152 protein-coding genes, 7 tRNA genes and 1 other RNA gene are annotated in these 190933 nt (G+C 49.7%); 68 read left to right on the plus strand and 92 right to left on the minus strand.

All coding sequences use genetic code 11. The annotated features are described in order from the left end of the window. Window positions 1–2: 2 nt before the first annotated feature. From sucD to sdhC, 8 genes are all read right to left on the minus strand, one after another. The gene (gene sucD / locus ABT56_RS02950; RefSeq protein ID WP_047877330.1) at window positions 3–875 is read right to left on the minus strand and encodes a succinate--CoA ligase subunit alpha; all 873 of its coding nucleotides are present in this window, start codon (window positions 873–875) and stop codon (window positions 3–5) included. Beyond that, on the minus strand, window positions 875–2041 hold the full coding sequence (gene sucC, locus ABT56_RS02955) for an ADP-forming succinate--CoA ligase subunit beta (protein ID WP_047877331.1): 1167 nt from the start codon (window positions 2039–2041) through the stop codon (window positions 875–877). The genes sucD and sucC overlap by 1 nt, the downstream gene beginning before the upstream one ends. A gap of 127 nt (window positions 2042–2168) precedes the next feature. Then, window positions 2169–3386 carry a 2-oxoglutarate dehydrogenase complex dihydrolipoyllysine-residue succinyltransferase gene (gene odhB / locus ABT56_RS02960; RefSeq protein ID WP_047877332.1) on the minus strand — a complete coding sequence of 406 codons (1218 nt, stop codon included), beginning with the start codon at window positions 3384–3386 and terminating at the stop codon, window positions 2169–2171. Between the two features lie 27 nt (window positions 3387–3413). Then, window positions 3414–6227 carry a 2-oxoglutarate dehydrogenase E1 component gene (gene sucA / locus ABT56_RS02965; RefSeq protein ID WP_047877333.1) on the minus strand — a complete coding sequence of 938 codons (2814 nt, stop codon included), beginning with the start codon at window positions 6225–6227 and terminating at the stop codon, window positions 3414–3416. Window positions 6228–6336: 109 nt separating this feature from the next. Continuing rightward, complete coding sequence (locus ABT56_RS02970; RefSeq protein ID WP_047877334.1) at window positions 6337–7047, minus strand: succinate dehydrogenase iron-sulfur subunit; 711 nt, start codon at window positions 7045–7047, stop codon at window positions 6337–6339. Window positions 7048–7061: 14 nt separating this feature from the next. Continuing rightward, window positions 7062–8828: a succinate dehydrogenase flavoprotein subunit gene (gene sdhA, locus ABT56_RS02975; protein ID WP_047877335.1), complete on the minus strand. Its 1767-nt coding sequence runs from the start codon at window positions 8826–8828 to the stop codon at window positions 7062–7064. Next, entirely contained in the window at window positions 8829–9176 is a 348-nt protein-coding gene (gene sdhD / locus ABT56_RS02980; protein WP_047877336.1) for a succinate dehydrogenase, hydrophobic membrane anchor protein, read from the minus strand. Next, window positions 9170–9550 (minus strand): succinate dehydrogenase cytochrome b556 subunit, encoded by a 381-nt coding sequence (gene sdhC, locus ABT56_RS02985; RefSeq protein ID WP_047877337.1) that lies wholly within the window; start codon window positions 9548–9550, stop codon window positions 9170–9172. The genes sdhD and sdhC overlap by 7 nt, the downstream gene beginning before the upstream one ends. 407 nt (window positions 9551–9957) lie before the next feature. Here sdhC and ABT56_RS02990 point away from each other — a divergent pair, with 407 nt between their 5' ends. Then, window positions 9958–11247 carry a citrate synthase gene (locus ABT56_RS02990; RefSeq protein WP_047877338.1) on the plus strand — a complete coding sequence of 430 codons (1290 nt, stop codon included), beginning with the start codon at window positions 9958–9960 and terminating at the stop codon, window positions 11245–11247. Between the two features lie 78 nt (window positions 11248–11325). Here ABT56_RS02990 and ABT56_RS02995 read toward each other — a convergent pair whose 3' ends face one another. The 3 genes from ABT56_RS02995 to ABT56_RS03005 form a co-directional block, all read right to left on the minus strand. Continuing rightward, entirely contained in the window at window positions 11326–14079 is a 2754-nt protein-coding gene (locus ABT56_RS02995) for a cation-translocating P-type ATPase (RefSeq protein WP_047877339.1), read from the minus strand. A 445-nt stretch (window positions 14080–14524) separates the two neighbouring features. After that, window positions 14525–15283: a Nif3-like dinuclear metal center hexameric protein gene (locus ABT56_RS03000; RefSeq protein WP_047877340.1), complete on the minus strand. Its 759-nt coding sequence runs from the start codon at window positions 15281–15283 to the stop codon at window positions 14525–14527. Between the two features lie 162 nt (window positions 15284–15445). Beyond that, complete coding sequence (locus ABT56_RS03005; RefSeq protein WP_047877341.1) at window positions 15446–15658, minus strand: DUF2517 family protein; 213 nt, start codon at window positions 15656–15658, stop codon at window positions 15446–15448. Window positions 15659–15799: 141 nt separating this feature from the next. On the opposite strand from ABT56_RS03005, the gene ABT56_RS03010 reads away from it, so the two are divergent. Further along, entirely contained in the window at window positions 15800–16588 is a 789-nt protein-coding gene (locus ABT56_RS03010) for a DUF1853 family protein (protein ID WP_047877342.1), read from the plus strand. A 64-nt stretch (window positions 16589–16652) separates the two neighbouring features. Here the strand turns inward: ABT56_RS03010 and pgm are convergent, their stop codons facing one another. Then, a complete protein-coding gene (pgm, locus tag ABT56_RS03015; RefSeq protein ID WP_047877343.1) occupies window positions 16653–18299 on the minus strand; it encodes a phosphoglucomutase (alpha-D-glucose-1,6-bisphosphate-dependent) in 1647 nt (548 codons plus the stop codon). Between the two features lie 36 nt (window positions 18300–18335). Further along, window positions 18336–18884, minus strand: coding sequence for a replication initiation negative regulator SeqA (seqA, locus tag ABT56_RS03020; RefSeq protein WP_047877344.1), 549 nt, complete (start codon window positions 18882–18884; stop codon window positions 18336–18338). 102 nt (window positions 18885–18986) lie between these two features. On the opposite strand from seqA, the gene ABT56_RS03025 reads away from it, so the two are divergent. From ABT56_RS03025 to fldA, 3 genes are all read left to right on the plus strand, one after another. Then, on the plus strand, window positions 18987–19754 hold the full coding sequence (locus ABT56_RS03025; RefSeq protein WP_047877345.1) for an alpha/beta fold hydrolase: 768 nt from the start codon (window positions 18987–18989) through the stop codon (window positions 19752–19754). A 77-nt stretch (window positions 19755–19831) separates the two neighbouring features. After that, window positions 19832–20053: a DUF2788 domain-containing protein gene (locus ABT56_RS03030; protein ID WP_047877346.1), complete on the plus strand. Its 222-nt coding sequence runs from the start codon at window positions 19832–19834 to the stop codon at window positions 20051–20053. 142 nt (window positions 20054–20195) lie between these two features. Beyond that, on the plus strand, window positions 20196–20723 hold the full coding sequence (fldA, locus tag ABT56_RS03035; protein ID WP_047877347.1) for a flavodoxin FldA: 528 nt from the start codon (window positions 20196–20198) through the stop codon (window positions 20721–20723). Between the two features lie 70 nt (window positions 20724–20793). On the opposite strand, the gene ABT56_RS03040 is transcribed toward fldA, so the two are convergent. Beyond that, a complete protein-coding gene (locus ABT56_RS03040) occupies window positions 20794–21312 on the minus strand; it encodes a DUF4442 domain-containing protein (protein WP_047877348.1) in 519 nt (172 codons plus the stop codon). A 216-nt stretch (window positions 21313–21528) separates the two neighbouring features. Here ABT56_RS03040 and fur point away from each other — a divergent pair, with 216 nt between their 5' ends. Continuing rightward, the gene (gene fur / locus ABT56_RS03045) at window positions 21529–21975 is read left to right on the plus strand and encodes a ferric iron uptake transcriptional regulator (protein WP_047877349.1); all 447 of its coding nucleotides are present in this window, start codon (window positions 21529–21531) and stop codon (window positions 21973–21975) included. Between the two features lie 103 nt (window positions 21976–22078). On the opposite strand, the gene glnS is transcribed toward fur, so the two are convergent. The 3 genes from glnS to nagE all read right to left on the minus strand — a co-directional run bounded on the left by glnS (window position 22079) and on the right by nagE (window position 28488). Further along, window positions 22079–23743: a glutamine--tRNA ligase gene (gene glnS / locus ABT56_RS03050; RefSeq protein WP_047877350.1), complete on the minus strand. Its 1665-nt coding sequence runs from the start codon at window positions 23741–23743 to the stop codon at window positions 22079–22081. Window positions 23744–24089: 346 nt separating this feature from the next. Further along, entirely contained in the window at window positions 24090–26756 is a 2667-nt protein-coding gene (locus tag ABT56_RS03055; RefSeq protein ID WP_047877351.1) for a beta-N-acetylhexosaminidase, read from the minus strand. 241 nt (window positions 26757–26997) lie between these two features. Continuing rightward, on the minus strand, window positions 26998–28488 hold the full coding sequence (gene nagE, locus ABT56_RS03060; protein ID WP_047877352.1) for an N-acetylglucosamine-specific PTS transporter subunit IIBC: 1491 nt from the start codon (window positions 28486–28488) through the stop codon (window positions 26998–27000). A gap of 251 nt (window positions 28489–28739) precedes the next feature. Here nagE and nagB point away from each other — a divergent pair, with 251 nt between their 5' ends. The 5 genes from nagB (at window position 28740) to asnB (ending at window position 35675) form a co-directional block, all read left to right on the plus strand. Further along, complete coding sequence (nagB, locus tag ABT56_RS03065) at window positions 28740–29540, plus strand: glucosamine-6-phosphate deaminase (protein ID WP_047877353.1); 801 nt, start codon at window positions 28740–28742, stop codon at window positions 29538–29540. 14 nt (window positions 29541–29554) lie between these two features. Beyond that, window positions 29555–30691: an N-acetylglucosamine-6-phosphate deacetylase gene (gene nagA, locus ABT56_RS03070; protein WP_047877354.1), complete on the plus strand. Its 1137-nt coding sequence runs from the start codon at window positions 29555–29557 to the stop codon at window positions 30689–30691. A 2-nt stretch (window positions 30692–30693) separates the two neighbouring features. Then, the gene (gene nagC, locus ABT56_RS03075; RefSeq protein ID WP_047877355.1) at window positions 30694–31911 is read left to right on the plus strand and encodes a DNA-binding transcriptional regulator NagC; all 1218 of its coding nucleotides are present in this window, start codon (window positions 30694–30696) and stop codon (window positions 31909–31911) included. Window positions 31912–32103: 192 nt separating this feature from the next. Beyond that, window positions 32104–33693, plus strand: a complete 1590-nt coding sequence (locus ABT56_RS03080) for a cation:proton antiporter family protein (protein WP_047877356.1) — start codon at window positions 32104–32106, stop codon at window positions 33691–33693. A 308-nt stretch (window positions 33694–34001) separates the two neighbouring features. Beyond that, window positions 34002–35675 carry an asparagine synthase B gene (asnB, locus tag ABT56_RS03085; protein ID WP_047877522.1) on the plus strand — a complete coding sequence of 558 codons (1674 nt, stop codon included), beginning with the start codon at window positions 34002–34004 and terminating at the stop codon, window positions 35673–35675. 72 nt (window positions 35676–35747) lie between these two features. Here asnB and ABT56_RS03090 read toward each other — a convergent pair whose 3' ends face one another. The 5 genes from ABT56_RS03090 to htpG all read right to left on the minus strand — a co-directional run bounded on the left by ABT56_RS03090 (window position 35748) and on the right by htpG (window position 41828). After that, the gene (locus ABT56_RS03090) at window positions 35748–36287 is read right to left on the minus strand and encodes an outer membrane beta-barrel protein (protein ID WP_047877357.1); all 540 of its coding nucleotides are present in this window, start codon (window positions 36285–36287) and stop codon (window positions 35748–35750) included. A gap of 220 nt (window positions 36288–36507) precedes the next feature. Next, the gene (locus ABT56_RS03095; RefSeq protein WP_047877358.1) at window positions 36508–37812 is read right to left on the minus strand and encodes an inosine/guanosine kinase; all 1305 of its coding nucleotides are present in this window, start codon (window positions 37810–37812) and stop codon (window positions 36508–36510) included. 155 nt (window positions 37813–37967) lie between these two features. Beyond that, window positions 37968–38963: a ferrochelatase gene (gene hemH, locus ABT56_RS03100; RefSeq protein ID WP_047877359.1), complete on the minus strand. Its 996-nt coding sequence runs from the start codon at window positions 38961–38963 to the stop codon at window positions 37968–37970. A gap of 142 nt (window positions 38964–39105) precedes the next feature. Further along, window positions 39106–39750 (minus strand): adenylate kinase, encoded by a 645-nt coding sequence (adk, locus tag ABT56_RS03105; RefSeq protein WP_047877360.1) that lies wholly within the window; start codon window positions 39748–39750, stop codon window positions 39106–39108. A 179-nt stretch (window positions 39751–39929) separates the two neighbouring features. Continuing rightward, the gene (htpG, locus tag ABT56_RS03110) at window positions 39930–41828 is read right to left on the minus strand and encodes a molecular chaperone HtpG (RefSeq protein WP_047877361.1); all 1899 of its coding nucleotides are present in this window, start codon (window positions 41826–41828) and stop codon (window positions 39930–39932) included. 236 nt (window positions 41829–42064) lie between these two features. Here htpG and ABT56_RS03115 point away from each other — a divergent pair, with 236 nt between their 5' ends. Both ABT56_RS03115 and ABT56_RS03120 read left to right on the plus strand, forming a co-directional pair. Further along, window positions 42065–42940: a transcriptional regulator gene (locus ABT56_RS03115; RefSeq protein ID WP_047877362.1), complete on the plus strand. Its 876-nt coding sequence runs from the start codon at window positions 42065–42067 to the stop codon at window positions 42938–42940. Next, a complete protein-coding gene (locus tag ABT56_RS03120; RefSeq protein WP_053062364.1) occupies window positions 42931–43479 on the plus strand; it encodes a regulatory protein ToxS in 549 nt (182 codons plus the stop codon). Before ABT56_RS03115 ends, ABT56_RS03120 begins: the two co-directional genes overlap by 10 nt. A gap of 148 nt (window positions 43480–43627) precedes the next feature. On the opposite strand, the gene ABT56_RS03125 is transcribed toward ABT56_RS03120, so the two are convergent. The 6 genes from ABT56_RS03125 to ABT56_RS03150 form a co-directional block, all read right to left on the minus strand. Further along, window positions 43628–44671 (minus strand): porin, encoded by a 1044-nt coding sequence (locus ABT56_RS03125; RefSeq protein WP_047877364.1) that lies wholly within the window; start codon window positions 44669–44671, stop codon window positions 43628–43630. A gap of 402 nt (window positions 44672–45073) precedes the next feature. Continuing rightward, window positions 45074–45676: a recombination mediator RecR gene (recR, locus tag ABT56_RS03130; RefSeq protein WP_047877365.1), complete on the minus strand. Its 603-nt coding sequence runs from the start codon at window positions 45674–45676 to the stop codon at window positions 45074–45076. Window positions 45677–45679: 3 nt separating this feature from the next. Beyond that, window positions 45680–46009, minus strand: a complete 330-nt coding sequence (locus tag ABT56_RS03135; RefSeq protein WP_047877366.1) for a YbaB/EbfC family nucleoid-associated protein — start codon at window positions 46007–46009, stop codon at window positions 45680–45682. 27 nt (window positions 46010–46036) lie between these two features. After that, complete coding sequence (gene dnaX, locus ABT56_RS03140) at window positions 46037–48334, minus strand: DNA polymerase III subunit gamma/tau (RefSeq protein WP_047877367.1); 2298 nt, start codon at window positions 48332–48334, stop codon at window positions 46037–46039. 116 nt (window positions 48335–48450) lie between these two features. Next, window positions 48451–48996 carry an adenine phosphoribosyltransferase gene (apt, locus tag ABT56_RS03145; RefSeq protein WP_047877368.1) on the minus strand — a complete coding sequence of 182 codons (546 nt, stop codon included), beginning with the start codon at window positions 48994–48996 and terminating at the stop codon, window positions 48451–48453. A gap of 161 nt (window positions 48997–49157) precedes the next feature. After that, window positions 49158–49544, minus strand: a complete 387-nt coding sequence (locus ABT56_RS03150; protein WP_047877369.1) for a YbaN family protein — start codon at window positions 49542–49544, stop codon at window positions 49158–49160. Between the two features lie 491 nt (window positions 49545–50035). Between ABT56_RS03150 and ABT56_RS03155 the strand changes: the two genes are divergently transcribed. Beyond that, window positions 50036–50398: a TraR/DksA C4-type zinc finger protein gene (locus tag ABT56_RS03155; protein ID WP_047877370.1), complete on the plus strand. Its 363-nt coding sequence runs from the start codon at window positions 50036–50038 to the stop codon at window positions 50396–50398. Window positions 50399–50513: 115 nt separating this feature from the next. Here the strand turns inward: ABT56_RS03155 and ABT56_RS03160 are convergent, their stop codons facing one another. After that, complete coding sequence (locus tag ABT56_RS03160) at window positions 50514–51155, minus strand: YccT family protein (RefSeq protein WP_047877371.1); 642 nt, start codon at window positions 51153–51155, stop codon at window positions 50514–50516. A gap of 196 nt (window positions 51156–51351) precedes the next feature. Continuing rightward, window positions 51352–52347: a porin gene (locus tag ABT56_RS03165; protein ID WP_047877372.1), complete on the minus strand. Its 996-nt coding sequence runs from the start codon at window positions 52345–52347 to the stop codon at window positions 51352–51354. A gap of 541 nt (window positions 52348–52888) precedes the next feature. On the opposite strand from ABT56_RS03165, the gene dinG reads away from it, so the two are divergent. From dinG to rsmS, 5 genes are read left to right on the plus strand one after another with little or no spacing between them, the layout of a single operon-like run. Next, window positions 52889–54961: an ATP-dependent DNA helicase DinG gene (gene dinG / locus ABT56_RS03170; protein ID WP_047877373.1), complete on the plus strand. Its 2073-nt coding sequence runs from the start codon at window positions 52889–52891 to the stop codon at window positions 54959–54961. Between the two features lie 31 nt (window positions 54962–54992). After that, a complete protein-coding gene (locus tag ABT56_RS03175) occupies window positions 54993–55766 on the plus strand; it encodes a sulfite exporter TauE/SafE family protein (RefSeq protein WP_047877374.1) in 774 nt (257 codons plus the stop codon). A gap of 18 nt (window positions 55767–55784) precedes the next feature. Then, a complete protein-coding gene (locus tag ABT56_RS03180; RefSeq protein ID WP_047877375.1) occupies window positions 55785–56336 on the plus strand; it encodes a primosomal replication protein in 552 nt (183 codons plus the stop codon). Further along, the gene (locus ABT56_RS03185; RefSeq protein WP_047877376.1) at window positions 56336–57271 is read left to right on the plus strand and encodes a histone deacetylase family protein; all 936 of its coding nucleotides are present in this window, start codon (window positions 56336–56338) and stop codon (window positions 57269–57271) included. Before ABT56_RS03180 ends, ABT56_RS03185 begins: the two co-directional genes overlap by 1 nt. 10 nt (window positions 57272–57281) lie before the next feature. Next, window positions 57282–57443, plus strand: coding sequence for a pleiotropic regulatory protein RsmS (rsmS, locus tag ABT56_RS03190; protein WP_047877377.1), 162 nt, complete (start codon window positions 57282–57284; stop codon window positions 57441–57443). A 97-nt stretch (window positions 57444–57540) separates the two neighbouring features. On the opposite strand, the gene ABT56_RS03195 is transcribed toward rsmS, so the two are convergent. From ABT56_RS03195 to ABT56_RS03215, 5 genes are all read right to left on the minus strand, one after another. Beyond that, window positions 57541–58029 (minus strand): hypothetical protein, encoded by a 489-nt coding sequence (locus ABT56_RS03195; RefSeq protein WP_047877378.1) that lies wholly within the window; start codon window positions 58027–58029, stop codon window positions 57541–57543. Window positions 58030–58383: 354 nt separating this feature from the next. After that, the gene (locus ABT56_RS03200) at window positions 58384–60348 is read right to left on the minus strand and encodes a methyl-accepting chemotaxis protein (RefSeq protein ID WP_047877379.1); all 1965 of its coding nucleotides are present in this window, start codon (window positions 60346–60348) and stop codon (window positions 58384–58386) included. 544 nt (window positions 60349–60892) lie between these two features. Continuing rightward, window positions 60893–62869, minus strand: a complete 1977-nt coding sequence (locus tag ABT56_RS03205; protein ID WP_047877380.1) for a methyl-accepting chemotaxis protein — start codon at window positions 62867–62869, stop codon at window positions 60893–60895. A 591-nt stretch (window positions 62870–63460) separates the two neighbouring features. Next, window positions 63461–64060 (minus strand): sugar O-acetyltransferase, encoded by a 600-nt coding sequence (locus tag ABT56_RS03210; RefSeq protein ID WP_047877523.1) that lies wholly within the window; start codon window positions 64058–64060, stop codon window positions 63461–63463. A gap of 351 nt (window positions 64061–64411) precedes the next feature. Then, window positions 64412–65026 (minus strand): DUF305 domain-containing protein, encoded by a 615-nt coding sequence (locus ABT56_RS03215; RefSeq protein WP_053062366.1) that lies wholly within the window; start codon window positions 65024–65026, stop codon window positions 64412–64414. A gap of 199 nt (window positions 65027–65225) precedes the next feature. Between ABT56_RS03215 and ABT56_RS03220 the strand changes: the two genes are divergently transcribed. The 3 genes from ABT56_RS03220 to ABT56_RS03230 all read left to right on the plus strand — a co-directional run bounded on the left by ABT56_RS03220 (window position 65226) and on the right by ABT56_RS03230 (window position 70099). Then, entirely contained in the window at window positions 65226–66362 is a 1137-nt protein-coding gene (locus tag ABT56_RS03220; protein ID WP_047877381.1) for an efflux RND transporter periplasmic adaptor subunit, read from the plus strand. Between the two features lies 1 nt (window position 66363). Then, window positions 66364–69513 carry an efflux RND transporter permease subunit gene (locus ABT56_RS03225; protein ID WP_047877382.1) on the plus strand — a complete coding sequence of 1050 codons (3150 nt, stop codon included), beginning with the start codon at window positions 66364–66366 and terminating at the stop codon, window positions 69511–69513. A gap of 136 nt (window positions 69514–69649) precedes the next feature. Continuing rightward, window positions 69650–70099, plus strand: coding sequence for a MarR family winged helix-turn-helix transcriptional regulator (locus ABT56_RS03230; protein WP_047877383.1), 450 nt, complete (start codon window positions 69650–69652; stop codon window positions 70097–70099). 507 nt (window positions 70100–70606) lie between these two features. Here the strand turns inward: ABT56_RS03230 and ABT56_RS03235 are convergent. The 14 genes from ABT56_RS03235 to ABT56_RS03300 form a co-directional block, all read right to left on the minus strand. Then, the gene (locus ABT56_RS03235; RefSeq protein WP_053062367.1) at window positions 70607–71377 is read right to left on the minus strand and encodes a hypothetical protein; all 771 of its coding nucleotides are present in this window, start codon (window positions 71375–71377) and stop codon (window positions 70607–70609) included. Window positions 71378–71689: 312 nt separating this feature from the next. Next, window positions 71690–73180 (minus strand): SNIPE associated domain-containing protein, encoded by a 1491-nt coding sequence (locus ABT56_RS03240; protein WP_047877385.1) that lies wholly within the window; start codon window positions 73178–73180, stop codon window positions 71690–71692. Window positions 73181–74137: 957 nt separating this feature from the next. Further along, window positions 74138–74389 (minus strand): hypothetical protein, encoded by a 252-nt coding sequence (locus tag ABT56_RS03245; protein WP_047877386.1) that lies wholly within the window; start codon window positions 74387–74389, stop codon window positions 74138–74140. A 629-nt stretch (window positions 74390–75018) separates the two neighbouring features. Next, the gene (cas6f, locus tag ABT56_RS03250) at window positions 75019–75624 is read right to left on the minus strand and encodes a type I-F CRISPR-associated endoribonuclease Cas6/Csy4 (protein ID WP_047877387.1); all 606 of its coding nucleotides are present in this window, start codon (window positions 75622–75624) and stop codon (window positions 75019–75021) included. An 11-nt stretch (window positions 75625–75635) separates the two neighbouring features. Beyond that, a complete protein-coding gene (csy3, locus tag ABT56_RS03255) occupies window positions 75636–76673 on the minus strand; it encodes a type I-F CRISPR-associated protein Csy3 (RefSeq protein ID WP_047877388.1) in 1038 nt (345 codons plus the stop codon). 6 nt (window positions 76674–76679) lie between these two features. Next, window positions 76680–78767, minus strand: coding sequence for a type I-F CRISPR-associated protein Csy2 (locus tag ABT56_RS03260; protein WP_047877389.1), 2088 nt, complete (start codon window positions 78765–78767; stop codon window positions 76680–76682). A 2-nt stretch (window positions 78768–78769) separates the two neighbouring features. Continuing rightward, window positions 78770–79981, minus strand: a complete 1212-nt coding sequence (locus tag ABT56_RS03265; RefSeq protein ID WP_047877390.1) for a TniQ family protein — start codon at window positions 79979–79981, stop codon at window positions 78770–78772. Between the two features lie 146 nt (window positions 79982–80127). Continuing rightward, entirely contained in the window at window positions 80128–80844 is a 717-nt protein-coding gene (locus ABT56_RS03270; protein WP_240478238.1) for an RNA ligase family protein, read from the minus strand. After that, window positions 80805–81347 carry a hypothetical protein gene (locus tag ABT56_RS03275; RefSeq protein ID WP_047877392.1) on the minus strand — a complete coding sequence of 181 codons (543 nt, stop codon included), beginning with the start codon at window positions 81345–81347 and terminating at the stop codon, window positions 80805–80807. The genes ABT56_RS03270 and ABT56_RS03275 overlap by 40 nt, the downstream gene beginning before the upstream one ends. Continuing rightward, window positions 81344–82621: a DUF3696 domain-containing protein gene (locus ABT56_RS03280; protein ID WP_047877393.1), complete on the minus strand. Its 1278-nt coding sequence runs from the start codon at window positions 82619–82621 to the stop codon at window positions 81344–81346. The genes ABT56_RS03275 and ABT56_RS03280 overlap by 4 nt, the downstream gene beginning before the upstream one ends. A gap of 15 nt (window positions 82622–82636) precedes the next feature. Next, window positions 82637–84388, minus strand: coding sequence for a restriction endonuclease subunit S (locus tag ABT56_RS03285; protein WP_047877394.1), 1752 nt, complete (start codon window positions 84386–84388; stop codon window positions 82637–82639). After that, on the minus strand, window positions 84388–85890 hold the full coding sequence (locus ABT56_RS03290) for an N-6 DNA methylase (RefSeq protein ID WP_047877395.1): 1503 nt from the start codon (window positions 85888–85890) through the stop codon (window positions 84388–84390). Before ABT56_RS03290 ends, ABT56_RS03285 begins: the two co-directional genes overlap by 1 nt. A 115-nt stretch (window positions 85891–86005) precedes the next feature. Beyond that, complete coding sequence (gene hsdR, locus ABT56_RS03295; protein ID WP_047877396.1) at window positions 86006–88447, minus strand: EcoAI/FtnUII family type I restriction enzme subunit R; 2442 nt, start codon at window positions 88445–88447, stop codon at window positions 86006–86008. A gap of 135 nt (window positions 88448–88582) precedes the next feature. After that, entirely contained in the window at window positions 88583–89059 is a 477-nt protein-coding gene (locus ABT56_RS03300) for a hypothetical protein (protein ID WP_157037767.1), read from the minus strand. 157 nt (window positions 89060–89216) lie between these two features. Between ABT56_RS03300 and ABT56_RS03305 the strand changes: the two genes are divergently transcribed. Further along, on the plus strand, window positions 89217–89525 hold the full coding sequence (locus tag ABT56_RS03305; protein WP_047877398.1) for a helix-turn-helix domain-containing protein: 309 nt from the start codon (window positions 89217–89219) through the stop codon (window positions 89523–89525). On the opposite strand, the gene ABT56_RS03310 is transcribed toward ABT56_RS03305, so the two are convergent. The 5 genes from ABT56_RS03310 to ABT56_RS03325 form a co-directional block, all read right to left on the minus strand. After that, window positions 89522–90505: a TniB family NTP-binding protein gene (locus ABT56_RS03310; RefSeq protein WP_047877525.1), complete on the minus strand. Its 984-nt coding sequence runs from the start codon at window positions 90503–90505 to the stop codon at window positions 89522–89524. The genes ABT56_RS03305 and ABT56_RS03310 overlap by 4 nt on opposite strands. Continuing rightward, the gene (locus ABT56_RS03315; RefSeq protein ID WP_047877399.1) at window positions 90505–92430 is read right to left on the minus strand and encodes a Mu transposase C-terminal domain-containing protein; all 1926 of its coding nucleotides are present in this window, start codon (window positions 92428–92430) and stop codon (window positions 90505–90507) included. The genes ABT56_RS03310 and ABT56_RS03315 overlap by 1 nt, the downstream gene beginning before the upstream one ends. Then, window positions 92431–93057, minus strand: coding sequence for a TnsA endonuclease N-terminal domain-containing protein (locus ABT56_RS03320; protein ID WP_047877400.1), 627 nt, complete (start codon window positions 93055–93057; stop codon window positions 92431–92433). 126 nt (window positions 93058–93183) lie between these two features. After that, an RNA gene (ffs, locus tag ABT56_RS23500) (signal recognition particle sRNA small type) lies at window positions 93184–93280 on the minus strand. Between the two features lie 149 nt (window positions 93281–93429). After that, window positions 93430–94164, minus strand: a complete 735-nt coding sequence (locus ABT56_RS03325) for a VP0952 family biofilm-associated protein (protein ID WP_047877401.1) — start codon at window positions 94162–94164, stop codon at window positions 93430–93432. A 100-nt stretch (window positions 94165–94264) separates the two neighbouring features. On the opposite strand from ABT56_RS03325, the gene ABT56_RS03330 reads away from it, so the two are divergent. Continuing rightward, window positions 94265–94570, plus strand: coding sequence for an MGMT family protein (locus tag ABT56_RS03330; RefSeq protein WP_047877526.1), 306 nt, complete (start codon window positions 94265–94267; stop codon window positions 94568–94570). 22 nt (window positions 94571–94592) lie between these two features. Here ABT56_RS03330 and ABT56_RS03335 read toward each other — a convergent pair whose 3' ends face one another. Beyond that, window positions 94593–95012, minus strand: a complete 420-nt coding sequence (locus tag ABT56_RS03335) for a YbaY family lipoprotein (RefSeq protein ID WP_047877402.1) — start codon at window positions 95010–95012, stop codon at window positions 94593–94595. A gap of 170 nt (window positions 95013–95182) precedes the next feature. Here ABT56_RS03335 and tesB point away from each other — a divergent pair, with 170 nt between their 5' ends. Further along, window positions 95183–96058 (plus strand): acyl-CoA thioesterase II, encoded by an 876-nt coding sequence (tesB, locus tag ABT56_RS03340; protein WP_047877403.1) that lies wholly within the window; start codon window positions 95183–95185, stop codon window positions 96056–96058. Between the two features lie 106 nt (window positions 96059–96164). Here the strand turns inward: tesB and ABT56_RS03345 are convergent, their stop codons facing one another. The 3 genes from ABT56_RS03345 to ABT56_RS03355 all read right to left on the minus strand — a co-directional run bounded on the left by ABT56_RS03345 (window position 96165) and on the right by ABT56_RS03355 (window position 100325). Next, window positions 96165–97961 carry an ABC transporter transmembrane domain-containing protein gene (locus tag ABT56_RS03345; protein ID WP_047877404.1) on the minus strand — a complete coding sequence of 599 codons (1797 nt, stop codon included), beginning with the start codon at window positions 97959–97961 and terminating at the stop codon, window positions 96165–96167. After that, complete coding sequence (locus ABT56_RS03350; protein ID WP_047877405.1) at window positions 97961–99700, minus strand: ABC transporter transmembrane domain-containing protein; 1740 nt, start codon at window positions 99698–99700, stop codon at window positions 97961–97963. The genes ABT56_RS03345 and ABT56_RS03350 overlap by 1 nt, the downstream gene beginning before the upstream one ends. Window positions 99701–99851: 151 nt before the next feature. Further along, window positions 99852–100325: an Lrp/AsnC family transcriptional regulator gene (locus ABT56_RS03355; protein WP_047877406.1), complete on the minus strand. Its 474-nt coding sequence runs from the start codon at window positions 100323–100325 to the stop codon at window positions 99852–99854. 130 nt (window positions 100326–100455) lie between these two features. Here ABT56_RS03355 and ABT56_RS03360 point away from each other — a divergent pair, with 130 nt between their 5' ends. Then, window positions 100456–101523 carry a PLP-dependent cysteine synthase family protein gene (locus ABT56_RS03360; RefSeq protein ID WP_047877407.1) on the plus strand — a complete coding sequence of 356 codons (1068 nt, stop codon included), beginning with the start codon at window positions 100456–100458 and terminating at the stop codon, window positions 101521–101523. 261 nt (window positions 101524–101784) lie between these two features. Next, the gene (queC, locus tag ABT56_RS03365; protein ID WP_047877408.1) at window positions 101785–102483 is read left to right on the plus strand and encodes a 7-cyano-7-deazaguanine synthase QueC; all 699 of its coding nucleotides are present in this window, start codon (window positions 101785–101787) and stop codon (window positions 102481–102483) included. Window positions 102484–102565: 82 nt separating this feature from the next. Here queC and prmB read toward each other — a convergent pair whose 3' ends face one another. Beyond that, a complete protein-coding gene (prmB, locus tag ABT56_RS03370; protein WP_047877409.1) occupies window positions 102566–103498 on the minus strand; it encodes a 50S ribosomal protein L3 N(5)-glutamine methyltransferase in 933 nt (310 codons plus the stop codon). 54 nt (window positions 103499–103552) lie between these two features. Here prmB and smrB point away from each other — a divergent pair, with 54 nt between their 5' ends. After that, a complete protein-coding gene (gene smrB / locus ABT56_RS03375) occupies window positions 103553–104083 on the plus strand; it encodes an endonuclease SmrB (RefSeq protein ID WP_047877410.1) in 531 nt (176 codons plus the stop codon). Between the two features lie 72 nt (window positions 104084–104155). Here smrB and ABT56_RS03380 read toward each other — a convergent pair whose 3' ends face one another. Further along, window positions 104156–104509, minus strand: a complete 354-nt coding sequence (locus ABT56_RS03380; protein WP_240478239.1) for a hypothetical protein — start codon at window positions 104507–104509, stop codon at window positions 104156–104158. Window positions 104510–104591: 82 nt separating this feature from the next. Then, a complete protein-coding gene (gene sixA, locus ABT56_RS03385; protein WP_047877411.1) occupies window positions 104592–105065 on the minus strand; it encodes a phosphohistidine phosphatase SixA in 474 nt (157 codons plus the stop codon). Window positions 105066–105411: 346 nt separating this feature from the next. On the opposite strand from sixA, the gene ABT56_RS03390 reads away from it, so the two are divergent. Continuing rightward, complete coding sequence (locus ABT56_RS03390; RefSeq protein WP_047877412.1) at window positions 105412–108174, plus strand: insulinase family protein; 2763 nt, start codon at window positions 105412–105414, stop codon at window positions 108172–108174. 56 nt (window positions 108175–108230) lie between these two features. Here ABT56_RS03390 and fadJ read toward each other — a convergent pair whose 3' ends face one another. Together fadJ and fadI are read right to left on the minus strand one after the other, a co-directional pair. Beyond that, window positions 108231–110360 carry a fatty acid oxidation complex subunit alpha FadJ gene (gene fadJ / locus ABT56_RS03395; protein WP_047877413.1) on the minus strand — a complete coding sequence of 710 codons (2130 nt, stop codon included), beginning with the start codon at window positions 110358–110360 and terminating at the stop codon, window positions 108231–108233. After that, complete coding sequence (gene fadI, locus ABT56_RS03400) at window positions 110360–111670, minus strand: acetyl-CoA C-acyltransferase FadI (RefSeq protein ID WP_047877414.1); 1311 nt, start codon at window positions 111668–111670, stop codon at window positions 110360–110362. Before fadI ends, fadJ begins: the two co-directional genes overlap by 1 nt. Before the next feature lie 533 nt (window positions 111671–112203). On the opposite strand from fadI, the gene ABT56_RS03405 reads away from it, so the two are divergent. The 5 genes from ABT56_RS03405 to ABT56_RS03425 all read left to right on the plus strand — a co-directional run bounded on the left by ABT56_RS03405 (window position 112204) and on the right by ABT56_RS03425 (window position 117598). Next, on the plus strand, window positions 112204–112776 hold the full coding sequence (locus tag ABT56_RS03405; protein ID WP_047877528.1) for a sigma-70 family RNA polymerase sigma factor: 573 nt from the start codon (window positions 112204–112206) through the stop codon (window positions 112774–112776). After that, window positions 112769–113485, plus strand: a complete 717-nt coding sequence (locus ABT56_RS03410; protein WP_047877415.1) for a DUF3379 domain-containing protein — start codon at window positions 112769–112771, stop codon at window positions 113483–113485. Before ABT56_RS03405 ends, ABT56_RS03410 begins: the two co-directional genes overlap by 8 nt. Before the next feature lie 303 nt (window positions 113486–113788). Beyond that, the gene (locus ABT56_RS03415) at window positions 113789–115054 is read left to right on the plus strand and encodes an outer membrane protein transport protein (RefSeq protein ID WP_047877416.1); all 1266 of its coding nucleotides are present in this window, start codon (window positions 113789–113791) and stop codon (window positions 115052–115054) included. Between the two features lie 349 nt (window positions 115055–115403). Beyond that, complete coding sequence (locus ABT56_RS03420; protein ID WP_047877417.1) at window positions 115404–116708, plus strand: outer membrane protein transport protein; 1305 nt, start codon at window positions 115404–115406, stop codon at window positions 116706–116708. A 245-nt stretch (window positions 116709–116953) separates the two neighbouring features. Continuing rightward, window positions 116954–117598: a trimeric intracellular cation channel family protein gene (locus ABT56_RS03425; protein ID WP_047877418.1), complete on the plus strand. Its 645-nt coding sequence runs from the start codon at window positions 116954–116956 to the stop codon at window positions 117596–117598. Window positions 117599–117671: 73 nt separating this feature from the next. On the opposite strand, the gene aroC is transcribed toward ABT56_RS03425, so the two are convergent. Continuing rightward, a complete protein-coding gene (gene aroC, locus ABT56_RS03430; protein ID WP_047877419.1) occupies window positions 117672–118757 on the minus strand; it encodes a chorismate synthase in 1086 nt (361 codons plus the stop codon). Window positions 118758–119016: 259 nt separating this feature from the next. Here aroC and ABT56_RS03435 point away from each other — a divergent pair, with 259 nt between their 5' ends. Beyond that, window positions 119017–119634, plus strand: a complete 618-nt coding sequence (locus ABT56_RS03435) for a DedA family protein (RefSeq protein WP_047877420.1) — start codon at window positions 119017–119019, stop codon at window positions 119632–119634. Window positions 119635–119692: 58 nt separating this feature from the next. Here the strand turns inward: ABT56_RS03435 and rluF are convergent, their stop codons facing one another. From rluF to ABT56_RS03450, 3 genes are all read right to left on the minus strand, one after another. Then, window positions 119693–120850 carry a 23S rRNA pseudouridine(2604) synthase RluF gene (rluF, locus tag ABT56_RS03440; RefSeq protein ID WP_047877421.1) on the minus strand — a complete coding sequence of 386 codons (1158 nt, stop codon included), beginning with the start codon at window positions 120848–120850 and terminating at the stop codon, window positions 119693–119695. A gap of 207 nt (window positions 120851–121057) precedes the next feature. Continuing rightward, a complete protein-coding gene (locus tag ABT56_RS03445) occupies window positions 121058–124186 on the minus strand; it encodes a multidrug efflux RND transporter permease subunit (protein ID WP_047877422.1) in 3129 nt (1042 codons plus the stop codon). Further along, the gene (locus tag ABT56_RS03450; RefSeq protein WP_047877423.1) at window positions 124186–125271 is read right to left on the minus strand and encodes an efflux RND transporter periplasmic adaptor subunit; all 1086 of its coding nucleotides are present in this window, start codon (window positions 125269–125271) and stop codon (window positions 124186–124188) included. Before ABT56_RS03450 ends, ABT56_RS03445 begins: the two co-directional genes overlap by 1 nt. Before the next feature lie 234 nt (window positions 125272–125505). On the opposite strand from ABT56_RS03450, the gene ABT56_RS03455 reads away from it, so the two are divergent. The 6 genes from ABT56_RS03455 (at window position 125506) to ABT56_RS03480 (ending at window position 130065) form a co-directional block, all read left to right on the plus strand. Then, window positions 125506–125590 (plus strand) — tRNA-Tyr (locus ABT56_RS03455). 81 nt (window positions 125591–125671) lie between these two features. After that, window positions 125672–125756 (plus strand) — tRNA-Tyr (locus ABT56_RS03460). Window positions 125757–125823: 67 nt separating this feature from the next. Beyond that, a tRNA-Tyr gene (locus ABT56_RS03465) sits at window positions 125824–125908 on the plus strand. 1317 nt (window positions 125909–127225) lie between these two features. Next, window positions 127226–127891, plus strand: coding sequence for a winged helix-turn-helix domain-containing protein (locus tag ABT56_RS23190; protein ID WP_053062368.1), 666 nt, complete (start codon window positions 127226–127228; stop codon window positions 127889–127891). Between the two features lie 25 nt (window positions 127892–127916). After that, window positions 127917–128273, plus strand: a complete 357-nt coding sequence (locus tag ABT56_RS03475; RefSeq protein ID WP_157037768.1) for a hypothetical protein — start codon at window positions 127917–127919, stop codon at window positions 128271–128273. Between the two features lie 124 nt (window positions 128274–128397). Further along, window positions 128398–130065 carry a response regulator gene (locus tag ABT56_RS03480; RefSeq protein WP_047877425.1) on the plus strand — a complete coding sequence of 556 codons (1668 nt, stop codon included), beginning with the start codon at window positions 128398–128400 and terminating at the stop codon, window positions 130063–130065. On the opposite strand, the gene ABT56_RS03485 is transcribed toward ABT56_RS03480, so the two are convergent. Together ABT56_RS03485 and ABT56_RS03490 are read right to left on the minus strand one after the other, a co-directional pair. Continuing rightward, on the minus strand, window positions 130031–130990 hold the full coding sequence (locus tag ABT56_RS03485) for a glutathione S-transferase family protein (RefSeq protein ID WP_047877426.1): 960 nt from the start codon (window positions 130988–130990) through the stop codon (window positions 130031–130033). The two genes, ABT56_RS03480 and ABT56_RS03485, sit on opposite strands and share 35 nt — an antisense overlap. Before the next feature lie 123 nt (window positions 130991–131113). Beyond that, window positions 131114–131362 (minus strand): GlsB/YeaQ/YmgE family stress response membrane protein, encoded by a 249-nt coding sequence (locus tag ABT56_RS03490; protein ID WP_047877427.1) that lies wholly within the window; start codon window positions 131360–131362, stop codon window positions 131114–131116. Between the two features lie 365 nt (window positions 131363–131727). On the opposite strand from ABT56_RS03490, the gene ABT56_RS03495 reads away from it, so the two are divergent. Next, a complete protein-coding gene (locus ABT56_RS03495) occupies window positions 131728–133590 on the plus strand; it encodes a methyl-accepting chemotaxis protein (RefSeq protein ID WP_047877428.1) in 1863 nt (620 codons plus the stop codon). A gap of 133 nt (window positions 133591–133723) precedes the next feature. Beyond that, window positions 133724–134530 carry an exodeoxyribonuclease III gene (gene xthA, locus ABT56_RS03500; protein WP_047877429.1) on the plus strand — a complete coding sequence of 269 codons (807 nt, stop codon included), beginning with the start codon at window positions 133724–133726 and terminating at the stop codon, window positions 134528–134530. 78 nt (window positions 134531–134608) lie between these two features. Here xthA and ABT56_RS03505 read toward each other — a convergent pair whose 3' ends face one another. Continuing rightward, window positions 134609–135385, minus strand: coding sequence for a transporter substrate-binding domain-containing protein (locus tag ABT56_RS03505; RefSeq protein WP_047877430.1), 777 nt, complete (start codon window positions 135383–135385; stop codon window positions 134609–134611). 335 nt (window positions 135386–135720) lie between these two features. Here ABT56_RS03505 and ABT56_RS03510 point away from each other — a divergent pair, with 335 nt between their 5' ends. After that, window positions 135721–137418: an ABC transporter substrate-binding protein gene (locus tag ABT56_RS03510; protein ID WP_053062369.1), complete on the plus strand. Its 1698-nt coding sequence runs from the start codon at window positions 135721–135723 to the stop codon at window positions 137416–137418. A 41-nt stretch (window positions 137419–137459) separates the two neighbouring features. On the opposite strand, the gene ABT56_RS03515 is transcribed toward ABT56_RS03510, so the two are convergent. The 3 genes from ABT56_RS03515 to ABT56_RS03525 form a co-directional block, all read right to left on the minus strand. Beyond that, window positions 137460–137771 (minus strand): ArsR/SmtB family transcription factor, encoded by a 312-nt coding sequence (locus ABT56_RS03515; protein WP_047877431.1) that lies wholly within the window; start codon window positions 137769–137771, stop codon window positions 137460–137462. A 108-nt stretch (window positions 137772–137879) separates the two neighbouring features. After that, window positions 137880–139361: a YfcC family protein gene (locus ABT56_RS03520; RefSeq protein WP_047877432.1), complete on the minus strand. Its 1482-nt coding sequence runs from the start codon at window positions 139359–139361 to the stop codon at window positions 137880–137882. Then, complete coding sequence (locus ABT56_RS03525; RefSeq protein ID WP_047877433.1) at window positions 139358–140713, minus strand: M20 family metallopeptidase; 1356 nt, start codon at window positions 140711–140713, stop codon at window positions 139358–139360. The genes ABT56_RS03520 and ABT56_RS03525 overlap by 4 nt, the downstream gene beginning before the upstream one ends. A gap of 466 nt (window positions 140714–141179) precedes the next feature. Here ABT56_RS03525 and ABT56_RS23195 point away from each other — a divergent pair, with 466 nt between their 5' ends. The 6 genes from ABT56_RS23195 to ABT56_RS03555 all read left to right on the plus strand — a co-directional run bounded on the left by ABT56_RS23195 (window position 141180) and on the right by ABT56_RS03555 (window position 151716). Next, entirely contained in the window at window positions 141180–143129 is a 1950-nt protein-coding gene (locus tag ABT56_RS23195; protein WP_053062370.1) for a methyl-accepting chemotaxis protein, read from the plus strand. A gap of 120 nt (window positions 143130–143249) precedes the next feature. After that, window positions 143250–145007, plus strand: coding sequence for a 30S ribosomal protein S12 methylthiotransferase accessory factor YcaO (gene ycaO, locus ABT56_RS03535; protein WP_047877434.1), 1758 nt, complete (start codon window positions 143250–143252; stop codon window positions 145005–145007). A gap of 464 nt (window positions 145008–145471) precedes the next feature. After that, window positions 145472–146344: a formate transporter FocA gene (gene focA, locus ABT56_RS03540; protein ID WP_047877435.1), complete on the plus strand. Its 873-nt coding sequence runs from the start codon at window positions 145472–145474 to the stop codon at window positions 146342–146344. A 59-nt stretch (window positions 146345–146403) separates the two neighbouring features. Beyond that, a complete protein-coding gene (gene pflB, locus ABT56_RS03545; RefSeq protein WP_047877436.1) occupies window positions 146404–148680 on the plus strand; it encodes a formate C-acetyltransferase in 2277 nt (758 codons plus the stop codon). Window positions 148681–148938: 258 nt separating this feature from the next. Next, on the plus strand, window positions 148939–149682 hold the full coding sequence (pflA, locus tag ABT56_RS03550) for a pyruvate formate lyase 1-activating protein (RefSeq protein ID WP_047877437.1): 744 nt from the start codon (window positions 148939–148941) through the stop codon (window positions 149680–149682). 279 nt (window positions 149683–149961) lie between these two features. Then, window positions 149962–151716, plus strand: coding sequence for a formate--tetrahydrofolate ligase (locus ABT56_RS03555; RefSeq protein WP_047877438.1), 1755 nt, complete (start codon window positions 149962–149964; stop codon window positions 151714–151716). A gap of 73 nt (window positions 151717–151789) precedes the next feature. Here the strand turns inward: ABT56_RS03555 and ABT56_RS03560 are convergent, their stop codons facing one another. After that, window positions 151790–153043 carry a NupC/NupG family nucleoside CNT transporter gene (locus tag ABT56_RS03560; protein WP_047877439.1) on the minus strand — a complete coding sequence of 418 codons (1254 nt, stop codon included), beginning with the start codon at window positions 153041–153043 and terminating at the stop codon, window positions 151790–151792. Between the two features lie 715 nt (window positions 153044–153758). On the opposite strand from ABT56_RS03560, the gene ABT56_RS03570 reads away from it, so the two are divergent. The 4 genes from ABT56_RS03570 (at window position 153759) to ABT56_RS03585 (ending at window position 159394) form a co-directional block, all read left to right on the plus strand. Continuing rightward, a complete protein-coding gene (locus tag ABT56_RS03570; protein WP_047877441.1) occupies window positions 153759–154259 on the plus strand; it encodes a YfbU family protein in 501 nt (166 codons plus the stop codon). 248 nt (window positions 154260–154507) lie between these two features. Further along, on the plus strand, window positions 154508–155773 hold the full coding sequence (locus tag ABT56_RS03575) for an ABC transporter substrate-binding protein (RefSeq protein ID WP_047877442.1): 1266 nt from the start codon (window positions 154508–154510) through the stop codon (window positions 155771–155773). Further along, window positions 155773–158136, plus strand: coding sequence for an ATP-binding protein (locus ABT56_RS03580; protein WP_047877443.1), 2364 nt, complete (start codon window positions 155773–155775; stop codon window positions 158134–158136). The genes ABT56_RS03575 and ABT56_RS03580 overlap by 1 nt, the downstream gene beginning before the upstream one ends. Next, a complete protein-coding gene (locus ABT56_RS03585; protein WP_047877444.1) occupies window positions 158123–159394 on the plus strand; it encodes a sigma-54-dependent transcriptional regulator in 1272 nt (423 codons plus the stop codon). Before ABT56_RS03580 ends, ABT56_RS03585 begins: the two co-directional genes overlap by 14 nt. 67 nt (window positions 159395–159461) lie before the next feature. On the opposite strand, the gene ABT56_RS03590 is transcribed toward ABT56_RS03585, so the two are convergent. After that, window positions 159462–160490 carry a porin gene (locus ABT56_RS03590; protein ID WP_047877445.1) on the minus strand — a complete coding sequence of 343 codons (1029 nt, stop codon included), beginning with the start codon at window positions 160488–160490 and terminating at the stop codon, window positions 159462–159464. Between the two features lie 284 nt (window positions 160491–160774). Here ABT56_RS03590 and rlmA point away from each other — a divergent pair, with 284 nt between their 5' ends. From rlmA to ABT56_RS03605, 3 genes are all read left to right on the plus strand, one after another. After that, window positions 160775–161593 (plus strand): 23S rRNA (guanine(745)-N(1))-methyltransferase, encoded by an 819-nt coding sequence (gene rlmA / locus ABT56_RS03595; protein WP_047877446.1) that lies wholly within the window; start codon window positions 160775–160777, stop codon window positions 161591–161593. 138 nt (window positions 161594–161731) lie between these two features. Continuing rightward, entirely contained in the window at window positions 161732–162724 is a 993-nt protein-coding gene (locus ABT56_RS03600; RefSeq protein WP_047877447.1) for a ChaN family lipoprotein, read from the plus strand. Between the two features lie 325 nt (window positions 162725–163049). Continuing rightward, window positions 163050–163355, plus strand: a complete 306-nt coding sequence (locus ABT56_RS03605; protein WP_047877448.1) for a DUF6172 family protein — start codon at window positions 163050–163052, stop codon at window positions 163353–163355. A gap of 71 nt (window positions 163356–163426) precedes the next feature. On the opposite strand, the gene yfbV is transcribed toward ABT56_RS03605, so the two are convergent. Continuing rightward, window positions 163427–163879: a terminus macrodomain insulation protein YfbV gene (gene yfbV, locus ABT56_RS03610; protein ID WP_047877449.1), complete on the minus strand. Its 453-nt coding sequence runs from the start codon at window positions 163877–163879 to the stop codon at window positions 163427–163429. A gap of 336 nt (window positions 163880–164215) precedes the next feature. Here yfbV and ABT56_RS03615 point away from each other — a divergent pair, with 336 nt between their 5' ends. The 3 genes from ABT56_RS03615 (at window position 164216) to ABT56_RS03625 (ending at window position 169175) form a co-directional block, all read left to right on the plus strand. Continuing rightward, the gene (locus ABT56_RS03615; protein WP_047877450.1) at window positions 164216–165412 is read left to right on the plus strand and encodes an acetate kinase; all 1197 of its coding nucleotides are present in this window, start codon (window positions 164216–164218) and stop codon (window positions 165410–165412) included. A gap of 167 nt (window positions 165413–165579) precedes the next feature. Then, on the plus strand, window positions 165580–167733 hold the full coding sequence (pta, locus tag ABT56_RS03620; RefSeq protein ID WP_157037769.1) for a phosphate acetyltransferase: 2154 nt from the start codon (window positions 165580–165582) through the stop codon (window positions 167731–167733). A gap of 191 nt (window positions 167734–167924) precedes the next feature. Then, window positions 167925–169175 carry an Nramp family divalent metal transporter gene (locus tag ABT56_RS03625; RefSeq protein ID WP_084722139.1) on the plus strand — a complete coding sequence of 417 codons (1251 nt, stop codon included), beginning with the start codon at window positions 167925–167927 and terminating at the stop codon, window positions 169173–169175. A 64-nt stretch (window positions 169176–169239) separates the two neighbouring features. Here ABT56_RS03625 and ABT56_RS03630 read toward each other — a convergent pair whose 3' ends face one another. Next, the gene (locus ABT56_RS03630) at window positions 169240–169689 is read right to left on the minus strand and encodes a hypothetical protein (protein ID WP_157037770.1); all 450 of its coding nucleotides are present in this window, start codon (window positions 169687–169689) and stop codon (window positions 169240–169242) included. After that, window positions 169634–170182, minus strand: coding sequence for a winged helix-turn-helix domain-containing protein (locus ABT56_RS03635; protein WP_047877453.1), 549 nt, complete (start codon window positions 170180–170182; stop codon window positions 169634–169636). Before ABT56_RS03635 ends, ABT56_RS03630 begins: the two co-directional genes overlap by 56 nt. Window positions 170183–170511: 329 nt before the next feature. Between ABT56_RS03635 and ABT56_RS03640 the strand changes: the two genes are divergently transcribed. After that, a complete protein-coding gene (locus ABT56_RS03640; protein WP_047877454.1) occupies window positions 170512–172380 on the plus strand; it encodes a methyl-accepting chemotaxis protein in 1869 nt (622 codons plus the stop codon). Window positions 172381–172442: 62 nt separating this feature from the next. On the opposite strand, the gene ABT56_RS03645 is transcribed toward ABT56_RS03640, so the two are convergent. Continuing rightward, entirely contained in the window at window positions 172443–172964 is a 522-nt protein-coding gene (locus tag ABT56_RS03645) for a MerR family transcriptional regulator (protein WP_047877455.1), read from the minus strand. A gap of 460 nt (window positions 172965–173424) precedes the next feature. Here ABT56_RS03645 and ABT56_RS03650 point away from each other — a divergent pair, with 460 nt between their 5' ends. Next, window positions 173425–174174: a sulfite exporter TauE/SafE family protein gene (locus ABT56_RS03650; protein ID WP_047877456.1), complete on the plus strand. Its 750-nt coding sequence runs from the start codon at window positions 173425–173427 to the stop codon at window positions 174172–174174. Between the two features lie 66 nt (window positions 174175–174240). On the opposite strand, the gene ABT56_RS03655 is transcribed toward ABT56_RS03650, so the two are convergent. The 6 genes from ABT56_RS03655 to ABT56_RS03680 all read right to left on the minus strand — a co-directional run bounded on the left by ABT56_RS03655 (window position 174241) and on the right by ABT56_RS03680 (window position 178113). Next, complete coding sequence (locus tag ABT56_RS03655) at window positions 174241–174963, minus strand: SIMPL domain-containing protein (protein WP_047877457.1); 723 nt, start codon at window positions 174961–174963, stop codon at window positions 174241–174243. A 223-nt stretch (window positions 174964–175186) separates the two neighbouring features. Continuing rightward, entirely contained in the window at window positions 175187–175738 is a 552-nt protein-coding gene (gene yfcE / locus ABT56_RS03660) for a phosphodiesterase (RefSeq protein WP_047877458.1), read from the minus strand. Window positions 175739–175837: 99 nt separating this feature from the next. Then, window positions 175838–176239, minus strand: a complete 402-nt coding sequence (locus ABT56_RS03665; RefSeq protein ID WP_047877459.1) for a CBS domain-containing protein — start codon at window positions 176237–176239, stop codon at window positions 175838–175840. Continuing rightward, window positions 176236–176586, minus strand: coding sequence for a P-II family nitrogen regulator (locus tag ABT56_RS03670; protein WP_047877460.1), 351 nt, complete (start codon window positions 176584–176586; stop codon window positions 176236–176238). The genes ABT56_RS03665 and ABT56_RS03670 overlap by 4 nt, the downstream gene beginning before the upstream one ends. Then, on the minus strand, window positions 176576–177370 hold the full coding sequence (locus ABT56_RS03675; protein ID WP_084722140.1) for a DUF1538 domain-containing protein: 795 nt from the start codon (window positions 177368–177370) through the stop codon (window positions 176576–176578). Before ABT56_RS03675 ends, ABT56_RS03670 begins: the two co-directional genes overlap by 11 nt. 8 nt (window positions 177371–177378) lie before the next feature. Then, window positions 177379–178113, minus strand: a complete 735-nt coding sequence (locus tag ABT56_RS03680) for a DUF1538 domain-containing protein (RefSeq protein ID WP_047877461.1) — start codon at window positions 178111–178113, stop codon at window positions 177379–177381. A gap of 200 nt (window positions 178114–178313) precedes the next feature. Between ABT56_RS03680 and ABT56_RS03685 the strand changes: the two genes are divergently transcribed. Further along, a complete protein-coding gene (locus ABT56_RS03685) occupies window positions 178314–179219 on the plus strand; it encodes a TIGR01777 family oxidoreductase (RefSeq protein WP_047877462.1) in 906 nt (301 codons plus the stop codon). A 58-nt stretch (window positions 179220–179277) separates the two neighbouring features. Here the strand turns inward: ABT56_RS03685 and ABT56_RS03690 are convergent, their stop codons facing one another. Both ABT56_RS03690 and ABT56_RS03695 read right to left on the minus strand, forming a co-directional pair. After that, the gene (locus ABT56_RS03690; RefSeq protein ID WP_047877463.1) at window positions 179278–181737 is read right to left on the minus strand and encodes an ABC transporter permease; all 2460 of its coding nucleotides are present in this window, start codon (window positions 181735–181737) and stop codon (window positions 179278–179280) included. After that, window positions 181734–182408 carry an ABC transporter ATP-binding protein gene (locus ABT56_RS03695; RefSeq protein WP_047877464.1) on the minus strand — a complete coding sequence of 225 codons (675 nt, stop codon included), beginning with the start codon at window positions 182406–182408 and terminating at the stop codon, window positions 181734–181736. The genes ABT56_RS03690 and ABT56_RS03695 overlap by 4 nt, the downstream gene beginning before the upstream one ends. On the opposite strand from ABT56_RS03695, the gene tesA reads away from it, so the two are divergent. The 3 genes from tesA (at window position 182407) to ABT56_RS03710 (ending at window position 185469) form a co-directional block, all read left to right on the plus strand. After that, on the plus strand, window positions 182407–183012 hold the full coding sequence (gene tesA, locus ABT56_RS03700; protein ID WP_047877465.1) for a multifunctional acyl-CoA thioesterase I/protease I/lysophospholipase L1: 606 nt from the start codon (window positions 182407–182409) through the stop codon (window positions 183010–183012). The genes ABT56_RS03695 and tesA overlap by 2 nt on opposite strands. Window positions 183013–183035: 23 nt before the next feature. Next, the gene (locus ABT56_RS03705; RefSeq protein ID WP_047877466.1) at window positions 183036–183860 is read left to right on the plus strand and encodes an SDR family oxidoreductase; all 825 of its coding nucleotides are present in this window, start codon (window positions 183036–183038) and stop codon (window positions 183858–183860) included. A 754-nt stretch (window positions 183861–184614) separates the two neighbouring features. Next, window positions 184615–185469, plus strand: coding sequence for a co-chaperone YbbN (locus ABT56_RS03710; RefSeq protein ID WP_047877467.1), 855 nt, complete (start codon window positions 184615–184617; stop codon window positions 185467–185469). 81 nt (window positions 185470–185550) lie between these two features. Here the strand turns inward: ABT56_RS03710 and cueR are convergent, their stop codons facing one another. Continuing rightward, a complete protein-coding gene (gene cueR, locus ABT56_RS03715; RefSeq protein ID WP_047877468.1) occupies window positions 185551–185949 on the minus strand; it encodes a Cu(I)-responsive transcriptional regulator in 399 nt (132 codons plus the stop codon). A 105-nt stretch (window positions 185950–186054) separates the two neighbouring features. Here cueR and ABT56_RS03720 point away from each other — a divergent pair, with 105 nt between their 5' ends. Both ABT56_RS03720 and ABT56_RS03725 read left to right on the plus strand, forming a co-directional pair. After that, window positions 186055–189000, plus strand: a complete 2946-nt coding sequence (locus tag ABT56_RS03720) for a cation transporter (RefSeq protein ID WP_047877469.1) — start codon at window positions 186055–186057, stop codon at window positions 188998–189000. A gap of 226 nt (window positions 189001–189226) precedes the next feature. Beyond that, a complete protein-coding gene (locus ABT56_RS03725; RefSeq protein ID WP_240478240.1) occupies window positions 189227–190081 on the plus strand; it encodes a TraB/GumN family protein in 855 nt (284 codons plus the stop codon). A gap of 412 nt (window positions 190082–190493) precedes the next feature. On the opposite strand, the gene ABT56_RS03735 is transcribed toward ABT56_RS03725, so the two are convergent. The 4 genes from ABT56_RS03735 to ABT56_RS03750 all read right to left on the minus strand — a co-directional run bounded on the left by ABT56_RS03735 (window position 190494) and on the right by ABT56_RS03750 (window position 190922). Continuing rightward, a tRNA-Pro gene (locus ABT56_RS03735) sits at window positions 190494–190570 on the minus strand. 41 nt (window positions 190571–190611) lie between these two features. After that, window positions 190612–190688: transfer RNA gene (locus tag ABT56_RS03740), tRNA-Pro, on the minus strand. A 40-nt stretch (window positions 190689–190728) separates the two neighbouring features. Continuing rightward, window positions 190729–190805, minus strand: a tRNA-Pro gene (locus ABT56_RS03745). Between the two features lie 40 nt (window positions 190806–190845). Further along, a tRNA-Pro gene (locus tag ABT56_RS03750) sits at window positions 190846–190922 on the minus strand. Window positions 190923–190933: the final 11 nt, after the last annotated feature.

Genomic DNA, 190933 nt, shown 5'->3' on the forward strand with positions numbered 1-190933 from the left:
ATTTACCAACCGGTCACATCACGGAGCGCCTTGCCGATATCAGCCAGGCTTTTAACGGTTTTCACGCCTGCTGCCTCAAGGGCCTGAAACTTGTCTTCAGCCGTCCCCTTGCCGCCAGAAATAATCGCACCGGCATGACCCATACGCTTACCGGGAGGGGCTGTCACGCCTGCAATATATGAGACAACGGGTTTGGTAACGTGCTCCTTGATATAGGCGGCAGCTTCTTCTTCTGCCGTACCGCCTATCTCACCGATCATTACAATCGCCTCAGTCGCCGGATCCTGCTCAAACATTGCCAAAATATCGATAAAGTTTGAACCGGGGATCGGATCGCCACCGATACCGACACAGCTCGACTGGCCAAAACCTTCATCTGTCGTCTGCTTCACCGCCTCATAGGTCAAGGTGCCCGAGCGCGAAACAATACCGACCTTACCTGCTTTGTGAATATGGCCAGGCATAATACCTATTTTACACTCATCAGGAGTGATCACCCCTGGACAGTTCGGGCCGATCATCCGCACACCCGCCTCATCAAGGCGAACCTTCACGTCGAGCATATCCAACGTCGGAATACCCTCGGTAATGGTCACGATCAGCTGAATGCCGGCATCAATCGCCTCCAAGATCGCGTCTTTGCAAAATGGGGCCGGAACGTAAATCACCGTCGCTGTTGCACCTGTGGCCTCTACGGCCTCACGCACGGTATTGAACACCGGCAAGCCTAGATGCATGGTGCCACCCTTACCCGGCGACACCCCACCGACCATCTGGGTACCGTAAGCAATGGCCTGCTCTGAATGAAAAGTACCCTGACCACCAGTAAACCCTTGGCAAATCACTTTGGTGTCTTTATTAATTAAAATTGACATTATTGACCCTCCGCTGCTGCTACTACTTTCTCCGCGGCTTCCGTCAGGGAGGTCGCTGCAATAATGTTCAAGCCGCTTTCGGCCAGTGTCTTGGCGCCCAACTCTGCGTTATTGCCTTCGAGGCGAACCACAACCGGCACTTTGACGCCAACCTCTTCCACTGCCCCAATAATGCCTTCGGCAATCAGGTCACAACGGACTATGCCACCGAAAATATTCACCAAAACCGCTTTCACGTTGCTGTCGGAGAGAATAATTTTGAACGCCTCGGTAACGCGCTCTTTGGTTGCACCGCCACCGACATCAAGGAAGTTGGCAGGCTTACCACCATGCAAATTGACGATATCCATCGTCCCCATTGCCAAACCCGCACCGTTGACCATACAGCCGATACTGCCATCGAGGGCAACATAGTTCAGCTCCCACTGTGCAGCATGGGCTTCGCGCTCGTCTTCCTGAGAAGGGTCATGCATTTCACGCAGCTTTGGCTGGCGATAGAGCGCATTGGCATCAATATTGATTTTGCCATCAAGGCAAAGGAGGTTGTCATCGCCAGTGATCACCAGCGGATTAATTTCAAGAAGGGCTAAATCATAGTCTGAGAACATCTGCCCCAAACCGAGGAATATCTTGGTGAACTGCTTAATCTGTTCGCCTTTGAGGCCAAGTTTGAAAGCCAGCTCACGGCCTTGATAAGGCTGCGGACCGACAAGAGGATCAATAGCTGCCTTGTGGATTTTTTCTGGTGTTTCTTCGGCAACCTTTTCTATTTCAACCCCGCCTTCAGTCGATGCCATAAACACAATACGACGTGTGCCACGATCAACGACAGCCCCGAGATACAGCTCGCTGGCAATATTCGATGCCTCTTCAACCAAAATTTTGGAAACAGGCTGACCATTACTATCGGTCTGATAAGTGACTAAATTCTTGCCCAGCCACTTTTGGGCAAATGCTTTCACACCCTCTTTGGTATCATGTAGTTCAACGCCGCCGGCTTTACCTCTGCCTCCCGCGTGAACTTGGCATTTGACGACCCACTTGTCGCCGCCAATTTTTCCCGCCGCTTCCGCCGCTTCCTGTGGCGTGTCGCAAGCATAACCTTCTGGAACTGGCAGACCGTATTCGGCGAACAGCTGTTTAGCCTGATATTCATGCAAATTCATGATGTTCTATCCGTTGTCATATCCCTTGGGGAATCATTATATCCATATGGAACACTCTGGGGTATTCCTTCGTTGTCGCTCAAACTGCCCCGGTACGATGTGAGCCGATCTTACCGGGACAAAAGCGTTACACGTCCAAAAGCAGGCGTGTTGGGTCTTCGAGAAGCTCTTTGATGGTCACTAGGTAACCCACAGATTCGCGGCCATCAATCAAGCGGTGGTCGTAAGACAGGGCTAGGTACATCATCGGCAAGATTTCGACCTTACCATCAACTGCCATCGGGCGGTCCTGGATCTTATGCATACCCAAGATGGCAGCCTGAGGCGGGTTGATGATCGGGGTCGACATCAGCGAACCGAATACCCCGCCGTTGGTAATGGTGAAGTTACCGCCGGTCAGCTCATCAACCGTCAGCTTGCCGTCTCGGCCCTTAATCGCAAGATCACGGATCCCTTTTTCAATTTCAGCCAGACTCAGCTTATCGCAGTCGCGCAGCACAGGGGTCACCAGGCCGCGAGGTGTCGATACCGCAATGCTGACATCGAAGAAGTTGTGGTAAACAATATCATCGCCATCGAGCGATGCGTTCACCTCAGGGTAGCGCTTGAGCGCCTCAACCACAGCCTTAACGTAGAAGGACATAAACCCAAGACGGATACCGTGGCGCTCCTCGAACACGTCTTTGTACTGCTTGCGCAAATCCATGATTGGCTTCATGTTGACTTCGTTAAACGTTGTCAGCATCGCAGTACTGTTTTTCGCTTCCAGCAATCGCTCTGCAACTCGCTTGCGAAGACGGGTCATCGGAACGCGTTTCTCACTGCGGTGAGCCAATGGCATTTCAGGTTTCACTTCTGCCGTAGCTACCGTTGGTGCAGGCGCCGCATTCCCTTCTTTGAGGTAGGCCTCAACATCTTCACGGGTAATACGTCCACCAACCCCTGAGCCTTTAACATCAGACGGGCTAATACCGTGTTCGCCCAACAGACGGCGTACCGCTGGACTTAGGGCCTCATTGGTTTCCTCAGCAAGTGCCGCGGTATTGCGCTTGTTTGGTGACGCCTCCGCTTCCGTAGGAATATCCAGCGTTGGCTCGCCGGCAACCGCGCCCGCTTTGATTTTGCCCAAAAGCTGCTTGGTCAGTACTGTAGTGCCCTCCTGTTCAAGGATGGCTTCAAGAATACCGTCTTCCGGCGCTGGCACTTCCAGCACTACTTTATCTGTTTCGATATCAACCAGAACTTCATCACGCGTCACGGCATCACCAGGCTGTTTGTGCCAAGTTGCTACCGTTGCGTCTGCAACTGATTCAGGTAGATCGGGAACCAGAATTTCGATCGTCATATCGGTGTGTCCTTTTTGTTCCAGTTCTTATTTGTCTATTGTTAGTGCGTCGTCAACCAACGCTTTTTGCTGTTTCAGGTGAACCGACATATAGCCGACAGCCGGTGATGCAGAAGCCGGACGGCCTGCATATTCCAACTGGGCGCCGGCAGGGAGCACCGAACGGAAATTGTGCTGGCTAGAATACCACGCACCTTGGTTCTGGGGCTCTTCCTGGCACCATACGAAATCGGTAACATGCTGATAGCCAACCAAGGCAGCTTCAACATCTTCTTTAGGGAATGGGTAGAGCTGCTCGATACGGATGATTGCCACATCGTTCTGCTCGTTCTTGCGACGCTGCTCAAGCAAGTCGTAGTACACCTTACCGGAACACATCACCACGCGCTTGACCTGTTTAGGATCAAGCTCATCCACCTCGCCAATCGCTGGCTGGAAAGTACCGTTTGCCAGCTCATCGAGGGTTGAGGTACATAGAGGGTGACGCAGCAACGACTTGGGTGACATCACCACCAGCGGACGGCGCATCGGGCGTACAACCTGACGGCGGAGCATATGGTAGACCTGAGCAGGCGTCGACGGTATCACCACCTGCATATTCTGCTCGGCACACAGCTGGAGGTAACGCTCAAGGCGGGCCGATGAGTGCTCGGGACCTTGCCCTTCGTAACCGTGTGGCAGCAGCATGGTCAAGCCACACATCCGTCCCCACTTCTGCTCACCAGAACTGATGAACTGGTCAATCACCACCTGTGCCCCGTTCGCGAAATCACCAAACTGAGCTTCCCAGATAGTCAGGCCTCCCGGTTCTGCGGTGGCGTAACCGTATTCGAATGCCAGTACAGCCTCTTCCGACAACACGGAGTCAAATACCTGAAATGGCCCTTGCTTATCATGAATGTTGGCCAACGGGATATACGTGCTCGCATCATTCTGATTGTGCAACACTGAATGGCGATGGAAGAATGTGCCCCGGCCAGAGTCCTGCCCGGTAATTCGGATCCGGTTACCCTCGTCAACCAAGGTAGCATAAGCCAATGTTTCCGCCATGCCCCAGTCGATCGCCTTCTCGCCAGCAGCCATCGCCAGACGATCATTGTAAAGCTTCTGAACACGGCTTTGCAGCTTATGGCTTTCAGGGAACTGACACACACGGTTGGCAAGTTCAATCAGACGCTTAGCATCAACCTTGTTGTTCCAGTCAACGGTCCAGTCATGCCCAAGATAAGGAGCCCAATCAACCGAGTGGAGTTTCATCGGCCGCCATTCCTTAACAACACATTCGCCGCGATCTAGCGAATCACGATACTCGTTGATCAGCACGGTTGCCGTCTCCAGATCTACCGTCCCCTCATCGGTCAAGGTATCGGCGTAGATCTTACGAGGTGTCGGGTGCTTCTTGATTTTCTGGTACATCAGCGGCTGAGTCGCATTCGGCTCATCGGCCTCGTTGTGACCATGGCGACGGTAGCAAACCAAATCGATCACCACGTCGCGCTTGAAGGTATTGCGGTAGTCAAGGGCAATACGGGTCACGAAGGCAACAGCTTCGGGATCATCCGCGTTTACATGGAAAATAGGTGCCTGCACCATTTTCGCAATGTCAGTACAGTACTGGGTTGAACGGGTATCGTGCGGGTTTGAGGTGGTAAAACCGATCTGGTTGTTCACCACGATGCGAACCGTACCGCCAACACGGTAGCCTCGCGACTGAGACATATTGAAGGTCTCGGCCACAACACCCTGCCCTGCCACCGCAGAGTCGCCATGAATGGTGATCGGCAATACTTGCGAGCCATCTTTATCGCCAAGGCGATCCTGACGGGCGCGAACCGACCCCACAACCACAGGGTTGACGATTTCAAGGTGAGACGGGTTGAAGGCAAGCACCAAATGCACATCGCCGCCCGGGGTGGCAAAGTCCGCCGAGAACCCCTGATGGTATTTCACATCACCGGTACCCCAAGACTCACCGTGCTTGCCGGCAAACTCATCGAACAAGTCTTGTGGCTTCTTGCCCAGTACGTTGACCAGCATATTCAAACGGCCACGGTGGGCCATGCCGATCACAACCTCACGAGCCCCATTACTGCCCGCATGGCGGATCAGTTCCTTGACCATTGGGATCAGAGCGTCACCACCTTCCAATGAGAATCGCTTGGCCCCCGGGAATTTAGCCCCAAGATAACGCTCAAGCCCCTCGGCAGCCGTCAGTTCATCAAGAAACGCCAGCTTCTCTTCCTTGGTGAACAAGCCCCTGCCTACCACCGACTCCAAACGCTGCTGGATCCAGCGTTTCTCTTCAGTATTGGTGATATGCATGTACTCGGCACCAATCGAACCACAATAGGTCTTCTTCAGCGCATCGTACAATTCTGTCAGTTGCATCGTCTCCTGACCAATGGCAAAGGAGCCGACATTAAACGTTTCGTTGAAGTCATCCGCCGTCAGGTTATGGAATTCAGGATCAAGATCCGGAACTCGCTCCTGCTGCCATAACCCCAAAGGATCAAGATTTGCATGCTGATGCCCACGGAAGCGATAGGCATTAATAAGCTGCAATACCCTTACCTGCTTGGCATCAACATCAGGATCATTGACGGTAGCACTTTGATAGGTTGTTTCTTTTGCCAAACGCCGGAAATAGTCACGCACGCGCGAATGCGGTTGTTCCACAACTGTCGCATTCACAACTGGCAGATCATCAAATACATGACGCCATGCCTCGTCGACTAATTCTGGGTCGCTGAGATACAACTCGTAGAGATCCTCTACATAAGTTGCATTGGCGCCAGCCAGGTGTGAAGACTCTAACCAAGTCTTCATAACGCCGTTCTGCATTGTTTTCCCTTAACCACTAGTTATCGCCATATTGCCGGTCTCAACGCCGGCCTTGAGGCTGACAGCACCGCCTTGGCAATGGCTGCCAGCATATCGATAATTCTTTTCCCTAAACTGCTCGCTTGAGCAACATCGATTTGATGTGACCAATTGCTTTGGTCGGATTTAGTCCCTTAGGACAAACATTTACACAGTTCATGATGCCATGGCAACGAAAAACACTAAAAGCATCGTCAAGATCGGATAAACGCTCATCAGTCGCGGTATCGCGGCTATCAATCAACCAACGGTAGGCGGCAAGCAAGCCAGCGGGCCCAACAAACTTATCAGGGTTCCACCAAAATGACGGGCACGACGTCGAGCAACATGCACACATGATGCACTCATACAAGCCGTCAAGATGCGCCCTTTCTTCCGGTGACTGCAAATTTTCGCGCGCCGGGGGCTGACCATCATTAATCAAGAAAGGCTTCACCTTGGCATAATTGATATAGAACTGCTCCATATCGATGATCAAATCACGGATCACCGGTAACCCCGGCAACGGACGGATAACAATAGTACTTTGCCCGGCAAGAGCTGACAGCGGGGTAATACAAGCAAGGCCATTCTTTCCGTTCATGTTGACGCCATCTGAGCCGCATACCCCTTCGCGGCAAGAACGGCGAAATGCCAAGCTCGGATCCTGCTCTTTGAGTAGAATGAGTGCATCAAGTACCATCATGTCCGAACCTTCAGGCACATCAAGCGTATAACCCTTCATGTGCGGGGCATTGTCTACGTCCGGGTTATAGCGATAAATCGAGAAATTCAACTTCATATTCTTTCCCTCCCTCAGTAGGTACGTGCCTTCGGCGGAAATGCCTCACGATAAACCGGTGCCATATTCACATTACGCTTCGACATCGCTTCTGTCTCAGGATCATAAATGGAATGGCACAACCAGTTTTCATCGTCACGCTCAGGGAAGTCAAAACGGGCATGCGCGCCCCGGCTTTCGGTCCGGTAGTTTGCCGCAACCGCTGTCGCAAAGGCCGTTTCCATCAAGTTATCGAGTTCTAGACACTCGATACGCTGGGTGTTGAATTCGCTCGAGGTGTCATCAAGGCGGGCGTCTTTGAGGCGGTCACGGATCACTTTCAGCTCGTCAAGCCCCTTGGCCATCGCCTCGCCCTCGCGAAAGACCGAGAAATTGTTCTGCATACAGGTCTGCAAATCCTTGCGGATCTGAACAGGGTCTTCCCCTTTCTGGGTATTGTTCCAACGGTTCAGGCGTTCCAATGATGCTTCAATATCCGACTCCGTCGCCGGACGAGCTTCCGCCTGAGCCAGCAATGTCTCGCCAAGATGCAAGCCAGTCGCACGGCCAAATACCACAAGGTCAAGCAAGGAGTTACCCCCCAGACGATTGGCGCCATGAACAGAAACCGAGGCAATTTCACCACAGGCAAACAAACCCTGAACCTCCACGTCTCCCCCCGTGGCATTTTGTCTAATCGCCTGACCAGATACCTGAGTCGGTACACCGCCCATCATATAGTGGCAAGTCGGGATCACCGGAATCGGCTCTTTGACCGGATCGACATGGGCAAACGTTCTGGACAGCTCGCAGATACCCGGCAGACGCGATTCCAGAACCTCTTTGCCAAGGTGATCCATCTTGAGCTTAATATGCGGCCCCCATGGCCCATCACAACCACGCCCTTCGCGGATCTCTACCATCATCGAGCGTGCAACCACATCACGACCGGCCAGATCCTTGGCATTCGGCGCATAGCGCTCCATGAAACGCTCACCGTCTTTGTTCAGCAAATAGCCACCTTCGCCTCGGCAGCCTTCGGTTACCAGCACCCCGGCCCCGGCAATGCCCGTCGGGTGGAATTGCCACATTTCCATATCCTGCATCGGCACACCTGCTCGTAGCGCCATGCCGACACCGTCTCCGGTATTGATATGGGCATTGGTAGTTGATGCATAGATACGGCCGGCCCCACCTGTTGCCAAAATCGTCGCTTTCGATTTGAAGTAACAGATTTCCCCCGTTTCCATGCACAGTGCCGTACAACCTAGAATCGCACCATCTTGGTTCTTGACCAGATCCAAGGCGTACCACTCGGAGAAAATCGTCGTTCGGTGCTTGATATTTTGCTGGTAAAGGGTATGCAACAGGGCGTGCCCGGTTCGGTCTGCCGCCGCCGCAGTACGGGCGGCCTGCTCTCCGCCGAACTCTTTGGACTGGCCGCCGAAAGGTCGCTGGTAAATAGAGCCATTATCAAAACGGGAAAACGGCAGCCCCATCTTCTCCAGCTCGATCACTGATTGCGGCCCGGTCTTGCACATATACTCAATGGCATCCTGATCGCCAATGTAATCCGACCCCTTCACGGTGTCGTACATATGCCACTGCCAGTTGTCTGGGTGTGAATTCCCCAGTGCAACCGTAATCCCCCCCTGGGCCGAAACCGTATGGGAGCGGGTTGGAAAAACTTTGGACAACAGAGCGCATTTCAGGCCCTGCTCAGAAATTTGTAGGGCGGCACGCATACCCGCACCGCCAGCGCCGATCACAACGGCATCAAACTCACGAATTGCAATGCTCACTTACGCACCCCACACGATAAAGAAACCTGAAAATAGGTAGACCAATAAAATGGCCACTACCACAAACTGAAGCCCGGCACGCAAGGCCGCCGGTTTGATGTAATCGGTTAGCACCTGCCAGAGGCCAATCCAGGCATGAACCAATACCGACAGCAGAGCCAGCATGGTAAAGACTTTGGTGCTCAGCCTGCCAAAAAAGGCCGACCAGGTTTCGAAGTTCAGCTCCGGCCCGAAGGCGAAAAAACCGACCATGTAGAGGGTATAAAGGGTGAGGATGATCGCTGTGGCACGGACCAGAATAAAATCATGCACGCCATTGCGACCCACTGTAGAAACGTTATTTACCATACTAAGCCTCCCGCAAAGAGCGACAGGACAGCCACGATACCAAAGCTCACTTTGGCACTGAGAATGCCCGATTCCATCTCTTCGAAATATCCCATATCCATCAGCAAGTGCCGAATACCAACAACCATATGGTAAAACAGGGCGGTCAGTATTCCCCAAAGCACAAACTTGATGAAGAAGCTATCGACGACGCCGGCTGCCGTATCGAAACCTTCAGGGGAGGACAAGGAAAGGCCTAGCAACCATAGCAAGATAGCCACGGCAACAAAGGTAATCACGCCGGAGACGCGATGTAGGATCGACGCTATCGCTGTCAAGGGAAAGCGAATCGTCTGCAGGTCGAGGTTTACAGGTCTTGGCTTATTTACTTTCACGGTGATTGCTCACTCAGCTCCATTGAAGCAATGTTATTGTTATCACTCTCCGTTTCCGCTTCAGCCCAACACCGTCGTTAACGATTGCGTAACCTGAGGTTGCAAAAATGTTCTACACAAAAGGTAGAACAGAGTTAAACCTAACTTACTAATTTTTATTGATAACTTCCGTATTTCTTCTGGCGGCGGCAGAACCAGAGGCCTGCCGCGAGTATACGCCCCGCAACAACCAATTACAAACTTGGTAACATGACCTCTAACACGCTTTTAGAAATTCGCACTTTTTTAGCCAAAGTTTTTAACATGAGCACACAAGCAAGTACAAAAATTGACATTTACCAGCGCTGACGGTACAACAATTGTACATCCATCTCGGATTTGGATAATAAAATACAAAGGAGATTGTTATGGCAGACAAGAAAGCTACTCTTCATATTGAAGGGAACGCACCCGTGGAACTGCCGATCATCGGGGGCACTGAAGGGCCTGAAGTGATTGATGTACGTCAGCTTGGCGCTAACGGTTACTTTACATTCGACCCTGGTTTTCTAGCCACTGCATCATGTGAATCTCAAATTACCTATATCGACGGTGACAAGGGTATCTTGCTGCATCGTGGCTTCCCAATTGACCAACTAGCCAATAATGCCGATTACCTTGAGGTGTGCTATATCCTGCTTTACGGCGAAGCACCTACCCGCGAACAGTACGAGACATTCCGTACCACGGTAACACGCCATACTATGGTGCATGAGCAGATCTCCAGCTTCTTCCACGGCTTCCGCCGCGATGCTCACCCAATGGCCGTAATGTGCGGGGTGGTTGGTGCGCTGGCGGCCTTCTACCACGACTCTCTGGATATCAACAACGATACGCACCGTGAAATCACGGCGTTCCGCCTACTGTCGAAGATGCCAACGCTTGCCGCGATGTGTTACAAATATTCCATCGGCCAACCGTTTATCTTCCCCCGCAACGATTTGGACTACGCCGAAAATTTCCTCCATATGATGTTTGCCACCCCTTGTGAGGAATACGAAGTCAGCCCTGTTGTCGCCCGAGCCATGGACAAAATTTTCACCCTGCACGCCGACCATGAGCAGAATGCCTCGACCTCGACTGTGCGCTTGGCCGGTTCATCGGGTGCCAACCCATTCGCCTGTATTGCCGCCGGTATCGCCTCGCTATGGGGACCAGCCCATGGCGGCGCCAACGAAGCCTGCCTCAAGATGCTCGAAGAAATTGGCAGCGTAGACAAGATCCCTGAGTTCATCGAGCGCGCCAAGGACAAAGACGACCCGTTCCGCCTGATGGGCTTTGGTCACCGTGTCTACAAGAACTACGACCCACGCGCGACAGTCATGCGCGAAGCCTGCCATGATGTCTTGGACGAACTCCGCATTCAGGACCCACTGCTTGATGTCGCCATGGAACTTGAGCGTATCGCCCTATCGGACGAATACTTCATTGAGAAGAAGCTCTACCCTAACGTCGACTTCTACTCGGGTATCATCCTGAAGGCCATCGGTATTCCGGTCTCCATGTTTACCGTGATCTTCGCGATGTCACGTACCATTGGCTGGATTGCTCATTGGAATGAGATGCACAACGATCCGGGCAACCGTATCGGCCGACCTCGCCAGCTTTATACCGGCTACACCCAGCGCGAGTTCAGCCCGTTGCACGAACGCGAATAACAGCGCCGGCAGCGCTTTACAAACCAACCAAACTGAAAAAGGGCCGTAAGGCCCTTTTTGTCTTTATTGGATTCGCCATCAAACAAACTTGATCTTGGTAAGCTCTTTGATCCCAGATAGCACCAGGGTCGGCAATGAAGAGAGCAAGATCACCCCGAACAGATGCTCCCCGCTCAGAGCTTCGGTGTTGAAAATCAACTGGCCGATACCCGTATAGATAACCCCCAGCGAGAGGGTCGCTGACAACGCAACCGCCCCCAGCAAATAACGGTTCGTAAACGGGTTCTTTCGATACAAAGTAGTGAATGTACGCGAGTCGAACAGATGCCATAGCTGGGCGAAAACCAGCATGGCAAAGGCCATCGTCTGGGCATACGCAGCACTCTGCCCTGCCTCCAGCGCCCAGCTGAATGCTACATAGCTCATGCCACCCAAGGCCAAGCCACGGGCAACAATACGGGCCCCGAGGTAGTCACTGAAGAAACCTTCATTGCGCTTGCGCGGTTTGCGATCCATCAAGTCCTTCTCTTCCGGCTCAACGCCCAGCGCCAAGGCCGGCAGGCCATCAGAGACCAGGTTGATCCAGAGGATCATCAGCGGCGTCAGCGGCAATATCGCCTCCGGCCCCATTAGCAGGAAGGCAAACAAAATGACCGATACCTCCCCTACGTTCGCGGTCAGAGCCTGACGGATAAACTTACGCAGGTTGTCGAAGATCTGGCGCCCTTGACGCACAGCCTTGACGATGGTGCTGAAATTGTCATCCAGCAAGATCAGGTCACCGGAGTCCTTCGCCACCGATGTACCCGCGATCCCCATAGCGACGCCTATATCCGCTCGACGCAAGGCCGGTGCATCATTGACCCCATCTCCTGTCATCGCGGCAACCTCGTTGTTGTACTGCTGTGCCTGCACTATCCGCAGCTTATGCTCAGGTGTCACCCGGGCAAACACCGCCACTTTCGGGCAAATCCGGCGTAGCTCGTCATCGTCCATGTCATCGAGTTCGCTGCCTGTCACGACACGGTCACCCTCCGAGCGGATAATCCCTATATCTTTGGCAATAGCGGCAGCGGTAAGGGCATGATCACCGGTGATCATGACCGTCCGTACCCCTGCCTGATAGCAACTCTCAACGGCATCGCGAACTTCGGGGCGCGGCGGATCCATAATACCGTACAGGCCAAGGATGGTGACATCCTGTTCCAACTCCTGATGATCCCGCTTGAGATCTTCCGCCGACAGCTCCCTAAACCCTACAGCCAGTGTACGCAGAGCCTGCTCGGCAAAGTTCTGGATGGCAGCCTCATAGTCTGCAACCTGCTGCTGGGCTGATGCGTTCGCAACAACTAGGTTCCCTTGAACAGCAGCTTGCTGATGAGCCACAACCTCGCCATTGACCATAAAGCCAGAGGCATTGCGAAGAACCACATCTGGTGCACCTTTTATCGCAAGGAAGTGCTTGCCTTCCGGATCTCGGACAATCACCGAGGCCATCTTGCGCGCTGAGTCAAACGGGAATTTCTCGACGATATGGTACCCGCCTCCCGCCAGCATCTTGCCCTGCTCCAAACCAGCCTTAGCCGCTGCAACAATCAACGCCCCCTCCGTCGGGTTCCCGCGAACGCTGTATTGACCATCGTTCTGGATATACTCGGCCTCATTACACAGTGTCGCGACAACCAAGCCTTTCATCATTTCCGGGCTGCCCGTCACCGCCGTACCATGCGCCAGAGGCTTGAACTCCCCATGAGGGTCAAACCCTTTGCCAGACACTTCCCAGTAACGGCCCGATGCATCATAGGCCTTCATCACCTGCATCTGGTTCTGGGTCAGGGTGCCGGTCTTGTCCGAACAAATGACCGTCGTCGATCCCAGCGTCTCAATGGCTGAAAGCTGCTTTGCCAGCGCATTGTTCTTGACCATCCGCGTCGACCCCATCGTCAGGACAATGGAGACCACGGTCGGCAAGCCCTCAGGGATAGCTGCCACAGACAACGAAATCCCGGTATTTAGCAGCTCAAGCCACGGCATACCGTGGTATAGCCCGATCGCGCACACAACAGCCACTACCCCCAGTGCCGCAACCATCAAGGTTTTGGCGATGGTGTCCATCCGTACCTGCATCGGCGTTTTGGTTTCTTCGGTGTTCGCCATCATATCGGCAATATGGCCGACTTCGGTTTTCATTCCCGTGCCAACGACAATCCCCAGCCCGGTCCCCGAGGTGACAATGGTGGTCATAAACCCCATATTGACCTGATCGCCCAAGCCAATATGGCTGCCAGCCAGGGCCTCAACCGACTTGTCGACAGGCTCTGATTCCCCGGTCAATGCCGCCTCGTCTATCGCAAGGCGGTTCGCCTCGATAATCCGCACATCTGCCGCCAGAATGTCACCGGTACTGATCTTCAGAATATCCCCCGGCACTATCTCGCGCGCCGGGATATCAACCCACACACCGTCACGCTTGACCTGTGCCGTCGGTGCCGCCATTTCACGCAATGCTTCCATCCCTTTCTGGGCCTTGTATTCTTGCCAGAAGGCAATAAGCGCATTGATGAAGATAATCACGGTAATGGCAACGGCATCCACCATATGGCCGGTCACGAAGGATACGATGGCACCAATACCGAGAATAAATATCAAGGGGTTCTTAAACTGATGCACGAAGAGTTCAAGCGCGGACTTGCCCGCCTGCTCTTGCAACTCATTGGCCCCATACTGCGCGCGGCGTGCATCCACATCCCCTTGCCTCAGACCCGACTCGACCGATGTCTCCAGCATGGACACGGTCTTGTCAGTCGTTTCGGTAAACCACTTTCTGCTCATTGGACAATCTCCATTCAATATATATTCAGCCAACATCAGAAAATAAAGCGCTGATAAAAAGTAATGACTGAACAGATAAATTAATAAACACTCGTGATTATTGGGAATTCATATCCCACTAATTTATTAACATCCCTGAATAGTTTCTGAATAAATAAAAATCATTAATTCATACGAGTATTTTTAAATTATCGAATGAGAATTCAGCTGTAATTATATTTCGATAGCAAATTTGCGATTCAGGATGCTTCATTGACAAGTATCAATCATTAAACCGGTTAATACCGACAACCAACAAAGATACTGAAACAAAATATGAATAAGACCGCGTTATAACAGAGTTAACCCCTCTATTTTCCCGAATAATGAAATTTCACAACAAAAAATAAAGGCCCTGCATACCCATGCAGAGCCTTTTATTGCCCATGTTTTTGTTAATTTTTATTTAAACCGGATTATCAATATCAATATAGGTAATATCAAACTGATATTTTTCAGCAAGGTACTGACCTAATGATTTAATGCCGTAACGTTCTGTAGCATGGTGACCGGCACTATAATAGTGAATTCCTAATTCTCGCGAAATATGTACAGTCCGCTCTGATATTTCACCAGAAATAAAGGCATCCAATCCTTTTTGAGCCGCTAATTCAATAAAATCCTGACCGCCCCCCGTACACCAACCGACCGTTTTTATTTCAGCCGGCGCATTATCACCGATATGAAGTGGCTCGCGCTGTAGGGTCATCGAAATACGGGCGGCAAGCTCCTCACCACTCAACGGCTCGGCAAACTGGCCGTAAATAGCCACAGAATGAGGATTACCGGCTTCAAGCCCGCCAAGAACCTCGATATCCAGCAATTCGGCCAGCTTGGCGTTGTTGCCCAGCGTAGGGTGGATATCAAGCGGCAGATGGTAGGCATACAGGTTGATACCGTTTTCGATCAATGCCTTGATCCGACGGTATTTCATCCCACGGATCTCTGCTGGCTCCCCCTTCCAGAAAAAACCGTGATGGACCAAAATCGCGTCAGCCTGCTCCTCGATGGCTCGCTCTATCAATGCCTGACAGGCTGTAACACCGGTGATGATCTTCTTCACTTCAGACTTACCTTCGACCTGCAAGCCATTCGGACAGTAATCTTTGATGAGGTGCGGGCTCAACAATTCGTTGAGCAGGGATTCCAATTTGATATTGTTCATTTTCGCTTCCTTCCCAGCGGTCTTATGGGGTGATTATACCCAAGTTCACTTAAAATGTAGGAATGGGAATAGCCCCTTGAGGGAAAAGGGAAAGCTGGAGCAGAGGAAAATATGGCAACAACGGACAGTGGCCCACCGAAATAAATCGCCAGGCCTACTCATCTAGGCTATCAATAAAGAGCGTGCGGCCTCTTCTGTCTGCGTCAACCAGACAGGCTTGGTGCTCGTCTTCAGCCAGACTTTGTGCAGGTAGCTATACAGGCGGGCCCGAGTTGCAACCGGGGTGAAGATCATAACCGGAAAAGTCACCACCCCGACGAGGACAACATAAGTACGGCGCAGCAGAATTCTAAAAGGTGAATAGAGCGTATACATATAGCCTCCTTTGCACGTATCGGCATTGGCCTAAAACTGGTCTAACCTCTTTATAATGTATTGATTTAAGCTAGATTAGACCACCTAATTTCAATCAGTTATTAGCATTTATCATTATAAAAAGTGTGGGGTTATAACCAAATGACTAGGCCAGTGATCCATATTGACTCCGAGTCATACATTCAGCACCACTTTGCCGCCATTTTGCATCTTCCCCCGCTCCTTGGCGGCCACCCTTTCGTTGCCGACGCTTCTTGGCTAGCCCATTTCAGGCAACGGGCGAGACTTCCACGCCATAGCCATTACCACGGCAGCAGGCGGTTAGGTTTCTATTATCAATGGCTCTGGCGAGAGTTGATCATCCACCATCCCGATTACCATCTAATTGCAGAAGAAATTCAGGTTAGTGAGGAAGGCAGAACCATCGGTGCCGTGGATTTTCTGGTCAAAAACCGGGTCGCAAACACGCTTGAGCACTGGGAGGTAGCAATAAAATTCTACCTTGCCCACCAAGGACGCTGGCCCGGTCCCAATGCCAGAGATGAACTGGACAAGAAATCGGCACGGATGCTTGAGCACCAGCTCCCACTTTCTGGACATAGCACCATAAGCACGAAATATGGCCAAATCGACACGCGGCGACTCATCATGCAAGGCCGATTATTTTATCCGGCATTCGACCATGGGAAAGGATCCGGTATCATCACCAACCCTGCCGCCCCGCATGGGAAATGGTGCTACGCCGAGCAGATCCCGGCGCTCGAACTTCGTCCGCTCTCCAAGTTCGACTGGCTTGCCCCTCCCGATTTCAACACGCTGGCCCCATGCCCAGCATCCGAACTCCGGGCTGTGGGACGACCTCGCATGGCCGTCGCTCCGGACCAATCCGTGTGGTTCATCATGCCGGGAAGCTGGCCCAATTACCGCTGATCGACAAGCATAAAAAAACGCCCGCATAATGCGGGCGTTTCTTCGGAAGCGAGACGAAAAACGCTTACAGACCTGCGTCAGCAAATACCTTGCTGACGATCTCTTGTGCTTCTGTTTCAATCAATGCCAAGTGTTCGGCACCCTTGAAGCTCTCGCAATAGATCTTGTAAATATCTTCCGTACCTGACGGACGAGCCGCAAACCAACCGTTTTCAGTTGTCACTTTCAGGCCACCGATAGCCGCCCCGTTGCCCGGCGCATGGGTCAAGCGGGCAGTGATTGCATCACCGGCCAACATGTCTGCAGAGACCATCTCAGGCGACAGCTTACTCAGCACCGCCTTCTGTGCTCCGTTTGCCACCGCTTGCAGGCGGTTGTAGGCTGACGCACCGTGCTTAGCGGCCAGCTCCTCGTAGTATTGCTGCGGGTTCTTGCCCGTCACCGCCGTAATTTCGGCTGCCAGCAAACATAGCAGGATGCCGTCTTTATCTGTCGACCATGGCGTGCCATTCATTCGCAGGAACGATGCCCCGGCACTCTCTTCGCCACCGAAGCCCAGCTCACCGCTGTATAGCCCGTCAACAAACCACTTGAAGCCAACCGGTACTTCGCAAAGCGTACGGCCGAGATCAGCCACGACACGGTCAATCAATGCACTGGAAACCAGCGTCTTGCCGACAGCAACGTCTTGTGACCAGTCCGGACGGTGGCGGTACAGATAATCAATACATACCGCCAAGAAGTGGTTCGGGTTCATCAGGCCAGCCGGCGTCACGATACCGTGGCGGTCGTAGTCCGGATCGTTGCCGAATGCCAAGTCATACTTGTCTTTGTGGGCCAGCAGACCTGCCATCGCGTAAGGCGACGAGCAGTCCATACGCACCACGCCGTCTTTGTCGAGTGACATAAAGCGGAACGATGGGTCGATAGACTCATCCACCAGCGTAAGATCAAGGCCGTAATGGCTGGCAATCTGCCGCCAGTATTCAATACCCGAACCGCCCAGCGGATCGACACCAATCTTCAGGTTGGCTTTCTGAATCGCAGCCATATCGATGACATTGACCAGATCATCAACATAAGGCGCAACAAGATCACGCTCTTGAACCAACTCGCTCGCCAGCGCCGCATCAATGGAGACGCGCTTAACGTCCACCAAACCTGCCGCGATAATTTCATTGGCACGAGTCTCAATGGCTGTCGTCAGAGCCCCTTCTGCCGGACCACCATGGACAGGGTTGTATTTGATACCCCCGTCCTGTGGCGGGTTGTGCGATGGGGTAATAACGATACCATCAGCTTTTGCCGCATTGAATTTGTTATGGCAAAGGATAGCGTGTGAAACACCTGGGGTTGGCGTATAGCCACGATCCTGCTGGATAACCACCTCAACGCCATTGGCCACTAGCACCTCGAGCGTTGAAGAGAAAGCCGGCTCAGACAGCGCATGGGTATCTTTACCCAAGAACAGCGGCCCAGTCACACCATTGGCGGCACGGACTTCAGCCACAGCCTGGGCGATTGCCCAGATGTGATGCTGGTTGAAGGTCCCTTTGTCGGCAGTGCCTCGATGGCCCGAAGTACCAAATGCCACTTTCTGATCTGGATTTTGCGCATCAGGCTCAATCAAGAAATAATTAGCCACCAACGCAGGAATATTGTGCATATCTTCTTGCTGGGCGCGCTGCCCTGCACGAGGATGAATTGCCATTAACCTATCCTTGTAATTTATAAGGCGTTATGCCGATTAGATTTCACCGCAAACTTTTTCGATGATGTCCATACCGAAGCTCATCTTGCTCATCAGCTGCTCGACCATCTGACGCTTACGGTCCGTATTCGTATTGGTGATAACCCAGAACGGCGTCTGTGGAATCGCCTTTGGCTTGGTCGTTTTACCGCTGGCCAGCAGTGTCTCTTCACTGTCGGCGAAATATACGCGAGTTCGGCCTTTAATGGCTGCTGCGTCTGCAAATCCTTGCGGATCGATACGATAAAGCGAGGACAGAACCAGCATGAAACGGCCAATCGCTTTTTCCTGCGCAGCAAACTCATCAGAGATCAGCAGTGAACGCATTTCCTTCACGCGATCGGTTTGAACCAGATTACCCGCATCTTTGCTAACCACGATGCCTTTCGGCATAACCGGCATGACAACATCGTTTGGCAGGCTAACCGATGATTGATCCGGCATCATCAGCAAACGCCGCAGAATATCAGACGCACTCTCGCCAATATGCTGGGTTTGGCTGGCGATATAGCGATATAGCTCTTCGTCTACCTCAATAGTCTTCATCGTAGTGTTCATTGTTGTTCCGTTTAAAAATCACCGAGAGATTATAACGTGATCCGAGGTTATACTCTACGGTAAAGCGTTAACTACAAGAGAAAATAGTCAGTGAATCTTCATTACCAAGTGGAGGGTGACGGTGACACGATCGTCCTGATCCACGGCCTATTTGGCAGTGCCGACAACCTCGGCCTAATCGCTAGATCCTTGAAAGACCAATACAAAGTGATCAGCGTTGATCTACGAAATCATGGCCGATCCCCCCACTGCGACCAATTCACCTACCGCGACATGGCCGCCGACATACTGGCTGTACTCGATAGTCTGAATATCGACCGCTTTTCCCTTGTCGGCCACTCCATGGGCGGAAAAGTAGCGATGGCAGCCACCGATCTAGCAGCATCGCGAATCCAGCGCCTATTGGTACTTGATATGGCCCCGGTTCACTACTTTGTCCACCGCCATGAAAACGTGTTCAACGGACTGCGCGAAGTCACCAAGCACACCGTAGAAAAGCGCAGCGACGCCGAACAATACCTTGCCCGCCACGTCATGGATCCCGGGGTGCGCCAATTCCTACTCAAATCCTTTGCCAAGCAGGAAGACGGGCACTACGGATGGCGCTTCAATGTCGAAGGGCTGATTGCCAATTACAATACCATCATGGGCTGGGAAGAGATTCCGGCATACACCGGCCAGACTCTGTTTATCAAGGGCCAGGAATCCGACTACATTCTGCCAGAGCACCGCGAGGCGATCAGCCGCCAGTTTCCCAATGCCAAGGCGCATTTAGTGGCCAATACCGGCCACTGGCTCCATGCAGAAAAACCCGATACGGTGAATCGTATTATTTTGAACTTCTTGCAGGCGGCATAACGTTAACAGCCCCCTATTGTCTATGTTATAGTGCGCGGCTAGCACTGCATTAACGATAGAGCGGTAAGGAGACACTGATGCTTTACGAGCACATGGAATTGCTTGAATCGATCGGGCTGGATTTACTGTTTGCTGCGATTTTCTTCTTTATCGGCATGGCCATTAAAGATGTACTAAAACAAGGTAATGTACCGCCTTTTGGTCAAAAAATCGTCTGGCTTGTACTGTTTCTTGGCTGTGCCGGCTTTGTTGCCAAAGGTCTGATCCAGCTTAGCTGGGAAGGAGCCGGCATCAGTTAATTGATGTGCCAATCGTGACCATGGCGACACGCCATGTACTCCCGCTGAGCACAATTGGCAAGGGGCCTTGCCCCTCTAAATGAATGATGGATACCGTAGGCACTATGCTAAGCGGTCAACAATTAACAGGGTAATCTCTACTATGGCGAGTGTAGGACTCTTCTTTGGTAGCGACACAGGTAATACAGAAGCCGTCGCTAAAATGATCCAAAAACGACTAGGCGATAAGCTAGTTGAAGTGAAAGATATCGCTAAATGCAGCAAAGAAGATATCGACAATTTTGACCTACTACTACTGGGTATCCCAACCTGGTATTACGGCGAACCACAGTGTGACTGGGACGACTTTTTCCCAGAACTAGAACAAATTGACTTCTCGACCAAGCTAGTCGCTATCTTCGGCTGTGGCGATCAGGAAGACTATGCAGAATACTTCTGTGATGCGATGGGTACCGTGCGTGAAATCGTTGAAGGTCGCGGCGCAACCGTTGTTGGCCACTTCTCTACCGAAGGTTTTGAGTTCGAAGCGTCCAAAGCCCTTGTCGACGACAACCACTTCGTCGGCCTGTGTATCGACGAAGACCGCCAGCCAGAGCTGACGGAAGAGCGCGTCGAAAAATGGGTTAACCAGATTTACGAAGAAATGTGCCTGGCCGAACTGGCTGACTAATCTCTCGTGGAACGCCGACACGCCGGGCCCTTTGGTCCGGCGTGTTACTTTTAAGAACGACACTGATGTCCTAAGGCATCACCGAACGCTGATTGTCCTCAGCATCCCCACAACCATCCTGCTCCACCCTATACTGCGGCTTCTTGCGCACATACAAAGTTCGCTTAACCTGAGACACCACCTCGCCATTGAGATCCTTAACCTGTACGACAAATTCGGGCAGATATTTATCCCCAGTAGCCGTCGCCGACATGATTTCGCTGATCATGGCATCTGAAATAACAAAATCAGCGAACAAGTCCGTACATCCCGGCTTGATGAAATTAATTTCAGCCTGTTTATCCCAAATAAAGTATTCCTTGCCCAAAATGCCGATCAACATCAGCGCATAGACAGGATCAGTCAAGGAGAAAATACTGCCGCCGTATTGAGTACGATTAGCATTTTTATTCCACCATCTTAACTTTAGCTTGATCCTTACCTGCCGAAAATCATCGGAAATTGACACGATCCGAATTCCCGCCCCCCAAAATGGCGGCCACAAATTCAGAGCCAGCTTGACAAGAGACGGGGTATAGATTTTATCCACAAGCAAACTTCCCTTTCACTGGTACGATGAGCCCATAGTAACCACGTTTTGCACGCGTGTACATTTTAATAACAAGTAAACAACAAAAAGAAAAGTTAGATATCAGCAAGATTGACCCGTTTTATAGTTTATTGTTACCTTGTGCTCACTTATAATGATGAATAGAAGAGAAGACTACCGCACCATGAGGGTACGGCTAGCCAATAGGAAATTCCAATGTCAGACAACAACCAAGCGCTTAAACAAGCTGGCCTAAAGGTGACACTTCCACGTCTCAAGATTCTGGAAGTTCTCCAGCAACCGGATTGCCAGCACATCAGTGCTGAAGACCTGTACAAGAAGCTCATCGACATCGGTGAAGAGATTGGCCTTGCTACCGTTTACCGAGTATTGAACCAATTTGATGATGCCGGTATCGTGACCCGTCACCACTTTGAAGGCGGCAAATCTGTATTTGAACTGGCGACACAGCACCACCACGACCACCTTGTATGTCTTGACTGCGGCAAGGTCATCGAATTTTCTGATGAAGTCATTGAAAAGCGCCAGAAAGAAATTGCGGCCAGCTTTAATGTTCGCCTGACCAACCACAGCCTGTACCTTTACGGCCACTGCATGGAAGGCAACTGCAACGAAGACGAATCGCTGCACGACCGCAAGTAACCCGCTTCCTGTTGGCTTGCATTCATCCTTTAAGTCAGCACAGCGCATAAAAAAACCAGCCGAATGGCTGGTTTTTTATTTATCAGAGACTCAATCTGCGACGTTAGTCTGCGATTTTAGCCCAAGTATCACGTAGGCCAACAGTACGGTTGAACACCAGTTTCTCTTTAGAAGAGTCTTTGTTGTCCGCACAGAAGTAACCCATGCGCTCGAACTGGTATGCCTGCTCAGCTTCGGCTTCAACCAAAGACGGCTCGACAAAACCGTTCATCACGGTCAGTGACTCAGGGTTGATCACTGATACGAAATCATCTGCCGCACCAGGGTTCGGTACAGTAAACAGACGATCGTACAGGCGGATTTCAGCCGGTACACCAGCATCTGCTGATACCCAGTGGATAACGCCTTTCACCTTACGGCCATCCGTTGGGTTCTGACCCAGCGTCTCATTATCGTAAGTACAGTAGATAGTAGTAACGTTACCCGCTTCGTCTTTCTCGATGCGCTCAGCTTTGATCACGTAAGCACCGCGCAGGCGGACTTCTTTGCCCAGAACCAGACGCTTGTACTTCTTGTTCGCTTCTTCGCGGAAATCTTCAGCTTCAATGTACAATTCACGCGTGAACGGTACTTGGCGGCTACCCATCTCAGGTTTGTTAGGGTGGTTAGCCACTTCTAGCATTTCGACGTCAGCGTCAAAGTTTTCGATCACGACTTTAATCGGATCCAAAACAGCCATCGCACGTGGTGCGTTTTCGTTCAGGTCATCACGGATACAAGACTCCAGCGAGCTCATCTCGATAGTGTTGTCTTGCTTGGTCACGCCGATACGCTTACAGAACTCACGAATTGACGCAGAGGTGAAACCACGGCGGCGCAGGCCAGAAATCGTTGGCATACGTGGGTCGTCCCAACCGTCAACCAACTTCTCAGTAACAAGCTGGTTAAGCTTACGCTTGGACATGACAGTGTATTCCAAGTTCAGACGGCTGAACTCGTACTGGTGTGGCTGGCAATCAATCGTGATATTTTCCAGAACCCAGTCATACAGACGACGGTTGTCCATGAATTCCAACGTACAGATAGAGTGCGTAATGCCCTCTAGCGCATCAGAAATACAGTGGGTGAAGTCGTACATCGGGTAGATGCACCACTTGTCGCCGGTCTGGTGGTGGGTTGCGAAACGAACTCGGTAAAGAACCGGATCACGCATAACCATGAAAGGTGAAGCCATATCGATCTTGGCGCGAAGGCACATCTTGCCCTCTTCAACCTCGCCGTTCTTCATTTTTTCGAACAGCTCAAGGTTTTCTTCTACGCTACGATCACGGTACGGGCTGTGCTTACCCGGCTCAGTCAATGTGCCGCGGTATTCACGCATCTGCTCTGGACTTAGCTCATCAATGTACGCTAAGCCTTTATTAATCAATTCAATAGCAAACCCGTATAGCTTATCGAAGTAGTCAGATGAATAGCAAATCTCACCGTCCCACTTAAAGCCCAACCAGTTAACATCGTTCTTAATAGACTCAACGTATTCGATGTCTTCTTTCTCAGGGTTTGTGTCGTCGAAACGTAGGTTACACTGACCCTGATAGTCCTGAGCAATACCGAAGTTCAAACAAATAGATTTCGCATGGCCGATATGCAGGTAGCCGTTCGGCTCCGGCGGGAATCGGGTATGTACGCTTGTATGTTTGCCACTCGCTAAATCCGCATCAATAATTTGACGGATAAAGTTTGATGGACGAGCTTCAGATTCACTCATCTATTTACACCTCGTGTGCTGACAGGATTTTTAAGTTCTCTATCATCCATAAATATGGGGTACTACTCAACAAATAGTATGCATTGTTTGACGATATGGATAAAAAAACCCCGCAATATCACAGCAATCCCAGAATTCCTCCTGAAGACGCGTATAACGGTGCGGGGCGCAGAAGCACGGCTCTTCAAACTCGAGCCAGGAAAGAACATTCTATTCAGGTTCCCGTCATGGGATAACCATCAACTGAACCAAAGCAGCAAGGCAGCTTCTTTGTGGGCACTCAAGTCGACCCCACAAAGAAGCTGGCGGGGATTTCCCGCCAGCTGAGGTTATGTCACAGGCAAACTTACAGGGCGATCACTCGGCTGTAGCGCTTACCGTCAGCACTTACCGCACGGACCTGAACCTTGCCTTTCACCTTCGGCTGGTTCTCCGCCTGATAGCGCTTCCACGTCTCGCCACTGTCGGTTGAATACTCAAGAGCCAGACCTGGCATGCTGATGTTCATTGCCAGCACACCGTTCTTCACTGTCGCACCCGGAACCGGTACACGGTACTGGATACCTGCAGCATCAAGCTTGGCAAGTTCGCGCTGGCCCAGGATATTGGCAAAACGTGCCCACTCCTGCTGCAGTGCGGTCTTGTCGACCATCTGGGTTGACTGCGAGTACTCTACACCTGGCTGGTAGTCACGCTCCCAATCAGCCTTGTGCCATGCACGCTCTGCCGCCGCCAAGACGCGAGGGAAAACCATGTACTCGAACTGGTCGTCCGTACGAACCGTCTCACTCCACAACTGTGCTGACAGACCGTAGAAGTCTTTACCTTTCGCCGTGCCCTTACTGGTGAATCCGTTACCATCGCGATCTACCGATGTCTCGGCATTCTGCGGCAAGTTCTCAGGCGCGAAAGCAAACATCTTGCGGGTATCGGTTGCACGGGTTGCCCAGTAATAGCCACGCTCTTCCGGATCCACCTCATATGGCATGTCCATGTAAACATAATCAGGGTTGGAGATGATCATGTCATAGCCTTTCGCAGCCCAGTCATACGCAGATGCACCGCCGCCCCAGTACAGGGTATCCCAGAAGTTAACGCGTACATTGTCAGTCGCGAACGACGAAGCGTCTTTCGAGTACTTCAAGCCATCCTGCCATGCTTGGAAGCTAGGGATCCCCTTGGCAGCCACGACCTTGCTCACCTTCTCAGCAAAGTAGCTTGGCAGATGGGCGTAATCTGATACCACACCGCTGGCAATCGCCTTCTGACACATCGGCGACTTGGCAAATGGCTTATCCTGCTGGCTTAGGTCCAAATCGCCCTTCCAGTCAACCTTATCTGCCGCATTGATGTCCTGGAAACCCGCACCTAGCTTAATATTCTTCGCTTCGTCACCGCCAAAGTGCCATGTGCTCAGCGGCATGCCTGCCTGCTGGTGCATCGCAGCGACTTCGGTGATTACCTTGTTAACGAAGTTCAGTGACGAGTCCATGCACGGGTTGATGAAGCTACGCTTGTCATAGAACTGTACCGTGGTCACGTTTGAGGTATCATTTGGATCCATCAAACGGTACTGGTTCGCCCCAGCCAAGTCACCGGCTTCGCTCAAGCGCTTATGGCGCGCTTCCATTGCCACAACCGCAGCACGAGAGTGCGCTGGCATGTCAATTTCAGGGATCACTTCGATACCACGAGCCTTGGCATAAGCAAGGATATCTAGGTAGTCTTGCTTGGTGTAGAAACCCGAACCGAAGTTGTCGCTATTAGGGCCAGAACCCAGCTGCGGCAACAGGCAAGACGTTTCAGATAGATCGTGACAGCGCTTGCCGCCCACCTCGGTCAGCTCAGGCAAACCTGGGATCTGCAAACGCCAGCCTTCATCGTCAGTCAGGTGGAAGTGGAATTTGTTCATCTTGTACGCGGCCATTTGATCCAGCGTACGCAAAATAGCGTCTTTAGAGTGGAAGTTACGGCCAACATCCACCATCACACCACGGTAATCGAAACGCGGTGCATCGGTAACTTTCAACGTCGGGATCTGCTTCTCGCTACCCGTGCTCGCCAAAGACATCAGCGACTGCAGACCGTAAAACGCACCTTCAGCGTCATAGCCAACGATGGTTGTCTTGCCGTTGGTCACGTCTAGCTCATAGGCACCTGATACCTGATTCGCCTTGCTAAAACGCGCAGGGTCAAGGATCAATGTCACCGGGTATGTGCCGTCAGTATCAATGCCCAGCATTTCCATACGCTTGGTCGCCGCGTCTAGCATTGAAGGAAGCAGGGCCTTATTGTCGATACTTACGCCGTTTGCCAGCGATACCGAGCCACCAGTCAGCTTAGTGCTCAACGGGGTTGGGACGATAGTACCGGCCAGCTCTTCCTTAGCGATCAAATTAACATCACGGTTCTTCTCGAAACGAGACTGGGCAGTAGCCAGGATATTGTTGTCGGTCGGGGTACGTTTCCAATTGTTGCCGCTGATCGGGTCAAGGTATGCTGATGGATCTTCAAAATCCATGCTCTCTAGGGTTTTAGGCTCAGAGGTGCCAGCCACGACATAAGCTCGCGGCATATAGTCGTTCTCGAACAGCGTCCAGTATTCACCGATATACGGGATAACCACGCTCTCGCCAGCATCGAAGCCCTCGAACTTATCGGTCGGCTCCAGCGTGTGCAGGTCACCAGTGATGTGGGTCACTTTGAACTGATCGTTCTGCACATCCAGGATCATACGGATGCTATGGAAGTAGATCTTCCAATCTTTGCTTGACACTGCCGGGCCATTATTGGTCAGCGTCATATTGATCAAGTCACACGATGCCCACTCGGCTGCCAATTCGCGGCACTGCAGCCCTTCGTTGGCACCATGATTTGTCACCAACTGATAATTAACACCCAAATTTTCTGCCAGCGTATCTGCAATTTGCTGATCAGTCATTGATGGTGATGTCGTACAACCGGTTGCCAATGCAACAACCGATGCCATTAGGCTCAATTTAAATGTTTTCATGAGTAAATCCGTCTCCCGAGTAGCCTTGGTGAGTGCCGAACACCGGTCTCTTCCCTTGGCAAAACATAATAATGATCTGAAACCGCAGGCACCCGCCCCCCTTCCCGAACATCAGGCACAGCCTGAAAGGAATAGAAAAAGAGCAAAGTCAAAGATTGAGATTTCAGATGATTATTGAGTCGGTGGGTATCGGCCCCCTAGCGGAGGCCGATATTCTTAGTCAAAGACTTAGTGTCAGTGATTAAGGTAGTTTGACTGCAGATAGGTCTTCGTTCGGAGAGACTTTCTTCATCTCGCCAGCTACGATTTCGGCTAGTGGGCCAAGGATAACTTGTAGGTTGTTAGAACCCAGTTTAACCACACCCATCGCACCTAGTGCTTTCAATGTCTTCTCGTCAGCTAGGCTGCTGTCTTTCAGCGTCAGACGTAGACGAGTGATACATGCGTCGATGTTTTCTAGGTTAGACACACCACCCAACGCCTTGATGTATTGCTTAGCTAGTTCGCCAGTTTCTTTAGAACCTGTAACACCGCTTTCTTCTACGTCGTCGTCTTCACGGCCAGGCGTCTTAAGATTGAACTTAATGATAACTGCGCGGAAGATGAAGTAGTACAGTGCAAAGAACACCAGACCCTGAACAATCAGCATGTACCAGTTAACCGCCAGTGGGTTACGCGTTGACAACACAAGGTCAACAAGACCGGCAGAGAAACCGAAGCCCGCAATCCACTGCATAGATGCTGCGATGTATACAGAGATACCCGCTAGCAATGCGTGTAGAACGTATAGGCCAGGTGCTAGGAACATGAATGCGAACTCTAGAGGCTCTGTCACACCAGTGAAGAACGATGCGAAACCAGCAGCGATCATGATAGATGCCACTTTCTCTTTGTTCTTCGCTTTAGCAGTGTGATAGATAGCCAGTGCCGCACCAGGTAGACCAAACATCATGATTGGGAAGAAGCCCGCTTGGTACATACCAGTAACACCTGGAGTTGCAGTACCTTCAGCAATTGACTTCGCACCGCCTAGGAAGTTAGGAATATCGTTAATACCCGCAACGTCGAACCAGAACACTGAGTTAAGTGCGTGGTGTAGACCAACAGGGATCAATAGACGGTTGAAGAATGCGTAGATACCAGCACCTAGCTCACCCATGCTCTGAATGCCTTCACCAAACGATACTAGACCGCCGTAGATTGCAGGCCAGATGTACATCAGTACGAAGGCAATAAGGATACCGGTGAAAGACGTCAAGATTGGGACTAGACGCTTACCAGAGAAGAACGCAAGGGCTTTGTGCAGCTCAACATGTGAAAAACGGTTGTAAATTTCAGCTGACACGATACCCACAAGGATACCAACAAACTGGTTGTTGATTTTACCAAAGGCCGCTGGCACTTCACCGGCTGCAATACCTTGGATTTGTGCAACTGCTCCCGGAGAAAGCAGCGTGGTTACCACTAGGAAACCAACAAAACCAGACAGCGCGGCTGCACCGTCTTTGTCTTTAGACATACCGTAAGCCACACCAACAGCAAACAGTACAGACATGTTATCGATAATGGCAGCACCAGCTTTGATCAAAAACGCAGCCAGTGCACTGTTTGCACCCCAGCCGTTTGGATCAATCCAGTACCCCACACCCATTAAGATTGCAGCGGCAGGCAACGTGGCGACTGGCACCATCAATGCTTTACCTACTTTTTGAAAGTATCCAAGAATATTCACCCTTAGTTCCCCCTATGGTTTTCTTAGATAAGAAGACAACTTATTTTAGTTATCCGATTAAGTCCCCTGCAGTTTAAAAAATTAATTTCACCCCGCAAATTAAAACCTTGCCATTTGTGATCTTTATCACCTGTAAGGCTAATTACCAGACGATTTTGCTAGCTCGATCATAAAACTTATTTTATTATCCAAAACAAAGGCGACTTCGCGCTAGAATTTACCCGAAATTACTACAGGAATGAGGTGTCACCGTGAGACTTATCCCACTGAATGAAGCTAAAGACGTAGGTTTGTGGTCCGCTCGCTATATCGTTGATCGTATTAACAAATTCCAGCCAACAGCGGAACGTCCTTTTGTGCTAGGCCTACCTACAGGCGGCACTCCTCTGGCGACCTACAAACGTCTGATTGAGCTTTATCAAGCAGGCGAAGTAAGCTTCAAGCATGTTGTGACATTCAACATGGACGAATACATCGGACTGCCTGCTGACCACCCTGAGTCATACCGCAGTTTCATGTTCAACAACTTCTTCAATCATATTGATATTCAAGAAGAAAACATCAATCTACTTGACGGCAACACGGCTGATCACGATGCAGAATGCAAGCGCTACGAAGACAAAATCAAGTCTTTTGGCCGCATCAATCTGTTCATGGGCGGTGTAGGCAACGACGGCCATATCGCATTCAACGAGCCGGCATCTTCGCTTTCTTCTCGTACCCGTATCAAGACCCTGACTGAAGACACTCGTATCGCCAACTCTCGATTCTTCGATGGCGATATGGCCCAAGTACCTAAATACTCCCTGACTATCGGTGTGGGTACTTTGCTTGATGCCGAAGAAATCATGATTCTGGTTACAGGCCACAGCAAAGCCCAGGCGCTAGAAGCCGCCGTTGAAGGTTCCGTGAACCATCTATGGACCGTTTCAGCCCTTCAGCTACACCCGAAATCACTGATCGTATGCGATGAAGCCTCTACCCAAGAGCTAAAAGTTAAAACGGTTAAGTATTTCAAAGAGCTTGAAGCAGAAAATATCAAACACCTATAACAAAGGAACTATTCATGTACGCGCTTACCAATTGCCGAATTTTCACCGGTAGCGATGTGCTGAATAACCACGCCGTCATTGTTGACGGCGTGAACATTCGCGCTGTATGCCCAGAAACTGAGCTACCTTCCGATATTCAAAAACTCGACCTTGACGGTGCCAACCTGACTCCAGGTTTCATCGACCTACAGCTTAACGGCTGTGGCGGTGTGATGCTAAACGACGAAATCAACGCCGATACCATCCACACCATGCACCGTGCCAACCTGAAATCCGGTTGTACCAGCTTCCTACCGACGCTGATCACCTCGTCTGACGAGGACATGAAGGCTGCTATCGCTGCCGCCCGTGAGTACCAAGGCAAATACCAGAACCATTCGCTCGGTCTGCACCTTGAAGGTCCGTACCTGAATGTGATGAAAAAAGGTATCCACTCTGTTGACCATATCCGCCGTTCTGACAGCGATATGATCCAGACCATCTGCGATAACGCCGATGTAGTGACCAAAGTAACACTGGCTCCAGAGCAAAACGACCACGCCCATATCGAACGACTAGTCGACGCAGGCATCGTTGTTTCAGCTGGCCACACCAATGCCACCTACGCAGAAGCACGCAAAGGCTTTGCCTCTGGCATCACGTTTGCGACCCACCTGTTCAACGCCATGACCCCAATCGCGGGCCGCGAACCGGGTATGGTTGGCGCCATTTATGATACACCGGAAGTATATACCGGTATTATCGCTGATGGCTTCCACGTTGATTATGCCAATATCCGCATGGCCCATCGCATGAAGGGCGACAAACTTGTTTTGGTCACAGACGCAACTGCACCTGCAGGAGCAGACATTGATCACTTTATTTTTGTCGGTAAGAAAGTATATTACCGTGATGGCAAGTGTGTGGACGAGAATGGCACACTTGGCGGTTCGGCACTGACTATGATTGAAGCAGTTCAAAATAGTGTCGAGCATGCAGGTATCGCCCTGGACGAAGCGATTCGCATGGCAACCCTGTATCCTGCTCGCGCTATCGGTGTCGACAAGGAACTGGGGGCCATCAAAAAAGGCATGGTAGCTAACCTGACTGTTTTTGATCGCGATTTTAATGTTCGGGCGACTGTTGTTAACGGTGAATACGAGCAGAACTAACTATGACAGGCGGACAAATTGGTAATGTCGATCTGGTAAAGCAGCTAAATAGCGCTGCCGTTTACCGGCTCATTGACTTGCAAGGACCCATTTCGCGTATCCAGGTTGCTGACGTCAGTCAGCTGGCACCTGCAAGCGTTACTAAGATCACCCGCCAACTGCTAGAGCGCGGCCTCATTAAAGAGGTCGCGCAGCAAGCTTCCACCGGAGGCCGGCGCGCAATATCCCTGACTACCGAGTCAACCCCTTTCCACTCGATTGCAATTCGCTTAGGGCGTAATTATATCGAGCTAACCCTTTACGATCTGAGCGGCAAATTTATTGCCGGTACCGGTCACCCTTTCAGCTATACCACCCAGCAGGAACTCATCGAAGGATTGCTTAGCCATATCCAGCAGTTCATCGGAGAGAACCAAAATGTCATGCGAGAGCTGGTCGCTTTCGGTATCACCCTTCCGGGTTTGATCGACCCTGAAAACGGCATTATCGAATATATGCCGCACATCGACGTAGACCGACTACCGCTGGCTGACATCATCAGCGACAAGTATGGCGTGGCTTGCTTTGTCGGCAACGATATCCGTGGCCTGGCCCTTGCCGAGCACTACTTCGGAGCCAGCCGAGACTGCAAAGATTCTATTCTGGTCAGCGTACACCATGGTACGGGTGCGGGTATTATCGTCAACGGACAGGTTTTCCTTGGTACCAACCGTAACGTAGGTGAGATCGGCCATATCCAAATTGACCCGCTCGGTGACAAATGCCAGTGCGGCAATTTCGGCTGCCTAGAAACCGTGGCTGCCGATCCTGCGATTATCAAGCATGTTCGCTCGCTGCTCGCCCAAGGTTACCCAAGTTCGTTGCAGGAGCTCGAAGATATCACCATGCCAGCCATCTGTGATGCGGCCAACAAAGGTGATGAGCTTGCTACCCAGTCACTGATCAAAGTCGGCAACCAACTAGGCAAGGCACTGGCCATGACGATCAACCTGTTCAATCCGCAAAAAATTGTGGTAGCAGGTAATATCACCCATGCCAAAGACATCCTCTTCCCGGCCATCCGCCGCTGCGTGGAAACCCAGTCTCTGTCTACCTTCAACCGCGGGCTGCCGATTGTCCCATCAGAGCTTTACACCCAACCAACTATTGGCGCTTTCTCTATGATCAAGCGCGCCATGCTCAACGGCGTATTGCTCCAGCGCCTGCTTGAAGAGCAATAAACCGCCAAATTTGGTGTAAGTCACTCATTTAGTAACAAAATACAAAGGCCATGTTTCAGACAGGAACATGGCCTTTGTGTTATATTCCGTCCCCAAAATAATCACGACCGCTTACGGTTAACGATAAGCCAAGCCTCAGACCCACTGTGTGCACATGGCATGATCAGCAATACAAAAGGAACTCAGCCAAGTATGGAACTCATCTATATCATCGCGGCCTTTCTGGCAGGCTTCATCGCACTGCGCTGCAAGCTCCCCCCGTTGGTGGGCTTCCTTGTCGCAGGTTTCGCCCTCAACAGTGCCGGCTACACCTCAACCGATGCCCTGACCACGCTCGCTGACCTCGGGGTCACCCTACTGTTGTTCACCATCGGTCTCAAGCTCGATGTCAGGACCCTGCTGACCAAGGAGATCTGGGGCGGCGCCACGCTACATAACGTACTAACAACCGGCCTGTTTACCCTTGTCCTACTGGTTCTCAAGCAATTGGGTATCGGCATGATGGCTGATCTCGATATTACCCAATTGGCCCTTCTCGGTTTTGCACTTTCATTTTCCAGCACCGTTTTTGCCATCAAGGCATTGCAAGAGAAAGGCGAACTCAATGCGACCTACGGTACACTGGCGATCGGTATTCTGGTTATGCAGGATATCTTCGCCGTTATCTTCCTGACTGTCTCTACCGGAAAAATCCCGGAGATTACAGCACTGGGACTGTTTGCCCTGCCACTGCTGCGCCCGTCTCTGTTCAAGATCCTTGACCGTGCCGGCCACGGCGAAATGCTGGTTCTCTACGGGATATTTCTTGCCCTTGTCGCCGGTGCCGGTCTGTTCGAAGTCGTTGGTATGAAAGCTGATTTGGGAGCCCTGATCCTAGGGATGATGCTAGCTGCCCATCCAAAATCATCAGAGTTGTCCAAGTCATTGTTTAACATAAAAGAGTTACTGTTAGTCTGCTTCTTCCTCAATATTGGCCTCGCCGAAGAGCCAACCATAGAAGGGCTACTCATGGCGTTGCTACTTCTGGTGATGCTGCCGCTCAAAGGCGTTCTCTACTATGTTATCTTCAATATGTTCCATTATCGGGTTCGCACCTCCCTCCTAGGGACGCTCACCCTGTTCAACTACAGCGAGTTCGGACTAATTGTCGGTGGCCTAGCCTATAAAATGGGCATGCTCCCAGGCAGCTTCCTTGTCGCTATCGCCATCGCGGTATCACTTTCCTTTCTGATTGCAGCACCGTTAAATACGCTTGGTCACCGCCTGTACAAAGATGCCTCTAAATGGCTCAAAGAGTTTGAACCGGAAAAACTGAACCCGGGCGATCGTCTGATTGATCTTGGCGACAAGGAAATCTTAATCCTTGGAATGGGACGAATCGGGAGTGGTGCCTATGATGAATTAGTGTCGCGCTACGGTAATCAGGTCATTGGTGTCGAAACCCGTGAAGAGTCTGTCGCACTCCACCGGGAACAAGGGCGCAACGTGATCCAAGGCGATGCCACCGACCCCGACTTCTGGGCTCGGGTTATTTCAAAACGAAATACACGCTTGATTTTGTTGGCAATGCCCCACAGCCAAGCAAATAGTTTTGCCCTCGAACAAATTCGGGAACGTAACTATCAAGGGAAAATTGCCGCTATTGCCAAATATCCCGAAGATACGACGGAGCTGATCGAGCTCGGGGTCGATGCCGCCTTCAATATTTACAACGAAGCCGGCGGTGGCTTTGCCCGCCATGTCTGCGAGCACCTATCGCCGAACATTTCGCCCCGCCTCTAACCGACAATATTCAGCAACGATCACACACGGCAGCTTCGGCTGCCGTTTGTATTTTCCGAACAAATATTATCCGCAAGTAGATAAAATTCATTTATTTTTAAATTAAATGGAAAATATTCATCACAAGGCTATTTTATTTATCGAATTAATCCTATGGGTTGCATTTCGCTGACGAATACGCAATTTTAACAATTAACAGCAAACCGGCGCAGTACGGACCGGGATCTATCAACATCATGGATCCCCTACCGCCTGTAGCTGGTCATGAAATTGACGATTTGCAGAATTTGACGATTGGGGAAGCAAGTATGTGTTCAGTATTTGGGATTCTAGATATAAAAACCGATGCCACCGCGCTGCGTGAAACCGCACTGGAGATGTCGAAAAAAATGCGCCACCGCGGCCCGGACTGGTCTGGGATTTATTCATCAGACAAAGCCATCCTGGTGCATGAGCGTCTGGCCATTGTCGACCTGAACAGCGGTGAACAGCCCCTGTACAACGCCGACAAATCCCACGCCCTTGCCGTCAATGGTGAAATCTACAACCATAAAGAACTGCGCGCGGAATTCGCACCAGACTACCCTTTCCAGACGGAGTCAGACTGTGAAATCATCTTGGCTCTCTACAAAGAGAAAGGCCCGGAACTACTTGACTACCTCAACGGTATCTTCGGTTTTATTCTCTATGACGAGGCTGAAGACGCATACCTGATCGGCCGAGATCATATTGGTATCATCCCGCTTTACCATGGCCACGATGAACATGGTAACTACTATGTCGCCTCGGAGATGAAGGCTCTGGTACCAGTATGCAAAACCATTTCAGAGTTCCCCCCTGGCCATTTCCTATGGAGCAAGAAAGGCGAGCCGGTGCGCTACTACAAGCGCAATTGGATGGATTTCGATACCGTGGCCGATGCCAAGACCGACAAAATTGCACTTACCGATGCCTTAGAAAGTGCGGTGAAACGCCAGTTGATGACTGATGTCCCATACGGCGTTTTGCTCTCCGGTGGCCTTGATTCCTCGGTAATTTCAGCCATTACCAAGAAATTTGCAGCCCGTCGCATCGAAGATGATGAAAAAACCCAGGCATGGTGGCCGACGCTACACTCGTTTGCTATTGGTCTCGAAGGTGCCCCGGATCTAAAAGCGGCCAAGGTCGTGGCCGATCACATCGGCACCGTCCACCATGAGCTGACGTATACCATCCAAGAAGGTCTGGATGCTATCCGTGATGTGATCTACCACATCGAGACCTATGATGTGACAACTATCCGCGCCTCGACCCCGATGTACCTGATGTCGCGCAAGATCCGCGCGATGGGGATCAAAATGGTACTGTCTGGCGAAGGGGCTGACGAGGTCTTCGGCGGTTACCTGTATTTCCACAAGGCGCCGAATGCCAAGGAGTTCCATGAGGAAACCGTACGCAAGCTACTGGCGCTGAACATGTTCGACTGTGCCCGCGCCAACAAGTCAATGGCAGCTTGGGGGATCGAAGCGCGCGTTCCTTTCCTTGACAAGGAGTTCTTGGAAGTCGCTATGCGCCTCAACCCCGAGGACAAGATGTGCGGCAACGGCAAGATGGAAAAACATATTATCCGCGAATGCTTCGGCCATTATCTGCCAGAATCCGTTGCATGGCGCCAAAAGGAGCAGTTCTCGGACGGTGTAGGTTACAGCTGGATCGATACACTCAAAGAGGTGGCAGCCGCCAAAGTCAGTGACCAGCAGCTTGAGACGGCCAAGTTCCGTTTTCCTTACAACACGCCGACAACCAAAGAGGCTTATGTCTATCGTGAAATCTTCGAAGAACTGTTCCCGTTAGAAGATGCCGCAAAATGCGTACCAGGCGGGCCCTCGATTGCCTGTTCAAGTGCCAAGGCCATAGAATGGGATGAGAGCTTCAAGAACAGTGCCGATCCATCAGGACGTGCGATTGCCGCAGTTCACAACGAGGCATATCAAAAATCCTAAGCAATACCGGTTAATCCATAACAGAAGCGAGAGCCTTGGCTCTCGCTTTCTCGTTCGATATAAGGGGATAACTTAAAAGTAAAAGCGCGTACCAAAGATAAACCGGGTAAAGCTGTCTTCCACCCCGTCTTTGGTCACATTGATATCATCGGTCGAGATGTTGTAATTCACCTCGGCACTGATCGCCACATGAGGATTAATGAAGTATTTTACCCCGGCGGCTAATTTGATATTGAGCGCGGTAACATCCTCGAAATCAAAATCGAAATCACCATCATCACCAGACAAGTTGGCCAATTGGGCTGCCGCCCCGACATACGGTACCCAATCTGTCGAATTGGTGAAGTTATATTCGGTAAAGCCCCCTATCTGGAACTGCTGGGTGCTATCGCTCATATTAATATCCAGAACCGCACCAATTTCCCAATCGTCATAGATAAAGTAACCGTATGATGTATTGAGAACAAACAGGTAATCATCCACATAGTCCAAGTCCAAACTACCCTGCAAGCCAAATTCCTGAGTCCCCTCCGGCAATTCTGCTTTTGCCTGTACCTGCGTTGACCCCAAACCGGCTAACAAACATGCCATTACCACTGCATAATTTCGCATATACAACGTCTCCTTATTGTAAATACTGCCAATTAAGCGTAGGAAAAAAATGCCACCACGACAGGATTTTTTGCTAAAAAATCACCACAATATTTTACTAAAACTCAAAAAACAAAAGTTACCATTGAAAATCAGAAAGTTAATCTGGACTTCACTGATATTTCAGGCATAAAAAAACCACCTTTCGGTGGTTTTTGACATAGATACAACAGAGCGTCGCTTAACGCTCCCAGTATGCCTCTTCCAGGCTGTCTTCGCGCTCAGGCAAGCCGCGTGACAGACGAGGTGAATGCTGGGCAAGCACTTCGTAACTTACACGGTTTGAGTACAGACAAATCTGTGAGAACGACGAGTAAGTCAGGAAGTTGTAATGATGCTTGCTCGACTTCGGCACATTCTCTCTGTGGTAACGGTTAGCTGACATGTCATGCAACAGAGCTGACAATGCACCATCACCCGCGCCATTGGTGTTCTTAATACGCTCAGGGCCACCCATATAAGGTGCAATGTGAGAGTAAACCTTCAGCGGAGTCTCACACTCGCTCTTCAGCATTGGTCGGCTGAATTCGTAGCGGTTGAACTCTGGAATTTCACCCGGCAGCAGCGGCAGACTTGTTTCGCGCTTGGCGCCATCGTCAGTATAACCCGCCGTGTAAAGGCCAACAGGACCCGCCGTACACAGAACCAAGTCAACCCAGTCAAGCGTCTTGGTTGCCGCTAGCAGCGGATCGGTTTCACCGGTCAGCGCCTCTGCTTCGTCCTCGTTCATGGCCACAACGGTCACGTTGTCGCGAAGGAAGTCGCGCCACCACTGCGGATCATCTGCAATCACGAACTTGGTGCCCAGAGTCAGAACAACCGGCACATCGTACTTCTTAGCAAATTCAATCGCGCGCATGGTTGCTTCCGGCATTGGGTCGCCTTCCTTGCAACGAACCAAGTATGCTGTCAGCACCAATGCTGATGCATTTTCGAAAACAGACTCTGGAATGCTATCGGGATGAAGCTGGTTCATCAAACCTTCGTTGATTGCGAAAGTACGCTCACCATCTTTGGTGATCAGCGCGAAGCAACGACCGATTGGACCATGCACTGGCTGCAGGAAGTTCATATCCATGCGGCTTGATGTATTGCATAGATAACGGTAGGCATAGCTGCCAATCTCGATATCCTTGCTCATTACGCCTAGCAGTACAGATTTGTCGTCAGCCAGCACTGAATAGTTGTGTAGGGTATTACCGATGGTGCCACCAGCAAACTCATGGCTAACCAAGGCTTTTTCCTTCAGCTCCTGATACAGGGCTTCGGCTTTCTCATCAGTGATCACCAAAGAGTGACCTTTGCTGAGCTCATAGCGCTCCAGGAATTCATCTTCCACGCACGCCTCAATATCAACCAGAGTCTGGTCAATACCGACAATGTGGGTACGGGCAAGTCGCTTTTCTTGTTTGAATTGACTCAAAAGTGGATCGCGTGCATGTACTGGAAAGTAATGCTTTGATTTACGTTGGCCTGGAAATTTCATGTCAATGAGCTTTCTGTAGAGAAATTTTTGCGAATTCTATCACAGAATATAGAACAGAAAAGCAAAAGCTCTCACATGCAGTGAGAGCTTTTTCAAATTAGAGGAAACTTATACGTACAGCGCGCCAAACCTGTGCCACACCGCCCGCAGGATACTCACCATCCTTGCGAATGCTGAGCCACTAGCTTTTCCATCACGGTTATGTGGGCAGGGCTGTCATTGAGGCATGGGATCAAATTAAATGCCTCTCCCCCGGCCTCAAGGAACACTTCCCGGCATCCTTCCGCGATCTCCTCAAGTGTTTCAAGGCAATCAACTGAAAAAGCAGGGCAAATCACATCAAGTCGCTTGATGCCTTTTTGTGCTAGCTCGCGAATCGTCGCTTCGGTATAGGGCTTGAGCCACTCCTCTCGACCGAAGATCGACTGGTAGCTCATACTCATCTTGTCCTGCGGTATTGCCAATGCCTCGGCCAGCATCGCCGTTGTCGCCTCACAATGATGCGGATACGGGTCACCATTGTCAGCATAACGTTTCGGGATCCCGTGGTAAGAGCACAGCAAATAATCCGGCTCACCGTGCTGCTGCCAAAAATCAGTCACCGAACCGGCCAACGCGGCAATATACTCAGGGTGATCATAGTACTGGTTAACAAACCGCAGCTCTGGCAGATCCGCCCTAGCCTTGAGCACCTTGGCTACCTTATCGAATACCGCGGCCGTGGTGGTACGCGAATACTGCGGATATAGCGGCAATACCAACACCCGCTGGCAGCCTTGCTGCCTCAGTTGATCGAGGCCCGCTTCAATCGACGGACTGCCATAGGTCATTCCCAATGCCACCGGTACGCCTAAGGCCTTTGCCAGTTGTTGTTGCTGGCGCAGTGAATAGACCATCAGCGGCGAGCCGCCATCCATCCATACTGACTGGTACAACTTGGCCACCTTCGGTGCCCGAACGGGCAAAATAACCCCGTGTAATATAGGGCACCATAGCCACCGCGTCATATCGACCACCCGGTGATCATGGAGAAATTCAGACAAAAAACGCTTCACCCCGGCAGGCGTCGCCTCATCCGGCGTACCGAGGTTGACCAACAACACTCCGAACGGCGGCTTATTGTTATCATGTAATGTGCTTGCTTCGCTCATAGTCATCCTTCGCTGTCGGCTCTACCTAGAGACAATAGCCCTAATGACAATAGTAATCAATCAATTATGTCTTGGTATCTGCGCAATAAAAAACGGGCTGCCCCAAGGGACAGCCCGCTTCTCATCATATTGCCAGCTTATATTAAGCTAGGGCTTTTTCCAGCTCTGCGCTTACCGCTGCAACAGGCTGAGTACCGTCAAATTTCAGGTACTTAGTCTTGCCAGCTTCAGCTTCTTTGCCGTAGTAAGCAATCAGCGGAGCAGTCTGGTTGTGGTATACACCTAGGCGTGCACGTACTGTCTCTTCTTTGTCATCTTCACGGATAACAAGGTCTTCGCCAGTCACGTCATCTTTGCCTTCAACCTTAGGTGGGTTGTAAACAGTGTGGTAAGTACGGCCTGAAGGCAGGTGAGCACGACGGCCCGCCATGCGCTCAACGATCACATCGTCGGCAACATCGAATTCGATAACGTAATCAACGTCTACACCGATCTCTTTTAGGCCATCAGCCTGAGGGATCGTACGAGGGAAACCGTCTAGCAGGAAGCCTTTAGCACAGTCGTCTTCAGCAATACGCTCTTTAACCAAGCCTAGGATGATGTCGTCAGACACTAGTTGGCCAGCATCGATAACGGATTTAGCTTGTTTGCCTAGCTCAGTACCCGCCTTGATTGCTGCACGTAGCATGTCGCCAGTAGAAATTTGTGGAATACCAAATTTCTCCATGATGAATTGTGCCTGAGTACCTTTACCTGCACCTGGAGCGCCCAGAAGAATGATGCGCATCTTGTTCCCCTTAGATTTGAATGGAGTGTTCAAAGAAGTGAAAAATACACTGATTAGCCATGCGCCGCAACCCCGGCACTGCTGCCAAGAGACATTGCATGCGTTATCAGCATACCTTTTGATTCAAACAGGCGGGTACCGGATATAACCGGAAGCCCGCCTGCTCGTTTCGTCCGATTTTACGCTAGAAGCTTATTCACCGCAGCCAAGAATTGAGAAGGATCGTCCATGCTGCCCTTCTCAGCCAGCATTGCCTGACCCAGCAGCATTTCAACCCACTGGCCAAACACCACCTCGTCGGCCTCGTCGGCCATCTTGCTCACCAATGGGTGCTGTGGGTTCAGCTCGAAAATATAATTCACTTCCGGTGCATCGTGACCGGCAGCCGCCAGCAACTTCGCCATCTGAGTGCCCATTTCGTTTTCATCGGTCACCACAACCGCTGGCGTATCTTTCAGCTTGAACGTCGTACGCACTTCCTTCACACGATCGCCAAGGTAAGTAGCGGTACGTTCAACAACCGATTTAAAGGCCTCTTCTGTTTCCTTTTGCTTTTCTTTCTCTGCCTCGTCTTCAAACTGAGTCAGATCCAGATCTGCCTTGGTGATCGCCTGGAAGGCCTTGCCATCAAATTCTGGCAGGTGGCCCATCAGCCACTCATCGATGCGATCAAACATCAACAGTACTTCAATGCCCTTGCTGCGGAATTGCTCAAGGTGCGGGCTATTCTTCGCCGCGGTGAAGCTATCGGCAGTCAGGAAGTAAATCTTATCCTGACCTTCTTTCATTCGACCGATATAGTCAGCCAACGAAACCGTCTGCTCTTGAGTCTCGTTGTGGGTCGAGCTGAAACGCAACAGCTTGGCGACTTTCTCGCGGTTGGCAAAATCTTCTACCGGACCTTCTTTCAGCACTTGGCCAAACTCGTTCCACAGCGTCTGGTACTTCTCGGCATCATTGTTGGCAAGACGCTCCATCATGCTCAGCGCACGCTTGGTACAGGCCTTGCGCAGCGACTGGGTGACCTTGTTGTCCTGCAGGATTTCGCGGGAAACGTTCAATGGCAGATCGTTTGAGTCAATCAGGCCGCGCATGAAACGCAGGTATGACGGCATGAACTGCTCTGCATCGTCCATAATGAAGACGCGCTGTACGTACAATTTCAGACCGTGCTTGGCATCGCGGTTGTACAAATCCCAAGGTGCTTTTGACGGGATATAAAGAAGGCTGGTGTAGTCCTGCTTACCTTCGACGCGGTTATGGCTCCATACCAGTGGCTCAGCAAAATCGTGCGAGACATGGTTATAGAATTCTTTGTACTCTTCATCGCTGATATCGGCCTTGTTGCGGGTCCACAGGGCTTGTGCCTTGTTGATCTGCTCCCACTTGCGTCCGGTTTCCTTGCCGTCCTCATCACGTTCGATGGTCTGGATATGCACCGGGATACCAATGTGATCAGAATACTTACCGACGATATCTCGCAGGCGGTACTCGCTCAGGAACTCTTTCTCGTCCTCGCGCAGGTGAAGGGTAATGTCGGTACCGCGACCGGCTTTCTCAACGTCCTCTAGGGTGTACTCACCTTCACCGGTCGATTCCCAGCTGACAGCTTGTTCAGCTGGCGCACCGGCCGCGCGGGTCACAACGGTGACTTTGTCGGCAACGATGAAGGCAGAATAGAAGCCAACACCAAACTGGCCAATCAGCTGCGAATCTTTGGACTCTTCTTCGCTCAGCTTGGCAAAGAAATCTTTCGTTCCCGATTTAGCAATAGTACCAAGGTGCTCGATAACATCCTCACGGCTCATCCCGATACCGTTGTCGCTGATCGTCAAGGTGCCAGCTTCGGCATTGAATGATAGTTTAACCCCGAGATCTGCATCGCCCTGATACAAGTCAGGCTGGGACAACGCACGGAATCGCAGCTTGTCCGCCGCATCCGATGCGTTAGAAATCAATTCGCGAAGAAAAATCTCCTTGTTCGAATAGAGAGAATGGATCATCAGTTGCAGCAGCTGTTTTACTTCTGACTGAAAACCACGGGTTTCCTTATTCTTGTGGATAGCTTGTTCGCTCATTTCGACTCCGAAACTATATCAACCAATTTAACGAGAAGCCTCGCAGCACACGTTGGCGGGCTTCCCTGTATGTTCTTTGATATACATATGGCCTAGATTTATGATTTCAACCTAAAAAGGTCAATTTAGCTTTTCCCGCCTTTTTTCAGCGTATTTTTTAATTTTTAATATTCAGAGGATATTCAGGCAGAAAATGCTATAAAGGCATTCGATTTTAGACCTTTGACGCTAAAACAATGAACAAGTTAGAAAATAAATTTTTGATTGGTCAGCGCTTTTTGTTTGACCCCTATGACAACAGCCTCATTGACCAATTGGAAAATGACGAACTGACGCGCCTTGGCAGCAACGAAAGCCGAGCCCTTAGCCTGCTTATCGAAGATCCCGGTGCCATTATTAGCCGCTCTCGCCTCCACGATTTTGTCTGGCGCGAACAAGGGTTCGAAGTCGACGACTCAAGCCTGACCCAGGCGATCTCCACACTGCGCAAAGCCCTCAAAGATTCAACGAAATCGCCAGAGTTCATCAAAACCGTGCCAAAACGCGGCTACCAGATGATCGCCACCGTGGTGCAGCAGTCCACCCCAGCCGCTACGGATACCGAGATCGGCCCGCAGGATGAATATACCCCTGACAACAAACAACCGGAGGCTGAGCCCTGCCACACCAGCGAGGCCGAACCGACCGCAACGGCACCAGTGACCCCAACGCCAACAGGACGTCCGAAAGTCAGCCCCAAGGCACCGTCGTCGCTCTCAGCCATGCTCAACGGCATAGCACTGATCCTGGCCTTGGTTATCCCGCTTAGCGTCAATTTCATGATGCCCAAAACATCACAGGCCTTCACCCAGCTGGCAACCATAGAAGGCGTACCCGTTGAGATCCCACAAAGCCATCCTGATGTTTTCCAATGGGAAAATCTGGTCTCGCAGTGTATTCACTCGTATATCCAGAATCATCCAAACGAAAAACGGCCGGTAAAAGTGATTGCGACCGGAGGCCAAAACAGTCAGCTGTGGCTGAACTACGTTCACTCCGCCGCCGCCCCGAATGAAAATGTCACGCTACGCCTGTTGACCAGCGATAAGGATCATACCGAACTATGTCAGTAATGAGCTCATCACGCCCTATCAAGCAGTTCATCGCCAAATATTGGGCATTTATCCTGCTAGGCGTCTCTATCATTTTCAGTCTCTGGCTCTATAACTACAGCGACTACAAACAAGCGCAGCTGCTAATGTCCCGCGAATGGCAATCCAATACCATCAGCCGTATCAAACCCACCGAACTAGAAGAGCTTGGTATGCTGCGCAAGGTGGAACAAACCAGCCATGTCGTCTACCTACCAAACAACACCTATTCCCGCGTCACCCTGATGAAGCTCTACAGCGATGAGAACCAACCGCTGACCCTGCATATTTCCGAGTCGGGAAACTGGGATATCAGCGGTAGTTACCTGCAGACCGAACCCAAAGAATTCAAAGACATCACCTCAGGGCAAAATAAGGACTTCAAGCCCAATGACCTGAACCTGATCAAGCAAGTATTCAGGATGGATGCCCAACAGAGCCGCCGTGTCGATATCCTTAACCAGAAATCCATTCTGCTCACCGGCCTAACTTACGGCTCAACCATTCTCTATTCGCTATAGCGCCCCCTTTGCTCGCCAAACATAAAAAAGGGGGGAAACCATACGGTTTCCCCCTAACACAATGAACAATCTAGCAAGTTTGTTTCATTAAAACACAAGCGATTTCTAACACCTGCTAACAGGCGGCACAGATATCGAAATACAACGATTAGAAGTACAGACGCATACCGATAGTAAAGGCGTTGTCATCTAGCATTTTCTCGCCATCCAGCGCCGTCTTCTCGTCATCAAAGCTCATGTCGGCATATTCAACATAAGAGACAACCTGGTTGGTCAGCCAGTAATCGGCACCAATGGTGTACTGGTTCAGCTTGTTGTCTTTGGTATCGTAATCGACATAGTCGTAGACACCGTACAGGCCGACACCCATTGGCAGATCATAGCGGGCCGTTGCACCAATACCGGTCTTCTCATCACCGGCAAAGTCATAGTCGGCATACATCGCCGCCAAGGACAGCGCTTTGTACTCATAAGTGGCGTTCAGCGTCCAAGACGTATCGGTATCATCACCGTAAATGCTTCTCTCAGTACGCTCGGATTGGGTGTAAGTGCCAGACAAACCAAGACCGAAATCAGCGTTCCATGCCACACCGAGGGCATAAGCCTGATCAATGCCCAGTTCGCCTCTGTCTGGGTTCGCCGCACCCGAGGCATCAATACCCTCATCACCGGTGTGGTACTGAGCCATAATCGTGAAGTTCTGCACGTCAATCTTGTATTGAAGACCGTTGGTCAGGCGATCGGTCGCAGCCCAGTCCTCTTTAATGTTCGCCGTGCCGCCGTACTCCCAGGTAATATCATACTGACCAGCCAGGGTATCCTGTACCGCAGACATACGACCGATACGGAACTCACCGAAATCACCACCGATCGCGACCGATCCAAACTTCAAGAAGTCAGAGTCGTCAAAACCATCGCCATCTTCAGGAATGATATTAAACTCTTTGAGCACATCACCGTTGACATACATGTTATTCGGCATGAAATAGGTCATGTTAAGGCCGAGCTCCGTACCTTCCCCCGTAAATGTGCTATCCGCGCCCATGACACCGTTGTCCGTGGTTTCATAGCGGGCACGCAAGTTACCGTAAACACTCACGGACATATCATCAGACTTATAGACCTCGGCGGCCATTGCTGATGCACTGGCGATCACAGAACCGATAACGGCTGCTACTACTGTTTTTTTCATGTTCACTCCTAATTGTTTCCTTTGCTCGTCACTGAGCAGGAAACGCTATATTGTTTATTTTTGTTTCCTCTACGGCGGCCTCATCGACAAATAAAAAACGCCCGCAAAAGCGAAATCATTCATTTAAATAGACCAATCCGAGATGGCCAACACCGTGGCCTTGACAATATTTAAGACATGAAAACAAACAGTTAGAAACAAAAGTTTCATTAAAGAATATTTAAATAGTTATTATTAGAAAACAACTGATTATAAAATCTAAATTGCCCTCTAAATTTCCAAAACATCTAAAAATCACACGGACAAATAAAAACAAACAACAACATAGAAATAAAAAACAAAAAAACGCCAGCAATATTATTTGCTGGCGTTTTAGAAAATATATCAGCCTAAACGGAACACTCAATAGAGTTTGTGTCGCCCGGCCAGAGAATGAGACAAGGTTGTACCGTCTACCAGTTCCAATTCCCCACCGACCGGAACGCCGTGGGCGATCCGGGTCGCTTCAACATCATATTCCTGGCATAGCTCAGCAATATAATGCGCAGTTGCCTCGCCTTCTACCGTTGGGTTTGTGGCAAGGATCACCTCACTGATCAGCTCGTTCTGCATCCGGAACTCAAGGGTATCGAGCCCGATATCAGACGGGCCAATGCCATCAAGCGGCGACAGGTGTCCCATCAATACGAAATAACGGCCGGAAAACTGCCCTGTCGCTTCCACCGCGACAATATCTGCCGGAGATTCCACCACACAGATCTGGCCATTCTCCTGACGACGCGGGTTGGCACAGATTGCGCAAACCTCTTCTTCGGTAAACGTACGACAGTCTCGGCAATGACCAATATCCGTCATAGCCCGATTCAAGGCCTCGGCCAATTGCAGCCCGCCCTGACGATTTCGCTGCAACAAACTGAAGGCCATGCGCTGCGCCGACTTGGGGCCAACCCCAGGCAGGCAACGCAAGGCCTCCATTAATTGTTCCAGTAAGTGACTGGTCCGCATTTATTAGAATGGCATCTTAAAGCCAGCAGGCAGGTTCATACCGCCTGTTACGCTCGCCATCTTTTCCTTCTGCGCTTCTTCAATACGACGTGCCGCGTCATTGAAAGCCGCAGCAATCAAATCTTCTAGCATATCTTTGTCGTCTTCCATCAAGCTGTCATCCAGCTCAACACGACGCACGCTGTGGCTACCAGTCAGAGTCACTTTTACCAGGCCTGCGCCAGACTCGCCAGTTACTTCCATGTTTGCAATTTCTTCTTGCATCTTCTGCATGCGCTCTTGCATCTGCTGCGCTTGCTTCATCATGTTAGCCATGCCGCCTTTACCAAACATATCTTCTCTCTCTGTGGTCTGGTTAATCTATAAGGGTCTTACGCTATCTTCATCGAGTACAGCAGCAAAGCGCTGACAGATAAAGTTCACGTTAGAATCAGACTTGAGGCTAGCCCGAGCCTGATCCAGTTTCTCTTGATAGAGAGCCTCGCGCCATTCCAGCGGCGAGCGCCCCCTATCACTTAATTCAATCTCAACAGTTACAGCCTCGCCAAGCAAATCTGCCAGAGCCTGTGTCAAATGCTCGCGGGCTTTCGGGGTGTCCAGATGCTTCTGAGACGGTCTCAGACACAATGTCACCTGCCCACCATTGCGCTCAAAGGACGAGTTCAGCGCCAATTGCTGTACCATTCGCCCTACATTGAGCTTAGTTACCCAATCCGACCAACTATCCTGATTTGCCGCTTCATTGACAAGCACTTTCACCATTTCAGGTGTCTTTTCATGCTCAAGCGCCTGTTTCAGTTCAGCCGGAGCCACATCGGCCACGATGTCCTCTTCCACGGTCAGCATCGGTCGCCATTGGTACTCCTCTGACTGATCCGTTGCCGCACAATTCTCTGACTCAGGCACGATGGATCCCGGTACTGGCATCGCAGGGTTAACTGTACCCGGACGCGTACTTTGCCGAGTGGCAATACGGTCTAGGACACTGCTGGCGACTTTTTTAGCCGGTACCGGTTCAGACTTTTTTGGGCTCTGCGGCTCTGCGCCACCATCACGCTTGGTTTGGCTGCGCAGTTTGTTTCGAGCGGCAAGCAATCCTGATGCTGCAGAAACCGGGCGCGCCTCTGGTTGCGCCGGACTTAAATCCGATGGAACGTGTGGCTGCTGCATGGGTGGTTGATGCGGCTGTTGCTGTTGCGGCTGTTGCTGTTGCAACGGCTGCTGATACTGGGGTTGCGCAGGCGAAACCTGATAACCCGCCTCATGGCCGGCTGACGGCGAAAGGGGTGGCTCACCATAGCCCGAACCAGCCATCGGCTGCGGTGCCGGCTCCGAATAACCGCCATTCTGGTGCGGCGCACTATTTGTCGGAACATTATTGGCTGTAGCACTACTAGCCGGTGCACCCTGTGCTTGGCCATTGTTCATCTGAGCCTTGAGCGCCTGAACCCGTTGCATCCCCTGTCCTGCCGGAACTTGAGATGGCTGGGTGGGCGCAGATACAGCGCCCATAGCGGTCGGCGGAGGCTGTACAGCAGGGACATCAACCGACTGCGGGCTGATTGCAGATACCGCTACCGGACGGAAAGCCAGCATTCGCAGCAGCACCATTTCAAGTCCGGTACGGCCATCTGGAGCAAAGGCCAAATCCTGACGCCCTTGCAAGGCAATCTGGTAATGCAACTGCACTTCCTGCGGCGAGATCTGGCTGCCAAGCAAGCTGATCCGCTCGGCATCAGGGGCTGACTCATCCAGCGTTGCTGGCAGGGCCTGGAACATAGCCACACGGTGCAACTGGGTGGCCAACTCACGTAGCAGGCTATCCCACTCCACTCCAACCTCGGCCAGCTCACGCAAACATGCCATTGCCGGCTCAGCCTGCCCCTGCGCGATAGACTCGAGCAAATACAGCGCCTGTTCGGTATTGAGCGTACCCAGCATCTCGGATACGGCCTGAACACCAACCTGACCATTACCCAAGGCGATGGCCTGATCAGCGAGGCTAAGGGCATCACGCATGCTGCCCTCGGCAGCACGGGCAAGCAACCCCAACGCACGAGGCTCAAAAGTAACCTGCTCCTGTGTCAGAACTCGCTCAAGCTGCGACTGGATCTGACCACTATCAAGGTGCTTGAGGTGGAACTGCAAACAGCGCGACAAAATAGTCACCGGCAGTTTTTGCGGATCGGTCGTTGCCAGTATGAACTTCACATACTCCGGCGGCTCTTCGAGCGTCTTCAGCAAGGCGTTGAAACTATGACGCGACAACATGTGGACTTCGTCGATCAAGTAAACTTTGAATCGACCACGGGTTGGCTTGTACTGAACGTTATCAAGCAGCTCACGCGTATCCTCAACCTTGGTGCGAGAGGCGGCATCGATCTCTAACAGATCGACAAATCGACCTTCGTCGATCTCTTTGCAGGTTTCGCACTGACCGCAAGGTGACGCAGTGATCCCCTGCTCACAGTTCAGGCCTTTTGCAAAAATACGGGCAATGGTTGTTTTACCCACACCGCGCGTACCGCTGAACAAATAGGCATGGTGCAGGCGATTATGGGCCAAGGCATTTTCCAATGCCGTTAACACATGGGATTGGCCGACGACATCCCCAAACTGGTGCGGTCGCCATTTACGAGCCAGAACCTGATAACTCATGTTTTCTAACCTTACAGAATCAAGAACTCAATGCTAGCACAGGGAGGGATCGGGGGCGAGAGGGCGCCCCAACGAGCGCCCAATGATTAGCCAGCAGTTACTGGGGGATACGACGATTAGTGGCCGTCAAAATCACAAATGCTGAAAACGTTCAGGCCAAGACCTTGTAGACGAGCTTCGCCACCGATATCAGGCAGGTTAATAACAAACGCCGCATCTTCTACGATACCGCCCAGACGGCGAACCAGTTTGGTCGTTGCCTCAATCGTACCGCCAGTCGCCAGCAGATCATCAACCAATAGAACCTTATCACCCTCACTGATAGCGTCAGTGTGAATTTCAAGCGTATCTTCACCATATTCAAGTGCATAGCTCTCGCCAATCACTTCGCGAGGCAGCTTACCCGGCTTACGAACAGGTACAAAGCCAACACCCAATTCAAGTGCTAACGGGGCACCGAACAGGAAACCACGCGCTTCAGTACCAATCACCTTAGTGATGCCCTTGTCTTTGTACTGCTCGACCAACACTTGCATTGTCGCACGGTACGCAGCCGGATCTTCCATCAGGCTGGTCACATCACGGAACAGGATGCCAGGTTTTGGGTAGTCAGGGATTGATTTGATACTGTTTTTAATTAACGCGAGCTTTTCTTGAGTCATTATCGTTTTCCGTGCCCTCTAATCGTCCGGGCATAGTGAGTGAAACGGCGCCTGCACGACAGCACAGCATGGCCGTTAAAAAAACCGGTTCAAATAGTAGTGACTTTCACGCCTCGGAGCAAGAATCAGCACCGGATAGCATGATCAAAAACAAGCAAGAGCTAAGAAGAATAGTTATTTTCAGGATTATCCCGCACAGGAAGGCGGTTGAACCATACCAGCAGTATCGTCATGACAACGCATAACAACCCTTTGTGCCAAAGTTGAGGAACAAGACAAATGGAAATAAAAAAACTCAGCACAATCATTACATTGGCTCGTTTTTTGACCATCGGTGATATTGCACCGTGCTGATGCCAATTTTGCAACACCGGCCCAAAGCGCGGATGGTGATTAAGCCAATGGTTCAACCTTGGCGAGCCTCGCATAAAACAACCACTTGCCAGTAACAAAAAGGGAGTGGTCGGCAGCAAGGGTAAAAAGGCGCCGAGTGCACCCAAAGCAATACATAACCAGCCACAACATATCAATGCCGTTTTTTTCAGCATATTATCACTCGCCAACCAATGTCTTTCATCACGTCCATTTCCAAGAGAGCTCTATATCTTGAGATAACCTGCGTACTATAAATTATACCCTATCTCAAGATGGGCACCGAAAAGAACGAGCCTGTACAGGCAGGGGGAAATGACCCGAACAGGCTTTGAATGAGAAATCAGTTAGGAGAGAAGCCCCAGCCATGTCAAGCTGGCCGGTAAGGTTGGCAGGCAGAGAACCAGCAGAAACCCCAAAAAGTATTTAACGCTATACGGGTCTTTAAAATCCTTATCCATTACATGCATCCTTTCATTGTGACTTTTAGCGGGCTCTACCAGCCCCAGAGATACCTTCAGACAACTATAACGGATAAAACAGTGCGCAAAAACCGATAGAAATTACGGGTATTCTGCAACAACCCCAACTTTATTTGATTCAAATCACTGCCAAATGCAAGAATCGTCATAGACTTGATTGAATCGACAATTGAAAAGATGACTTTATGACTACATCAGACATTGCTTACAGCGAATTTCAGCAACGACTAGAACAAGAGCATCTCTCCTTGTCGCAAGAGATCAAACAAGAGTTGCTGCTCAATACCTTAGTTCCGTCTTCTGCGGCTATCGACAAGGCAGAACTCAGTGAGTTGATCCTGATGGCAAAATCGTCCTTTATTCCAAACCTGTTCGATCTGGCAGTGAGGATGGAGCGCGTTGATGCTGCCGTATGCTCTGGCAAACTCGGCATGTACGGCCTTTGTGCTGACTGCGAAGAGGAAATTGCCCATGCAGATCTAGAACAAGATCCGGCTCAGCCCCGCTGTCACGATTGCCGTGAACACAACCGCTACCACCATAACTAAGTCGCGGGTACAAAAACAATAAGCGGGATAACCCGCCTATTGTCTGTTATTGCGCCCAGCCAATGAAAAGCGGCCAGTGCATCACGGTCCATTCTGCCGTGTGTGAGAGCTTGGCTTATAGCCCAGCCTGAGTTTTCACCCACTGTTCAAAGGCAGCTTTCTCTTCGGCATTAGCTTTGCTGTACCACAATTTAAGCTGGGCCAACGCATCACCGGTAATATTGACTTCGCCTTTCTCGGTCACTTCCACAACGGTTTCTTCCAGATCCACCGCATAACCTTCTTCAAAGGTAATGCCATGTTCCCGATTGTAATCAGCCACCAAGGCTTCCATATCACTGTACGCCGCCAGCCCTTTGCCTTGTAGCTCAACATAATCCAAAGTGCGAGACGTTCCGTCAGCCAGCTCTAATGACCACTCAGGGCCTCGCTGGAAATAGGCCTTGGCCTGAGAAATCGTCGACAGGCGTGGCAAAGTAATCGTCGCATCCTGCTTAGGTACATCAAGCTCAAACAGATAAGGACGTGTAGTGAAAATGCGGGTTTTCGAACCGTCTTTCACTTCACCGTCAAACTGGACGACAACCTGATGCTTGCCAGCAGGCAGGTTAACTGTGCTGGTTTCAGACCAGAACGACGATTGTACTTTCTTGCCATCAACAACCAATAGCTTGATATTGTTTCCAGCCGCCAACTCGCCTGCTTGCGTCATTACCGGCAATGCCAGCAATCCCATCGTCATCAGCCATTTGTTCATTATCGCTTCCCCTACTCTTTCAATGTGTGCCTGATCTATTAATACCGATTCAATCAATCATCTAACGACAGCATTTAAGCCAGCCGCTCAAATCATTCATGGAATCGCAATTTGCTCCATACAAGCTCGGCCAGAATAGCAAAAAGCCGCCCAAACGGGCGGCTTTTTAGAAGTATTTAGCCAATTGCAACAGCAATTAGAACTTAACTTCCATACCTACTAGGTAACCTAGGTCTAGGTCAGCGCCGTCTTGGTCAGCCCAGCCTAGTTCACCGTATACTTTCACGTTGCTGTGAAGCTGGTGAGTTACGTTAGCGTATACGTTGTCAGTAGTACCGTTCTCTAGGTATTCACCAGAACCATCAACAGATACGTCAGCACGGTTGTAACCTAGGGCAAAAGTGTTCTTGCCTAGAGTGTAAGAACCGTTGATTTCAAACACGTCTGCATCAGACTTGTTCGCGCTGTTTGCTGAAGAAGTGTACTCAATGTTGCCGTAAGACGCAGCGAATGCGAATGCACCCATTACGTACTCAGCTTCAAGGTTGAAACCGTCAACATCAGTTGCAGACTTGTTAATATTGTCAGCAGTGTAGTAGTAACCACGTACGTCGAAGTCACCGAAACGAGCGCCTAGGCGTGCGTCAGTTACTGTACCGTCACCACCCAAGAAATCAGTAGCGTTGTTACGATCCGCAAGGCCATCAGCATTCGCATCTAGATCGTGAGTCAAACCGAAGTAAAACTGACCGTTGTCGAATACGTATTTGATTGCTTCGTTACCTTCAGTTTGAACGAAGTCAACTTGGCTGAAACCTAGCTCGTAGTCTTTACCGATACCCATGTCATCAGAGATGTATAGCTGACGACCGAAAGTCATAGTACCGAAATCACCACCTAGACCAACGAATAGCTTGTCGTTTTCAACGTCACGCTTCTCGAAAGCAAAACCGATACCTGCAACAGCGTTTAGGCCGTCAGTGATAGCGATAGTAGTGTTTAGCTGTAGGTCACCGTCGTCTAGGTGTAGGCCTGCATCAGATTTGTCACCTTCAGCTTGGATTGGTTGTAGGTACTGAACTTCTGCTGCACCAGATAGGTCAACAGTTACGCCGTTTGCATCGTATAGGTTGATGCCTGCTTGTGCAGAACCTGCTGCTAGTACAGATAGTGCTAGAAGAGTCTTTTTCATGATATCCACTGCCTTTTCTTATTTAGACTGGAATCCCTGTTTCCAGAATTCCTTTTTCTTTGTTACTTCGGGTTACCTTCAATACTTTATAAACATAAAGATCAATAAATAATCCCAAAAGCCAGAAATTTGTGGAGCTCATCCTGACAGAAGAATCCTCTACATGTCAAATTATCTAAACCGAAAATAAAAAAACATCAAAAAAATTACAAATCAATGAGTTAGGTCACACTCGGCTTATCAATTGAGCACTGTTTTAATGGAGTGAGTAACTCAATATATTTTTTAACAACATGAAATAACAGAATTAAATATTACATCTTAAATCAAAAACAGAGTTAAAAACCACTTTACCAATACCTTTTAGAGCATTAGCAAACTTATGTAGAAAAGTGCCTCCGTAAGGAGCAATGAAAAAGAGTTCAATATGATTTCGTGAGTTATTTCTCATTTTTGCGCAAAAAAATGCCAGAATCTGCCCGACATCACATTCAGAAGTTCGTGCTATAATGCCGCTCCTTGCCCTTATGATGTTTCAGATATGTTACAAGACCAGATAAAGCGTGATATCAAGCAATGCTACGAAAACCTCAGCAACCAGCTCGATAACTTTATTCCCAGACGGGCTCAGAACTATCTGGTCGCCGAAATAGCCAAGACATTGGGGGGCGAGTACGATCCGAAACACCGAATGTTGGTGGCTGAGGCAGGCACCGGTATCGGCAAATCCCTTTCCTATTTGATTGGGGCCATCCCGTATGCTGTTTTCAACAATAAAAAAGTGTTGATCTCTACGGCAACCGTTGCCCTTCAAGAACAGCTGATCAACAAAGACCTTCCGTTGTTCAATCGTATCTATCCCAAAGAATTCAGTTTTATTCTGGCAAAGGGCCGCCAACGTTATTGCTGCAACCATAAACTGGAAGCAAGCTGCAGCAACGAGGAAAATCAGCAGGTTGGGTTATGGGAAGAAAAACCTAAAAAGTCTGATTTAGAACTTTTAAGGCGTATGCTGAAGGCCAAAGAAAGCCAGAAATGGGACGGTGACCGCGACAGCTGGCCAACCGCTATCCCCGACCGGGTGTGGGGCCAAATCGTGGCCGATAAACACAGCTGCCACGCTGGTATGCCGAAACATCGTGATTGCCCGTTCGCCAAGGCCCGTGAACACCTCGAAAAAGCCGATGTTATTATTGCCAACCACGCCCTGCTGATGGCAGACCTAGAGCTCGGCGGCGGGGTCATCTTGCCTGAACCCGAAAAAACCATCTACGTCATCGACGAGGCCCATCACCTGCCTCAAGTTGCCCGTGACTTTTCGTCCGCGGCGGCCAGCCTGAAAGGGGCTGCCAACTGGCTCGAAAAGCTCAACCAATCCGTCGGCAAGCTGGCCGAAGTGGCTGACTACAAAAAGTCAGGCCGCTTCCAGACCAGCCTCAACGAAAACATTGCCGTGCTGATCCCGGCGCTACGGCAAATGGCTGGGGCAATCGATCCTGCCATGTTCAACCAAGACGGTATCTACCGCTTCGAACACGGCGAATTACCGGCATGGTTGGAAGAAGAAGCCAAAGGACTCAAAGAAGCCAGCAAGAAGGCCCTGCAGTCACTGGGAAAAATCCATGATCTGATCAGCGAGCGCCACAAAGACAACGAAGTACCCGCCCGCCTTGCCGAACCGGCACTGGCCGAATCTGGGTTCTACCTCCAGCGCTTGGAAAACCTTGAAAAGGTCTGGAACCTAATGGCCCAACCAAACAAGGACAAAGGCGCCCCGCTGGCACGCTGGCTGGAGAAAAGCCCCGAACGCGACAACGACTACATTGTCGAGGTATCACCATTGGAAGTCGGCCATCGCCTTGACCAGCTCTTGTGGAGCCGGGCGGTAGGTTCAATCTTGGTATCGGCAACCATGCGCGCCCTCAACCAGTTTGACTACTTCTGTCGTCAAGCTGGCATTTTCGAAAAGCAGGCAACCCGCTTCCTTGCTCTTGCATCACCGTTCGATTACCAGAACAATGCGAGGCTGGTGATCCCCGCGATGCCATTAGAGCCTCAGGCCGAACGCTTTACCGATCTGCTTATCGACAAGCTACCCGAATACCTTGAAGGCGAGACAGCCAGCTTAGTGCTGTTTTCCTCTTATTGGCAAATGAACCAAGTTGCCGACAAGCTGCGTCCGTTAGCGGTCAAGAACCGCTGGGAGCTGCTGGTCCAAGGGGATGAATCCCGTCACATTATTCTAAAAAAACATAAAGAGAACTGTGAAAACGGCAAAACCAGTATACTATTTGGCACGGGAAGCTTCTCTGAAGGACTTGATTTACCTGGTAATTTATTAACCAACCTTATTATCACTAAGATCCCTTTTGCGGTTCCGACCTCACCGGTAGAAGAAGCGCATGCCGAATATATCGAAAGCCGTGGGGGCAATCCATTCCTGCAGATTTCAGTTCCCGAAGCCAGTAAGAAGCTGATCCAGTCGGTAGGACGACTACTGCGAAAAGAAGAAGATTCTGGTAGAGTCGTACTGCTTGATCGGCGGATACTCACCCGTCGATATGGCAAGGCATTGCTAGATTCACTGCCCCCTTTCAAACGCGTCATTGAATAGACCGCAATAGGACCGAGACAAAACAACAACCATGATTGAGATGATTGAACCGAGCATGCTAATCGTGCTCGGCCTCGTGGCGTTACTGGCCGGTTTCATTGATGCCGTCGCAGGCGGGGGCGGAATGCTGACCGTCCCGGCCCTGTTATCTATCGGTCTGCCACCGCATATTGCCCTAGGTACTAATAAACTCGCGGCAACCTTTGCTTCGTCTACCGCCGCTTGGACCTACTACCGCAAACAACTTTTCTCTCCGCGTTTTTGGCTCTATTCATTTATAGCCACTTTGCTAGGTGCCATAATCGGCACCTTGGTGGTGAACTGGATCAGCACAGAATGGCTAGAAAAAGCCCTGCCACTTGTGATTCTTGCTGCCGCTATCTATACCATCTGGCATCCCCATCCCAAAGGAGAAAGCCACCAGCTACCAGAGGTATGTCCGAAGCTTGTGCGTAAGCAATGCCTGCAAGGAACCGTGCTAGGATTCTATGATGGTCTTGCCGGCCCAGGCACAGGCGCATTCTGGACCGTATCGAATATGATACTTTACCGACTTGATATTCTGATGGCATCAGGCTTGGCCAAAGCGATGAATTTCACCAGCAACCTGACATCACTGGTAACATTTGCCATACTCGGCCATATCAATATCGCTCTGGGCCTGACGATGGGGATCTGCCTGATGCTAGGTGCCTATATCGGCGCGCACTCTGCGATTCGATTCGGGGCAAAATTCATCAGGCCAGTATTCGTTACCGTGGTTATCATCCTTGCCGCCAAACTGGCTTGGCAAGCCTGGTTCTGATCCTCAGCAGGAGCAACAATGAAAGATCTACAGCGCCTGGAGGCATTGGTTGCCGACCTTTCCGCCCAAGCCACCCTCGTTGACAAAACGCGGGGAGAAGCCGCCCGGCCACTTTTCGACGAACACCTCTTCCGCAGCAGGAGCAAGCTGCTCGCACCTTGTGTGAATGAAATCCGCAATGAAATCCAAGCTCTGAACCGAGAGCAGCTTACCGGTCACCTGCTGGCAAGCCGCACCCAGCATGTCTGTGAGAAAATCGTTGCCCAAATTCAAGCTATTCAGCGTGAATTGGCGACCCAGCAAATCCGCAAAAATGAACCCAAGCCCCGTCAGGGCTGGCGCAAACCCGTGCAGCAGCTCTATCAGGATTTAGCACAGCACCAAGAGTGGGAACGACGCCTGGCCGATACCCTGCGTGACAAGGAAATGCTGCTAAGCCGCACGACCAGCCCATCAGAACGCCAACAGCTCCAGCAAGCCGTACTGGCATACGAAGGGCGACTTAACCGCTGCCGCGCAGCATTAGTAAAAATTGAGAAGGCGATTGGCCAGCAAGAGAGAAAACACTAGTGCTGCCACTCGTCTACCACCCTATTTATTCCGATCTCGAGCTCCCTCCCGAGCATCGTTATCCGATCACCAAGTATCGACGCCTATACCAGTTCCTTTGCGAGCAACTCCAAATTGCCCAGCGGCAAGATATCCGCCTGTACGAGCCTGAGCCTATTACCGTTGCGGAGATCAAACAACTCCACTGCCCCGACTATATCGATGCGTTATTCGGCAACCAGCTACCCGCCGCAAAAATGCGCCGGATCGGCTTTCCGTGGAGCCAGCAACTCATAACACGAACACAATTATCATCGGGGGGAACTCGGCTGGCTATCGAGAAGGCGATGCAGCACGGGCTATGCATACATCTTAGCGGCGGCTACCATCACGCCCATCGTGATTTTGGCAGTGGCTTCTGCCTTATTAACGACTTAGCGCTAGCCGCCAGACACGCCCTGACCCTTGAAGGTATCGACAGGGTGATGATCGTCGACTGCGATGTACACCACGGCGACGGTACGGCTACCTTGCTGGCAGACGATCCACAGATCATTACCTTTTCCGTTCACGGTGAAAAAAACTTTCCAGCCCGCAAGCCAAGCTCAACCTTAGACTTAGCCCTTCCGAGCCATACCAATAGCGACGATTACCTCACCGCCTTCGGCAGCCTGCTCAAGCTAGCCATCGCGCAATACCAGCCTGATCTCGTCATCTACGATGCAGGGGTCGATATCCACCGCGACGACGAACTCGGCTATCTCGATGTCTGCCAGGCGGGGATCTATCAGCGTGATCTCCTGGTGCTGGGCCAATGTTTCGATGAAAGCATCCCTGTCGCAGCAGTTATCGGCGGCGGCTACCGCCACGACCATCAGCAGTTGGTCAGCTTACATGCCCAACTCGTCTATGCAGCCATGAATGTGCTTGGCATTCCAGTTACACCAACCTTATAAAGGCTCTACCATGAATTCTGATTCCACTTCACCATTAGACAACGCGCCAGAAGACATCAAACTGGCCGTGGATCTCATCTATCTGTTGGAAAGCAATGAAATCGATCCGAAAGTTGCCCTATCTGCACTTGAGATGGTCAAAAAAGATCTCGAAGCCAAGCTGAAGCAATAACCCTGTCCGCGGTTTCCGGTTTCATTACTCGCTGCATAAAAAAACGGTGCTGTCCAAAGGACAACACCGTTTTTGTAATTTAGCATCAAACGAAACGTTAGATACCCGCACGCTTTAGCAGACCAGCCATCAACGGCGAGCTTGCTTTGACCTGCTTGGATTTATTCTTGAACTCACGAGCAAGAGAGGCATCTTTGATTTCATTGGCAATGTAAATCATTGCCTGATACATATCGCGAGCCGTTTTAATGCGCTTGCTGTCATTCATGGGTGCCAGCAGCTTAATTACATCACCGCCGTTTTTGCCATTCTCGTTGGCGAATTCCAAAACGGAATCTAGTAGCTTATCAAGATCAACCACGAAGTCTGAGTTTTCAATACCCAGCTTCTTGATTTCTTTCATATTGCGTTTACGTACCTGATTAATGATAAACGCAGGTTTGTTGATCTTCTTATAGCCCCAGATACCAGCAAGCACCAACAAGGCAATACCCCCTGCCACATAGCCCCAGATAGAGCCAGACGATTCAGCAACAGGCTGAACAACCTCTGCAGCAGCGGTAACAGAAACTGGTACATCAGACATATTTGTAACCTTAAACTTCTATGGAACAGAACACCCCGACATTATGCACTCCTGACGCCAATAACTATGCGATTCATCAATTTTTCATGCAAAGACGGTGACGCAGTTCAAGGTTTTGCCAATTTGAACCATGTCACTGCTTTCAAAATGAACCACTCATCGCATATCACACCGCCAGAAGCCGCATTCTCTCAACGCTGATAACACATAGCATATATGCTGATCCGCGTGATCCTGTGAGGTGAAACTAACAAAAAGCCCGACATTTCACAGGTGCCGGGCTTGGATTATTCATTCAAGCAAAGTGCCTCGTTGCGATACATACCACAACGAAGCACCTTGCTCATATTCAGCTTAACGAGCCAGATTGAACGAATTAAGTACCTGGCTCTGGCGTTCAGCCAATTCAGACAGGAAGGTCGATGCTTGGCTTGACTGATCAATACCCGCAACATTCTGCTCAATCGCTTCCTTGATACCATTTAACGATTCGCTGATCTCTTCAGCTGCACGGGACTGCTGATCAGCGGCAACCGACATCTCAGCCGCGCTGCTATTGATATCGCTGATTGCACCATTGATCGCTGACAATTTCCCTACGGCACTATGCGACGACTCATAAACACTAGACACTTTTTGCAAACAGTCGTCAACTTTGGTCTGTGCCAGATCAGACTGTGACTGCAACTCGGTAATAATTGTCTGAATATGGCCCGTTGAGTCCTGTGTCTTCGCAGCCAGTGCGCGCACTTCATCCGCAACCACGGCAAAGCCACGTCCCAACTCACCAGCTCGCGCCGCCTCAATTGCCGCATTAAGGGCCAAGAGGTTAGTTTGCTCCGAGATGTTATTAATAACATTGGCCACTTCATTGATACTGTGGCAACGCTGCTTAAGATTGCCGACCACGGCTGCCGTTTCATCCAACTCTACTGTCAATTGCTCGGCACTGATCTTATTTTCCTCAACGATAGCTTGGCCATCATTACAGGCCGCCATTGCTGAAACCGCTTTGGTTTCCGTCGTTTTCGCCGAGGCTGCCACCAACTCAGACGAGCTCGACATTTCGGTTACCGCCGTGGCAATTTGATCAACCTGCATGCTCTGCTCTTCAGCATTAGCCGCACTCTGTACCATCACTGCCGCTAATTCAGTCGACGACGAAGACACCTCACTACTCTGATCCCTTACCCCTTCAAGTACTGATGACATAGTCGCAATGGTAGCATCCATATCAAAGGCAAGCTTCGCCAGCTCATTGCTACCGGTTATACCAGTACGATGTGATAAGTCTTTGCTTGCCATCGCATGAAGTGACGATGACAATCGAGAGAAAATCGCAATCACGTTATGGATAATATACAGCGTAAATAACACAGCAATTGTGATGGCAACTAACAAGGCGGCTGTCTGGGTCTGGATAACATCATCAATCATCTTCAGACTCGATTCCGTGGCCTCCTGACGACGCTCACGGTTATAGTCAATAACATCAGAAATACTCTCACGAATATCTTCAGCAACCTTGTCTCGTTGCTGTGACACCATCGTATTTTTCTGCAGCGCACCGACAATAACCTGTGCGGAGGTTACCCAAGTCTGGAATACCGTCTCCTGAAACGATTTAACTTCAGGCAAATAACTGTATTTATTCAAAATAGCTTGCGCACTATGCTGAGCCGCCAACATGTCATCATCTTGCTCCAATAAACGGATAGAGACGATTTGAGCCAATAGCGCATTAAACTTGCCAACATCTGCAACTAACTGAGAGCTAGCTGGCTGCCATTCCTGCTGATTAAGGTCGACTTTTTGATCCAGCGAGCTGTTCATCTCGAACAGCGGGCCCCACAAATAAGGCGTTTGCTCCCACCACTGACGATCAATCACCGTGATGTTATTAACATTCTGCCCCAGCAAATTACGGTATTGCTGTATGTTCTGAGCAATATCCTGCATATCTTGCTTCACACGCTGGGAGGTCCCTGGGCTGTTCAAGAACTCACGGTTAATAATTTCAAGCAAACGCGCCACTTCGACATCAAGTTGATCCATTTGCTTCGGAATATCCTTAACACTGCTGTTAAGTAGATCTCGGGTCATGATCCGCACTTGGTTCCAACTATATTGGACCTGTGCTGCTGCCTCCGTACGGTCTACTCGCTGTACAACAAATTCCGATTTAGCTTTTACGTCATCCAATTTGTGGTAGATAAAAAACGAAGCAAACGAAAACAACACCAATGTCACGGCCACGGGTGAAAGCAATAGGGTTCTCAACGAAAATGTCGATACCCAACTCGGTATATGTTTATTCATAACGTGAAGATAACCATCTAAAAATTAACGCCAACACTGCACACTGACTCTATTAGCGTGCATTTATTATTCGATTTCACACCGATTCTATAAAATTAGAAGATGTTTTATAAAAATTATTTCGCCCCAAAAATGACACAAAACGAATGATACACGGCGACATTAATTTCAGTAAGGTATTTATTGATAATTATGCTTTGCTATGCTGCATCGCCTTTCCATAATAGTTGCTGATTACCACTAAACCTGTGCTCTCAACTATAGTGAGTGTAATTTCTAGCTGAAGACTCATCATGGCTAAAAATATTAAGTAAGCACTCAGATGAGTGCCATTCATAAATCTATCTTTAACACAGATAATAGGCACAATACCCAACGTAGCTACTTGATATACGAAGGCAAACGGACTATTGATGCGGAAATTGTAGCAATGAGGAATATAGTGAATTGAAGTAAAAATTCATCTACATAAGTAGGTGGTTTAAGACTGGCAATAAAAAACCCAGCATACGCTGGGCTTTCATATTCAAATCAACGAAAAGTATTAACGGGTCAAGTTGAACGAATTCAGTACCTGGCTCTGACGCTCTGCCAATTCAGACAGGAAGGTCGATGCCTGGCTTGACTGATCAATACCCGCAACATTCTGCTCGATCGCTTCCTTGATACCATTCAACGACTCGCTGATCTCCTCCGCAGCACGAGATTGCTGCTCGGCAGCTACCGACATCTCTGCCGCACTGCTGTTGATATCAGTAATAGCACCGTTAATCGCTGACAGTTTGCCCACGGCACTGTTAGAAGACTCATGAACACTGGCGACTTTCTGCAAGCAGTCATCAACTTTCGACTGGGCCAATTCTGACTGTGATTGCAGCTCAGAGATAATCGTCTGGATATGGCCCGTCGAGTCCTGTGTCTTCGCTGCCAGCGCGCGAACTTCATCTGCTACCACGGCAAAGCCTCGGCCCAGCTCGCCAGCTCGCGCCGCTTCAATCGCCGCGTTCAGTGCTAGCAAGTTGGTCTGTTCAGAGATGTTATTAATAACATTGGCGACTTCATTGATACTGTGACAACGCTGCTTGAGGTTTCCGACCACGGCAGCAGTTTCATCCAACTCTACAGTCAGCTGCTCTGCACTGATCTTGTTTTCTTCAACGATAGCCTGACCATCATTACAAGCAGCCATTGCCGAAACTGCCATTGTCTCGGTTGTTTTCGCCGACACCGCCACCAGCTCAGCCGAGCTAGACATTTCTGTCACCGCCGTCGCAATCTGATCAACCTGCATGCTTTGCTCTTCGGCATTGGCGGCACTTTGCACCATTACCGCAGCTAGCTCTGTTGAAGACGAAGAAACTTCGCTACTCTGATCACGCACGCCCTCTAGCACCGCCGACATAGTTACCATTGTGGTATCCATATCCTGAGCCAATACAGCAAGCTCATTAGTCCCGCTAATTCCGGTACGATTGCTCATGTCTTTGGCCGCCATACCGCTCAACGATGAGGACAAACGACCAAAAATAGCAATCACGTTGTGGGCAATATATAGGGTAAAGAGAATAGCAATAACCGATGCTACCAATAGCGAAGCGACTTGAGTTTGAATCACATTATTGATCAAAGACAAGCTAGTTTCAGTCGCTGCCTCACGACGAGTTCGGTTATGTTCAACAACATCTTCAATCTTGGTACGAATATCAGCTGCAATATTCGTACGGTTGCTTGCTATTGCTTGGTTATTCTTCAGTGTCTGAATAACAAACTCAGAAGACTCAACCCAACGATTGAATACATCTCTCTGATAAGCCGCAACTTCAGGCACATTGTTGTATTTATTCAAAATAGACTGAATGTTACTTTGCTTCTCCAGCACATCTGCATCTTGAATCAATAGTCGAATCGACACCAACTGAGCCAACAGCGCATTATAAGTACCTGTATCAGCAATCAGGCGCTCACTATCACGACGCCACTGAGCCACATCAAAACCGGGGATGCCAGCTGCTTGCTTATCAACAACGTGGATCATATCGAATAGCGGCCCCCACAAATATGGGGTTTTCTCCCACCACTGGCTGTCAATCTTAACCAAGTTATCCATGTTTTGCTGAAGCGTCACAAGATACTGGTCCATATTAACAGAGACACTCTGCATATCTTGCTTCACACGCTGGCTAGTACCAGAACGATTCAGAAATTCATCATTGATGATCTCGTGCAAGCGAGAAACCTGTTCTTTCATGTTCTCCAGTTGCTTTGGCATGACTTTTACGCTGCTATTAATCATATCGCGGGTCATGATCCGCACCTGGTTCCAACCATACTGAACCTGTGCCGCAGCTTCGGTACGGTTAACACGCTGTGCAACAAATTCCGATTCGGACTTCACACTATTAAGGCTGTGATAGATAAAAAATGATGCAACTGCAAACAAGATCAGCGTAACAGCGACAGGGGTTAATAAAAGGCTTTTGAGCGAGAATGTTGAGACCCAACGAGGTATATGCTTATTCATAAGTAAGAGGCTACTTTCAACTTCAATCAAGGCTAACAACCCACAACAGAGTGAGTTGAGAATTTATAATGGCAACTGACAATTCGTCTTCTACATATCGCCAGCATAGGCAATGTAAACCCACATCATTTACCTGCCTATATTTTAGAGATGCGGATAATACACGGATTGATCTAATGCCAATAGAGCATTCAATGATGAAATAATTACTTCAATAGCATATAAAAAATTAATTAAAGATAATTAGTCACCACTTTGCATTGATGACAAAACAACCATTACCGCCACCGCTTTCGGCGCATTCGTGCCATTTATGACTCAAAACCAGAAAGAGCGGGATGTAATAAGGAATGGTTATCACACTGGATTCACTGTAGATGTTAACTCACCCCACTGCACCGCAGTCAGCAAAGTCACATAAGTATGCATGCAAGAGCAATTTATCGCACCAGCCATTTAAACAAGGTCTTGCGACAAGTAGATGTAATATCAACAAAACATTACAAATAAAACGAGAAACGAAACAATGACTAAAATTTCATAACCGCGAACTTAACACTTATTCTGACTAATTAGGCCATCCGATAACCGTCAAAAAGCTATTTTTCTATCTTTGTAATAGTACATCTTGTCATGATCACTGATCGGCCTTAGTACCTGACAGGGGTTGCCCACCGCCACGACATTGGCAGGAATATCCTTGGTCACAACACTCCCAGCACCAATTACACTGTTCTCACCAATCGTCACTCCCGGAAGCACGACAGTATTTGCACCAATCCAAACATTGTTGCCAATCATCACCGGAATATTGAACTGCCCGACTTTTTGCCGTAGCACCGGATCAATCGGATGCCCAGCCGTAGCAATAGTGACATTGGGGCCAATCATGACATGGTCGCCAATATAGATATGCGTGTCATCCACTAGGGTCAAATTGAAATTGGCATAAACACATTTACCCAAATGAGTATGAATCCCCCAGTTGGCATGCAACGGCGGTTCGATATAGCATTGCTCTCCCACTTCGGCAAAAATCTGCCCCATCAAGGCTTTTCTTTTCTCTACCTCACTAGGGCGAGAATGATTGAAATCATACAGAACCTCCATACAGCGGGCCTGCTCGGCTATCAATGCCTCATCATTGCTAAAATACAGTTGCTGCCCATGCATCGGATGGTCTAAGTCCATCATCCTTCCTCCAAAAATTCTGTTAACAAACAGCGATTGCTCAAAGTTAATAGCTCAGGCATTGTCGGTACAGCCTCCGCTATCTTTCGATTTAGTATCAGAACCTTAGATAGTGATAACAATCCCTTCGCAACAGGAAATTTTGCTATTGGGCACTAAGGCACATTTCCGACATACCGTTAGGCAAGATCCCTATACAACAGCCACAGCCACAGCCACAGCCACATAAAGGAGCCACTATATTGGCCGCCACAACGAAAAAAGCCGCCGCTATGACTAATAGCGGCGGCCGATTCAAGCTCGACGGTTCTTCAATGGCCGTCGATATTACTTACCAATATGACCGGGGACTTACGCCTTTTGCCCAGCAAGCCAAGAGGTCATGAAGGCCACCTCATGCTTCTGCGCTGCGATAATATTCTTGGCAAACGTTTTGATTTGCTGATCTTTCAGGTACGGCATCACCACTTCAGCCATCTTAATGGCCGCTTCATGGTGCGGGATCATGCCTTTGACAAAATCAACGTCTAGATTACCAGTGAGCTTTACCGTCATCATGCCATGCATCACGGCCATTGACTGGCTCATCATGGCTTCGGACGCCTTCATGTCCACATCTTTCGGATTAATGGTTTTGTGCGCCGCCAGCCATTGCTTCATGAAGCGCACTTCTTCTTTCTGGCTCTTAATGATGTTTTCCGCCAGCTGCTTGATTTGCGGATCATTCAGCGTTGGTAGGATCTTCTCGCTCATCACAATCGCGCCTTCATGGTGAGGGAGCATCCCTGCCACGAAATCGTACGAAGGCATACCCGTTAGCTTCAGGGTGTGCATACCGTGCATAGCCGCCATCGAATCTTTCATCATGGCCTGTGATGCTGCTACATCATGGTGGTTTTCATGGGCAAACACCGCTGACGACGACAGTAGTGCTGCAACAAGAAGAGATAGGCTGACTTTTTTCATTATGTGGATCTCATTATATGTGGATTGCCCGCACGATAAGGTATCCAGTAACGGGAAGGTCAAGCACTGATAAGGCGTATTTGCTTTGTAAAGATATGTAAGTGTGTTGTATGTACAACATGGATACAATTATCATAAGAGCAAATATCCGTGACTTTTTTATAAGGTCATTTTTTTCGTTAGGAACGAGAGATTATTCATGATACGTAGAACCACGCTGTCTCTTTTGATTGCGTCGAGCCTCCTTTTGGTTGGATGCGAACAAAACCAACAGGCACAAGCCCAAAGTGGTCCCGCTCCTGTCCCGGAAGTTACAGTCATGACTGTAAAACCGGCCCGCCAGACACTAACGGTTGAGCTGCCAGGCCGCAGCCGTGCATACATGGAAGCCGAGGTACGCCCGCAGGTAACCGGCATTATCTCTGAGCGTAACTTCACCGAGGGCGGCGTCGTCAAAAAAGGACAGTCCCTGTACCAGATTGATGACTCAACCATCCAGGCCGAGCTACTGAGTGCAGAAGCCGAGCTGATCCGAGCGCGGGCAGCCGAAGAGTCCACACGTTCTACGGTGAATCGTTTCCGTACCCTGATCACCAAGAAGTCGATCAGTCAGCAAGATCTCGATGACGCTGAAGCTGCTTACAAAGAAGCCAAAGCCCAAGTCCTTGTCGCCAAGGCGAAGATCAACACCGCGAAGATCAACCTGTCTTACGCGAAAGTCGAAGCACCGATCAGCGGTGTGATCAGCAAGTCGAACGTGACTGCCGGTGCGCTGGTAACCGCCAACCAAGCCGCGACGCTAACCACTATCCAGCAGCTCGACCCAATCAATGTCGACATCGTGCAATCTTCTGCACAGCTTTTGCGTTTGAAAGCCGCGATGTCACAAGGCCAGCTGCAAAAAGACGAGTCGGCACAAGTCACCCTAAAGCTTGAGGACGGCTCAACCTACGCACACAAAGGCACCCTGAAGTTTACCGAAGTAAACGTTGACGAGAGCACCGGTAGCGTGACGCTACGCGCTGAGTTCGCCAACCCTGACGGCCTTCTCCTTCCGGGCATGTTCGTGCGCGCCACGGTTACCGTGGGTGTCGATCCTGCCGCGATCCTGATCCCGCAGAACACCGTAACCCGTGATGCAACGGGCAAAGCCTCTGTGATGACCGTTGATGCAGACAACAAAGTGTCTGTCCGCCCTGTTACCACGGCAGAAGCAATCAACAACCAGTGGCGAATCACCGATGGCCTGAAGCCGGGTGACAAGGTGATCACTACCGGGTTGCAGATGATTCGCCCGGGTAATCCTGTGACTATCCAACAAGGTGAGCAGGCATAACATGGCACGATTTTTTATCGATCGTCCGGTGTTTGCTTGGGTACTGGCGATCCTGACCATGTTGGCGGGCGTGATGTCCCTGTTCAACTTGCCGGTGTCGCAATACCCGACCATCTCCCCGACCACGATCTCGATCAACGCCCGTTACCCGGGTGCCTCTGCCAAAACGGTAGAAGACTCGGTGACACAGGTTATCGAACAGAACATGACCGGTCTGGACTACCTGCGCTACCTCAACTCCAGCAGTGATGCATTTGGTAACGCCACCATCACCCTGACGTTTGACAGCGAAGCGGATCCGGATATCGCTCAGGTTCAGGTGCAGAACAAACTGCAGCTGGCGATGACCTCGCTGCCTATGGAAGTACAAAGCCAGGGTATCGTCGTCAACAAGTCGAACACCTCGTTCCTGATGGTTGTGGCGGTGTACTCCGAGAACCCGGAATTCACTGAAAACGATATCGGTGACTTCGTCGTTACCAATATTCAAGATCCGATCAGCCGTCTCAGCGGTGTCGGTCAGGTACAGGCATTTGGTTCGCAGTATGCCATGCGTGTGTGGCTGGATCCGTTCAAGCTGACTCAGTTCAACCTGACAGCCATTGATGTGATGAACGCGATCCGTGAGCAGAATGCGCAAGTATCTTCCGGTCAGTTGGGCGCGGCACCGGCACAAAAAGGCCAGTTGCTGAACGCGACTATCTCGTCTGCCAGCCGTTTGACCAGTGTGGCCGAGTTCAGAAATATCATTCTGAAATCAGAAGCCAACGGCTCGAATGTCTACCTGAAAGATGTGGCGAACGTTGAGCGCGGCGCGGAAAGCTACGACATCAAGGGCCAGTACAACGGTTTCCCGGCGGCAGGTTTGGGTATCTCGCTAGGTACCGGTGCAAACGCACTGGAGACAGCCGAAGCGGTGAAGACGCGTCTGGCACAACTGAGCGAAACCTTCCCGGAAGGCTTGAAGATTGCCTACCCGTTTGAAACCACGCCATTCGTCGAAGCGTCGATTTCAGAAGTCGTAAAAACCCTGCTTGAAGCGGTATTTTTGGTCTTCCTGATCATGTACCTGTTCTTGCAGAACTTCCGTGCGACCTTGATCCCGACCATTGCTGTACCGGTCGTCTTGCTGGGCACCTTTGCCGTGCTGTACGCAACGGGCTTTAGCGTCAACACCCTCACCATGTTTGCAATGGTTCTGGCTATCGGCCTGCTGGTCGATGACGCCATCGTGGTGGTGGAGAACGTTGAGCGCGTGATGCACGAAGACGGCTTGGAGCCAAAGGAAGCAACCAAGAAATCCATGGGCCAGATCACCGGCGCCTTGATCGGTGTCGGCCTGACGCTATCAGCGGTATTTGTCCCGATGGCCTTCATGTCCGGCTCAACCGGTGTGATTTACCGCCAGTTCTCCATCACGATTGTGGCGGCGATGACCCTGTCGGTACTGGTGGCGATCATCCTGACCCCTGCCCTGTGTGCGAGCTTGCTCAAAAAAGGCGACGCGGAATTTGGCGAGAAGACCGGCTTCTTTGGTTGGTTCAACCGCAAGTTCGACGCGATGACCGCAGGTTACGAAGCAGGCGTGGCGAAGATGCTAAAGCGTACCGGCCGCATGCTGATGGTGTTCCTTGCAATGAGCGCGGGTACCGGCTGGCTGTTTATGAACATGCCGACCTCATTCCTGCCTGATGAAGATCAGGGCACCGTGTTCTCGATGGCGATTCTGCCACCGACCTCGACCCAAGAGCAGACCGAGAAGACACTGGATAAAGTCCGCACCTATTTCTTGGAGCAAGAAAAAGACAACGTGGAATCCGTATTCTCCGTCTCCGGCTTTAGCTTTGCCGGTCAGGGCCAGAACATGGGTATGGCGTTCATCGGCCTGAAAGACTGGTCTGAGCGTGAAGCGCCGGGCTCTGACGCAGCATCGCTGACAGGCCGTGCGATGGGCTACTTCTCGACTATCAAAGAAGCGATGGTGTTTGCCTTTGCACCGCCTGCCATTCAGGAACTGGGCAACGCGACCGGTTTCGACTTCTACCTGCAAGACTCACTGGGTCTGGGCCATGATGCCCTTGTTGCCGCCCAATACCAACTGCTTGGTATGGCTGCGCAAAACCCTAAACTGGTAGGTGTACGTCCAAACGGCCAGGCTGACGCGCCGATGTACCAAGTGAACATCGACCACAGCAAACTGCGCGCACTGGGTGTGAGCATCAATGATGTCAACCAGATCCTGTCATCGGCATGGGGCGGCGCTTACATCAACGATTACATCGACCGCGGCCGCGTGAAGAAAGTGCTGATGCAGAGTGATTCTGCACACCGCATGCAACCTGAAGACTTTGATTCATGGTACGTACGCAACGCACAAGGTGAGATGGTGCCGTTCTCGGCCTTCGCCACTGGCGAATGGAGCTATGGCTCACCGCTTCTACAGCGTTTCAACGGCCTGCCTGCGATGAACATCCAAGGCGGTGCTGCGCCGGGCGTGAGTACCGGTGAGGCGATGGCAGAAATCGAAGCGATGGTGAAACAACTGCCTGCGGGCTTTACGGTGAACTGGAACGGTATCTCTTACGAGGAACGTCTATCGGGCAACCAAGCGCCGATGCTGTACGCATTGTCGATTCTGGTGGTCTTCCTGGTACTGGCAGCCCTGTACGAGAGCTGGTCAGTCCCTCTTGCCGTTGTGCTTGTGGTACCGTTGGGCGTACTGGGTGCAGTACTGGCGGTAATGGGCCGCGGCATGGATAACGACGTGTTCTTCCAGGTCAGCCTGTTGACCACCGTCGGCCTGGCAACCAAGAACGCCATCCTGATCGTAGAATTTGCCAAAGAGTACTACGAAAAAGGTGCGGGCCTGATTGAGGCAACGCTGCATGCGGTACGTGTCCGTCTGCGCCCTATCATCATGACATCGCTGGCATTTGGTCTGGGTGTTGTGCCGCTGGCAATCAGTTCAGGCGTAGGCTCGGCGGGTCAAAACGCGGTAGGTACCGGCGTACTGGGCGGCATGGTCAGTGCCACCTTGCTAGGTATCTTCTTCGTGCCGGTCTTCTTCGTGGTAGTTGAACGCCTGTTCGATCGCCATACCAAGAAAGACGACCAAGCCAAACCGGTAGATTCTGCGCCACTGGCCGATTAAGCCTTTGCCGCGAATACCTAAAAACGCCGTCTAGGTTATACTAGCGTCGTGTACCACGGAAAAAGAGCGCTGCTAAGTTCAGCGCTCTTTGTTTTTGTACAACCCAAGCAATGGCATTTACCCTAAGCAGGCCAAGATGAAAGAACTGAAAATCTCGCCCATTTCAACGCTGGATCAAAGCCCAATGTACGTGTGCAGTGTCATGCAGCGCATGTACCGCAACCGCGCATCAGTTGAGCTGTCTGAGCCGCACCAGATGACACTGGAAATGGCGAGTGCATTGGCGGCCTTGGAAGAGTTTCAGCCCATGAGCCAGCAGGAATTGGCCGACGCGGTCATGACCGAGCGCAGCGTCGCCAAGCGCATGGTGGATAATCTGGAGAAACGCGGCTTTGTGCAAGTATCCAAATGCGAGACCAACCACAGGCTCAAAATGCTGACCCTGACCGCAGAAGGCATGGAAGCGATACAAGACGCCCACCAAACCATGGATGACTTGCAGAACGACTTTTTCTCCTGCCTATCTGACGAAGAATCGCAAGAATTCTCCCGCTTGGTACGCAAGCTGACGCAAGCGAACCTTTAGCATTCTGTTGAAGGCTTTATTGTGAACACCCAAGCTGAAATGTTTCTGGTGAGTATTACGCTCAATAAATAGGTCTTTCTGAATATAAAGACCTAGAAGGATCATATTCAAAATTTAAACTGGCGCTCATTCTAAATACTGAACAATATCGTTCATTTGAAATCTGAACTGAGGATAGATTTGGATGTATAGTGAAGATTACCAAGCGTATTGCTTGCACCTCCTTATGGCATAAGCGCTAATTTCACAACAGATAGTTAGCGCTCCTTTTGCATCATAAGTAGACATACAAATGAACCATAAGATGACATACGACCACTTCAACAAGGCCTCTGCATTTCGCCCGTAAGATACTTTCTTACAGTGAGGCTTTCACACAACAATCTATGTCACTTCAATTCAGCTCATTTTTGGACATGAAACGAGTTAGAGAATTATCGCAAACCGTTGCTATCAGATTAGTAAAAGTATCTTGAAACCTTAGACGCTTGTTAGCACTCTTTTTTGTCATACGTTGCTTAAACCTTGATGCTCTTTTCTAAGACTACTAACCATTAAATCAAAAACCTCTGGTATTTCAGTAATCTCAATGTAAGGGGTGATATAGGTTGTTCGGCTACTGCCTAAAGCAAACTTAGACACTTTATCAGAAGAACGTATAGGACTATAAAAAATCTCAAAGTAAAAACCTAAGAATATCATACTGATAGAGCTATAAAACTGACCACGAACTTCATATTTTCTAGGGAATGGTGAAACAACAAAATTTCTAAGATTGCTTTCGTCAAAGCCACCCTCAGTTGTATCCATCAATCTCTGAACAATAACAGTACATGAATTCTTTGAGACATTATCCTTCCTAACCAAGCTGGATCGAATTAGCTCTAAAAAACGTGGGGCAACTTGAATTGTTCTATAATTCTCATGTTCTGAAACAGCACCTCGCCAGAAAATAGACAACACGAAACTTTTAAATTTTAAAGAGTCAATATTGGAAAAATGGACACCGTCCTCATGCCGAACAACCTTTCCAACCTTACCTCTTAATAAGTTCAAACCGTACTGATCATAGGTAATATTTAACTTCACCTCACACTCACTACACAACTGAGCAGTAGCCCAACTGTCCTGCGACTTCCTGTTAGGAATGAACTCACCGGAAGAAAGTTCGATAGCCTGACCGTTGCCTTGTTTAAACAAGGATCTAAATACTGAATCAGGTATTGCATGTGAATTACATAACTCAGATTTACAAAGGCACAACTGACACTTTTTCAACAAATACCTCCTTGGTGCTAACGCTACTTAGGCGACTAACGGTCGTCTTCCATGTTCATATGATGCCGTCTTTCATATACCCATTCAATTTGTAATCAATAAGTTGGTGGTTATATTGCGAGCTTAAACATTTGAGTGATGTTTAATTTCATTGTCGTCAAAATTCGAATAACTTTTGGTTCGGTAAAAGTATCCCCCCCTCAAAATGTGGGGGAGTATTTAATCTAAGCGATTATGGGGCAGAACTGAGCTAACTGTATTAGCTAGCTCAATAATGCCGACGCTAAATATTTCTACGATGACCCTATATCTTTAAATGCACTCGGCAAATTCAGGTTGCTTTGTCTTAGTTATATCTGTGATAGCACCAAGCTCCATTGCTTCTTTTAACTCAGCTTGCTTACGCATTGCTTTAGTTTCATTAAAGTCCTGTGCTACAGCAGTTTCAATGAATTCAGCATCATCAATATCGAAATTTTTAACAGCTTGCTTGATGTCAGACAGGCCTACTTGGAAAAACTCTTTACGACGATTCACCATGTTCAGACGATTATTATCGAATATACGGTGCAACTCTTTCTCAAGAGAAGGGGCATCATTGGTGTGAATCATGGCGTGAACATCAAAACTAAATGGTACGGAAGCGTCACCCAACTCCTTCACCCTATCCATTGGTTCAAGTCGACGAGTCATACCAATCTTATAAACATTTTCTCCAAACGAGCCAATATTACTAATAACATAAACGTGACCTTGCTTAGTTTGCTCTGCCATGCTCTGTGCTCGTTGATGTTTTTGCTCTGCGGCTTCAAGATCAGCCTGTAGCTGTGCAATCTGCTCTTCCAGTTTACTGCGGGCTTCATCATTCGCTGACTCAAGCTGTTTTCTGGCGGCCACAAGAGCTTTAGAAAAGCGAGCTTCTTCTTTGATGGCTTCTTGTTCCGCTTTCTTGATTTCAGCTTCAACCTTCGCTTCTTCACGCATTTGAGCCTTAATTTCAGCCTGCTCTTCTTTCTCTCGTTGTTTCTTCTCTTTGTACTCGTGAGTCAGGCGAAGTTCCTCAATTTTAAATTGCAGATACTTATTTGAAATGATAATCATATTGGACTCATTCAGCTTATTAATTGCTTCAAAGGCCTTATTGATTCGCTCCTCCATCTTGATGGCATTTTTCCATGTACAGTTGGCGATGGCGGCTTCACATTCATTATTGAATGCGCGAGCTGTGAGCCTAATGCCTCGTTCAGTCATCTTCTTACCTTCGACTATTGAGTTACCTACCGTCCACTCAGTAGTGCAGTAAATAGCTCCAGAAGCATCCTTCATACGAAGAAGGTCTTTTTGACGCTCTTTGCACTCGCGGATTTTCTCTTTAAATTGCTCTGCGGTGTCAAAGTCAAAGTGTGGTTCATAGAAGCCTAGCTCCAACAACTCAACGTCATCATCATAAATACCTATCTGATGAATGAGTGAGTCATATATGCCTTTCTTCTCTTTGTAACTCGACTGGAGCTGCTCAATATCATTTGTGACCTTAAGAAAAACTGCATTAGCTTCATCTTGGCGTAATTTGGATGCTTGGTTTCGAATCTTAATCTCTTTATCCACGTTAATGATGCCAGAATATTTCTTCTCGTAGTCAGCAAGTGCTTGAGAAGCCTTTACGGTTTCTTGTTTGGAATCTTCGAGTTCTCGCTTTGTGGATTTCAGTCGCGAAATAAAGATAAAAAGCACCACTGCTAGTAGTGCTGAAATCACTATAAATGGTAGTGGGGGTAAATTTTCGAATGCTGATAGAGGCATTATCACTCCTGATTAAAAAATCTATGGCGTAGTGTAATAGGATAATTAGGAGGTGTTATGTCACTTTGCGCCATTGTATTTTTTGAGATTTGAAAATAAAAGATAAGGCAATAATACTTTGGGTATGCATATAGTGTCATTATTATCGTAACACTTTGTTACTTTTAAGATAGATAGCAAAGAGCAATGTTAAAGTCATAAAAAAACTAATCCAAAACCACGTTAACATGATATGAATGAGTATTTGATATAAGCAACTTTGAGGCAGATCTGAGCTGGAATAGACAACTCAATCAACACGCAAGAAGCACTCTTCAAGAAAGAAATGTTATTGACTAACGAAATTAAATGACTATGTCAGCTTATAGTGCAATTTATGTCAGGAACGAGGGAATATATGCGGAGATATGGTGCAGATTACCAAACGCCAGTGTCGCTGAAATCATAAAGCGTCCAATGAACCAGCTATATTTCAATAATTTAGGCCATTATGAAAACCATATCATGTCCAAATATTAAACCATAAGATATCCTTTTCGTATACCTCTACAAACGGTAACTACCGAGTGTAAGAAAGTTACATAACGTTGACTACATGATATATACCCAATTCAGACAATCTTCAGATTATAAATCTTCAAATAATCACACCTAAGGTATGTAAACGCGTACTCAACTCACTTTTGAACAAAGTGACTTAGAGCTGGTGCTCTAAGCCCCTTGTAATCATTTCGCATAAGCTAGATTTTGATGAAACGAAATATACGACTGTGTTGCCCAAGAGCACAATGTCTCTGCTCATTTACACCTTGTTAGGACTAACATGGAGCAGCGTTGCCGTTATGTAGCCACTCTCAAAGGACATTCACCTGTTTCTGTGAAGTGGCGTCCTGTTGCTGAAATTATGGTTTCTGAAACGTTTCGGTCTAAATGTTGCTCAGTGGTGGGCTAGCTAACTTAAAATGGGAAGTGCCCTTCTTCATATGCTTCAACCCAAGTCACCAACTTTTCAAGTTCGTCACCTTCGGGTGTGCCTGGTTCAGCCACATCAAACAGGGATTCAATTCTATTCATAACGGCTTTATATTCGCTTTCTGAGAATTCTACCCCTAGTTCATCCCATGATACCGTTGCAAGCTCATCAACATGGGCAGTATCGTGTGTCATACCATCAAGTAGTTCTTTTTCTGACAACCTTTTCTTGCTCATAAGTCGTTTCTCGATAAAAAAATGACATTAGATAGTTTATAGCAAAATGGGCTACTAGCCGTAATGTAGAACCTTGTTCGAAACACGCAATGGGGCAAAACTGAGCTAGCGAGTGTGGTTAGATCGAAACTGAACATAGCCAACCACAACCAACAAAAAAACACCAAGCTTCAACTTAGTGTTTTTTGTTAAATACTGCTTTTTCAGCAGGTTGGCTGCTCTCATCCTGGCCTATTCTCAGCTACTTATTCAGTAGGTAGTTTACTTTCAGGCCTAATCTCGACTGCTTTTCCATTTTTAACTGCCTATACGGCAGGGCACTGTTCGTGTGATCTTGCCATTGGCTGCTCGTCTTTTCTGGCTGCCTACTCGGCAGGGCACCCATTTAACGTCAATGAACGGTACAGTTTCGTTTTTCTGGCTGCCTACTCGGCAGGGCACTTATATTAATGATGGCTGGATTGATTGCTGTTTTTTCTGGCTGCCTACTCGGCAGGGCACTGTTAACTATAGGCTCTAACTGGCTGATTATCTTTTGCTTTACGTCACAAAACCTCTAAAACCCTTTTTATTTCAATGCCTGTAAGTCATTGTTTTTATATCCACGAAAATCCTCCAGTAAAAAAGGGTCATATGCATAGGTCAGGTACAGTCCCTCTTTTTTCTTGGTTGGTGGCTAATCCGTAGCTATTGAAATTGGCGACAGAGCGTTCACTAGCGACCTCTTTTTGAATGTGTAAGATGTAGTCGTGTCCAGAAGAACCACTGGAAATTGGTACTCGATGGAAATGGTCTACAACTCGTTCCTCCACCGCAACTGGCAATGAATACTCAGCACCAGACAACTCAGCTCTCGCCATACTCCGCTTTATTCGCCGTTTCTTGGACCCAATAAAGCTCTTTCCTATGGTTTGGTTTCGTACAAACCTCACTTCTGGACTATCTGTGGGAACTTCGCAAACACTCGATATTTCAAAAAGACCTTCTTTTACCATCAAAGAAAAGTAAGGTTGAAATAATAGCCCTACCATCAACTCCTTATCTTCAGAGATAAAAGCAATGATATTCCCAACAGACCCATCCTCCCACATTGGAAAGCTAACACCGATTTGATTCATCGCTAGCGGGTTGTTGACCATGAATTTATGCATTTGATAAATGCACCGCCCAGCTAGTAACCCAAAATCAGCATGAGTTGGAATGTACTGAATCGTAAAGTAATACCGTGTTGTCATAGCCTACCGCCCTACTTAGATTTGCTCTTTGAACAGTTAAATAGACCACCTTTAACCAACACCGACATAATGAAGTGAACATCATTTGGGATAATATTAGAGGTATTCATACTCTCAATCCAATTTTCAGTATTCCGTAGCAGCTGGTAAAAATCGTTCTTCAGCGACACATGCCGCCTTGCAATAACGTACTCTCTATCTGCGCCATACTCATTAACCCGCAAAGGCTTATCCGCCTTTTCATGCCACCAGTCATCGATAGATTGCAAGGCAGCACCAACTTTTTGGCCGTGAAAAGCGACCGTCTCTCTCCCATTTTCAAGTTCTACCGTTGCTAGTTGCTTGGTAGGAACACCGTCTTCACGGTTATCTAAAAACTCTTGGCTTGGATAGACCTCATCCCCCCACCCAACTGCGATTTTGGCTTTGACATCCATATAAAAATATTCAGTTGGGTCGGATAATGCCCGAGTCAAATATGCCGTAAGTTTGTCCAAACACTCCGCTGCATCTTTATCCCAATGATCATACCAAGTCAGTTTCGTCGCATTTTCAACAATTAAGGTCTCTGAATCGCTCGTTGTTACCTCAATAGATAACCTTCGGCACTCTCTGTTACGCCATAACCAGGTACCAAGTAGGATATTTTTCGCATAACGATGAGCAAGTTCAGAATAACCACTCAGTTCCTTATAGGACTTAGCGAGCGAAGAAAGCTTGCTGCGAACTTCATCGTCACAGCAGACATCAGGGCCTAGGGAGTTTGCCTTAATACGCAATGAAAAAGCACAGTAAATATCATCAACACCAGGCTTCACATAACACTCTTCAATGAACTGAGGGTTGGCATAAGCTAAATCTTGAGGGGCAACATTCTTTTGTACGAACTTGCTCCCCTTGTACGCTTCGGCATAACCACCTTTTGGAGCGCGTAATCGTGTTCTATCGATCTCAAGAGGACACATCTCACCACCTTTAGATAGATGGTAGAAGTATGCTTTGCCAGCAGAGAGTGAACGTACATAGTTAAGCTGATTACACAGTTCCATAAGCAATTAATTCCTATCGTTTTTTATAAGAATAGTTGCACTCGTAGACTCTAATGCCCAAAAAGCATTATCAAAAAAGTGATCTCTTCCACTAAAACGTACTTCAATGGGATTCAAACGCTTAGCAATGCCTAAAGCGTTTTCTGCATAAGCATGACAGTCAGTAATTGAGTTTTCACGTTCAGTTGGGTGCTCTAGCAAGTGGTAGCCAATTGAAACTGGCAGGTTATCTGCGTCTTCTGTTATCAAATGCTCTAGTTCATTAAAGTTGGTTGGCTGCTTTTCGCTAGGGTACAACCAACTTCCATATGCCGGTATCCCCTTAAGCACATGAAAAAGTTCACTCTTACTGCTAAACGTTCGCAACCAATCAATTTGGGATAAAATCAGCGGTTGATATAACGCCCCGCCGGCAAAAGCAGCAGGGAGAGCAGCCCTTAGTTCCGACAAGAAATCTGAAATCCTACTATCGCTATCAACTCTGATAACTAGGTCTATTTCCAAATCCGCCAAACGTTCGCTTCGAATCGTGGGCCGTTTAGCATTAGAGAGGGTGCGTGATTTGGCTAATGAGTTAGGCTCGGTAAGCTTAGCTGTTGATTGAATGTTCTCAGTTCGAACATAAAAGGCAAACCTAGAAAACTCAAACGGGGAATCACTATTTACCAGCTTATTAAACTCTCTTTGATAGTGATGCATAAAGCCCCAGATAGCCGTTAGTGAAGGAGCTCCGCACAAATAAGGGCTACTCATTGCTACCGCATCTTGCACTCGTAGGGATGAGAGATAGATGTATTGCTGCTCTCTTGCTGCATCCTCATGATCACTTGGTTTACTGAGCTGCTCAAGCACCCACACAATCTGCGCCTTGACTACCTGAATCAATTTAGGATGGTAGGCAAACTTAGCCGTAAATTTATTCTCCTGAAAAACGAAGTGTAGACGTTGATTCAATTCATGAACCAAAGATGGAAACTCCGATTCAGGCAATGATAGGAATGATTTGACTAATGGATCATCATGCTCCAATTGCTGATTGTGTGGCTCTGCATCTTCAATGTCTCTTAGCTCGATTAATGGCAACATCCATAAAGCGATCTGCTTTCTCAAGATCTTGCTTTGAACCTTACGCGCTTTCTCTCTTTGCTTTTGATTTTTTAGTGGCTCTGCACCAATGAGGCGATTGAGCACCTGACAGATTTTGTAATTCGTTACCTGGAAGTCATCGAAATACTTACCGCTCTTATTGCGGCTTGCTGCTAGGGTCTGCTCCGCCACAGATTTTACATCTAGCGGGTAATTCAGCGCTTTCATATAGCCACCGAGACTACCGCATAAATTACCAATACTTGCAGAGTTGGGGAGTGCCGAGGTCACAAAGCTAAGCTTGCTCGCTTTATCTCGAGCTTTCACTTCTATTTCCCGCTGAATAGCATGACTTACCACTGGCGTCACTGATAGATAGTCATTATTCCAAGGGAACCTCAGCTGCTTACTGTATGGACTAACACTGTCAGGAAAAGTTGAAGCCGGTATCTGTAATTCAATAGTCTTTAGCAGCAGATCTTGCTGCTTAATGTTCAACCCAAACTCTTGAAGTAACTCTAACCAAACAGGATTCTCTTCCTGAACGAGAGACAAGATATTCACAGACTCTGATTGCCAGTTAAAGGAATTCAACAGCCACAGCGTATGGCGATATACCGCTGAGTTATGTGCCCAACCCAAGCCCTGATCCAATGAAACACTTGAAATAAAAGACTCTGATGTAGAAAGAGGTTTAGCAATCAGACGCTGTTCTTTCACGCGACAGTCTGGAAATTTGAGATTATGGGTATGAAACCATTTTATCTCCGCCAGTGATGCATCTATGTCAGCTTGATCTTTTAGGTAACTTTTCGCACGTTCAATATCTAACCAATCACCGCATGGGGAACCTTTACGATGGGTACTGAGATTGAGCAACACCGTTAGTGCTTCTTTTTCACAGCCATCAATATCGATACAAGCAGAGTAAGGCATAAACACCTTTTTTAAGGTTGCCTGCTTTTCGGTGTTGTCTTCAATTTGTAATACGTCACACAGTTTTTTCATTCTTACCACTCTGGAAGATACACACTAAGGCCATCATTTTCTGAACACATCCGTGTCAACCTAGTCTCAACAACACTTCTCAAGGTAAAAGCTGATTCATGGCTTGCGATCTTAGTATGTATTTTGGGTCGCATCGCCGCCTTGATTTCACCAAACTCATAGAGCCGATACACTTCATCGGTTGTGCAGGAAAGTAACGTTGAGGCTTCGAGTGGGCTTAGCAGTACATCCGCAATATTCCCCTTCGATGATTTGGGATTATCTGCAACCAATCGCTTGAAATAATTCAGTATCTCAACAAGTACACAGTTTTTACTCAACTGCCGACTTGGCAGCTGTCGACACCCTTTCAACAACGCGCCGAAGGCTTCAGAGAAAAACACCTGCTTCCATCGTTTAACCCTAATCGCGTCAGCTTTTTGTACGCATTCATCCAAATCTTTTCGCAAGGATTTCGGCCATGTCGTGCAATATTCAACGAAAACGTCAAAACTGATGTCTTCAAGATCGCCGTAACGGTTTACATACCAAAGTAAAAAGCCATAACGTTCTGAGATCGAAAGTGCCTTACCCATGAGTCCAGCAACATCTAACTGCGTTCCCGTAAGCCAGCGAGAAATTAATAGCTCAGAGGCAGATGCTGATGTTGTCGGTGTACTAAGTAAGTTAAATCCGCACTCACAATGAGTCATGCACTCTGTTGATTGGTATTCAAGTAGGCCATCACAAGCTGGGCAACGATGAATGAGCTTGCAACCATGTTGCTCACAGGCTTGAATAGGAATGAAGTGCCAATGTTGCCGAACATAAGCAGACTCAGCGAGACACAAAGGACAAACCGGCATAAAGCGTTTCCGTAGAAATGCGAAAGGGTAATCCACCCCGCAACGATGCACGGCTTTAAAATCTGGAGAGAATTGAGATTTGGAGTGTGCTAGCACAATATGCAGAACTCTGAAATCATCAAGATTTAGCTGATTCTCCAAGTGCATAAGGACGCGTACGCGCATCTGGCTTGTTGTGTGCGCGTGATATACATTCACACGATTGAGTTCTAGCGGGAAAGCTCCCGCTATCGCTTCATGCTGATCACGGGTCTGATACCAGATGTCTTCTGCAAAATACGCAAATCGCTCGTAACCCTGATGATGCGATAGCCGCAGCAAAAAGCTTTCGAGCGATTCGTCGGGATAAAACTGAATGTCCGTATTCACATATCACCACTAAAACTTAGGATAACTAAGCTTTAGATAGATGGAAAATTCACCACAATCAAAAAACACCTTCCATAACGTGATCAAAATCACCACAAAACATCAAACCTTACAAGAAAAAATACGTAATAGAATTAATTAAAATGTCAATACTTAATTCTATTGGCTTTTATACCCTTACGTGACCAATGCTCTTCGATAGATTGTGTAAAGTCTGGTCTAACAAGCTTTGCACGTTTAGAAAGCCATTTATCCTCATCTTTTCTAAGGTAAATGCCTTCAATGTTATTTGCACCATAAGATGAGGGGGTACTAAGAAGACTTTTTAGATCACTAATTGAAAAATGCCCTACAGCAATAGGCCGAACAATTGGTATCCCAATAGATGACAAAAGCTCATTCCTTCTCTGTACCGAAAAAAATCGTCCAGAAGAGCGTTCGTAGATATCAAATCCAATAAACCAGTTAGGCAATCTTTCATACCTGATAGAGTGTTTGGCATAACACCACTCACCAAACAAAATTAGCTCCTTGCCTAACTTAGCTTTTAATTGATTTTCATAAGGTGCAGCCCACTTCCACAAATGTTTAAATTGCCCACCCACATCCCTATCTATCCATGCTCCCCTATTCTGCGCAATCAAGTTGCCATCGTTATCAATGGAAAAACCAACATTTGCACCATCAACTTTTTCTTCTACGGTCAGTTTCGTTGACACAAATAAATCAGCCTCGTGAGGTGACATAATCTTGTCACCTCGCGCCCCAGAATTACTTAGCCAATCTATATGAGAAGTATGAGGGAATCGGAAAAATTCTGATATCATTTCGCTTTCTTCTTTTCCCAGTTCAGCGTGTTCCAATCATGAATAACTTGGTGAACATGAACGCCTGAAGCTACTAACTCGGTCTCCCAGTCATACCAATCAGTGTCGCAAGCATTAACTATCTTACAATCAGGGGCGTCTTCATTTGCCTTAATACAAGCTGCGATCATTTTTGTATCAGCTAGGTCATGAACCACCGTTTTTAAAGGCTCGTTCAGAACGGCAACCTTGACTGGGTGAGCAGGATCGGCATCCCATGCAATATCTACGAAGTCAACTTGATTTCTAGCGAGTTTTTCAAAAAATACACGCTGTCCATAGTCTTGATCCGTCAGTTTGTTTGAATACTCATTGGGAATTTCCCAATCACCATCAATGACCATTCGCTCTGAACCAGATTCAAATAATGCTAACCACTCAAAGACTTTTTCAGCTTCGAGGGGATCCTCAACTGGATGGTTTTCTGAACGGAAAGGCGATTCAGGATGCTCTCCACTTGCAACAATGAGCACGTTAGTGTCAATTACATGCCTACTCATTGGCTAGCTCTCTCTGCTTTCATTCTTTGCATTGTCTCCTGAGCTTGCTTTCTTACTTCACCAGTAGCATCGCCGAAGAAATTCTTTGGCCATTCATCAATTCGCCCGTACTTATCCATCTTCAGCGTTTTTAATACAGCATCAGACTTTTCACGCTCAACAAAATACAACGCACATTGATCTGGCTTAGCTTTTTTGGTAGCAACTAAAGTCTGCATACGTCTGAATAAGTGTTCGGAATGTGTCTCAACGATAAATTGAACATCACGTTCTAAGCTGACTTCCAAGAACAACTCAGCAAGTAATGACTGAGCCAAAGGATGCAAATGGATTTCAGGTTCTTCTAAGATAATCGTCGATTTTTCAGGAGCAAAATATGCCAAAACAAGAACGGGAAGTACTTGCGAGACACCCGTACCTACATCAATTAAGTTTGCCACTACGCCATCTCGATGAACAAGTATGTTGTAATTGCCTGCACCAATATGTTTTACCTCAAGCTTATCGGCGATACACATTTTTTGAAGCCATTTTGATACCGCTTCAACTAAGCCATCGCTTTTTTTTCCTGATGTATTACTACTAGCTAACAATGCAAAAACGGCTTCGCCACCATCAACTCCGATGATTCCAGGTCGAGTTTTATTCCATATATATGTTCTTCGAGGTTTACTTCTGAGAGGACCTAGGTAAGAGATAGCTTCAAGATCTCTTAATATCGACAAGCTGATGTCTTCGACGTCACTTCCACTTGGCCCTATATTATAAATTGCCTCTTTAGAGAACGACACTCCACGTTCAGGCGAATACTCTCTGCTCTTCAGGCTAGTTCGAGTCTCGTTTGGCAAATAAATATTAAATGCACCTTTATCAGAACGCTGAGCTCTGAACCAATTTTCACCATCTTTACTGAGTTGGAGTTGATCGATTACCGGACTTTTTTTGGAATCCTGAGCATAATCAATTTTAAGAAAGCTGCTACCCTGTCTTCCGTCAACATCCATTTCAATAGATATTTTCCGGTTTTCAGGATCTTTCGTTAATAAATCTTCAAACGACCCCATGTCTACATAGTCATTTGCTTCGTCTCCCCCCAAATTTAAGTGAATCGTTCTATCAGGAGATGTCGCGGTCTGTTTCATTAACAGCAGGCTTTGTAAGAGGCTAGATTTCCCTGTTGAGTTTTCACCAAGCAGCAACGTTACCGGAGAAAAATGAACATCACCTGAATTTCTCCATGCCTTAAAATTTTCCAGTTTTATTCTTTTAAACATACCTATTACCCTGATCTATAGTGCATTTAGAACAATAGCATCAGCAAACTGAAACTGGGTTTGCTGACATACAGCAATACGTTCCTGTAACAATTTACACATATCCATAAGCTCTTGTACTTTCATAGTTATTCTTTGCTTTTCACCGTTTGGTGGGACTGCAATTAAACAGGAGCGTAACTGCGTCTTGTTTATCGAAGCTAGATTCGTTGTCTGTTTGCTAGAGCCTGCAAAATAGTCTCTAGCAAAAGGTCCATTAAGGTACATTCCCAACCAAATCTCACTTTGCTCGCTCAGGTATGGTCTTGCTTTAAATACATGGTTTTGGTGAGCCATATAAGGCGCTTCAGTACGCCAAATAGCTGTTCGCCCAACTTTATCCCAATCGCCGCCTTCCGTAATTAATAAGTCGCCAGCTTCGACAGCATATTTTTCCAATTCATCTACCGGGAGATCGATTTCTTTGACGTTTTGAAGATTCAAATAACCACGTTGAACGTTTGCAACACTTAAATATGGGATAGTCTTTAGTTCCCGACCTGCGAGTTTCCTTCCCTTAGTGATACCACTATGAATCTCTACAACATCTTCAAACCGACACCACTCCCACCCATTCGGCAGTTCAAACGGCTTTTCATCCTCAGCAATTGGCGGCAGGGCTTTTTGCTTTTTGATTTTCTTCTCTTTCACCAACTGTGCTTTTTCTTCCGCGATGCGCTCAAGCAGCTTTGCCGCTGGCTCATCATTCGGGTCTTGCGACACCAGCTTACCCATCACCGCCAGTTGCAGGATGGTTTGTTTTAGCTGATCGATGCTTTGCTCTGTGGTGAACAAAGTGTCAAAGTGTTCACTAATACGTGCCCAGTTTGCCATCAGTTCGGTTGCATCTTGGCTGTTGGTGAGCGTTGCCAGCAGGGTTTCTACCAATACCTGATGGGCACCAAGGCTGGCTTCGGTCTGTTGCTCCAACTGGTCACACAGGGCCATCAGTTCGTCAATCTTGGCGACTATGCGGTGTTGTTCTTGCTTTGGAGGTAATGCAATAACAAAATCGTATATTAGTTCTTTTCGAACTCCCGATTGACCAGCTGTACGCTCTGACTCGCTCGTCACAAGCTTTTGAATAAATGGCTCACTTAACAACCAAAACAAATAATCATTGTGGATCGAATCACCAACTAATTCAGCTTTCATCAGTGCTACATTATATGTTCCAGATAACCCTCTAAGTATTTGGAATACCGGAGGTCCATAACGACCAATCATAATATCGGTTTCGACAAAAGGACGATTAGCAAACTCTTGTGGTACATATGTTAGGTTGGTGTCACTTTTAAAGTCACGAATTTGAACTAGGCGAACATATCCTTCTCGATGCTCATATACAAATTTTGATTTTGGAGGCTGACTTCCCCCCGTAACCTCAATAGTTTTGCCCAACCTAGTCCATTCCCACCCGCAAGGAAGAACAAATCTCTTCTCGTTTTCAGAAATTCTCCTGTTTAAGTCAAGAATTTTGCCCTTACCTAATTTCAATAGACCTCTTTGTGTGATTTCTTCATGATTAAGTAATTCACATGCGGGCTCATCACTCGGATCTTGCGGCACCAATTTCCCACGCACCGCCAGTTCCAAAATCAGCTCACGCAATTTCTTAATGCCGTATAGCTCGCGCTTCTTGCCACTACCACGACCTGAAGATGATTTCGCCTGCACTGCCGAAGTCCAGATATCGATATGGTCGGTGATCAGTTTTTCTGCAGACATTACTTCACCTCATCCGCAGCTTGAGCTGATGAGACTCTTTGTGATGAAGACAAGGCATTCCCCAGAATGTCTTTCAGTTGGTTACGCAGTTCGGTGATTTCCTGCTGTTGCGTCTGGTAGTTTGCTAGCAGTTCATCTGGGTCATGGCTGACCACTTCGCCTTGATACGGATTTTTGATATCGAGGTTGAAGTTACGGGCGATGATCTCATCAATCGAGACTTTCCACGCGTGGTTGTTTTCTACGCGGCTGGCAAAACCGTCTGCCTCAACACCCCACCAGTCGATTTCTGCCTGAAACTCTTCAAACTTCATCGGTTTGGTTTTGCTGTAGTTCTTTACGCCCTCTGGGTATGGGTGCTCGTAGAACCATACTTCTTTAGTTGGTTTGCCTTTGGTGAAGAACAGAATGTTGGTCTTAATGCCCGTGTACGGGTTAAACACGCCGTTTGGCAGGCGCATAATGGTGTGCAGGTTACATTCTTCGGTCAGCAGCTTTTTGATTTTGGTTTTTACGCCTTCACCAAATAAAGTGCCATCCGGCAATACCACACCCGCACGACCATTGGCAGGGTCTAACACCTCAATAATCAATTGCAGGAACAAATCTGCCGTTTCACGGGTTTGCATTTCCGCTGGGAAGTTCTTTTCGATGCCGTCTTCTTCGGTGCCACCAAACGGTGGGTTGGTGGCAATCACGTTAATGTTGCTGTCCCAGCTTGAAAGCGGCTTGTTTAGCGTGTTGCCGTGTTTGATCTGTACGGGTACTTCAATGCCGTGCAGCATCATATTAGTAATACACAGCAAGTGAGGTAGTTGTTTCTTTTCAACGCCATGGATCTGCTTTTGCAGCGTTTGGTGATCGGCGGCTGTTTTCACATAGTTGTCTTTTACATGGTCAAATGAACATGCCAGGAAGCCGCCTGTACCCGTTGCTGGGTCCATAATGGCTTCGCCCAGTTTCGGATCTAAACGGTTAACAATAAAACGCGTAACCGCACGAGGAGTGTAGAACTCACCTGCGTTACCAGCACTTTGCAGGTCTTTCAGGATTTGCTCGTAAATATCACCGAACAGGTGACGCTCTGAAGAATCCGTGAAGTCGATTTCATTGAGTTTGTTGATCACTTGGCGCAGCAGTGTGCCGTTTTTCATGTAGTTGAACGCATCGCTAAACGCTTCTTTCACCACATGACCACGCGGGTTGAGATCAACGGGCGCGGTGAGGTTTTTCAGTTTGAAAAACAGATCGTCGTTTACAAACTCAAGCAGCGCATCACCAGTAATGCCTTCGGCATCCTGTGCCCAGTTACGCCACAGGTATTTTTCAGGGATCGGCGTTTTGTAATCGTCCAGCTCCAGCTCTAATTCTTCTTCCTGTGCATCAAACACTTTAAGGAACAACAACCAAGACATTTGCCCCAAGCGCTGGGCGTCGCCGTCAACACCCGCGTCTTTACGCATAATATCTTGAATAGATTTGATTACTGAGCTGATAGACATAATTTACTGCTTTTCTTTACGAAGATAAGGGGGAATTATAACGGATTTTAAGCGTTAATCGTTCAGCGATTAACGGAAAGAATAGGCTGATAGCATGTACCAGCCTGTTTCATTGTTATGCCACTTGGTAGATAGCCGCTTCCAGTTCGTTAACCGCTTTCAAGTAAGCATTTTTATCACCAAAGCCTTTTTTGATGATCTCTAATGGTCGGCCAAGTTCATTGAACGGTGCGACTTTCAGCACCGTCAGGTTTTCAATTTCACTTACACCTTCATCGGCATATTTTTCCAACAAGTTACTCAATACCGCTTGTGCGACATCGCCGTACTTGGTGAAGTAATTGCGCTTTTTAACATTCTCCGCACGCTCTTTACGCGTTAAGGGCGGTTGGTCATACACCACATGGCAGATCATATCGAAGGGATCCATCTCCTTGCCAATTTCCTGCTCCAATGCTTCCCAAATAATGCCCTGCTCGGCAAGCTCATCAATAATGGCTTGCTTACGATCCGCATCGTTCCATTTGCGTGTGAAATCATCCATTGAGGTAAACTGCTTCGCCATCGCCTTACGGGTGTAATCTTTGAAAGACTCCGTCACCAACTTACCGTCACTGTCATAATACTGAACACGTTCCGCTACTTTGGTCACCGTTACACCAGAGACATGAAATTTCTTCACTTCTTTCTGAATCGGCTCATCGCCACCTGATGGTGGGACGGTATCGCCACCACTTGGAGGCGGCGGCGGTGGTGGAGTGACAATTGTTGTAGAATCGATATCATCATCGCCAAAGGGTGAGTCACCCTCATTGCCGTCACCACCATCCACAATTTCATCCATCTCATCAGAATTTTCAAAATCTTCAGGCTTGGTTTCTTTTACTTGCTCTGGCACACCATCAAAGCGTTCATCTGCAAATAGCTCTGTTGCTTTTTTAAAATCAAGGATAGAAAACCATAGCTTGTCAAAACGATCATCAATTCGAGTACCACGGCCAATCACCTGCTTGAATTTGGTCATGGATTTGATAGTCGAATCCAACACAATCAGCTTACAGGTTTTCGCATCGACTCCCGTTGTCATTAGCTCAGACGTGGTCGCAATAACGGGGTATGCTTTTTTCGGGTTGATGAAGTTATCAAGCTGCGCTTTACCTATTTCATCATCACCCGTGATTTTCATTACGTACTTGTCGTTCTTCTTCACCTGCTCTGGATTGAGATTAACCAGTGCGCGACGCATACGCTCGGCATGATCAATGTCGTTACAGAACACGATGGTTTTCGCCATCGGGTCGGTACGCTGGAGATAATTCGTGATCGTCTTCGCCACAAGCTCGGTACGCTCATCAATCACCATAGTGCGGTCGAAATCTTTTTGGTTATAAATCCGGTCGGTAATCACTTCACCGTTTTTATCTTTCTGATCTTTTGTTGGTCGCCAGCCTTGCAGATCCACATCTAAATCGACACGTACCACTTTGTAAGGCGCAAGAAAGCCGTCTTCAATGCCTTGCTTCAACGTATAGGTATAAACAGGCTCTTTGAAGTATTCGATATTTGAAACAATGTCAGTTTCTTTAGGGGTAGCGGTTAAACCAACCTGCGTCGCGGAATCAAAGTATTCAAGGATTTCTCGCCAAGCACTGTCTTCAGACGCACTACCACGGTGACATTCATCTACAACAATCAAATCAAAGAAGTCAGGGCTGACATTTTTGAAAATTTTCTTGTCTTCCTCCTGCCCCGTCATCGCCTGATAAAGACCAAGATGAATTTCAAAAGCAGGATCAATCGTACGATTACCAATTTTGGTCATCGCAGTGCCAAAGGGCTGAAAGTCATTATTTTTGGTCTGATCAACAAGGATGTTTCTGTCCGCTAAAAACAAGATGCGCTTCTTCGCGCCAGACTTCCACAAACGCCAAATAATTTGAAATGCGGTATACGTTTTACCCGTACCCGTCGCCATAACCAACAGCACACGATTTTGCCCCGCAGATACGGCCTCAATGGTTTTATTAATCGCATTAAGTTGGTAATAACGCGGTGACTTACCACTGCCATCATCGTAGTAATCTTGAGAGATCACAGGCAGCTGCGCATCGCTATAGCCTTTCCAACGACAATATTTCTGCCAAAGTGCCTGTGGCGATGGAAAATCCTCTAAGCGGATCTCTGTTTCCACCTGGCTTGGGGGCGTTTTGTCGTGAAAAACGTACCCATCACCGTTGGTTGCAAACACAAAGGGCACATCCAGTAATGATGCATAATCGAGTCCTTGCTGCATGCCTTTGCCCACTTCATGCTTGTTCGCTTTCGCTTCAACGACGGCAAGCGGCATACTCGGCTTATGATAAAGGACGATATCAGCAGATTTCACTTTCTTTCGTGCCGCAATCTGACCACGAACTACTACCTTACCATCACGAAGTTTCACTTCCTGACGGATCTGATTCATACGGTCCCAGCCTGCACTTTCAATGCTAGGAAGGATAAATTTGCTGATAATATCGGCTTCGGTAAGCTGGGATTTATTAATGCTCGAGGTCATAATGCTAGCTGTGCAACAAGTTGGATTTCGGCATTATATCTGACTTTACGCTTTAGGAAACATCATGCGTAATCGTTCCGTATGCTCGTTGCACATACTGCATAAAATACGTGAACAAAGTATCATTATCTCCACCTACTGCGGCAATGCACTCAATTTACTCAACGCATTAATTCTGCCCAGTAATTCAGCTGAATAGTCTTTCGATTTTTCATACAACGGTTCGACCAAAGCTGATTGTTCAGGAAAGGTTGTTAATACACGTTTATAGACATCCACCTCGCCCAACACGATACGAAGCTCTGCTTCAAACTGCGCTTTTTCTCTGGATACATGGCTAATAAACGGATTGTATTCACTATTTTTCAACTGAGCATGCGCCAATGATAACTGAGTTCTTTTCGCTGCCACGAATTGTAATGCCCTAAATGCATCTGTCTTGAAATACCGCGTCTCCCGTGTCACTTCATCACGCCTTTTTTCCAAAAAACCGCAAGCAAGCAACTTGTAGAGTTGGCGGTATAGAAGCTTTCGTAATTCTTCTCTATCAAACAGCATGTATGTATCTGGTAGTAGTGTATTTCTTATCTCCAAGACAGAAAAGCCATCCATTTCTTTCTCTATCAACGCTTTATATAACCATTTATTCAGTGGTATTTGTCGGTTCATCGTAGATATTACACACAAAAAAACTTAGGATTGCTAAGTATACAAAAATCAGTAAAACTTAGACAATCTAAGTCGAAATAGGTCAACCAGATATGACTCAGTGCAAAAAGACAACCCAATCCCTACGAGGCTCAAAGAAGCCCGCAAAAAAGCCGGAATTACCCAGAAAGAACTGGGTATAAGAATTGGCATGGAACCGAGTTCTGCAAGTGGGCGGATGAACCACTACGAGAAAGGACGACATACGCCAGACATTGGCACGCTGCGCCGCATGGCTGATGAACTTAATGTGCCTTTGAACTACTTTTTCTGTGAGAATGAGCTGAGTGCTACACTGGCGTGTATCATTGACAAGATGAGTGATGAAGAGAAGGCCGCGTTGCTGGCGTCTTTGAGCACTCAGGCTTAACCTAATAGCTGTTTGATTGTTAATGCATTGAATATCTGTCCAACAAACTTGAGCTCTCCAGTCTCTGCATCCGGTACGTATTCCTCATAAGACTCAATTTGCTTAATCACCAACTCATTGATATCAACAGAGAATGGATTTATCTCATCTAAACCAAAAATCATTTCGTAGCCTAAAATGAAGTCTTCAAGCTGAATAGCCGCCTTATTTGAAATCAACGCAGATTCTAGCCCAACAGCTATCAGTTCTTTTAACATTCCAAGCATGCCATGGCTAGCGGCTAATAGCCTCATCGCTATTTCAACATCCATTAAGTCAACGTCAAAAGGGAGCGGTACTGCCCTTTCCATGGCCTCAAGTAGGTCTAAGTATCTATCAATTGACGCTTCATCCGTAATTTTAAAGTAGGGTAATTCCCGCTTCACCATGATCCGTCTATCCCATTGGGAGTCTTCAAGTATCAACTTCGCACTAGGAATGCCAACAAAAACAATTGGTAGTCGACATTCATCACTGATCATTTTCAGTTTATCTCGAATTTCTTGTCGTTCTTTATGACTGGTACATTCAAAAAGCTCCTGACACTCTTCAATCACTAATAACTTTAGTTCTGTCCGCTTAACGCACCTAATGACATAATCTATTAATCCAAGGACGGATCCCTTAGCTCGGTATTTTTTGTATTTATCTATTTCATTCACTATCCAAAGTAACGTTTCCTTTAAAGTAGGTCGCACACGAGTGAGCAATACCTCATTTTCTGATAGGCATTTCGATATATAGTGTTTGATTAACGCTGACTTACCAGACCCCGTCCCTCCAGTTAACAACATTGATGGCACAAACGAACCAAAACAACGACGCTTAACTAACCAATCGAGTCCCGAAAACACCTTCTCTACCTCAGGGTAGATCGTAAATGACGCATGGTATGTCGCTAGAGTGGTATCGATGGACAGCTCGAGGTTAGAATCAGGCATCATCCATTCCTCTCTTTTCTTCGCTTATTCCATTTAGACCGAAAGTTCTCAATTGGATTAATTTCTTTTTCAGCCGGTGAACCGGAACAGCCACTCATTGAAGGGTTTGGGGGAAGTTTATCGGTCAGTTGTGCTTTTGGCGTATCACTATTTACACTTGATAGTTCAGCAATTTTCTTAGTTGCTTTAGCCTTGCGTTTCCGTTCAGACAAAGACATATGCTGTAGATTTTCTTGCTCTGATTGAATTCGTTCATGCAACGCTAATCGAGCTTTTGCTAATGACAACACATCAATCTCACCATCGATATAGTCTCGGTGAGCTTTAACTAACTTTTCATGCTCGCACAAACTTAACTTGCGGGTGTAACCTTTCGAGTCCTTACTTGGAACCTCAACATACCCATTTAACTCTTCCAAATAGATATAAATTGTCGATATATCATCAGGATCTACTTTTATTTTCTTAATAGCAGATGCTTTTGTTTGAGGGTATTCCTTTCGGTATTGCGCCAGAGCAGTTGAATCATAATCTATATGCTTAAACTTGATACCCTTACTCGTTAGTTTTCGATGATGGAGACTTCCCATTGCAATGGTAAAGGTATGCTCATTTTCAGGTAATAGCTTTAACGGAGGCATGACCTCATAACTTTTCCGCCAATACAGATTAGGTATCCGAGCCTTGCGGCTGTCTGCGCTAGCATTGTGGACATCGACTATCCAACGGTGCAATTCTTCAACAAAGACACTAAAGCGCATAACTGCGTCTTTTTCAGGGTTATAATCTTCTTTTTCAAGAACGTTCGAGAACGTCTTCCCAGGAACCCAACCAACAATACCCTGAATTATCTCTCCAAACTTTCTTTCTACAAACGGCTTCAACCAAGGTTTTCTAACTTTGTTAAATACAACATTAATACCTGCTTCTAAACATGAATCTTCAAGGCTTTTTGACCAAAATTCAGGGCCATTATCAACGACTAGATTTTCAATTTTCCCTTCACATAACCACTTATTTTCAAACTCAATAGGTAAACCTGAAATGTAGTCTTTATTCTTAGTCGCATGGATAATAGCTTTAGATGCAGAAACATAGCTAGGGTGTTTAAATCCCAGATGAAAGCCAATGATGCAGCCGCTGAAGATATCAACTAAAAGAGTTAGGTGGGCCCTTCCCAAGGGAACCAGTAGGTCATCATGAAGTAGGATTAAGTCGAGTGGGGTATGATCCATTTCTACCCGCTCAAGTATCCGAGTAGGCATATCAACCGATTGGTAATAGTTATAGAGCTTGTCTGCGTAGTATTTACCATGCCTTGCTAAAGCAACGCTATACGGCTGTTCTTTCTGGATACGATTTTTGAAGGTTTGATAGGAAACTTGAGGGATTTTGCCAGAAACAATGTTTTCGTTTGCGACCGTAATATTATCACAATAAACATTATAGGCGGCTCTAATAGATGGCCTGACTGCATCTAAAAACCTTTCTAAGGCTTTTTCATAATAGGACTCATCGCCCACTACTCTAGCTGTTCGATTACCTTTTTGATGATGCTTATCTACCAAACCAGTAAAACTACCTTTGGCTTGGTTAAATGAATTATGCCAACGTATTAAAGTTTTATAGCTTGGCTTTTGGGTAAGGGTTGTTTTTTCAAAATATTTGTCTATTAGTGGGTTGAGATTTTTAGGTGTCCATCCACCAACCAGCTCTTTGCTGACTAAGCTAAGTAACTTATAGCGTTCCAAGGCTTTTGTTTTTTGTTCTTCGGGGAAAGAATCGAGGTCTCGCTCAATGATTTTGGCTGAATCTAAAGACCCATATTGAAGCCGGTTTCGTTTTGACTCAGGTGATTCTAAGAACTCTTTTTCATCATCCTCAGAGTAATTGGCATCGAATTCATCCTTAAATCGCCCTGCCATCTATTTCACCATAACTAACGTGGTTTCATTAAGCTTGGCAGAATCAAGGTCAATCAAAGCCTTACCCAAAGTAACTAAGCGTAAGACAGCAGCAAATACCACACCAACAGACAATTCAACCTTTAACGCTAAGTCTATAATTTTTATGGGTTTAGTATCCAACAGTTGATCATACAACGCATCAGGTAGGTTATCCCCTTTAATACAACCACTATAACGGTGAACAACTTTACAGTTTTCTAGATAGTACCCTTTTCGGATTTGCCGGTCAGTGACTAAGATAAGATCAAAACCAAGTCGCTCAGCTGCCGACTTCCTAGCCTGAAACTGTTGCTTAAACTCTTTGCTAAGGGTTTGCCCATATGGCTTACTCTCAACGAAACATTGATACCCACCAATATAGTGGACTAAAAAGTCAGGTGTGTAGGGAAGCTGTTTACCACAAAACTCATAATAATAACCCTCCGGCTGTGACTCGTAACAAACAACTTCCGGGTCATATTCAAAGTGGTAGCAACAATCTTTCTCAAGGCCGCCTTCACACATAACCGTCTTTCTATTCTTGCTACTAGCAAACTTATAGATATTTTTATTCGGAGAGGGTTTGCGAAGATTACGAATGTACATGTGCGTCCCTTAATGTTGTAAGAAAACAACCAAATTAAGATTAGGACACTTTTTGACTTTTAAAAGGACAACTTATGGATTTTTTGGGACTGGATATGGTTTTTGCGACAGCCAGATGGGTGGAAGCCCCACCAGCCACATCCCGGCACACACGTCGCTCGCTGCGGCTGCTCCCTTCCAGGCCTGACCGGGTTCACGAGTTAGTGTTGCGGGAGGACCAGCAGGGCCTCCATAGATTCTTTGTGTCTCTTGCGAGAACGGGATGGATTATCCGTCATGCCCGTTGTGATTGCAAGTGCCTTGCTCGCTTCATGAAGCCAACTGCTGTTTTCTTACTCAAATCTGTGTATTCCCAGCAATTTCACCCGTCTGTCAGACTTCTTCTTCCATATCCTCAAGCAGGTACTCGCCTAGCAGTGCCCCACCGAGCACCAACAGCCAAGCCACCAGCACCGGGTTGGGAACCTCAAGCCACGGAACCAAAACCATAGTGGCAAAACCTACCGCTGGCAGGATCCATACCATTCTCGGCACCATCTCGTTGAGCTTGCCCTTGAGCAGCTCCTGAATTGTGGCAATCAACCCGGTGACACACAGCGCCACCAAGGCGGCGTGCTCCATGCCGCCGACCCATAGCGGCACCACCAAGAACAGCGGCCACCAGGTATTCCCGTCAACGGGCCGCCAGCTGCGCAGGGCAACCCAAATCACGCCGACAGCCATAATCTGAACGATGGTTGCACCGGGGCTACCGGGTAGCTTCCCCTCGCCCTGCAATGCCATCAAGCCAACATCCATCGCCAGCACAACGGAAATAAGCAACGCGGCCATCTGCCAGGTACTTTTGGTCGAGAAACTGACGGCAAAAATGGGTAACATCATAAAGATGCTTATCGACAAGGCCAAAGACTGCTCCGGCAACACAAAACCGTATGCACCCAAGCCAATCAAGAGAAGCCAAGCAGAAACGCCCCCCTGAGGCAGCAGCCACAAGGCGGGAATGGCGAGCGCCAACGCGGGAAGCTCTCCTTGGCTCTGCCCGAGTGCACTGACACCAACAACGGTCAACACTATGCTGACCACAACAAGCAACGCGGCATACAACATGGCAGCACCTCCTTGCGTTTGTAATGGTTGCACGCTAAGCAAACGACACGAGTCGTGAATGCGCAACCATCAGCTTTTTATGGTTCTAATAGGTATAAATATGGACGATTTTACAGCTCAGATCTATAGCCAAGTTCACCAAATTCCCCAAGGAAAAGTGTCAACCTATGGCGATATTGCAAAATTTGCAGGCTTCCCGGGCTATGCCCGGCAGGTGGGGAAATTACTCGGCAAACTGCCAGAGGGATCATCGCTGCCATGGCACAGGGTGATTAACGCAAAAGGTGAAATTTCGCTTACTGGCAATGACTTAGAACGCCAACGCAGCAAACTTATTGCAGAGGGAATAGAGGTGTCAGACGTCGGTCGGATCCGGCTGGGACGCTATCGCTGGGACGGACTTTAAAAACCGCCCCAGCAAGGGGAGATTACTGCACCTTCACCAGCATCAGATCTTTCACCAAAGTCTGGTTAGGATCGGTGATCACAGGGTTGGCGGTATCGGTAATGAATACCAGCTTGTCGCCAATCTCAATGCGCGCACTTACCGCATAAGTATGGTTAGGTTTGATTTCATCACGCACGAAATTCAGCGAGTAAGCAAAAGGTACCTGCTTGCCCTCCGCCAAAAACGAATGACGGCTAATCACCTCGGCTGCCGCGTCCATTTTCGAAACGTCAGACAAAGTCACCGTGATACGGGCATTCTCCGGCAGGGCAATACGTTCACGGTAGGCCACGTTCCCGGTCACTTTTTCCATATCTGCATCCTTATCGACTAGATTTGTACAAGCGGAAACTACCAACGCTACTGCTAACGCAGACAACAGCGCAAAAACCTTTTTCATGCGAACTCCTATGACTTAACGCTCAATATTGTGAGTGAACAAGCACTTAACACATTGATATAAAATGAGGCACTTCCAATCTGCCCAGAACACAGACAAACTAAGAAAGAAAGTGGCATCCTGCCAGGATGCTTTAGGGCGATATCATAGCATTTTTTTATGGAATTCCGATGAGCAAAGAACTGAATGAACTTCTCACTCTGTTACATCTGGAACAACTTGAGCAAGGATTGTTCCGGGGCCAAAGTGAACACTTGGGGCTACCACAAGTCTATGGTGGACAGGTTATGGGGCAAGCTCTCTCAGCGTCCAAGGAAACCGTGGATGAAGGGCGGTTTCTGCATTCGTTCCACAGCTACTTCCTCCGCCCGGGCGATCCGCTAAAACCGATTATCTACGATGTCGAAACCCTGCGTGATGGCACGAGCTTCAGTACCCGCAGAGTCAAGGCGATTCAGTTTGGACGCCCCATCTTCTACCTAACAGCCTCATACCAGACAGAGGAAGAAGGCTTCGAGCATCAATCCGCCATGCCGGATGTGCCCCCTGTGGAAACCCTGCTCAACGAGCAACAACTCATTGGCTCTATTGCCGACAGATTGCCAAAGGCCACCGTTGAAGTCTTCGGCCGGGAACGGCCCATTGAAGTGCGGCCGGTTACCGTCGTCAACCCGCTGCGGCCGGAAATCAATCCGCCCAAGCAGCATTTCTGGATCAAGGCCAACGGCAGCATGCCGGACGATCTGCGCATCCATCAATATTTGCTGGCCTACGCCGCCGACTGGGGATTCCTGACCACCGCCATGCAACCCCATGGGGTCAGCCTGCTCACCCCTAACAGCAAGGTAGCGACCGTCGACCATTCCATGTGGTTCCACCGGCCGTTCAAAATGGATGAATGGCTGCTCTACGCCATAGACAGCCCCTCTGCCAGCGGTGCTCGCGGCTTTGTCCGGGGAGAGATCTACAACCAGCAAGGGGAACTGGTTGCCTCTGCCGTTCAGGAAGGGCTGATGCGCTATCGCGGCAAGCCAACGAGAAAATAAGCTCTGTTATCCTCGCCTCACCACAGCAAAGGCAACAGCAACAGCAACAGCAACGACAGAAGCAACAATGGGCAAGCGGAGCACAATGCTCCTCTTGCCCTCTTATCTAACTGGCACTGCACCCTTCTGTTTCGAGCCGATGAAGCTGCTCTCCGGCCTGTTGCAGCTGGTACATCTGCCAATAGTGCCCCTGTGCCGTGAGCAATCCATTATGATCACCGCGCTCAAGCACCTCGCCATGACTCAGCACCAGAATTTCATCGGCATCGACAATCGTCGACAGGCGATGGGCAATCACGACAATGCTCATGTCCTGCCGCAAACGCCCAAGGGCCTGCTGGATATGGCGCTCGGTCCCCGAATCAATATTGGCCGTCGCCTCATCGAGGATCAAAATTCGCGGCTTGGCCACCAACACCCGGGCCAATGCCAGCAGCTGCTTCTGCCCCGCAGACAGATTCGCCCCACCGCTGCCCAGCCGCATATCCAACCCGCCGTCGAACCTTCGGATCTGTTCCGCCAACCCCACGGCTTCGAGCGCCTGCCAGCACAACGCATCACTCTCCGCATGGCTACCGGCCACTGTCCGGCCAAGGGTTATATTCTCTCGCACGCTATCACTGAGCACATGGGGATCCTGCTGAACCATCGCAATCCCGCTACGCAGAACATCTTGCGACAATGACGACAGCGGCCGCCCATCAAGCCGTACCTCGCCCTCGGTCGCCGGGTAGAACCCCATCAGCAACGAAGCCAAGGTGCTCTTACCGCTCCCCGTATGGCCCACCAAGGCCAAGAAGCCCCGATGAGGCAAGTTGATATCAATCTGCCCCAGTACGTTCTGCTTGCCATCATAGCTAAACCCCACCCCGTTGCAGGCCAATTGCCCGGAAGCTAACGGGTGGTTGTCATCGCCATATTGCTGCTGGGCGGCATCAATAAAACCAAAAATCCGCTCGCTGGCCACAAGAGCCTGCTGCAACAGCGATAGCTGCTGGGTGAGCTCAATCAGGGGCTCGCTCACCCTGCCGAGATAGCTGATAAAAGCATACAATACCCCCACCCCGATCAGCTCAAGCCCGCTGACCCCAAACAGCGCCACCAGCGAGAGCAGCGCCACACCGGAAAGGAAGTCGATCAGCGGCCGCAGCAAAAAGCCGTTCAGCTTTGTCACCCCAATCTGAGCCTGAAGGTGGTTGCCGGTCAATACGGAAAACTGACGGTAAAACGCCTCTTCCTGGCGCATCAACTGCACCAGACTCATTCCCTGAATAGACTCGCTCATCGAGGCATTGATATCAGCCAGCAGATCGCGCATCTGGCGGTAGGCCCCCGAGCTCCGGCGCTGGTAGACCACCATCACGGCCACGACTGCGGGCAACAGAACCAACACAACCAGCGTCAGCCGCCAGCTGATCAGGCTCATCACTGTCAGCATGGCGATGATCAAGGTGATATTTTTCAGGACCGAGCCGATAACATGGACATAAAAATCCTTGATCGACTCTGTATCATTGGTGATCCGTGAAATCAAAGTACCTGACGGAACATAATCGAATGCCGACAAGGGCTGGTTCAAGATCCTACCGAACAACTGCTTGCGGATCGTCTGCACCACACCGATTGCAATCTCGTTAAAACGCATCGCCTGCAAATAACGAAACAGGGCGGTGGCCACCATCAGACCGAGGTAGGCTACGGCCAACATCGCCAGTTCATCAGCGGGGAAATGATCCTTGGCGATGTTATTGTCGATAAAATGCTGGATCAGCCACGGACCGGCAACGTCCGTCAATGATGCCAACAACAGAAACCCCAGCGCTACCGACAGCTTTTTCCTATCAGCCAAGGCATAACCCAGCAAACGCCTAACGATGGCCTTGTTGAATGTCTTGTTTTCCATTATGCCCCCTCGATAGCCTGTTCCAGTTTCTGATATCGGTACATCTCGGCATACCAGTTGTTCTGTGCCACCAAGGTTCGGTGATCCCCTTGCTCAACAATGCTCCCTTGCTGCAACACGATGATCTCGTCAGCCTCTTCCAGCGCTGTCAGGCGATGGGCAATCACAATCACTGTTTTGTCACGGTGCTGGCGCAAATTACTGAGGATATTGTGCTCGGTCTTGCCGTCGACCGCCGACAGGGCATCGTCCAGCACCAGTATCTCGGCATCAAGCAACAACGCACGGGCAATCGCAATACGCTGCTTCTGCCCGCCCGACAGGGTGATCCCCTTCTCGCCTACCATGGTCCGGTAGCCAGCGGGAAACTGCATGATGTCCTCATCAATACAGGCCGCCCGGGCGGCCTCTCGGATCATCTCAAGACTGGCTTCTGGTCGACCCAAGGCAATGTTATCGGCAATACTTCGCGAAAAAAGGAAGGGGGCTTGGCTAACCACCGCAAAACGGCTGCGCCACTGCGGCAGATCCGCCTCTTTCAGCGGCACGTCGCCATAAAGGATCTGCCCCTGTTCCAGTTCATGCTGACGTAGCAACAGTGCCAGCAAAGTCGACTTGCCACTGCCTATCGGCCCGGCAAGGCCCAGCATCTGACCGCTGGCAAGGGTAAAGCGCACCGCTTCCAACGCGGGTTTTGACTGCCCGGGCCAAGCGAACGCATCAATGGACACAGACAACGGCTGATGCGTCCTCTCCAGCGGAGTCTGGCCGCTGACAATCTGCGGCTCTTGCTCGAAGATAGCCTGCAGGCGGTTCCAGGCCGCCGAGCCACGCTCAAGGATATTGAACAGCCAAGCCATTGCCAGCATCGGCCAGATCATCAAGCCCTGATAGAGGGTGAACGCCGTCAGATCCCCCAGCGTCAAACGGCCAATGTGCACCAGATAGGCACCACCACCAATGCTGAGGAAAAACGACAGGCCGATGGCCAACTGGATCACCGGATCGAACTTGGCATCGACTTGAGCCACCGCAAGGTTCTTGTCCCCGGCCTGATCGACCACCTCGGAGAAATCGGCCTGCTGGCGTTGCTCCAAACCAAACGCACGGATCATCCTCACGCCATTGAGGGTTTCCTGAGCCTTGTCGGTAAGATCGGAAAAAGCAGCCTGAGAGGCAGAAAAACGGTGATGAAGCTGGCGGCCGAGGAAGAACACCGCGATCGCCATCAGTGGCATTGGCAACAGAGCCAACAGGGTCAGCTCCCAGCTAATAAAAGCCGTCATCACGATGAATACCGTCAACCCGGTGATCAAGGAGTCGGCCGCTGTTAGCACGCCTTCACCTGCCGTCATTACTACGGCATTAACGTCATTCGTCGAGCGGGCCATCAGGTCGCCTGTTTTATGACGCTCGAAAAAAATAGGGGGGTGGGATGAGAAATGGCGGTAAAGCCGGTTGCGCAGCACGGTGCCGAGTTCGGCCGCCGCGCCGAATAGCCACACCCGCCATACAATACGCAGGCCGTAAACGCAAAACCACAACAGAGCCAGCGTAACCAGCCAGCCGAACATCGTCAGCAACGTCATCTCGCCGGCCACCACGCCATCGACAATCCAGCCAATCGCACGGGGCGGAAGCAGTTCAAAAAGGGAGACAACAACCAAAATGGCAATGGCACCGCCATAACGTCGCCATTGCTGCAAAAAATACCATCTAAGTTGCCAGAATACCTGCATGGGCTCCCTCCTCACACGCCTCATTACCATCCCAACAACTTGCATGATTACCTTTAGTAAATCAAACGCTTGTCTTGAGCAAGGGCGTATTCAGAAGATAGTGCTAAATTTTATCTTTTAGCCCATAAATGTATGGCTGGCAACGAGAGCGCTATACCGGTAGTGCTGTCGTATACTTGAGCGGCTCCATCGCAAAGGTCGACGTCACATTGGTCAGCCCCTCGATGCTATTGACCAACTTCTTGTAGAACGAGTCAAACGCCTGCATGTCGGCCACCTGCACCTTCATCATGTAATCGTATTCGCCCGCCATCCGGTAGAACTCCATCACCTCGGGGAACTCCGACACCGTCGCCACAAAACAGTGGTACCACTCCTTGGAATGGTTGCTGGTCTTGATCTGGACGAAGGCGATAAAAGAGAGCCCGATCTTGGCCGGCTCCAGCAGCGCCACCCGCTGCCGCAATACCCCACTTTCCTCCAGCCGTTTGAGGCGCTTCCAGCACGGGGTCGTGGTCAGGTTGACGGCATCGGCCAACTCGGCCAGCGACAGGGTCGCATCATGCTGCAGCAGGCGAAGCAGAGTACGGTCGGTTTTGTCCAAATCAGCGATCTTATTGCTCATAGAATTCAGAATAGGAGAAAAATTTCCTCCATTCTATCGATTTGGCAGTAAACAATGCAAAGTCTTTCTTGGTAATACGGGCTACATTACCTCTATACCTTGTTCCGGCTATCACCATAAGGATCCAACCATGAACCGTGACCCGCACTGGATTAGCACTGCCATCCGTAAAATTGAGGCCGATTACCAACGTTCTGCCGATACCCATCTGATCAAACTGGATATTCCGGTACTGGACGGGGTCGACATCTACCTCAAGGACGAAAGCACCCATCCAACCGGTAGCCTCAAACACCGTCTGGCCCGCTCACTGTTCCTCTACGCGCTATGCAATGGCTGGATTGGTGAAGACACCACCATCATCGAATCGTCATCGGGCAGCACGGCGGTTTCCGAAGCCTATTTCGCCCGGTTACTGGGACTGCCGTTTATCGCCGTCGTCCCCCGCCATACCGCTCGCAAGAAAATCGAACAGATCGAGTTCTACGGCGGCAAGGCGCATTTCGTCGACAGCCCGGCTGCCATCTACGACGAATCACGCAAGCTGGCCTCGGCGCTCAACGGCCATTATATGGATCAATTCACATACGCCGAGCGGGCCACTGACTGGCGCGGCAACAACAATATTGCCAACAGTATATTCGAGCAAATGAAGCTCGAGGCCCATCCCGTCCCCCGCTGGATTGTGATGAGTGCGGGCACGGGCGGCACATCCGCGACCATTGGCCGCTATATCCGCTACCAGATGCTCGATACCAAGCTATGCGTCGTCGATCCGGAAAACTCAGTGTTCCATGCCTTCTACCAGACTCGAGACCCAAATATTGTCGGCAATTGCGGCAGCCGGATCGAGGGGATCGGCAGGCCGCGCGTCGAGCCGAGCTTCATTCCCGACGTGGTCGATGAAATGCGCACGATTCCAGATGTCGCCAGCATTGCCACGATCCACTGGCTCGAAAAGCTGCTCGGCCGCAAAGCCGGGGCATCAACCGGCACCAACCTGTACGGGGTGCTGCAACTGGCTAGCGAAATGCGGGCCCGTGGTGAACAAGGTTCTATCGTGACCCTGCTGTGCGACAGCGGCGAGCGCTATCTCGATACCTATTACGACCCGGCATGGATCAGCGCCAACATCGGGGATATTTCCGGCTACCTCGAACAGCTCAACGCCTTTGAACACAGCGGGATTCTGGCCTAGCTCCTGTTTATGCTTACCAGCCTGTCTTGCCTCTATTTGTACCTCGACAGCGTCGCCGCAGCCCGTGCTGCGGCTTTTCCATTTACGCCCTGCTTTTTTTGCCCCTATCTTTCAACTTCCCTCATCCGGCACACTGCGGTAGCATTGCCGAGCCAAGGGAGAACCTGCCTTTGGCCTACCATAAGATAAATATCGAGAGTGATATTTAGGTAGTCCCCTACCGACTGTTTTTCGGTACGAAAAGAATATAGGAAGACTTTTATGCGCAAAGCCGTAGTTGTATTTAGTGGCGGCCAGGACTCCACCACCTGCCTGATCCAAGCCATGGCCCACTATGATGAGGTGCACTGTATTACGTTCGATTATGGCCAGCGCCACAAGCTGGAAATCGAAGTGGCTGAGTCAATTTGCCAAGAACTGGGTGTTGCCGCCCACAAAGTGATGGACGTCGGCCTGCTCAACGAACTGGCAATCAGCTCCTTGACCCGCGACAACATCCCTGTCTCCCACGAGTTGCAGGAGAACGGCCTGCCGAATTCGTTTGTGCCTGGCCGCAATATCCTTTTCCTCACCCTCGCCGGGATCTACGCCTACCAGATCGGTGCCGAAGCAGTAATCACCGGTGTATGCGAAACCGACTTCTCCGGCTACCCGGATTGCCGCGACGAGTTCGTCAAATCCCTCAACCAATCGCTGGTTCTGGGAATGGATCGCCCACTGCGGATCGACACGCCATTGATGTGGCTCAACAAGGCCGAAACCTGGGCGCTGGCCGACCAATACGGTAAACTCGACTTCGTACGCGAGAAAACCCTGACCTGCTATAACGGGGTGATCGGCGACGGCTGTGGCGACTGCCCGTCTTGTGATCTTCGCAAAGCAGGCTTGGACAGCTACCTAGCCAACCGCACGACGATCATGGCCGAGTTGGAAAGCAAGCAACAAGCTGGCAAAGCCTAACCCAATAGCCTCCCCGGCATGCAACAGCCATAAAAAAACCGAAGCCTTGGCTTCGGTTTTTTGTCTTTGCAAGCGTGGTGGATTAATCGCGGTACAGGGCGAAATCCTCGGCACAGTCCACTAGCTGCTCACGGGTTAGCATGAACACGCCGTGGCCGCCGTTCTCGAATTCGATCCAAGTAAACGGAATATGCGGGTACTGCTCTTCCATATGGATCATCGAGTTGCCCACTTCACAGATCAACACACCGTCTTCTTTCAGGTAATCAGGTGCATTGGCCAGAATACGGCGAACCAGTTTCAGGCCGTCACTGCCCGCAGCCAAGCCCAGCTCAGGCTCATGGCGGAACTCTTCCGGCAGGTTGTCCATATCTTCTTGGTCAACGTACGGCGGATTAGTTACGATCAGGTCGTATTTGTCCTTCGGTACATCTCGCAGAAGATCCGAACGCAGCGGGATCACCTGCTGCTCAAGACCATGGTCCTGAATGTTCTGCTCGGCAACGGCCAGAGCATCGACAGAGATATCAACGATATCCACTTCAGCCTCAGGGAAAGCATGGGCACAGGCAATACCGATACAGCCAGAGCCCGTACACAGATCCATGATGCGAGTCGGACGCTCTTTCAGGAACGGTTCGAAGAAATTATCGATCAGCTCACCGATTGGCGAGCGCGGCACAAGCACGCGTTCGTCGACAAAGAACTCCATGCCGCAGAAGTATGCCTTGTTGGTCAGATAAGAGACCGGCGTGCGCTCGTTGATACGGCGGATAACACGCTCTACAATACGGTGGCGCTCGCTGCTAGTAAGGCGAGAGAAACGTACCTCGGACGGAACGTCCAAAGGAAGGTATAGGGTTGGCAAAACAAGCTGTACGGCCTCGTCCCACGCATTATCGGTTCCATGACCGTAAAAAAGACCCGCAGCATTGAAACGGCTTACCGTCCAGCGCAACATGTCTTGTAATGTATGAAGTTCGTTGACAGCTTCGTCGACAAAAATCTTATCCAAAATAGCCTCCGAATGGCGCTACAATACCGCTAATAAGTTGTTGGATTGTTAACTATGAGCAAAAAAGATCATATCCTGGATGAAGACTTTAGCCTCTTCCAGGAAGCGGTTAAGGGCGTAAAAAAGATCTCGCATGATACCATAATCGCGCCCCGCCGACAGAGCACAAAAGCAGATACCCCTAAACTCTTGGCAAAAGAGCGACAAAACCATGAGTTTTATTTCTCGGACGAGTTCGAGCCGCACCTCAATGAAAACGGCCCGACCCACTATGCCCGTACCGGGGTATCCAAGTACGAAGTCAAAAAACTCCGCCGTGGCGTCTATGTTCCTGATATGTACCTGGACATGCACGGCATGACCCAGCAAGAGGCCAAACGCGAATTAGCCGCGATGATTGCCGCTTGCCTAAAAGAAGGCGTGGCATGCTGTTGCGTCATGCACGGTATCGGCAAGCATATCCTCAAGCAAAAGGCCCCGTTGTGGCTGGCCCAGCACCCTGATGTCATGGCCTTCCACCAAGCGCCGCTCGAATTCGGCGGCGACGGTGCTCTGCTGGTATTGCTCGATATTCCCGAACGATAATCAGCCTCGTTCATGCGCGGTACTGGCTCTGCAGTGCCGCCGCCCTTACTTTAACCGATGTAAAACGGCCAGTTACTCTTCAAATTTTGCCAGCATACCGACATTGGCAACCTTACCGCCAACAATCAGTGTCACTTCGCCATTTTCGCAAACCTGTATCCGTGTCTTAACGGACTGCTCACTGTAGTAGTACTCACAGCTACCGTTGCGGGCACTGTCAATGCGCGAAAAAATGGTAATGTCACTTTTCGACGAGGCAAAGGTCAACGTACTGCCTGAAGGAGAAATATGCATATTCTCATTGCGGCCGTTAACCCACTCGATCGCCGCATTGGCACTGATGTTGGTTACCTGTTCCTGTTGCGGCATCTGCATACAGCCTGACAGCAACAAAACGCCCAACAGCACTGATAGTAAATTTTTCATCAAGGTATCTATTCATGTAAACGAGCTGGAGATATTGCTATCGGCCAGCCCGCGCGAAACCTTAATGCCAATTTAACACGCATTATCCTTCCGGGTTGGCTTGCCAAAGGTATTCGGCCTGCTCGGTCTCCAAATCATAATCGATCGCCAGTACCGAGGAAGTAATGAACATCGGCGGTTGCATCCCTGCCACCAGCTCGGCAGACAGGTAGCCAACCAACGGCAAATGAGAAATGACCAGTAGGGTCTCGGGACGCTCAATGGCAACCATCGCCTTAACATAAGCAGCGACCTGCTCGGCATCACCGTAAGGGGTAATGTCTTCGACCTCCATCAGCCGCTGGGGCGATGGCAAATGCGGGGCCATCGCCTGCCATGTCTGCTGGGCACGCAAATACGGGCTGACCCATACCATATCTAACCCCTGATCAAGCTGCTGGCTGAGCTGGGCAGCCATTTGAGCTGAATATCGCTCACCGCGCTCTGTAAGGGGGCGTTCGGCATCAGTGGCTGCAAAGGTTGCTGCTTCACCATGACGCATGATGTAAATTCGCATATATTTTCCAATTTCGCAGGCAGGTATCCGCACTGCATAGCCCTTAATCTACTTACAGGGCCAACGGAGTGAAGGATCAAGCCTAGCGAGCTAGCATGTCTCCCGATTATGCTAGCAAGTGACCTATTCTGAAAACAGAATTTAGGCAAAACGTGTGCCCATTATGTGATACCTGATCACAGTCTCAAATTGACACAATATATCGTCCAGCCGGATACCTTCCCTATTCTTACCGCTTACTAAACCTAAGCTTTTGTTTAGCTAACAATTACTCTTCGTTATATTTGCCACCCTCGGTAATGAACGTCATAATTACCCTACTTCCCAAAAGAAATAGGCGTCCCCCGTGCATAAAAGTCCAAATGACCCGAAGCAATACCGCTACCTCACCTTGGCAAACGAGCTGAAGGTATTACTGGTTCATGATGCCGAGGCCCCCCGCTCAGCAGCAGCCTTGTCGGTCAAGGTCGGTCATTTTGACGATCCGAACGACCGCGAGGGAATGGCGCACTTTCTCGAGCACATGCTCTTTCTGGGAACAGAAAAATACCCGCGTGTTGGTGAGTTTCAAACCTTCATCAACCAAAACGGCGGCAGCAACAATGCCTGGACCGGCACCGAGAACACAACCTTTTTCTTCGAGGTCTCTCCCCATGCTTTTTGCGAGGGACTAGACCGTTTCGGCCAGTTCTTCACCGCGCCGCTGTTTAACGAAGAGGCCGTGGACAAAGAGCGTAATGCGGTCGATTCGGAATATAAGCTCAAGCTCAAAGACGACGTCCGCCGCCTGTATCAGGTCCACAAAGAAACGATCAATCAGGCCCACCCGTTTTCTAAGTTTTCGGTTGGCGACCTGACGACCTTGGCCGATCGTCAAAGATCCGTTCGCGATGAGCTCATTGAGTTCTACCGCAGCCATTACTCTGCCAACCTAATGGGGCTAGTCTTGCTCGGGCCGCAAAGCCTTGATGAGCAACAGGCATTTGCCGAGACATTCTTCAGAGATATCGCCAACCACGGCGAAGCCAAACCCGAGATCACCGCGCCGCTGGTGACCGATGCCGAAAATGGCCGGATGATCACCATCGAGCCGATCAAGGAAGTCCGTAAACTAACCCTATCATTCTCGCTGCCAGCCGTTGATAGCTACTATCGCGAAAAGCCCCTGTCCTACATTGCCAACCTACTTGGCAACGAAGGTAGCGGCAGCCTAATGTCCGTCTTGAAGGGCCAGGGCCTGATCAATACCCTCGCTGCTGGTGGTGGGGTGAGCGGTAGCAACTTCCGTGAGTTCACAATCAGCCTGAATCTCACCCCAGCCGGTATGGACAAAATCGACGATATCGTCGCGGCAGTGTTCCGCTATATCAATATCATCCGTCAAAAAGGCCTTGATGAGTGGCGCTACGAAGAGAAAAAAGCGGTGCTTGAAATGGCTTTTCGTTATCAGGAAAAAAGCCGGCCGCTCGATACCGTCAGCTACCTAGTCATGAACTTGCTTCACTATGCGCCAGAAGACCTTATCTATGGCGACTATATGATGTCTGGTTACAACGAAGCTCTTATTACCGGCCTGCTAGATCAATTGGTGCCAGACAACATGCGGCTGGTGCTTATCGCCCAAGGGCAGGATTACGATCAGGTGGCCAACTGGTACCACACACCGTATAAGGTCGTTCCTTTTAGCAACGAGCAACTGGCACAATGGCAACAGCCAGGCCATGATGATGCGCTCAAGCTGCCTGAGCCAAACCCTTTCCTATGCGAGAAATTCGAGCCGCACGCACTGGCTGACGATGCCGACCAGCCACCCCAGCTCCTTCAGGATCTACCGGGATTTCGCCTGTGGTTCAAACAGGAGCATGAATTCCGCGTGCCAAAAGGGGTGGTTTACGTGGCGATCGACAGCCCGCATGCCGTCAGCTCACCGCGCAATATCGTCAAAACGCGGCTGTGTGTTGAAATGCTGCTCGACGCGATCAACGAAGCGGCCTACCCGGCTGAAATTGCCGGTATGTCTTATAATTTGTATGCTCACCAAGGCGGGGTCACACTTCAGCTTTCAGGCTTTAGCGAAAAACAACCGCTGCTACTCCAGCTATTGCTGGATCAGTTTGCCAACCGCCAGTTCAACCTTGAGCGATTCAATAATATCAAGGCTCAGATGCTCCGCAGCTGGCGCAATGCCGCACAGGACAAGCCTATATCCCAGCTGTTCAATGAACTAACCGGACTGTTGCAGCCCAACAACCCGCCATACCCCGTGCTGCTCGAAGCCCTCGAGAGCATTGAGGTGGACGAGCTGCCAGCTTTTGTCGAGGCGATGTTTGCCGAGCTGCACATCGATACCTTTATCTACGGCAACTGGTTGAAAGAAGATGCCCTTGCCCTGGCTGAAATCCTCAAGGATGCTTTCCGGGTCACGGACCAGTTGTACGGCGAATCCCAGCGACCACTCGTTCACCTTGGCAAATCAGGCACCCTTCGCCATGAAGTTCGCTGTAGCCACGCCGATTCCGCCTTGCTGATGTATTACCAATCACGCGCGACCACGCCGCGCAAGATTGCCATCTACACGCTGGCCAACCATTTGATGTCGACCACCTTCTTCCATGAACTGCGGACCCGTCAGCAACTGGGCTACATGGTTGGCACCGCCAACCTACCGTTGAACCGCCACCCGGGATTGATCTTGTATATTCAGTCACCGGTCGCGGCGCCGACCCAACTTCTGGATGCGATGGACGAGTTCACTAATGCCTTTTCCCTTGTGCTCCTGGAGCTCAACGACGCCCAGTGGCAGGCCAGCAAACAGGGGCTCATTGCCCAGATTTCAGAGCCGGATACTAACCTACGAGCTCGGGCCCAGCGCTTCTGGGTCAGCATAGGTAACAAGGATACTGACTTCAATCAACGGCAAAAAGTCGTTGAAGCGCTGGAAGCCCTAAGCCGCGCCGACATGGTGAAATTCATTGTCGATATCATCAAGCCACGCACGGCAAACCGGATTGTGATGCACTGCCAAGGCCAAGCACACAAAGATCTGGAACCATTGCAGATCGGCAGCGAAATCGAGTCGGTTAATGAGTTTCAAAGCAAGGCTTATTAATGCAAGATAAATAAAAAGGGCCTTATCGGCCCTTTTTCATCACAAACCTACAAACGCTACGCTTCTGCCCCTTCCTGCGAATAGAAACACTGGCCCTCCTGTGCCATTGCCACCAGACGCTCGCAAGGCCTGAAACGTTCACCATAGCGATCGGTATGCTCATTGAGCAAAGCGACAATCTTGTCAATGCCCAGCTGATCCATATAGCGGAACGGCCCACCAAGGAATGGCGGGAAGCCAATACCGAATATCGCACCGATATCACCGTCGCGGGCACTGCGCACCACGCCTTCATCCAGACAGCGCGCCGCCTCGTTAAGCATCATAAGCGCACAGCGCAGCGCGATATCCTCCGCATTGGCTTTCGTTTCTGGCTTGAGATCCAATAATTTATAGACGCTCTTATCCACCTCTTTTTTCTTGGTATCGTAACGGTAGAACCCCTTGCCGCTCTTGCGCCCCTTACGGCCGTCTTTGAGTAAAACATCAAAAACGTCAGGTCCCTGAAAACGCTCACCAAGCTCTGCGATCAATATCGGCATGATCTTGGCGCCGATATCGACACCGACCTCATCAAGCAAAGTGATCGGCCCAACCGGGAAACCGAAATCAAGCAAGGCATTATCCAAGTGCTCTATCGGTTCGCCGCTTAGTAGGATAAACGCCGCTTCGTTCATATAGGGGGCCAGAATACGGTTAACATAGAACCCAGCGCTATCACCAACGACTATCGGTGTCTTACCCTGCTTTTTGGCCAATGACACCACCGTGGCTATTGTCTCTTCCGAAGTGCCTTGATGGGGGATGACCTCTGCCAGCGGCATCTTCTCTACCGGGCTGAAATAGTGAAGTCCCACCACATTTTCCGGGCGCTGGGCGGCCTCTGCGATCTGATGTATCGGCAATGATGAGGTATTAGTGGCAAAAATCGTATCGGGCTTGGCGTTTGCCTCAATTTCCGCCACCATCTGGTGCTTAAGCTTAAGATCTTCAAACACCGCCTCGATGACAACATCCAAATGATCGAAGCCGCTGTAGTCAACGCCTGCCGATATCGACAGCATATTTTGCTGGAGCTGAGCTTTGGAGATAATTCGGCGCTTGCGCTTCTTGTCGAGCAGGCGGTAGTTGTATGACAGTGCGTTGAGCAGCCCCTCATTGGCAATATCTTTGATCCTGACAGGATAGCCGGCTTTTATTGCTGTGACATGGCTGATCCCGCCGCCCATCAAGCCGCCTCCCAGCACGCCCACTTTGTTGATCGGGCGTGGTTCAGCACTGGATCCCGTCTCTTTTTTCATCGCAGTGGTGGCAAAGAATATGCTACGCAGCGCTGCTGACTCCGGTGTCATCACCAAGTCGCCGAACAATTTTGCCTCGCGCTCCAATCCCTTCTCCATACCGCGCTCAAGGCCGTATTTTACCACCTCGAGGATTGCCTCCGTTGCCGGATAATTACCGCGAGTTTTGGCTCGGGTAGCCTTGCCAGCCTGGTCAAACACCAACGAACGCCCCAGCAGGTTGCCCCCCATTGCTCGATCTTTCAGTGCCAGCTTACGTTTGGGTTTAGGTTGCAATGCGTACTGCTCGGCAACCGTCAGCAGAATACTAACAGGCACCGCCTCGTCGACAACACCCAGCTTCTTGGCTTTTTTGGCACGCAACTGCTTGCCGGTAAGAATCATATCCAGCGCACCTGCGACCCCTATCAGACGCGGCAAGCGCTGTGTGCCTCCCGATCCCGGTAACAAACCCAACTGGACTTCCGGTAACCCGAGACGAGTCTTATCGTCATCGGAACAAATCCGGCTATGACAGGCTAGCGCCAACTCCAAACCACCACCGAGACACGGCCCGTGGATCGCAGCAACAATGTGGAAAGGCAGGCTTTCAAGCTCGGCAAACAGCTGCTGACCTTGGCTCGCTAGCGCCCTTGCCTCATCGGCGGTCCGGCAGGCATCGAGCATTCGAATATCTGCCCCCGCAACAAAATTATCGGGCTTGCCGGAATGAACCACCATTCCCTTGATATCCGAGCGCCCCTTCAGCTCCGCCAATACTGCGCCAACTTGTTCGCCAAAAGCAGCCTGTAGGGTATTCATCTTTTCGTCTGGCACATCAATTTTTAGCCAGGCGATACCATTATCAGCCACTGACAGGCTGAATGCAGATTGATGATCAGTCATTATTCTGCCTCCAAAATCATGGCAGCCCCAAGGCCACCAGCCGCACAGGCGGTATTGAGTGCCAAGCCGCCACCGCGGCGCTTGAGCTCGCGCAAGGTCTGGGTAATCATCCTTGCCCCGGTCGCCGCAAAGGGGTGGCCATAGGCAATTGAACCGCCGAGCACATTGAACTTATCCATATCTATCTCGCCAATGGCCTCGCTCCGCCCCAGCTTCTCGCGGGCAAACGAGGCAGAGCCGAACATTTTCACATTGGCAAGAGTCTGGGCAGCGAACGCCTCATGCATATCAATCAAGGTAAGATCAGACAGAGTGATACCGGCGCGGTCTAGGGCCAGCGGCGTAGCATAAGAGGGGCCCATCAACATATCTTGCTCGACCCCAATAGCAGAAAACGCAAATGAGCGGATAAAGCCCAGCGGTTCGAGTCCAAGCTCCTTGGCCCGCCCTTCACGCATCAGCATAATAGCAGCGGCTCCATCGGTAAGCGGGGTCGCATTGGCTGCCGTCACCGAGCCGAACTTGCGATCGAAAGCAGGACGCAGTTTGGCGTAAGATTCAAGGCTCGAATCCTCGCGGATATTGTTATCCATGTCGATCCACTGGCGGTAAGGTTCGGGGAAGGCCGTCATCACCTCGCCCTGAATCAAGCCATCACGCCAAGCCTGTGCGGCAAGGGTGTGCGAGCGATGGGCAAAAGCATCTTGTGCTTCTCGGCTGATACTATGACTCTTGGCCATCTGCTCTGCCGTCTGCCCCATACTCAATCCGGTGGAGTACTCCGCAACGGCAGGAGGCACAGGCATGAGATCTTTGACGCTGAGCTTGCTCAATAATTTCAACCGCTTGCTCATTGTCTTGGCTTTACTGAGCGCCAACAGTGTCGAGGCCATCTTCTTAGATACACCTATCGGCACCACTGACGATGAATCCGCCCCCCCTGCGATACCGATATCAATTGTGCCGGCCATAATACTTTCAGCCACATTGGCCGCGGCCTGAAAACTGGTCGCACAGGCGCGGGTAACGCTGTAGGCATCTGTTCCGACATTCATCCCGGTGCCTAGCACTATCTCGCGGGCGATGTTCGGAGCTTCGGGCATAAGCACCACCTGACCAAAGACCACCTGCTCTATCAGCTTGGGATCGATATCGACCCGGCGGATCATTTCACTGACAACCATCTTGCCCATATCCAGGGCTGATACACCATCAAAAGCCGTTGCCTGACGGGCAAACGGGGTTCGTAATCCACCGACAACCGCGATGCGCTCACCGCTGTGAGTGGTGAGATTCTGGAGACGTGCCATCGCAACTCCTTATGCTTTTAAGTCATTTATATGAGGTCTGACCACAATGAATTGTAATTCAGTTGTTATCATAATCAAACAAATGTTTAAAAAATGAGAACTATGCGATAGTAGAATAAAAAGAAGGGAATAAAAGTGCGGTCAGTTTTCAGCCAACTGGAATGCTAAGATAAAAAAAAACCATACCGATTTGGTATGGTTCGAAATAACTACACGGAAAGCAATCCATGTATAGCATAAGTCAATTAACGTAAAGCCAATTGCAAATCAGGCAAGCCTGATAGGAGAAAGTAAAGTCAGCCTTCAAAAGGAAGTTGTCATCTTGCTCAACAGATACTAAGCCTTAGTTTCGCTGCAAAATCCTAGCAACGGCACCAACACTTACTATCAGATGACGGTGTCTACTATAACTTGCTGGAGAAGACACAATTTGAACCAGATCAATTTTAGCGCGGTTTATTGGATCAATTGTCACAACAAGATCCGAAACACAAGAAATATGGGACGTATTCGACACATTGATGAGCGATTTTATGATTAAGCATTTTTTCCGAAAGAAAAAGTCCGATGCCTCGGTCACAGTAGACATGAACAAACAAAGACGATACGAAGCCCTCGTCAGGGCTTGGCACCGAGATTTATACCGCTATGCCTACTGGTTATGCCATGATCCCCATATTGCCGAAGATCTGGTTCAGGAAACCTGCTTGCGAGCATGGCGGTCGCTCGATAGCCTACAAGATGACAAGGCTGCAAAATCTTGGCTGATCACAATATTACGCCGGGAAAACGCACGCCGATTCGAACGCAAACAATTGGATCTGGTCGATATCGACGATTATGCCATCGCAGATAGCCAGCATGTGGGAAGTGATAGTGACAACAACCTTGAACAGCAGATGTTACGCCAACAGATCATGAAATTGGCCCCAGAATACCGCGAACCACTTGTGCTTCAGGTCATGGCCGGTTTCAACGGCGATGAAATTGCCAATATCCTAGGCCTAAACCGCAACACGGTGATGACTCGCCTCTTCCGAGCCAGAAATCAATTGAAAGAACAGTTAGAAAAGCAATCTGAACAGAGGGGCCAACACAATGGATGATTTAGAATTCCGCCGACGCCTCTTGGCTGATCCCAATGATGCCAGTCCTGAAATGATCGAGAGCCGCAACGCCTCGCTGGCCAACCGCAAATTAGCCGATGAACTCCAAATGCTCGACAGCAAACTAGAGCAGGCCATGAAAGTCGACGTTCCCGATGATCTCGTTGACCGGATCCTGTTCAACCAATCCGGCCAACCCGAAAAGAACCGTTTTGGCACTAAAGGATGGGTGGCACTCGCAGCGTCTGTCGCCTTTGTGGTAGGGATTTCTATCGGGCAGTTTCGTTTAGGGTTATCCCCTGTCTCCGAGCATCCTGTAGGGATCGCCCAGATAGCTCTCGATCACGTACAGGCCGAAGCCCCCTTCATAGATGGGATTGACGAGGGCGTCACCCTGTCGCAGGTCAATGCCAAGCTCATCCCATTCGGCTCCAAGCTCGCCCAGCTTCCGGGTCATGTCTACTACGTCAACCACTGTGGCTTTGGCAATAGCAATGCGCTCCATATGGTCATGGAAAGCTCGGCAGGGAAGGTCACTATCTTTGTCGTACCGGAAACCACCCAGGGCATCAACCAGTTTAGCGGCGACAACATGCAGGGTGTACTCCTTCCCGTGCGCGATGCCAGCCTCATCGTTGTTGGCGAACCCGGGCAGAATCTGGCCCCTGTAGCCAAAGAGCTCAAAGCGGAACTAAACTGGGAAATTTGAACAACTCAACAAAATTAATGCAACAGCTCCGGCTTATTCAAAAATAGAATGCCGGAGCCCTTTCTCATACCGAACTAAGATACTGAAAGTAAAGTGTTACCCCTCTAGCATAATTGTATCTTTGTGCTGCCATATTCCCTTCTTTTGTGATTACACTCTGCCCAAGCGGTCAATAAAAACACAATACCGCTGGTGCCTTACAACTGGTCTGATTTGCTGGTGATAAGGACACCAATACAATCTGCGCATCCTGCAGGAATTAGCAGAGATAAACATAAAAAATAATTAGGAATAACTATAAATATGAATAAGAAGCGTCTGTTTACAAAGTCTATGGTTGCCTTGGCCGTAACCGTAGCATCACAGCAAGCCATGGCAGCTGGCTTTCAGCTAAACGCACAATCTGCAACAGGCCTTGGCCGTGCATTTGCCGGTGATGCCGTGATCGCAGACAACGCCTCAGTAATGGCGCGTAACGCAGCAGCAATGTCATTGTTCGACAAGCCTGCTCTTTCTCTGGGTATCAATGCTATTGATACGGATATCCAGGTCAAAAATATCAAATACACCAACCCATTGTCAGGCAACCTAAACAGCAGCCAAGATGACCAGTCTATCGGTGATATTTCCCTTGTTCCTAACATCTACTACATTCACCCACTTAACGAAAAGTGGACTGTGGGTGCGGGCCTGTACTCTAACTTCGGTACCAAAACCGAATTCGGTGACGACTTCGCAGGTAACGAGTACGGTGGTCTGACAGATGTAAAAAGCGTCAACCTAGCCTTGAGCACCTCATACCGCATCAACCAGCAATGGAGTGTCGGTGGTGGCCTGGATGTTATCTACGGTACAGGTAAACTACAGCGTTCTAACAAGAGCATTGAAGGCGCGCTTGATTTCATCAGCGGCGGCAAGGCCCCTAAAGGCCAACTTCTGGATGTTGATGCTGATGGTATTGCCCTTGGCTGGAACGTTGGTACAGTTTTCGAACTGAACGAAAACAACCGTTTCGGTCTTTCATACCGCTACAGCCCAGAACTAGAAGCTGAAGGCGATATGTTCTTCAAAACCGACGGCGGCAATATCAGCGACGAGAAGCTGAAAATGCCACTGCCTGATATGGCTGAGTTTTCTGGCTACCACCGCCTGAACCAGCAATTCGCGGTTCACTACAGCGTACAGTGGATTGGCTGGAGCGCATTCGACAAGCTGGAAACAACGGGCGGCCGCGAACTAAACTCCTACAACTGGAAAGACGGCTGGCACTACGCGCTGGGCGGTACTTACTACATGAACAATGACTGGACCCTACGTGCCGGTTATATGTATGACACCAGCGCTCAGGACGAAAAGACATCTATCTCTGTACCTGACTCAGATCGCCAGTGGTTCTCCGGTGGTTTCACCTACCACCTAGACAGCAAGTCGAACATTGATTTTGGTGTGACTTACCTCGTCGGCAAAGATGTTGAAGTTGTAGAAAACAGCACTGGCCTAAGCCAAGTGTCTGCAACCACTCGCGCCAACGCTTGGCTATACGGTGTTCAGTACAGCCGTTCGTTCTAATTCAGCGAACAAAAAGCAAATTCTATAATCCAAGAGGGTGCCAACGGCGCCCTCTTTTTTTACAAAAATAAACCATTGATATTTAATGGTTATAGTCTAATACCTATAGATTAACTCGCTAATTCCAGCTAACACACCGTCGCCGAAAGTCATCTCACCTCGTACACATGTACGCTGAAATCTCATCCGACCAGATCGTAGTGAACAATATTCACCAGATAAAACACCAAATAAATAGGTAAAAATAGAATTTAAGACCTATTTGTATTTAAATCACAAGAAAAACTTAAAGCTTTTACTCTAAGGCGTATGATTTGCGCCACGTAATTTCAGCGAACAAAACAGACTGATGAACAAGAACAAAATCACACTTTCTTTGGCAGCGGCACTAGCACTGGGTATGAGTGCAAACACCATGGCAGCAGGCTTCCAGCTAGCTGAATATTCTGCGACAGGCCTTGGCCGTGCCTTTGCTGGTGAAGCGGCAATGGCTGACAACGCCAGTGCCCAGTTCCGTAACCCAGCCATGCTGGCTTACCTAGAGGGTACTCAGGTATCTACTGGTGCGATCTATGTTGACCCTAACATTGATGTTAAGGGCAATATCACCAGCCCATACCTGCCAGGTGCAAGCATCCCTACCGAAGCAAAAGACATTGCCCATGATGCTGTGGTTCCTAACTTCTATCTGTCGCACCGCATCAACGAACAGTGGGCGGTTGGTCTGGCCATCGCAACTAACTATGGCATGGAAACCGAACTAGGCGGCGATTTCCTTGGCACCATGTTTGGCGATCAGGCTAATGTTTTCTCCGTTGAGATCAACCCGAACGTTGCGTACAAAATCAACGAGCAGTTCAGCATTGGCGGTGGTGTTCGCTATGTGATGGGCGAAGGCCATATCGGCGCATCAATCCCAGCTAACCTGCCACCGAAACTGGATGCACTGGTCAACAAACTGGGCATGAGCGCACTGAAAGGCCAAGACCTGAAATACATGAAAGGCGATGATACTGCATGGGGCTGGCAGCTTGGTGGCGCATGGCAGATCAACACTGACAACCGTATCGGTGTAAACTACCGCTCAGCCGTTGACCTTAACCTAGAAGGCAATGCCTCAGGCCTAGGATACGGCAAGACACGTCCTGGCAGCATGGCTCTCAGCCTGCCGGCTACTGCTGAAATTGCCAGCTTCCACCAGCTATCAGACAAACTTGCCATGCACGCAAGTTTCAACTGGACCGATTGGAGCAGCTTCGACAAACTGGAAGCCAATATCCCTAGCTTCGGTACAGGCACCGATCTGATCAAAGAAGAAAACTGGGAAGACAGCTACCGCTTTGCCGTAGGTACAACTTACCAGTACAGCAACAAGCTGGCTCTGCGTACCGGTGTGGCTTACGACATGTCAGCGGTAAGCGACGAGCACCGCACCCAAACCATCCCAGAGACAGACCGTCTATGGCTGAGCCTAGGTGCAGGTTACCAGTGGTCACAGAACCTAAGCTTTGATGCCGGTTTCACATATATCTTCGCCAAAGATGCACCAATGACCGAAGAACTTGAAATCCAAGGCAAGAAAATTGCGGAAATCAAAGGTGAAACTACCGGCAGCGTATGGCTGATCGGTGTTCAGGCCAACTACCGCTTCTAAGCTGTAGGACAGAGCCATTAGGCCAATCCCCTAATCCCAAAAGGGCTGCAATATGCAGCCCTTTTTGTATCCACAGCTCGCCACCATATCAAGATTCATTCTGCCCAGTTACCCTACCTCTTCACAGCGTATTGCTGACAATGCATGAATTGAATTCATCCATAAGCCGAAACATTTCATTCGACCGCCAACTACTTGATTACTAGAATCACCCGTATTCCTAGCGCATTCAAAGTTATATCATCATGCTTTTAACGACTCTTTATATTATTGGTATTACTGCTGAAGCCATGACAGGGGCTCTCGCTGCAGGCAAACGTCACATGGATTGGTTCGGTGTTATGCTGGTTGCCAGTGCTACCGCTATCGGCGGTGGTACGGTTCGTGACATTCTACTTGGACACTATCCACTTGGCTGGGTTGCCAATCCTCAATACCTCGCCATTACCTGCCTTGCTGGCCTGTTTACCACCATGGTGGCCCCACTTGTGGTTCGCTTCCATAAAGTCTTCGTGATGCTAGACTCGTTAGGATTAATTGTATTCAGTATTATCGGTTGCCGCGTGGCGATGGATATGGGCCTGTCGCCATTGATCTGCATTGTCGCCGCAGTCGTGACGGGGGTGTTCGGTGGCCTGCTGCGTGACTTGATCTGCCGTCGCCAACCATTGGTACTGCACAAAGAGCTCTATGCATCCGTGTCGTTCCTTGCCGGTGCAATGTACTACGGAATGCTCTATGTGGGCATTGACAGTAATATTGTGACCGTCAGCACCCTTGTTGTTGGCTTCTGTATTCGAATGGCTGCGGTACAGTTTAGCTGGAGCCTACCGGTCTTTCACTTTGAAGAAAACGATACAGGCACTGCCGAAGCCAAACCCAAAGCATAAAAAAACGAGGAGCAAAGCTCCTCGTTTTCGTCTCGGTCTACAGCAACGCCCCTTTACAAACAGGCTTCACCCATTATATCTGAGGGGTCGCCGTGACGACTCCAGCATTCTGTCCCCGGTGACGCAACAGGTGATCCATCAGGGTAATCGCCATCATCGCTTCGGCAATCGGCACGGCGCGAATTCCGACACAAGGGTCATGGCGGCCCTTGGTGACCACTTCGGCACGCTCACCCTGTGCGGTAATCGTCTCACCCGGCACGGTAATACTTGATGTCGGCTTCATCGCAATATGGGCGACAATATCTTGGCCAGAAGATATCCCGCCCAAGATGCCGCCCGCATGGTTAGAAAGGAAACCATCAGGGGTCATGGCATCTCGGTGCTCGCTGCCTCGCTGGGCAACGACATCAAAGCCATCACCGATCTCTACCCCTTTCACCGCGTTAATGCTCATCAACGAGTGAGCCAAATCGGCATCCAGTCGATCAAAGACCGGCTCGCCCAACCCAACCGGAACCCGCTTTGCGACCACCGTCACCTTGGCACCGATCGAATCGCCTTCTTTTTTCAGCTTACGGATCAACTCGTCGAATGCCTCAACTTTATTGGCATCCGGACAGAAAAAGGCATTCTGCTCAATTTGATCCCAGTCGACCGAGTCAATGGCAATATCTCCCATCTGCGAAAGGTAAGCACGCACTTCGATACCATGCACTTGCTGTAGGTACTTCTTCGCCACAGCACCTGCGGCAACGCGCATTGCCGTTTCCCTCGCCGAAGAACGACCACCGCCACGATAATCACGGATACCATACTTCTGGTGGTAGGTATAATCGGCATGGCCCGGACGGAAAAGATCCTTGATATCCGAATAGTCTTTGGAACGCTGATCGGTATTCTCAATCAACAAGCCAATCGACGTCCCCGTCGTCCGGCCGTCAAACACCCCGGACAAAATCTTTACTTCGTCAGGCTCTCGGCGCTGAGTGGTATATTTTGACGTCCCTGGTCGACGACGATCCAGATCATGCTGCATGTCTGCTTCGGTCAGTGCCAACCCCGGCGGGCAACCATCTATGATACAGCCCAATGCCAAACCGTGACTTTCACCAAATGTGGTGACTCGAAATAATTGTCCAATCGTGTTGCCTGCCATGACTTCCTCTGTATTGTTCTAAGACTCGCCCTTGGGCAAAAAAGCCGCCCTAACTACATGCACCCTGTCCCTCTGTGCCGGCCAGTAGCAACTGCTTTCATCAATGAGTACATACTCTACATTCGCGCCAGCGATTGCAAGTAGGAATCGTCCCAACCACTTTCAGTAAAACACCCAGACAATTCCAAGGAGGCATATTCTGTTCCGGAAATATTGAGCGTATACTGATTTTTTTGACATCAATCACAAAATTCAAACTATGCTCGAGACCCTGCAGCACATCATCAATGAACTGGCCCCTTATCTTCACCAATATGGTTACGCGATTCTTGCGCTCACCATTGCGCTAGAGGGTATCGGGATCCCCACTCCCGGCCAGTCATTTCTGATTGTATCCAGTATTCTTGCCGCCAACGGTGAAATGTCCATCGAAGGCGTCTTGCTTGTCGGGGCATCAAGTGCCTTTTTCGGCAATATGCTGGGTTACCTTACAGGCCTTAAATTCGGCAACCTCCTTCTGAAAAAAGGCTGGCTAAAACCTCAGACCGAAACCAAGCTACACCAGTTCATTGGGCGATTCGGCCTTGTCGCCCTTCTCATCAGCCGCTTTGTCGAAGGGCTTAAACAGACCATGAGCCTTGGCTGCGGCATTGCCAAGATGCCTTTCAATACGTTTATTGCCAGCAATGCTCTGGCTACCACCATCTGGGTTACGGTATTCGGGATCGGCCCTGTCGTTCTTATGCACGAGCTTTCCCCATTCCTGAATTTCTACCACACACACCGAATGACAGTATGGTGTGCAGGAACCGGGGTTGTTGCCGCCTGCATTCTGAGCATAATCTGGTGGCAATATCGCGAACGACCACAGGCATAAAAAAACGGGAACCTTGAGGTTCCCGTTTCTGTCTATTCACGTAAGCAAGTGGCCTACTTTATTTACCCGGCACCCACTTCTGGATCCGGCTAGAACCACCGCTGCGTGGTTTGTCGTCACGGCCCGCCGGGCGATCATCACGCTGACCACGCTTGCCCTGACCCGCTTGCTCATCACGGTTACGGAAATGGCCTGGTTGTGGCCCACGGCCCGGACGAGGGCTACGGCGCTGTTCGTCACGATTGCCGCCGAAGCTACCACCGCGACGCTCATTGCGATCACCGCGGCCATGACGCTCGCCGCTTTCGCCACGATGGCGCGGCGCATCACCCTTGCCTTTGTAGGTCTTGTATTGAATCTTACCGGACGCCTCGCCATTGCCTTGCTGGCGGCTGTCGAACAATTTGGCATCGGTCGCCTTCTGAATCGCCTTGCCCTCGGCATCAACACGAGAGGCTTCTTCGGTTTTGCTCGAATCGGCAATCAAGCTGTGGATATCGGCGATCTCTGCATCGGTCAAATAACGCCACTTGCCGTTTGGCAGGCCGTCAATGCTGACGTTCATGATCCGCACTCGGCGCAGCTTGAATACGTCATAGCCCAATGCCTCGCACATCCGGCGGATCTGGCGGTTAAGGCCCTGCGTCAGCACAATCCGGAACGAAAACGGGGTTTCCTGGGTCACTTTACAAGGCAGGGTGACGGTATCAAGGATCTCAACCCCAGATGCCATCTTGTCGATAAACTCCTGAGTGATAGGCTTGTCGACACGCACCACATACTCTTTCTCGTGGTTGTTGCCCGCACGCAGGATCTTGTTGACGATATCACCGTCATTAGTCAGGAAAATAAGACCGTCTGACGGTTTGTCCAAGCGGCCAATAGGGAAAATACGCTTACGGTGGCCAATGTAGTCAACGATATTGTCTTTGATATGACGCTCGGTGGTACAGGTGATCCCGGCTGGTTTGTTCAACGCGATATAAATCGGCTGCTCTTTCGCACGCAGAGGCTTGTCGTCCACCAGCACTTCATCGCCCGGCATGACCTTGGTGCCCATTTCCGGCAACTTGCCGTTGATCGTTACACGTTCTTGGTCAATCAACTTATCGGCTTCTCGTCGTGAGCAATACCCGGTATCGCTGATATATTTGTTCAAACGAACGCCGTTGGCGTTACCGCCCTGAGCTGCGGATTGAGGCTGTTTATTTGGCATGGTGTTCTTCTATTCTCTGCGTTTCGCAACGCGATGTAAGGTTGGTGACTAATGCACTTTCCGGGCTATCGTACATCGACGTTCCCGGGTTGGCGCTATTCTAGCAATCCCCTTCAATTTTAGAAAAGAAAAGCTGCAAACAAAAAGCCGGCATCTATAAATAGAGACCGGCCTTATTCTACGGCTTGGCAGAAATGCTTACATAAATTAAGCCGTTGCTCCCTTGTCCTCCCCAGCGCCATGGGCAGAGTCGTCCTGCAGTGCTTTTTCCAGTTGCTCGGCAACATACCCCGGAGACTTGGTATTTGCCGCCATCAGACGGTACATTGCAGGAATCACAATCAGGGTCACGAAAGTGGCGAACGCCATACCGAAGAACACCACAACCCCAACCGCAATGCGGCTCTCTGCGCCGGCACCTGTCGAGAAGATCAACGGCACCGCGCCAAACAGGGTGGTAAATGCCGTCATCAGGATCGGCCGCAGGCGGCGCTCGGAGGCATCGATGATCGCCTGCTCAAACGCCACGCCCTTATCACGCAACTGGTTGGCAAACTCAACGATCAGGATCCCGTTCTTGGTTACCATTCCGATCAGCATGATCATACCGATCTGACTGAAAATATTGAGGCTTTGTCCCATCAGCAACAAACCGGCCAAGCCACCGAATATCCCCATAGGTACAGTTAGCATCACCACCATCGGGTTGATAAAGCTCTCGAACTGGGCAGCCAGAACCAAGTAGGCCACAAGCAGTGCCAAGCCAAATACCATCAAGATACTGCTCTGGTTCTCTCGGAAATCCTTGGACTCACCGGCATAGTCAATCACGATATCGCTCGGCAACATCGACAATGCCTGCTCATCAAGAAAATCCAACGCCTCTCCTAGGGTATAGCCAGGGATCAAGTTCGCCTTGAGGGTGATCGATTTCTGCTTCTGGTTATGGCTAAGACGCTGAGCCGATGCAACTTCCTCGACCTCGGCCAGCGACTCCAGCGTAATTAGCTGGCCATCTCGGGTACGCACGTAAATCTGGCTCAAATCCGAGGCGTTGTTGAAGCTGTTTTCGTCACCGCGCAAGTAGACATCATACTCCTCACCACGATCGACGAAGGTTGTTTCGCTCCGGCCACCCAGCATCACCTCCAACGTCTCGGCGATATCATTGACCGGGATCCCCAACTCCGCAGCGCGCTGACGGTTCACCGTCACCACCAGCTCAGGCGTGGTTTCCGCATAATCCAGATCGACGCCTTCCATCATCGGGCTGGCCTCGGCGATCACCTTCAACTCACTGGCCCATTTGAACAGCTCGGCATAATCCGCCCCGTTAAGCACAAACTGGACAGGCTCCGATGAACCGCCCCGGAACCCCGGCATAAACGGCCATACCCGGATATCGGGGATCCCTTGCAGGGCCTTACGCACCATACCCAGCGCCTCAGTGGCGCTCATGTCACGATCTTCCCAGTTCTCCAGCTGCATGATCACAAAGCCAGTCTGGTCGCCAGCTCGACCGCCGAAGGCCGGGGTCTGGATAGAGACCGATTTCAGAACGCCCTTGCCGACCATAGGCAGCAGGCGGCTTTCCACTTCTTCGATATTGCCCACCATCCGGTTGTAGCTGGTGCCCTCTGCACCTTTGACGAAGGCAAAGATCACACCGCGGTCTTCCTGCGGGGCCAACTGCGACGGAACAGCCTTCATCAACACCACACTCAAACCGATAAAACCCAGCACGATAAACGGCGCGACATAGCGATGGCGAACCGATACCGTCACGACTTTGCGGTAACCCTTCTCCATTCGACCAAACATCCGATCAATCAGAAGATTGAAACGGCTTGGCTTCACATTGGCCTTAAGCAGCTTACTACCCAATACCGGACTCAGCGTCAGTGCCACAATCGATGAGAAAATGACTGATACCGCCAGCAAGACCGAAAACTCGGTAAACAGCGGGCCGACCATACCGTCCATAAACGAAATCGGCAGGAAGACCATCACCAGCACCACGGTTGTCGCAACAACGGCGAAGCCCACTTCACGGGTTCCCTTGTAAGCGGCCAGCAATGGCGGCTCACCCTTTTCGATATGATGGTAAATATTCTCAACCACCACGATGGCATCATCGACAACCAGCCCGATAGCCAGGATCAGCGCCATCAAGGTCAGCAGGTTGATCGAAAAGCCGAGGAAATAAGCCACCATGAAGGCTGAAATCAGCGATACGGGCACGGTTACTGCGGGGATCAGGGTTGCCCTTGCTTGGCCGATAAAGATGTAAAGCACCAATACCACCAGCAAACCCGTGACAAACAAGGTGCTGTAAACTTCCTGAATCGAACGGTCAATAAACACCGTCGAGTCATAGTCGACAAACAGAGAAGTCCCTTCCGGCAGGAAGCGCTGCATCCGCTCAACCTCGGCATAGACATCATCAGCCACATTCAGCGGGTTGGCATCGGTCATAGTCACGATACCCAAGCTCAGGTTGGCGATGCCGTTATTCTTGAACGTCGCATTCTCATTCTGGGCGCCGATGGCAACGTCAGCCACATCTTTGAGATAGATCGGCGAACCATCACTGGCCGTGCGCACCACCAGATATTCAAAATCGCTGGCATCACGATATAGGCGGGCAGTCCTGACAGACATAGTAGTCATATCATTGCGCACCTCGCCGCCAGGCAGCTCGACATTCTCCTGATTGAGGGCATTGACGATATCTTTTGTCGTCACCCCACGTCCGGCCATCTGCTCAGGTTTCAGCTTGACGTACATCACCCGGTATAGTGCACCGCTAAGATCCACCGAGCTCACCCCGTTGATCAGGCTGAAGCGATCCACCAGAACCCGTTCGGCATAGTCGGTCAACTGGGTCCGGTCCATTGTCCCCGATGTCAGGTTGATATAGAGCGCCGATTCGCCGCTGCCGTTATCCTTGGAGACAATCGGATCATCCGCCTCATCCGGCAGACGACGCTGGGCGCGGGATACCGCATCGCGTACATCGCTGACCCCTTCGGTCAGATTCCAGCCCAGTTCAAACTCCACCGTGATCCTCGACATGCCGTTACGGGTTGTCGAGGTTATGCTTTCGATACCGCTGATCCCCGATAGCTGATCTTCAAGCACTGTGGTGATCCGGCTTTCCATAATAGAAGCCGATGCCCCTGAGTAACTGGTCGATACCGTCACCACTGGGTTTTCGACATCCGGCATCTCACGTACCGACAGCTTGGTAAACGATACGATACCAAATACACACAGCAACAGGCTCAGTACAATCGCCACAACAGGGCGCTTCACCGATACATCAGACAACCACATCAGACCTTATCCCCGTTGTTCGGTGATTTCCCCGCCGTCAGATCGTTCACCTGCACCCCGTCGCGCATGTTCACCAGGCCCTGGACCACAATACGGTCGCCGACCGTGATACCAGACTCAATCATGACCTCGTTTTCCACCCGCGCCCCCAATTGGACTTCGGTGCGGTGGGCCTTACCCGCATCATCAACCAAGTAAACAAAACGCTTGGTACCTGAATACTCAAGAGCCTGAACAGGGATCACGGCAGCATCCTGCGGCGCAAATCCCAGCTTAGCCACCATCATCATCCCCGGCTTAAGTCTGGCTTCTGGATTATCCAACGCGACACGAATCCGGATATTGAGCGAATCGGGCTGTACCCGCGAATCAATCGCCGTCAGTACGCCGTCAAACTCACGCCCCGGCCATGCCTGACTTGTGGCAGTGACTTTCATCCCCTCGCGCAAAAACGACAAATATTGCTCGGGTACTTGGATATCAAGGCGCATCGTCGACAAATCATCAAGCGAGAACAGCTCGCTGCCCACCGTCAGCATGTGGCCTTCGCTGAAATCAACCAATCCGACCGTCCCGGCAAACGGGGCATGAATCGCATGATCGGCCAACTCCGCTTCAGCGGCTTTCAAACGAGCCTCGGCAATATTGACACTGGCCTGCTGGGCATCAATCTCCGTCTGGGTAATCGCCCCTCGGGTAGCCAGGCGCTTATATTCGCCCAGCTTGCGCTTTTCATCGGTGAGGTAAGCATTTGCTTCGGCATAAGCCGCCTGAGCCTTGGCATCATCCAGTTGCACCAGCAGCTCACCTTTCTTAACCTGGCTGTTCACGCCAACTACGATACGCTCAACCTTTGCAGCGACCTCCGTCGCCAAGTTTACTGAACGTTGTGCCTCCAGCTTACCCACCAATGATAAGGACTGGCTCACCGGATGCGAGGAAACCACACCCGTCGTTACAGGGATCTCACGGGCAGCTCCGGGACGAGCCTTTGGCTCAGCGGCAACCGACTCACCGTGGAAGTACACATAACCGCCACCTGCTAACGCGGCGGTCACCAACGCCGCAACAAGGACTTTTTTCATTCTTGAATCCATTATTAGAAAACTGCGCAGATGATATCTGATGGAATAGCGAAACGGGGTAAAGAAGTGTAAAGATAAGCAATATTACGTTTACGTGTTGCGAACAAGAGTTGAAAAACAACCAAATCGTCAACCACACCAACAAGATGACGAAAATAACAGCAAGCAGTTAAGCTATTCGCAGAAAAAGGTTTACAGTAACGCTAAGTTTGCTAATATTCGCCCCGCACTTGTGGAGGGGTTCCCGAGTGGCCAAAGGGAGCAGACTGTAAATCTGCCGGCTCCGCCTTCGATGGTTCGAATCCGTCCCCCTCCACCATTATTCTTGAAAGCCGTTTATATCTTGTGTATGGTACGTCTTTCCGCTAGTTGAGATAACTCCTAGCACACTGAACCCTGTGGAGGGGTTCCCGAGTGGCCAAAGGGAGCAGACTGTAAATCTGCCGGCTCCGCCTTCGATGGTTCGAATCCGTCCCCCTCCACCATCATTCAAGAAAATTGCCAATGCGATTTTCGAGGTCGATAAGACCATAACAATTTGCAACACCCCGTGGAGGGGTTCCCGAGTGGCCAAAGGGAGCAGACTGTAAATCTGCCGGCTCCGCCTTCGATGGTTCGAATCCGTCCCCCTCCACCATCATTCAAAGCCAGTTGCGCAAGCAGCTGGCTTTTTCGTATCTATTACCTAACACACGATAACCCTCATCACATCACCTCTTAGCCGCCATCGAACCTGTTTCTCTACGTTTCCAACGCGCTACAAACCCGCACATTAAATTGAATATACACAGTCACCCACATTTACCCTAGCGCGAAATACCCACCTTCCCATCTGTTATGGTCCCGGCGAGATCCGCCTCTGTCCGCTTACAAAAACAGACGCATAAAAGAGGGTTGCGCATCGCCCTTCAGCAATAGTTATCACTTTTTAGAACACTGACGACTTTCGTCATAATAGATATTCGGCGCTATAAAAACCTCACCAACACGCACTAATATCATCAACTCAAATGCCACTAAGTGCATGTTTAAATTAAGATTAACATGCTTATTTACATTCATTTAGTGTCAATCTAAATGACAAATAAATTAACTAATCAAATGTAAGTTTGCCCAAATGCAATCGCAACGTATTCTGACTTCGAACTTGAGGTATCGCTTCAATGTTCGTTGGCTAATTTACTGTACTTTATTTATGAGCAATACACGCAATCACCTATCACTCAGGGGGAATGAACCGTCACTTTTGACAGTACCAGTTTACAATCCGACTATTGCTACCATTCTACATTGGCAATACACGGTTTTGGGAAGGAACGGTTGCAGTGAAGAATAGCAGGCAACTTAATATCCAAGTCAAAAAGTTACATGATGAACACCTCCTGCGTGTAAAGAACAAGATGATCTCTCACATGGAGAGCCGAAAAAAGTTAGCAACCCAACACGCTGACTTTAACAGGGCGACTCGTTGATCATTGGGCTCTGCCCACAACGAAGATACTTTTGGAATGAGTATCTCTCTATGTGACATCTACTGGTGATTATTGGGGAAAGGATATCCCCCCTTTTTTGCTCCTCTCCCTTCTTTATACCCGATGCTCTCCTCCCTCCTCTCGCAACATCTCAATGCCTTGCCGTACATTTTTTAACCCGCCTCTCTTTTTTCTCAGAATCCCTACCCATAAAGCCACGCAAATATCGACTAAAATGCAACCTTATTTTCCATTATGTGTCTGTTTTTACATGATGATAATGTTTTTTTTAGCTGGAAATAAACACTCTAAATAGACATTGCATGATTTATCAGACAAAATCCCTCACTTTTACTCATACAGTACAGTACAAGTATTAACCCCAAAGCGATAAATACCGACCAGACATACAAAATACAGAAACGACTGGTTTACCTCGCTTATGCAACATTAGCTAACACCGCCCGAACGGAGACACTTGCTTGATCGATCTTAATTCACGGTCTTCATACTGTGTGTTGGGAGAGCTCTATTGGAGCTTTACCTCCCAATCACTGTATAAAGTATCCACCGATACTCAGGCCCAAGCCGAGCTGGTTAAGCTAACCAGCAAGCAAAAAGCCTTGCTACAATGCCTGATCGATGCCTACCCGAAAGTAATCGATAAAAACGATATCATCGAAGCGATATGGGGCAGCCATGCAATTTCACCAGAAAGCCTGCCACAACTGATCAATCGGACTCGGATTGCGATAGGTGACAGCGACAAGTCTGTCATTATCAACCACCCAGGCACAGGTTACTCCATTGTCATTGATGATAACCGCCCTGAGTTAGAGGCTCGTCCAGCACTGCAGGTCTGTGCAACAGAACCTGATGCCCCTGCGCCTGCGCCTAAATGCAATGTTCAGTCTCCCAAGACCCATACCGCAGCCATCTTCACCATCGCGGCGGTGCTCATTGGTATCACCCTGTTCAACGGCTACAGCCTTGCGAGTGCTATTTGGTACAAAAATGTATTCCATTCATTTTTCAATGCCGTGCCATACCAGAAGATTGAAAAGAACGACAACACCAATGAACTACGAGTAATTCTCGATGACAGAACCTGCACTTATAACAAAACTAACAAGATTCTTTTTTGTTAAACGCTACCCGCTCATTGCGATGGTCGTGATCGTTAACATCGGATTGCTCGGTAGCACTTACTTGCAAGAGAATGTATTGGTTGGCACCGTTGAAAGAAATGGGATCAGCAGTACGACCTATATCAAGCAGTTCCGCAACAGCTACCAGTTCAAAATGTCGAACAGTGATATCCACAACGACAGGATGCAAAACGATACTTGGCACTATACGTTTGAGTTCAGTCGCCTTGAACGCAACCGTTACTTGCTGGTCAACGAAGATGACGATACCCATCTGTCACGCCATCGTATTTTCGAACTGGATAATACATGCAGCTTGGTATTTCGTGGCCCGGAAAAAAACACATCCAGCAATGTGATGCTTTTCTGCCAGCAAGACTAACCTTCCGACAGTCCCACTTTCAGGGTTGATCACATGATCAGCCCTTTTCACCCCTCCCGCTATATCCAAGCAACCTCCGCTAGCCTACACTTCAACTAGGAGCATAATAAAATAGGGTACGGAGATGCCGACAAGCGCCAAGGATGACACCACAGTTAAAAAAGGGAAGATATTGATCATTGACGATCAAAAAAGTGCGGCATGTCTGCTCAAAACCCTCTTAAATCAAATTGGCTACACTGATATCAGCATGGTTCAGACGGCCCCTCAAGCCATCGCCGCCTGCCAACATTGTGCTTTCGACCTGCTGTTTGTGGACTACCATCTCTCTCCACCGCTAACCGGTTGCGAACTCATTGCCATGCTAAGGCTCAACAATGCCATCAAACCTGCCTGTGGGATTGTGATGACATCAGGCGACCATACCAGCGAGGCAATCCTCACCAGCCTCTCTATCGCCCCCGATGCCTTTATCCACAAACCGATCTCTCTTGGGGTGGTGCGGGAAAAAGTGACGGCGACACTGCTAAGCAACCAGTACTGCCAGACGATTTACGATACTCGGCAATATAATACTGACCTTGCTATTGAACAATGCAGGGAAATGCTCTCTCAGGTAGGTAACAACCGTAAACTTGCCGGGCTGCTTCTTGACATGCTGCTAGCCGAAGAGCGCTGGGAGGAAGCGGCTAAAGAAGCAGAACAGCGACTTACCAGCACACCTCACCCACGGTTGTATCTTTATCAGGCTCGAGCCTGGTATCACCTCGGGCACAAAGAGCAAGCCATTCGGCTCCTTCAGCAGCAACTTCAGCACCATCCTCTGGCAATCGAACTCTATGACTTCCTCTCTGATTTCCTTGCCGAAAGCGGCCATGTAGACGAGGCCTTGAACATCGCCCTGAAAGCGCACCGACAAACCCCGTGTATCGCCCAACGCACGTTGCGAGTCGCCAAACTGGCCGCCGACACAAACAACCATCAACTCTTATTCGAATGCGGCCGCTCTCTGGCTGCAAATCAGCCAATCACCGATCCCGCATGGCTCGACAACTTAGCGAGATATACGGCCATCATAGAAAAAGTCTACTTTCGGCATCACTCTCCTTTTTTTTCCCGCCAGTTAATGAGCGAGCTTGAGATTATCCACCGGCGGCTTGCCTCGCGGTTGCCGCCAGCCCAGCTAAATACGCTTACCAGCTTTGGTCATATCTACCAGGCGAGGCTCGGTATCAACCAGCGCCCCTTGGACGCCAAACGTCATTTATTAATTGGTTTATCCTATTTCTTCAGCCAAACCAATAAATTACCATCTGCGATTATTGCCGACGCACTACCGTTGCTGATTCATCTTGGTGAAATATCGCTATTAGGGCTCTGCCACTACGCCATCACACAACAGGCCCCAATCGGCCCGCACAGCCAGCAGCGTCTTGACGATATCCGACAACAACCGTTACTCATCAACGCGATAAAGTCAGCCGAAAAACGGCTGCTAGAAGCCGAATCGCTAAAGCAGCCAGCACCCGCTGATGCTCTACAGGTTTACCGACAAGTACTGCGCGACTACCCCTACAGCAGCGAAGCCAACCTCGGCAAGCTCGAATGCCTCTATCTGCTAGGTGAGGACAGCGACGCCCAGCTGATAGATGGCGTAAAGTCGCTATCCCTGATGCCATTACCCCCCCAGCTTTCACGGCGACGCCAAAGCCTGTTCGACAAACTGACGGCTAGACGCACTGCGGCTGCGCAGGCAGTTACACCAGCCTGTCTCGCAAATGCGGAGAATTAAGATCCAACTCGGGCCCTAACGGCACAATCCCCGTTGGATTAATGGTGGTATGGCTAAAGTAGTAATGCCGCTTGATATGATAAAAGTCGACCGTATCTGCGATACCCGGATACTGGTAGAGCTCTTTAAGGTAACCTTGTAGGTGTGGATAGTCAGCAAGGCGCTGGCGGTTGCACTTGAAGTGCCCGACATAGACGGGATCAAAACGGATCAGGGTCGTAAACAAGCGCCAATCCGCCTCAGTCAGTCGATTACCAACAAGATAACGTGATGTGGCAAGGTGGGCATCTATCTTGTCTAACGCGGCGAACAAGAGGCCAAAGGCTTCTTCGTAGGCTTGCTGAGTCGTAGCAAAACCGCAACGATAGACACCGTTGTTAATTGCCGGATAAACATATTCGTTCCATCGATCGATCTCTTCCCTTAACTCGACAGGATAAAAGTCAACCTCATTGCCCGTCACATCATTAAATGCCGAATTGAACATTCGGATGATCTCGGCAGACTCATTGCTGACAATAGTCTGGGAGTGCTTGTCCCACAAAACCGGGACCGTAACTCGCCCGGTATAATCCGCTTTGGCTCGAGTATAAAGCTGATGAAGGAAAGACGCGCCATAAAGCGGTTCAGGGGTGTCAAACGCCCAACCTTGATCTTTCATATCTGGACTGACAACTGTCACCCCAATATGCGGTTCAAGCCCCAAAAGCTTACGGTATATCAGTGTCCGATGAGCCCAAGGGCACGCTAATGATACATATAGGTGATATCGACCTGACTCAGCAGCAAATAGATGATCGTCTCCCTTGTCTCGAGCCGACTTCACCCAATGACGGAAACCAGCATCCTCCCTGACAAATTTCCCGCCACTGTCTTTAGTGTCATACCACACATCATGCCATACTCCCTGCACCAATTTTCCCATAATCTCCCCCTTCTCATCATACGTTTCCCTTGATTATAGAAAGGAGCCCCCACAAAGTCGGCGGGGGAATATTGGCAGGGATCATCGAAATTTTCGAATGACTGCGCCGAAACGTTTTCTCACCTAGCGAATAAACTTGTTATAGATAAATAGCAGGATAAATGCCCCCAGCGTCGCCGTCACCAAACTACCAATGTTGACCCCTGTCGCAGGCCCCAAGCCGATAAACGCCCCAACCCAGCCGCCAACAAACGCCCCGCCAATACCCAACCCCATCGTCGCTATCCAGCCACCGCCATCATCACCGGGCATCAGCCATTTCGCCAGTGCCCCGGCCAGCAAACCCAGAATAATCCAAGAAAAAACACCCATTCCTCTCTCCTCATCCTATGTTGATGTTGCACCTTGAACCTTGTTCATCCAAGGTGTTCGTCTCATATTTGCTCATCGAAAAAGTCAAAGATATTGTTGAGCATAGCCCCCACAAGCAAAGCGCTCAAACTTACAAAGCCTCTGCCTCAAAACTATGCCTTAATATTTAAGTGCAACTTGTTTATTATATTATTATCTATTTACCCCCATTACTGATTAGTCTTGTCTCACCTATTTACCCACCATCAATTGTCAATCCAGTCTATTGATTACGACGATTTATAAATTAACGAAATACGCACTCACAACAGACTAAAACTGTATGTTACAGTGTGATTAGTCATTAATAATGAATTACCACCCACATGCTAAAAAAAATAAATATATCCATATTAATCGCTTTATCTTTTATGTTTGCTGTTTCCCTACTGACGTCATATCAATACCTCAACTATTGGGAAGAGAAAAGCATTCAAAGAAGTAATGATGAAGTGGTATCTGTTATATCAACTGTTTATGCAACACTTTTAGCAGAGAAGGAAAATTCTGCAAAACAGTTCTCTAATCTACTGCCTTTAAATGGCTCATCATTTAATGAAGAAAAGATATTACATTTTCTCAACGCAATAAAATCCGAAGATAAGAACTTAACCCAGGTCTTCTTTGCCACAAAAGAAGGTAAGGTGTTTAGTAACGCTGCAAACGGCTGGATTGAAAATTTTAATGCCGCCGAAAAACGTCGAGAATGGTTTGTCAGCATCATAGAAGGCAATCGTAATATTAATGTCACCAAGCCTTATTACGGCACATTAGGTCTAGCCGTTACTGTTTCAGCACCGATTGTTAGGGATAATGCTGTAGTTGGTGTATTTGCATTAGACTTAGTATTAAGTGGTCTTATCCCAGACAAATTAGGCTTGGAGTACGCCATTACAAATAATGATGGATTAATTGTCGCAACCGATATTAACAATCATGAAATGTTAGAAAATAACATCTACGAACAAAGACCTGCATACAAATCTGTCGACCATAACCCCTATATCTACGAGACGCAAGACAATGAATTATTTAGCGTTTCAAAACAAAAACTTAGTGATGAATTGATCTTATTTGCCTTTACCAACCAAACTGGCTCCGTAAAGATGATAGAAAGCCTGCTAATCGGCTTGGTACTCTTGCTGGTTACTATCGGATGTGTATTTTTATCGCTTGTCATTACGATTGTAAACCGCGAGATAAAATTAAACCTTGGCGAAGAGCCAGCATTGTTAGTTGAAAAGATTCAATCATTCTCTAATGGCAATATCCGTGATGTTAAATTTATTAATCAAGGTTTGATATCTAAGTCACTGATTAATATGCAGGATAACATATCTAAAATAATTAGCACTTCAAACCAATCCATTGAACAACTTCATATCAACCAAGAAAATATAAATGCCATTATCATTGAAAGCAAAATAAATGCAGAAAAAGAGATCCATGAGGTTGAACAAGTTGTTGCGGCAACTACAGAGCTCTCTGCCACGGCAACGGAAGTGGCCAAAAACGCAACGGATGCCGAATCAGTAACCTCATCAACATTAGATGTAGTCAGCCAAAGCACTAAGACATTACAACACTCAGAAGAGATTTCACATAAAGTCAGTAATGCAATGTCTGAGTCTGTAATCATTGTTGGTGAACTGAGAGATTATGCTGAAAAAATCAACACTGTTATTGATGTAATTAACTCAATATCAGAACAAACTAACTTACTTGCATTGAACGCTGCAATTGAAGCCGCTCGAGCAGGTGAACAAGGCCGGGGATTTGCCGTCGTTGCTGATGAAGTAAGATCATTAGCAGGAAAAACACAGCAATCCACAATCGATATTCAAAATATTATATTGAAACTGCAAGAACAATCTCAAAGAGCGGATAGCGTGATGAGAGATAATGCCAGCCTTGTTGATGAATCAAAATTGATTTCAGAAGAGCTGATTTCCGCCTTTAATGAAATATCATCGAAAATAATCGAACTTTCAGACATTAATACATTAGTGGCTACCGCCGCAGAAGAGCAATCTTCGGTTACGTTAGATATTTCAAAAAGAATGGAGGCAATCAACATAACCGTCCTTGAAAGCTTAGCAAATGCAAATAAAGTATCAGACGGTAATAATATGACATCATCTTTGACTAATGACATCAAACAACAATTTAGATTCTTTAAAGTGTCTTGATGCATTTCTAAGCATGCTCAGTCATTTTATGGCTGAGCATCTTGAGGTAACTTGGATATAGTACGAGAATAGACCAACTATCAGCCGACTGATTTTGTCATAAAGCCAACAAAACCAAGGACCTAAAATTATAATGAAAGTCATCTCTTTTAATATCAACGGCCTTCGTGCCCGCCTCCACCAATTACAGGCACTGATTGAAAAGCACCAGCCTGATGTTATCGGACTTCAGGAGATCAAAGTCCATGACGAGGCTTTCCCGCTCGCCGATGTGGAAGCGATGGGCTATAAAGTCTATTTTCACGGCCAGAAAGCCCACTACGGCGTCGCCATGCTATGCAAACAAGAACCTCTAGAGGTTCGCAAGGGCTTCCCTACCGATGACGAAGACGCCCAGCGCCGAATGATCATGGCAACCTTCGCGCATGCAGATGGCCGCAAGACAACAATCCTCAATGGTTACTTCCCGCAAGGGGACAATATCAACCACGAGACAAAATTCCCAGCCAAGGAAAAGTTCTATGCCGATTTGATGACCTACCTCAACAGCCACCACCATAACGGCGAAGAGCTGATCGTCATGGGGGATATCAACATCAGCCCGATTGATCTAGATATCGGTATCGGCCCAGCCAATGCCAAGCGCTGGCTGAAGACCGGCAAGTGTTCTTTCCAGCCTATCGAGCGAGAATGGCTTAAGACCCTGCTTGACTGGGGGTTCATCGATACCTTCCGCCAGCTTCACCCCGATGCCGACGACCAGTTCTCATGGTTCGACTACCGTTCTAAAGGTTTCGACGACAACCGCGGCCTACGTATCGATGTGATCCTAGCCACGCCATCACTGGCTGAACGCTGTACCGATGCAGGTATCGATTACGAGCTACGCGGTATCGAAAAACCGTCTGATCATGCCCCTATCTGGTCAACCTTCAGCTAACCCGTGCCTGCATGGCACAGGCTCATAAAAAATGAAAACGCCGGCAATGCCGGCGTTTTTGCAAAAACAGATACAGCACTAATAACCGTAAACATCATAGGCAAAATAACGAGATGCAATCTGCTGGTAAATTCCCTTTTCGCGCAATGACGCGATCGCCCGGTCGAGGTTGTTTTTCAGCTCGCTATCCTGCTTGCGCACCGCGATACCAAAACCTTCACCGAACCATTTAGGATCGGTAAGGGTCGGGCCGGTGAAAGCAAAGTCCCTCCCCCACGGCCTATTTAGCAATCCATCTTCAAGCGTGGCAGCGTCACCCAAAACCATAGCGATACGCTCGGCCTTGAGATCAAGAAACGCCTCATCAAAGCTCCCATAGCGGGTGACAACCATCGAATCACCAAAGTTATCACTAAGGTACCGGTCATGGGTTGAAGCGCGCAACACACCAACTTTCACCCCTTTGAGCCCCTCTGGGGTGAATACAAATTTTGCATCCTTCTCGGCGACATATCGATTGGGGATTAGTGCATATTTAGATGTAAAATCAACGATTTTCTTACGCTCATCGGTAATGGACATTGCCGCAATAATGGCATCGTATTTGTGATCCAGCAGTGATGCAATAATCCCATTCCAAGGTTGGGCCACGATCTTGCACTGCACTTGCATTTCCCGACACAGGGCATAGGCCAAGTCAACATCAAACCCCCTGAGTTCACCGTTGGGCTCGGTCCAGCTAAACGGCGGATAGGCCCCCTCGATACCAAAACGTACTACCGATCTTTCCTTGGCCTGAACGCACGAGCCCCCGAAAACGAACATCATCGCAACGGCTAGCACCCATCTGTTCATAATTACTCCTTTCATTTCTCCGTCACAATATGCGGTGATCGCCGACTTACACCCCAACCGAAAAAACCCCACAACACGATATCCATAATATACCCAAGTTACTCCAAGGTGCAGGATTCAACATAGGCTCTGCGGATTCCATCCAAGGAAAATATCCAAACCTTACAAGGGGATCTCGCACCGAAGTAAGTACGCAGAAACAAACAACGTGTGGTAGTTTGGATATATCTAAGATTTATATGGTTTTTCACGGCCATATAGCATTGATTACCGCCTAGACATCCGTTAGTTTAGGCCGTTAATAGTGGGCTGCAGCGATATTTTCAGGCAGGTTTATGAGTTATCGATTTTTTTTCCTCACGACCAAAAGCATATACGGTCTTTTTGCGTCGTTGCTACTGGCATTTCCAGCCCTATCAACCCCTCTGGGGGCCCCTTTTGCCAAGCCTACCGTTCTCACTATCGTCCCTGAGCACAAAGACCATATTGTCGCCAATTTCAACCCCTTCTCAAAATTCAGCATGCCGACAACTCATGAGTTTATTTTCGAACCGCTGATCATCTTCAACAGCCTGCAAAACAACAAACCGGAATATCGGTTGGCGACCAAATACCGGCTGGATTCCGATCTTCTGGGGATCAACTTCACCCTTAGAGAAGGCGTTACGTGGTCAGACGGCAAGCCCTTCACCGCCGATGACGTCCTGTTTTCCTTTTCGATCATCCAAAAGCATCCAGAGCTCGACTCCTTTGGCGTAAACCAATGGCTTGCCCATATCGAAAAGCGCAGTGCCAACGAAATATACTTCAAGCTCAAGCAGCCCAATGCGCTTATTGCCTACACGTTGGTGCTCAATCCCATCGTGCCCAAACACCAATGGAAGTCCGTTACCGATTTTTCCAGCTACCTAAACTCGACGCCTGTCGGTACGGGCCCGTTCACCGAAATACGCGAGCTCAATGAAAACGGCTACCTCCAGTGTGCGAACCCTTTCTACTGGCAAGCATCCCACCGCAACATTGACTGCCTGCGTTTCCCCAAAGTCGCCACTAACGACGACTTTATCGCCCGGATCACCAAGGGGGAGTTTGACTGGTCAGGCGGCTTCATCCCAGATATCGAACGCAACTATGCGTCGTATTCGCCCGACTTCAAGTACTGGCTGCCACCAGCAAGCAGTATCAGCCTGATGTTCAACTTCAAGGCCGCCGATCCTGAAATACAGTCACTATTTCATGCACTGGCTTTTCGCAGAGCAATCTCCATGTCTATCCAACGGGGGTTGCTGATTGATATCGCGGCCTTTGGCCAAGGCGGTCCCTCTCGCTATGCCTCCGGTATGAGCGAGCGCTTCCACTCATGGGCCGATCCTATGGTAACTGAGCGCTACCTTCCCTACATGACCTACAATCCGATGCTTGCCCAGCAAATGCTCGACAAGCTCGGGGTTATCGATACCAACGGGGATGCTTGGCGAGAACTTCCTTCAGGCAAACCACTCTCATTAACCTTGCTGACCCCAAGTGGTTGGTCGGATTTCAATACCACCGCGCTACTACTCAGCGAGATGCTCGGCAATATTGGTATTCAAGTCATTCCAAAGGAAGTCGACTTCGATCAGTTTGTTCAACGCCTGAGCAATGCCGACTACCAACTGTCATTGACCAATTACCCGCAAGGGCAAACACCATTCAAGTACTTCGACAGCGCATTCAACAGTGCATATCAGGCCCCGCAATACCCGCGCTATGCGATGCACTTCTACAAGGATCCCGACATCGACCGACTATTGGCGGAGTTCCCAATTGCCAACAGCGCCCAACAGCGATTGAACATTATCCACCAGCTCAATAAGCTAACGGCCAGCAAGCAGATCACGGTCCCGTTATACAATACGGTCCAGTTCTACCAGTACAATACGCAACGCTTCGAGGGGTGGTATAGCAAAGACAACCCCGTGGCCTGCCCGCTCGCCTGGCCGCAGACCCCTGAGCGCCTGCTTCACGTTCTCTCCTTGCGCCCCAAGGCATAAAACAAAAAACGGGCCTCAGCCCGTTTTTTTCATTCTGTTTTTTACTCTGATGGGTATTCGGTTTTACTCGATGCACTGCAGCACTCATCACGAAGAAAACCGATCACTGCATCAAGTACCTCATACTGAGGAACGCAATACAGCACCCGCCCATCGCGCTGCTGACAAATCAGCCCTGCCGATACCAATCCAGAAATATGGTGGGATAGCGTCGACCCCGGAATTGCCAGCTCCTCTTGTAATCTGCCCACCGGCAAACCATCGTACCCCGCCTTGACCAAGTGCTTATAAACCGCCAGTCTGGTCGGGTGGCCCAACTCTTTTAGCGCCTTCGCTACGTCTTCCAATTCCATATCTACGACTCTCAATACCTTGATATCTCAACACCCAACAATATTTCGATATTAGCAGAAACAAAAAAGCGGGGACACAGCCCCGCTCTGATATCAACAAACAACCAATCAAACCATCGCCGCACCGACAAACAGCAACACGACGGTCACTGCCAGTACCATACCGACAAATGGCATTACCCACTTCAGGAATCGCTCGTATGGGATCTTGGCCAGGGCCAGACCCGCAACCAGATGCCCGGCAGTCGGTGCGAACAAGTTAATCCAACCGCTGGCAGACTGGTAAGCTGTGATGATCAAATCACGGCCAATGCCAGAAAAGTCCGCCAATGGGGCCATCAACGGCATAGACACTGTCGCTAACCCTGAGGTAGATGGAATGAAAAAGCTCAGGACGATATGGACGAAATAGGTCACGACCACAAACACCCCAGAAGACAGGCCTGTTACAACGCCTTCTGCCCAGTTGAGGATGGTGTCAATAATCACCCCGTTGTCCATCACCACGTAAATACCGCGCGCAACGGCAACCACGAGGGCGACGCCAATCAAGTCCTTGGCACCTTCGATGAATGTCTTGATGAACTCGCCTTCTGGCATACGGTTGATAACAGCAATCAAAATCGCCGCAGCCAAGAACAACGTTGACAGCTCATCAAACCACCACCACATGGTCGGGATCGCCGTGATTCCCATATCAGCCCACGGAATAACACCGTAGATCATGATAAGGAAAGCCGTGAAGAAGATCCCCATCGTCCATTTTTGCTTGGTGGTGAACTCACCGGTGTCCTCGCTGACATGTGAGAACTCGTCGTTGAACTCTATATCAGCCAGCACGGAATTGGATTTATCAGCCTTGACCTTGGCGGCATAGCGCATCACGAACCACGATGCCAATACAATCAGAATGGCCAGCTGAATCACCCGAAGCACGATCCCGTCACCAATCGGCAATCCGGCAAAACCCGATGCGATCCCTGTGGCAAACGGGTTCACGGTTGATGCCAATACACCGACCCCAGAGCCAAGCAGGATAATCCCGGCCGCGACCATACGGTCATAACCAGCAACCGCCATCACCGGCAGGATCACCGCCCAAAACGCCACGGTTTCCTCAGCCATCCCGTACGTCGATCCACCCAGCGCGAACAAGGTGATCAAGACAGGGATCATCAACTGCTCACGACCGTGGAACTTACGAACGATAGCCGCCACCCCGGAGTCCATCGCCCCGGTACGCATGGTTACGGCAAGGAAGCCACCGATCACCAATACGAACAACGCAACATCCACCGCCTTGTGGAAGCCCTTGATCGGTGCCATCAAGACATCAATCACCCCCTGCGGCGAAGACTCCAACTCATGGTAGCTGCCGGGAACCGGCAACAAACGCTCATCCCCGTTATAGTCCAGTACCTCGGCAGCCGGGATCACCTGCTGGGTACCATTGATGACATAATCGTACTTACCCGCGGGCAGCACCCAAGTCATCAGGGCAACGAGAGCAATAATGGAAAAAAGGATGGTATATACCGTGGGCATCTTGAACGAACGTTTCATTTTGCCGGCCTCAGACGTGGTTGTCATAGCTCAACTCCCTGCAATTGATATATCGCGTTAGCATACACATTCATTGCCCTGAGCATATCGTCAATGATTAGGTACTCATTGGGCATGTGTTCCACTTTGTCGCGACCGGGGAACACCGCCCCGAACGCCACACAATTGGGTATCGCGCGGGCATAGGTCGCACCGCCAGAAGTCATCGGCTGGCTCTCGCAATCGCCAGTGACCTCCTGATAGGCAGCCATCAATGTCTGGATCAACGGGCTTTCGGCCGGTACGTACAAGGATGGCAACACATCGAACTCTTCATAGCGCAGCGCGTACTGTTCAGCCACGGCATAGATATCATTATCGAAATCTTCCTTAGCGAAGGTCACTGGTACCCGGATATCGATACCGATCTTGCTGGTCGCACTGTTGATCTCAAGCTGAGCCACATTGAAGGTCAGCCGGCCACTCACATCCTCAACCGGACCGAAAATCTCCTTGGCATTGGCATCCTCGCCGACCTGCTCGGCAATAAAACGCACCGCCGGATGAGTTACCCCGATATCACGCAACGCCATACACAAACGGGCAATCGCATTAACCCCTTTGGTATCGGACGAGGCCGAGTGGGCCGCCTTGCCAAACACCGTGACCTCTGCATCCTCGGCGGTGAAATCAAACCCAAGCTCATCCAGCTTCGCCGCCAGTTCTTCCCATAACGGGCCGACATACCGGGCAAGCTCAGGAACCGCATTGAGCGCCCCGCCACACGATAGCTCGACAGCGGCATCGCCCGTGCCATGAAGCCATGATTGGATCAGCATCTTCTCGGCATAAATCAGCGGAAAAACAGAATCAGGGGTAAAACCGCAGCTTGGAGCCTCTTCTTTTTCCAAATAGCGGCCGATACAGCGCCAAAGGGTTTCTTCATCGGTACCAAAAATAAAACGGACGCGCTTGTTTAGCACAATACCGCTATCAAGCAGAGCCTTGACAGCAAACATCGCGGCCAGTGTCGGCCCCTTGTCGTCCTGAGTCCCACGCCCGTATAGTCGACCATCACGAATTTCAGGGCTGAACGGCGGGCTCTGCCAAGCGGATTCTTCTCCCACTGGCACCACATCCAAGTGGCCGAGAATACCAATCATCTGCTCGCCACTACCGATTTCGGCATAGCCATAATACCCTTCAGGATCTTTGTAAGTTGCAAACCCCAGCTCGTCACACAGTTTCAGTGTTTCAGTCAGGCAGTCATCAATAGGCTGGCCAAATGGTTTTCCGCTGTCATCGTCCTGATAGACGCTTGGCATAGCGACTAAACGCGTCACCGCGGCAATATAATCATCACGTAGTGCGTCAATCGTAGATGCTATCGTAGCTTTCATCGTATCCCTCTTTAACCTCCATTTTAGCCTGCCCATTTATCTCAATACCGACTAAAAGGATGTGAATTAATAATTATCCAGAATATATAATTAGTTGGAACTCATCCGACCAACTTATGATGCTACAGAGTAACCCGTTTAACTGTGATGACTTTCACTCACTGCCAGAATCAGATGGGATGACGGTCATAAAAACAACAAATCAGGCCGTAAGCACACCATCCATACAAACAATTCCTAATAAGAATCAAAAGGATGACTAAAAACGATAGGGAAATGCCAATAACTGTCACTTCTAACAATGACAAAAAATGTCATTTCTTATGTCAGTTTCTTTTACCCCATGACTAGTCATCACGTTTTTTTGTTTCTATAATCCGCCGCCATAATTTACTACTACTTTCACAGACTTAATTGTCAGTTTTGTCTTTTTTTTATATTTCATCGGGATTTACTATAAATACACATGAATCACGCGATTAAAAATATTCCGCTTAATATCCTACTTTCCCTCTCTTCAGGGTTTGCCATTCTTTGTTTTACGGCAGTACTTCTGATTAACCAGAACCTCCTCGCAGGTGTAAAAGAAAACACCAATGACGTGAACGATTACATCCAGTTCAACCGTCACATGCGTGCCCTTCAGGAAATTGTCGACAATAGCCGGATGAAAACCATCTACGGGTTGGGTTTTGACAGTCACCTCGATGCAATGGTGGACACCAACCGCAGCAACCTCACCAAGCTGCAAGCACGCTATAATCAGGTAATGGCGCTAAACAGCAGTGCCCTTTCCCCAGAAAACAAACAGAAGTTGACCCGCTTTTTCAATAACTACACCCGTTACGTCAATATCTCTGTCGAACTACGAGAAAAGCGCCATAAGATGACGGCAATCTATGACGCAACCAGCTGGCTAACCACAGATATAAACACGGTTCACAAAGCCATTGTCGACAACCACAATGATGCCGACGTCGCCCTATGGGGACGCGAACTGGCACAACTGTCAGACACTGCTGCCCTGATGCTCTACCACCTTGCCGTTGGCGTGAAGGGCCAGAACCCGGCCGAGACCCAGCAAACCATGACACTGACCCTGTCGCTGCTCGATCAAATGAGCCGCTTCAGTCAATGGCCGGAAACCCAATTGCTGGTCAAAAACGGGAACGAGTGGAAGCGCCAAGTGGGTGAGATCATCGAGCTACAGAGCCAAATCAACAATATGGCGAGTGAGATGACTAAAATTGGAGGGGAAAACACAGCAATCATCAATGATCTGCTAGCCAATTCAATCCGTACCACCGAAACCCTGGGCGGGCAGACATCCTCACTGCTTTCAACTGTCACAACCAGCCAATTAACGGCGACTGCAATTGCCGCCATTCTGGCACTCGGCATCAGCGTCCTGATGGCCGGGGCAATTAGCCGCATGATGACAACCCTGTCCGAGACCACCCGCAATCTGGCCGAAGGCAAGCTCGACAGCCTGTCAGGGATCGATGGCAGCAACGAGCTCGGTAAGCTGGGCCATAATCTGGATGATGCCATTGGCAAGCTCGCCAATATAATCCGCACCCTACGCGGGGTCAGCGACGAAGTAGCCGCGTCATCCACCGAACTGGCGGCGGTAATGACCCAAAGCGAAGTCAATGGCCAAGAACAGCAGCAGCAAGTCATGCAGATTGCCACGGCCGTCAATGAGCTTGCCGCGACTGCCGCGCAAGTCGACAGCCATGCCCGCACAGCGGACGAACAAGCCCGCGAGGCATATAACCTAGGACAAGAGAGCAGCGACATTGCCCAGCAGGCGCGCCAGCTGACCGATGAGCTGGAAACCCAACTCAGCGAAACGGCTTGTCAGGTTCTCGACCTCAACGAGCAAAGCATCAAGATCAGCGAAGTGATCACGGTGATCGACAGCATTTCCGAGCAAACCAACCTGCTGGCGCTCAATGCCGCGATTGAAGCTGCACGAGCTGGCGAAAGCGGACGAGGCTTTGCCGTCGTGGCCGACGAAGTTCGTGTACTGGCAGCCAAGACCCAGACTTCGACTCAGCAAATCCAGACAATTATCGAGCAATTGCAACAGAAGTCGTCGGCAGTGGTCGATGCGGTCAACGGCAGCTTGGAGAAAGTCAGCCACAATAGCGAAATCGCCGAAAAAACGGACCTCCAGCTGGCGACGATCAGCCAGACCTTGGCTCACATCAGCCAAGTCAATGCCGAGGTCACCCAGGCAGTAAATGGCCAAAATCAGGCTATTTCCGATATCACTATGAATATCAACGGCATCAACGACATCATTTCCCAAAATGTCGCCGGGATAAGCCAAACGGCCGAAGCCAGCAACCACCTATCTCAACAGGCGGAAAACCAGAACAATCAATTGGCGGTATTCCAGCTCCCTCGATAGCCCCTTCATGCTGCCGCAGATCACACTGCGGCAGCCAACTTATCTGATAGGGCGAAGCTTGGGATTATTTCGTGTGACAGGTATACTTCGCGCCACTCAACACTCTCTACGAGACCTATAATGAAAACCTATATTCCGGGTAAAGACGCCGCGCTTGAAGAGTCTATCGAGCGTTTTCAAAACAAACTCAAAGACCTTGGCTTCAATATCGAAGAAGCTTCTTGGCTAAACCCTGTTCCAAACGTCTGGTCAGTACACATCCGCGACGCTGACGCGCCGATGAACTTCACCAACGGCAAGGGCGCAACCAAAAAGGCTGCTCTTGCCTCTGCGCTGGGCGAATATTTCGAGCGCCTATCAACCAACTACTTCTACGCTGATTACTATCTGGGCGAAGCGATTGCCGACAGCGAGTTCGTTCATTATCCAAACGAAAAATGGTTCCCGCTCGAGCTTGAAGACAACCTGCCGCCAGAAGGCATTCTAGACGAGCGCCTGAGCCAGTACTACGACCCGACCATGGAGCTACTGGGCACCGATCTGGTTGACCTACAGTCAAGCAATATGGAACGCGGTGTGTGCTGCCTGCCGTTCGAGCGCCAGAGCGATAAGGAAACTGTCTACATCCCAATGAACATCATTGGCAACCTGTATGTATCTAACGGTATGTCCGCCGGCAACACCAAGACCGAAGCACGTACCCAAGGCTTATCGGAAGTCTTCGAGCGCAAGATCAAAAACCGAATCATTGCCGAGAGCATCAGCCTGCCGGAAATTCCTGCCAGCGTGATCGAGCGCTTCCCGGGGATCAAGGCCTCCATCGACGCCCTCGAAGCCGAAGGCTTCCCGATCTACAGCTACGATGCCTCTCTGGGTGGCAAGTATCCGGTGATCTGCGTGGTACTGTTCAACCCGAGCAACAACACCACCTTTGCGTCATTCGGCGCTCACCCTCGTTTCGAAGTCGCCTTCGAACGTACCGTGACCGAGCTGCTTCAGGGCCGAGGCCTTAAGGATCTTGATGTTTTCCCTGAGCCATCGTTCGACAACGAAGAGGTCAGCGACCACCACAACCTTGAAACCCATTTCATTGATTCATCTGGCCTGGTTTCTTGGGATCTGTTCAAAGCAGACGCCGACTACGAATTCGTCGACTGGAACTTCAGCGGCACCTCAGAGGAAGAGTTCACCCACCTGATGGCCCTTCTGCATGCCGAAGGCACCGATGCCTACATCGCCGACTACGATCACCTTGGCGTAGACTGCTGCCGAATCATCGTTCCGGGCTGGTCAGAAATTTACCCTGTCGAAGAACTGATCGAAGCCAACAACAATACCGCAATGGAACTGCGCGAGACCCTGCTGGCACTACCTGCTGTCGAGTGGGACGCCGAGCAATACGCCGAGATGTACCAAATTCTTGAAGAAGAAGGTTTCGACGACTTCAACCGCCTGTACGAGATCATTGGCTTAGTACCGCAGGCCGGCGACGCATGGCAGACCCTGCGTATCGGCGAGCTGAAATGCCTGCTGGCACTAGCGGGCGGAGATCTTGAACTAGCACTAGAACATGCCAGCTGGTGCGTGGACTATAACGTCTCGACTTACAGCGCTGAGCGTGCCTGCTTCTTCCGTTGTCTGGTAACCAGCCTGAAGCTGGCACTGGACGAAGAGCGCGAGCCAGCCCAATACAAATCCGCATTCGAGCGCCTATTTGGTGCTGACACCGTCGCTGCGGCTTGGGGATCTATCGAGGGCACCGTTCGCTTCTACGGCCTGACCGCCGGTGATCTGAGCATGGCGCAATTCCCGGCTCATCAGAAACTGCTGGCGTCGTACCACAAACTGCAAAAGGCAAAAATGCGCCACGCCTGCTAAGGCGAAGCGTCAATCTGCCTTCCTGCCTAAAACCAGCAAGAACAAAAAATGGTGCCACGAAGGTGCGCACCATTCTTTTCATTGTGTAAATTAAATACATCCGACCACCTCTCCCACCACCAAATCAACATTTAACTAACAAATAAATCTCAGCCATCATGACTATTTTCTCAGCTGCTGAAAGAATAAAACTGACAAATTTTCACTATCTCATTGAATTTGAAAAAATAACCATAAAGTGTAAATTTCACCTTACGAGATGAAATTAAATTACATTAAAAAAAATTTAGCGTTTATCAAAAAAATTATATTCAATAAAATCATAAGCTTGCATTTGTGTGACTTATAACAAATGGTCTAAAGTTGTTATATAATTTCACCGCAATGATCTAAATCAAGTTTTTGGCTGGCTTCATTTGCTATTATTCCGACAGCTGAAATTTAAACTTTTTAAGAGCAAACCTGTGAAGACTGAAAACAACCCGTTTGACGCTCTCATGCCACCAGCGATGGCGCACAAAGCCGAAGAAGTTGGTGTCTATAAAGCAACGAAGAACCCCCTACAATCCTTCTTCCTTGCTATCACTGCTGGCGTATTTATTTCAATCGCCTTTGTGTTCTATACGACAGTCACCACCGGTGCTGGCGACATGCCATGGGGCATGGCCAAATTCGTCGGCGGTATGGCTTTCAGTCTAGGCCTTATTCTTGTTGTTATCTGCGGCGGTGAGCTTTTCACTTCATCAGTACTAACAACGGTTGCTCGTGCAAGTGGTCGTATTACGACACCTCAACTTTTGCGCAACTGGGTTGTCGTTTACTGCGGTAACTTTGTTGGCGCCACCTTCTTTGTCGCTTGCATTTGGATTGCCCAACAGCACATGGGTGCTAACGGTCAATGGGGCATCAACGCTATGAAAATTGCCCAGCACAAACTTCATCACAATTTCGCCCAAGCGGTCGTATTGGGTACGCTTTGTAACCTAATGGTGTGTCTGGCGACATGGATGACATTCTCATGTCGTTCTGCAACTGATAAAGTTATGGTAATGCTGCTGCCTGTTGCTATGTTTGTAGCTAGCGGTTTTGAGCACAGCATTGCAAATATGTTTATGATTCCGATGGGCATCGTTATCCACTCCTTCGCAACACCAGAGTTCTGGGCGATGACGGGTGTTGATCCATCGCAATTTGCTGATTTAACGGTAAGTCATTTCGTACTTAACAACCTGATCCCAGTGACTATTGGTAATATCCTTGGCGGTGGCTTCCTGGTTGGTATGACTTATTGGATTATCCATCGCCGTCCGGAACTTAAAGGCCAAGGCCACCACTAAGTTTACGACGTCGATAACACAATTATTTTTCTACTGACATAGAGATAGGTAGGTATACAATGGCAGAGCAATTTGCTAAAGCATGGGAAGGTTTCGCCGCTGGCGACTGGCAGAACGAAGTAAACGTTCGCGACTTCATTCAGAAGAACTACACTCCTTACGAGGGTGACGGTACTTTCCTAGAAAAAGAAGCAACTCCTGCTACAGCTAAACTTTGGGAAGCTGTAATGGAAGGTATCAAACAGGAAAACGCGACTCACGCTCCTGTTGATTTCGATACTGACGTTGTATCTACAATCACTGCTCACGATGCTGGTTACATCAACAAAGATCTTGAGACTATCGTAGGCCTTCAAACTGACGCTCCTCTTAAGCGTGCTTTGATCCCTAACGGTGGTATCCGTATGATCGAGGGTTCTTGCAAAGTTTACGGCCGTGAACTAGACCCTACAATCAAGAAAATCTACTCTGAATTCCGTAAGACGCACAACCAGGGCGTATTCGATATCTACACTCCAGATATCCTAGCTTGCCGTAAGTCTGGCGTACTGACTGGTCTTCCAGATGCTTACGGCCGTGGCCGTATCATCGGTGACTACCGTCGTGTTGCTCTATACGGTATCGACTACTTGATGAAAGACAAATTCGCACAATTCACTTCGCTACAAGAGCGTTTTGAGAAGGGCGAAGATCTTCAAATGACCATGCAGCTTCGTGAAGAAATTTGCGAGCAACACCGTGCACTAGGTCAAATCAAGCAAATGGCTGCGAAATACGGTTGCGATATCTCTAACCCAGCGACTAACGCACAAGAAGCTATCCAGTGGACTTACTTCGGCTACCTAGCTGCTGTTAAGTCTCAGAACGGTGCTGCAATGTCTCTAGGCCGTACTTCTACGTTCCTAGACGTGTTCATCGAGCGTGATATTGCAAACGGCGTTATCACTGAAGCTCAAGCACAGGAAATGATCGACCACTTCGTAATGAAACTACGTATGGTTCGTTTCCTACGTACTCCTGAGTACGATGAGCTGTTCTCTGGCGACCCAATCTGGGCAACAGAGTCAATGGGTGGTATGGGTCTTGACGGCCGTACGCTAGTTACTCGTACTAACTTCCGTTTCCTAAACAGCCTATACACTATGGGTCCTTCTCCAGAGCCGAACATCACTGTTCTATGGTCTGAGCAGCTACCTGAAGGCTTCAAGAAGTTCTGTGCGAAGGTATCTATCGATACGTCTTCAATCCAGTACGAAAACGACGACCTAATGCGTCCAGACATGAACTCTGACGACTACGCGATCGCATGTTGTGTATCTCCAATGGTTGTTGGTAAGCAAATGCAGTTCTTCGGCGCACGTGCTAACCTTGCGAAAACTATGCTTTACGCAATCAACGGCGGTGTGGACGAGAAGCTGAAGATGCAGGTTGGTCCTAAGACTGCTCCAATCGAATCTGAGTACCTAGACTACGCAGACGTTATGGATCGCCTAGACCACTTCATGGATTGGCTAGCAACTCAGTACGTGACCGCACTGAACGCTATCCACTACTCTCACGACAAGTACAGCTACGAAGCATCGCTAATGGCTCTACATGACCGTGACGTTAAGCGTACTATGGCATGTGGTATCGCAGGTCTGTCTGTTGCAGCTGACTCACTATCTGCAATCAAGTTCGCTAAAGTTAAGCCAGTTCGTGACGAAGACGGCATCGCGATCGATTTCGAAATCGAAGGCGACTACCCTAAATTTGGTAACAACGATGCTCGCGTAGATGACATCGCTTGTGACCTAGTTGAGCGCTTCATGAACAAGATCCGTACTCACAAGATGTACCGTGATGCGATCCCAACTCAGTCTATCCTAACTATCACTTCAAACGTGGTATACGGTAAGAAGACTGGTAACACGCCTGACGGTCGTCGCGCAGGTGCTCCATTCGCACCAGGTGCTAACCCAATGCACGGCCGTGACGAGAAAGGCGCTGTAGCTTCACTGACTTCTGTTGGTAAACTACCGTTTGCACACGCTAAAGATGGTATCTCTTACACCTTCTCTATCGTACCAAACGCACTAGGTAAAGATCTTGATACTCAAGAAACTAACCTAGCGGGTCTAATGGATGGCTACTTCCACCACGAAGCAGGCATCGAAGGCGGCCAGCACCTGAACGTTAACGTTCTGAACCGCGAAACACTGGAAGATGCAGTTAAGCACCCAGAGAAGTACCCACAGCTAACTATCCGTGTATCGGGCTACGCTGTGCGTTTCAACTCTCTGACTCCAGAGCAGCAGCGCGACGTTATCTCTCGTACTTTCACTGCTTCTCTATAATCTAGAGTCCTCAGTGAAACTGCCCTGCTGGCAGTAAATGATACTAAGCCGATCGGAAACGATCGGCTTTTTTTATACCTCTCCCCCATCCATTGCTCACACCTCTATCCACCACCATGGATAGGTATCGCCAAACCCCAAATTTGAAGCACGTAAAACGTAGTATCCTTACTTTTTTAGTGCGTTTTCCTCTACTTTGAGGGCTGTTTTTGTAATAAAATAACAATTAAAACACGCCCAAAGCGGAGAAGCGATGTAATGTCAGTAACAGGCCGAATCCACTCTTTTGAAACCTGCGGGACCGTCGATGGTCCGGGTATCCGTTTCATTGTCTTTATGCAAGGCTGCTTGATGCGCTGCCAGTATTGCCACAACCGCGATACTTGGGACTTGCATGACGGGAAAGAAATCACCGTAGATGAACTGATGAAGGAAGCCACGTCTTACCGTCACTTCATGAACGCTTCTGGCGGCGGTGTAACAGCATCTGGTGGCGAAGCCATGATGCAGCCCGAATTTGTTCGAGATTTCTTCCGTGCCGCACAGGCCCAAGGAATCCACACCTGCCTAGATACCAACGGTTACATCCGCAAGCACACTGAGGTCGTCGACGAAGTGCTGGATGCTGCCGATCTCGTCATGCTCGATCTGAAGCAACTGGATGACTCAATCCACCAGAACTTGGTCGGCGTGCCGAACAAACGCGTATTGGATTTTGCCCGTTACCTGCACCAGCGTGGCCAGAAAACCTGGATCCGCTATGTTGTGGTGCCTGGCTTCACCGACGACGAGCGCTCCGCCCACCTGCTAGGCGAGTTCATCAAAGACATGGACAACATCGAGAAGGTCGAACTGCTGCCGTATCACCAGCTCGGCGAGCACAAGTGGGAAGCCATGGGCTTTGACTACCCACTAACAGGCGTGAGCCCGCCATCCAAAGAAACTATGGAAAAAGTCAAAGAGATCATCAGCAGCTACACCAATGCCAAAGTGATGTTCTAACCTCCATACCCCGATCCAAAAGGAGAGCCAACGCTCTCCTTTTACTCTCTCACTGAATAACAACCACTTCCGAGAACTTAAGCTTTCAAATTCACTTCTCCCATCAACCACAGATTGACGTGGCTATTGATTAAAGACAAAATCACCGCACTTATCTCGGAAATTCGCTATATACGCATAATAAAATTATGGTATAAACCAAAAGCAAACGATTGCGCCAACTGAATTTAATGATTTCCGCAATATTTTACATGATACGCAGCGAGGTTATTGTGCACCATGAAAAGTGATATTGAGATTTGCCGTGATACCACATTAACCCCTATCGAGACTATCGCCCAACAGGCAGGCCTACTGGCCGAGGACTTGACGCCACAAGGTACCCTCAAAGCCAAGGTCAAACCAGCCGTACTCAAGCGCCTGGCCGATCGCCAAGAAGGCAAACTGATCGTCGTCACCGCAATTACGCCGACACCGCTTGGCGAAGGCAAGACAGTAACCACCATCGGTTTGGCCCAAGGGCTGGCTAAAATTAATCGCTCCGTCATAGCTTGTATCCGCCAGCCATCGATGGGACCGGTATTCGGCGTGAAAGGCGGTGCCGCTGGCGGCGGCTACAGCCAAGTTGCGCCGATGGAGAAACTCAACCTCCACCTAACGGGCGATATCCATGCTGTTACGGCCGCCCATAACCTTGCCGCTGCCGCACTGGATGCGCGCCTCTACCATGAACAGCGCCACGGCTATGAAGCCTTCAGCGAAAAAACGGGACTAAAAGCCCTGCGCATCGATATCAACCGTATCGTCTGGAAGCGAGTCATGGATCATAATGATCGTGCCCTACGGATGATCACTGTCGGCAAAAACGAGCCCGGCAAAGATATCAACGGAATCGAACGTGAGGACGGCTTTGAGATCTCGGCGGCCTCCGAGCTGATGGCCATTCTGGCCCTGTCGCATGATCTGGCTGACATGCGCCAGCGCATCGGTCGTGTCGTACTGGCTTATGATCTTGACGGCAACCCTGTCACTGCCGAGGATCTGCAAGTAGCAGGGGCGATGGCTGTCACCATGTGCGAGGCTATCGAGCCGACCCTGATGCAAACGCTCGAAGGGGTACCGACGCTGATCCATGCCGGCCCATTTGCCAATATTGCCCACGGCAACTCATCGATCATTGCCGATCGTATTGCCCTGAAGCTGGCCGATTTCACCGTCACCGAAGGCGGCTTTGGCTCGGATATGGGCTTTGAGAAAGCCTGTAACATCAAGGCCCAGCAAGCCGGTCGCGGACCGGACTGTGCCGTTGTCGTTGCCACCCTGCGCGGCCTAAAAGCCAACTCGGGTCTCTACGATCTTCGCCCGGGACAAGCACTACCAGATGCGATCTTCGAACCTGACAGCAAAGCTCTGGATGCCGGTTTTGCCAATCTAAAATGGCACATCAACAATGCCGCCCGCTATGGGGTACCTGTTGTAGTGGCGATCAACCGCTTCCCGCAGGATACAGAACAAGAACTGACGACCCTAAAGCGCATGATTGAAGGCGAGCAATTTGCTACCCCTGTAGAGGTGGCAATTAGCGAGGCCTTTGGCAAGGGTGGCGAAGGGGCCGTAGAGCTGGCCGACGCTGTCGTTCGTGCCTGCCAGCAACCCGCCAACTTCAAGCCGCTCTATAACCTATCACAAACGCTGGAAGAGAAGCTGATGACCGTTGCCGAAGTCGGCTACGGCGGCCGAGGGGTCGAACTCTCCGAACTTGCCAAGCAGCAACTTGCCCAGTTCAAGGCTCAAGGCCACGACAACCTTGCGGTTTGTATGGCCAAGACCCCCCTTTCCATCAGCCATGACCCGGCCCAGAAAGGGGCTCCTCGCGATTTCATCGTTCCGATCCGCGAGCTCAAACTCTGCGCTGGGGCCGGTTTCGTCTATGCCCTATGCGGCAACGTAATGACGATGCCTGGATTACCTGAAAAGCCGGCTTATCTGGCTCTGGATTTGGACGAAGACGGCAATATTATTGGCCTAAGCTAAAACACGCGTTACCACGCATCGATAACGTAAAAAAAACGCCAGCGACTGCTGGCGTTTTCTCTATCTAAAACAATTACAAGGCGAGGCTGATAAACAATCCTGCCACCGTCGCGTTGAGCAAGTTGGCGAGGGTTGCCGCCACCAACGAGCGTACGCCCAGAGTGGCTATCTCATGATAACGGTTCGGTGCCATCATCCCCATACTGCCCAGCATCACCGCAATCGAACCAAAGTTCGCAAAGCCACACAACGCAAACGCAATAATCGCTTCCACGCGAGGCTCTAGCGCCCCACTGGTAATCAATGGTGCCAACTGAGAGAAGGCGACAAACTCGTTGATGGTCGTTTTGGTACCGAAAATCACCGCCATTTGCTGTGCGGCGTCAAAATCCCAAATCCCGGCCATATAGGCAAATGGCAAGAACAAGTAGCCGAAGACCAAATCAAGGCTCAATTGCGGCATCCCGAACCAACCGCCAACCAGTGATAGCATCCCGTTGATCATTGCAATAAGGCCAACGAATGCCAGCAACATCGCACCGATATTCAGTGCCACCCGCATTCCCTGTGTCGCCCCCTGAGCGGCGGCATCAATGGCATTGGCCGGACGATCCTCATCTTCGCTATTATCGCCGGTACATGTGCTGGTATCTTCAGTCTCTGGAATCATCAGCTTGGCCATCATCAGGCCAGCCGGTGCTGCCATAAACGACGCGGCCAGAAGATACTCTAGCGGGATCCCCATCTGGGCATACCCCACCAGTACCGAACCCGCTACCGATGCCATGCCACCAACCATCACCGCAAACAACTGCGAGCGGGTCATGGTCGACAGATAAGGTCGGATCGTCAGAGGCGCTTCGGAAATACCCAAAAAGATATTGGCAGTAGCCGAGATCGACTCCGGGCGACTTGTATCTAGCAGGCGAGACAGTGCTCGGCCAAGGGTATTAACAATGAACTGCATGATACCCAGATAATAAAGCACCGAGACCAATGCGGAAAAGAACACCACAACCGGCAGTACCCGCAGGGCTAACACAAAACCGCCGCCACCGAACAGTTCGAACATACGGTCAGAGACCAAACCGCCAAAGAGGAAACTGATCCCGTCATGGCTGTAATTGATCACTTGCTGGACACTGTCAGAAAATGAGGATAGGGCTTCACGGCCAAACGGGCTATACAGCACAATCGCGGCAAACGTCATTTGGATGGCCAAAGCCCCGAAAACGGTACGCCAATTAATACGATTACGTCGCTCGGAGAGCAGGAAAGCCAAAGCGATCAGTAGCACAACACCGATCAGGCTAGAAAGAACTTGCATAGATTACTCATAAAAACAATTAGGCGTACTGTCTCCAGCCCTTTGCTATCACAACAGGCTATCGATCAAATCAAAGCACCGGAAATACAACCTAGGTACACTTCAGCCTGCAATAAAACAGGCACCCAATGCACTCGTTTTCCTTCTGCTTTGAATCCTTGCTTCCCAGCAGCATTTTGTTCGTATGAATGAAAAAAACGGGGATTCTCGCGCAATTTGCGAGTGGGCACGAAATATTCGTGCAATATTAGCGGAAGGAGAGTAAGGACTCCGCCCGGTAAGTGCAAGATACCCCGCACCAACCGCAGAAAAAAACACCATATCGTTTGTTTGTTACCGCAAATATCCCTATCATCGCAGGCTCGAGGTGCAACAACGGCTGTTATCGCCATCATCGGCACGCCATTCCAACCTCATCCTGAAAGCACAATTGCGCCTTTTCTCGCGTTAAAAAAGCCAGTCCCCCCACCCAATAAAACTGGCACTAGCATTTCGTGCCTCATAACAGATAACCCTACCCGTAGCAAGCATAATCCCATGTAATAACTATGGGTAATAGATTGCTAGAGCCACTAATGCCTGCACTTCTGGACAGAGTTTGTCCGATTAGTGTTTTTTGGCAAAAAAGAGTCGGCAAGTCGTAACCAGATCAATTTTTTTTGTAACCAACCTGCTAATCTCAATCCAGCTCAATAAATATTAAAGGCCTATCATTATGGAAATGACAAACGCGCAACGCCTGATCCTCTCTAACCAGTACTACCTGATGTCAAAACTGACACCGGAAAATGCAGAAAAGTACCGTCGCCTTCAAACAATCGTGGAACGCGGATACGGACTACAAATGCGCGAGCTCGCCAAAGATTTCGGCGACCTGCCTGAGCAAGATTGCCGCCAGGTTATCGACTTTATGGAAATGTACCACGCGATGCAGGAATCCTACAAAATGCTGGATGCCGACAAGCAACAGCAAGTTGACCAGCGCCGCCTGAACTTCCTTGGCTTTGATGCCGCAACCGAAGCCCAGCTAGTACACTACGTTCGCTTCCTGACTGAAGACGAAGGGCTGTACCCACAATTCGACAAGACTGAGCACATGTTCAACAGCCAGGTACCGATGCTGGACAAATACCGTCGCATGCTGCAAACATGGCGCAACTGCCCGCGCCAGTATCACTTGTCAGTCAGCGAAATTCAGCAGATTATGAATGCTTAATTTGCATTTGGCCAAAGCCCAAACCGGTGCATAGCACCGGTTTTTTATTTGCCCAATACCAATAACAAAAATGTGATCCCTCACGATAAAAACAAAAATACAGAGTCAAAAATGACCCATCAAAAGAATCACTTGTCGTAAAAAGCGACTAAATCATCAATAATTTGATACGATCGAATTCCTACTCTCTGTTATCCCACACTTTTGGTTAGTATATACAAGCCCTATCCCTGTCTGGCGACTTGAACATGATACGATTTCTGCTGATTGCCGTGTGTTTCCTATCGGCTTCTTGTTTTGCCAAGCCTAACAACCAACTGATCGTCCTGACGACTTTTACCCTAGAATCGCTTCAGCCACTGTTGGCAAAATTCAAGGAAGAGCATCCCTCTATGACCTTCACGATCCTCCACCGACGTGAGGTCGCGGGGCTCAGGCTCCTCGAACAAAACGACCATGACATCGATATTGTCATTTCGTCGTCACCTTCGCTATTCAATTACCTCAGCGAACAAAACAGCCTGATGCCGCTTAACGCGCTCAATTACGACTCGGCTTTCCAGCGCCAGCGCTTCATGCAGCAAACGCTAGAGAACGTAGCCGTATTCGGCTATTCCGGTTACGGGCTGATGTGGAACGAAGACTACCTTGCCAAACACAATATCAAGGCCCCAGACTCTTGGGAGAGCCTGACCGACCCGCAGTACTTCCGTCATTTAGTCATGAGCAGCCCTGCACGATCTGGGACAACCCACATCATGGTCGAAAATATCCTCCAACAGCACGGCTGGAAAAAAGGCTGGCAACTACTGCTGCAGATCGGCGGCAACCTGTCATCTGTTTCAGCCCGCAGCTACGGGGTTAGCGACACTATCTCCCGCGGCTTGGCCGGGATTGGCCCGATCATCGATAGTTATGCCTACAGACGTCAGGAGCACTTCCCGTTTATCGGCTTCCAGTACCAGCCAAACAGCCCATTGATGCCGAGCTATGTTGCTGCCGTTAATAACATCAACCCGGCGGCACACAGCATTGAGTTCATCCGTTTTCTGCTTTCTGATCAGGTGCAGCATACCCTGTCCAGCAGTAGCATGAACAAATATGCCTTGAAGCAGAACATGACCCAGCCGTTTGACGTCTCTCAGCTCAACTACCAGCTGATGCACCAACGGGGGATGATGGTCAAACAACTGTTTGAACAGACAATCAACCAACAGCTTATCCGGCTCAATCAAGCATGGCAGCTCATCAACGAGGTCAAGCGCCTACCGCACCTGAACAATGCTGAAATGCGCCAGCTTAATCTGGCCATCAAGCTTGCCAGTACACCGCCAGTCACTGAGTCTCAAGCCCAAGACCCGCACCTACTCGCCGTTCTGACGATGGATCGTAACGACCTCACCACGGTGAAATACGCCAACCACTGGCGCCAATTGATGGGCGAACAACTTGAGCAGTCGATCGCCCTGTGCGAACGGTTGATCGAGCAATATGAAAATAGGCGTAAAAACTGATGCTATTGCGCAATACCATCGGCAACCGCCTAATTGGTGCCATCACTTTCATGGCCTTCCTCAACATCTGCGTCAGTGTCATTGCGATTGCCAACTGGGAAAGCCTCGATGGCCAAATCCAGACCATGGTCAGCAAAAATATGCCCACCCTACAGGCCAGCTACCAGCTCGAACGAAATACCGCTGGGCTGCAGGCGGCACTCAACCTGCTGAGCAACAATACCGATCCGATCATGCATGCGGATCTCAAACAAAATATTCTCGAAAAACTCGATCGCATCAATGCGGCCATTGATCTGACCGCGACGCTCGAATCATACCCGGCGATCAAACACGAAAACCAAACTTTGCAGCAAGATATCAAGGTCTATGCCGACTTGCTCTACCAACGCAACACCCACCTGTTTGTTCTGGCACAAACTGAAAACAACATCAAATGGCTCCATCAGGATCTCATTGACGAACTGACGCCAATTCGCCAGGAAGTCGAATGGCAACTCACCCGCATGCTGCCCAATGCGGTGGTATCGAGCACAGTCAATGATGTGATGACCGAGTTCTCGCTGATCCAAGCCATCACCGTCAAGGAGAACGAGCTCCACCAGTTGGTGCAAGAAATCATCCTTCAGCGCAAAGATCGGGATATCGGCAACGCTTTCTATTTCATCGGCTACAAGACCCAAGAAGTCAGTAGGATGAGCCAGAAGCTGAGTCACTATTCATCGACTGCGTCTTACCGCCAACTTTTGGATGAGCTGATCACTCTCGTGGAACCCGGAGGCCAACTCGAAACCCAGTTGGTGCGCGACAATGCGTTGTATAACCAGATCCGTTCCTACGAAGAAAAAATACAGTCTCTATTGGGCCATCAGGAAGCTTTGACCCAGACGATGGTTGAGCATGAGGATGCCTCACTGCAGGCCCTCAACGAAAAAACGCGTCAATCAATCAACATCAGTAACCTGATTTTGTTTGGAATGATGATTGTCACCCTATTCCTGTCGGTCATGCTGTCGATCTACCTCGTTGGCAAAGGAATCGTGAAGCGTCTCAACCTGTTGTCGCAGGATTTGTACGCGGTGGCCAACAACCAGCACAATGCCGAAATCCAAGTCAGCGGCGACGACGAAATTGGCCTGCTGGGTGACAACCTACGCCAATTCTGCCGCCAAATGCAGGAAATGCAGCAGAGCAATGCCCTCAACCTGATCAACAACACTCAGGCCAGTATCATCACCTCTGATCTCAATGGCAGAATAGAGTCGGTCAACCCAAGCGCCCAGAGTCTGTTTGCCCATGTCGAGCTCCCCCACACTCTCGCATTCTGGGAGCTATTCAGCCTCGCCATGCAACCCCGACTGCAATCTCTATTTGCCGCCGGTAGCCCGCTCTACCAACCACATGGCTGTAACCTGACGATCAAACAACCCAAAGGCGAAGACGACAACTTATACCTGCGCCTCGACTTCCGTTTGTTCAGTCAGGGACAAAAGGAAAAGGTCATCATAACCATGACTGACATTACCGAGCAGGAAAATGCTGCCCGCTGGCTGGAAAAAATGGTCAGGGAAAAAACCCACTCATTAACAACCCGAAACCGCCAACTGCACGAAGAAATCGAAGATCGCAAGCGCATTGAACTGGATCTGCGAGACACCCAAGACGAGCTGATCCAAGCCGCCAAAATGGCCGTGGTCGGGCAGACCATGACGTCGCTGGCCCATGAGCTGAACCAACCGCTGTCCGCGATCTCGACCCATATCTTCACCGCCAAACTGGCCTTGGAGAAATCAAGAACAGACCAGTTGCCTGCCAGTTTGGAGAAAATTGATAATCTGACTTCTCGCATGAGTCGGATTATCAGTAGCCTGAAAAGTTTCTCCAAGAAACAGGGAGCTGACAAGCGACTACACCGAATCGATATCGAAGCGTCACTGCAGCAGGCCATGATGATTGTCGAAAGCCGAGCCAAGGTCCAGCAAACGACCATCCACAATGAGCTTGAAAGCGGGCTCTACTGCATCGCCGATCAGGTCCAGTTCGAACAGATTTTGGTGAACTTGCTGGTAAATAGCTGCGACGCCGTCGCAGGTAGCGATGCCCGCCAGATCACCATTCATTCTCTTGATGCCGAGGCCGGGCACGTCCGCCTCGCCGTCAGTGATAGCGGCGACGGATTTGCCGCCGAAATTATGGAAAAACTCTTTGTTCCATTTACCACAACGAAAGAGGTGGGGCTTGGCCTTGGGCTGAGTATCTGCCGATCGATAATGAACCGCTTTGACGGCGAGATCTATCTTGCCTCCAATCTACAAGGCGGGGCTATGGTCGTGTTGGAGTTGAAAAACGATGATAATGAATAACGATATTGAAGTATTGATCATTGATGACGATCAGGACGTTTTGGAGTCCTACCAGCAATTGCTGGAGATGTCTGGCTATAAAGTTAAGGCCATTACCGATCCTACCCTAGTAACTACGCTACTTCATAAAGACTGGCCCGGCGTAGTGGTCACTGACATGTACATGCCTGGCTTGAGCGGCATGGATTTACTTGACCATATTCAATCACTTGATCCTAAATTACCGGTTATCATGATCACCGGTCACGGTGATATTCCGATGGCGGTCGATGCCGTCAAGCGCGGTGCGCTGGACTTCCTGCAAAAGCCTCTTCAGCCAGCCGAGCTGCTCGCCCTGCTGGATAAGCATTTGCCGGCCCGCAAATCTCACATTGCACAACGTTCGGCTATTTCCCAGTCCACCACCGACGTATTGCTCGGCGACAGCCCGCTGATCAGCAAAATCCGTGAAAAAATCACCCAAATCGCCCTGACCTCCAAGGATGTCCTGGTTGAAGGTGAAAGCGGTAGCGGCCGCCATACCGTCACCAAGCTACTGCACCAGAACAGCACCCTGCACCGTGGTCCGTTCGTGGCAATCGTCGGTCACAGCATCTCCTGTACCGCCGACCTTCAGCGTGCGATGATCTCGGCACGTAGCGGCAGCCTGAGCCTGCATGATCCCCATGAAATGCCAATGGAGACCCAGCAGTGGCTGTGCCGCTTCCTGCTTGAGCAAGAGCGCCAGAACAAGAAAGAAGTCCGGGTACTGGCGATTACCGGTACGACACCAGAAAACCTTGTGGAGCAGGAGCGCTTGCTGCCAGAGCTGTTCTACTTCCTGAGTCAGGTTCGCTTCCAGCTGCCGCCGCTTCGCCAGCGCGTTTGCGATATTGCCCCGCTGTTCAAGTACTTCCTGAAACTGAGCTGCCAGAAACTGCACAAGCCGATGCCGACCATCGACAAGGCCTATATCAATACCCTCAACCGCCATGAGTGGAACGGCAATGTGCTGGAGCTGAAAAACGTCGCCGAGCTGTACGCCATTGGTATTGTAAAACTGACAGGCCAAGATCGCACCACACCTATCGAGCATATGAGCAGCCCGCTCGATGACTTGGTCGACAGCTACGAAAAGCAAGTTATCGAAGATGCACTCTACCTGTTTGCTGGCCGGATCAACGATGTAGCAAATTATCTTCAGGTCCCGCGCAAGAAATTGTATCTGCGAATGAAAAAGCACAGCTTGGACAAAGCCGAATACAAAGCCCAGAGCTAACGCCCCAAACAAAAAAGCCCTGCACTCGCAGGGCTTTGACAATCATAATCGACTCGATGATGAGCGATCAGTATTCGTAACGCAGGCCAAGGAAAAAGTAATCATCATCGGCATCGCCCGAATAGCCAGCTGATGTGCCGTTATCGCCATCACGGAAGACATAGCTACCGAAAATTGACGAGCGGGTAGTCAGGCGGTATTGGGCCTCAAGGGTGGTATCACTCAGTTCCAGTTCATCCCCGCCACTGTTTTCAAGCCAACGGTAACCGGCGCGCAATACCCACCAATCATTGAGATCATAAACGATCGAGGCCTCAACAACTTCATCCTTGCTCTTATCGACTACGCCAACTTTTTCAACCTCGTCCTCGGAATAAACGACCCCAAGCACTACATCACCGATGTAATAGCTGGCACCGATACCCCAAACATAGTACTCATCGCCGCTCTCACCCTCGTCATACTGATAAATCGCGACAGGGGCGAGCTTGCCCGCATCCCCCATGTTGAAGGTATAGCGCAATGCAAGGTTATAGGCTGTATCCAAGTCAGAGGTGTTATTGCCGATGATATAGGCCGCCGATACATCAAAATAATCAAAGCTGTTTTGATACTGCACCGTACCATCCTGACGAAATACCTGAGTTGCGGTAGCATCAACAACACCAACCTGACGGGCGATCGCGATATCCGACGCAGCAAACACATCGACGATGTCGGTGAACATGATAAGCCCCGATGCGACACGTCCCCCGGTCAGGCGACCGTATTCTGCCCCGTCGATACCGGCCCAGACATAACGAGCCGTCAGCTCATCCTCATCATTAAGGTTGTTGGCAAACTCAGCGGCGCCAACCTGATATTCGGCCCAGCCAATCACCGATACAGTATCGTTGACGGTCTGAGATCCCCCGATACCTAGACGGGCATCGAACTTACCCTCGACGTCCTCCGAGCCCTTGTCAGTAATATTGAATGCCAAGCGTCCGTATACATCGATTGTTGACCCATCCTCACCTTGGTAAATCGTACCAGCCTGAACGGCACCAGATGCCAAAAGAACGGGAATAACCACTGCTAATGCTGCTTTTTTCATGTTCAACTCCTGTTGTACATTTTTATTAGACAATGAAGCCTTATTTGCGCGCGTCCATTGATAGATACATCCCTTACAGGGATATCAATCATTTATTTGCGCTCAAAAATCATAGTACAGATCAATTGGAATTAAATTTTAATTGCAAAATTATGCGCAGTAGCTATCAACGACAAGTCTTCCCGTTTCGACGGCTAGATAAATTCTGGCTAAAACCACACATCACAGGGAAGTTGAGGTTACAATGCGGCTATTATTGTGTTTATGCTCCAGCGGATAATGACATGTCCTACCAATGCCCATTGTGCCACCTTCCCCTCGCTCAACAGGGGAACACCTGGCTTTGTACCAACAACCATCGTTTCGACCTTGCCAAAGAAGGCTATGTCAACCTGATGCCAGCCCATCACAAGAGCTCTAAAAACCCGGGTGACAACAAAGAGATGATGCAGGCACGACGCCTGTTCTTGGAAGGCGGCCACTACCAGCCAATGAAGCATGCCGTGGTGGAAAAAATCAAACAGCACCTGCCAGAGAGCGCCCAACAACTGCTCGATATTGGCTGTGGCGAAGGCTACTATACCCATGATTTTTCCCTTGCCACACCGGAACAATCGGGGCTGACCGTCTACGGGCTCGATATATCTAAAATTGCGATTCGCTATGCGGCCAAACGCTACAAGGAGTGTCGTTTCTGCGTGGCATCCAGCCACCGCCTACCATTCGCCGACCAAAGTTTCGATGCCGTGGTCCGGATCTATGCACCGTGCAAGGGAGAGGAGCTGGCTCGTACCGTCAAGCCCGGCGGGATCCTCGTTGCTGTTACCCCTGCCCCGCGCCACCTATACCAACTTAAAGGGCTGATCTACGACGAAGTCCATCTCCATGATGTACCCGTGGAATCCATTGACGGCTTTGAGCTGATCGAGGACGACCAGCTACATTACGATATGACACTCAATGGCAAAGAAGCCACAGCCCTAATGCAGATGACCCCGTTTGCATGGAAGACCAGCGATGCCGTTTGGCAACAACTGGCAGCCAGCGAACAGTTCCACTGCGAAGCAGATTTTGCGATCAGGGTGTACCGCCGTACCGCATAAATGACCGTCCATTAATTGATATTGGTTATCAATAACATTTGATAACCAATATCAACTCCTTTATTATCAGCGCACTATACTTATACGTCTGACTGACGCGCCCGCGCGCCTTGCGGACAAAATGGTGAACTGACAATCATGAAAAAATGGCTTTCCCTCGGCCTAACCAGCCTGCTCCTCGGTTGTAGCGCACAGGGCGAATTCTCCCCTGCCGCACAAGTAACCCCTCCGGCAACGTTCTACGACGCAACTATCCGCAGCCCTGACGGCCAAACCTTAACAATCAGCAGCCTTGCGCAAGCTGTCCGTGATGCCGATATCGTGCTGGTCGGTGAGTGGCATGGCCACCCGGCTGCACACCTGATGCAGACAAAACTGTTCTCCGCCCTGTATGCCGAAAACCCGAACATGGCACTGTCCATGGAGCAGTTCACCCGCGACAAGCAGCATATCGTCAACCAGTACCTTGCCAGTGAAATCGGCGAGAAAACACTGATCAAAGAGGGCAACGCCTGGCCCAACTACAGCAGTGACTACCGCCCGTTGGTGGAGTTTGCCAAACAGCACGATCTCGATGTCATTGCCGCCAACGCCCCGAAGTCGATTGTCCGCTGCATCGGCCAACAAGGCGCCGGTTACCTTGAGCAGTTACCCGCCAACGAGCGGAAGTGGGTTGCCGAGACACTGACCCTCAGTAACGATCGCTACCGTCAAGTATTCAACGCCTCAATGCACCACGGAGACGAAGCCAAAACCAACCGCCAGTTTGCTGCGCAAACAGCATGGGATGACACGATGGCCGAAAGCATGGTCAATTACCTCGCCCTACATCCAAATACCCAGATCATCCATACTGCCGGACGCTTCCATGTCGCAGAAGGGCTCGGGACGGCATCACGGATTTTGGCCCGGAATCCAGCTCTGAAAGTCGTCATGGTCACTCCAATCACCGATGAAAGCGAACTGTCGGAGAATGCACCGGACTACACCTTCAAGGTGATGCCGCTGCCGACAAGCTACATCAACAAAGACAAGATGAAAGCAGCAATGAACGAAATCTATTCACGTAACAAAGGGCTGCAGTGTTATGAAGAAGGGAGGCTACAGCCAGCAAAGCCAGCCGGCCAATAGACAAAAGCAGGATATATAGCAGAAAACCAAAAGCCCCGTCGGCGGCCAAGCTTGCGGGGCTCTGGAGAGAGACAGCGAGTAATATCTCGACACTGACTATCGCATAACCGTGCTGACCGGAAGCTGAACCTGCCCCTGTGATAGGCGAGTCCCCCTCTCGCACCACCGCCGCGGAGGGAGAATCCGCAAAGCAAGAAAAGCGATAAGGCACAACCGCTGACGGGTAACTGAATGTGACTTAGATCTTGTTATTCGCGACAACCGCAGATTTGAAGTAATATATGCCCGTGCCCAACGTGTATAGGGCTTTTATTCTAGGAAAACGATGAAAAAAACATTTGCTTTAACTCACCCAAAGAAAGCGGTTCCACGCGTTGTTGACGCTGTTAAATTCGAAGTGAAGAAGTACATCAAGCGTGAGCGCAACAAAACTCTGCCTGCAGGCGCTGACTTCTGGAGCTTTGACTGCCGATTCGGCGATACCGAGCAGGAAGCAAACGTCATCCACCTAAAAGAAATCAACAAGTCTATTGATGCGGTGGTAGCGAAAGGCCTGACTTCGTTCTATCTGGAAATCTTGGCCAAGCCAAGCGTTCGCCAGAAAAACATTGAAGCCGACGACGAAGAATAAGTCAGACGCAGATAATAAAAAAGTAGCCCAATGGCTACTTTTTTATTATCTGGTGTTGATAGCCTTACGCATCAGAACCAACGTTCAAGTGACGCTTTATCAAGCTGTTTAAACGCACGGTTAAGTACCTGAGCCAGTTCCATATAGCGGGGCTGAGACTTAACCGGCTGCATCGCATAGCCTTCACTCAAAATTTTGTCGTGGATTTCGCGATACCAGCTCGCCAACGAAGGCGGCAACGTGGTATTGCTCCGACGCCCCAACCACCATAACCCCTGCAGCGGCATGCTCAAAGCAAACAGCGCGACGGCAATCGCCTGCGGCAAGGCATCATAATTATTGAAAGCCATTTGGCTCAATACACTCATCACCGCGACAGCTGGCATGACCCGCATCGCAAATCGGGTCGCCCTGATGTAACGCTGCTCGGGAAATAGCATGGCCAGCTCTTTCCGCATCGGCCACGTTGACATGTAATCCTGCCCATCACGGAATGATTGCCAGAGTGAGTTGTGTTGATTCATAAACCACCAATCTTCAAAAAAATCAGTAAAAAATCAAATTGACAAATAACTAACTTGATTCAAATTAATTTTTTCTAAAAATCTTTTTGTTATATTGCGTAACAATCGCTATCCTAAGCACGCCTACATTCATTGTTGCCTGTAATCTCCGTAATGGCAACTGGAGGCACTTCCAAGGATGGCCCAGGATTCGGGTTACTCGTTTCTAATTCATATATGGATATAACATGAATTTGACCCTGGTTAGACTGACAGATGCAAAATGTCGTCTATCCTATGGGTAATTTTTATTCAGTTGAATATCAACTTTCAGACAGATTATAGGTAGTCACTCTCATGTCTAAGCTGGTTTTAGTTCTTAACTGCGGTAGCTCTTCGCTAAAGTTCGCTGTTGTTGACGCTGTTTCAGGTGATGAGCACCTGTCAGGTCTTGCAGAATGTCTGCACCTTACAGAAGCACGCATCAAGTGGAAACTTGATGGCAAGCACGAAGCTCAACTAGGTGAAGGCGCTGCTCACGAAGAAGCACTAGCGTTTATGGTAGACACAATTCTTGCGTCTAAGCCAGAACTAGCAGAAAACCTAGCAGCTATCGGTCACCGTGTAGTACACGGCGGCGAGCAGTTCACTGCATCTGCACTGATCACTGACGAAGTTCTAAAAGGTATCGAAGACTGTGCAACTCTAGCACCTCTTCACAACCCTGCGCACATCATCGGTATCAAAGCAGCACAAACTGCATTCCCAGCACTGAAAAACGTTGCTGTATTCGATACTGCATTCCACCAGACTATGCCTGAAGAAGCGTTCCTATACGCACTTCCATACAACCTATACAAAGAGCACGGCATCCGTCGTTACGGCATGCACGGTACTTCTCACCTGTTCATCACTCGTGAGACAGCTAAGATCCTTGGTAAGCCAGTTGAAGAACTAAACATCATCAACTGCCACCTAGGTAACGGTGCTTCTGTTTGTGCAATCAAGAACGGCCAGTCTGTAGACACTTCTATGGGTCTGACTCCTCTTGAAGGTCTAGTAATGGGTACTCGTTGTGGTGATATCGATCCTGCGATCATCTTCCACCTACACGACAACCTAGGCTACTCTGTTGAGAAAATCAACAACATGCTAACTAAAGAGTCTGGCCTACAGGGTCTGACTGAAGTGACTTCTGACTGCCGTTTCGTTGAAGACAACTACGGTGAGAAAGAAGAAGCAACACGTGCAATGGACGTGTTCTGCCACCGTCTAGCGAAGTACGTAGCTGGTTACACTGCGTCTCTAGAAGGTCGTCTAGACGCAATCACTTTCACTGGTGGTATCGGTGAAAACTCTGCACCTATCCGTGAGATGGTACTTAACCGTCTAGCTATCCTAGGTGTTGAAGTAGACAGCGAAGCTAACCTGAAAGCACGCTTCGGCGGCGAAGGTGTTATCACTGCTGCAAACAGCCGTGTTCCTGCAATGGTTGTTTCTACTAACGAAGAACTAGTGATCGCAGAAGATACAGCTCGTCTAGCTGAAATCTAATCCGTCACCATAGTTGATGAACGGCTGGCTTTGGCCGGCCGTTTTTTCATGGTTGATAAGTTAGCTCACACTAACTGAACCATGTCAGTCTGTTGTGGCGCTGCTCAATAATGGTTTCTCAATCATTATTGACCAGCGCTGTATTATCAATAGTTGAGGAATCCACAGTGTCCCGTACTATTATGCTTATTCCGGTTGGCGCCGGTGTTGGTCTTACTAGCGTAAGCCTTGGTGTACTTCGCGCCATGGAACGCAAAGGTGTTCGCGTTTCATTCTTCAAGCCTATCGCACAGCCTCGTCACGGCGGCGAACAGCCTGATCTAACTACCACAATCATCACTGCAAACAGTGACATGAAAGTGGCAGAACCATTCTCAATGGCATGTGCCGAAGAACTTATCCGTAACGATAAGAGCGACGTTCTGCTAGAAGACATCGTTGCACGCTTCAAAGAGTCTACAGCTGACGCTGAAGTAGCACTGATCGAAGGTCTAGTACCTACTCGCAAGCACCCATTTGCTAACCAGATCAACTACGAAATTGCGAAAACGCTAGACGCGGAAATCGTATTCGTTGTCTCTCCTGGTACAGACAACCCTGCACAGCTTAAAGAGCGCATCGAAGTAGCATGTTCTAACTTCGGCGGCATCAAGAACAAGCAAATTGCTGGCGTTATCGTTAACAAACTAAACGCACCAGTAGATGCCGAAGGCCGTACTCGCCCTGACCTATCTGAAATCTTTGACGATGTAGAAGGTACTGTACCGTCTAACGTTGAAGTAATGCAGGTTTTCAACTCTAGCCCAATCCGTGTACTTGGCTGTGCACCTTGGAGCGCAGAGCTAATCGCAACCCGTTCAACTGACATTGCGAAGCACCTGAACGCTGAAATCATCAACGAAGGCGAGATCGCGACACGTCGCATCAAGAGCATCACTTTCTGTGCACGCTCTATTCCGCACATGATTGAGCACTTCCGCCCAGGCTCTCTGCTTGTTGCTTCTGCTGACCGTCCAGACGTTGTCGTAGCAGCATGTCTTGCAGCAATGAACGGCGTTGAAATCGGTGCCCTACTACTAACTGGCGGCTACGAGCTACCAAAAGCGGTCACTGACCTATGTAAGCGTGCTTTCGAAACAGGCCTACCTGTAATGACTGCACCGGGCAACACTTGGCAGACGTCTCTGAACCTTCAGAGCTTCAGCCTAGAAGTACCAGCTGACGACAAAGAGCGCGTTGAGCTAGTTAACGAATACATGGCTAGCCACATCGACGGCCAGTGGATTGAATCTCTAACTGAAGGTTCAACTAAAGAGCGTCGCCTAAGCCCTCCTGCATTCCGTTACGAGCTAACTGAGCTTGCACGTAAAGCAGCTAAGCGTATCGTTCTTCCTGAAGGTGACGAGCCTCGTACAGTTAAAGCAGCGGCTATCTGTGCTGAGCGCGGCATTGCAGAATGTGTGCTTCTTGGTAACCCAGAAGAAATCCGTCGTGTTGCTGAGCAGCAGGGCGTTACACTAGGTGCTGGCGTAACTATCATCAACTCTGATGAAGTACGTGAAAACTACGTTGCTCGCCTTGTTGAGCTACGTGGCGCGAAAGGCATGACTGACGTTGTTGCACGTGAAAAACTACAAGACTCTGTTTTCCTAGGCACTATGATGCTAGAAAACGACGAAGTAGACGGCCTGGTTTCAGGTGCGGTTCACACAACAGCGAACACTATCGTTCCTCCGTTCCAGATCATCAAGACTGCACCTGATGCGTCTATCGTATCGTCTGTATTCTTCATGCTGCTACCTGACCAAGTACTGGTTTACGGTGACTGTGCGATCAACCCAGATCCAACTGCTGAGCAGCTTGCAGAAATCGCTATCCAGTCTGCAGATTCTGCTAAAGCGTTCGGTATCGAACCACGCGTTGCTATGATCTCTTACTCTACTGGTGAATCTGGTAAGGGTGCAGACGTAGATAAAGTACGTGAAGCAACTAAGATTGCTCAAGAGAAGCGTCCTGATCTCGTGATCGACGGTCCTCTACAGTACGACGCCGCTATCATGGAAAACGTTGCTGCTTCTAAAGCACCTAACTCTCCAGTAGCAGGTAAAGCAACTGTATTCGTATTCCCTGACCTAAACACCGGTAACACGACGTACAAAGCGGTACAGCGTTCTGCTGACCTTGTTTCTATCGGTCCAATGCTTCAGGGCATGCGTAAGCCGGTGAACGACCTTTCTCGTGGCGCACTAGTAGACGACATCGTTTACACTGTTGCACTAACTGCGATTCAGGCAAAGCAAGCGGAAGAAGCAAACAAGTAATTTCGATTACTTTGCGCTAAAGTCCTCAACGCCTCCGCTTTTGCGGGGGCGTTTTTTTATCTCGGTAAAACAGGGAACTACCACTTTCCGATTCATCGCTAAATGCTATCAGAGCGATAGTTATTACAAATTGGCATCCTCCGGTCACCAAGCGTAAATTCACTCCCATATTAATAACCGGAATACCCGCCATGACTGCGCTCGTGTCACCTTCAGCCAATACTGCTTACAGCCAATCGGCCCATCTTCTTAAAGGCAACAGCCGTCGCCTGCTTGGCCCGGCTTTTATTGCAGCAATCGGCTATATTGACCCGGGCAATTTCGCAACCAACATCGAATCAGGTTCAGCGTTTGGCTATCAGCTACTATGGGTTGTGCTGTGGGCTAATTTGATGGCGATGCTCATTCAGTACCTCTCTGCCAAGCTAGGTATCGTAACCGGGAAAAACCTTGCCGAGCACCTTCGCGACAACCTGCCACGCTGGGCGATTGTTCCTTATTGGATTCAAGCTGAAATTATCGCAATGGCCACCGATCTGGCCGAATTCATCGGGGCCGCCGTCGGTTTCCAATTACTGCTAGGGGTAAGCCTACTAGAAGGCGCAACCATTACCGCCCTGCTAACCCTCGCAATTCTCACCCTCGGCCGTCGCAGCCAGAAACCCCTAGAACTCTTTATCGGCGGCTTGTTGGTATTGGTTGCCGCCATCTATGCCGTCGAGCTCTTGATGGCCAAGCCTGCCGCCACTGAACTCGCGACCGGCCTGCTCATTCCGACCCTGAACGATCCCAAGCAGATTTACTTGGCAGCAGGCATTTTAGGGGCCACGGTCATGCCACATGTTATTTACCTGCACTCGGCACTGTTCACCGCACAAACAGGCCACAATATCCGTCAGCGACTCAAGATGACCCGGCTCGATGTACTGATCGCGATGACGATCGCCGGTTTTGTCAATATCGCCATCATTGCCATGGCGGCAGCAGTCTTCCATCACACCGGGCGCAGTGATATCGCCAGTATCGAAAATGCATATCAGACCCTGACCCCGCTGCTGGGTAAGGGGGCCGCAGTGCTATTCGGGCTGTCGCTGATCGCCTCAGGCCTATCATCAACGGTTGTCGGCACCTTAGCCGGTCAGGTGGTGATGCAAGGCTTCGTCCGCTTCAGTATCCCTATGTGGTTACGCCGGACAATCACAATGCTACCGGCATTTGGCTTTATTATGGTGGGAGTCAGCACAACCGATATTCTGGTTGCCAGCCAAGTCGTGCTCAGCTTTGGGGTTGCCCTCGCCATTATCCCATTGCTGATTTTCACCAGCCGTAGACAAATTATGGGGAGTTTTTGCAACCCTCGGATTATTTCGGTCTTAGGCGGGGTTATTGTCTCCCTGGTTCTGACACTTAACGGATACCTACTTTGGAGCCTTGTGGCATAACTTATCAAACAAAAAGCCCTCGACTATACGAGGGCTTTTATCTGATAAATCAACCACTGAAGAATTATGCCATCTTATGCTTTACATCGATTTTGCAGAAGAAAAAATGCTGGGTAAAGCTATCTACCGAATCAGATTCCATCATATAGCACCCTTTTGAAAGTTTTTTTATTCTGTAAGATCCAAAACAGCCATTCTTCATATCTTCAGGGACAAAATAATACTCGTCAGTCAACGTCCCAGAACAGTGAATTCGGTCAACATCACCATTGGATTTTTCAATAAATGCATTCAATACATATCGATTTGAATAACAATGCCGGATATGCGATGTCACAACCAAATCATTATGGTATTCTCCACGACCAAAATAAATCGTATCATTAAAATAGTCAGCAAAAGAATAAAACATCAAGAAGAGCAAGACGGGTAAAGATATGTAAAAAAACACATCCATTTTATTTGCAAACAATGGTGCTATTTTTTTCAGAAACATCGCAAGATGAATATTCATCACTCAATACCGCATCATCAAAAGAAACTTGGTTAATATACATTGTCGCAAAATAGACAAAACCACCCATCAACGCAACACAAAGAAAAACTTTAATCTTGAAATAAACACTCTTATTTAAGGAAATGTTTTCCTCATGAAATTCTTCTTTTACGGTTTCTTTTTTATCATTAAAAAGATATTCACTATACTTTAATATATATCCTTTCCCTGGCACATTAACGATTATTTCCTTATCATAATCATCCAGTAATATCCTTAATTTATTCACTGTTTGTGTAATATTTTCTGGCGATGTATGACCGCGCCATACAGCATCAACAATGATATCCTTATCTACCACTTGACCATTTCCGCAGCATAATACTGAAAGAAACTCTAATGGTTTATTGGGAATAACCTTAACACAAGCAGAAAGATCATTATTAAGAAATAACCTTCCCGTTTCTAAATCTAAAATCCATTTCCCCAATTCAATATACGAGCCATTCATAGTTATTTATTCTATCTAAGCATTAAATATTGAGACGAATCACTTTCAAAAGTTAAAACTGCGAGATGCTATACCTATGGCAAATTCACGTCAAGATTTATAAACATATGAACACACAAGGGTGACAGAGCTCAAATAATTACAAAATATAATAAATTATAAGTTGACAACACGGCGAAAATTAAAAATGAAAATCATTCCTCTAAGATATATAACCAGTTAGTAACTAACAATTTATCATACCATTTCATAAGATAGCAGCCATAAATCCACGATTGCATATGTTGATTTCGTGATAAGTCGTACCTTTCGCGTGAGTAAACGTAAACATGAAACTAAGTACAAAAATAACAACAGCCTTCACATCCTTTTTTGTTATCTCTTTTGCTCTAATTACAAGTATCAATTTGTCGAACTTTAGTGAGTCATCAATAAAGAACCACGAGAGTAAAATGCAGTCCCAGTCCCAAATGCTCGCGACTGTGGTAGCACAATACTCTGAAAGATATTTTGATATTTTAAGCACCTCTAGCTTTGATATCGATACTGCTGATAATGAGAAAATGTCAGCAGTAATGGCTAAGCTCTCTAACATCACATCAAATTCAGCAATATCTAATGTCTATATTGCGATGAATAATGGTGGCATCATTACTAAAAATGGTTTTGATGTGACAAAAAATGCCAAAGGAAAAAGTTGGTTTGACAACATTATTAATGGTAGTCATGACCGCTCATTCACTGAAGCCTATGTCGATGAATTTACAAAGAGATGGATCATTACATTCAGCGTTCCTCTCTACGATGCCAGCAGCAATATTTATGCTGTTGTTGCGGCCGATCTATATTTGGATGAACTCAATAAGTTTGTTTTATCAACTGTTGCGACGAATAAAGTTGATGTCTACCTAACCAAAAGTGGTAATGTGATCGCCAGTGGTGATAGCACTATGCTACACACCAATATTTATGCTGATTACCCTCAATATAAAAACCGCTCAGGCAAAATCAGCTATAGTGGCGAACAAGGCGATATCATTGCTTACATTACCAATGTAGAAACGTTGGGATTTAGCGTTGCTAACTATGAATATGTGTCCGAAATAGAAAAAGAGAGTAATAATAACTTTATTCTTGGTATCATCATTCTTTGCGTGGCTAGTCTTCTAGCCATGTTCTTATGCCAAATATTTGTACGAAAATATATCTACGCCCCTATTGGCGGAGAACCTGACGATATTAATCATCTTGTTGAGAATATCTCAAACGGTATCTTGACTGATATCCCTCAACTGAGTGCAAAAGATGTTGGTGTATACCGCTCAACACTGATTATGGCTAACAACCTAAAAGATATTATTGTCAGCATCAATAACTGCTCTAGTGACTTGCACAAATCATCGAAACTCATTGCCGATTCATCGGTAGACGTCGATAAGTCATCCCAGCACCAAATCATGGAACTGGAGCATGTCGTTACCGCAATTAATGAAATGTTGGCAACCATTACTGAAGTTTCAAAAAATGCCAGCGTAACATCGAAATCCTCTAATGATGCCCACCATCGCTCAACAGATGGCCAACAAATTGTGGATGAGATGAACGACAATATAAAATTGCTCGTCAATGATCTTGGCGAAATCCAAAATGCCATCAATATTGTTCAGCAGGAAACGGAAAATGTCGGTGGTATTCTTGATGTTATTCGTGGTATTGCCGATCAAACCAATCTATTGGCACTCAATGCCGCAATCGAAGCAGCACGAGCGGGAGAGCATGGCCGGGGATTCGCAGTGGTAGCCGATGAAGTTAGATCACTGGCGACCAAAACTCAGCAGAGTACCGATGAGATCCAAACCATGATCTCCAAACTCAAGGAACAAGTTCATCACTCTGTTAGCCTGATGGAAAACAACGCACGTAGTGCCCACAATACGCTGTCTAAATCGGATGACGCGGCCCACATGCTCCAGTTGATTGAGCAGGAAATTCGCCAAATCCAAGATATGAACATTCAAATTGCCACGGCGACCGAAGAGCAATCTCAGGTCACACAGGAAATCAATAAGAATGTATATAATATCAATGATATATCAAAAGAAACTGCAGCTGTTATCAACCAAAACAAGATTCAGGCAGAAAACTTGGAACTGCTCTCTGTTGAACTGAGCAACTCTGTTCTCAAGTTTAAAATTTAATAACAGGCACGTTCCTCATAAAAAACCGCTAACATTGTTGGCGGTTTTTTCCGAATATAGCCTTACTTTTTTGACCAATGACGAATTTTCACGATCTCTTCAGCATCAATGCCTAGTGATTCCAAAAACTCCTGATGTGCATCCGGCTCCATTTTTTCAAACTGCTTATGCCAGTTGTGCATGTCCTGCTCATTAAAACCAGCCGCTTTCATAATGTCAGTCCAACGCTCTTTCGTTACCATGTTTTGCTCCAATAATGTCGGTTGTTCCAATAGCATCACAATCGCTTTTTGTTGCTGGCGCAGCATCTGAATTTCGTCTTCCAATGCATTAAATTGTTCACGCAATATCTGCTCTTGTGTTGCCTGACTGTCACGATCAAGCAAAGAGGCAATGTGACTAACAGAAACCCCAAAAGACCGGTAAGCCAAAATACTCTCCAATCTTTTGATTTCATTCTCGCCGTACCAACGATAACCATTTTCAGACCGACAACGGGGTACCAGCAATCCGGAACGCTCATAATAGAGTATTGTGGTTCGTGAAATTTTATGGTGTTTCGCTAACTGGCTGATTGTCAACATAATAGGCTCTCTTGCTTAACTTAGTGATAGTCTGAACCCGTCACTTATAGACAGGTCAACAACTACAACAGAAATATTATGCCGGTATTGATGTCACTTAATGCTGAATTTCAGGCAAAAAAAAGCCGCTATCTCCATAGCGGCCAAACCAGACTCAATCAAAAATAGTTCTTATACACTGCTTAGAACATCCAGACACATTCTGAAACAATTTAAATATAGGCGGCAGATAGTGAACCTAATTGACTCAAAATTCAAGGTTTAGCCCACACAAGAGCTCGAAATAACCGAGATTAAACATCGAATTTACCGAAGTAAAAAGACGCGACAAACATCATGGATCATTTTTATAACGGGAAATCCCCCCAGCCCCGAAACCATTACAACAGCAAAAACTGGCCGTCAATCTAAATAATGCGCTAAGGTGTATATCCCTTGTGACACGGAAGACACAAAGACGATGGATACCATCAATACACTCGGTCTATTTGTAGGCTCTTTACTTTCAAATACCCTTGCGTCCCTATCCGGAGGCGGTGCGGGGCTCATCCAGTTCCCTCTGCTTATCTTTCTAGGCCTGCCGTTCGCCATAGCCCTTGCTACCCATAAAGTTGCCAGCGTCGCACTGGGATTGGGAGCTGCCATCAAGCACCTTCGCAGCGGTACGCTCGAATGGCAACTGGCACTCTATGTCATTTTGGCTGGCAGCCTCGGAGCAAAAGTTATTCTGTTCGTTCCCGGAAGAGCAGCCGAAGCCATGTTGGGCTTGCTCATTCTGGGATTGGGTCTCTATTCACTCACCAAGCAGCAACTCGGCCAACATGCAGCTCCCTGCCACAGGGATCGGTATGGATACCTATTGGGGGCACTGTGCTTGAGCTCTATTGGTATTCTCAACGGATCATTAACGGCAGGCACCGGACTGTTCGTTACGCTATTTTTGGTGCGTTGGTTCGGCTTTGACTATAAACAAGCCGTGGCGCCGACACTGGTCAGCGTAGGCCTCTTTTGGAACGGAATTGGGGCTGCCACCATGTATTTGAGCGGCGCTGAGATCTACTGGCCGTGGATCCCTGTCTTACTGTTGGGCTCCTTATTGGGCGGTTATCTTGGCGCGCATCTCGCAACCAAGAAAAGCAATGCCCTGATAAAACGCTGCTTTGAAATACTGACATTCATCATCGGAATCAAACTTCTGCTTGGGCTTTAACTGAAAAAAACGGTGGTAGCCCCCGCTATCACCGCTCTTTCATCACAGGTATCCAAAGTAAAAACATCACTCCGTTAAATAAAACTCAATACTGGTGACGACTCGAATATCCTTTTCAATTTTATACAAATCACCGTACTCTTCACCTGAATCGGTGATTGAAAAATTACCTTGGCGGGCAGAGCGAATACTCCCTACTTTCACCCCGGCATTTTCAGCAAACTCATTAGCTGCGATACGCGCATTTTTGGTCGCGGTTTTCAGCATTTCAGGCTTAATCGAGTTCAACTGGGTAAAGCGGTAAGTCGGCGCATCATTAGTAATGTTGTAGCCTTTTGCCACCAGCTTATTTACCTCAGCACGGACCTTTTTAATATCATGTACCTTGTGGGTTTCTAGGCTTATACGCCCAGTCAAATTATGCTCTTGCTCTACCACAACCTGCTTGTCATCGCGGTATTCGTAGACGCTGTAGTCAATCAAGCCGATCTCTATTTCATCGTCACTAAAGCCGTTTGCTTTCAAGATCGCTACAATTTCTTGTTGCTGTTGCTCAGCTTGTTGATAAAGCGCTGGTATATCAGCTTTGCTTTTCGCTTGGTTAGAAAAACTCATGGTCCAGTTGGCGGTATCCGCTTCCACACGCTTTTCCGCCAACCCTTTGACTTCCGCTGTATTCATCGCAACCTTGGCGTTGTACATCGTCTGCCCGATAAAGTAACCGCCCGCACCAAGTCCAGACGCAACGAGTAGGCCGCTCAATACAATCCCTAGCAAATTATTATTCATTCAAACTACCTGCCATTGTCCTAATAGAGGTAAGCATTTCATCTTTGTGCAGATCCTTCCAGAGGCATTTATCCGGTTATGGCAAAGCTTGTTAGTTACCTCCCAAAATGCGACACAAACCGGTCCTTCAATTCACCTAGATTCTCTTTATCCAAACGTAAAAAAACGCACCGGAGTGCGTTTCTAATCAGGAGCGACCTAAGGGCCCTGTTGAGAGGCGTTTTTATTCGGCTAACTCAACCGAGCAAATCACCTCTCCCTCGAAGGTAACAACCTTCAAGGTATTCTCTTCCAACATACCATAGCTGGCTTGGTGCTCACCGCGAGGAATAGTCACCGAACCAGGGTTGAAAGCATAGATATTGCCCTGTTTCTCAGCAACCGGCAGGTGGGTATGGCCGGACACAACCACATCACCATCACGCAGTGGCGGGTGCTTTTCGGCATTGTACAAATGCCCGTGGGTCAGGAACAAACGTCGCCCCGATGGCAACAGCACCAAATTATAATCAGCCATCATCGGGAAGCTCAGCAGCATCTGATCGACATCACTATCGCAGTTTCCCCTCACCGCTGTAATCTGGGTAGCGTATTCATTGAGCAAATCGGCCACGTCGATTGGCGCATAACCGGCAGGCAAGGCGTTTCGCGGGCCATGGTTCAGCACATCACCCAGCAAAATAAAATGATCGGCTCCGCTTTTCTCGAAAGCCGCCAAGGTACGACGGGTACTCTCGGCACAGCCGTGAATATCAGAAGCAAAAAACAATTTCATGGCATATCGTGTTATTGGAAACAAGTCAGCCGATCCTACACCGATGCCTTCACCTTTTCCATGCTGGCCTGCACTGTGGCTCACTCTAACCGATTGGTACTAACCATCCTGTAGCATGCCGTTGAGCACAATATTGTTGTAGCTAACCATACCAATAAGCTGACCTTGCTCAATCACCGGGGCACGGCTGATCCCAAAACGCTCAAACAACCGGGCACAATAACGTACATCCATATCTGCCCGTACTGACAAGGCAGGCTTGGTCATGATCTCATAGATATTGGTCCGCTCAGGCGCACGATCCAGCGCCAAAACCTTTTTGGCAATATCGTTCATCAACACAATGCCATATTCATCATCTTCATGGCGCTTGTCGACAATCAACGCTTTGATCTGGCGCTGCTTGGCAATCCGCACCGCCTCGGCCACGGTCACTACGCCATCAACCACCGCATAGGTATCCATCATAACGTCCCGAACCCGAACAATTGCATTGCTCATAGCTTTGCCTCCACCACCTTGGTTAAACTGGCGACCTGATGGGCAACCCCGACCGCATCTTCAATATCAAGCTGAACCGCAATCCCCTGCCCGGAAGCCTCATCAAACTCCCCAACCCGCTCAATGGTTTCAAGGATAGTGCGGGCGAGATGCTCCTCGACGACGAACAAGATCACGTCCCGCTGGACATCCAGCCCCAGCCCGAAAAAGGTTTTTTTCTGGTTAAGCCCCTCGCCACGGGCATTGTTTATCACCGTCGCCCCCGTTGCCCCCGCTTCGCGGGCAGCATTGAGCACGGCATCGGTTTTGGCATCTTCGACAAAAGCCAATAACAACTTAAAGCGCATCGCTTTCTCTCCTTTTGGCCTGCCAAGCCGCCAGCTGGGCGTAGGCCATCACGGTGATCATGGGAAACAGGCTGGCAAATGCAATCAACCCAAAGCCATCAAGCATTGGGTTTCGCCCCGGCACGGTTGAAGCTAGCCCCAACCCCAACGCCGTCACGATGGGAACCGTCACAGTCGATGTCGTTACCCCACCGGAATCATAGGCCAACGGAACAATGCTCTTGGGAGCAAAGTTCGTCTGGATAACCACCACCACATAGCCCAACAAAATATAATTATGCAGCGGGTCCCCAACAACAATTCGGTAACTGCCCAGAGCTATTCCCATGGCAACGCCCAAGGCCACGGCAATTCGCAGGCCATTGACCCCTATCGAGCCCCCCGACACCCGATTTGCCTTGAGCGCAACAGCAATCAATGAGGGCTCGGCGATGGTGGTACTAAAACCAATCGCCGCAGCGAACAAGTAAACCCAGTAATACTCATTCCACGGGATTGTCGCCGGTATTACCTCCCCGCTGTCATATAGAAATGTCAGGGACGTAAGCTGAGAAGCCATCGCCTCGCCAATAGGGAATAACGCCAACTCCAGCCCCATCAAAAACAGGGCCAGCCCAATAATGACATAGACAAACCCCAGCAATACCTTGGGCCAGTTGCCTATCGGCTTTCTCAACACGGCAAGCTGGAATACCAAGATAATCGAAGCGATCGGCGCTACATCGCGCACCGTCGCAATAAAAGTCAGCCCAAAATGTTCAAGCAACGCCACGCCATCGATCACCCAACCCCCTAATGCATCCAAATACCATAGGCCATCACGAAAATCATGGGGGTCAGGGAGGCAAAGGCAATCAGGCCAAAACCGTCCACCATCGGATTCCGCCCCTTGATAGAGGATGCCAATCCAACCCCTAAAGCCGCCACCAGCGGAACAGTAATCGTTGAGGTCGTTACCCCGCCGGAATCATAAGCCACACCAATAATCGACGGAGGGGCAAACCAGGTCATCGCCATCACCAGCAGGTAACCACAGATAATCATTTTGTGGATAGGCCAGCCTTTGAGGATCCGGATAACCCCTATCATGATTGCCAGCCCCACCGACACCGCAACCGTCAGGCGCAATCCCATGGCATATTCAGCCTTGACCTCAGGCAGAGCTGCAATCACCCCAGCCCCCGCGGCCACCTTGGCGGCCTCTGCCGCCACGGCCGTGAGCGCCGGCTCAGCAATGGTCGTACCGAAACCGAGGCAGAAAGAAAATGCCAGTAACCAGGCTACGCTCCCTTTCGCGGCAAATGCCCGCGCCATCGCTTCCCCAAGCGGGAACAAACCAATCTCCAACCCAAGGACAAACAATGTGAGGCCCACAACCACAAACAGCAGCCCGACTAAAATGGGAGCTAGCTGGGGCAGCGGCTGCTGCAACACCACCAGCTGAAAAAAAGCGATCACCGCCATGATTGGCAGCAAATCGCGTAGACTTGACAGCAACGCGCGCAACAATGAAATCAATGCCGACATCCACGACCTCCAGCCATATTCCCCATAAAAACTAGGCCTCGCCACTGGAAAACGGCAACTTTTGTTCGCCAAGGCGAGAATCCGACCACATTTTTGCTATCGGGAACGGAAATGCCCTCGCCCTTCATCAGCAACTATTTGAACTTTTTCCTGATTTGGCCGATATAAGAAAGAGAAGAAAACGACGACGGGACTACCATATGAAGATACTGATCACGGGCGCAACCGGCTTTATCGGTGCCCATCTTGTCAAACAAATAGGCGAGCACGACATCACCATACTTAGCCGGGATCCAGCGAGTGCCAGCCAACTGCTCGGCACAGCAGTTACAGCTATCGGCAGCCTCTCCCACTTCGACAATCTTGATGATTTCGATGCCGTGATCAATTTGGCAGGCGAGCCTATTATCAACAAACGTTGGAGCAAGGCTCAGAAAGGACGGATTTGCCGCAGCCGCTGGGACATCACCGCAACCTTGGTGGAAAAAATGGAAGCGGGCAGCCAGCCTCCGGCAACCTTCATCAGTGGCTCCGCAGTCGGCATCTATGGCAACCAGCATGATCTGGAAATTACCGAGGACTTCGATGTCTCCGGCTCTGTCGACCCCGATGATTTTGCCTATCAGGTTTGCCGTCGCTGGGAGCAACTGGCGGTATCGGCCTCATCACCCGCAACCCGGGTTTGCCTGCTCCGAACCGGCATCGTACTCGGGCGCAATGGCGGAGCCCTGAAAAAAATGTTGCCACCCTATCAACTTGGAGCAGGCGGCCCTATCGGAAACGGTCGGCAATATTTCCCGTGGATTCACATTGACGACATGGTTGCTGCGATCCTCTTCCTGCTGAATACACCCGAGGCAAAAGGGCCATTCAACCTTACCGCCCCGGAGCCTGTGACCAACAGAACGTTCAGCCGCTCCCTTGCCGCTGCGCTGCATCGCCCACACATTCTGTTCACCCCGGCCTTCGTCCTCAAACTGGCCCTCGGCGAAGCCTCGTCGCTGCTTCTTGAAGGCCAGCGAGCCCTTCCCGAAAAACTCGAGTCCCTCGGATTCACGTTCCGCTTTCGCCAGATTGATGCCGCCCTCGCCGATCTTCTGGCCTAGCTCCTGACGCATACTAACACCATAACAATTCGGGCAGCCTTGTGCTGCCCGAGCTTCCCTACCCCTTCAACGGCTCGAGCAACGAGGCGATCATAGAGCGAACAATCACCACCACTAGCAACAGGGACAATACCGGAACGGCCAACCACAACCCGGGATGCCAGCGCAAAGGCAACTCGAAACCCCATTTTACCAACGCGGCCACCACAGCTTCAGCCCCCAGCACAGCCATTCCCCCGGCGATCAGAGCCATCATGCCGTACTCCCCCCACACCGTGGCCGCAATTCGCTTTCGGCTGGCCCCCAATGTCCGGTAGAGCTTGATTTCCTGCCTACGCTGGGCAAGGCTCAGACGAAGCAACGTCATCACCAACAGCAAGCCACTGGCTACCCCGACACCAGCCAATACCGACAGCGACAGCGAGATTTGCTGCATGATCCCCTGAATACGTGTCGCCATGATCCTCAAATCGAGCAAGCTCACCGTCGGGTAATCCCGCCCCAGCTGGTTAACCAATGCATCCTGCCCGGCCTCAACCCGAAAGCTAACCAGCCATGTCGCTGGCAATGCCGCCATCACATCCGGCGTAAAGATAAAATAAAAATTCGGTCGCATATTGCGCCACTCAACCTTGCGGATACTGGTCACTGTTGCGCTAAACGGCTGACTGTTGACGCTAAACGACAGGCTATCGCCCAATCCGATCCCCAGCCGCTCAGCAATACCGGACTCAACCGAGACACCTTGGCGTCCTCCCCATGTCCCCTCGAGCAGCTCATTATGGATTGGCATCGTATCCCGCCAGGTAAAATTGAGCTCTCGGCGCAGGGACTCATCTTGCTCCCCCGCCTGATCGTTACCCTCTGTGGTTAGCAGTCCCTTTTGGTTAATATGAGTTATCCGCCCGCGGATCACCGGATAACCATCCGACCGCTCAACCCCAGCCGAGTCCAACGCGGCTAGGTAGGCCCCTTGCTGGTCATCGGCGATATTAAGGGCAAACACATTCGGAGCATCTGCTGGCAGGGTCTGCTGCCAATCGGCGAGAAGATCCGTTCTTAACAGCCAAATCACAGCCAATAGCATCAGCGAACTGGTCAGTGCCGCAAGCTGTGCCCCTGTTGCCAGCGGACTCCGGCTTATCCGGCTCACCGCCAGCTGCATTGCGGCCCCCCATTTGACTTGCCGGAGCATCGCAACCCACAGCAGGCCCATACCAGCCAGCATTACCAGCAAGCCGGAAATGCCAACCAACGTCAGCCATACCAAGCTATTGCCTCCGGCAAACCACAACGCCATCACGACGGGAAGTACCAACAACCCATAGCGGCGCCGATCAGAACGGGCTGGCAACTCCCGCTGCAACACCGCCAATGCCGGCGCGTCAACCAACCGCCACAGGGGGATCCCCAGCCCCGGCAAGGCGACCAGTAACGCCACCAGCATACTGATCAGCAAAGGAGTCCAGCCTATAGCTGGCAATGGGGCGGGCAGCACATCCTTGAGCGGCAAGCGCAAAAGAAACTCCAACCCGTATCCCGCAGCCCCCCCAACAACGGCTGCGACGGTAAACAACATCACCAATTGGCGCGCCAGCCACTGCCAGAGCCATTTCCGCCCGGCACCGAGACTCTTCATCATCGCCACCGTATCGGTTCGGGTATTCACGTAATGGCTACAGGTCAGCACCAAGGTTGCCGAGGCCATCATAATCACCAGTACCAAGGTCAACGACAGGTACTGACGGGCCTTCTCGATAACATCACCGGTACGCCCCTGCGAAGTCTCACTCAGCCAACGTTGGCCTGGAGCCAGCTCCGTCGCCGCCTGGAGTTGCTCGAGCTGAGAATCAGAACCGTTGAAATATGCCCGATACTGAACACGGCTTCCGGGCTGGATGGCACCCGTACGACCAAGATCATCGGCATGGATGATCACCCCCGGCATCTGGCTGAAAGGATTAAAAGACAGCTCCGGCTCCTGACGAATCACCCCACTGACGGCCAGCTCGGCATCGCCAATGGCAACCGTGTCACCGGGCTCGACAGCCAGCAGCCCCAGCAAGCGCTCGGCAAGCCACAGCTCACCGGGGGCAACGCGAGAGCGCATCCCATCAGGGCCCTCCAGCTGCAACTCGCCCCGAAGCGGAAACGCATCACCGACACTTTTCACGCTCACCAGTTGCATCGCCTCGTCGCTAAAAGCCATGGTGCCGAATCGAACCTGCTGCGACTCGGTCAGCCCCAATGCCGCCGCGCGTTCAAGCAATGCCGGCTCAATCGGGTTGGCGGAGCGGAAAACCAGATCGGCAGCGATCATTGATCGCCCCTGCTCGACCATAATCTTCTCGACCCTGACCACCAAAGCCGCAAGGGAGAAAACACAGGCGATAATGATCGTCAAGGCGGCGGCGACCGGCCAAAGCTGGCCATGCCACAGTTCACGCCAACTCCAACGGTTGAGCAGGCCGCCTTTAACCTCACCCCGAACCTGCGATGTTTCGCTTAGATCTGTCATACGTCCACCACCATTCCCCCCTCGAGGGTAAATGTCCGATCACAACGGTTGGCCAGTTGGGGATCATGGGTCACCAAAACCAACGTTGTTCCATGGTCACGGTTCAGGGCAAACAGCAAATCGGCAATCGTTGCCGCTGTATGCTGGTCAAGGTTGCCTGTCGGCTCATCAGCGAACAGGATCTGCGGATGGGTCATAAAGGCCCTTGCCAGGGCAACCCGTTGCTGCTCCCCACCCGATAGCTGGGAGGGAAGATGAGATTCACGCCCGCTCAGCCCCACCTTGCCAAGCAATTCCCGAGCACGGCATTCGTCTGCTGCCGTGCCTTTGATGATGGCCGGTAGCATGACATTCTCCAGTGCCGTCAGGGAGGGAATAAGCAAAAAACTCTGGAAGACGAAGCCGACGGCATCGCTGCGAAGGGCGGCCCTTGCCTCCTCATCCATCTCGGCAAGCGCCATACCAAGAAGATGGATTTCCCCTTCGCTCGGGACATCCAGACCGGCGAGCAGGGTCATCAGGGTTGATTTCCCGGCCCCCGATACACCGACCAGTGCCACCGCCTCGCCCGACTCGACCTCGAGCGAAACATCCTGCAAAATGGTCAATGGCGAGGTTGCCGTTGCAACCTGTTTGGACACAGAAACAGCCCTAATCACGGATGTAGACATGATACGATTCCTTTCAGTTGTTCTTTTACTCGTACTTTCGCCCCTGAGTACAGCCGCTACATTGCTGATTCTGGGTGACAGCCTCAGTGCCGGCTACAGAATGCCGATAGAGCAAAGCTGGCCCAGCCTGCTCGACGAGGAGCTTGGAAAACACGGCCATCAGGTCACGGTGGTCAATGCCAGTATCTCCGGCGACACCACCGGCAACGGTATGGCCCGACTGCCTGCCCTGCTCACCAGCCACCAGCCCAATTTCGTGCTGATCGAGCTGGGAGCCAATGACGGCCTGCGCGGATTCCCTCCATCAACTATACGCAAAAACCTCAATAATATGATCACCCAGATCGAGGATGCCGGGGCATATCCGCTCCTGATGCAAATAGTTGTACCGCCTAACTACGGCAAACGCTACAGCGACCAGTTCACAAAAGTGTTTCAAGATATCAGCAAGCAGCAAGCTATTCCGCTACTGCCTTTCTTCCTTGAGCATATCATCCTCAAGCCAAACTGGATGATGGAGGACGGCTTGCACCCCACCGCCAGCGCCCAGCCTTGGATCGCCGAGTTCATGGCCGACGCCATTGCACCTCACCTAGACAACTAATCATTACCAACAGGAACGCACCTATGCTTTCAATTCTCATCACAGGCTGTAGCAGTGGCATTGGCTACCATTGTGCGCGAGCACTCCATGACGCCGGGCACCTGGTTGTCGCGAGCTGCCGCAACGGCGATGACGTCACCCGCCTGCAACAAGAAGGTCTCCATTGCGTCCAGCTTGATATGAACAGCGAGTCCTCTATTGAATCAGGCCTGGCAGAGGCCCTTGCTCTCACCAACGGCAAACTGGATCTCCTGTTTAACAATGCCGCCTACGGCCAGCCCGGCGCGCTAGAGGATCTGCCCACCGAGGCCCTGCGCCGACAATTCGAGACCAACCTGTTTGGCTGGCACCACCTGACCAGAGCGGTGGTCCCGCTGATGCTCAAGCAAGGGAGCGGCAAGATTGTCCAAAATAGCTCGGTGCTGGGCCTTGTCGCGATGAAATACCGCGGCGCCTACAACGCCAGCAAGTTTGCCCTTGAAGGCTACACGGATACCTTGCGGCTAGAATTGTCAGATACCCCGATCCATGTCAGCCTGATCGAACCGGGCCCCATCGAAAGTCAATTCCGAGCCAATGCCAAGGCACAATTCGAAGCCAATATTGATATGCCCGCATCCCGCCATGCACGCGGCTACCAACGCACCCTCGACAGACTTGGCAAACCAGGGCCGAGCAACCGCTTTACCCTCGGTCCAGAAGCTGTACTCAAGCCTCTTCAGGCTATCATCAGCAGCCCGGCACCAGCCCCGCGTTATTATGTCACCCAACCAACCTACATCATGGGGGTCCTACGGCGTATTTTACCCACTCAATGGCTGGATAAAATCGTGTCAAAAAGCGACTGACTTGACTGTAATTTCAACACAAATGGTTGTCTTGGGTGCTCTGGAAATACATTAAGTTATTATTTACCAAGATAAATTCACGCTATGGCCGATCATTTATTGGCCATATCAGTAACTATAACTATCAAAAAAAACCATCTCATCCAATGTCATGCCAGTTTCATCAAAAATGACAAGAAACGTCATATTAGTGTCACAAAGAAGCATTATTCTGATTGTGTAAGCTGATGGAAAATCCAAAACCTCACCAGCAGCCTACATTGCATCGGCCCTATTAAAAAAACAAAGGTGTGGTTATGACATTGCGCCAAATTAATATCCTCTGTGTCTGCGTGACACTGGCACTGCTGCTGACATTTCAATAAAAAAGGAGAGCGAGGCTCTCCTTTTTTCATCATACGCGATGTTCATTCGCGGCTCAGAGCCGAGTATCTACTGGCATCTATCAATTGGTTACTTTTTAACAGGTCGATTAAATATCGTAGGGGGTTTGATGGTCAAATATAGAATTTAAATGTGATAAAACACCATCTCAGCATATATGGCGGTGATACCGTTTATAAATACCACTTATGTCACGCTGACACCCTGCCCCTAGCATTAACAGGCATCAAACCCAAAATCCCTTTCACCGCACAGTTCCGCCAACCTCCTCTGCCTAAGACTTGAATTTACGCTAATAGCCCTCACTATATCTTTATGACCACATGATTTGCGGGACACTGTCCCCCAGCCCAGGGAGTAAAAACTGGCTATGTACGAGCACATCGCAATAGAACTGAACGAGCAAAACCTACAGCAGGTGATAGAGCAATCCATGCAAACACCCGTTGTAATCAGTTTCTGGGCCCCATCGATGCCGGAAACGGCTGAGATCAATCAGATGTTGGAGCAAATCACCCGCCAGTATCAGGGACAGCTCATCCTTGCCACCTTGAACTGTGAAGCCCAGCCGATGGTTGCGGGCCAGTTTGGCGTTCGCAGCCTGCCTACCGTTGCTCTGTTCAAAAACGGCCAGCCGGTTGACGGGGTTGGAGGGCCACAAAACGAACAAAGTCTGCGAGAAATGATTGGCCGACACATGCCAAGCCAAGAAGAGCTGGCTCTAAAAGACGCCCTAACCAAAGTCGACAACCAGCAGTACAATGAAGCACTGCCATTACTGCGCGATCTGGCGGCAAAGTTCAGTCAAAACGGCGTGATCAACCTTGCCATTGCCGAGTGCCTGATCGAGACCGCACAGTTCGACGAAGCCGAAACCCTGCTGGCTACCATTCCAATGCAGGATCAGGATGCCAAATTCAAAGGGCTGATGGCCAAGCTGGAGCTGCACAAGCAGGCCAGCGACTCGCCTGAAATCCGCTTGCTGGAAGAAAGACTGGCCGCTGATCCGGCTGACCGTGACATCGCCTTCGAGCTGGCGGTTCAATATAGCCAAGTTGAACGTGCTGAAGAGGCGCTGGAACTGTTGATTGGCCTATTGCGCAAAGATTTCAACTTCGCTGACGGCGCAGCAAAGAAAACCATGATGGACATCCTTTCCGCCCTCGGGCAAGGCAATGCCATCGCCAGCAAATACCGCCGCCAGCTATATGCCCTAATGTACTAACCGCGCGACGCTAGCGTATACATTCCAAAAAACAACGGCGGCCTAATGGCCGCCGTTGTTTTTTCGTCATATCCACAATACTCATTTATGGGATTCGCAGCAGAGCCCTTCAATAATCGGGCACTCTGCACCGTCATCACCAGGACACAGGTTCACCAATGTCGCCAACGTCTGCTTCATCTCCACCAACTCGTTAATCTTGGCGTCTATCTCATGCAGCTTCTGCTCGGCCTTGGCTTTGACATCGGCACTCCGACGTTGAGGATCGCGCGAAAAAGCCAATAACTCACGGCTTTCATCCAAGGTAAAGCCCACCAGCCGCGATCGGCGAACCAACAGCAGCTCGTTGACATGGCGATCACCGTACAGGCGATAGCCGTTTGCCGCCCGCTGCGGCGGGGAGATAATTCCCTTGTCTTCGTAAAAACGGATCGTCTTGGCCGTCAGCCCAGTAAGCTGAGCCACTTCACTGATATTCATCATATCCTCCAGGACTATGCCTTATTATAAAATAGCTTGACCTTCCAGTTGATGGAAGCTCTATTATCTGCATACCATCTAAAATGAGCACGAAAAGGCACGCCAATGGCAGAGCTAACTCTTTCCCTCAACAAAGTACGGTGCATGAACTGCGCCGGAAAAATTCAAGCGGCGCTCTCGGCCTTGCCCGAGGTTCAATCAGCCGATGTTGATACGCACCGTGCTGTTATCCAAGGCGATATTTCCGCTGAACACGCCATTGCCACAATCAGCGCATTGGGATATGGCGCAAGTTTCAACTACCACCTGCAACTCTCCGGCCTGAATTGCGGGAAATGCATCGGCAAAGTCAGAGATGCTCTGGAAAAACATGACGGCATGGCGCTCGATATCACCACCACAGAGCTGACCGGACAAGGATCCCTTGCTCCGCAAGCCGTTATTGAAATCATCCGCTCTCTTGGCTATCAGGCCAGCGCTGTCACCCAACAGCCTGCAACCCGCTACCAGCTGAAACTCAGTGGGCTGAACTGCGGCAAATGTGTCGCCAAGGTCGAAGCCGCCCTTGCTGATTGCGACAGTGTCGAAAAATTTACCGTCAGTAAAACCGCAGCCACTGTCGTGACAACATCCAGCAGCGAGCAGCTTGTCGCACTCATCAAAACTGCAGGGTTCGAGGCCAGTTTGGATAGCGAGCAGGAGAATACCACCGCACCACAAACGGCTGAGTCCCTAGAGCCACAGCAACAAGATACGGTGAACGAAGCTACCACTGAGCCAACAGCTCCAATCACCGCCAATGCCCGCCAGTTCATGCTCAGCGGCATGACTTGTGCCAGCTGCGTCGCCTCGGTCGAAAAAGCCATCCGCTCTGTTCCGGGCGTTAGTCATGCATCGGTCAACCTCGCAGAACGCACCGCTATGGTTGACGGTACGGCCACCCCCGACATGATTGCCAAAGCCGTTGCGGATAGTGGCTATGGTGCCGAGTTGGTTGAGGATGAGCAGTCTCGTCGTGCCCGCCAGCAAGCCCAGAACGAGCAGACCTACCGTACCCATATGCGCAATGCCTATCTGGCTCTTGGTGCAGGGATCCCGATGATGGCGTGGGGTGTGTTCGGTGGCAACATGATGATCAACTCAACTGCCAGCCAATGGGGTTGGGGGCTGGTCGGCCTCATCACCCTCGGCTTACTCGCAACCGTCGGGCGTCATTTCTACGTCAATGCATGGAAAGCCTTCAAGCACCACCGGGCCAGTATGGATACGCTTGTTGCGCTGGGAACTGGTGCAGCCTGGCTCTACTCAATGTTTGTCGTGCTGGCTCCTGAGCTGCTGCCTGATATGGCCCGCCATGTATACTTTGAGGCTTCGGCGATGATCCTTGGCCTGATCACCCTTGGGCACGCTCTTGAGGCTAGAGCCCGGAGCCGCACCTCCAAAGCTCTTGAGCAACTCATGGATCTCCAGCCTCCCACAGCAATTGTTGTCGACAATGGCCGCGAACGCGAAGTGCCGCTGGCAGAAGTAAAGGCGGGCATGTTGCTGCGGCTTCGACCTGGAGCCAAAGTCCCGGTCGACGGCACCATCACTCAAGGCGACAGCTATATCGATGAATCCATGCTGACCGGCGAACCCCTAGCTGCCCACAAGAAAGCGGGCGATACACTCCATGCAGGTACCATCAACCAAAACGGCAGCCTGCTGTTCACGGCCGAAAAAATCGGTCAGGACACCATGCTGGCCAGGATCATCGAACTGGTTCGTCAAGCTCAGGGGAGCAAACCGGCCTTGGCTAGACTTGCGGATCGGATTTCGGCTGTTTTCGTTCCGGCCGTCATGATTATCGCAATCACAACGGCAATGATCTGGTACTACGTCGGCCCACAACCATCATCGATTTATATGCTGATCACTGCAACAACCGTACTGATCATCGCCTGCCCTTGTGCCCTTGGCTTGGCCACGCCAATGTCGGTCACCGTCGGTGTAGGCCGGGCAGCGGAATTCGGTGTCCTGATCCGTAACGCCGAGGCGATGCAAATCGCAGCTGATATCGATACCGTCGTGCTCGACAAAACAGGCACCCTGACCGAAGGCAAACCGCAGGTCATTGCCATCCACCCCCAACAGGGATTCAACGAAACGCAACTGCTGAGCTGGGCTGCCAGCCTAGAGCAAGGCTCCGAACACCCACTGGCCAAAGCGGTGATCAGCGCAGCCACGGCTAAAGGGCTCGGGCTGATCTCACCCGTCGGTTTCAGCGCCAAGCCAGGCTATGGGATCGAAGGGAAAATCGGCGGACACCAAGTTGCGTTGGGCAACCTGAAATACATGCAGGCCCTTCAAATCGCTGCCGAACACACAGAGAGCACAGCAGAGAAGATCAGCGAACAAGGGGCAACCGCGATCTTCATCGCCGTTGACAACCAACTGGGTGGGATCATTGGGATCAGCGATCCGATAAGGCATGACTCGCTCGCAGCCGTATCGCGCCTCAAATCAATGGGGCTCAATATTGTCATGCTGACGGGGGATACAGAAACCACCGCCAGGGCTATCGCCAAACAGGCAGGCATCGACCACGTGATTGCTGGGGTACTGCCCGATGGCAAAGCCGATGAAGTGATTGCCTTGCAACAACAAGGCAAGAAAGTCGCCATGGTTGGTGATGGTATTAACGATGCCCCTGCACTGGCCAAAGCCGAGATCGGCATCGCAATGGGAAGCGGCAGCGATATTGCAATAGAAAGTGCGCAGTTCACCTTGGTCCGCCACTCGCTGCATGGTGTGGCCGATGCGATTGAGCTATCACGCGCAACCCTGCGCAACATGAAACAAAATCTATTCGGGGCCTTTGTTTACAACACTCTTGGTATCCCTGTCGCCGCGGGAATATTGTTCCCGTTCACCGGGGCACTATTGAGCCCGGTCGTTGCCGGTGCAGCAATGGCCCTATCGTCCATTACCGTGGTCAGCAATGCCAACAGACTCAGACTGTTTACCCCTAAGGGGGCACAGTTACCGACCTCAGATCGTAAGGGGAATTAAGATGGTTGCTTTAATTGGGATCATTTCCATTGCATTTATTATCTGGTGGTTCTGGCTCCACCCGAATAATAAATAACCCTTCATCTCAGCCCGGCTGTATGCCGGGCTCTTCCCCCACCGCAAGCCCCGTCAAAATGCTCGCCGAGGAACAAAATATAAGGTAGGTTGAGAGAATAAATATTTATACCGAGGCGCTATGTTTTTCTCTCGATTTTCAAAAAAGCTCTTGCGTAAGCTCTTACTGTTAATCCCTTTTTTGGGAACAACAGCCTATGCGGAGCCTGCTGTCTGGCTAGCCAAGTCACCGGATCGCCAATTCATCCTACTCGGCTCTATTCATGCCGGTAATGAGCAGCTCTTCCCTCTACCAAAGGCTTTTCTGCAGCAATGGCCAAATGCCGACGGGCTGGTGGTCGAGGCCAATATTCTTGCCCCAACCCGACCCCACCTCGATCCGACGATTCCGAGTGCTGGCACGATACTAACGGATGTGGAAAAGGCCACCCTTGCTGATATCGCCAACAAAGCTGGACTTTCTTATCCGGCACTGCTCCAAAGCCCACCTTGGCTGACAGCCATCAGCCTCCAGATGAGCATGGCTCAACAAGCGGGACTCACCCCTCAACAAGGTATTGATATCAAACTGCTAAAACGGGCATCGCATGACAATATGCCGATTCTTGAGCTGGAAAGTGTCCAGCAGCAGGTAGATCTGATGGAGGCAATGCCGGATCATGGCAAAGATTTGCTTATTAGCACCCTTACTGAATGGCACTCCGTGAAATCTCAGCTCAACTGCCTAACACGCGCATGGCGCGCTGGCGATCAAGCACAACTCTCTGCATTGTTTGAGCAAAGCCAGTACTCAGATCAAACCAGCGATGCCTTGATTTTCGACCGTAACCATAACTGGGCAGAGTCGCTCAGCAGCAGCCCGGCCTATCACCAAGGCAAATACATGGTCGTCGTCGGCGCCATGCACCTCATCGGCCAGCAGGGACTCCCGACACTACTCAAGCAGAAGGGATTTACCGTCACTCAAATCACCCAAGGGAGTGATGCTAATTGCCCCATCGATTAATATCCTCGCTAAAGATAGTTATTGATGAGGGAGACCCAATAGATAACACCGATTTCAGGACAACAAATGGGGCTTCTACTACTAATAGTGGTCGGTGAAGAGGCCAGTTCAAGGTCTTGGGAAACCCCCGACCCTCTGGTCCACCATTTACGAAGAGCCAGAGATGCGCGACCAAACAGCGCTAGTCCCCAGCCAATATAAAAATACAGATATGAAAAAAGCCTCAGTCTTTCGACTGAGGCTTCTAATAGTGGTCGGTGAAGAGGCCAGTTCAAGGTCTTGGGGAACCCCGACCCTCTGGTCCACCATTTACGAAGAGCCAGAGATGCGCGACCAAACTGCGCTAGTCTCAGCCAATATAGAAATACAGATATGAAAAAAGCCTCAGTCTTTCGACTGAGGCTTCTAATAGTGGTCGGTGAAGAGGGATTCGAACCCCCGACCCTCTGGTCCCAAACCAGATGCGCTACCAAACTGCGCTATTCACCGACATTAACAGCGGTTCTCTACAAACCACCATTTTTAAATAGTGGTCGGTGAAGAGGGATTCGAACCCCCGACCCTCTGGTCCCAAACCAGATGCGCTACCAAACTGCGCTATTCACCGACATCAACAGCGGTTCTCTACAAACCACCATTTTTAATAGTGGTCGGTGAAGAGGGATTCGAACCCCCGACCCTCTGGTCCCAAACCAGATGCGCTACCAAACTGCGCTATTCACCGACATTAACAGCGGTTCTCTACAAACCACCATTTTTAATCTTGGTCGGCGAAGAGGGATTCGAACCCCCCACCCTCTGGTCCCAAACCAGATGAGCTATCAAACGGCGCTATTCACCGACACTCGGAGG

This window comes from Photobacterium aquae, assembly GCF_001029445.1.
GTDB classification, from domain to species: Bacteria; Pseudomonadota; Gammaproteobacteria; order Enterobacterales; family Vibrionaceae; genus Photobacterium; species Photobacterium aquae.

Coding starts and splice junctions, on each gene's coding strand:
- ABT56_RS03650 (WP_047877456.1), top strand. CDS start 173,425: ATGGATACCATCAATACACTCGGTCTATTTGTAGGCTCTTTACTTTCA.
- cas6f (WP_047877387.1), bottom strand. CDS start 75,624: ATGACAACACGGTATTACTTTACGATTCAGTACATTCCAACTCATGCT.
- ABT56_RS03560 (WP_047877439.1), bottom strand. CDS start 153,043: ATGCAAGTTCTTTCTAGCCTGATCGGTGTTGTGCTACTGATCGCTTTG.
- yfcE (WP_047877458.1), bottom strand. CDS start 175,738: ATGAAATTGTTTTTTGCTTCTGATATTCACGGCTGTGCCGAGAGTACC.
- tesB (WP_047877403.1), top strand. CDS start 95,183: ATGAGCAAAGAACTGAATGAACTTCTCACTCTGTTACATCTGGAACAA.
- ABT56_RS03360 (WP_047877407.1), top strand. CDS start 100,456: ATGAACCGTGACCCGCACTGGATTAGCACTGCCATCCGTAAAATTGAG.
- ABT56_RS03425 (WP_047877418.1), top strand. CDS start 116,954: ATGCTTTTAACGACTCTTTATATTATTGGTATTACTGCTGAAGCCATG.
- ABT56_RS03300 (WP_157037767.1), bottom strand. CDS start 89,059: ATGGATGGCTTTTCTGTCTTGGAGATAAGAAATACACTACTACCAGAT.
- pflB (WP_047877436.1), top strand. CDS start 146,404: ATGGCAGAGCAATTTGCTAAAGCATGGGAAGGTTTCGCCGCTGGCGAC.
- ABT56_RS03510 (WP_053062369.1), top strand. CDS start 135,721: ATGAGTTATCGATTTTTTTTCCTCACGACCAAAAGCATATACGGTCTT.
- ABT56_RS03030 (WP_047877346.1), top strand. CDS start 19,832: ATGCTTTACGAGCACATGGAATTGCTTGAATCGATCGGGCTGGATTTA.
- apt (WP_047877368.1), bottom strand. CDS start 48,996: ATGACTCAAGAAAAGCTCGCGTTAATTAAAAACAGTATCAAATCAATC.
- ABT56_RS03165 (WP_047877372.1), bottom strand. CDS start 52,347: ATGAAAAAGACTCTTCTAGCACTATCTGTACTAGCAGCAGGTTCTGCA.
- ABT56_RS03005 (WP_047877341.1), bottom strand. CDS start 15,658: ATGTATACGCTCTATTCACCTTTTAGAATTCTGCTGCGCCGTACTTAT.
- queC (WP_047877408.1), top strand. CDS start 101,785: ATGCGCAAAGCCGTAGTTGTATTTAGTGGCGGCCAGGACTCCACCACC.
- ABT56_RS03720 (WP_047877469.1), top strand. CDS start 186,055: ATGGCAGAGCTAACTCTTTCCCTCAACAAAGTACGGTGCATGAACTGC.
- recR (WP_047877365.1), bottom strand. CDS start 45,676: ATGCGGACCAGTCACTTACTGGAACAATTAATGGAGGCCTTGCGTTGC.
- ABT56_RS03600 (WP_047877447.1), top strand. CDS start 161,732: ATGAAAAAATGGCTTTCCCTCGGCCTAACCAGCCTGCTCCTCGGTTGT.
- rsmS (WP_047877377.1), top strand. CDS start 57,282: ATGAATTCTGATTCCACTTCACCATTAGACAACGCGCCAGAAGACATC.
- hsdR (WP_047877396.1), bottom strand. CDS start 88,447: ATGACCTCGAGCATTAATAAATCCCAGCTTACCGAAGCCGATATTATC.
- fldA (WP_047877347.1), top strand. CDS start 20,196: ATGGCGAGTGTAGGACTCTTCTTTGGTAGCGACACAGGTAATACAGAA.
- sucD (WP_047877330.1), bottom strand. CDS start 875: ATGTCAATTTTAATTAATAAAGACACCAAAGTGATTTGCCAAGGGTTT.
- cueR (WP_047877468.1), bottom strand. CDS start 185,949: ATGAATATCAGTGAAGTGGCTCAGCTTACTGGGCTGACGGCCAAGACG.
- ABT56_RS03095 (WP_047877358.1), bottom strand. CDS start 37,812: ATGAAATTTCCAGGCCAACGTAAATCAAAGCATTACTTTCCAGTACAT.
- ABT56_RS03615 (WP_047877450.1), top strand. CDS start 164,216: ATGTCTAAGCTGGTTTTAGTTCTTAACTGCGGTAGCTCTTCGCTAAAG.
- ABT56_RS03435 (WP_047877420.1), top strand. CDS start 119,017: ATGCTCGAGACCCTGCAGCACATCATCAATGAACTGGCCCCTTATCTT.
- ABT56_RS03705 (WP_047877466.1), top strand. CDS start 183,036: ATGCTTTCAATTCTCATCACAGGCTGTAGCAGTGGCATTGGCTACCAT.
- ABT56_RS03125 (WP_047877364.1), bottom strand. CDS start 44,671: ATGAAAAAAACAGTAGTAGCAGCCGTTATCGGTTCTGTGATCGCCAGT.
- ABT56_RS03225 (WP_047877382.1), top strand. CDS start 66,364: ATGGCACGATTTTTTATCGATCGTCCGGTGTTTGCTTGGGTACTGGCG.
- ABT56_RS03380 (WP_240478239.1), bottom strand. CDS start 104,509: ATGAAAAATTTACTATCAGTGCTGTTGGGCGTTTTGTTGCTGTCAGGC.
- ABT56_RS03555 (WP_047877438.1), top strand. CDS start 149,962: ATGAAAAGTGATATTGAGATTTGCCGTGATACCACATTAACCCCTATC.
- ABT56_RS03415 (WP_047877416.1), top strand. CDS start 113,789: ATGAATAAGAAGCGTCTGTTTACAAAGTCTATGGTTGCCTTGGCCGTA.
- ABT56_RS03220 (WP_047877381.1), top strand. CDS start 65,226: ATGATACGTAGAACCACGCTGTCTCTTTTGATTGCGTCGAGCCTCCTT.
- ABT56_RS03055 (WP_047877351.1), bottom strand. CDS start 26,756: ATGAAAACATTTAAATTGAGCCTAATGGCATCGGTTGTTGCATTGGCA.
- ycaO (WP_047877434.1), top strand. CDS start 143,250: ATGAAAACCTATATTCCGGGTAAAGACGCCGCGCTTGAAGAGTCTATC.
- ABT56_RS03230 (WP_047877383.1), top strand. CDS start 69,650: ATGAAAGAACTGAAAATCTCGCCCATTTCAACGCTGGATCAAAGCCCA.
- smrB (WP_047877410.1), top strand. CDS start 103,553: ATGAGCAAAAAAGATCATATCCTGGATGAAGACTTTAGCCTCTTCCAG.
- ABT56_RS03525 (WP_047877433.1), bottom strand. CDS start 140,713: ATGAAAGCTACGATAGCATCTACGATTGACGCACTACGTGATGATTAT.
- pgm (WP_047877343.1), bottom strand. CDS start 18,299: ATGGCAATTCATCCTCGTGCAGGGCAGCGCGCCCAGCAAGAAGATATG.
- ABT56_RS03180 (WP_047877375.1), top strand. CDS start 55,785: ATGAAAGATCTACAGCGCCTGGAGGCATTGGTTGCCGACCTTTCCGCC.
- ABT56_RS03315 (WP_047877399.1), bottom strand. CDS start 92,430: ATGGCAGGGCGATTTAAGGATGAATTCGATGCCAATTACTCTGAGGAT.
- ABT56_RS03570 (WP_047877441.1), top strand. CDS start 153,759: ATGGAAATGACAAACGCGCAACGCCTGATCCTCTCTAACCAGTACTAC.
- ABT56_RS03580 (WP_047877443.1), top strand. CDS start 155,773: ATGCTATTGCGCAATACCATCGGCAACCGCCTAATTGGTGCCATCACT.
- adk (WP_047877360.1), bottom strand. CDS start 39,750: ATGCGCATCATTCTTCTGGGCGCTCCAGGTGCAGGTAAAGGTACTCAG.
- ABT56_RS03680 (WP_047877461.1), bottom strand. CDS start 178,113: ATGTCGGCATTGATTTCATTGTTGCGCGCGTTGCTGTCAAGTCTACGC.
- ABT56_RS03605 (WP_047877448.1), top strand. CDS start 163,050: ATGAAAAAAACATTTGCTTTAACTCACCCAAAGAAAGCGGTTCCACGC.
- ABT56_RS03320 (WP_047877400.1), bottom strand. CDS start 93,057: ATGTACATTCGTAATCTTCGCAAACCCTCTCCGAATAAAAATATCTAT.
- ABT56_RS03420 (WP_047877417.1), top strand. CDS start 115,404: ATGAACAAGAACAAAATCACACTTTCTTTGGCAGCGGCACTAGCACTG.
- nagA (WP_047877354.1), top strand. CDS start 29,555: ATGTACGCGCTTACCAATTGCCGAATTTTCACCGGTAGCGATGTGCTG.
- aroC (WP_047877419.1), bottom strand. CDS start 118,757: ATGGCAGGCAACACGATTGGACAATTATTTCGAGTCACCACATTTGGT.
- ABT56_RS03335 (WP_047877402.1), bottom strand. CDS start 95,012: ATGAAAAAGGTTTTTGCGCTGTTGTCTGCGTTAGCAGTAGCGTTGGTA.
- ABT56_RS03485 (WP_047877426.1), bottom strand. CDS start 130,990: ATGGGAAAATTGGTGCAGGGAGTATGGCATGATGTGTGGTATGACACT.
- ABT56_RS03355 (WP_047877406.1), bottom strand. CDS start 100,325: ATGAGCAATAAGATCGCTGATTTGGACAAAACCGACCGTACTCTGCTT.
- ABT56_RS03515 (WP_047877431.1), bottom strand. CDS start 137,771: ATGGAATTGGAAGACGTAGCGAAGGCGCTAAAAGAGTTGGGCCACCCG.
- ABT56_RS03120 (WP_053062364.1), top strand. CDS start 42,931: ATGTCAGTAATGAGCTCATCACGCCCTATCAAGCAGTTCATCGCCAAA.
- pflA (WP_047877437.1), top strand. CDS start 148,939: ATGTCAGTAACAGGCCGAATCCACTCTTTTGAAACCTGCGGGACCGTC.
- ABT56_RS03160 (WP_047877371.1), bottom strand. CDS start 51,155: ATGAACAAATGGCTGATGACGATGGGATTGCTGGCATTGCCGGTAATG.
- sixA (WP_047877411.1), bottom strand. CDS start 105,065: ATGCGAATTTACATCATGCGTCATGGTGAAGCAGCAACCTTTGCAGCC.
- ABT56_RS03285 (WP_047877394.1), bottom strand. CDS start 84,388: ATGTCTGCAGAAAAACTGATCACCGACCATATCGATATCTGGACTTCG.
- ABT56_RS03330 (WP_047877526.1), top strand. CDS start 94,265: ATGGACGATTTTACAGCTCAGATCTATAGCCAAGTTCACCAAATTCCC.
- ABT56_RS03690 (WP_047877463.1), bottom strand. CDS start 181,737: ATGACAGATCTAAGCGAAACATCGCAGGTTCGGGGTGAGGTTAAAGGC.
- ABT56_RS03490 (WP_047877427.1), bottom strand. CDS start 131,362: ATGGGTGTTTTTTCTTGGATTATTCTGGGTTTGCTGGCCGGGGCACTG.
- ABT56_RS03670 (WP_047877460.1), bottom strand. CDS start 176,586: ATGCGCTTTAAGTTGTTATTGGCTTTTGTCGAAGATGCCAAAACCGAT.
- ABT56_RS03585 (WP_047877444.1), top strand. CDS start 158,123: ATGATAATGAATAACGATATTGAAGTATTGATCATTGATGACGATCAG.
- ABT56_RS03480 (WP_047877425.1), top strand. CDS start 128,398: ATGCCGACAAGCGCCAAGGATGACACCACAGTTAAAAAAGGGAAGATA.
- ABT56_RS03345 (WP_047877404.1), bottom strand. CDS start 97,961: ATGGAAAACAAGACATTCAACAAGGCCATCGTTAGGCGTTTGCTGGGT.
- ABT56_RS03520 (WP_047877432.1), bottom strand. CDS start 139,361: ATGACAACCACGTCTGAGGCCGGCAAAATGAAACGTTCGTTCAAGATG.
- ABT56_RS03325 (WP_047877401.1), bottom strand. CDS start 94,164: ATGTTGTATGCCGCGTTGCTTGTTGTGGTCAGCATAGTGTTGACCGTT.
- csy3 (WP_047877388.1), bottom strand. CDS start 76,673: ATGGAACTGTGTAATCAGCTTAACTATGTACGTTCACTCTCTGCTGGC.
- asnB (WP_047877522.1), top strand. CDS start 34,002: ATGTGTTCAGTATTTGGGATTCTAGATATAAAAACCGATGCCACCGCG.
- ABT56_RS03495 (WP_047877428.1), top strand. CDS start 131,728: ATGCTAAAAAAAATAAATATATCCATATTAATCGCTTTATCTTTTATG.
- ABT56_RS03625 (WP_084722139.1), top strand. CDS start 167,925: ATGACTGCGCTCGTGTCACCTTCAGCCAATACTGCTTACAGCCAATCG.
- ABT56_RS03590 (WP_047877445.1), bottom strand. CDS start 160,490: ATGAAAAAAGCAGCATTAGCAGTGGTTATTCCCGTTCTTTTGGCATCT.
- nagC (WP_047877355.1), top strand. CDS start 30,694: ATGACAGGCGGACAAATTGGTAATGTCGATCTGGTAAAGCAGCTAAAT.
- ABT56_RS03115 (WP_047877362.1), top strand. CDS start 42,065: ATGAACAAGTTAGAAAATAAATTTTTGATTGGTCAGCGCTTTTTGTTT.
- ABT56_RS03090 (WP_047877357.1), bottom strand. CDS start 36,287: ATGCGAAATTATGCAGTGGTAATGGCATGTTTGTTAGCCGGTTTGGGG.
- ABT56_RS03280 (WP_047877393.1), bottom strand. CDS start 82,621: ATGTTTAAAAGAATAAAACTGGAAAATTTTAAGGCATGGAGAAATTCA.
- odhB (WP_047877332.1), bottom strand. CDS start 3,386: ATGACGATCGAAATTCTGGTTCCCGATCTACCTGAATCAGTTGCAGAC.
- fadI (WP_047877414.1), bottom strand. CDS start 111,670: ATGGCACGTCTCCAGAATCTCACCACTCACAGCGGTGAGCGCATCGCG.
- ABT56_RS03195 (WP_047877378.1), bottom strand. CDS start 58,029: ATGTCTGATGTACCAGTTTCTGTTACCGCTGCTGCAGAGGTTGTTCAG.
- ABT56_RS03175 (WP_047877374.1), top strand. CDS start 54,993: ATGATTGAGATGATTGAACCGAGCATGCTAATCGTGCTCGGCCTCGTG.
- yfbV (WP_047877449.1), bottom strand. CDS start 163,879: ATGAATCAACACAACTCACTCTGGCAATCATTCCGTGATGGGCAGGAT.
- ABT56_RS03710 (WP_047877467.1), top strand. CDS start 184,615: ATGTACGAGCACATCGCAATAGAACTGAACGAGCAAAACCTACAGCAG.
- ABT56_RS03210 (WP_047877523.1), bottom strand. CDS start 64,060: ATGGACTTAGACCATCCGATGCATGGGCAGCAACTGTATTTTAGCAAT.
- fadJ (WP_047877413.1), bottom strand. CDS start 110,360: ATGACTGATCATCAATCTGCATTCAGCCTGTCAGTGGCTGATAATGGT.
- rlmA (WP_047877446.1), top strand. CDS start 160,775: ATGTCCTACCAATGCCCATTGTGCCACCTTCCCCTCGCTCAACAGGGG.
- htpG (WP_047877361.1), bottom strand. CDS start 41,828: ATGAGCGAACAAGCTATCCACAAGAATAAGGAAACCCGTGGTTTTCAG.
- ABT56_RS03240 (WP_047877385.1), bottom strand. CDS start 73,180: ATGCCTCTATCAGCATTCGAAAATTTACCCCCACTACCATTTATAGTG.
- ABT56_RS03275 (WP_047877392.1), bottom strand. CDS start 81,347: ATGAGTAGGCATGTAATTGACACTAACGTGCTCATTGTTGCAAGTGGA.
- xthA (WP_047877429.1), top strand. CDS start 133,724: ATGAAAGTCATCTCTTTTAATATCAACGGCCTTCGTGCCCGCCTCCAC.
- ABT56_RS23195 (WP_053062370.1), top strand. CDS start 141,180: ATGAATCACGCGATTAAAAATATTCCGCTTAATATCCTACTTTCCCTC.
- ABT56_RS03450 (WP_047877423.1), bottom strand. CDS start 125,271: ATGAAAAAAGTCCTTGTTGCGGCGTTGGTGACCGCCGCGTTAGCAGGT.
- ABT56_RS03150 (WP_047877369.1), bottom strand. CDS start 49,544: ATGCTGAAAAAAACGGCATTGATATGTTGTGGCTGGTTATGTATTGCT.
- ABT56_RS03640 (WP_047877454.1), top strand. CDS start 170,512: ATGAAACTAAGTACAAAAATAACAACAGCCTTCACATCCTTTTTTGTT.
- sdhD (WP_047877336.1), bottom strand. CDS start 9,176: ATGGTAAATAACGTTTCTACAGTGGGTCGCAATGGCGTGCATGATTTT.
- hemH (WP_047877359.1), bottom strand. CDS start 38,963: ATGAGCGAAGCAAGCACATTACATGATAACAATAAGCCGCCGTTCGGA.
- ABT56_RS03245 (WP_047877386.1), bottom strand. CDS start 74,389: ATGAGCAAGAAAAGGTTGTCAGAAAAAGAACTACTTGATGGTATGACA.
- dnaX (WP_047877367.1), bottom strand. CDS start 48,334: ATGAGTTATCAGGTTCTGGCTCGTAAATGGCGACCGCACCAGTTTGGG.
- ABT56_RS03135 (WP_047877366.1), bottom strand. CDS start 46,009: ATGTTTGGTAAAGGCGGCATGGCTAACATGATGAAGCAAGCGCAGCAG.
- glnS (WP_047877350.1), bottom strand. CDS start 23,743: ATGAGTGAATCTGAAGCTCGTCCATCAAACTTTATCCGTCAAATTATT.
- ABT56_RS03655 (WP_047877457.1), bottom strand. CDS start 174,963: ATGAATAATAATTTGCTAGGGATTGTATTGAGCGGCCTACTCGTTGCG.
- ABT56_RS03575 (WP_047877442.1), top strand. CDS start 154,508: ATGATACGATTTCTGCTGATTGCCGTGTGTTTCCTATCGGCTTCTTGT.
- ABT56_RS03405 (WP_047877528.1), top strand. CDS start 112,204: ATGATTAAGCATTTTTTCCGAAAGAAAAAGTCCGATGCCTCGGTCACA.
- ABT56_RS03200 (WP_047877379.1), bottom strand. CDS start 60,348: ATGAATAAACATATACCGAGTTGGGTATCGACATTTTCGTTGAGAACC.
- ABT56_RS03205 (WP_047877380.1), bottom strand. CDS start 62,869: ATGAATAAGCATATACCTCGTTGGGTCTCAACATTCTCGCTCAAAAGC.
- ABT56_RS02995 (WP_047877339.1), bottom strand. CDS start 14,079: ATGAGCAGAAAGTGGTTTACCGAAACGACTGACAAGACCGTGTCCATG.
- ABT56_RS03310 (WP_047877525.1), bottom strand. CDS start 90,505: ATGCCTGATTCTAACCTCGAGCTGTCCATCGATACCACTCTAGCGACA.
- sucA (WP_047877333.1), bottom strand. CDS start 6,227: ATGCAGAACGGCGTTATGAAGACTTGGTTAGAGTCTTCACACCTGGCT.
- ABT56_RS03505 (WP_047877430.1), bottom strand. CDS start 135,385: ATGAACAGATGGGTGCTAGCCGTTGCGATGATGTTCGTTTTCGGGGGC.
- ABT56_RS03155 (WP_047877370.1), top strand. CDS start 50,036: ATGACTACATCAGACATTGCTTACAGCGAATTTCAGCAACGACTAGAA.
- ABT56_RS03410 (WP_047877415.1), top strand. CDS start 112,769: ATGGATGATTTAGAATTCCGCCGACGCCTCTTGGCTGATCCCAATGAT.
- ABT56_RS03645 (WP_047877455.1), bottom strand. CDS start 172,964: ATGTTGACAATCAGCCAGTTAGCGAAACACCATAAAATTTCACGAACC.
- ABT56_RS03215 (WP_053062366.1), bottom strand. CDS start 65,026: ATGAAAAAAGTCAGCCTATCTCTTCTTGTTGCAGCACTACTGTCGTCG.
- sucC (WP_047877331.1), bottom strand. CDS start 2,041: ATGAATTTGCATGAATATCAGGCTAAACAGCTGTTCGCCGAATACGGT.
- ABT56_RS03445 (WP_047877422.1), bottom strand. CDS start 124,186: ATGTGGTTGTCTGATGTATCGGTGAAGCGCCCTGTTGTGGCGATTGTA.
- seqA (WP_047877344.1), bottom strand. CDS start 18,884: ATGAAGACTATTGAGGTAGACGAAGAGCTATATCGCTATATCGCCAGC.
- ABT56_RS03010 (WP_047877342.1), top strand. CDS start 15,800: ATGACTAGGCCAGTGATCCATATTGACTCCGAGTCATACATTCAGCAC.
- ABT56_RS02990 (WP_047877338.1), top strand. CDS start 9,958: ATGGCAGACAAGAAAGCTACTCTTCATATTGAAGGGAACGCACCCGTG.
- ABT56_RS03665 (WP_047877459.1), bottom strand. CDS start 176,239: ATGAGCAATGCAATTGTTCGGGTTCGGGACGTTATGATGGATACCTAT.
- rluF (WP_047877421.1), bottom strand. CDS start 120,850: ATGCCAAATAAACAGCCTCAATCCGCAGCTCAGGGCGGTAACGCCAAC.
- dinG (WP_047877373.1), top strand. CDS start 52,889: ATGTTACAAGACCAGATAAAGCGTGATATCAAGCAATGCTACGAAAAC.
- tesA (WP_047877465.1), top strand. CDS start 182,407: ATGATACGATTCCTTTCAGTTGTTCTTTTACTCGTACTTTCGCCCCTG.
- ABT56_RS03260 (WP_047877389.1), bottom strand. CDS start 78,767: ATGAAAAAACTGTGTGACGTATTACAAATTGAAGACAACACCGAAAAG.
- ABT56_RS03695 (WP_047877464.1), bottom strand. CDS start 182,408: ATGTCTACATCCGTGATTAGGGCTGTTTCTGTGTCCAAACAGGTTGCA.
- ABT56_RS03685 (WP_047877462.1), top strand. CDS start 178,314: ATGAAGATACTGATCACGGGCGCAACCGGCTTTATCGGTGCCCATCTT.
- ABT56_RS03000 (WP_047877340.1), bottom strand. CDS start 15,283: ATGAACAATATCAAATTGGAATCCCTGCTCAACGAATTGTTGAGCCCG.
- ABT56_RS03630 (WP_157037770.1), bottom strand. CDS start 169,689: ATGAATATTCATCTTGCGATGTTTCTGAAAAAAATAGCACCATTGTTT.
- ABT56_RS03290 (WP_047877395.1), bottom strand. CDS start 85,890: ATGTCTATCAGCTCAGTAATCAAATCTATTCAAGATATTATGCGTAAA.
- ABT56_RS02970 (WP_047877334.1), bottom strand. CDS start 7,047: ATGAAGTTGAATTTCTCGATTTATCGCTATAACCCGGACGTAGACAAT.
- fur (WP_047877349.1), top strand. CDS start 21,529: ATGTCAGACAACAACCAAGCGCTTAAACAAGCTGGCCTAAAGGTGACA.
- ABT56_RS03350 (WP_047877405.1), bottom strand. CDS start 99,700: ATGCAGGTATTCTGGCAACTTAGATGGTATTTTTTGCAGCAATGGCGA.
- ABT56_RS03635 (WP_047877453.1), bottom strand. CDS start 170,182: ATGAATGGCTCGTATATTGAATTGGGGAAATGGATTTTAGATTTAGAA.
- ABT56_RS03080 (WP_047877356.1), top strand. CDS start 32,104: ATGGAACTCATCTATATCATCGCGGCCTTTCTGGCAGGCTTCATCGCA.